This window comes from Haloactinomyces albus (assembly GCF_031458135.1).
Taxonomy (GTDB): Bacteria; Actinomycetota; Actinomycetes; order Mycobacteriales; family Pseudonocardiaceae; genus Haloactinomyces; species Haloactinomyces albus.
In genome coordinates, this window is record NZ_JAVDXW010000001.1 from 1892399 (window position 1) to 2121779 (window position 229381).

At 67.1% G+C, this 229381-nt stretch carries 217 protein-coding genes, 7 tRNA genes, 1 other RNA gene and 7 pseudogenes (2 of these 232 cut by a window edge); 102 read left to right on the plus strand and 130 right to left on the minus strand.

What is annotated here, in order from left to right; genetic code table 11:
- Together JOF55_RS08855 and JOF55_RS08860 are read left to right on the plus strand one after the other, a co-directional pair.
- Nucleotides 1-64, plus strand: the final stretch of a protein-coding gene (locus JOF55_RS08855) for a hypothetical protein (protein WP_310272387.1). The gene continues 242 nt to the left of window position 1, outside the view; the window shows 64 of its 306 coding nt (coding positions 243-306); the start codon falls outside the window, past its left edge; the stop codon is at nt 62-64.
- Between the two features lie 467 nt (nt 65-531).
- A pseudogene (locus tag JOF55_RS08860) lies at nt 532-690 on the plus strand (NADP-dependent oxidoreductase); the annotation flags it as partial.
- A gap of 174 nt (nt 691-864) precedes the next feature.
- Here the strand turns inward: JOF55_RS08860 and JOF55_RS24445 are convergent.
- Together JOF55_RS24445 and JOF55_RS08870 are read right to left on the minus strand one after the other, a co-directional pair.
- Nucleotides 865-1239: pseudogene (locus JOF55_RS24445) on the minus strand (VanZ family protein); the annotation flags it as partial.
- A 170-nt stretch (nt 1240-1409) separates the two neighbouring features.
- Nucleotides 1410-2240, minus strand: a complete 831-nt coding sequence (locus JOF55_RS08870) for an SDR family oxidoreductase (RefSeq protein ID WP_310272394.1) — start codon at nt 2238-2240, stop codon at nt 1410-1412.
- 102 nt (nt 2241-2342) lie between these two features.
- Here JOF55_RS08870 and JOF55_RS08875 point away from each other — a divergent pair, with 102 nt between their 5' ends.
- Nucleotides 2343-3266: a helix-turn-helix domain-containing protein gene (locus tag JOF55_RS08875; protein WP_310272396.1), complete on the plus strand. Its 924-nt coding sequence runs from the start codon at nt 2343-2345 to the stop codon at nt 3264-3266.
- Nucleotides 3267-3297: 31 nt separating this feature from the next.
- Here JOF55_RS08875 and JOF55_RS24450 read toward each other — a convergent pair.
- Nucleotides 3298-4123, minus strand: a pseudogene (locus JOF55_RS24450) (SDR family NAD(P)-dependent oxidoreductase); the annotation flags it as partial.
- A 96-nt stretch (nt 4124-4219) separates the two neighbouring features.
- Here JOF55_RS24450 and JOF55_RS08885 point away from each other — a divergent pair.
- The gene (locus JOF55_RS08885) at nt 4220-4831 is read left to right on the plus strand and encodes a TetR family transcriptional regulator (RefSeq protein ID WP_310272400.1); all 612 of its coding nucleotides are present in this window, start codon (nt 4220-4222) and stop codon (nt 4829-4831) included.
- 86 nt (nt 4832-4917) lie between these two features.
- On the opposite strand, the gene JOF55_RS08890 is transcribed toward JOF55_RS08885, so the two are convergent.
- The 6 genes from JOF55_RS08890 to JOF55_RS08915 form a co-directional block, all read right to left on the minus strand.
- The gene (locus JOF55_RS08890; RefSeq protein WP_374727431.1) at nt 4918-7227 is read right to left on the minus strand and encodes a thiamine pyrophosphate-binding protein; all 2310 of its coding nucleotides are present in this window, start codon (nt 7225-7227) and stop codon (nt 4918-4920) included.
- 269 nt (nt 7228-7496) lie between these two features.
- Nucleotides 7497-9095 carry an acyl-CoA synthetase gene (locus JOF55_RS08895; protein ID WP_310272404.1) on the minus strand — a complete coding sequence of 533 codons (1599 nt, stop codon included), beginning with the start codon at nt 9093-9095 and terminating at the stop codon, nt 7497-7499.
- Nucleotides 9092-9586: a hypothetical protein gene (locus JOF55_RS08900; RefSeq protein ID WP_310272405.1), complete on the minus strand. Its 495-nt coding sequence runs from the start codon at nt 9584-9586 to the stop codon at nt 9092-9094. The genes JOF55_RS08895 and JOF55_RS08900 overlap by 4 nt, the downstream gene beginning before the upstream one ends.
- Nucleotides 9576-10433 (minus strand): fumarylacetoacetate hydrolase family protein, encoded by an 858-nt coding sequence (locus JOF55_RS08905; RefSeq protein ID WP_310272407.1) that lies wholly within the window; start codon nt 10431-10433, stop codon nt 9576-9578. Before JOF55_RS08905 ends, JOF55_RS08900 begins: the two co-directional genes overlap by 11 nt.
- Nucleotides 10430-11317: an NmrA family NAD(P)-binding protein gene (locus JOF55_RS08910; RefSeq protein WP_310272409.1), complete on the minus strand. Its 888-nt coding sequence runs from the start codon at nt 11315-11317 to the stop codon at nt 10430-10432. Before JOF55_RS08910 ends, JOF55_RS08905 begins: the two co-directional genes overlap by 4 nt.
- On the minus strand, nt 11317-11805 hold the full coding sequence (locus tag JOF55_RS08915) for a nuclear transport factor 2 family protein (RefSeq protein ID WP_310272410.1): 489 nt from the start codon (nt 11803-11805) through the stop codon (nt 11317-11319). Before JOF55_RS08915 ends, JOF55_RS08910 begins: the two co-directional genes overlap by 1 nt.
- Before the next feature lie 598 nt (nt 11806-12403).
- On the opposite strand from JOF55_RS08915, the gene JOF55_RS08920 reads away from it, so the two are divergent.
- The 6 genes and pseudogenes from JOF55_RS08920 (at nt 12404) to JOF55_RS24745 (ending at nt 18161) form a co-directional block, all read left to right on the plus strand.
- Nucleotides 12404-13120, plus strand: a complete 717-nt coding sequence (locus tag JOF55_RS08920) for a GntR family transcriptional regulator (protein WP_310272412.1) — start codon at nt 12404-12406, stop codon at nt 13118-13120.
- 217 nt (nt 13121-13337) lie between these two features.
- Nucleotides 13338-14567, plus strand: a complete 1230-nt coding sequence (locus JOF55_RS08925) for an IS4 family transposase (protein ID WP_310272414.1) — start codon at nt 13338-13340, stop codon at nt 14565-14567.
- Nucleotides 14568-14861: 294 nt separating this feature from the next.
- Nucleotides 14862-15869, plus strand: a pseudogene (locus JOF55_RS08930) (IS481 family transposase); the annotation flags it as partial.
- Between the two features lie 28 nt (nt 15870-15897).
- Nucleotides 15898-16726 (plus strand): annotated as a pseudogene (locus tag JOF55_RS08935) (replication initiator).
- A 16-nt stretch (nt 16727-16742) separates the two neighbouring features.
- Nucleotides 16743-16940 carry a helix-turn-helix domain-containing protein gene (locus tag JOF55_RS08940; protein ID WP_310272416.1) on the plus strand — a complete coding sequence of 66 codons (198 nt, stop codon included), beginning with the start codon at nt 16743-16745 and terminating at the stop codon, nt 16938-16940.
- Nucleotides 16933-18161, plus strand: a pseudogene (locus JOF55_RS24745) (tyrosine-type recombinase/integrase). Before JOF55_RS08940 ends, JOF55_RS24745 begins: the two are co-directional and overlap by 8 nt.
- Nucleotides 18162-18715: 554 nt before the next feature.
- Here JOF55_RS24745 and JOF55_RS08955 read toward each other — a convergent pair.
- From JOF55_RS08955 to JOF55_RS08965, 3 genes are all read right to left on the minus strand, one after another.
- Nucleotides 18716-19183, minus strand: coding sequence for an NUDIX domain-containing protein (locus JOF55_RS08955; protein ID WP_310272421.1), 468 nt, complete (start codon nt 19181-19183; stop codon nt 18716-18718).
- Nucleotides 19184-19206: 23 nt separating this feature from the next.
- On the minus strand, nt 19207-20421 hold the full coding sequence (locus JOF55_RS08960) for a helix-turn-helix domain-containing protein (protein WP_310272423.1): 1215 nt from the start codon (nt 20419-20421) through the stop codon (nt 19207-19209).
- 189 nt (nt 20422-20610) lie between these two features.
- The gene (locus JOF55_RS08965; protein ID WP_310272425.1) at nt 20611-20967 is read right to left on the minus strand and encodes a helix-turn-helix domain-containing protein; all 357 of its coding nucleotides are present in this window, start codon (nt 20965-20967) and stop codon (nt 20611-20613) included.
- Between the two features lie 214 nt (nt 20968-21181).
- Here JOF55_RS08965 and JOF55_RS08970 point away from each other — a divergent pair, with 214 nt between their 5' ends.
- The 7 genes from JOF55_RS08970 to JOF55_RS09000 all read left to right on the plus strand — a co-directional run bounded on the left by JOF55_RS08970 (nt 21182) and on the right by JOF55_RS09000 (nt 25960).
- Nucleotides 21182-21442, plus strand: coding sequence for a helix-turn-helix transcriptional regulator (locus tag JOF55_RS08970; RefSeq protein ID WP_310272427.1), 261 nt, complete (start codon nt 21182-21184; stop codon nt 21440-21442).
- A gap of 2 nt (nt 21443-21444) precedes the next feature.
- A complete protein-coding gene (locus JOF55_RS08975; protein WP_310272429.1) occupies nt 21445-21846 on the plus strand; it encodes a hypothetical protein in 402 nt (133 codons plus the stop codon).
- The gene (locus tag JOF55_RS08980; RefSeq protein WP_310272431.1) at nt 21843-22277 is read left to right on the plus strand and encodes a hypothetical protein; all 435 of its coding nucleotides are present in this window, start codon (nt 21843-21845) and stop codon (nt 22275-22277) included. The genes JOF55_RS08975 and JOF55_RS08980 overlap by 4 nt, the downstream gene beginning before the upstream one ends.
- The gene (locus JOF55_RS08985; RefSeq protein WP_310272433.1) at nt 22274-22603 is read left to right on the plus strand and encodes a hypothetical protein; all 330 of its coding nucleotides are present in this window, start codon (nt 22274-22276) and stop codon (nt 22601-22603) included. The genes JOF55_RS08980 and JOF55_RS08985 overlap by 4 nt, the downstream gene beginning before the upstream one ends.
- A 199-nt stretch (nt 22604-22802) precedes the next feature.
- Nucleotides 22803-24041, plus strand: a complete 1239-nt coding sequence (locus JOF55_RS08990) for an ATP-binding protein (RefSeq protein WP_310272435.1) — start codon at nt 22803-22805, stop codon at nt 24039-24041.
- Nucleotides 24014-24394, plus strand: coding sequence for a helix-turn-helix domain-containing protein (locus JOF55_RS08995; protein ID WP_310272437.1), 381 nt, complete (start codon nt 24014-24016; stop codon nt 24392-24394). Before JOF55_RS08990 ends, JOF55_RS08995 begins: the two co-directional genes overlap by 28 nt.
- Nucleotides 24395-24640: 246 nt before the next feature.
- Nucleotides 24641-25960, plus strand: coding sequence for a tyrosine-type recombinase/integrase (locus JOF55_RS09000; RefSeq protein WP_310272439.1), 1320 nt, complete (start codon nt 24641-24643; stop codon nt 25958-25960).
- Between the two features lie 75 nt (nt 25961-26035).
- On the opposite strand, the gene JOF55_RS09005 is transcribed toward JOF55_RS09000, so the two are convergent.
- Nucleotides 26036-26111, minus strand: a tRNA-Thr gene (locus JOF55_RS09005).
- 385 nt (nt 26112-26496) lie between these two features.
- Between JOF55_RS09005 and JOF55_RS09010 the strand changes: the two genes are divergently transcribed.
- The 8 genes from JOF55_RS09010 (at nt 26497) to JOF55_RS09045 (ending at nt 36617) form a co-directional block, all read left to right on the plus strand.
- A complete protein-coding gene (locus tag JOF55_RS09010) occupies nt 26497-27936 on the plus strand; it encodes a threonine/serine exporter family protein (protein ID WP_374727432.1) in 1440 nt (479 codons plus the stop codon).
- A gap of 104 nt (nt 27937-28040) precedes the next feature.
- Entirely contained in the window at nt 28041-29468 is a 1428-nt protein-coding gene (locus tag JOF55_RS09015) for an alpha,alpha-trehalose-phosphate synthase (UDP-forming) (protein WP_310272444.1), read from the plus strand.
- Between the two features lie 147 nt (nt 29469-29615).
- Nucleotides 29616-32183 carry a trehalose-phosphatase gene (gene otsB / locus JOF55_RS09020; protein ID WP_310272446.1) on the plus strand — a complete coding sequence of 856 codons (2568 nt, stop codon included), beginning with the start codon at nt 29616-29618 and terminating at the stop codon, nt 32181-32183.
- A gap of 203 nt (nt 32184-32386) precedes the next feature.
- Nucleotides 32387-33034, plus strand: a complete 648-nt coding sequence (locus tag JOF55_RS09025) for a DUF4178 domain-containing protein (protein WP_310272448.1) — start codon at nt 32387-32389, stop codon at nt 33032-33034.
- Nucleotides 33035-33057: 23 nt separating this feature from the next.
- On the plus strand, nt 33058-33495 hold the full coding sequence (locus tag JOF55_RS09030) for a DUF4247 domain-containing protein (protein ID WP_310272451.1): 438 nt from the start codon (nt 33058-33060) through the stop codon (nt 33493-33495).
- A complete protein-coding gene (locus tag JOF55_RS09035; RefSeq protein WP_310272453.1) occupies nt 33492-34436 on the plus strand; it encodes a hypothetical protein in 945 nt (314 codons plus the stop codon). The genes JOF55_RS09030 and JOF55_RS09035 overlap by 4 nt, the downstream gene beginning before the upstream one ends.
- Before the next feature lie 51 nt (nt 34437-34487).
- A complete protein-coding gene (locus tag JOF55_RS09040; RefSeq protein WP_310272455.1) occupies nt 34488-34913 on the plus strand; it encodes a DUF350 domain-containing protein in 426 nt (141 codons plus the stop codon).
- 69 nt (nt 34914-34982) lie between these two features.
- Nucleotides 34983-36617 (plus strand): polyamine aminopropyltransferase, encoded by a 1635-nt coding sequence (locus tag JOF55_RS09045; RefSeq protein ID WP_310272457.1) that lies wholly within the window; start codon nt 34983-34985, stop codon nt 36615-36617.
- 82 nt (nt 36618-36699) lie between these two features.
- On the opposite strand, the gene JOF55_RS09050 is transcribed toward JOF55_RS09045, so the two are convergent.
- The gene (locus tag JOF55_RS09050; protein ID WP_374727252.1) at nt 36700-37800 is read right to left on the minus strand and encodes a LacI family DNA-binding transcriptional regulator; all 1101 of its coding nucleotides are present in this window, start codon (nt 37798-37800) and stop codon (nt 36700-36702) included.
- A 374-nt stretch (nt 37801-38174) separates the two neighbouring features.
- On the opposite strand from JOF55_RS09050, the gene JOF55_RS09055 reads away from it, so the two are divergent.
- The 3 genes from JOF55_RS09055 (at nt 38175) to JOF55_RS09065 (ending at nt 41050) form a co-directional block, all read left to right on the plus strand.
- Nucleotides 38175-39206 carry a metal ABC transporter solute-binding protein, Zn/Mn family gene (locus JOF55_RS09055; RefSeq protein WP_310272462.1) on the plus strand — a complete coding sequence of 344 codons (1032 nt, stop codon included), beginning with the start codon at nt 38175-38177 and terminating at the stop codon, nt 39204-39206.
- Nucleotides 39207-39293: 87 nt separating this feature from the next.
- Entirely contained in the window at nt 39294-40166 is an 873-nt protein-coding gene (locus tag JOF55_RS09060; RefSeq protein WP_310272464.1) for a metal ABC transporter ATP-binding protein, read from the plus strand.
- Nucleotides 40163-41050, plus strand: a complete 888-nt coding sequence (locus JOF55_RS09065; protein WP_310272465.1) for a metal ABC transporter permease — start codon at nt 40163-40165, stop codon at nt 41048-41050. Before JOF55_RS09060 ends, JOF55_RS09065 begins: the two co-directional genes overlap by 4 nt.
- A 96-nt stretch (nt 41051-41146) precedes the next feature.
- Here JOF55_RS09065 and JOF55_RS09070 read toward each other — a convergent pair whose 3' ends face one another.
- From JOF55_RS09070 to JOF55_RS09085, 4 genes are all read right to left on the minus strand, one after another.
- Complete coding sequence (locus tag JOF55_RS09070; RefSeq protein ID WP_310272466.1) at nt 41147-41479, minus strand: putative quinol monooxygenase; 333 nt, start codon at nt 41477-41479, stop codon at nt 41147-41149.
- Between the two features lie 87 nt (nt 41480-41566).
- On the minus strand, nt 41567-42526 hold the full coding sequence (gene rlmB, locus JOF55_RS09075; protein ID WP_310272468.1) for a 23S rRNA (guanosine(2251)-2'-O)-methyltransferase RlmB: 960 nt from the start codon (nt 42524-42526) through the stop codon (nt 41567-41569).
- 3 nt (nt 42527-42529) lie between these two features.
- Nucleotides 42530-43924, minus strand: a complete 1395-nt coding sequence (gene cysS / locus JOF55_RS09080; protein WP_310272470.1) for a cysteine--tRNA ligase — start codon at nt 43922-43924, stop codon at nt 42530-42532.
- Nucleotides 43925-43975: 51 nt separating this feature from the next.
- Nucleotides 43976-44662 (minus strand): HAD family hydrolase, encoded by a 687-nt coding sequence (locus tag JOF55_RS09085; protein ID WP_310272472.1) that lies wholly within the window; start codon nt 44660-44662, stop codon nt 43976-43978.
- 118 nt (nt 44663-44780) lie between these two features.
- On the opposite strand from JOF55_RS09085, the gene JOF55_RS09090 reads away from it, so the two are divergent.
- Both JOF55_RS09090 and JOF55_RS09095 read left to right on the plus strand, forming a co-directional pair.
- The gene (locus JOF55_RS09090) at nt 44781-45101 is read left to right on the plus strand and encodes a type II toxin-antitoxin system Phd/YefM family antitoxin (protein WP_310272476.1); all 321 of its coding nucleotides are present in this window, start codon (nt 44781-44783) and stop codon (nt 45099-45101) included.
- Nucleotides 45098-45496 carry a type II toxin-antitoxin system VapC family toxin gene (locus JOF55_RS09095; protein WP_310272478.1) on the plus strand — a complete coding sequence of 133 codons (399 nt, stop codon included), beginning with the start codon at nt 45098-45100 and terminating at the stop codon, nt 45494-45496. The genes JOF55_RS09090 and JOF55_RS09095 overlap by 4 nt, the downstream gene beginning before the upstream one ends.
- 46 nt (nt 45497-45542) lie before the next feature.
- Here JOF55_RS09095 and ispF read toward each other — a convergent pair whose 3' ends face one another.
- From ispF to JOF55_RS09110, 3 genes are read right to left on the minus strand one after another with little or no spacing between them, the layout of a single operon-like run.
- Nucleotides 45543-46028, minus strand: coding sequence for a 2-C-methyl-D-erythritol 2,4-cyclodiphosphate synthase (gene ispF / locus JOF55_RS09100; RefSeq protein ID WP_310272481.1), 486 nt, complete (start codon nt 46026-46028; stop codon nt 45543-45545).
- Nucleotides 46025-46726, minus strand: a complete 702-nt coding sequence (ispD, locus tag JOF55_RS09105; protein ID WP_374727253.1) for a 2-C-methyl-D-erythritol 4-phosphate cytidylyltransferase — start codon at nt 46724-46726, stop codon at nt 46025-46027. Before ispD ends, ispF begins: the two co-directional genes overlap by 4 nt.
- A gap of 18 nt (nt 46727-46744) precedes the next feature.
- Nucleotides 46745-47233: a CarD family transcriptional regulator gene (locus JOF55_RS09110; protein WP_310272485.1), complete on the minus strand. Its 489-nt coding sequence runs from the start codon at nt 47231-47233 to the stop codon at nt 46745-46747.
- Nucleotides 47234-47569: 336 nt separating this feature from the next.
- Between JOF55_RS09110 and JOF55_RS09115 the strand changes: the two genes are divergently transcribed.
- The 8 genes from JOF55_RS09115 (at nt 47570) to JOF55_RS09150 (ending at nt 55792) form a co-directional block, all read left to right on the plus strand.
- Complete coding sequence (locus tag JOF55_RS09115; RefSeq protein WP_310272487.1) at nt 47570-48247, plus strand: copper chaperone PCu(A)C domain-containing protein; 678 nt, start codon at nt 47570-47572, stop codon at nt 48245-48247.
- A 124-nt stretch (nt 48248-48371) separates the two neighbouring features.
- Nucleotides 48372-49760, plus strand: a complete 1389-nt coding sequence (radA, locus tag JOF55_RS09120) for a DNA repair protein RadA (RefSeq protein ID WP_310272488.1) — start codon at nt 48372-48374, stop codon at nt 49758-49760.
- Nucleotides 49761-49834: 74 nt separating this feature from the next.
- A complete protein-coding gene (gene disA / locus JOF55_RS09125) occupies nt 49835-50914 on the plus strand; it encodes a DNA integrity scanning diadenylate cyclase DisA (protein ID WP_310272491.1) in 1080 nt (359 codons plus the stop codon).
- A 124-nt stretch (nt 50915-51038) separates the two neighbouring features.
- Entirely contained in the window at nt 51039-52013 is a 975-nt protein-coding gene (locus JOF55_RS09130) for an iron-sulfur binding domain-containing protein (RefSeq protein WP_310272493.1), read from the plus strand.
- 13 nt (nt 52014-52026) lie between these two features.
- Nucleotides 52027-52560, plus strand: a complete 534-nt coding sequence (locus tag JOF55_RS09135; RefSeq protein WP_310272496.1) for a 2'-5' RNA ligase family protein — start codon at nt 52027-52029, stop codon at nt 52558-52560.
- A 124-nt stretch (nt 52561-52684) separates the two neighbouring features.
- Nucleotides 52685-53503 (plus strand): ATP-binding cassette domain-containing protein, encoded by an 819-nt coding sequence (locus JOF55_RS09140; RefSeq protein ID WP_310272498.1) that lies wholly within the window; start codon nt 52685-52687, stop codon nt 53501-53503.
- Nucleotides 53500-55437, plus strand: a complete 1938-nt coding sequence (locus JOF55_RS09145; RefSeq protein ID WP_310272500.1) for a YhgE/Pip family protein — start codon at nt 53500-53502, stop codon at nt 55435-55437. Before JOF55_RS09140 ends, JOF55_RS09145 begins: the two co-directional genes overlap by 4 nt.
- 46 nt (nt 55438-55483) lie before the next feature.
- Nucleotides 55484-55792, plus strand: a complete 309-nt coding sequence (locus JOF55_RS09150) for an antibiotic biosynthesis monooxygenase family protein (protein ID WP_310272502.1) — start codon at nt 55484-55486, stop codon at nt 55790-55792.
- A gap of 106 nt (nt 55793-55898) precedes the next feature.
- On the opposite strand, the gene JOF55_RS09155 is transcribed toward JOF55_RS09150, so the two are convergent.
- Nucleotides 55899-57062 carry an endonuclease/exonuclease/phosphatase family protein gene (locus JOF55_RS09155; RefSeq protein WP_310272504.1) on the minus strand — a complete coding sequence of 388 codons (1164 nt, stop codon included), beginning with the start codon at nt 57060-57062 and terminating at the stop codon, nt 55899-55901.
- Between the two features lie 13 nt (nt 57063-57075).
- Here JOF55_RS09155 and JOF55_RS09160 point away from each other — a divergent pair, with 13 nt between their 5' ends.
- A complete protein-coding gene (locus JOF55_RS09160) occupies nt 57076-58050 on the plus strand; it encodes an ATP-binding cassette domain-containing protein (protein WP_310272507.1) in 975 nt (324 codons plus the stop codon).
- Nucleotides 58047-58880: an ABC transporter permease gene (locus tag JOF55_RS09165; protein ID WP_310272509.1), complete on the plus strand. Its 834-nt coding sequence runs from the start codon at nt 58047-58049 to the stop codon at nt 58878-58880. Before JOF55_RS09160 ends, JOF55_RS09165 begins: the two co-directional genes overlap by 4 nt.
- Before the next feature lie 139 nt (nt 58881-59019).
- Here JOF55_RS09165 and JOF55_RS09170 read toward each other — a convergent pair whose 3' ends face one another.
- Together JOF55_RS09170 and JOF55_RS09175 are read right to left on the minus strand one after the other, a co-directional pair.
- On the minus strand, nt 59020-60663 hold the full coding sequence (locus JOF55_RS09170) for an SLC13 family permease (RefSeq protein ID WP_310272511.1): 1644 nt from the start codon (nt 60661-60663) through the stop codon (nt 59020-59022).
- Between the two features lie 236 nt (nt 60664-60899).
- Entirely contained in the window at nt 60900-64268 is a 3369-nt protein-coding gene (locus tag JOF55_RS09175) for an AfsR/SARP family transcriptional regulator (protein WP_310272513.1), read from the minus strand.
- 90 nt (nt 64269-64358) lie between these two features.
- Between JOF55_RS09175 and JOF55_RS09180 the strand changes: the two genes are divergently transcribed.
- Nucleotides 64359-65138, plus strand: a complete 780-nt coding sequence (locus tag JOF55_RS09180) for a DedA family protein (protein ID WP_310272515.1) — start codon at nt 64359-64361, stop codon at nt 65136-65138.
- 47 nt (nt 65139-65185) lie between these two features.
- On the opposite strand, the gene JOF55_RS09185 is transcribed toward JOF55_RS09180, so the two are convergent.
- Entirely contained in the window at nt 65186-65398 is a 213-nt protein-coding gene (locus JOF55_RS09185) for a hypothetical protein (protein ID WP_310272517.1), read from the minus strand.
- A 149-nt stretch (nt 65399-65547) separates the two neighbouring features.
- Between JOF55_RS09185 and JOF55_RS09190 the strand changes: the two genes are divergently transcribed.
- The 4 genes from JOF55_RS09190 to JOF55_RS09205 all read left to right on the plus strand — a co-directional run bounded on the left by JOF55_RS09190 (nt 65548) and on the right by JOF55_RS09205 (nt 67847).
- Nucleotides 65548-66411: a helix-turn-helix domain-containing protein gene (locus tag JOF55_RS09190; protein ID WP_310272520.1), complete on the plus strand. Its 864-nt coding sequence runs from the start codon at nt 65548-65550 to the stop codon at nt 66409-66411.
- Complete coding sequence (locus JOF55_RS09195; protein WP_310272522.1) at nt 66411-66590, plus strand: DUF397 domain-containing protein; 180 nt, start codon at nt 66411-66413, stop codon at nt 66588-66590. The genes JOF55_RS09190 and JOF55_RS09195 overlap by 1 nt, the downstream gene beginning before the upstream one ends.
- Before the next feature lie 89 nt (nt 66591-66679).
- Nucleotides 66680-67450 carry an EndoU domain-containing protein gene (locus JOF55_RS09200; protein ID WP_310272524.1) on the plus strand — a complete coding sequence of 257 codons (771 nt, stop codon included), beginning with the start codon at nt 66680-66682 and terminating at the stop codon, nt 67448-67450.
- Nucleotides 67440-67847, plus strand: coding sequence for a hypothetical protein (locus JOF55_RS09205; RefSeq protein ID WP_310272526.1), 408 nt, complete (start codon nt 67440-67442; stop codon nt 67845-67847). The genes JOF55_RS09200 and JOF55_RS09205 overlap by 11 nt, the downstream gene beginning before the upstream one ends.
- 122 nt (nt 67848-67969) lie before the next feature.
- On the opposite strand, the gene JOF55_RS09210 is transcribed toward JOF55_RS09205, so the two are convergent.
- From JOF55_RS09210 to JOF55_RS09225, 4 genes are all read right to left on the minus strand, one after another.
- Nucleotides 67970-70537 (minus strand): ATP-dependent Clp protease ATP-binding subunit, encoded by a 2568-nt coding sequence (locus tag JOF55_RS09210; protein WP_310272528.1) that lies wholly within the window; start codon nt 70535-70537, stop codon nt 67970-67972.
- A 307-nt stretch (nt 70538-70844) separates the two neighbouring features.
- Nucleotides 70845-71669 (minus strand): ABC transporter ATP-binding protein, encoded by an 825-nt coding sequence (locus JOF55_RS09215; protein WP_374727433.1) that lies wholly within the window; start codon nt 71667-71669, stop codon nt 70845-70847.
- 155 nt (nt 71670-71824) lie between these two features.
- Nucleotides 71825-72931, minus strand: a complete 1107-nt coding sequence (locus JOF55_RS09220) for a FecCD family ABC transporter permease (RefSeq protein WP_310272532.1) — start codon at nt 72929-72931, stop codon at nt 71825-71827.
- Nucleotides 72928-74028, minus strand: coding sequence for a FecCD family ABC transporter permease (locus JOF55_RS09225; RefSeq protein WP_374727254.1), 1101 nt, complete (start codon nt 74026-74028; stop codon nt 72928-72930). The genes JOF55_RS09220 and JOF55_RS09225 overlap by 4 nt, the downstream gene beginning before the upstream one ends.
- Nucleotides 74029-74138: 110 nt before the next feature.
- On the opposite strand from JOF55_RS09225, the gene JOF55_RS09230 reads away from it, so the two are divergent.
- On the plus strand, nt 74139-75125 hold the full coding sequence (locus tag JOF55_RS09230) for an ABC transporter substrate-binding protein (RefSeq protein ID WP_310272536.1): 987 nt from the start codon (nt 74139-74141) through the stop codon (nt 75123-75125).
- Nucleotides 75126-75319: 194 nt separating this feature from the next.
- Here JOF55_RS09230 and JOF55_RS09235 read toward each other — a convergent pair whose 3' ends face one another.
- The 9 genes from JOF55_RS09235 to JOF55_RS09275 all read right to left on the minus strand — a co-directional run bounded on the left by JOF55_RS09235 (nt 75320) and on the right by JOF55_RS09275 (nt 84414).
- Nucleotides 75320-75676 (minus strand): histone-like nucleoid-structuring protein Lsr2, encoded by a 357-nt coding sequence (locus JOF55_RS09235; protein WP_310272538.1) that lies wholly within the window; start codon nt 75674-75676, stop codon nt 75320-75322.
- 317 nt (nt 75677-75993) lie between these two features.
- The gene (lysS, locus tag JOF55_RS09240) at nt 75994-77508 is read right to left on the minus strand and encodes a lysine--tRNA ligase (RefSeq protein ID WP_310272541.1); all 1515 of its coding nucleotides are present in this window, start codon (nt 77506-77508) and stop codon (nt 75994-75996) included.
- An 86-nt stretch (nt 77509-77594) separates the two neighbouring features.
- Nucleotides 77595-78431 carry a type III pantothenate kinase gene (locus JOF55_RS09245; RefSeq protein WP_310272543.1) on the minus strand — a complete coding sequence of 279 codons (837 nt, stop codon included), beginning with the start codon at nt 78429-78431 and terminating at the stop codon, nt 77595-77597.
- Nucleotides 78432-78533: 102 nt separating this feature from the next.
- Nucleotides 78534-79028 (minus strand): aspartate 1-decarboxylase, encoded by a 495-nt coding sequence (panD, locus tag JOF55_RS09250; protein ID WP_310272545.1) that lies wholly within the window; start codon nt 79026-79028, stop codon nt 78534-78536.
- 129 nt (nt 79029-79157) lie between these two features.
- Nucleotides 79158-80105 carry a pantoate--beta-alanine ligase gene (panC, locus tag JOF55_RS09255; protein ID WP_310272547.1) on the minus strand — a complete coding sequence of 316 codons (948 nt, stop codon included), beginning with the start codon at nt 80103-80105 and terminating at the stop codon, nt 79158-79160.
- Nucleotides 80102-80974 carry a Rossmann-like and DUF2520 domain-containing protein gene (locus JOF55_RS09260; protein ID WP_310278323.1) on the minus strand — a complete coding sequence of 291 codons (873 nt, stop codon included), beginning with the start codon at nt 80972-80974 and terminating at the stop codon, nt 80102-80104. Before JOF55_RS09260 ends, panC begins: the two co-directional genes overlap by 4 nt.
- A gap of 300 nt (nt 80975-81274) precedes the next feature.
- A complete protein-coding gene (locus JOF55_RS09265; RefSeq protein WP_310272549.1) occupies nt 81275-82528 on the minus strand; it encodes a PrsW family intramembrane metalloprotease in 1254 nt (417 codons plus the stop codon).
- Between the two features lie 65 nt (nt 82529-82593).
- Nucleotides 82594-83745 (minus strand): DUF6779 domain-containing protein, encoded by a 1152-nt coding sequence (locus JOF55_RS09270; protein ID WP_310272552.1) that lies wholly within the window; start codon nt 83743-83745, stop codon nt 82594-82596.
- A 204-nt stretch (nt 83746-83949) separates the two neighbouring features.
- Nucleotides 83950-84414, minus strand: a complete 465-nt coding sequence (locus JOF55_RS09275; protein WP_310272554.1) for a DUF3180 domain-containing protein — start codon at nt 84412-84414, stop codon at nt 83950-83952.
- 138 nt (nt 84415-84552) lie between these two features.
- On the opposite strand from JOF55_RS09275, the gene JOF55_RS09280 reads away from it, so the two are divergent.
- Nucleotides 84553-85512, plus strand: a complete 960-nt coding sequence (locus tag JOF55_RS09280; RefSeq protein ID WP_310272556.1) for a helix-turn-helix domain-containing protein — start codon at nt 84553-84555, stop codon at nt 85510-85512.
- A gap of 51 nt (nt 85513-85563) precedes the next feature.
- Here the strand turns inward: JOF55_RS09280 and folK are convergent, their stop codons facing one another.
- The 9 genes from folK to dacB all read right to left on the minus strand — a co-directional run bounded on the left by folK (nt 85564) and on the right by dacB (nt 96151).
- Nucleotides 85564-86100: a 2-amino-4-hydroxy-6-hydroxymethyldihydropteridine diphosphokinase gene (folK, locus tag JOF55_RS09285; protein ID WP_310272558.1), complete on the minus strand. Its 537-nt coding sequence runs from the start codon at nt 86098-86100 to the stop codon at nt 85564-85566.
- Nucleotides 86097-86489, minus strand: a complete 393-nt coding sequence (gene folB, locus JOF55_RS09290) for a dihydroneopterin aldolase (protein ID WP_310272560.1) — start codon at nt 86487-86489, stop codon at nt 86097-86099. The genes folK and folB overlap by 4 nt, the downstream gene beginning before the upstream one ends.
- Nucleotides 86482-87330, minus strand: coding sequence for a dihydropteroate synthase (folP, locus tag JOF55_RS09295; protein WP_310272563.1), 849 nt, complete (start codon nt 87328-87330; stop codon nt 86482-86484). The genes folB and folP overlap by 8 nt, the downstream gene beginning before the upstream one ends.
- Nucleotides 87331-87343: 13 nt before the next feature.
- Nucleotides 87344-87937, minus strand: coding sequence for a GTP cyclohydrolase I FolE (gene folE, locus JOF55_RS09300; RefSeq protein WP_310278325.1), 594 nt, complete (start codon nt 87935-87937; stop codon nt 87344-87346).
- Between the two features lie 117 nt (nt 87938-88054).
- Entirely contained in the window at nt 88055-90619 is a 2565-nt protein-coding gene (ftsH, locus tag JOF55_RS09305; RefSeq protein WP_310272566.1) for an ATP-dependent zinc metalloprotease FtsH, read from the minus strand.
- A 517-nt stretch (nt 90620-91136) separates the two neighbouring features.
- Nucleotides 91137-91694: a hypoxanthine phosphoribosyltransferase gene (gene hpt / locus JOF55_RS09310; RefSeq protein WP_310272568.1), complete on the minus strand. Its 558-nt coding sequence runs from the start codon at nt 91692-91694 to the stop codon at nt 91137-91139.
- A 47-nt stretch (nt 91695-91741) separates the two neighbouring features.
- Entirely contained in the window at nt 91742-92713 is a 972-nt protein-coding gene (gene tilS / locus JOF55_RS09315; protein WP_310272569.1) for a tRNA lysidine(34) synthetase TilS, read from the minus strand.
- A gap of 43 nt (nt 92714-92756) precedes the next feature.
- Nucleotides 92757-93926 (minus strand): Rv3626c family coenzyme F420 biosynthesis-associated protein, encoded by a 1170-nt coding sequence (locus JOF55_RS09320; protein WP_310272570.1) that lies wholly within the window; start codon nt 93924-93926, stop codon nt 92757-92759.
- A gap of 104 nt (nt 93927-94030) precedes the next feature.
- The gene (dacB, locus tag JOF55_RS09325) at nt 94031-96151 is read right to left on the minus strand and encodes a D-alanyl-D-alanine carboxypeptidase/D-alanyl-D-alanine endopeptidase (RefSeq protein WP_310272573.1); all 2121 of its coding nucleotides are present in this window, start codon (nt 96149-96151) and stop codon (nt 94031-94033) included.
- 152 nt (nt 96152-96303) lie between these two features.
- Between dacB and JOF55_RS09330 the strand changes: the two genes are divergently transcribed.
- Entirely contained in the window at nt 96304-96792 is a 489-nt protein-coding gene (locus tag JOF55_RS09330; protein ID WP_310272576.1) for an inorganic diphosphatase, read from the plus strand.
- Nucleotides 96793-96863: 71 nt separating this feature from the next.
- Here JOF55_RS09330 and JOF55_RS09335 read toward each other — a convergent pair whose 3' ends face one another.
- Both JOF55_RS09335 and JOF55_RS09340 read right to left on the minus strand, forming a co-directional pair.
- Nucleotides 96864-97247 (minus strand): hypothetical protein, encoded by a 384-nt coding sequence (locus JOF55_RS09335; protein WP_310272578.1) that lies wholly within the window; start codon nt 97245-97247, stop codon nt 96864-96866.
- Nucleotides 97248-97713: 466 nt separating this feature from the next.
- A pseudogene (locus JOF55_RS09340) lies at nt 97714-97866 on the minus strand (IS5/IS1182 family transposase); the annotation flags it as partial.
- On the opposite strand from JOF55_RS09340, the gene JOF55_RS09345 reads away from it, so the two are divergent.
- A complete protein-coding gene (locus tag JOF55_RS09345) occupies nt 97832-97999 on the plus strand; it encodes a hypothetical protein (RefSeq protein WP_374727255.1) in 168 nt (55 codons plus the stop codon). The pseudogene JOF55_RS09340 and the gene JOF55_RS09345 sit on opposite strands and share 35 nt — an antisense overlap.
- A 45-nt stretch (nt 98000-98044) precedes the next feature.
- Here the strand turns inward: JOF55_RS09345 and JOF55_RS09350 are convergent, their stop codons facing one another.
- Complete coding sequence (locus JOF55_RS09350) at nt 98045-98875, minus strand: DUF4231 domain-containing protein (RefSeq protein ID WP_310272579.1); 831 nt, start codon at nt 98873-98875, stop codon at nt 98045-98047.
- A 512-nt stretch (nt 98876-99387) separates the two neighbouring features.
- Nucleotides 99388-99464 (minus strand) — tRNA-Thr (locus JOF55_RS09355).
- 122 nt (nt 99465-99586) lie between these two features.
- Between JOF55_RS09355 and JOF55_RS09360 the strand changes: the two genes are divergently transcribed.
- Nucleotides 99587-101149 carry a hypothetical protein gene (locus JOF55_RS09360; RefSeq protein ID WP_310272582.1) on the plus strand — a complete coding sequence of 521 codons (1563 nt, stop codon included), beginning with the start codon at nt 99587-99589 and terminating at the stop codon, nt 101147-101149.
- Nucleotides 101150-101252: 103 nt separating this feature from the next.
- On the opposite strand, the gene JOF55_RS09365 is transcribed toward JOF55_RS09360, so the two are convergent.
- From JOF55_RS09365 to JOF55_RS09385, 5 genes are all read right to left on the minus strand, one after another.
- Nucleotides 101253-102521, minus strand: coding sequence for a DNA polymerase III subunit delta' (locus JOF55_RS09365; protein ID WP_310272583.1), 1269 nt, complete (start codon nt 102519-102521; stop codon nt 101253-101255).
- Nucleotides 102522-102607: 86 nt separating this feature from the next.
- Nucleotides 102608-105634, minus strand: coding sequence for a type I DNA topoisomerase (gene topA, locus JOF55_RS09370; RefSeq protein ID WP_374727256.1), 3027 nt, complete (start codon nt 105632-105634; stop codon nt 102608-102610).
- Between the two features lie 285 nt (nt 105635-105919).
- Entirely contained in the window at nt 105920-106504 is a 585-nt protein-coding gene (locus JOF55_RS09375) for a hypothetical protein (protein ID WP_310272587.1), read from the minus strand.
- A 140-nt stretch (nt 106505-106644) separates the two neighbouring features.
- The gene (locus JOF55_RS09380) at nt 106645-107130 is read right to left on the minus strand and encodes a hypothetical protein (protein WP_310272589.1); all 486 of its coding nucleotides are present in this window, start codon (nt 107128-107130) and stop codon (nt 106645-106647) included.
- A gap of 422 nt (nt 107131-107552) precedes the next feature.
- Nucleotides 107553-109976 (minus strand): sodium-translocating pyrophosphatase, encoded by a 2424-nt coding sequence (locus tag JOF55_RS09385; RefSeq protein WP_310272591.1) that lies wholly within the window; start codon nt 109974-109976, stop codon nt 107553-107555.
- 400 nt (nt 109977-110376) lie between these two features.
- On the opposite strand from JOF55_RS09385, the gene sftH reads away from it, so the two are divergent.
- Nucleotides 110377-112788 carry a DNA 3'-5' helicase SftH gene (gene sftH / locus JOF55_RS09390; protein WP_310272593.1) on the plus strand — a complete coding sequence of 804 codons (2412 nt, stop codon included), beginning with the start codon at nt 110377-110379 and terminating at the stop codon, nt 112786-112788.
- 103 nt (nt 112789-112891) lie between these two features.
- Here the strand turns inward: sftH and JOF55_RS09395 are convergent, their stop codons facing one another.
- The 8 genes from JOF55_RS09395 to ssd form a co-directional block, all read right to left on the minus strand.
- Entirely contained in the window at nt 112892-113506 is a 615-nt protein-coding gene (locus tag JOF55_RS09395) for a bifunctional DNA primase/polymerase (RefSeq protein WP_310272595.1), read from the minus strand.
- A gap of 231 nt (nt 113507-113737) precedes the next feature.
- Nucleotides 113738-114121 carry an Rv3654c family TadE-like protein gene (locus tag JOF55_RS09400; protein WP_310272597.1) on the minus strand — a complete coding sequence of 128 codons (384 nt, stop codon included), beginning with the start codon at nt 114119-114121 and terminating at the stop codon, nt 113738-113740.
- Entirely contained in the window at nt 114118-114504 is a 387-nt protein-coding gene (locus JOF55_RS09405) for a TadE family type IV pilus minor pilin (protein ID WP_310272599.1), read from the minus strand. The genes JOF55_RS09400 and JOF55_RS09405 overlap by 4 nt, the downstream gene beginning before the upstream one ends.
- Before the next feature lie 113 nt (nt 114505-114617).
- A complete protein-coding gene (locus JOF55_RS09410; RefSeq protein WP_310272601.1) occupies nt 114618-114872 on the minus strand; it encodes a DUF4244 domain-containing protein in 255 nt (84 codons plus the stop codon).
- Nucleotides 114873-114938: 66 nt separating this feature from the next.
- Nucleotides 114939-115526, minus strand: coding sequence for a type II secretion system F family protein (locus tag JOF55_RS09415; protein ID WP_310272603.1), 588 nt, complete (start codon nt 115524-115526; stop codon nt 114939-114941).
- A 170-nt stretch (nt 115527-115696) separates the two neighbouring features.
- The gene (locus tag JOF55_RS09420; RefSeq protein ID WP_310272605.1) at nt 115697-116545 is read right to left on the minus strand and encodes a type II secretion system F family protein; all 849 of its coding nucleotides are present in this window, start codon (nt 116543-116545) and stop codon (nt 115697-115699) included.
- Entirely contained in the window at nt 116539-117708 is a 1170-nt protein-coding gene (locus tag JOF55_RS09425; RefSeq protein ID WP_310272607.1) for a TadA family conjugal transfer-associated ATPase, read from the minus strand. The genes JOF55_RS09420 and JOF55_RS09425 overlap by 7 nt, the downstream gene beginning before the upstream one ends.
- The gene (gene ssd / locus JOF55_RS09430; protein ID WP_310272609.1) at nt 117705-118832 is read right to left on the minus strand and encodes a septum site-determining protein Ssd; all 1128 of its coding nucleotides are present in this window, start codon (nt 118830-118832) and stop codon (nt 117705-117707) included. Before ssd ends, JOF55_RS09425 begins: the two co-directional genes overlap by 4 nt.
- 633 nt (nt 118833-119465) lie before the next feature.
- Here ssd and JOF55_RS09435 point away from each other — a divergent pair.
- The 3 genes from JOF55_RS09435 to JOF55_RS09445 all read left to right on the plus strand — a co-directional run bounded on the left by JOF55_RS09435 (nt 119466) and on the right by JOF55_RS09445 (nt 123379).
- The gene (locus JOF55_RS09435; protein ID WP_374727257.1) at nt 119466-120314 is read left to right on the plus strand and encodes an HAD-IB family hydrolase; all 849 of its coding nucleotides are present in this window, start codon (nt 119466-119468) and stop codon (nt 120312-120314) included.
- 408 nt (nt 120315-120722) lie between these two features.
- A complete protein-coding gene (locus JOF55_RS09440) occupies nt 120723-122354 on the plus strand; it encodes a TIGR03618 family F420-dependent PPOX class oxidoreductase (protein WP_310272614.1) in 1632 nt (543 codons plus the stop codon).
- A gap of 101 nt (nt 122355-122455) precedes the next feature.
- Complete coding sequence (locus JOF55_RS09445; RefSeq protein WP_310272616.1) at nt 122456-123379, plus strand: MurR/RpiR family transcriptional regulator; 924 nt, start codon at nt 122456-122458, stop codon at nt 123377-123379.
- Between the two features lie 38 nt (nt 123380-123417).
- Here JOF55_RS09445 and JOF55_RS09450 read toward each other — a convergent pair whose 3' ends face one another.
- Both JOF55_RS09450 and JOF55_RS09455 read right to left on the minus strand, forming a co-directional pair.
- A complete protein-coding gene (locus JOF55_RS09450; protein ID WP_310272618.1) occupies nt 123418-124494 on the minus strand; it encodes an MBL fold metallo-hydrolase in 1077 nt (358 codons plus the stop codon).
- Between the two features lie 181 nt (nt 124495-124675).
- The gene (locus JOF55_RS09455) at nt 124676-125962 is read right to left on the minus strand and encodes an MFS transporter (RefSeq protein WP_310272620.1); all 1287 of its coding nucleotides are present in this window, start codon (nt 125960-125962) and stop codon (nt 124676-124678) included.
- Nucleotides 125963-126233: 271 nt separating this feature from the next.
- Here JOF55_RS09455 and JOF55_RS09460 point away from each other — a divergent pair, with 271 nt between their 5' ends.
- The gene (locus JOF55_RS09460) at nt 126234-127124 is read left to right on the plus strand and encodes a LysR family transcriptional regulator (RefSeq protein WP_310272622.1); all 891 of its coding nucleotides are present in this window, start codon (nt 126234-126236) and stop codon (nt 127122-127124) included.
- Nucleotides 127125-127178: 54 nt separating this feature from the next.
- Here JOF55_RS09460 and JOF55_RS09465 read toward each other — a convergent pair whose 3' ends face one another.
- Together JOF55_RS09465 and JOF55_RS09470 are read right to left on the minus strand one after the other, a co-directional pair.
- Nucleotides 127179-128117, minus strand: coding sequence for a nucleoside hydrolase (locus JOF55_RS09465; RefSeq protein ID WP_310272624.1), 939 nt, complete (start codon nt 128115-128117; stop codon nt 127179-127181).
- Between the two features lie 78 nt (nt 128118-128195).
- Nucleotides 128196-128957: a Fic family protein gene (locus tag JOF55_RS09470; RefSeq protein WP_310272626.1), complete on the minus strand. Its 762-nt coding sequence runs from the start codon at nt 128955-128957 to the stop codon at nt 128196-128198.
- A gap of 238 nt (nt 128958-129195) precedes the next feature.
- On the opposite strand from JOF55_RS09470, the gene acs reads away from it, so the two are divergent.
- The 3 genes from acs (at nt 129196) to JOF55_RS09485 (ending at nt 133326) form a co-directional block, all read left to right on the plus strand.
- Nucleotides 129196-131181, plus strand: a complete 1986-nt coding sequence (gene acs, locus JOF55_RS09475; RefSeq protein ID WP_310272628.1) for an acetate--CoA ligase — start codon at nt 129196-129198, stop codon at nt 131179-131181.
- A gap of 245 nt (nt 131182-131426) precedes the next feature.
- Complete coding sequence (gene nhaA, locus JOF55_RS09480) at nt 131427-132692, plus strand: Na+/H+ antiporter NhaA (RefSeq protein WP_374727258.1); 1266 nt, start codon at nt 131427-131429, stop codon at nt 132690-132692.
- Nucleotides 132693-132792: 100 nt separating this feature from the next.
- Entirely contained in the window at nt 132793-133326 is a 534-nt protein-coding gene (locus JOF55_RS09485) for a phage holin family protein (protein ID WP_310272632.1), read from the plus strand.
- Nucleotides 133327-133386: 60 nt separating this feature from the next.
- Here JOF55_RS09485 and JOF55_RS09490 read toward each other — a convergent pair whose 3' ends face one another.
- The 4 genes from JOF55_RS09490 to nth all read right to left on the minus strand — a co-directional run bounded on the left by JOF55_RS09490 (nt 133387) and on the right by nth (nt 136799).
- Nucleotides 133387-134571 (minus strand): MarP family serine protease, encoded by a 1185-nt coding sequence (locus tag JOF55_RS09490; protein ID WP_310272633.1) that lies wholly within the window; start codon nt 134569-134571, stop codon nt 133387-133389.
- A gap of 61 nt (nt 134572-134632) precedes the next feature.
- Entirely contained in the window at nt 134633-135400 is a 768-nt protein-coding gene (locus JOF55_RS09495; protein ID WP_310272635.1) for an NUDIX hydrolase, read from the minus strand.
- Entirely contained in the window at nt 135397-136065 is a 669-nt protein-coding gene (locus JOF55_RS09500) for a TlpA family protein disulfide reductase (protein ID WP_310272638.1), read from the minus strand. The genes JOF55_RS09495 and JOF55_RS09500 overlap by 4 nt, the downstream gene beginning before the upstream one ends.
- Nucleotides 136062-136799, minus strand: coding sequence for an endonuclease III (gene nth, locus JOF55_RS09505; protein WP_374727434.1), 738 nt, complete (start codon nt 136797-136799; stop codon nt 136062-136064). The genes JOF55_RS09500 and nth overlap by 4 nt, the downstream gene beginning before the upstream one ends.
- 233 nt (nt 136800-137032) lie before the next feature.
- Between nth and JOF55_RS09510 the strand changes: the two genes are divergently transcribed.
- The 4 genes from JOF55_RS09510 (at nt 137033) to JOF55_RS09525 (ending at nt 141606) form a co-directional block, all read left to right on the plus strand.
- On the plus strand, nt 137033-137287 hold the full coding sequence (locus JOF55_RS09510) for a hypothetical protein (RefSeq protein WP_019855884.1): 255 nt from the start codon (nt 137033-137035) through the stop codon (nt 137285-137287).
- Nucleotides 137288-137383: 96 nt separating this feature from the next.
- The gene (locus JOF55_RS09515) at nt 137384-138058 is read left to right on the plus strand and encodes a Crp/Fnr family transcriptional regulator (protein WP_310272644.1); all 675 of its coding nucleotides are present in this window, start codon (nt 137384-137386) and stop codon (nt 138056-138058) included.
- 662 nt (nt 138059-138720) lie between these two features.
- Nucleotides 138721-139959: an MFS transporter gene (locus JOF55_RS09520; RefSeq protein ID WP_310272646.1), complete on the plus strand. Its 1239-nt coding sequence runs from the start codon at nt 138721-138723 to the stop codon at nt 139957-139959.
- Nucleotides 139960-140112: 153 nt separating this feature from the next.
- Complete coding sequence (locus tag JOF55_RS09525; protein ID WP_310272648.1) at nt 140113-141606, plus strand: MFS transporter; 1494 nt, start codon at nt 140113-140115, stop codon at nt 141604-141606.
- A gap of 89 nt (nt 141607-141695) precedes the next feature.
- Here JOF55_RS09525 and JOF55_RS09530 read toward each other — a convergent pair whose 3' ends face one another.
- The 6 genes from JOF55_RS09530 to sp36 form a co-directional block, all read right to left on the minus strand.
- The gene (locus tag JOF55_RS09530) at nt 141696-142544 is read right to left on the minus strand and encodes an MBL fold metallo-hydrolase (RefSeq protein ID WP_374727259.1); all 849 of its coding nucleotides are present in this window, start codon (nt 142542-142544) and stop codon (nt 141696-141698) included.
- An 82-nt stretch (nt 142545-142626) separates the two neighbouring features.
- Entirely contained in the window at nt 142627-143451 is an 825-nt protein-coding gene (locus JOF55_RS09535) for an NUDIX hydrolase (RefSeq protein WP_310272652.1), read from the minus strand.
- Between the two features lie 116 nt (nt 143452-143567).
- Complete coding sequence (locus tag JOF55_RS09540) at nt 143568-144968, minus strand: hypothetical protein (RefSeq protein WP_310272654.1); 1401 nt, start codon at nt 144966-144968, stop codon at nt 143568-143570.
- A gap of 107 nt (nt 144969-145075) precedes the next feature.
- A complete protein-coding gene (locus JOF55_RS09545; protein WP_310272657.1) occupies nt 145076-145708 on the minus strand; it encodes a hypothetical protein in 633 nt (210 codons plus the stop codon).
- A 298-nt stretch (nt 145709-146006) separates the two neighbouring features.
- Nucleotides 146007-146465 (minus strand): RidA family protein, encoded by a 459-nt coding sequence (locus JOF55_RS09550; RefSeq protein ID WP_310272659.1) that lies wholly within the window; start codon nt 146463-146465, stop codon nt 146007-146009.
- Between the two features lies 1 nt (nt 146466).
- A complete protein-coding gene (sp36, locus tag JOF55_RS09555) occupies nt 146467-146625 on the minus strand; it encodes a Sp36 family protein (RefSeq protein ID WP_009946927.1) in 159 nt (52 codons plus the stop codon).
- 106 nt (nt 146626-146731) lie between these two features.
- Between sp36 and bagA the strand changes: the two genes are divergently transcribed.
- Together bagA and bagB are read left to right on the plus strand one after the other, a co-directional pair.
- Nucleotides 146732-147739, plus strand: coding sequence for an ATPase BagA (bagA, locus tag JOF55_RS09560; RefSeq protein WP_310272663.1), 1008 nt, complete (start codon nt 146732-146734; stop codon nt 147737-147739).
- Entirely contained in the window at nt 147736-148878 is a 1143-nt protein-coding gene (gene bagB / locus JOF55_RS09565) for an ATPase BagB (RefSeq protein WP_310272665.1), read from the plus strand. Before bagA ends, bagB begins: the two co-directional genes overlap by 4 nt.
- 109 nt (nt 148879-148987) lie before the next feature.
- On the opposite strand, the gene JOF55_RS09570 is transcribed toward bagB, so the two are convergent.
- A complete protein-coding gene (locus tag JOF55_RS09570) occupies nt 148988-149302 on the minus strand; it encodes a WhiB family transcriptional regulator (RefSeq protein ID WP_310272667.1) in 315 nt (104 codons plus the stop codon).
- A gap of 246 nt (nt 149303-149548) precedes the next feature.
- Here JOF55_RS09570 and JOF55_RS09575 point away from each other — a divergent pair, with 246 nt between their 5' ends.
- Nucleotides 149549-151996, plus strand: a complete 2448-nt coding sequence (locus JOF55_RS09575; RefSeq protein ID WP_310272669.1) for a penicillin-binding protein — start codon at nt 149549-149551, stop codon at nt 151994-151996.
- A 65-nt stretch (nt 151997-152061) separates the two neighbouring features.
- On the plus strand, nt 152062-152844 hold the full coding sequence (locus JOF55_RS09580) for a siderophore-interacting protein (protein ID WP_310272671.1): 783 nt from the start codon (nt 152062-152064) through the stop codon (nt 152842-152844).
- A gap of 33 nt (nt 152845-152877) precedes the next feature.
- On the opposite strand, the gene JOF55_RS09585 is transcribed toward JOF55_RS09580, so the two are convergent.
- A complete protein-coding gene (locus JOF55_RS09585; protein ID WP_310272673.1) occupies nt 152878-153348 on the minus strand; it encodes a GatB/YqeY domain-containing protein in 471 nt (156 codons plus the stop codon).
- Between the two features lie 97 nt (nt 153349-153445).
- Here JOF55_RS09585 and JOF55_RS09590 point away from each other — a divergent pair, with 97 nt between their 5' ends.
- The 3 genes from JOF55_RS09590 to JOF55_RS09600 all read left to right on the plus strand — a co-directional run bounded on the left by JOF55_RS09590 (nt 153446) and on the right by JOF55_RS09600 (nt 156476).
- Nucleotides 153446-154408, plus strand: a complete 963-nt coding sequence (locus JOF55_RS09590) for a metallophosphoesterase (protein WP_310272675.1) — start codon at nt 153446-153448, stop codon at nt 154406-154408.
- A 47-nt stretch (nt 154409-154455) separates the two neighbouring features.
- Nucleotides 154456-154529, plus strand: a tRNA-Pro gene (locus JOF55_RS09595).
- 99 nt (nt 154530-154628) lie between these two features.
- Nucleotides 154629-156476, plus strand: coding sequence for a prolyl oligopeptidase family serine peptidase (locus tag JOF55_RS09600; RefSeq protein WP_310272677.1), 1848 nt, complete (start codon nt 154629-154631; stop codon nt 156474-156476).
- A gap of 50 nt (nt 156477-156526) precedes the next feature.
- Here JOF55_RS09600 and JOF55_RS09605 read toward each other — a convergent pair whose 3' ends face one another.
- The 4 genes from JOF55_RS09605 to JOF55_RS09620 all read right to left on the minus strand — a co-directional run bounded on the left by JOF55_RS09605 (nt 156527) and on the right by JOF55_RS09620 (nt 158944).
- Nucleotides 156527-156727: a DUF1059 domain-containing protein gene (locus JOF55_RS09605; protein WP_310272678.1), complete on the minus strand. Its 201-nt coding sequence runs from the start codon at nt 156725-156727 to the stop codon at nt 156527-156529.
- Between the two features lie 110 nt (nt 156728-156837).
- Nucleotides 156838-157524: a Crp/Fnr family transcriptional regulator gene (locus JOF55_RS09610; protein WP_310272680.1), complete on the minus strand. Its 687-nt coding sequence runs from the start codon at nt 157522-157524 to the stop codon at nt 156838-156840.
- A gap of 233 nt (nt 157525-157757) precedes the next feature.
- Nucleotides 157758-158243, minus strand: a complete 486-nt coding sequence (locus tag JOF55_RS09615; RefSeq protein WP_310272682.1) for a Dps family protein — start codon at nt 158241-158243, stop codon at nt 157758-157760.
- 143 nt (nt 158244-158386) lie between these two features.
- Nucleotides 158387-158944 (minus strand): NADPH-dependent FMN reductase, encoded by a 558-nt coding sequence (locus JOF55_RS09620; RefSeq protein ID WP_374727435.1) that lies wholly within the window; start codon nt 158942-158944, stop codon nt 158387-158389.
- 193 nt (nt 158945-159137) lie between these two features.
- Here JOF55_RS09620 and JOF55_RS09625 point away from each other — a divergent pair, with 193 nt between their 5' ends.
- On the plus strand, nt 159138-160214 hold the full coding sequence (locus JOF55_RS09625; RefSeq protein ID WP_310272686.1) for an alpha/beta hydrolase: 1077 nt from the start codon (nt 159138-159140) through the stop codon (nt 160212-160214).
- A gap of 115 nt (nt 160215-160329) precedes the next feature.
- On the opposite strand, the gene JOF55_RS09630 is transcribed toward JOF55_RS09625, so the two are convergent.
- Nucleotides 160330-162825 carry a LuxR C-terminal-related transcriptional regulator gene (locus tag JOF55_RS09630; protein ID WP_310272688.1) on the minus strand — a complete coding sequence of 832 codons (2496 nt, stop codon included), beginning with the start codon at nt 162823-162825 and terminating at the stop codon, nt 160330-160332.
- 98 nt (nt 162826-162923) lie between these two features.
- Nucleotides 162924-164324 (minus strand): Hsp70 family protein, encoded by a 1401-nt coding sequence (locus tag JOF55_RS09635; protein WP_310272690.1) that lies wholly within the window; start codon nt 164322-164324, stop codon nt 162924-162926.
- Between the two features lie 260 nt (nt 164325-164584).
- Here JOF55_RS09635 and JOF55_RS09640 point away from each other — a divergent pair, with 260 nt between their 5' ends.
- The 3 genes from JOF55_RS09640 (at nt 164585) to JOF55_RS09650 (ending at nt 168950) form a co-directional block, all read left to right on the plus strand.
- Nucleotides 164585-165421: an IniB N-terminal domain-containing protein gene (locus tag JOF55_RS09640; protein WP_310272692.1), complete on the plus strand. Its 837-nt coding sequence runs from the start codon at nt 164585-164587 to the stop codon at nt 165419-165421.
- A gap of 245 nt (nt 165422-165666) precedes the next feature.
- Entirely contained in the window at nt 165667-167478 is a 1812-nt protein-coding gene (locus tag JOF55_RS09645) for a dynamin family protein (RefSeq protein WP_310272694.1), read from the plus strand.
- Nucleotides 167475-168950: a dynamin family protein gene (locus JOF55_RS09650; RefSeq protein ID WP_310272696.1), complete on the plus strand. Its 1476-nt coding sequence runs from the start codon at nt 167475-167477 to the stop codon at nt 168948-168950. Before JOF55_RS09645 ends, JOF55_RS09650 begins: the two co-directional genes overlap by 4 nt.
- A gap of 163 nt (nt 168951-169113) precedes the next feature.
- Here JOF55_RS09650 and JOF55_RS09655 read toward each other — a convergent pair whose 3' ends face one another.
- The 7 genes from JOF55_RS09655 to JOF55_RS09685 form a co-directional block, all read right to left on the minus strand.
- Nucleotides 169114-170568: a catalase gene (locus JOF55_RS09655; RefSeq protein WP_310272698.1), complete on the minus strand. Its 1455-nt coding sequence runs from the start codon at nt 170566-170568 to the stop codon at nt 169114-169116.
- Nucleotides 170565-171074, minus strand: coding sequence for a Fur family transcriptional regulator (locus tag JOF55_RS09660; RefSeq protein WP_310272700.1), 510 nt, complete (start codon nt 171072-171074; stop codon nt 170565-170567). The genes JOF55_RS09655 and JOF55_RS09660 overlap by 4 nt, the downstream gene beginning before the upstream one ends.
- Nucleotides 171075-171264: 190 nt before the next feature.
- Nucleotides 171265-172746, minus strand: a complete 1482-nt coding sequence (locus tag JOF55_RS09665; RefSeq protein ID WP_310272702.1) for a gluconokinase — start codon at nt 172744-172746, stop codon at nt 171265-171267.
- A gap of 72 nt (nt 172747-172818) precedes the next feature.
- Nucleotides 172819-173196: a hypothetical protein gene (locus tag JOF55_RS09670; RefSeq protein ID WP_310272705.1), complete on the minus strand. Its 378-nt coding sequence runs from the start codon at nt 173194-173196 to the stop codon at nt 172819-172821.
- Nucleotides 173197-173272: 76 nt separating this feature from the next.
- Nucleotides 173273-173542 (minus strand): type II toxin-antitoxin system Phd/YefM family antitoxin, encoded by a 270-nt coding sequence (locus tag JOF55_RS09675; protein WP_310272707.1) that lies wholly within the window; start codon nt 173540-173542, stop codon nt 173273-173275.
- A gap of 111 nt (nt 173543-173653) precedes the next feature.
- Nucleotides 173654-174715, minus strand: a complete 1062-nt coding sequence (locus tag JOF55_RS09680; RefSeq protein WP_310272709.1) for an aspartate-semialdehyde dehydrogenase — start codon at nt 174713-174715, stop codon at nt 173654-173656.
- On the minus strand, nt 174715-175980 hold the full coding sequence (locus JOF55_RS09685; RefSeq protein WP_310272711.1) for an aspartate kinase: 1266 nt from the start codon (nt 175978-175980) through the stop codon (nt 174715-174717). Before JOF55_RS09685 ends, JOF55_RS09680 begins: the two co-directional genes overlap by 1 nt.
- 331 nt (nt 175981-176311) lie before the next feature.
- Here JOF55_RS09685 and JOF55_RS09690 point away from each other — a divergent pair, with 331 nt between their 5' ends.
- The 3 genes from JOF55_RS09690 to JOF55_RS09700 all read left to right on the plus strand — a co-directional run bounded on the left by JOF55_RS09690 (nt 176312) and on the right by JOF55_RS09700 (nt 179534).
- Nucleotides 176312-177562, plus strand: coding sequence for a putative hexosyltransferase (locus JOF55_RS09690; protein ID WP_310272713.1), 1251 nt, complete (start codon nt 176312-176314; stop codon nt 177560-177562).
- Between the two features lie 122 nt (nt 177563-177684).
- Nucleotides 177685-178272 carry a nitroreductase family protein gene (locus JOF55_RS09695; protein ID WP_310272716.1) on the plus strand — a complete coding sequence of 196 codons (588 nt, stop codon included), beginning with the start codon at nt 177685-177687 and terminating at the stop codon, nt 178270-178272.
- 74 nt (nt 178273-178346) lie between these two features.
- Entirely contained in the window at nt 178347-179534 is a 1188-nt protein-coding gene (locus tag JOF55_RS09700) for an aminotransferase class V-fold PLP-dependent enzyme (RefSeq protein ID WP_310272718.1), read from the plus strand.
- A gap of 113 nt (nt 179535-179647) precedes the next feature.
- Here JOF55_RS09700 and JOF55_RS09705 read toward each other — a convergent pair whose 3' ends face one another.
- The 5 genes from JOF55_RS09705 to JOF55_RS09725 form a co-directional block, all read right to left on the minus strand.
- Entirely contained in the window at nt 179648-180349 is a 702-nt protein-coding gene (locus tag JOF55_RS09705) for a GAF and ANTAR domain-containing protein (RefSeq protein WP_310272720.1), read from the minus strand.
- A gap of 77 nt (nt 180350-180426) precedes the next feature.
- Entirely contained in the window at nt 180427-180846 is a 420-nt protein-coding gene (locus tag JOF55_RS09710; protein ID WP_310272722.1) for an STAS domain-containing protein, read from the minus strand.
- A 342-nt stretch (nt 180847-181188) separates the two neighbouring features.
- Complete coding sequence (locus tag JOF55_RS09715; RefSeq protein ID WP_310272724.1) at nt 181189-181377, minus strand: PspC domain-containing protein; 189 nt, start codon at nt 181375-181377, stop codon at nt 181189-181191.
- Nucleotides 181378-181422: 45 nt separating this feature from the next.
- Nucleotides 181423-181851, minus strand: a complete 429-nt coding sequence (locus JOF55_RS09720; RefSeq protein WP_310272726.1) for a hypothetical protein — start codon at nt 181849-181851, stop codon at nt 181423-181425.
- A 56-nt stretch (nt 181852-181907) separates the two neighbouring features.
- Nucleotides 181908-182198, minus strand: a complete 291-nt coding sequence (locus JOF55_RS09725; protein ID WP_310272728.1) for a hypothetical protein — start codon at nt 182196-182198, stop codon at nt 181908-181910.
- A 255-nt stretch (nt 182199-182453) separates the two neighbouring features.
- On the opposite strand from JOF55_RS09725, the gene leuA reads away from it, so the two are divergent.
- The 3 genes from leuA (at nt 182454) to JOF55_RS09740 (ending at nt 185463) form a co-directional block, all read left to right on the plus strand.
- Nucleotides 182454-184262, plus strand: coding sequence for a 2-isopropylmalate synthase (gene leuA / locus JOF55_RS09730; protein ID WP_310272730.1), 1809 nt, complete (start codon nt 182454-182456; stop codon nt 184260-184262).
- A gap of 445 nt (nt 184263-184707) precedes the next feature.
- Nucleotides 184708-184836 (plus strand): hypothetical protein, encoded by a 129-nt coding sequence (locus JOF55_RS09735; protein ID WP_310272732.1) that lies wholly within the window; start codon nt 184708-184710, stop codon nt 184834-184836.
- 27 nt (nt 184837-184863) lie between these two features.
- Nucleotides 184864-185463: a DUF3558 domain-containing protein gene (locus JOF55_RS09740; RefSeq protein ID WP_310272734.1), complete on the plus strand. Its 600-nt coding sequence runs from the start codon at nt 184864-184866 to the stop codon at nt 185461-185463.
- 29 nt (nt 185464-185492) lie between these two features.
- Here JOF55_RS09740 and JOF55_RS09745 read toward each other — a convergent pair whose 3' ends face one another.
- Complete coding sequence (locus tag JOF55_RS09745; protein ID WP_310272736.1) at nt 185493-185879, minus strand: hypothetical protein; 387 nt, start codon at nt 185877-185879, stop codon at nt 185493-185495.
- 149 nt (nt 185880-186028) lie between these two features.
- On the opposite strand from JOF55_RS09745, the gene JOF55_RS09750 reads away from it, so the two are divergent.
- Nucleotides 186029-186619: a hypothetical protein gene (locus JOF55_RS09750; protein ID WP_310272738.1), complete on the plus strand. Its 591-nt coding sequence runs from the start codon at nt 186029-186031 to the stop codon at nt 186617-186619.
- Between the two features lie 98 nt (nt 186620-186717).
- On the opposite strand, the gene JOF55_RS09755 is transcribed toward JOF55_RS09750, so the two are convergent.
- Both JOF55_RS09755 and JOF55_RS09760 read right to left on the minus strand, forming a co-directional pair.
- Nucleotides 186718-187185 (minus strand): hypothetical protein, encoded by a 468-nt coding sequence (locus JOF55_RS09755; RefSeq protein ID WP_310272740.1) that lies wholly within the window; start codon nt 187183-187185, stop codon nt 186718-186720.
- Nucleotides 187185-187487 (minus strand): HC3 family zinc finger protein, encoded by a 303-nt coding sequence (locus tag JOF55_RS09760; protein ID WP_310272742.1) that lies wholly within the window; start codon nt 187485-187487, stop codon nt 187185-187187. Before JOF55_RS09760 ends, JOF55_RS09755 begins: the two co-directional genes overlap by 1 nt.
- A gap of 127 nt (nt 187488-187614) precedes the next feature.
- On the opposite strand from JOF55_RS09760, the gene JOF55_RS09765 reads away from it, so the two are divergent.
- Together JOF55_RS09765 and JOF55_RS09770 are read left to right on the plus strand one after the other, a co-directional pair.
- The gene (locus tag JOF55_RS09765) at nt 187615-188460 is read left to right on the plus strand and encodes a helix-turn-helix domain-containing protein (RefSeq protein ID WP_310272744.1); all 846 of its coding nucleotides are present in this window, start codon (nt 187615-187617) and stop codon (nt 188458-188460) included.
- Nucleotides 188461-188652 carry a DUF397 domain-containing protein gene (locus tag JOF55_RS09770; RefSeq protein WP_310272746.1) on the plus strand — a complete coding sequence of 64 codons (192 nt, stop codon included), beginning with the start codon at nt 188461-188463 and terminating at the stop codon, nt 188650-188652.
- Between the two features lie 16 nt (nt 188653-188668).
- On the opposite strand, the gene JOF55_RS09775 is transcribed toward JOF55_RS09770, so the two are convergent.
- Nucleotides 188669-189451 (minus strand): SDR family oxidoreductase, encoded by a 783-nt coding sequence (locus JOF55_RS09775; RefSeq protein WP_310272748.1) that lies wholly within the window; start codon nt 189449-189451, stop codon nt 188669-188671.
- A 174-nt stretch (nt 189452-189625) separates the two neighbouring features.
- On the opposite strand from JOF55_RS09775, the gene JOF55_RS09780 reads away from it, so the two are divergent.
- Nucleotides 189626-189826 carry a hypothetical protein gene (locus tag JOF55_RS09780; RefSeq protein ID WP_310272750.1) on the plus strand — a complete coding sequence of 67 codons (201 nt, stop codon included), beginning with the start codon at nt 189626-189628 and terminating at the stop codon, nt 189824-189826.
- A gap of 46 nt (nt 189827-189872) precedes the next feature.
- On the opposite strand, the gene JOF55_RS09785 is transcribed toward JOF55_RS09780, so the two are convergent.
- The gene (locus tag JOF55_RS09785) at nt 189873-190769 is read right to left on the minus strand and encodes a LysR family transcriptional regulator (RefSeq protein WP_310272752.1); all 897 of its coding nucleotides are present in this window, start codon (nt 190767-190769) and stop codon (nt 189873-189875) included.
- Between the two features lie 72 nt (nt 190770-190841).
- On the opposite strand from JOF55_RS09785, the gene JOF55_RS09790 reads away from it, so the two are divergent.
- Nucleotides 190842-191846: an EamA family transporter gene (locus JOF55_RS09790; RefSeq protein ID WP_310272755.1), complete on the plus strand. Its 1005-nt coding sequence runs from the start codon at nt 190842-190844 to the stop codon at nt 191844-191846.
- Here the strand turns inward: JOF55_RS09790 and JOF55_RS09795 are convergent.
- The 10 genes from JOF55_RS09795 to ffs all read right to left on the minus strand — a co-directional run bounded on the left by JOF55_RS09795 (nt 191795) and on the right by ffs (nt 202258).
- A complete protein-coding gene (locus JOF55_RS09795; RefSeq protein ID WP_374727436.1) occupies nt 191795-192808 on the minus strand; it encodes an ABC transporter ATP-binding protein in 1014 nt (337 codons plus the stop codon). The two genes, JOF55_RS09790 and JOF55_RS09795, sit on opposite strands and share 52 nt — an antisense overlap.
- Nucleotides 192809-192915: 107 nt before the next feature.
- Nucleotides 192916-193914, minus strand: coding sequence for an ABC transporter ATP-binding protein (locus JOF55_RS09800; RefSeq protein ID WP_310272759.1), 999 nt, complete (start codon nt 193912-193914; stop codon nt 192916-192918).
- A 6-nt stretch (nt 193915-193920) separates the two neighbouring features.
- Nucleotides 193921-194859 (minus strand): ABC transporter permease, encoded by a 939-nt coding sequence (locus JOF55_RS09805; RefSeq protein ID WP_310272761.1) that lies wholly within the window; start codon nt 194857-194859, stop codon nt 193921-193923.
- A gap of 10 nt (nt 194860-194869) precedes the next feature.
- On the minus strand, nt 194870-195880 hold the full coding sequence (locus tag JOF55_RS09810; RefSeq protein WP_310272763.1) for an ABC transporter permease: 1011 nt from the start codon (nt 195878-195880) through the stop codon (nt 194870-194872).
- A gap of 9 nt (nt 195881-195889) precedes the next feature.
- A complete protein-coding gene (locus JOF55_RS09815; protein WP_310272765.1) occupies nt 195890-197509 on the minus strand; it encodes an ABC transporter substrate-binding protein in 1620 nt (539 codons plus the stop codon).
- 221 nt (nt 197510-197730) lie between these two features.
- Nucleotides 197731-198354, minus strand: coding sequence for a uridine kinase family protein (locus JOF55_RS09820; protein ID WP_310272767.1), 624 nt, complete (start codon nt 198352-198354; stop codon nt 197731-197733).
- A 10-nt stretch (nt 198355-198364) separates the two neighbouring features.
- A complete protein-coding gene (gene recR, locus JOF55_RS09825; RefSeq protein ID WP_310272769.1) occupies nt 198365-198961 on the minus strand; it encodes a recombination mediator RecR in 597 nt (198 codons plus the stop codon).
- A gap of 13 nt (nt 198962-198974) precedes the next feature.
- Nucleotides 198975-199340: a YbaB/EbfC family nucleoid-associated protein gene (locus JOF55_RS09830; RefSeq protein ID WP_310272772.1), complete on the minus strand. Its 366-nt coding sequence runs from the start codon at nt 199338-199340 to the stop codon at nt 198975-198977.
- A 238-nt stretch (nt 199341-199578) separates the two neighbouring features.
- Nucleotides 199579-202086 (minus strand): DNA polymerase III subunit gamma and tau, encoded by a 2508-nt coding sequence (locus tag JOF55_RS09835; RefSeq protein WP_310272775.1) that lies wholly within the window; start codon nt 202084-202086, stop codon nt 199579-199581.
- 77 nt (nt 202087-202163) lie between these two features.
- Nucleotides 202164-202258: signal recognition particle sRNA small type (gene ffs, locus JOF55_RS09840), an RNA gene on the minus strand.
- A gap of 135 nt (nt 202259-202393) precedes the next feature.
- Here ffs and JOF55_RS09845 point away from each other — a divergent pair.
- Nucleotides 202394-202479, plus strand: a tRNA-Ser gene (locus tag JOF55_RS09845).
- A 4-nt stretch (nt 202480-202483) separates the two neighbouring features.
- On the opposite strand, the gene JOF55_RS09850 is transcribed toward JOF55_RS09845, so the two are convergent.
- The gene (locus JOF55_RS09850) at nt 202484-202981 is read right to left on the minus strand and encodes a hypothetical protein (protein ID WP_310272777.1); all 498 of its coding nucleotides are present in this window, start codon (nt 202979-202981) and stop codon (nt 202484-202486) included.
- A gap of 434 nt (nt 202982-203415) precedes the next feature.
- Between JOF55_RS09850 and JOF55_RS09855 the strand changes: the two genes are divergently transcribed.
- Nucleotides 203416-204291 (plus strand): slipin family protein, encoded by an 876-nt coding sequence (locus JOF55_RS09855; RefSeq protein ID WP_310272780.1) that lies wholly within the window; start codon nt 203416-203418, stop codon nt 204289-204291.
- An 8-nt stretch (nt 204292-204299) separates the two neighbouring features.
- Here the strand turns inward: JOF55_RS09855 and JOF55_RS09860 are convergent, their stop codons facing one another.
- On the minus strand, nt 204300-204485 hold the full coding sequence (locus JOF55_RS09860; protein ID WP_310272782.1) for a DUF1707 SHOCT-like domain-containing protein: 186 nt from the start codon (nt 204483-204485) through the stop codon (nt 204300-204302).
- Nucleotides 204486-204821: 336 nt separating this feature from the next.
- Between JOF55_RS09860 and JOF55_RS09865 the strand changes: the two genes are divergently transcribed.
- The 3 genes from JOF55_RS09865 (at nt 204822) to JOF55_RS09875 (ending at nt 208430) form a co-directional block, all read left to right on the plus strand.
- Nucleotides 204822-206126 carry a TrkH family potassium uptake protein gene (locus tag JOF55_RS09865; RefSeq protein ID WP_374727437.1) on the plus strand — a complete coding sequence of 435 codons (1305 nt, stop codon included), beginning with the start codon at nt 204822-204824 and terminating at the stop codon, nt 206124-206126.
- On the plus strand, nt 206119-206793 hold the full coding sequence (locus tag JOF55_RS09870; protein ID WP_310272786.1) for a potassium channel family protein: 675 nt from the start codon (nt 206119-206121) through the stop codon (nt 206791-206793). Before JOF55_RS09865 ends, JOF55_RS09870 begins: the two co-directional genes overlap by 8 nt.
- Before the next feature lie 149 nt (nt 206794-206942).
- Complete coding sequence (locus tag JOF55_RS09875) at nt 206943-208430, plus strand: aldehyde dehydrogenase family protein (RefSeq protein ID WP_310272788.1); 1488 nt, start codon at nt 206943-206945, stop codon at nt 208428-208430.
- Between the two features lie 124 nt (nt 208431-208554).
- Here the strand turns inward: JOF55_RS09875 and JOF55_RS09880 are convergent.
- The 4 genes from JOF55_RS09880 to JOF55_RS09895 all read right to left on the minus strand — a co-directional run bounded on the left by JOF55_RS09880 (nt 208555) and on the right by JOF55_RS09895 (nt 209956).
- A tRNA-Ser gene (locus JOF55_RS09880) sits at nt 208555-208640 on the minus strand.
- Nucleotides 208641-208703: 63 nt separating this feature from the next.
- Nucleotides 208704-208928, minus strand: a complete 225-nt coding sequence (locus JOF55_RS09885; protein ID WP_310272790.1) for a CsbD family protein — start codon at nt 208926-208928, stop codon at nt 208704-208706.
- A 72-nt stretch (nt 208929-209000) separates the two neighbouring features.
- Nucleotides 209001-209471, minus strand: coding sequence for a nucleoside deaminase (locus JOF55_RS09890; RefSeq protein WP_310272792.1), 471 nt, complete (start codon nt 209469-209471; stop codon nt 209001-209003).
- Complete coding sequence (locus JOF55_RS09895) at nt 209468-209956, minus strand: tRNA adenosine deaminase-associated protein (protein ID WP_310272795.1); 489 nt, start codon at nt 209954-209956, stop codon at nt 209468-209470. The genes JOF55_RS09890 and JOF55_RS09895 overlap by 4 nt, the downstream gene beginning before the upstream one ends.
- A gap of 158 nt (nt 209957-210114) precedes the next feature.
- Here JOF55_RS09895 and JOF55_RS09900 point away from each other — a divergent pair, with 158 nt between their 5' ends.
- The 4 genes from JOF55_RS09900 (at nt 210115) to JOF55_RS09915 (ending at nt 213548) form a co-directional block, all read left to right on the plus strand.
- Nucleotides 210115-211092 carry a prephenate dehydrogenase gene (locus JOF55_RS09900; protein WP_374727438.1) on the plus strand — a complete coding sequence of 326 codons (978 nt, stop codon included), beginning with the start codon at nt 210115-210117 and terminating at the stop codon, nt 211090-211092.
- A gap of 97 nt (nt 211093-211189) precedes the next feature.
- A complete protein-coding gene (locus JOF55_RS09905) occupies nt 211190-212392 on the plus strand; it encodes a thiolase family protein (RefSeq protein WP_310272800.1) in 1203 nt (400 codons plus the stop codon).
- Between the two features lie 314 nt (nt 212393-212706).
- A complete protein-coding gene (locus JOF55_RS09910) occupies nt 212707-212955 on the plus strand; it encodes a hypothetical protein (protein WP_310272802.1) in 249 nt (82 codons plus the stop codon).
- A 98-nt stretch (nt 212956-213053) separates the two neighbouring features.
- Complete coding sequence (locus JOF55_RS09915; RefSeq protein WP_310272804.1) at nt 213054-213548, plus strand: MSMEG_6728 family protein; 495 nt, start codon at nt 213054-213056, stop codon at nt 213546-213548.
- Nucleotides 213549-213623: 75 nt separating this feature from the next.
- Here JOF55_RS09915 and JOF55_RS09920 read toward each other — a convergent pair.
- The 4 genes from JOF55_RS09920 to JOF55_RS09935 form a co-directional block, all read right to left on the minus strand.
- Nucleotides 213624-213696 (minus strand) — tRNA-Arg (locus JOF55_RS09920).
- A 41-nt stretch (nt 213697-213737) separates the two neighbouring features.
- A tRNA-Ser gene (locus JOF55_RS09925) sits at nt 213738-213823 on the minus strand.
- Between the two features lie 124 nt (nt 213824-213947).
- Nucleotides 213948-215942: an acetoacetate--CoA ligase gene (locus tag JOF55_RS09930; RefSeq protein ID WP_310272806.1), complete on the minus strand. Its 1995-nt coding sequence runs from the start codon at nt 215940-215942 to the stop codon at nt 213948-213950.
- Nucleotides 215943-216110: 168 nt separating this feature from the next.
- Nucleotides 216111-216812 (minus strand): dienelactone hydrolase family protein, encoded by a 702-nt coding sequence (locus JOF55_RS09935; protein WP_310272808.1) that lies wholly within the window; start codon nt 216810-216812, stop codon nt 216111-216113.
- Between the two features lie 258 nt (nt 216813-217070).
- Between JOF55_RS09935 and hisC the strand changes: the two genes are divergently transcribed.
- Entirely contained in the window at nt 217071-218126 is a 1056-nt protein-coding gene (hisC, locus tag JOF55_RS09940; protein WP_310272810.1) for a histidinol-phosphate transaminase, read from the plus strand.
- 9 nt (nt 218127-218135) lie between these two features.
- On the opposite strand, the gene JOF55_RS09945 is transcribed toward hisC, so the two are convergent.
- From JOF55_RS09945 to JOF55_RS09960, 4 genes are all read right to left on the minus strand, one after another.
- Nucleotides 218136-218825 (minus strand): hypothetical protein, encoded by a 690-nt coding sequence (locus JOF55_RS09945; protein WP_310272812.1) that lies wholly within the window; start codon nt 218823-218825, stop codon nt 218136-218138.
- Nucleotides 218826-218941: 116 nt separating this feature from the next.
- Complete coding sequence (locus tag JOF55_RS09950) at nt 218942-219415, minus strand: cousin-of-CoaP protein (protein ID WP_310272814.1); 474 nt, start codon at nt 219413-219415, stop codon at nt 218942-218944.
- A 91-nt stretch (nt 219416-219506) separates the two neighbouring features.
- Nucleotides 219507-220349, minus strand: a complete 843-nt coding sequence (gene ldtCP, locus JOF55_RS09955; protein ID WP_310272816.1) for a protein-sorting L,D-transpeptidase LdtCP — start codon at nt 220347-220349, stop codon at nt 219507-219509.
- 434 nt (nt 220350-220783) lie between these two features.
- Nucleotides 220784-221320, minus strand: coding sequence for a DUF3995 domain-containing protein (locus JOF55_RS09960; RefSeq protein WP_310272818.1), 537 nt, complete (start codon nt 221318-221320; stop codon nt 220784-220786).
- A 1090-nt stretch (nt 221321-222410) separates the two neighbouring features.
- Here JOF55_RS09960 and JOF55_RS09965 point away from each other — a divergent pair.
- Nucleotides 222411-223163 (plus strand): hypothetical protein, encoded by a 753-nt coding sequence (locus JOF55_RS09965; protein WP_310272820.1) that lies wholly within the window; start codon nt 222411-222413, stop codon nt 223161-223163.
- A 149-nt stretch (nt 223164-223312) separates the two neighbouring features.
- Here the strand turns inward: JOF55_RS09965 and JOF55_RS09970 are convergent, their stop codons facing one another.
- Nucleotides 223313-224245, minus strand: coding sequence for an SUMF1/EgtB/PvdO family nonheme iron enzyme (locus JOF55_RS09970; protein ID WP_374727260.1), 933 nt, complete (start codon nt 224243-224245; stop codon nt 223313-223315).
- Nucleotides 224246-224301: 56 nt separating this feature from the next.
- Entirely contained in the window at nt 224302-225081 is a 780-nt protein-coding gene (locus JOF55_RS09980) for an aminotransferase class IV family protein (protein WP_310272822.1), read from the minus strand.
- Nucleotides 225082-225281: 200 nt separating this feature from the next.
- Between JOF55_RS09980 and JOF55_RS09985 the strand changes: the two genes are divergently transcribed.
- Nucleotides 225282-225485 (plus strand): hypothetical protein, encoded by a 204-nt coding sequence (locus tag JOF55_RS09985; RefSeq protein WP_310272824.1) that lies wholly within the window; start codon nt 225282-225284, stop codon nt 225483-225485.
- 7 nt (nt 225486-225492) lie between these two features.
- Here the strand turns inward: JOF55_RS09985 and JOF55_RS09990 are convergent, their stop codons facing one another.
- Complete coding sequence (locus JOF55_RS09990; protein ID WP_310272826.1) at nt 225493-225903, minus strand: hypothetical protein; 411 nt, start codon at nt 225901-225903, stop codon at nt 225493-225495.
- Between the two features lie 160 nt (nt 225904-226063).
- Here JOF55_RS09990 and JOF55_RS09995 point away from each other — a divergent pair, with 160 nt between their 5' ends.
- The 6 genes from JOF55_RS09995 to JOF55_RS10020 all read left to right on the plus strand — a co-directional run.
- The gene (locus JOF55_RS09995) at nt 226064-226291 is read left to right on the plus strand and encodes a helix-turn-helix domain-containing protein (protein ID WP_310272828.1); all 228 of its coding nucleotides are present in this window, start codon (nt 226064-226066) and stop codon (nt 226289-226291) included.
- Nucleotides 226288-226602 carry a WhiB family transcriptional regulator gene (locus JOF55_RS10000; RefSeq protein ID WP_310272830.1) on the plus strand — a complete coding sequence of 105 codons (315 nt, stop codon included), beginning with the start codon at nt 226288-226290 and terminating at the stop codon, nt 226600-226602. Before JOF55_RS09995 ends, JOF55_RS10000 begins: the two co-directional genes overlap by 4 nt.
- 95 nt (nt 226603-226697) lie before the next feature.
- Nucleotides 226698-227087, plus strand: a complete 390-nt coding sequence (locus tag JOF55_RS10005) for a hypothetical protein (RefSeq protein ID WP_310272832.1) — start codon at nt 226698-226700, stop codon at nt 227085-227087.
- Nucleotides 227084-227302, plus strand: coding sequence for a hypothetical protein (locus tag JOF55_RS10010; RefSeq protein ID WP_310272834.1), 219 nt, complete (start codon nt 227084-227086; stop codon nt 227300-227302). Before JOF55_RS10005 ends, JOF55_RS10010 begins: the two co-directional genes overlap by 4 nt.
- Nucleotides 227299-228435, plus strand: a complete 1137-nt coding sequence (locus JOF55_RS10015; RefSeq protein ID WP_310272836.1) for a DUF2637 domain-containing protein — start codon at nt 227299-227301, stop codon at nt 228433-228435. Before JOF55_RS10010 ends, JOF55_RS10015 begins: the two co-directional genes overlap by 4 nt.
- An 82-nt stretch (nt 228436-228517) precedes the next feature.
- On the plus strand, nt 228518-229381 hold the 5' end (the start) of the coding sequence (locus JOF55_RS10020; RefSeq protein WP_310272839.1) for an FtsK/SpoIIIE domain-containing protein. 1413 nt of this gene lie beyond the right edge of the window; only the first 864 of its 2277 coding nucleotides appear in the window; the start codon lies at nt 228518-228520; its stop codon lies off the right edge, out of view.

The following is a 229381-nucleotide window of genomic DNA, read 5'->3' on the forward strand; positions in this document are numbered from 1 at the left end:
ACTGCCCGTCTCGGGCGCATCTTGTGTGCCCCAAACACCGGATACAGGGCGCCGCCGCGTTTGAGCGTGCGCAGGAAGCGACCGCTGCCGCGACCCCCGACCGCGTCGACAGCACATTCGCGCTCGCCGATACCGGGCAGCGCACGAGCGGGCCGCCCGGGGCACCTTCAAGGCAAGATCGTCCTCACGGTCGCCTAACCTAGGGAACGATCCCCGCGCCGTGTGCCGGGCCGCTGGGCGTGGCACACGGCGCTTGTACGGAATCCGACAAGTTCGCCGTCACGGGCACCGAGGAGCACCAACTGGTCATCTACTACCCCGAACCGGGAATCGAATCCGCGGAGAAACTAGCTCTCCTTGCTCCTTCCAGTCCGGGGACCTGCTTGCGTACAGTCCGGACCGCGCTGGCGCAACGACCGCTGAGGATCCGGCCGTGATGCCGGGTCTGAGTAGCAGCCGTACAGGATCTGGTCCGTTTATGTGGACCACTGATCCGATCAGTATAGCCTGCAAGGCGGACAGGAGAGAACGATGCCAGCGCACACGATGAGGGCGGTCAGGCTGCACGAGCACGGCGGCCCCGAGGTTCTGCGCTACGACGAGGTTCCGCTCCCCACGTCCGATCCGGGTGAGGCACTCGTTCGAGTTAACGCGATCGGCGTCAATCCTCCGGACTGGTACCTGCGCGAACCCAATCGACAGGACCGCAACAACGCCGGCCGCTTCACAGTTCGCGCCCTGCGTTCGTCTTGCTGGCGCGACTGGTGAGCGCGATCGTGGCATTGGCCAGCAGGACGGCGAGGAGGCGCCGATGGTGTTCATCGCCCAGTCATTGGTGTCGCAGGCGCGCCCGATGGCAGGCACCATGGCCTGGACAACCTCGACCGCAGCGGAAAGGCTCGTACTGGCCACAACCGTCAGCAGCCGTCGCCGGGTTGCCAGCGTGGCGAAGAAGACCGGTGGGAAGAACACCGCCACATTGGCCAGCAACTCCACTCTGGTCGGAGTAGGTACGTAGAACTGGATTGCGCACGCAACATCGCCCACCCGGCTAGAGGTCGGCACAAGCGTCAGCACGACGATCGGCAGCACGGACACGATCACGAGCGCCCACAGGGTCCGGTGCGCGCACCGGTGGGTGCGCAAGATCAGGTAGCCGACGCCAACACAGGCGGCGACCACCAACAGCAACAGGACCGGTACCAGCGCCGAGTTGTCCAGCAGAAAGTTGGTGATCATGACGGGGACGATCCCCCGGCTCTCGAACCGCGGTGACCGACGCCCGCTCGGCCCAGTACCTGACGCCCTGCCCCCACATCAATACGCGTATCGGACGTGCCGTCCCACGCAGACGTCGCCGATACTGTCGTTCGGAACCCGGTCCCCCGTATCGAATTCGAGGTTGGTGGTTAGTCGGCTGATTCGACCGACAGGGCAACGTCCTTGCGCGCCCGCAGATCTTCCAGCCGACTTTCCAGCGCGCTGACGATCGGTGTCCACGAATCGCTCCCCAGCGGCAGCCGCAGCGGCGCGGGGTCCTGGTCCACGTTGTCGATCATGGCCGCAGCCATCCGTGCGGGATCACCGGGAGCGTCGACACCGGACTCCAGGGCCTGACGGACGGTGGAGGACGGGGAGACGTCGTAGGCATCAAGCTTGGGAGTCAGGCGAAGACTACTGCCCGCGAAGCTGGTGCGGGCACCACCCGGCTCGACGATGGTGACGCTGATATTGAACGGGGCAACCTCTGCTGCAAGAGCCTCCGTAAAACCCTCGATGCCCCATTTGGCGGCTTGGTAGAGGGTGCCGCCGGGGTGCGCCGTGTGACCGCCGACCGAAGACAGTTGCAGGATGCGGCCTCCGCCGTCGGCGCGCAGGTGCGGGAGGGCGGCACGGAGGAGCTGGATTGAGCCGATCAGGTTCGTGTCGATCTGGTGCCGAATTTGGTCATCCGTGGCTTCCTCCGCCGCGCCGAACAAGCCATAGCCGGCGTTGCTCACGACCACGTCCAGTCGTCCGAAACGCTCGTGCGCGGCATCCACGACTTCCCGAATGCGGGGCGTATCGGTCACATCGAGGTGCCACACGTTGAACGCGTCGGGGTAGTCGGCGGTGAGGTCGGCCACCGCCTCCAGACGACGAGCGGTGCCCGCCACGCGCTTCCCCTGCGACAGCAGCTGCTCAGCGAGCTCCCGGCCGAAGCCGCTGCTCACTCCGGTGATGAACCACGTATGAATCATGGCTTCAGTCTCACTCGTCCTCGCGCATGCAGCCAGAACCCCACCGAGGGGGGTGCCAGCAGGGTCATGCAGGTCAACCCGGCGCGAATCTACGATGGGGGCGTGGACCAGAACAGGATCGGAGAGTTCCTGCGCGCCAAGCGGGACCAGGCCCGACCCGAAGACGCGGGCCTGACCGTTACCAGCCATCGGCGGGTGCCCGGCTTGCGCCGCGACGAGGTAGCGCTCCTGGCCGGGATCAGTACCGCGTATTACACCCGCCTGGAACAAGGCCGTGATCGACGCCCCTCTGCTCAGGTTCTCGATGCCGTGGCACGCGCCCTCACCCTCGATGCCGGGGCCTCCGCCCACCTGCACACCCTCGCCGACACCGCACCCCGCCAGCGGCGGCGCGCGCGGAGCCGGAGCGAGCGAGTCCGCCCCAGCCTCGCCCAGTTGATCAGCACCTGGCACGACACACCCGCCTATATCGAGGGCCGCTACCTCGACATCCTTGCCGCGAACCCGATCGCGATCGCGCTCTCTCCCGTCTTCACCCCCGGAACCAACGTGCTGCGTTCGGTACTGCTCGACCCTGACGCCGATGCGGTCTACTCCGACTGGGAGGGAACCGTGGCCGGTCTGGTTGCCCTCTTGCGCGGTACGACTGGCGCCAATCTCGACTCACCGCGGCTGACCGACCTGGTCGGCGAACTGAGCCTGAAGAGCGACCTGTTCCGGCGCCTGTGGGCCCGCCACGACGTACGTCCCCACCCCGGCCACGGGACCTACCACATCGACCATCCGCAGGTCGGCGACCTGCGCATGGAATTCGACAAGTTCACCGTCACAGGCTCCGAGGAGCAACAGCTGGTCATCTACCACGCCCAACCGGAAACCGAATCCGCGGAGAAACTCACCCTCCTCGCCTCGCTCCAGTCCAAGGATCCTGATACGCCCGGTTCGCGCAGTCCGGACCACGCAGGCACCACGACCACTGACGATCCGGCCCGGCTCGCACCTTCCCCGACACAGCGATCACGATGACGGTACAACCGCTTTCACACTTACCGTCGGCCAACAGTTCTTCAGAGCGATTCCACAGTCGACGGGCGAGCTCGATGTCGCGTGTCTGTGGGCTGATGCGCTTGGCGGGCCTGCGTTTCTCGTAGTAGGCGCCGGATTCCCAGTCGACACCGGGCCGGCTCTCGGCGAGCCAGACCAGCTGGTCCGCACCCTTCTCCGGCGGGATCAGCATGGCGCGGGTGATCCGGTTGGTGGTGACGAACCTCATCAGCCGGCTCTCGGACTGAGTTCCGAACCTCGTCGCGACATTGCCGGGGTGGAACGCGGCACTCGCGATACCCCGCGAGTGGTAGCGACGATGCAGTTCCTTCGTGAACAGGATGTTCTCCAGCTTGGCCGCGCTGTAGGCCCGCACCGGGGTGAAGTGCCAGTCGTGGTCGAGGTCGTCGATGTCGAGTTTGCCGGCCATGCGTGCGCCGACGCTTGAGGTCTGCACGACTGCTGCCCCGGATGCGGTCAGCTTGTCGATCAGCAGCGTAGTGAGGAGAAACGGCGCCAGGTGGTTGGATCTGGAAGGTCTTCTCGAAGCCGTCGACGGTCTTGGCACGGTCGCCGAAGACGCCGCCTGCGTTGTTGGCGAGCACGTCGATGCGGGGATATGCGGCGTCCAGATCGGCGGCGAGCGTGCGCACCTCATCGAGCCGGGCGAAGTCGGCGAGATAGTGGTCCGCGCCGATCTCGCGGGCGATGGTCTCGGTCTTCTGCGGGGAGCGCCCGACGATGACGACACGGTGACCGTCCCGGTGGAGCTGCCGGGCGGCCGCGGCGCCGATACCGTCGCTGGCTCCGGTGACGACGATGATTTTGCCCTGGTTCATGGTCTTCCCCTGATGCTGTAGCGACGTCGTGTGACAGCGTACGCCTACTTTGTCAGTTACTGTCAATTTCGACTACGTCTGCTAGCATGGGCTACCATGACCGAGAAACAGCTCGGCCTCCGGGAGCGCACCCGCCGGGCGGTGCGGAACGAGATTGCCGAAGTCGCGAATGCGCTGTTCGTCGAGCGCGGTTTCGAGGCCACGACCATCGAGGACATCGCAGCGGCCGCTGGCATATCCCAGCGCAGCGTCCTCCGCTATTTCCCCTCCAAGGACGAGATCGTCCTCGGCAAGTTCGACCTCGTCGTGAACGACATGCTTGCCGCCCTGCGGGCACGGCCGGCCGACGAAGCTGTCTGGACCTCACTCCACCGTGTGTTCGATGGGCTGGTATCTCTCGCGGAAACACCAGGCCACGAGAAGTTGATGGAGCCGATCCATCGGGTGATCTTCGAGACCCCCGCGCTGCTTGCCGGTTACCTCCAAAAGCTGCAGCACATGCAGGATGCCGTCGTTGCCGAACTACTCGAACGCGCCGAGGCGGCAGGCACGCCCTACGAGGCCGACGACCCAACACCCCGCGCCCTGACTGCTGCGGCATTCGGATGCCTGGTGGCCGCGCAACACTCCTGGCTCGCCTCCGGCGCGACGGGCTCCTTCGCCGACGCGCTCGACCGCGCCATGGCGACTGTCGGCCCCCGCGCCTGATACACCAACCGCGAAGCCCGGTTTCCGCCAATCCTGCGCCTGGTCACGCCGTTTCCGTCCACACGGCCAGAACCCAATTTCGGCGCCTAACCTGACTCGGCTAGGTCGAGGGCTGCGCGGACGATGGAGTCGGTGTCGATGCCGTGATAGCGGTACACGTCGTCGATGGCGCCGGACTGTCCGAAATGGCTAACCCCGAGGTGGGTGCCGGTGACCTGGTTGATGGTGGGTAGGAGCGCCAGGGTGTGGGGGTGCCCGTCGAGGACGGTGACCATTGGACGGGCCCGCCCATGGGGGAAAGCCTGCTGCAGGATCCAACTGGGGCCCTCGGTGTGGCCGTCGCGGGCGCGTAGCGCGTCGAACAGCAGGCCGGGGCTGGTCACGCAGACCACGTCGACGCCGACACCTGCCTGTTCCAACCGTGCGGCCGCCGCCAGCGCGTCCGGCAGCAATGTGCCCATCGCGGCGATCGTCACCATGGGGTCCTGCGCCCGACGCAGAGGATAGGCTCCTGCCACGACCTGCCGACGGCGGCGTTCCCGTGCGGCCGGGTCCGTCGGCACGGCTGCCAAGGACTGGTCTACCGAACGGGTGGACAGCCGCAGGTAGGCGGAGCTGCCGCCGGGTTGGCCGAGCTGGGCGAGACATGCCAGCAGAGTCCACTCGACGTCGATGGCGAAGGCGGGTTCGTAGCTGACGCAACCGGGCTGTTCCAGCCCGATCGACGGCGTGGTGATCGACTGGTGCGCCCCGCCTTCCGGAGCCAGCGACACACCGGAGGGAGTCCCGATCAGGATCGACTGCCCACCCGCGTAGGTACCGTACGACCATGGTTCCAGAGCCCGTTCGATGAACGGGTCGTACATAACCCCGATCGGCAGTAGCGGCTGGCCCCAGCGGCTCCAGGTCGCGCCGAGCTCACCGAGCAGACCCACCAAGTTGGTCTCGGCAATCCCGAGCTCCACGTGCTGCCCGGAAGGCTGTTCCCGCCAGTGCAACATCGTTTCGGCGTCATCGGCGAACCAGTCCCTGCGTTCGGTCGGGGACCACACGCCGACCTTGTTGACCCACCCGCCGAGGTTGGTGGTCGAGCTGACGTCCGGGCTCACGGTGACCACGCGGCGAGCTGCCTCGGGCGCCTCTCGGGTGAGGTCCAACAGCGTGCGCCCCAGCGCGGCTTGCGTGGCCGCCATACCGTGGGGAGTGCGGCCAATATCCTGGGGCAGCGCCGGAACCGGTGCCTGTGGCATGTCAGGCCGCCGTAGCCGCTCGGCAGTCTCTTCGCACCACCGTCCCGGTGCGCTGTCGGCGTCGAAACGGGCCCACGGTTGATCGAGGTCCATGCCGCATCGCTGTGCCAGCTCCACCATCTGCTCGCCACTGAGCAGCGAGGAATGATTCTGCGGATGCCCCTCGGTGGGCAGGCCGTAGCCCTTGACCGTGTAGGCGAAGATCACGGTCGGGCGGTCGTCGTCGATCGCGGCGAACGTCTCGTCGAGCGCGGCCAGATCATGCCCACCGAGGTCACGGATCGCGGCCAGCAGCGTCGCGTCGTCCAACTCGGCCAGTAGCGCCGCGATCGCGTCGTTGCCGCCCGGCAACCGCTCTCGCAACGCCCCCGCGTCGCAACGCAGCAGCCGCTGATACTCCGGGTTGGACATGAGGTCGATGCGTCGGCGCAGCTCACCACCACCGTCGCGGTCGAACAGCGTACTCAGTAGTGACCCATATTTGAGGGTGATCACTTGCCAACCAGCCGCAGCGAACATGCCCTGCAACCGTCCCGCCGCGATGCCCGGCACCACCCGGTCCAGCGACTGTCGATTCAGGTCCACGATCCAGACGATCTCGCCGAGCTCGGTGACAGTGGGATCGAGAATCGCCTCCCACACCGCACCCTCGTCCAACTCCGCATCGCCAACCAGGGTGTACTGCCGCCCCGTACCGGCATCATCGGCGACGGTGTTGACGTAGCGCCGCGCCAAGGCGCCCCAAATCGGTGCAGTGGCGCCGATGCCGACCGATCCGGTCGAGTAGTCCACCTGGTCCGGGTCCTTCGACCGACTCGGGTAACTCTGCAACCCGCCGAACGCGCGCAACTCGGTCAGATACGACTCGTCCAACCCGCCCAGCAGATAGTTGATCGCATGCAGCACCGGCGACGCATGCGGCTTCACCGACACCCGATCCTGCGGACGCAGCTGCCGGAACCACAGCGACGTCATCAGCGACACCATCGACGCGCACGACGCCTGATGCCCGCCCACCTTCAGCCCGGTCGGGTTCGGCCGCACCCGATTCGCATAGTCCACAATCGCCATCGACAGCCACAGCACCCGCTGCTCGATCTCCACCAGCGCCGCAGGCTCTGCCGGCGCATACTGGTGCCTGGACATCTCCGTCGTCGTACTCATAACACTCCTCAACCGGTACGTCGTACCGCGCGCTCGCAACCGGGGGCGAGCACCTCCTGGTAACCACCGACGCCGGCGGCCTCTACCGCATCGCGGGCCAGAGCCTGGCCGTCCCCGGAGTCGAACGTACAAACACTGTCCTCGTCATGGGCGAGCTTGTCGGCTACCGCCGCACACCGCTACTGCATCGGATTGCTGGCAGCACCCCCTTTTTCCGAGCCAAGCTCGGCGTGTCGGACCAGATACACCGCTCACCAGGCAGACCGCGAGTCCGGATCATGATGATGCCCTTTCGCATGCAGGCGGCTGGTGACGGAGTCTGGAGGCTCCCGGGATGTGGCTGAGGATGATGTGTCCGGAGTGGATGCCGACGAGGACGTTTTGAGCTCTCGTCTGAGGATCTTGCCGGTGGCGTTTTTGGGGAGTTCGCCGACGAAGACGACGTCGCGGGGCTTCTTGAACGAGGCGGTGTGGGCGCGGCAGTGGTCGATGAGGTCCTTCTCGGTGGGGCCTGGCGTGGTGACGACGAACGCGCGGACCGATTCGCCCCATTCCGGGTCGGGGATGCCGACCACAGCGGCTTCACGGACGGCAGGGTGCCCGAGCAGGACCTCCTCGACCTCGCGCGGATAGACGTTGGAGCCGCCGGTGATGATGACGTCCTTGGCTCGGTCTGTGAGGTGCAGATAGCCGTCGGCGAAGCGGCCGATGTCGCCGGTGTGCAGCCAACCGTCGACGAGGGTCGCGGTGGTGGCGGCCGGGTTGTTCCAGTAGCCGGCCATGACGACGTCGCCCCGGACACAGACTTCACCGTCCACACCGTCTGGCATTGGCCGGTCGTCCGCTCCCAGAACTCGGACATCAACGGTGCTGAACGGGCGGCCGCAGGACCCCGGACGGCCGAGTGCCTCGTGCGGTGGCATGACCGTGATCGTCATCGGCGATTCGCCTTGCCCGTACATCTGCACGATGATCGGCCCGAACGCGGCCACGGCCGCGCGCAAGTCCTCGCGGTAAAGAGGTGCGCCGCCGACGACGATGCTGCGCAAGCTGGTGAGGTCCCGGCCGGGAGCTTCGTCGAGCAGGCGGTTGAGCATGGTGGGCGCGAGGAACGCGGCGTGCGTGATCCGGTGCTGTTCGACGAGGTCCAAATAGTCGCCGGCTGAGAAGCGCAGCCCGGGCGCAATCACGTTGGTGGCCCCGCGTGCGGTCGCCGGGAGCAGGTAGAGGCCGCTGCCATGCGTCAGGGGCGCGGCGTGCAGGTAGCGGCTGTCTTCGGCGACCGGGTCGAGGTCCTGGTGGTACGCGGCCGACATGGCCTCGAGATTGCGGTGCGTCAGCACCGCGCCTTTCGGTTTGCCGGTCGTGCCCGAGGTGTAGAACAGCCAGGCTGGGGCTTCGGAGTCCGTGGGCGCCACCGGACTCGGTTCGGCGTGCAGCAGCTCTTCGTAGTCGGCGCCGCCGGTGTCGGAATCGGCCAGATGCAGCACACGAACGTGGTCGGTGACCACGTGGGCGGCCGCCGCCGTTTCGTCCGCGACTACGAGGAGGGTGGCCTCGCTGTCTTCAACGATGTAGCCGACCTCGTCGGGATGCAGGTGCCAGTTCACCGGCACCGCGACGAAGCCGCCGTGGAAGCTGGCCCACAGAAGTTCGACGAGTTCCGGGCGATTGGGCAGGAGCAACACCACTCGGTCACCGCGCTCAACGCCGAGAGCGGCCAGGCCGGAGGCCAGGCGGGCGACGCGGTCGAGGAGCTCCGGGTAGGTGATGACCCGTTGCCGGTACACGATCGCGGCGGCCGTACCGGCCTTGGCCACGCCCGTGTTCAGGAAACGTGCGACGTTCACAAGAGCTCCGAAGTCGAAGGGGACGGCGGGGCAGGCATGGCGAGCCGGTCATCCGGGGCCCGGGCGGCGAAACGGGCGTAGGCCGCGGCGACGGGCGGAATCAGTGCCCGCGCAGCCTCAGAATCCCGGTTATCGTCTCGTTGCCGCAGAATCGCGGCCATGCGCCGCTCGACGGGGACGTCGTCGCCGCGGGCCGCAATCAGGGAGTGAAAGTGCGGGTTGGCTTCACCAAAGGTCAGCACATAGGTCGCCGGGGCACCGGTGATCTCGGTGACCGCGTCCACCAGATCGCGGGTTCGCCGGCCGTAGGTGGCCAGTTCCGGATCGGTGAGCCCGCTGATGCGCAGGGCGTGGCGTCGCACCCGCAGCACGAACCACCCCGGGACATCGAACCCCGGAACGACTTCGCAGGCCCAGAGGTCGTCGCGGAAGACCACTTGGTCCTCATCAGCACTCTCCATCTGACACGGCAGGCAGCGCTCATCGGCCATGGCCCGCTCCCGTGACGACGCGGGTGACCAGTTCGCCCATACCTTCAATGCGGCTGACGAGCTCATCGCCGGGGCGCAGGTAGACGGCCGGTTCCCGACCGAACCCAACGCCGGCCGGCGTGCCGGTGAACAGCACGTCGCCGGGGTTGAGAGTGAGGTGACGCGAGAGGTAAGCGATCAGCGCGGAAACACCGAAGATCAAGTGTTTCGTGTGCGAGTGCTGGACGATCTCGCCGTTGAGCATGCAGATGATCTCCAGGTCGTCCGGGTCGGCCAGTTCGTCCGGTGTTACCAGCCACGGACCGATCGGACCGAAACCCGGCAACGACTTCCCTATCCCGAATTGCTGGGGTGGCGAACCGGCGAACTGCAGGCCGCGGTCGCTGATATCTTGCCCGATCGTCAAACCCGCGACGTACTCCCACGCGTGGACCTCGGCCACGTTCCGGGCGGTTGCGCCGATCACCACGACCAGCTCCACCTCCCAGTCGACGCGATCGCCCGAGAGGATGAGTGCGGCCGACGGGGCGGCGATGCACGAGCTGAACTTGGGAAACACAACCGGCGCCGCCGGGAGGTCGATTGCCGCTTCCGCAGCGTGGTCAGCGTAGTTCACTCCGATCCCGATACTCTGCCCAGGCCGCGGAGCCGGCGCACCAGCCTGTGCCGGCGGTGCGACCGGTGGACCGGCCGGAGTTCGTGCGGCGGCCCAGGAACGGAACTCGGCCCACCGCGGGTAGATGGCCTGCGGATCTGCGGTGAACCTGCCCTCACTGGCGGTGGCGACATCGACGAGTTCGATACCTTCCTGCAAGCACAGTCGGCCCGCGTCGCTCGTCAGCCTCATCGGCTACCCGCCGCGGCGGTCGCGAGCAGCGTGTCCCGATGTTCGTGCAGGTAGTCCTCCACAGTACGCGGAGGCTTCCCAAGCACACGCTCGACGTCGCCGGCGACGAACTCCGACTGGCCGTTGCGGAAGATTTGGTACATCTCCTCGAAGTGCTCGGCTTCCCAGCCCGCCATGCCGCGGGTGAGGAGGTTCTCCCGCACGTCGGCCGGAGTGATCTCGGTGGGGCCAACGTCCCGCCCGGTCTCCTCCGACACCCAGGCGGCGATTTCGGCGAAGGTCACCGACCGCGGTCCGGTGAGGACCAGCGTTTCGTTTTGCCAGGAAGAGTCGAGCAGGACCTCGGCGCAGACCTCACCGACGTCCCGGCCATCGATGAGGCTGATCCCCGCGGAGCCGATGGCGTTGGGAATGGACCCGGTCGCCTGGACCGCGGGGAGCATGATGCCGCCGATCAAGGTCTGCATGAACGCGTTGGGCCGAATCACTGTCCAGGGCTGGCCGCTGGCGGCGAGGACCTGTTCGATCTCCCAGTGCTGTCGGCAGGTGTACGGGCCGTCCGGGTTGATCGCTGAACTGGTTCCGGACAATTTCACGATCCTCGGCCCGAGGCGACGCAGAGCACGGATTACGCGCAACTGCAAGTCCGTCATGTCATGAGAGTGTTCGCTCAGCAGGAACACCGTCTCGGCACCGTGGGCGGCGCTGGCGATGGTCTCGTCGTCACCAGGGTCGCCCTCGCGAACATCGACATCGGCACCCAGAACACCGCGAGCCCTAGCTGCATCACGGGCCAGCACACGGATTTCGGCGTCGCGGGCGCGCAGACCGGCGACCACGTGCGGCCCGATGGTCCCGGTTGCGCCCAGAAGCAGGATGGTCATCAGTGAAACTCCTCGACGGTCGCCGTGGCTGGGATGTCGTCTCGGACCCGAACGGTGTCGTCGGCACGACGCCAGATCTCGTATCCGTTCTCGCGGCAGATCTTCCCGTCCCGGCACTGGAAGGCATGCACCAGCCGGATGCTGCAGCGAGTTCCGGCCGGGAACGGGCAGTTGCGGAATCCGTCGGTGAGGAGTGTGACCTCGAAGATGCTGTCGTCGAACACCCACTCCTCGTTGGCGAAGCGGTGCAGGTTCGTAATCTTGTGCACCTTCATGGCTTCGAAGATCTTCAGGTACTCCTGCTTGACCGTTTCCCGGTCACGCAGCACAAGACCACGAGCGGGTACTTCCCAGACGATGTCGTCGGTGTAGACGCCGATCGCCTTGTCGATTCCCTCCGGGTTTTCGTTGTGGAAGTGCACATCCACGGCGGCGAGATTGCGCTCGATGATCTGCTCGCGGCTCAGTTCGTCGGTCTGCGGGGACATCTTGCTCCTTTCCGGTGCTGGGCTGTGCTGGATTGTCAAACGGAGGACCGACTGTCCTCAGTGCTCGGCGGTGGCCGGTACGGAACACCTGCGATCGCATCGCGCCGCACTGCCGTGTCGATGTACTGCTGCAGCCATCCACGACCTGATCCCCGCGGATATGCAGGTGGCGTCCGTCCTTCTTCACGCAGTCGCCGACCGCGAAGACGTCGCGCGCGGCGTTGCGACTGGCGTGGTGCACAACGGCGGCGACCGGGTCCAGAACCGGAGTCATCGACACGTCGACGGTCTTGATGAGCACGGGGCGGCCTGCTTCGCCGGCGAAGTCTCCCGCGAGCGGTTCCCTCGACACGTTGGAACCACCGCGAATGAGCACCCGGCGTTGAGGCATCGTTGCCCGCCTTCCACAAGTATTTCTCGATACGATATACGATAGCTTGTGTGCTGAGCCTGACACACAGTAGGGGCTTGAGCAAGGCCCATCGCATATGGGCGCTTAAATGTCCGGAACTCGGAACTTGGCAGGAACTCGACTACCGAGAGTAAACGAGCTAGGATATAGCGGATACGACAATGTCGTTTGCCTCAGGAGGTTCACGTGGCCGATCGAGCGTTCCAGCCGGTGACCGGACATCAGGTCTCGGCGGTCGACCTGGTCACCGTCGAGGTCCGGCAATCGATTCTGCGTGGCACCCTCGCCCCGGGTGAACGCTTCTCGGTGGCCAAGCTCGCCCGACAGATGAACCTCAGCCACATCCCGGTCCGCGAAGCGCTGCGCCGGCTCGAGGGCCAAGGGCTCATCAACCTCAGCCACGCGCGCAGTGCCGTTGTTGTGCCCTTATCCGTCGCTGACCTCGAAGGAATCTACGGTCTGCGCAAGATGATCGAACCCGAACTCGCGGCCCGCGCGGCAGTCCTCGGTTCGGCCGAGCACTGCCGCACCCTTCGCGAATTGATCGACAAGTTCGAGGACGACGATCCGGAAACGGCCTGGCAGGCACACCAACAGTTCCATCGCAAGCTTGTCGAACCTGCAGCCTCTGCATGGGACTTGCGCACCCTCGAACAGCTGTGGGCGGCCGCGGAGCGCTATACGCGGCTGGTGTACGACTTCACCGCGATTACCACCAGTGAGCAGTCTCGCCGTGAACACGTGCACATCACGATCCTCGACGCAGTCCGTGCGCACGACTCGGTGGCCACACGAAGGGCAGTCGCCGCCCACCTAGCAGAGAACGAATCCGAGATGGTCGATCGGATCTCCCGCTTGGAGTCTGCGCCCAACGGCGAGCACGGCCAGGGGCGCACCGCTTGACGCGGGCACCGATTAACGGCGCCGGCCCCTGCCGACTCGCGCAGATGGACGAATGGAAGTGCTGTTGACCACAACTTCCTGCTCCAAGGCGCGGTCAGCGGCCGGGAACAGGCCGGTGCGCCCAGCCGAGCGGCGAAACCGGACGTAGGCGCCCAGCCGGACTGCCCTAGGCGCAATACCGCTGATTTAGGTTGGGTGTGGCTGGTAGTGTGTGTTCATGCCCAGGCCTGGTCAGGTGACGTCGTCGTCGCGGGAGCGGTTGCCGGATCGGATTGCGATTGGGGTGCTCACGCGGGCGTTTCCGCCGGAGTTGGTGGACGAGGTGCTGGCTGCCACGGGGCGGGTGGAGCAGCGCAAACGGCTGTTGCCGGCGCGGGTGGTGGTGTATTTCGTGCTGGCGATGTGCCTGTTTCGTCAGGAAGGCTATGAAGAGGTCACCCGGCTGTTGACCAACGGATTGGCCTGGGCACGGCACTGGCGGGCGCAGTGGCAGGTACCCACCACGGCCGCGCTGTCGCGAGCCCGGGCCCGGCTGGGTGCCGAGCCGGTGGCCGCGTTGTTCGAGCGGGTGGCTACTCCGGTGGCTACCGCGGCCACGGCGGGGGCGTGGTATCGCGGCCACCGACTGGTTGCCGTGGACGGCACCACGTTCGATCTGGCCGACACTCCGGCCAACGGGGACTACTTCGGTCGGCCGGGCAGTTCCCGCGGCGACGGAGTGAGTGCCTATCCGCAGGCCCGCGTGGTCGCGCTGGCCGAGTGCGGCACGCACGCGATCTTCGCCGCCACGTCGGCGCCGCTGACGACGACCGAGTCCAAACTGGTCCCGAAGTTGTGGCCCGCCCTGGCACCGGACATGCTGCTGCTGGCCGACCGGGCCTTGTTGAGCTTCGGCGCCTGGCGGGCCACCACAGCCACCGGGGCCGACCTGCTGTGGCGAGCCCGGTCCAGCGCGGTGCTGCCCGTAACCCGCCAGTTCGACGACGGCTCGTATCTGTCCGAAATCGTGGCCGCCCGGGACAAAAACCGGCGGGCCGACCCGGCCACCGTGCGGGTGGTCGAGTTCACCCTCGGCGAGGCCGCGACGGTCTACCGGCTGGTGACCAGCCTGCTCGACCCGGAGCAGGCTCCCGCTGCCGAACTGGCCGCCCTGTATGCCCAACGGTGGGAGATCGAAACCGCCCTGGACGAACTCAAAACCCACCAAGGCGGGCCCAACCTGATCCTGCGCTCGCAACACCCCGACGGGGTCGAACAGGAACTCTACGGTTTCCTACTGACCCACCACGCCCTGCGCGGCCTGATGCACGACACCGCCGCCAGCGCCGAGACCGATCCCGACCGGATCTCGTTTCTGCGCACACTGCGCGTCGTCCGCCGCCAGGTCACCGACCAGGCGGCTTTTTCCCCCGAACCGCCTGATGCGAGCACTACGGTGCACCCGTAAGGAACTGCTACGTCATCCGCTGCCGCCCCGCCGACGTCGTTCCAACCCCCGCGTGGTCAAACGCAAAATGGCCAACTGGCACCTCAAACGCGCCCACCACCGAGACCCACCCCCACCCAACATCACGATCACCATCGTCACCGCCACCAAACCGGCTCCACAACGCCGAAAACCACCAAAGTAAGCGGTATTGCATCTAGGTGTACTGGCCACGGAGGTTGTGAACGGGCGACACGCCAGGGAATGGTCTTGGAGTAAGGGAGGACCTCCGGGTTCGGTGTGGATCACCACAATCTGCACCGAACGCTCTGGAGGTCCTCGTGTGTCACCGCAGGCGCCCCGTTGACCGAGACTGGCAGGCTGCGGCTGGCCCGGTGTGTCGTCGACGACGGCTGGCCGCTGGCCCGGGCCGCGGAGCGATTCCAGGTCGCGGTCGGTACGGCCAAGCGGTGGGCGGATCGCTATCGTGCCCACGGCGAGGCGGGCATGGTCGACCGTTCCAGTCGCCCCCGCACCAGTCCGCGGCGCACGCCAACGCGGACCGAGCGGCGCATCATCAAAGTCCGCGTGCTGCGCCGGTGGGGTCCGGCCCGCATCGCCGGATTCCTCGGGTTGGTGGTCTCCACGGTGCACCGAGTGCTGACCCGCTACGGGGTGGCCCGGCTGCGTGCGCTGGACCGCGCCACCGGCCGGGTCATCCGCCGCTATGAGCGGGCTGCGCCGGGCGAGCTGGTGCACGTCGATGTCAAAAAACTCGGCAACATTCCCGACGGCGGCGGGCACAAGATCCACGGGCGGGCCGTGGGCACGCGCTACAGTCAGCGCACGAGCAGCACCCAGCGCCGAGACGGCAAACCCGTGCTCGGCTACGGCTACCTGCACAACGCCGTCGACGACCACAGCAGGCTGGCCTACAGCGAGATCCTGGCGGATGAAACCAAAGACACCGCCGCCGCATTCTGGGGCCGCGCCGCTGCGTGGTTTCGTGCCCAAGGCATCACCGACATCCAGCGGGTCCTGACCGATAACGGCCCCTGTTACCGCTCACACGCCTGGCGCGCAGCGGTGGCCGCCACCGCGTCGCGCCACCTGCGCACCCGCGCCTACCGGCCACAGACCAACGGCAAGGTCGAGCGTTTCAACCGCATCCTGCTCGACGAGTGGGCCTACGCCGAGGCCTACACCAGCGAAACCGCCCGACGCGCCGCACTGCCCGGTTTCCTGCACTGGTACAACCATCACCGACACCACACCAGCATCGGCGGCCCACCCACCCACCGCATTCCCAACCTCTCAGGACAGAACACCAGCCAAGGACTACGCTACGAAGCTGCGCGTCTCGTATGCCAAGGTCGCCGAGTTCCAAACGCGCGGGGTGGTGCACTTCCACGCCCTGATCCGCCTCGACGGCGTCGATCCCCACGACCCGGCCGCCATCGTGCCCCCGGATCCACGGGTGCACCCGGCCACCTTCGAGCACACCATCCGCCAAGCGGCAGCCTCGACCAGCTTTCACACCCCCGCGCACCCGGATCAGCCCGAGGGCTGGCCGATGAGCTGGGGAGACCGCTCCATCGATACCCGCCAGGTCAAACTCACCGTGCGCGACACCGACGACAATGGCGCCCTCACCGACGGCGCGGTCGCGGGTTATTTGGCCAAGTACGCCACCAAGGCCACCGAGGACACCGGCCACGTCTCCCGCCGCCTGACGCACGAAACCGTGGGCTATCACGCCGACATGCACCCACCCCGGCCGGCTCATCGCCGCCTGCTGGTACCTCGGCCAACTCCCCGACGGGCTCGCCTACCTCGATGACGACGTGACCGAGCGCATCACCTTCCAACACCACTGGGCACGGCTGCACCGCTGGGCACACCAACTCGGCTTCGGCGGACACTTCTCCACCAAATCCCGCCGCTACTCCACCACCCTCGGTGCACTCCGCGCCGCCCGCCGGAACTGGAACCGTCCCGAATCTGAGGAATCGCCCACCGAGGCCGTCGAGCCCGGCGACGAGCCCGACATCCTCACCCTCGGACAGCTGCACTTCGCCGGAATCGGCTGGCACACCAGCGCAGACGCCCAACTCGCCAACACCGCAGCTGCCCAAGCCCGCGAGCGACGCCAAGCCGCCCACGAAGAGATGACCCAGTAACCGCAAAGGAAAGGAAGTGTCCGCAGTGGAAACCAAGCTCCTGTACCGCGTGGAAGAGGTCGCCAAGCTCCTCGACGTGGTCCGCACGGCGGTCTTCGATCTGATCCGATCGGGTGAGCTGGCCTCGGTCAAGATCGGCGGTGCTCGTCGCATCCCGCGTCAGGCCGTGGACAACTACATCAACCACCTGTTGGAAGAGGTGCCTGATGGCTGAGGACAAGCGCAAGGGTAGGAAGCGCTCGAACGGACAAGGCTCGGTATATCAGCGCAAGGACGGCATGTGGGTCGGTGCTGCCTACGTACTGACCACAACCGGGCATCGCAAGCGGATCACGGTCTCGGGCAAGACCAAAGCGATTGTGGATCGCAAGCTCCGGGAGGCGATTACCCGATCGGATCGGGGTGTGCCGGTCGCGGCGGAATCCTGGACGCTCGGCCAATACCTCGAGTACTGGTTGGAGAACGTCGTCCGGATGCGCCGTCCCAAGACCTACCAGGGGTATGAGGGCGTGGTTCGGCGTTACCTCATGCCCGGTCTGGGCAAGAAGAAGTTGGTTCAGCTTAAAGCCCCTGAGGTCAAGGCCTTCTTCACTCGCCTGGAGTCCGACTGCCGGTGCTGCTCGGACGGCATCGACGCCGCACGAACACCGAAAAATCAGCGATGCTGTGCCCTCGGCCAGTGCTGTGGCAAACGATTGTCAGTGCGCACGGTCCAGTTCGTCCATGCAGTGCTGCGCAACGCGCTACAGCAGGGGCCATGCGCGAGGAACTGATCATGCGCAACGTGGCCACGCTGGTACAGGTCAAAACGCCCAAGTATCGAATCAACCGGGGCTTGGAACTCGAAGACGCCAAGAAGCTCCTCCGGGAGTCCCAGAACGACCGCTTGCACGCCCTGTACGTGCTGGCGCTTTACCTTGGCATGCGCCGCGCAGAACTGCTCGGCCTGCGATGGAGTGATGTCGATCTCGAAGAGGGCACGCTACAGATCATCCAGACCTTGCAGCGGGTCAAGGGCGAACTTCAGTTCGTCCCCACCAAGACCGAGACCTCGGAGCGCACCGTCCCTCTTCCGGGTATTTGTGTTCGAGCTCTGGTAACCCATCTCGCTCAGCAACAACGGGAACAGGCAGAGGCCACGGCCTGGATGGACTCCGGGCTCGTGTTCACCAGCACGATCGGGACACCGATCGAGCCGGACAACCTCCGCCGAAGCTGGCACGTGCTCCGCAAGGCCATCGGGCATCCGGAAACCCGATTTCACGACCTCCGGCACTCGTGCGTGAGCCTGCTGCTCGACATCGGAGTACCGCCGCACATCGTGGCTCGGATCGTCGGGCACTCGGATACGCGCGTGACGATGGGCATCTACGCCCATGCCTCGGTGGAGGAACAGCGAGAGGCCCTTGCCAAGCTGGAGGACCATCTTGAATGAGCCGGTTGCTACAGCCGTTGCTACAGCAGCACTCCCCGGTGGATCTTCCACCGGGGATTTTCCCTGCTTACCTGTGGAGCCGCTGAGGGGACTCGAACCCCTGACCTTCCGCTTACAAGTTCCCGGGTAGTCAGTTCACCGTGGGCCGTTCAGGTCCGTTCGTGCTGGTCATCGGTATGGCTGGAACATTGGTGAACGGGTCCGTACTGGAGTGGACTGAGACCCGAACTGAGACCCCGAGGAGACAGGGAACCGGTACGGGAATCACACGTCGGTAAGGGAATTTTCCCTGTCCGGTTCCCTGGGCCGACTCCCTCGGGATGAGCTGCGGCAACACCCCGGACAGGGAACGAGGGAAGGCAGGGAACCACCCCGGTGCGGGGCCTGCCAGCCAGGGGCGCACATCCCGACGAGGCACTCCCTCCCTCACAGCGCGCAGCAAGTGAAGTTCCCGAAGGGAGCGCCGAAGGGAGCGAAGAGTGCGAAGGGAGCGGCTTACACAGGGGCCTACCCCCTTCGCACCCTTCGATGAAACGTGCACTCGATACCTTCGCTCACTCCATCGTTGGCTCGCCGTGTTCGAGGTAGACCATGCATCCCTTCTCATGGGCAGCGTGAGCCTGCTTCAAGCGGCGAGCCAAGCGAGGGATCAGATAGTCGTCAAGTTCGTGGACAGGTACCCAATCCCACGAGTCCAGCTCGTTCGAGTCGAGCTGAATACGGTGTTCGTCGTCCGCGAGATCGCCGCAGTCGAACACCCACAGCAGCTTGTCGCCGTCGTGCTCGGTCGGTGCCCAGTCGACGGCCAGGACTCGGCGCGGTTGGCGCTGGAGTCCGATTTCTTCGGCCAGCTCTCGGCTACAGGCTTGGGCCGGTGACTCGCCACCGTCCACGTAGCCTCCGGGAATGTCCCAACGATTGCCGTAGGTCTTGCGCACGAGCAAGACCTTTCCGGAGGCGCTGACGAACAGCGCACCGGCGGCCACGCGAGGAGTGGCGAACCTCTGTGTTACGGACTCCATATTGCGACCCTATCCAGCTACGTTCATGAGAGCTTGAGACGCCGCGCCAGGTCAGCGAGTGCGGGCGACGGTTTACCGCGCTGCTGACGCATCCACGTCAGGACGAGTTGTCTGCTCAGGTAGTGGTGCCGTACCTGCTCAGGCGCGCGCTGCTCGGCATCGAGCACGATGGATAGGGCTTCGTCAGTGCGGTTCCAGGCGCTGAAAGCGCGGGCGGTTTCCAGGGCATGACGCACCTGCCGTTCGAGCGGAAGCGCCGACGTGTCCACGGTCGGCCCGACATCCACCGCGACCTGAACGTCTCCCAGCTCCATCGCGGTCGCGACCCTGTGAATGGAGACGTTGCTCGGCCCGAACGCTGTCCAAAGGTAGTTACCGTCACCGCCCAACCGGTCTGCGGACTCCTGAGCCTCACTCAGGAAGGCGCTCGTACTGGACCGGTCGTCACAACGTGCCGCTGCCATCGAGCCCGCGAGGAAGAGCGAACCGTAGACGGAGAGCATCGCGCTACCGGCTTCGCCGACACTGGGCTGGAGCACATCGGCGGCCGTCCTGGTCAGTTGCACGGCTTCCGGGAACCGACCGGTCGACAGCAGCGCATGAGTCACCGAGCGGAACAGCGAGCCAAGGATCAGCGGGTTGCCGACCTGCTGAGCAGCGTTCAGCCCGCGCTCGGCAGCGATCCAAGCGAGATCGACCTCACCGAGCTTGGTCAGAACCGACGTGGCTGCTTGGTAGCTGAGCGCGAGCAGTTCGCGCCCCTCCGAGCCGTGCGCTTGAGCTGCGAGTGCGGCATCCGACAGCAGCAGCGGAGTACGCCCGGTCACGAAGCCGTAGCGCGATTCCTGGTACGCCGCGAATACGTCGCCGACTCCCTGACGAAGGGTCTCCAGCTCGGGCGGCTCGCTGTCGTTCTCGGCTCCGCCGAGCAAGGGCGTGAGCTGGCGATAGTCCATCAGAGCAGCACGCAGAGCGGGAACTGTCTTCGTCCCGCTCTCCTTGTTCCATTCGAGTAGCGTCGGCTCGCCGATGAGGTCGCCGATGGTGACATCGAGTGCTTCGGCGAGAGTTCGGATGACGGACAGCCTGTCCAGGTCGATCCGGTTGTTCTCCACCTTGCTCAGCCAGTCGACGGTGCGGCCGATACGTCCGGCCAGTACTTCTTGCGGCATCCCTCGACGTCGCCGGTACCACGCGATGCGTTCTCCGATGGTCAGTGAGCTTGTCATTCCGCGCATGAGTCCAGGCTCCAACCCCTCGGCGGGTAGACCCCGGAAAGTTTTTCCGGGGTCCGGCTCCCGTTTCGCTCCATGCTGCTCATGTCGCTACAGACGCACGGACCACGGGAGGCCCAGCATGGTGCAACCGCGATCACTGCGGGAAGAGCGTTGCCACTGTCCGCGTGCTGCTTCTGCGGGCAGTACGGCTCAAGGACGAGTGTCGTCAGCAGCTTGCCGACGCTCGACGATTTCAAGGCGTTCTGCCAGGTCAGCAAGCGTTTGCTTGACCTGTTCCAGCTCCACGCGGAGCGAATCCGTACCACCGGAGTCCGAGGGCTCTTCACTCTCCAGCACCGACGAGAGATGGTCCGAGGGCAAATCCAGCGCTTCCGAGATGGCCGCAAGGGTGCGCGCACTGCGCTTGCGTGGCTTGAGGTTGTTCTGGAGCTCGCGCACGGTCATCGGTGCGACGTCGGCCCGCCGCGTGAGTTCCTGCTGTGTCATGTCGAGCTCGCCCATACGGCGCTTGATCACCTCGGACACGGCGGCCCAGTCCTTCGGCATCGACCCTCCCCGGGTTGCTGGTTTCGTCGACAATCCTAGCCCTACCAGGGCTTTCGCAGAAACCTCAGGACAAGACTTGACATCGCCAATGTCGTCGATAGTATTGGCGACAGCTTCAGTCGCTCACTTCGCAGCAGACGTAGAAGCCGCAAGAAAAGCTCCGCCCGGTGCGGCAACACCGGACGGAGCGCACATCGAAGTTTCTGGAGTAACGATGCAGGACAAGGGTACGCGCATGTACCGCGTCAAGGCAGTAGCCGAGCGCTACGACGTCTCGGTCGACACGATCTATCGGGCGATTGAGTCCGGCCAGTTGGACGCGTTGAAGCTGGGCACTGGTAAGGGCACCTTGCGGATTCCCGAGCACGCGCTGAGGGCCTATGAGGAAGCGTGCTCGCAGGCTGCTTACGACTCCTACGTTCTCGGCACCGCGTCAGCCGCTGAGGGCGACGAGCAGATCGGGGAGGTGGCCTGACGATGATGCCGCAGTCGAGGAAGGCCACCGGCCACGTTGATGGCCGCCCGGTCGAGTTCATCCCCACCCACCGCGACGGCAACACCAGCCCCGCCACCATGCGGGTGTCGATGACCGTGCCGGTCTCGCTGGAAGATGTCACCGCCGCCCTGTGGATCCTGGTCGACGGCGGAATGGCGATCGAGGAACTCGAAGACGACGAGTTCGCCCACATGATGGTCGTCGAAACACTGTTCGCCGAGGGCGGCACGGCCATCGCCGCCGCCCTGGCGGTCATGGACGACCTGCCCCCTGGCAGCGAACGGGCCGAAACTGCTGCCATGCTCCGCGCCCGGGTCGACAAACTCTACGGCCAGCCCCTGGCGTCCACGCGCTACGAGCTGGCCGGAGGTGTGCGGTCATGACCGAGCAGACTCTTACCCGGCTCAAGGCCGCCCGGCTGGCCCAGGAGTGGAGCGCTGCCCACGTGGTCCGCGAGCTGCGCCGCATCGCCACCGACCGGGGCGAGCACCCCTACGGGGCCGACACGGTCAAGCGGGGTCTGCGCCGCTGGGAGAACGGTTACCAGAACGTGCCCGGCTGGGCCGTGGGCCTGCTGGAGCAGTGCTACGGCCTGTCGGCCGCCGAACTGGGCATCAGCCACCCGGAACCGGACACACAGCTCATCGAGCAGGCCCGCGCCGTACTCACCGGGACCACTCCCGAGGAACCCGCCGACGACAGCGCCCCGCACGTCGAACGGGGTCCGCGTCGGCAAACCAGCACCGGCACGTGGTTGCGGCTGCTTCGCACCCAGCACCACGCCGCACCGACCGCCACGGGGGTGGCCTCATGAGCACTCAGACCCAGATCACCGAACTGACCATGCGGACCCTGCTGTACGCGGTGCCGATCAGCCACGCCCAACTGCGGGAGGCCTCGCTGCGGCAACTGGCCACCTACATCGGCCGAGTCGCCGGACGGATGCCCGAACAGGACCTCCGAGACCTGGAACACGGCATGACCCGGCTCGTCGACAACGAAGGACCGATGTTCGACCGGCAGCGCTACACCCTGGTCCAGTCCCGCGTGGCCGCCCTGGTGCCGTTTCTGACGGCCCACCAGGGCGGAGCCGAGGTCCACCCGATCGAGACCGCACCCGACCACCTCTGGCCCAACTGAGTCGACCCCCGATCGAGGGTTGACCGACCCGGTGGGCCTGTCAGAGCCGTTCCGACAGGCCCACCCTGCTCCCCTTTCGGCCCCTCCGAACAGCACCGACACCACCGGAACCACGTCCCTTACTCCGAGCCTTACTCCCCGCCTGAACGGGGACGACCGGACCGGAGTCACCATCGCGACGAACCGGAGCCGACACCCCATGACAACGCCTCACACGTCCGCGCCGAGTCCGGGCGAGCCCGGTCACCGACTGCGGGCCGTCCCCGATCCCGAACCCGGGCTCACGACCGGCACGAACAGCACCGATGAGCAGCATCGGGATAGGGCCGGAGACCCCCACCCGGAGACCCCGGACCGGACCGACTCCGCCGAGTCGACCCCGGTCCGGCGGTTGCACCTGACTCGGGCCTCGCAGATCCCTATCCGGCCGACCTACTGGACCTGGGAAGGGCGCATCCCGCGCGGTGCGATCACCCTCGGACCCGGGCGGGAAGGCATCGGCAAGTCGCTGTTTTGCTCCTGGCTGGCCGCCCAGATCACCCTCGGCACCCTCGACGGAGTCGACTACGGAACCCCGAAGGGCGTGGTCTATGCCGCCACCGAGGACTCCTGGGAAGCCACCATCGCACCGCGGCTGCACGCCGCCGGAGCCGACCTCGACCGGGTATACCGAGTCGAGGTCACCACCGCTGGCGGCACCACCCTTCCGTTGACCCTGCCGCGCGACTGCGACGAGCTGGCCGCCGAAATCACCGCCGCCGACGTGGGCCTACTCGTGCTCGACCCGCTGATCTCAGCCGTGGACAGCCGAGTCAACGTCAACCAGGAAGAACTCCGCACCGCCCTTGAACCACTCGCCCGGTTGGCCGACGAGACCGGGTGTGCGGTGTTCGGATTGGCCCATTTCAACAAGGCCAGCGGCACCGACGTCCTGTCCCGCGTGACCGGCTCGCGGGCATTCTCCGCCGTGGCCCGGGCAGCCGTGGCCTTTGCCCGCGACCCGGAGGCCGACGACGGGTCCTGTGTGCTCTCACAGGTCAAAAACAACCTCGGCAGCCTCGACCTACCGTCCCTGCGGTATCTGGTCGAGCCGGTCACCCTGCCCACCACCGACGGCCCCGGCCAGTGGGGACGGCTGCGCTTCCTCGGCGAGACCACCGCCCACGTGGAAACGATCCTGTCCGACACCGGCCAGAACGACGACGAAGCCGACGAACGCCACGAACTCGACACCTGGCTCCGCAACTACCTCGCCGATCAGGGCGGCTCCGCCCCGGTCAAGACCATCTTCGGGCAGGGCCACGAGGGCGGTTACAGCAAAGACCAGCTCAAGCGAGCCAAGAAACGCCTCCGCCTCGGTGCCGATAAGGACGGAATGCGCGGCGGCTGGACCTGGTATCTGCCCGAAGAGTGCGAAGGGAGCAGGACCCCGAAATAGCCGCTCCCTTCGCCCCCTTCGCGCTCTTCGGCGCTCCCTTCGGGCACTGCGCCGCACCTTTCGGAGTCGCCTCGCAGACGAGCAAGTTCGTTTTCTTCGTTTCCTTCGTACTTCGTCGCCGCAAGCCAGGAGGCACCACCATGACCACCCACCGCTTGACCGACGAACAACCCCGCTCCCTGCTGACCGTCGAACAAGCCGCACACCGCCTGTCCATCGGGCGGACCACCATGTTCCAGCTCATCAAAACCGGCGCCGTCGACTCCGTACAGATCGGCCGCGCCCGTCGTGTCCCAATCGAAGCGCTCGACGCCTACGTCCAGCTCCTGAGCACTCAACAGCACGCAGCGTAGCGAAAAGTCGGAGTCGACCAGCCCAGCACGGTCGCTAGGTCTAGCGCCCACACCCGCTAGACCTAGCGACCCCGCTAGCAACATCGCACCCACCTACACCAGCGAACTAGCGGCTAGCGAGGCAGCTCACCACATCCAGAACAAGAACCGAAAAAGGCCAGTTCAGACCCCCGGCACACCCGCTAGGAGCTTCCCCTCGCACGCCCACATCCAGACACAGAAAGTAACTAAGGGAGGAACCGCACGATGGCCCGCAAGCGCCGCGACGAAGGCCGCGCTCCCAACGGAGCAGGCAGCATCTACTACAGCGAAGCTGACGGCAAATGGCACGGCCGCATCACCGTCGGAGTCCGTGACGACGGCAGGCCCGACCGCCGGCACGTCAAGCGCAAGACCGAAGGAGAGGTAGTCGACGCACTCCAGGAGCTGGAACAGCAGCGGCGAGCCGGGACGGTGCGCAAGCCCGGTAAGCCGTGGACGGTCGAGGCGTGGCTGAAGCACTGGGTCGAGAACATCGCGGCTCCCTCCATTCGGTACAAGGCTCTGGAGGGCTACCGCACGGCCGTTTACCGGCACCTGATCCCCGGCATCGGTGCTCACCGACTCGACAAGATCCGGCCGGAGCACTTCGAGAAGCTGTACACGAAGCTCACCAAGTCCGGTCTGAAACCTGCCACCGCTCACCAGGTGCACCGCACGGCCCGCACCGCGCTCGGTGAGGCCGAGAAGCGCGGCCACCTCGGACGCAACCCCGTGTCTCTGGCCAAGCCTCCCCGCATCGAGGAGGAAGAGATCGAGCCTATCGACTCCGATGACGTGAAGCGCATCCTCCGGGCCGCACTGCACCGCCGTAACGGTGTCCGGTTCGTGATCGCGCTCGCGCTCGGTTGTCGGCAAGGTGAAGCGCTCGGGCTGAAGTGGGACAACCTCAACGAGCAGAACCGCACCTTGCGTATCCGCAAGGCACTACAGCGGCAGAAGTGGCAACACGGCTGCACCGACCCGCACACCTGCGGCGCGAAGTACCACAAGACCGAGCCATGCAAGGACGGTTGTAAGCAGCACACCCGGCCGTGTCCGCCACCGTGCCCACCGGACTGCACCGAGCACGCCCGGAACTGTCCACAGCGGCACGGCGGGGGCCTGGTCGAGGTCGACGTGAAGTCACGGGCGGGCCGCCGCCTGATCGGGCTGCCCGATCAGCTCTTCGAGCTGCTACAGCGTCACCGCGACCAGCAGGAAGCCGAACGCCAGCACGCCGGGAGTGAGTGGCACGACAGCGGACGGATCTTCACCCAGCCCAACGGGAAGGCACTCGATCCCCGCCGGGACTACGCGGAATGGCACGCGCTCTTGGCTGAGGCCGGAGTGGCGGAGGCTCGGCTCCACGATGCCCGGCACACCGCCGCGACGGTGCTGCTCATCCTCGGCGTGCCTGACCGCACGGTCATGGAAGTCATGGGGTGGTCAAGCGTGACCATGAAACACCGCTACATGCACGTCACCGAGACCGTCCGGCGCGACGTGGCCGAGCGCCTGAATTCCTACTTCTGGGAGGGCAACTGAGACCCGAACTGAGCCCCCGGTAAAGCGAGAACGCCGCTCCAAAGTGCTCGGAGCGGCGTTCTCGCTGGTCAACCCTGGAGCCGCTGAGGGGACTCGAACCCCTGACCTTCCGCTTACAAGGCGGGCGCTCTACCAACTGAGCTACAGCGGCACGCGCGTTGTGCGTCGCGCAGGGACATCCTAAGCGGTCCGTCGATCGCCTTGTGAAGCAGCCGGGGTGTTGCCGTCACAGTGCCCGCCACAGTGCCCGGCATCCGCTCGGAACTCCGGGCAGGCGAGGCGCTCCACCGAGCCGGCTCGTCCACCCGGTGTGTCATCCGTTCCGAACCGCTTTCGGCTTTCCCGGGCAGTCTTTTCACCTGCGACGAAGCCCGTGTGATCACCTCGACGCACCCCCGACGAGAATGTTCCCCGCGTCCGTGATGGACGCCACCTGCCATGGGTGCAACGGTGCGTGTGTGAACGCCGATGCCCCGGGAGAGAGCCAGGAACCCGGCACCGCCAAGCGGGCCCCGAAACAAGGGGGTAGGACAGGAGTGGGAATCACGCAGCGCGCCCGTGGTGTGCTGCGGCGGCGCGAGTCCACCGAGACGGCCGGGACTCGCCACGTCGTTTTCGGCCCGGAACTCCCCGACGAGTCCACAGTCCATCTGGTCATGGACCTGGGGCTGCGCATCGGAGAGGTCCAGATGGCCAGTGGTGCGGGCGCCTCCGACGTCAGCGCCACGATCACGGGGGTCACCAATGCCTACGGTATGCCCCACTGTGAAGTGGACGTGATCTACACGTCCGTCACGGTCTCCTGTTACCGCGGGACCGAGTTTCTGCCGATCACCTCGATGCGCGTGGTGCGCAACCGCTCGCTCGACTACACGCGCCTGGCGGAGGTGGAGGACCTGGTCCGGCGGATCACCGACGGCGGCATCAGCGCCTCCGACGCCTACGCCGAACTGGATCGGATCACCACCGCACCGCATCCCTTTCCGCGCTGGGTCGCCACTCTCGCCTGGGCGGGCATGGCCGCGTCGCTGTCGGTACTGCTCGGTGGCGGCGCGAGTCCGATGCTGCCACTGGTCGCGGCCACCGCCACCGCGATGGTCGACCGGGTGGGGCGCCTGCTGAACCAGCGCGCGCTGCCGCCTTTCTTCCAGCAGACGGTGGGCGGGGCGATCGCCACGAGTATCGCGCTGGCCAGCGTCGCCACCGGGTTACTGGCCAATGCGGCCCTGGCCGTGGCCGCCAACATCATCGTGCTGCTGTCCGGAATGACCGTGGTCGGTTCCATGCAGGATGCCATCACCGGCTACAACGTGACGGCCGCGGGACGTATCGCCGAACTCGCCCTGACCTCCGCGGGGCTGATCTCCGGAGTCGTGCTCGCGCTGTACTCGGCGACGCGGATACTCGGCGCGGACACCATCGGAGGCGGCATCGAACTGCAGGACATCGGCAGCGCACAGATCGGCTATCCGGTGCTGCAGTTACCCGTGCAGGCCATCGCCGGGGCCTCCACCTCCGCGTGCTTCGCGTTGGCCAGCTACTCACCGCCGAGACCGTTGGTCGTCGCCGGAGCAGGCGGTGCGGTCGCGGCCTCGGTGTACGCGGTGATGACCTTGGGCACCCTCAGCACCATCCTCGCCTCCGCGGTGGCGACCACGGTCGTCGGTTTTCTCGGCGGGATCATCGCCCGCAGGCTGCGCATTCCCGCCCTGGTGATCGCCGTGTCCGGCGTGGCGCCGTTGCTGCCCGGCCTGTCCACCTACCGTGGTCTGTACGAGCTGTCCGTGCAGGGCGACCCGGCGGGGATGTCCACGCTCATGCTGGCCGCGGCCACCGGTCTGGCCCTGGGTGCCGGAGTGGTGCTCGGCGAATACCTGACGCAGCCCGTGCGCACCCGGCTCGGCCGTCTGGAGCGCCGCATGGCCGGACCGCGGATGTCCGGGCCGTTGCGGCCCACGCGCCGCCGCCTCGACTGACTTTTCGACTGTGTTGCACCACACGAACCACGCGGGCCTGATCACGATTGGTTAACCTCGCCGATGGGTAAGCAAGTGTTCGGGCCGATCAAGGAGGCACACCGGTGAGTAAGGCACGTGCGGACTTCGTCGTCGTCGCCAACCGGCTGCCCGTGGACTTGGAGCGTCTCGAGGACGGCACCGAGCGCTGGAAGCACAGCCCGGGCGGACTGGTAACGGCACTGGAACCGTTCCTGCGGGCGCGCGAGGGGGCCTGGGTCGGGTGGCCGGGTGTCGCCGACATCGACATCGAACCGTTCACCAACAACGATCTGCTCCTGCATCCGGTGCGCCTGTCCTCGACCGAGTTCCGCCAGTACTACGAAGGATTCGCCAACGCGACCCTGTGGCCGCTGTACCACGACGTCGTCGCTCCACCGGTGTTCGATCGCTCCTGGTGGGAGAACTATCGGCAGGTGAATCAGCGTTTCGCGGAAGCCGCCGCCGAGGTCAGCGCCGAAGGCGCGACCGTGTGGATACAGGACTACCAGCTGCAGCTGGTGCCCGCGATGCTGCGTGAGCTGCGACCGGATTTGCGGATCGGGTTCTTCCTGCACATCCCGTTCCCACCGGTGGAGCTGTTCATGCAGCTACCGTGGCGCGCCGAGATCGTGCGCGGGCTGCTCGGCGCGGACCTGGTCGGATTCCACCGGCCCGGGGGCGCGCAGAACTTCCTGTGGCTGGCGCGGCGATTGGCCGGGTTCGAACCGAGCCGGGCTCAGGTCGGGGTGCGGTCACGCCCCGGCGTGGTGCAGGTCGGCGACCGCACGGTACGGGTCGGTGCGTTCCCGATCTCGATCGCCTCCTCCGATCTCGATCAGCTTGCCCGCAGCAAGGAGGTGCAGCAGCGTGCCAAGGCGATCCGTGCCGAACTCGGCAATCCGCGCCGGATCATGCTCGGCGTGGACCGGCTCGACTACACCAAGGGCATCGACGTTCGTCTCAATGCTATGCACGAACTCCTGGCCGAGGGGCACATCACGGTCGAGGACGTGGCCATGATCCAGGTCGCCACGCCCAGCCGCGAACGTGTCGAGCACTACAAGCAGATGCGTGAGGAAATCGAACGGGAGGTCGGCCGGATCAACGGCGAGTTCGGGCGGGTCGGTCACCCGGCAGTGCATTATTTGCATACCTCGGTGGACCGCAAGGACCTGGCCGCGTTCTACTGCGCCGCTGACGTCATGGTCGTCACCCCGGTGCGCGATGGGATGAATCTGGTGGCCAAGGAGTACGTGGCTTGCCGCAGTGACCTGGGCGGAAGCCTCGTGCTGAGTGAGTTCGCCGGGGCCGCGGCCGAGCTTACGAGTGCATTTTTGGTCAATCCGCATAACCTGGATGGGGTGAAGGAATCATTACTCGCCGCCCTCGAGATCGATGAGGCGGAGGGGCGCCGTAGGATGCGCGCGTTGCGAAGGCAAGTGCTCACCCATGATGTCGATCGCTGGGCGCGATCGTTCCTCGAGGCCCTGGGCACCTCCTTCGCGGCGTAGTGCCGCCGACGCGAATTCGACACCTGCCACGATGCACCGGTCGACCCACGGTCGGCGCCTTCGGCCAACCGCCGATGCGCGGAGCCGACTCCACACACGACCCACAAGGTCGATTGCCAATACCACCCCGACGACCTCCACAGGAGTATGGCGTTGACCGTCGAAGCCCTCCCCACCGAGCTTCGCCGTATGATCGTTCAGCTTGCGCGTACCCCCCGGCTGCTGGTTGCCTGCGACTACGACGGAACACTCTCGCCGATCGTGGCGGATCCGGCCCAGGCCAAACCGTTGCCGGAATCGGTGCACGCGATGCGATCCCTGGCCGCGTTGCCCGCCACGACCACTGCGGTGATCTCCGGCAGAGCTCTGCGCGATCTCGCGACCCTGTCCCGGTTCCCCTCCGAGGTGCATCTGGTGGGCAGCCACGGTTCCGAATTCGACGTGGGCTTCGTCCACGAGCTCGATCCGGAAGCCACTCAACTGCGCACCCGGCTGCAGCGCACGGTGCAGGAGATCACCAGCGGCCAACCCGGTGTCGCGCTGGAGAACAAACCCGCCAGCGTTGCAGTGCACGTTCGCCGGGCCGAGCAGCAGGTGGGTGAGCAGGTACTCGACGCGGTTCGCTCGGGCCCCGCGACCTGGGAAGGTGTCGAGGTCACCGACGGCAAGTCCGTCATCGAGCTCTCCGTGGTGCAGACCGACAAGGGCAACGCGCTCGATGCACTGCGGCACCAGGTCGGGTCGACCGCGGCGATCTTCCTCGGCGACGACGTCACCGATGAGAAGGCCTTCGCCCGGATGCAGGGCCCGGACCTGGGGATCAAGGTCGGCGAAGGTGAAAGCCTTGCCACGCACCGGGTTCGGGACACGACCGAGGTCGCCACGGTGCTGGCACTGCTCATGGAGGAACGGCGCAACTGGCTTTACGGGGAGCAGGCACCGGCGATCGAACGGCTGTCCATGTTGGCCAACGAGCGCACCGTCGCACTGCTCACTCCCGATGCCCGGGTGACCTGGATGTGCCACCCTGGGCCGGACTCGGCTGCCGTGTTCGCCGACCTGCTGGGCGGAAACAGTGCCGGTCACTTCTCCATCCACCCGGTTCATCAGCACACCGAGAACGGCAACGGCTCGCCGCGGAGCACGCTGCCGCTCGGTCAGCGCTACGTGCCCGGCACCATGACCGTCGAGACACGGTGGTCCCGGCTGCTGATCACCGACTATCTGGAACACGGTGTCGAGTCGCACCGCACGGACCTGACCAGGGTCATCAGTGGCAGCGCCCGGGTGCACATCGATTTCTCACCACGCCCGGAGTTCGGGCAGGTCGCGGTGCGCCTGGCTCCCGAGTCCGGTGGTCTGCGCGTGCTGGGTACCTCGGAGCCGATGGTGCTGCACTCCCCGGGCGTGCAGTGGGACATCACCTCGGACGGCATGCACGAATCCGCGAGCGCCGAGGTCGAGGTGTCCGAGGACTCTCCGGTTGTGCTCGAACTCCGGTGCGGAACCGAGGAGCTCGAAGCATTTCCGAACGTCGAACCGGAGCGCCGCTCGGCGGCGAACAGATACTGGTCGGAGTGGCTGAGCACGCTGACACTGCCCACCGTCGAAACCGACCTGGTCGCACGTTCGGCGCTGACGTTGCGGGGACTGTGCAACGCCGACACCGGCGGGATCATGGCCGCTGCCACGACCTCGCTTCCGGAGGAGATCGGGGGCGTGCGCAACTGGGACTACCGCTACTGCTGGCTGCGCGACGGTGCGATGAGCGCACAAGCCCTCGTGTCGCTGGGTTCGACCGCCGAAGCCGAGGGCTTCCTCGACTGGCTGCACGGAGTGATGGAGAACCTCCCCGGTCCGGAACGGCTGCACCCGCTCTACTCACTGGCGGGCACCACTCTCGGCCCGGAGGCCGTCATCGACACCCTGCCCGGCTATGCAGGCTCGCGGCCGGTACGTGTCGGCAACCTCGCCGATCAGCAGATCCAGCTCGACGTATTCGGTCCGGTGGTCGAACTGGCAATGCACTTGTCGGAGGCCACCGGCACTCTGCGGGATCTCGACTGGGAGCTGGTCAAGGGAATGGCCGAGGCGGTCTCCCGACGCTGGTTCGAGCCCGACCACGGGATCTGGGAAGAACGCGATGTGCCGCGCCACCACGTGTACTCGAAGGTGATGTGCTGGGTCACGCTGGATCGGGCGCTGAAGTTGGCCGACAGGTACGGGCGCACCCCCGAGTCGAACTGGTCCGCACTGCGCGACCAGATCGCCCAGGACGTCATCAAAAACGGCTGGCATCCCGATGTGCAGGCGTTCACCACCGCCTATGAGGGCTCGGACATGGATGCGGCCTCGCTGCACGTCGGACTGTCCGGGCTGATCGACCCGTCCGACAAGCGGTTCCGGGCGACCGTCACGGCGATCGAATCCGAGCTGCGCAGCGGATCGACCGTCTACCGGTATCGGCGCGACGACGGCCTGCCCGGCACCGAAGGCGGTTTCCACCTGTGTGCGGCGTGGCTGGTCGAGGCATACCTGCTCACGGATCGGCGCACCGAGGCCGAGGAACTGTTCCAGCAGCTCGTGAACAACACCGGCCCGACGGGCTTGCTCGCCGAAGAGTACGACCCGATCGCCGAACGCTCGCTCGGGAACCATCCGCAGGCGTACTCGCATCTCGGCTTGATCCGCTGCGCGTGGTTGCTCTCGCAGTGACCTCTCCGCCGGAGGCGTTCGCCTCGGCGAACGTGGGGCGGGCGCTTTCCTCGGGAAGTGCCCGCCCGTTGCGACTGCGAAACCATTCCTGTGGCACGAAACACGGTGCGGGGATCACGATTTCCCCCGAATGCCGCATGCGACACCGCGCCAACCGATACGCTTCGCCGGAGATCGTCAAGCTCAGGTGAGAGGCGTGCGGTATGGAAATAATCCCGGTCCTCCTCGTCGTGCTGCTGGTTGTCGTGGTCGTTGCCCTGGTGATCGGCTTCGTGGTACGGCACCGGTCGCAGCGGCAGGAGTCCACCGAGCAGGAACCCATCGACCCGTTCCACACCGGGGACCAGGACTCGCTGCGGGGAGATCCGCGCACCCTCAAGGCCGGTGACATCGTCGAACTGCGCGGCCTGTCCTACACGGTGCGCGGCAGCCTGCGACTGTCCGAGGGCGGCTGGGGCTGGTCCGAGCACCTCCTCGACGATGCCAAGGGCACCCAGGTGTGGCTCGGGGTCGAAGAGGACCCCGAGCTGACCCTGTCGCTGTGGACCCCGCTCCCCGACTCCACCGACGACTCGGCCGATTCCCGTGACTCGACGCCCCGGCTCGAACCCGGTCCCTCGGCGATCGATTTCCGCGGCCGTACCTACACCGCACAGGAGTCCGGTTCCGCCCACTATCGCAGTGAGGCCACCACCGGGCTGAACGAGCAGGGCACGGTTCGCTACCACGACTACGAGGCCCCGGACGGTTCACTGCTGGGCTTCGAGGCTTACGGCGAAGCGGACTGGGAGGTCAGCCAGGGCGAGGAACTCAGCCGGTACGACATGCTCATCTACCCGGCTTCAGCCTGAGGAGAGGGACCGGAAAGACTTCGATGAAACCCAAATTCTGGTTCGTCATCGCGGGTATGACGGCCGTGCTCGCGCTGATCATCGCATTGGTGACGCTCTTATCGACCGGCACCGGACCCCGCAGTTACGTGGCGAAGAACTACACCCGCGCCGCGCAGCTGGACATCCGCGGCGACGATGACAACAAGGCCTACACGAGTCGGAAAGCACCCAGTGTGGTCTCCCAGGAGATCACCTCCAGCTGGGACCCGATCTCCCAGTATGTCGACGGAACCGGGGTCTATCTGCGCTATTCCGATGACGCCGTGATCATCCAGCCGCACCGGGGCGGTTCGGTGATCCACGTGATGGAAACCGAGGAAGCCTACCGGCACTACCACGGCGTTGTGGGCGGCGTCTGGGGCTGGAGCAGCCCGCATGGCCAGAGTTTCCGCGGCCGAGGTCCGGGATCCGGTAAATGAGCGAGAACCTCCAGCAGAACCCCGGCAACAGCAGTGTGCCACCGACGGGTGCGCACCGGGCAACCAGCAAGAAGACCGGGCCCGGTTGTGGCTTGGCGCTGGTCATCATGTTCGTGGTCTACGTGATCGCCTTCGGGGTCACCGGCGGGTTCGGACTCGATGGCGACGACGCGCGGTTCTACGGCGACGAAAGCGACCAGTACTCCCGGAGCGGCTATTACTTCGGGCAGCCGATACCGCGCTTCAGCAACGAGGATTCCCGGAGGCTCGCGCAGGCCCTGTCCGACTCCGAGAAGCGCTACGGCCTCTGCTTCGGCTGGAAGCTCACCGATGGCAGCGAGGACGCGGACGAGGACTACGACACGGAAACCGGCACCCTCCGGCCGTCCGGACCCGACCCGAGGTCCAGCTACGACCGGGGATCCAGCCGCGGCCCGAACACACCGGCAGGCACGTGCTCGCGCTGGGCCGAAGTACAGGTCACCGTCGCCTACACCGAAGAAGACAGCGAGTCCTGGAGCGGCGTCGACCTCGACGTGGTGGGGTCCGATAACTTCGAGTCCTACGACCTGCCCGACAGCAGCGACTTCGCCGAGCTCGGCATCGACGCCGAAACGTTCATCGACCGGCCCGTCGCCACGACGGGACACGCAGCGCTCGCGCTGCCGCTGCTGATGACGGAGAACGGCACGCTGGAGCCGAAACCGGTATCGCCGGGAAATTCGGCGGGCAAGCCCGAGCAACCACTACCGCCCGCCGACGGCGGCATGAGTGGTCTGTCGACCTGGATCTGGCTCGGCGTGCTCGGCGCCGTGACCGTGCTCGGCCTCGTGCTGGGCTTCCGCGGAGTGGCACGTCAGAAGTCCGCGCCCAGCACACCACCGGGACCACCACCGGGACCACCGACGCAGGGGCCACCACCGAGGCAAGGTCCCGGCTGACACGGACCCGTCCGAATTTCCGATTCACGACATTGTCGAAAGGCACCCACCTTGCTCCAGCAACTGCTCATCGGACTGGCCGCCGCAGTCGCATACGGCGTGATCGGCGTGGGCATGATGATCCTCGGCTACATCCTCGTCGATCTCGCCACGCCCGGAAAACTCAGTGACCTGATCTGGGTACACCGCAACCCGAACGCCGCTCTGCTCCTCGTGTCCGGTTTGGCCGGTGTCGGCATCATCCTGACCACGGCGATCGCCGCGAGCTCCGACGACCTGGTGGCCGGACTGATCGGCACACTCGCCTACGGGCTGCTCGGACTGATCATGATGAGCCTGTCGTTCCTGCTCATCGACGTGTTCACTCCCGGAAAGCTGGGTGACGAACTGTCCACCGAGCGGTTCCACCCGGGCACCTGGGTGTCCGCGGGCGCGCACGTGGTGATTGCCGTCATCATCGCCGCCGCCATCTGGTGACGAATACTTCCACCCGGACACGGGATCCCGTGTCCACCCTTCCCATCGCCAACCTGAACACTGCTCACCATGTCCACCAGCACTGACGCGGCAAGCGGCCACTCCTCCGACTCGGCAGAAGAGGTGAGCACCGAAGAGCGGTTCGAGCCGACCACCTCGACGCCCTCCGGACGCTTCGCCCGGGCAGCGGTGCTGGTGGCGGTGTTCATCTGCGCCGCCTGCGGTCTGGTGTACGAGCTCGCCCTGGTCGCGCTCGGCAGTTACCTGATCGGCGACACCGTCGGGCAGGCCTCGATCGTGCTGTCGCTGATGGTGTTCGCGATGGGGATCGGGGCGCTGGCCGCCAAACCCCTCCAGCGGTGGGCGGCCACCGCATTCGCCATCGTCGAGATCCTGCTGGCCCTGCTGGGCGGCCTCAGCGTGCTGGGACTCTACGCCGCGTTCGCCTGGTTGAGCCTGTACATGCCGGCGCTGATCGCCACGACACTGGTCCTGGGCACCCTGATCGGTGCCGAGATTCCGCTGCTGATGGTGCTGTTGCAGCGAATTCGGCAGCAAGAGGCGGGCTCCGCCGTCGCCGATCTGTTCGCCGCCGATTACGTCGGTGCGCTGATCGGCGGACTGGCATTTCCGTTCCTGCTGTTGCCGTGGTTCGGTCAGATCCAGGGGGCGCTGCTGGTCGGCATGCTCAACGCCGCCGCCGGCCTCGGTCTGGTGATCACGGTCTACCGACGCGAACTGACCAAGCGGGCCACGCTGTTGCTCGTCGTGGCCGCACTCCTGGCAGGAGGGACTCTGGGCGGGGCCTATGCATTCGCGGACACATTCGAGATGACCGCACGGCAGGCGTTGTACTCCGACCCCGTCGTGCACGCGCAACGCACCCAATACCAGGAAGTCGTGCTCACGCGGTCGACCTCGTTGTCGGGCAGGTCGGATACCCGGCTGTTTCTCAACGGGGATCTGCAGTTCAGCTCCGTGGACGAGCACCGCTACCACGAGGCGCTGGTACATCCGGCGATGGCAGGCGAGCACTCACGGGTGCTGATCCTCGGCGGCGGCGACGGGCTCGCCCTGCGCGAGGTTCTGCGGTATCCCGACGTCGAGCAGGTCACGCTGGTCGAGATGGACCCGGCGGTGCTGGAACTCGCCCGCACGGATCCGCGGTTGACCACGCTGAACAAGCATGCTTTCGAGGATCCGCGGGTGACGGCGATCGCGGCGGATGCGTTCAGCTGGCTGCGGGACAACGAGCAACGCTACGACGTCGTGCTGGTCGACATGCCCGATCCGGACTCGACCGCGACGGCCAAGCTGTACTCGGCGGAGTTCTACGCCCTGCTACGCCACGCGATGGCCGACGGAGCACGAGTCACCGTGCAGTCGGGCTCACCCTATTTCGCACCGAAGGCCTTCTGGTGCATCGAGACGACGATGCGCCGCTCGGGTCTGGCCACGGTGCCGTATTCGGTATCGGTGCCCAGCTTCGGGCAGTGGGGCTTTCAGCTGGCCCGGAAGGGCACGTCACCTCCCGCGTTGCGGCTGCCGACGAACGCGCCCCCGTTGCGCTCGTTGGATCCGGCCACCCTGCGAGCGGCGACGATATTTCCACCGGACCGGGACCGGATCCCGGGGCTGGAGGTCTCCACCCTCATGCACCCGACGATCCTGGAATACTCCCGGGGCGCATGGCAGAACTACTGAGCCACGTCCAGCACCGGTGGACGTGGCTCCGGCGAACGCGGTTTTTGCAGTTTCGCGCGAAACTGCAAAAACCACCGCAGTGTCAGGGGCCGAACCACCGTTCCTCGATGGAGCGGGGTGGTGCCGCTGTCGACCCCGTCACCAGCTGTGTCTCCAGCCGAACCTCCCGCGGACGTCCCGGCTCGCCGGTGTCCAGCAGGAGCCGCCCGGCTGCCCGTCCCTTCTCCAGCACCGGCTGGCGCACCGTGGTCAACCCGGCCCGTTCGGCATCCACGATGCCGTCGAAGCCGGTGACCGTCAGGTCCTCGGGGACTCGGCTTCCCCGATTTCGGGCCGCGTTCAACGCACCCAGCGCCAGGATGTCCGAGGTGCATATGATCGCCGTGACCTCCGGGGTGCTCTCCAGAAGCTGGCTTGCGGCCGACTCGCCCGACGAGACCGTGTGGTCGAAACGTTCGATGACGGGCACCTGCTCCCAGTCCACCCCGACTTCGCGGAAAGCTTCGGCCAGCGCGGCCAACCGTCTCCGCTGGACATGGAAGCTCGCGTTTTCCTGCCGCTGCGTCGAGGCGGGCCCGTCATTACGCGCACGGGCCAGCCGCATACACAGCACTCCGATCTTGCGATGCCCGAGTTCGATCAGGTGCTCGGCCATGAGCTTGATGGCATGCGCGTCGTCGATACCGACGCGGTCGAGATTGTCGATACTCGGCTGGTCGCACACCACCACCGGCACCGGGCGTTCCATCACCGCTGCCAGGTGTGGATCGTCATCGGGGACCGAATAGACGACGAAACCATCGACACCCGCGCGGTGCACCGAGGCCACTTCCTCACGTTCCGGATTCGCCGGAACGAGTAACAAACCACTGCCCGCGTCCTCACAGGCCAGTGAAAGCCCTTCCAGAAAGCCCAGCGCGGCGGGATCGCGGAACGCATAGGAGAGGTTCTCCGTGAGCAGGAGACCGACAGCCCCTGCCTTGCGCGTCCGCAGGGACCGCGCCACCGGGTCAGGACCCGGATACCCGAGTCTGCGGGCCGTATCGAGCACCCGCTTGCGCAGCTCGGGGGAGAGCTGATCCGGCCGGTTGTATGCATTCGACACCGTCGTCCGGGAAACCCCCAGCTCCGCTGCGAGCGAAGCGAGGGTCGCGGGTCGCCGCGCGTTCATTGACCGCACCATGCAGGAACCGTAACGGTTCAGAAGGCCCGGGTGAAGGATGAATGACACAGATCCCATGCTCGACCGCAAGAGTGGCCGTCCACGACCGAGGCGAATGGCCCGGTACTTACCCGAAAGTACCACCCGGCCCGGCGGTCCTGTTTCTCACGGGACAACCGGCACGCCCGTCCCGGTTCGGCCGATCTCACCACCGCCTGCGTTCTCCCGGTACGGACGGGGTGCACAGCGCACGTCGTGGGCCGTACTGCCGGAGCCTCTAACTCGATCGGGTGGAAAACCGGTACGTTCGGCGCGTAGACTCCAATCGACAATGATTACCATTACCGATCAGCGCCCGCCTTCGCCCGGCGCGATCCTCCCGATGAGGAGTACACGTGAACACCGTCCGTAATCGGCGCGTTCGCCGCAGCAGAGGTGCTGCCGTGCTGGCCGGGCTCACCGCAGTGGCCCTGGTGATGACCGCATGCGGTACGGGCGAAGCCCCGGAGATGTCCCGGGGCGCCGAAGAGGAGCTGACGGTGGTCACTTCCACGAGCATGTGGGGCAGCGTCGCGCGCGCCGTTGGCGGCAACTCCGTCGAGGTCGAATCCATCATCGACAACGCCGAAGCCGATCCGCATTCCTACGAGGGCACACCGCGCGATGCCGCGGCGATCAGCGACGCCGAACTCGTGGTGTTCAACGGAGGTGGCTTCGACTCCTTCGTCCAGCAGATCCTGTCCGCCACCGGCGACGGGAGCAAACCGGTCGTGGAGGCATTCCGGATCGCCGACGAAAACGAGCAGCACCACGGCGGGGCCGCCACCGAGAACGAACACCATTCCGGTCACGAGCACGGGTCTATCGGCCATGTCCCCGGGCACGGACACCATTCCTCCGCCAACGAGCACGTCTGGTACGACCTGGGCACCGTCGGCGAGGTCGCCGACCGGATCGCCGACGAGCTGGCCCGGATCCGGCCGGAAAAGGCCCACACCTTCCACGCCGCGGCAGCCGAGTTCAACGCCGAGGTCCACCGTCTGGACGAGCGCCTCGCACACATCGCGGCGAATCACCGGGGCGAGAAAGTCATCACCACGGCCCCGGTCGCCGACCTGCTCGTCGAGCGGGCCGAACTGGACGACATCACGCCGCCGTCCTTCGTTCAAGCCGCCGAGTCGGGCAGCGACCCCTCGGCGGTATCGGTCGCCGAAATCCAGGATCTCGTGGACTCGCGGCGAGCCGCCGTGTTGATCCACAACCCACAGACCGCCTCACCACTGACCGAACGACTCCGCCACCGGGCACAGCGCAACGGGATACCGGTGGTCCCCATGACCGGAACACTGCCCGTGCACAGCACCTACACGGAATGGATGCGCAGCCAGATCTCGGACCTGCAGAACGCTCTCGTCAAGAACTCCTGACAGAACCCCGACATGCACCCCGATCGAGGCCATCCCGACCGAGGAATCCCGACAGCAACCGATCCAGACAGGAACCGCTGACCCGCCATGACAGTGCAATCCGAGCAATCCGAAGAAGCCGGAGTGCCGCACTCCGACACGCAGCACCACTCCCCTCCGGCCGTCCGGCTGCGCGGGGCCCGTCTCTCCTACGGCCCCCGCACACTCTGGGACGGCCTGGATCTCGACATCGCGCCGGGCGAGTTTCTCGCGATTCTGGGCCCGAACGGATCGGGCAAGACGAGCCTGCTGCGCGTGCTGCTCGGACTGCAGCCGTTGACCGCGGGCACGGTCGAGGTGGCGGGCGCTCCCGCGCACCGCGGTACCAGCAGGGTCGGATACATCCCGCAGCAGCGTGCCCTGGAGGCCACTCTGACACTGCGCGGCAGCGATCTGGTCGGCCTCGGCTTGGACGGCCATCACTGGGGAATCGGAATCCGGCAGCGCACCGAGCGCAGGCGCCGGGTTCGGCAGGCTCTCCGAGCCGTCGAGGCCACCGGATACGCGAAAACGCCTCTCGGTCTGCTCTCCGGCGGTGAGCAGCAGCGTCTCCGTGTCGCGCAGGCCCTGGTCAGCGATCCCGATGTGCTGCTGTGTGACGAACCGCTGCTGTCACTGGACATTTCCCACCAGCGCCGGGTGAGTCGGCTGATCGCGCAGCAGGCACGCGAATCGCAGGCCGCCGTCCTGTTCGTCACGCACGAGATCAACCCCGTGCTGCCGCTGGTCGACCGGGTCCTCTACCTGGTCGACGGGCGGTTCCGGATCGGTACTCCCGACGAGGTGATGAACTCGGCGACGTTGTCCGAGTTGTACGGGACCGACATCGAGGTGGCCCGTGTCGGCGGCCGACTCGTCGTCGCCGGTGCCGAATCCGACCACGGGCAGGATCACCACATCCACGGAGGAGAACACGCATGAACCGGCTGCTCGAAGCTCTGGGGAGCATGTTCGACTTCGGCATCACGGTGGACCTGCTCGGCTATTCCTTCGTCCAACAGGCGCTGCTCGCCGCGGCGGCGCTCGGACTCGTCTCCGGCGTACTCGCACCCCTGGTGGTCACCCGCAAGATGTCCTTCGCCGTGCACGGCACGGCAGAACTCGCATTCACCGGTGCCGCCGCCGCACTCCTGCTCGGCGTCGGTGTCGGGGCGGGGGCACTGGTGGGAGCGATCGTGGCAGCGCTCCTGCTGGGGCTGCTCGGCCAGCACAGCACCGAACGGGACTCGGTGATCGGTGCGATCCTGTCGTTCGGGCTCGGTATCGGTGTGCTGCTGCTGTGGATGAACCCGGAGCGCACCGCGAACAAGTTCAGTCTGCTGGTGGGGCAGATCGTCGGCGTCGACTCGGCGGACGTGCTCCTGCTGACCGTGTGCGCGGCGCTGGTGCTCGTGGCGATGATGTTCCTCTACCGGCCGCTGCTGTTCGCCAGCGTCGACCCGGACGTCGCAGCGGCTCGCGGCGTGCCCGCCCGCATCCTGGCGCCGGTGTTTTCCCTGCTGGTCGGTGTGGCGACCGCACTGGGCGTCCATGTCGTCGGTGCCTTGCTGGTCATGGCGCTGATGGTGACTCCGGGAGCAGCCGCGGCCAGGGTGACGGCGAACCCGGTCGCGGCGACGGTGCTGGCGGTGGTCTTCGCCGAGACCGCCGTGCTGGGCGGGATCGTGCTGTCCTTGGCACCGGGAGTGCCGGTGAGTGCTTTCGTCACGATCATCTCGTTCGTCATCTACCTGGTGTGCCGCGGAATCGGCTCGGTCCGCCTTCGGCACTTCAGCCACCGGGAGCCGGTGGCTGCCACAGAGTGACGGAATCGGGCTCCGGCCGCGGACAACGGGAAGCACGGGAGCGGAAACGGCCCCGGTGAGTGGTTCGCCGGTCGGCGAACCACTCACCGGGAGAGGTCAGCTCTGCCGGGGAACCGCCATCTCACCGAGTTCGGACCAGTCATCCTGCGGGACGGTCGTGTTGACGACCCGCGGTGTCTCGGCAAGGTGCGGCGGCAGCGTCCGCTGGGCCTCCTTGAAATGATCGGACTGCACGTGCGCAGCCCCGGCCTCCTCATCGCGGAACGCCTCGACCAGCACGTACTCCGTCGAGTCCGTGACGCTGCGGGACCACTCGAACCACAGGCATCCCGGCTCGCTGCGGGTGGCCCGCGTGAACTCGTCGGCGATCTCGATCCACCGGTCGGCGTACTCGGGCAGCACGCGGAACTTCGCCGTAATGAAAATCATGGTTCCCTCCCGGTCGGTTGATCCTGTCCGGCCCCCGGAGCACCGTACTCCCACGATCTTTTCGTGAGAGCCGGCCTTCCGCGAGAGTCAGCGCAGACGACGTCTGCGGGCCACCTCGGAGAGCACCACCCCTGCGGCGACCGACGCGTTCAGCGACTCGACGCCCCCGGCCATCGGGATGGACACCGCCTGATCACAGGTCTGGCGAACCAGCCGAGACAGTCCGCGCCCTTCGGATCCGACCACGACCACCAGTGGCTCGGTGGCGAGTTCGAGATCGTCGGAATCGACGTCGGAATCCGCATCCAACCCGACAACCATCAGGCCTTGCGACTTCAGGTCCTTCAGCGAGCGGTTCAGATTGGTGGCCCTGGCCACCGGAATCCTGGCCGCGGCACCGGCACTCGTGCGCCAGGCGACCGCCGTCATTCCGGCGCTGCGACGCTGCGGAAGCAGCACACCATGGGCTCCGAAAGCCGCCGCGGAGCGCACCACCGCACCGAGATTGCGCGGGTCCGTCACCCCGTCGAGCGCCACCAGCAGCGGCGTCGTCCCGGAATTGTGGGCCTTGGTGAGCACGTCCTCCGGATGCGCGTAGTCGTACGGCGGCACCTGTAGCGCCATCCCCTGGTGCAGGGCCCCACCGGTCATCCGGTCGAGTTCACCACGCTGTACTTCCACCACGGAGATCCCGCGGTCGGCCGCCCGCTCGACGGCCTCGGTCACACGCTCGTCGGTGTCGATGCCCAACGCCACGTACAGTCCGGTGGCGGGAACACCCGCCCGGATGCACTCGGTGACCGGGTTGCGTCCGGCCACCAACTCGGGTGCGGTCTCGGCGGCCTTGCGGCGTTTCTGCTGCTGTTGCTCGGTCTGCTTCCGCGCGTCGGCGCGCTTCTTGGCGGGATGGGTGACCCGGTTCTCCGCCTTCGGCGTGGGACCCTTGCCCTGCAGCCCCTTGCGCCGCTGACCGCCGGAACCGACCACCATGCCCTTCTTGGTGCCCTGTTTACGCACCGCTCCACGGCGCTTGTCGTTGCCCGCCACGTGCTATCCGTCCTTCAATGTCCACATCGGACCGTCAGGGGTGTCCTCGACGGTGACGCCGGCGTCCTGGAGCCGATCCCGCACCAGGTCCGCGGTGGCGAAGTCACGTTCGGCGCGGGCCTTCTGGCGCTGTTCCAGCAGATTGTCCACCAGGTGTGCCAACGCGTGGTGAGCCGTGTCTCCGGCGGCAGCCTCGTCGGCCCACTGCTCGGACAACGGGTCCAGCCCGAACACGTCGGTCATCGTGCGTACCGACGCCGCCGCTCCCCGCGCGGTCGCATCGTCACCCTCGTCCAGTGCCGTGTTGCCCTCGCGCAGCACGTTGTGCACGGCGGCGATGGCCTGCGGCGTGGACAGGTCGTCGTCCATCGCCGCAGCGAACTCCTGGCACACCGTCCCATATCCGAGACTGCCGGTGCGCTGTACCACGCGCCGGAGGAACGACTCGATGCGCCGGTAGGTCGCGCTCGCCTCGTCCATCCCCGCGTCGGAGAACTCCACCGTGGACCGGTAGTGCGGGGTGACCAGGTAGTACCGCAACTCGACAGGGCGGATCCGCTGCAGCAGCGACTCGATCAGCAGGGTGTTGCCCAGTGACTTCGACATCTTCTCGCCACTGGCCGTCACCCAGGCGTTGTGCATCCAGTACTGCGCGAAACCGTCGCCCGCCGCAACCGACTGGGCACGTTCGTTCTCGTGGTGCGGGAACACCAGGTCCAGCCCGCCCCCGTGGATATCGAACTCGCTGCCCAGGTAAGTGGTGGCCATCGCCGAGCACTCCAGATGCCAGCCCGGCCTACCCGCGCCCCACGGGGTTGGCCAACTCGGCTCGCCCGGTTTGGCCGCCTTCCACAACGTGAAGTCACGCGGGTCCCGCTTGCCTGCCACCGAGCTTTCGCCCTCCTGCACCTCGTCGGGACGCTGACCGGACAGGCGCCCGTACTGCTCGGCGAACGAGGCGACCGAGAAGTACACATCGCCGCCTGCGGCGTAGGCGTGTCCCCGCCCGATCAACCGAGCGATCAGCTCGACCATCTGCGTGATGTGCCCGGTGGCGCGCGGCGTCGCCGACGGTGGCAGGCACCCCAGGCGGTCATAGGCGCGCTCGAACGCGCGCTCGTGGGTGGCGGCCCATTCCCACCAGGGTCGTCCGGCTTCGGCGGCCTTGGTGAGGATCTTGTCCTCGATGTCGGTGACATTGCGGACCAAGCGCACGTCATAGCCGCTGTGCTGCAGCCAGCGCCGGAGCACGTCGAAGTTCAGCCCACTGCGCACGTGGCCGACGTGCGGGGGACCCTGAACCGTGGCACCACAGACATAGATCGACGCCACGCCATCGCGGCGCGGGTGGAACTCGCGCGTTGTCCGGGTCGCGGTGTCATGCAGGTGCAGGCTCACACTGCGATGGTACGGGTGCGCCTCGGCACGATGTCGGGTCCGTCCCGCGGGTCACATCCGAACGTCATGAGTGGCCAGTGCCGACAGCAGCGCATCCGGCCGCTCGGAGACCGGCAGCGGGTCGACGATGGCCACTCCACAGCCGACCTCGGCGGCCCCACCATCGGCCTCCGCACTGTCGCCGACCATGAGAGCCTGCTCGGGATCCACCTCCAGCCGCTCGCAGGTGCGCAGGAACAGCTTCGGGTCGGGTTTGATCACACCCTCGACGTAGGACATCACGACCTCGTCGATCAGCTCGGCCACGCCCAGGCGCTCGAAGGCCGGACGAATGTCGAAGGCGATGTTGCTGATCACGGCGATCCGGATGCCCGCGGCATACAGGCGGCGCAGCACCTCGGCGGTGTCGGGGTAGGGGGTCCAACAGTCCGGATCGACCAGCCGCCCGTACAGTCCCTCGGCCTGCCGTTCGGTAACCCCGGAACGGCGCAACACCTCGAGGTAGACCTTGCGGTGCAACCGGGGATCGAGATCCCGGCGCTCCCAGGCGTCCTGGTACTCGTCGGGCAGGTCGGCGATCTGCCCCACCGGAGCGGTCATCCGACGCATCAGCTCGGCCTGCTCCTGGGGGTCCCACGCGTAGCCGAAGTCGTCGGTGAGGTCGTTGAACCAGGAATCGTCCTGTTCGAGGCGGAAAAGGGTTCCGGAAAAGTCGAAGAGCACGGCGCGCACGGTCACGCCGCCACGGTACGTGGCACGAGCCTCGCCGTTGCGGTCACTGCGGTGAAACTCACTCGGAAAAGAGCGCACGTTCGAGCGTTGACCGGCTGTGCTCCATTGGCGCTACAGTTGTGCTATGCAGACCATCGGACAGCGTGAACTACGCAACGACAATGCGGAGATCGTCCGCCGCGTCGAAGCGGGCGAGAGCTTCACCGTCACCCGCAACGGGGAGCCGGTCGCGGATATCGTGCCGCACCGTCCCTCCACCAAACGACGCGCGGTACCCACCGCAGAGATCGCCGACATGTTCGCTCGGACACCGGTCGACGCCGAATCCTGGAAACGCGACATCGCCGAGATGGACGTGTGGTTCGACGAGGATGACGATATCGCGGATCCCTGGGAACGAGAGGCACACAAGAAGGCCGAGCGGGAAAACCGGGACGGTTCATGACCTATTATTCGACGTCCTTGCTGGACACATCGGTTGTTATCGATTTTCCCGCCGAAGCTGTGAACGAGCATGCCGCTACCCACTCGATCTCGTCTGTCACGTTGGCCGAGCTGGCTTACGGGATGCATGCGCCCGACATTGTCGAAACCAGCCGGCGACAGGAGCGGTTTGTTCGAGTGCGTTCGACCTTCGACATCCTGCCGTTCGACGAGCACTGCGCGCATCTCTACGGCGCCTTGTCCAGTCTGGTCCGTAAGATCGGCCGTGCTCCGAAGCCACGCAGAATGGATCTGCTGATCGCGGCCGTGGCCGGGACGAACCAGCTTCCGCTCCTCACGCGGAACCCGAAGGACTTCGTCGGCCTGGAAACCGCCGTGAAGGTGATCGGGGTTTGATCGCTTCCCCGATTGCCGAGCAACCGCCTACCGGCCGACCTGCCGATCAGGCCGTCGAGGCCACCAAGGCGGTCGCGACGGCGGCGATGCCTTCACCGCGCCCGGTGATACCCAGGCCATCACTGGTCGTGCCGGAGATCGAAACCGGAGCGTCGAGGGCCTCGGACAGTATCCGCTGCGCCTCGTCACGGCGAGTGCCGATCCGGGGAGCATTGCCGATCATCTGCACCGACGCGTTTCCGATACGGAATCCGGCCGCCGTGGCCCGGATACGCACCTCCCCGAGGAAGTCCACACCGTGCGCCCCCGACCAGCGCCGGTCGTCGGTACCGAAGAGGCCGCCCAGATCACCCAACCCCGCCGCGGCCAGAACGGCATCACACACCGCATGTGCGACCACGTCGCCATCCGAATGGCCTGCGCAACCATCGAGACCGGGCCAGTACAGTCCCGCCACCCAGCATTCGCGTCCCGCTCGCACCGGGTGCACGTCCACCCCTTGGCCCACGCGAGGGAGTTCGGTGCCGCTCATGAGTGCTCGCTTTCGGGTACCGATGCGGCCAGCACCGACTCCGCGATGGCCAAGTCGAATGCCGTTGTGATCTTCAGGGCATGCGAGTGACCGGGTACGGTATCCACCTGCCTGCCGATGCGCTCGACGAGCCCGGCGTCATCGGTGGCCGCATCCCCTGCCGCCGCGTAAGCCGCACGCAAGGTCTCCGGGGTGAATCCCTGCGGCGTCTGCACGGTCCGCAGCCGAGAACGATCCACCGTCGTGGTCACCCGGCCCTCGGGATCAACCTGCTTGACCGTGTCGGCGACCGGGAGCACCGGCACCACAGCATCCGCACCGCTGCGCACGGCACGCACCACCGCGCGGATCACGGAAGCGGGCGTGAAGGCACGGGCAGCATCGTGCACGAGGACGACGTCCGCCTCCGGCGCCACCCGCCCGGACTCGGTCAGCGCACGCCGCACCGAGTCCGTACGCTGCGCCCCACCGGGCACCACATGCACCGAGGCTCCGGTGGAGCCGAGTGCCGCGTCGACATCCTCGACGGCACCGGATGGTGCGGCGACGACAACATGGTTCACCCACCCCGAATCCAGCAGGCCACGGACAGCATGCAGCAACAGCGGCTCGCCCAGCACCGGTACCAAGGCCTTGGGCATTCCGAAGCCCAGTCGCTCTCCGCGTCCCGCCGCGGGGACAAGCGCCACCACGTCCACGTTTTCGATTCGCGCCGATCAGACCGTCGTCGCGAGGACCTCGTCCAGCAGACTTTCCGCCTTGCCTTCGTCGGTGCCCTCCGCCAGCGCAAGTTCGCTGACCAGGATCTGCCGAGCCTTGGCCAGCATGCGTTTCTCACCTGCGGACAGGCCACGATCCTGCTCGCGCCGCCAGAGGTCGCGCACCACTTCGGCCACCTTGTTCACATCGCCCGAGGCGAGCTTTTCCAGGTTGGCCTTGTACCGCCGGGACCAGTTCGTTGGTTCCTCGGTATGGGAAGAACGCAGCACGTCGAAAACGTAATCAAGTCCCTCCTGGCCGACGACGTCCCGGACTCCGACATGCTCGGCATTGTCAGCGGGAACGCGCACGGTCAGGTCGCCCTGCGCGACCCGAAGGACGAGGTACTGCTTTTCCTCACCCTTGATCACGCGAGTCTCGATTGCTTCGATGAGCGCTGCGCCGTGATGCGGGTAGACGACGGTCTCTCCGACCTTGAAAACCATGTGTCCTCTGCCCCTTTCGCTACGCCTTACTCTAGCATGGCCGACAATGCGATCTCGAGTGGCTCTCCTCTTCGTCGCAGGTCAGACGGCGGAGTAGGGGTTGACAAACCAACGACGCCGTGCAAGAGATGCGGTGCGCCCACCGATGCTCAGCCTCGCCGCGCCACCGGTTCGACCACCTCGCCGACCTCCCCTTTTGTTCTCCACTGTGGACATGGTTTCGCGTTCGCCCGAGGAGTGGGCGAACGGACGGCACCAGGGGCGCAGCGCGGGTATACGAGTGGAACCATTAGGCTCATGGCCGGTTGTCCGGCAATCAGGAAGGACACTGCAACCGTGAGCCGCCCACAGCACAGCAAGGCAGGTCGCCTGCGGTTGGCACCAGTCGCAATCGCGCTCGGCGCCACCGTTGCACTCACCGGCTGCGCCGCCGGTCAGCAGGCAGAGACCTCCGAGGAGAACGCCGCCATCTTCGGCGAAAACGCCGAAGTCAGGAACATGGCCGTCCGCGACGCCACCTTCACCTTCCCCGAGGGGGAGCCGGTCTACCCGGCAGGTGCCACGGCCCCGATCGACGTCGTCCTGGTCAACGAGCAGGCTCTCCGGTCCGACCGCCTGCTGAGCGTCAGCAGCCCCTATGCCGATTCCGGTCGCGTCACCGGCACGACCGTCATTCCCGGCGGGACCAGGCTGTACTCCGATGGTGTGCCACCCGGCGCCTCGCCGCAGCCACCGACTCCACCGGACAAGGCCGCGAGCGGGCCTGCCGACCCGGAGCCGGTCGGCCCGGTGCAACGCCCGCAGGTCAACATCGCTCTGGTCGGCCTCACCCAGGCCATCCGTCCCGGTGTGACCGTCCCGGTCACCTTCACCTTCGAGCAGGCCGGTTCGGTAACGGTGCAGGTACCGATCGGTCCCACCGCGGAACCACGCCCCGGACACGGCAGCCCCAATGTCGCCGGGCAGGCCCAGGGTGGGAGCGAGAGCCACGGTGGGGGCCAGGGCCACGGGTGAGCTCCCCACCGTTCCCACGGCCCCACCGTTCCCACGGCTGAGGCCCGGCGCCGGAGCTGCCGACACGCGCGACGGTAGGACCACCACGGCCACCGATGTCACCGTCAACGGATAGCCTCGCGCCGTGCCTCAGAAGAATGCCCGCACCACACGATCGGCGAACCGGCCCGGCTACCGCTGCACCGAGTGTGGCCACGAGGTCGCCAAGTGGGTCGGCAAATGCCCCGGTTGCCAGGCATGGAACACGGTCGAGGAAGCCGCACCGGCCCGCCCGGCGCTGTCCAAGGTCTCCGCGGGTGCTCCCACCACTCCGGCGCGCCCGATCGCCGAGGTGGATCTGGACTCCGCGCGGGCGGTCTCCACCGGCATCGACGAGCTCGACCGCGTCCTGGGCGGCGGAATCGTGCCCGGAGCGGTCGCCCTGCTCGCCGGTGAGCCGGGCGTGGGCAAATCGACCTTGCTGCTGGAAGTCGCGCACCGCTGGGCTGCAGGCGGATCCGGAGGACCGTCGCTGTACGTGACCGGCGAGGAGTCGGCGGGACAGGTTCGGCTGCGTGCCGAGCGGACCGATTCGCTGCATTCCGAGCTGTATCTCGCGGCGGAAAGCGACCTGCCCTCGGTGCTCGGCCACGTCGACACCGTCGGCCCCGGCCTGCTGATCGTCGACTCGGTGCAGACCGTGCAGTCCACCGAGGTCGAGGGGAGTCCTGGCGGGGTCGCCCAGGTGCGAGCCATCACCACCGCACTGGTGGCGCTGGCCAAGGAGCGCGGGCTCCCGGTGGTGCTCGTCGGCCACGTGACCAAGGACGGTGCGGTGGCCGGCCCGCGCGCACTCGAGCACATCGTGGACGTGGTGCTGCAGTTCGAGGGCGACCGGCATTCGACACTGCGCATGTTGCGCGGCGTCAAGAACCGCTTCGGTCCCGCCGACGAGGTCGGCTGCTTCGAGCAGGGCGACGAGGGCATTGTCGAGGTCACCGATCCGTCCGGCCTGTTCGTCAACCGCCAGGAAACCCAGGTGCCCGGCACCGCCGTGACGGTCATGGTGGAGGGCAAGCGTCCGTTGCTGGCCGAGGTGCAAGCTCTCGTGACCCCGACGCAGATGACCATGCCCCGTCGCGCGGTCAGCGGGTTGGACTCGGCCAGGGTGTCGATGATGCTCGCCGTCCTGGACAAACGCGGCAATATCACCACCGGTGACCAGGAAGTGTTCGCGGCGACCGTGGGAGGTATGAAGGTCACCGAACCCGCTGCGGATCTCGCGGTCGCGCTGGCCGTGGCCTCCTCCAAAATGAATCTGCCGCTACCGTCGAACCTGATCACGGTCGGTGAGGTCGGCCTGGCAGGCGAGATCCGCCGGGTCAACGCCGTCGGCCGCAGGCTCACCGAGGCCGCGCGGCTCGGTTTCGACCGAGCCCTGGTGCCACCGGACTCCGGCCCTGTCCCCCAGGGCATTCGGGCCACCGAGGTGCCCGACCTCCGCTCGGCGCTGCGGGCGCTCCGTGGACAGTAACCGGGCTGGGTGACAACCGGGCGACGGCTCGGCGCCCCACCGCGCCGAGCCGGCTGGAATCTCCTGGAGGGAGTATGAGCGAACGGGTGCACCCCGAGAAGTTGCGAGCCACACTGGCGTGGCTGGCTCCGGGGACCGCGCTGCGGGACGCTCTCGAACGCATCCTGCGTGGACGCACCGGTGCGCTGATCGTGCTCGGCTACGACGAAACGGTCGAGTCTCTGTGCGACGGGGGCTTCCCGCTCGATGTCGAGTTCAGCGCCACTCGGCTACGAGAATTGTCCAAGATGGACGGCGCCGTCGTACTGTCCACCGAGGCGAGCCATATCGTTCGGGCCAACGTGCAGCTCGTGCCCGATTCGCGTATTCCCACCGACGAGTCCGGCACCCGGCACCGTTCCGCCGAGCGCACCGCGATCCACACGGGGCATCCGGTGGTGTCGGTCAGCCAGTCGATGAGTATCGCCAGCGTCTACATCGAAGGGCACCGGCACGTGCTGACCGGATCGCCGGATCTGCTCTCCCGCGCGAACCAGGCGCTGGCCACGCTCGGCCGCTATACCGCGCGGCTGTCCGAAGTGACGCAGACGCTCTCGGCACTGGAGATCGAGGACTACGTGACGCTGCGAGACGTCATGATCGTGGTGCAGCGGCTGGAGATGGTGCGCCGGATCGCCGACGAGATCGAGGGCTACGTCGTGGAGCTCGGCGTGGACGGGCGCCTGATCGAGCTTCAACTCGACGAACTGGTGGGTGGCATCGCCGTGGATCGCGAGTTGATCGTGCAGGAGTACCTGCCGACCGGCGGCGGGATGCCCACGGGAGATCAGGTCGCCGCGGCGCTGGACACGCTGGACAGCACCGATCTGTTGGATCTCACCACGATCGCGAAGTCGTTCGGGTACCCGGAGGGCGCGGAAGTTCTGGAGCAACACCTCGCCCCTCGCGGGTACCGACTGCTCGCACGGGTCCCGCGACTGCCTGCCACAGTACGCAGGCAACTGGTCGAGCACTTCGGCTCCCTGCAGAACCTGCTGGCGGCCACTGCCGATGATCTGTGCGCGCTCGACACGATCGGCGAGCCCCGTGCGCGGCTCGTCCGGGAGGGACTGGCACGCCTGGCCGAATCGTCCATCGCGGAGCATTACGTCTAGCGAGCTGACGAATCCACGAACCGACTTCACGATCCGCACTGATTGGATAAAATTGCAGTTTCGCGCGAAACTGCAAACCCACCTGCACCGTCGCATGGCCGTGCCTGGCAGGATCGGCGATGTCATGACAACCGATTCCTCCCAGCCCGGTGATTCCTCCCAGCCCGGTGATTCCTCCCAGCCCGGTGACTCCTCCCAGCCCGGCACTCGGTCTCCCGCCGGATCGGCCCTGAAGCCCGTCGAGCTCACGAGCTGGTTCGACACGCATGCCCGCGACCTGCCCTGGCGTGCCACCGGCACGACCGGCTGGGGGGTACTGGTCAGCGAGACGATGTTGCAGCAGACACCGGTGCGCCGGGTCCAGCCGATCTGGGAGGAATGGATGGCCCGCTGGCCGCGGCCGTCCGACCTGGCCGCGGCCAGTCAGGCCGAGGTCCTGCGCGCCTGGGGCAAGCTCGGCTACCCGCGCCGCGCGCTGCGCCTGCACGAAGCCGCCTCCGCCATCGCCACCGAGCACGGTGATGTCGTCCCGGCAGATGTGGATACATTGCTCGGCCTGCCCGGCATCGGCACCTACACCGCTCGCGCGGTGGCCGCCTTCGCCTACGGCAGACGCGCACCGGTTGTCGACACCAACGTGCGCCGCGTGGTCGCACGTGCGGTACACGGCGCGGGCGACGCGGGCAATCCGTCGCCGAAGCGCGATCTCGCCGACGTCGACGCACTGTTGCCCGCCGACGACACGACCGCGGCGAAGATGTCGGCCGCACTGATGGAACTCGGGCAAACCGTGTGCACCGTGCGCTCACCCGCCTGCGAGTCCTGCCCGATCTCGCACGACTGCGCGTGGCAGCATGCCGGGCGCCCGGCCTATTCGGGCCCGCCGAAGAAGGTGCAGCGGTTCGCCGGTACGGATCGCCAGGTGCGAGGTCTGCTGCTCGACGTGCTCCGTGGTGCCGAGGGACCGGTGGCACGGGAACGACTGGACGCCGTGTGGAGCGATGCGGGCCAGCGTGACCAGTGCCTGGACTCCCTGCTGACGGACGGACTGATGGAGCAGACCCAGGACGGCCTCTTCGCCCTCCCCGGCGAGTCCTAGAGGTCACATTCGCATGGCGCAGGCACTGGAGCTGTTCTTCGACGCGGAGGCCGATGCGGCGGTGCGGGTGCTGTGGCAGCGGTTGGACGATGCGGGAGTGCCGAGCATGGCCACCCGTACACACCAGCGGCATCGCCCGCACGTGACCCTCGCGATGGGAGCGACGATTCCGCCCTCGGCGCGCCGGGCTCTGGCTGCCGATCTCGGGACGTTGTCCATCCCGGACCTGTGGCTGTACACGCTGGGGACTTTTCCCGGCGAGGACTCGGTCCTGCTGCTGAGCGCGATCACCGACACCGAGCTACTCGCCGTGCATTCCGCCGCGCACGACGCACTGGCCGGAAAGGTCACCCAACCGTCCGCGTACCACCTCCCCGGAGCGTGGGTACCGCACTGCACGCTCGCGCAAGGCATCACGCGGGACGAACTCTCGGCGGGATTCGCCGTCCTGCACCCGGCCGAACCGATTCGCGCGACGGTCACCGAGGTCGGTATCACCGACACCCGCACCGGCGAGGTCGAGGTGCTGATCAGCACTCGCGAGTGATCTTCTCCGGTGGCAGCGCCCCGTGCCCCCCCCCCCCCCCCCGGGGGCCGGTGCCCCCTCAAGTTGCCCGGATACCCGTGAAGGGCCACGTTGGATCAGCAGCCGATCCACGCGAGGGGGCCGGATGAACGTCGATGGGGCCAGCATCATCGCACGCGGCATCACCGCCCGAGGCCCGGAAGGCACGGTATTCGAGAACGTGCACGCCCACGTCCACCCCGGCGATCTCGCTGCTGTGGTCGGTCCTTCCGGGACCGGCAGAACCTCGCTCCTGCTGGCTCTGTCCGGGCGTCTGCGGCTGATCGCCGGCCATCTGACCGTCTCCGGTCATGTCCTGCCCGCGCAGGCCAAGGCAGTGCGCCGCCTGGTGGCTCCGGCTCGGCTGCGTCCCGGATTCGAGCTGGAACAACACATGACGGTCCGGGAAACGATCACCGAACGACGGATCACCACAGGTTTCACCCGGGAGAGCCTCGAGGAGGCCTTCGCGCTGGTCGACATCGCCCCGAAACCCGACGCGCTCGTCCACGAGCTGCACCCGGGTGAACAGTTGCTACTGGCGGTCTCGCTCGGTGCCGCCGCAGGTCCTGCCTGCCTGGTCGTCGACGATGTCGAACTCGGCCTGCCACAGGCGGCGCGCAACCGTGTCTGGACCGCCCTGCGGGCGGTGACCTGGACCGGTATGACCGTCGTGGCCTGCTCACCGGACCCACCCGGCCCCGATCCCGGCACAACGGTGATCCGATTGCCTGCCGAGGAAACCACCGAGCCGCTTCCCCGCGCGTGGCGAGCCATCGACAACGACGAGGGGGCATCGACCGAACAGTTCACGGTGGTCGACGCCATCCCACCCGATACACACACCACCTCCGGGGAGACCACGTCGACTTTCGACGAATGGGCGGACGAGCCGGATTCCGAACAGGGCGAAGATCCGCGATGAAGGCGATCAAACTGGCTCTGCTGGAGCTGCGCCGCTTCCGTGGTCGCCCGCTGCGCCGCCTGGCACCCGTCGTGCTTGCACTGATCCCGCTGCTGTACGGCTCGCTGTGGCTGTGGTCGAACTGGGACCCCTACGGCAGCCTGCACGAGGTGCCGGTGGCCGTGGTCAACTCCGACCGACCGGTCACCGACAGCGGACGCTACATCAACGCGGGGGAACAGTTCGTACAACAGCTCAAGACCACCGAACTGTTCGACTGGCACTTCGTGGACCCCGCCGAAGCCAGGAGCGGCCTGCGCGAAGGACGCTACTACTTCACGATCACGGTGCCCGCGAATTTCAGTGCCAACCTGGCAGGCGCGACACGAGCGGCGCCGGAACGCGCGACGCTGCGGATCGTCAAGAACGACGCCAATGGCTACCTCGCCGGGATCATGGCCGACACCGCACGAGCCGAGCTGCAAAACCAGGTCGACTCCGCCGCGCACGCCGCCTATGCCCGGGCTCTTTACGGCAAGGTGGACGCCATCCGGGAGAAACTGCAACTCGCCTCCGACACGGCGGACCGACTGGTCCGGGACAGCGAACTCAACGATCGGAGCATCGAGGGACTCACCGAGGGGCTGACGGGGATGCGGGACAGCTCTCGCCGGATTTCCGAGGGAGTGCAGCGGATCGCCGATACGGCCGCGCAGCTCGACAATCGACTCAACACGCTCGCCTCCACCGGGCAACAGCTCCCCGATACCGCCAATGCCCTGGTCAACGCCACCAACACCGCTGTGACCAGGATGAGCACGGTCAACACCGCTGCCGGGTTCCTCGCCGACCGCGCCACCGACAACATCACCGGGCTGGATGCGCTCGGACGCAGACACCCGGAGCTCACCCGGGATCCCACGTACCAGCGGGTCCTCGACGATGCCCGGGCGCTGGCCGATACGGCCGCCACGGTCGAAAGCGACACGCAGCGCGCGCTGAGCACCACCCGACAGGCCAATACCCGGGCGGTGGAGCTGCAGGACAGCATCGGGTCACTGCAGAGCGGCATCCGCACGGCCACTGTCCGGGTCGGTTCCCTGCACGGCGGAACCTCCCAGCTCGCGAGCGGTGCACAGGCACTGACCAGTGGACTCGACGCGCTGGTCGGCAACAGCGAGGTACTGGGAACCGGCGCCGCACAGCTCACCGACGGCGCACGGAAGCTGTCCGGACTGCTCGACGACGGCCTTGCCGAGATCCCTCCGACCGAGCCGACACGAGTGGCCCAGGCAGCCGAGGTGCTCGGATCCCCGACTTCGATCAGCGATCGCAACCTCCATCCCGCCCACGTCTACGGGCGCGGCCTCGCCCCACTCTGGATCGCCATCACCCTGTGGGTGTTCGGGCTGCTGGCATATCCGCTGTTCAAGCCCGTCAACCTGCGCGCGCTGGCCGGGAGGAACAGTGCCGTGACCATCGCACTCGCCGGGTGGCTTCCGGTTGCCGTGCTCGGTGTCCTCGGTGCGCTCGTCCTGCTGACCGTTGTCGACGTCGGCCTGGGACTCGATCCGCAGCGCCTGTGGGCCACGGTGGGTCTGCTGGCCCTGGCAACGGCCGCTTTCGTGGCCATGAACCACTTCCTGCGCGCCTGGCTGGGCTCAGCGGGTGGCTTCCTGGCACTGGTGTTGCTGATCGTGCAGATCACGGCCTCTGGTGGGCTGTATCCGGTGGAGACCACGCCGATACCGTTCCAGGCCATCCATCCGTTCCTGCCCATGACCTACCTCGTGGACGGTTTACGCATCACGATCTCGGGCGGCCTCACCGAGCATCTCCTCCGTGACGTGGCCGTGCTGGGTGGGTCCCTCGTCGCATCCCTGGTGTTGACGAGTCTGGTCGTGTGGCGGCGGCGCGTCTGGACCGTCCGACTTCTGCATCCCCAGGTCGAGTGACGATCGCCGCGCACCCCGATCCGCACAGTGTGGGTAGGCTGATGCCATGTCGGTTGTGAAGATCAATGCGATCGAGGTGCCGGAAGGCAAGGGCGAGGAGCTGGAGAAGCGATTCGGCCAGCGGCACGGCGCGGTGGACAACGCACCGGGTTTCCTCGGCTTCGAGCTCCTGCGCCCGGTCAACGGCGAGAACCGGTATTTCGTCTACACGCGTTGGGAAACCGAAGAGGACTTCCAGAACTGGGCCAAGGGGCCTGCCAAGGAAGCCCACGCCCAGGAGAACCAGCAGCCGGTCTCGAGCGGTGCCAGCCTGATGGAGTTCGAGGTCGTCCTGGAGTCCCGGCCCGGGCAGTGAGCTCTCCGGAGGCCGTCCCGGCATCGGCCAGGTCCCGGGGCGGCCCGATCCCCGGACTGCCGAGGCCCTACAACGTTCCCGGCACACCGGCACACCGGCATCCCGATCACCGGGGCACGATCAGATGGGCCAGGACGGCACGGTGATCGGTGCCCCGCACCGAAAGCGCACGGTATCCGCGGATATCGATCCCCCCGCTGACCAGCACATGATCGATCGTCACCCCGGGCACGTACGGCCGCCCACGCATCGGCCAGGTCGGTCGCAGGCCGTTGCCGGTGACCTCGGCGGCATCCTCGTAACCCCTTCCGAGCAGGTTACGCAACGGGCTGTGATCGAGAGTCGCGTTGAAATCCCCGGCCAGCACCCGCGCCGGATTCTTCCGGCTGTCGGTGGGCTGGGGCAAGGCGGCGATCTCCGCCTGCCACGTGGATGTCGTGCCCGCTCCCACCGGGATGGTCGGGTGCACGGCCACGATCTCCATGTCCCGCGGCCCCGGCAGGTCCACCAGCGCGGACGGTTGACTCATGGTGGTCGTGCGTACCAACGACAGTTCGCGCAGCGGGTACCGGGAGGCGAGGCCCGCGCCGACCGTATCCGGCCGAACCTCGAGGACCCGATGCGGCAGCACCTTCGCCAAGCCGGCCTCGTCCAGCGCTGTGGCCAGTCGTGGCGTCAACTCCTGCATACTGAGCACGTCGACGCCATGGCGCCGTACCAGCTCCACGATCCGATCGGGGTCGGCTTCGCCGAAGTACGTGTTCACCGAGAGCACCGTGACCGGCACCCCACGCACCGGTGTCGGCTCGTCGGGAATCGCTCGCGGAGCCACCAAGACGACGAGGACGGCGGTGACCAGACCGACCACCAGGGTCGTCAGCCACCTGCGCAGCAACAGCGCCAGCACGAAGATCACCGCTCCCGTCGGCACCGCGTACTGGGTGAGGGCGACCAGGGCGGCGGTGAGGCGGTGGGAGTCGAAACCGGCCGGCCGCAGCGACGCCCACCCGAGGAAGAGGACCGCCAACAACAGAAGCAGGGTCGTGACCACACCGCCTCCAGGGGGGCCACGCCGCCGCACCCGTTCCGGAACGACCTCGTCGGTCTCCGATACCCCGGCTGTCTCGTCCATGCCCACCGTCCCCTCGGTCCACTCCGCGACCACGCTACCCAGCCACCGCCGCAGAGCCGTGTAAGCCGCGTCACCACCGCTGTCAGCGCACTGTGCGCGCCCTGTCAGCACTCTGCCCGATGGTGATGGCAGAACCATCGAGGGAGGCTGCATGTCGTTCGCGGTCCAGGCACAGGGCCTGGTCAAACGTTTCGGATCGACAACCGCGCTGGACGGAGTCGATCTCGCCGCGCCCACCGGCTCGATCCTGGGGGTGCTCGGACCCAACGGCGCGGGCAAGACGACGTCGGTACGCATTCTGGCCACACTGCTGCGGCCCGACGCCGGGCAGGCCACGGTGGCGGGCTACGACGTGCTGCGTCAGCCCGTCGCCGTGCGCAGCCGCATCGGATTGACCGGGCAGTACGCTTCGGTGGACGAGGAGTTGACCGGGGCGGAGAACCTGCTGCTCATCGGGCGTCTGCTTGAGATGTCGCGGCGCAGCGCGAAGGCACGCGGAGCGGAGTTGCTGCAGCGTTTCGGCCTCACCGATGCCGGCGACAGGGCGATCAAGACGTATTCCGGCGGAATGCGACGCAGGCTGGACCTGGCGGCCAGCCTGATGGGCCGCCCCGAGGTGCTGTATCTCGACGAGCCCACCACCGGATTGGACCCGCGCAGCCGTAACCAGGTGTGGGACATGGTGCGCACGCTGACCGACGAGGGCGTCACCGTGCTGTTGACCACCCAGTACCTGGAGGAGGCAGATCAGCTCGCCGACCGGATCAGCGTGATCGACCACGGCCGGGTCGTGGCCGAGGGACGTGCCGACGAGCTCAAGCGCCGCACCGGCGGGCAGACCCTGCAGGTCCGGCCCAGCGAACCGGACCAGGTCGCCGAGGTGGGCCGGGTCCTGGCCGAGCTCACCGACACACAACCGACCACCAACACCGAAACCGGGTTGTTGACGGTGCCGGTCGACGATCCGGTGCTCATGTCGGCGCTGGTGCGCCGCCTCGACGACGCGGGCATTACCGCCGACGAGCTCTCGCTGCGGCTGCCCAGTCTGGACGAGGCGTTCCTGGCGATCACCGGCAAGGCAGGCACCGATCCGGCGGACACGACCGAGGAGGACACCGCAGCATGAGCACCACGACAGTCGAGCGCCCCTCGGGCACACCGCCGACTCCGGCGGCGGCCGCGCCGGAGCACATCGGGCCGATACGCACACTCAAGCACGGGTTGACACTGGCCGGACGCAGCATCCTCAAGATCCGCAAGTCACCGGAAGGGCTGCTCGACGTCACCCTGCAGCCCATCCTGTTCCTGTTCATGTTCGTCTACATCTTCGGTGGGGCCATCTCCGGGGACACCGGGGCCTACCTGCAGCGCACACTGCCCGGAGTGATGGCGATGAACATGGTCTTCGGAAGCCTCGGCACCGGAATGCAGCTCAACAACGACATCACCAAGGGCGTGTTCGACCGGTTCCGCAGCCTGCCGGTGGCCCGGTCGGCACCGCTGATCGGGGCCGTGCTCGGTGACGTCGTCCGCTATCTCGTCTCGATCGTGGTCCTGCTGGTCGTCGCCACGCTCATGGGTTTCCGGATCCAAACCGGGCCGGTCTCCACCGTGCTGGCGATCGTGCTCGTGATGGCCTTCGCGCTGTGCATGTGCTGGATCTCGGTGCTGCTCGGCATGTTGGTCAAAAGCCAGCAGGCGCTGCCGGGCGTGGCGATGGCGTTCATGTTCCCGCTGACCATGGGCAGTAATGTGTTCGTCCCGACCGAGACCATGCCCGGTTGGCTGCAGACCTGGGTCGGTATCAACCCCGTGTCCGAACTCGCCGACACCGCACGCGGGCTGATGATCGGCGGTCCGGTGGCCGGATCACTGATGACGACGCTGATCTGGATGGTGGCGATCGTGGCGGTATTCTTCCCGCTGGCCCTGTGGGCCTATCGTCGTCGAGTCTGAGCACTCGGGCACTGAGCACTTGGGCACTGAGCACTCGGGCACTGCACAGGCACCCAGCGGCCTCAACCCCGGCCTCTCCCGCGTCGGGGGCGGGAGAGGCCGGGGTTGGGCAATTTCGCGCGAAATTGCCCAACCCCACTCAGCTCAGGGCGATCCCCAACGCCCAAGCACCCAGGGTGTAGACGGCCAGGGGGATCAGCACGACCGCCGTGAGGTTGAGCCACCACCCGGCCTTGACCATCTGTGGAATGGTCACGTGCCCGGAGCCGAACACGATCGCGTTCGGCGGGGTGGCCACCGGCAGCATGAACGCACAGGTCGCCGCCACGGCCGCGGGCACCACCAGCAGCAGCACGTCGACATCGAGCCCGATCGCCACCCCGGCCAGGATGGGCAGGAAGGTCGCAGCCGTGGCGGTATTGCTGGTCATCTCGGTCAGGAAGATCACCGCGATGACGGCGACCAGCACCAACACCAGGGAGGGGACACCACCCAGTGCGCCCACCTGCCTGCCGATGAAGGCGTCCAGTCCGGTCTCGCCGATCGCCGAAGCCAGCGACAGACCACCGCCGAACAGCAGCAGTACGCCCCACGGCAGCTTCGCCGCCGAGGTCCAGTCGAGCGTGAACACGCCGCTCCGGGCGTCGAGGGGGATCGCGAACAGCACCAGGGCGGCGATGATGGCGATCCCGGCGTCGGACAGGTTCGCCAGCGCGGGCACGAGGTTCGACAGCGGTTCGCGCGCGATCCACGCCACTGCCGTGCAGATGAAGACGATCCCCACGACCCGCTCACCCCTGCTCATCGGGCCCAGCTTGGCCAGTTCACCGCGAAACAGCTCCCGGCCGCCGGGGATGTCGGTCATCGTCGTCGGGTAGACGACCTTGGTCAGCAGCACCCAGGCGATCACCATGAGCACGACCGCCAGCGGCAGGCCGAACAGCATCCACTGTCCGAAGCCGATCTCGATGCCGTAGGTCTCGGACAGGAATCCGGCCATGAACAGGTTGGGGGGCGTCCCGATCAAAGTGGCCAGCGAACCGATGCTCGCCGCGTAGGCGATCGCCAGCATCAGGCACGTGGCGAAGTTCGCCACGCCGGGGTCGGAGACCTTCTCCACGGCGTCGGTGACGTGCTCCTCCTCGGCGGCCTGTTCACTGCCGCGCACGCGTTCGAAGACCAGGGTCAGCACCGACAGGCCGATCGGCAGCATCACCACGGTGGTGGCGGTGTTGCTCACCCACATGGACAGGAACCCGGTGGCCAGCATGAAGCCACCGACCACGCGGACCGGTTTGGTGCCAACGGCCAGCACGGTGCGCAGGGCGATCCTGCGGTGCAGACCCCAGCGCTGCATCGCCAACGCGAGCATGAACCCGCCCATGAACAGGAAGACGATGTCGTTGGCGTAGGGAGCGGTTGCTCCCTCGATGTCGGTGGCCCCCAGCAGGGGGAACAGCGCGATCGGCAGCAAGGCGGTGGCAGCCAGCGGCAGCGCCTCGGTCACCCACCAGACCGCCATCAGCGCCCCCACAGCGGCCACCCCACGAGCCGCGTCACCGACCCCGCCTTCGCCTCCGGGCAGCAGGAAGTACACCACGACGGCGAGCACCGGCCCGAGGAAGCGGCCGATCCACGCCCGCCGCGATACGCGTGCGTGCTCTTCGACCTCGCCGCTCTCGGGAGTGGCGAGGCGACGGGTACCGGTGCGCTCCTCCGGTGTGCCCTGCGGGGAGTTCCCGCTCCTGTCCTCGGCGTCGTCGTCCCTGCGACTCTCGTCCATGGTGGTCGATACCCCGACAATCGATCCGGTGTGCTGGCGATCCGGTGTGCTGGCGATCCGGTGTGCTGGCGATCCGGTGTGCTGGCGATCCGGTGTGCTGGCGATCCGGTGTGCTGGTTCGACTCTCCTCCACCCGGCCCGGAATCGCAGGCAACGCGGAAGGAATCGATCGGTGAACGAGCCGGACAGTAATCGATCACGGCCGGATGTCAACGCCCCTGCCGAGTGGACGTCGCTCAGCCGCCCCGGAGGATGCGGGCAAGTTCCGCGTGTGCCTGTTCGCCTGCCAGAGCGGAGCCGTTGTCGAAGGCACGTCGGTACACCTTCGGATCCAGGGCGGTGTCGAGCTCGGCGAGCATCGCGCGAACCTCGGGATCACCGTTGTCCAGCATCCCGCGCATCGCCACGGCCAGGCCGAGTGCATGGGCCGCCCGCTCGGCCTCACCGGAAGCGGACAACAGCCGAGCGGACTGTTCGGCCAGCATCGCCGCGAGCGGCATGTCACCGATTCCGCTGTCCACCTCCACGGCCGTGGCGAGCCGCTCGCGCGCCGCACCGAACCGCTTCTCGTCCAACCGCAACCGCGCCTCGAAGGCCAGCAGCAGCTGCCGCAGCGGCTGCGGTGCGAGCCACGTCTCGTCCATCGCCGAGTGGGCCCGCCGCAGGTTCTCGTGTGCCGAATCGAGGTCCCCACCGATCCGGGCGATTTCGGCGAGTCCGCACCATACGGTGACCCGGTGGTACGGAAACGAGGTATTCGCGATCTCGCCGGCCTCGACCAGATCCTGCCGGGCCCCGTCGAGATCGCCCGCCCGAACCTTTTCCATTCCGGTCCGTGCCAGCAGGGGAACCAGCTCCTCGGTGGAACGCAACTGCCGAATCGAGGCCACCGCCTTGCCGAGTACCTCGATCGCACCGGCATGATCGCCCCGCAAGGACCGGAACCCGGCCAGGCTGGTCATGGTCTGGGCGACTCCCCAGCGGTCGCCGACCTCCTCGAACGCCTCCGCCGCAGCCCGCGCGTGGTGCTCGCCACCGGCCGGATCACCACTGCGCTCGGCGCTGACGGCACGTGCGTAGAGGCCGGCCGCGTGCACCCACGGATCCGGGTGCTCCAAGGCTCGCTGCACGCTGCGTTCGGCCTCGCCCGGGCCTGCGGACAGCAGCCATGCCATCGGTTCCATGATCGCGACATAGCGGTAACGGCTCATCGCGTCGGCCTCGCGCACCCGGGCCGCAGCTCGGCGCAGTTCGCTCGCCCACTCCGGCGAGTCGCTGAAAAAGCCCCGCATCAGGTCGACGACCGCTCGGCTCTCGGGTGGTGCCTGCCCGGACAGTGCCATCACCTCGTTCAGGCGGGTGATGACCTCGGTGTGCTGGGCGGTCAGCGACCAGTACCACCCCAGCGCGGCGGCGAACCGGACACTGCGTGCGGCGTCACCGGAGGCGATGGCCCAGTGCAGCGCGGCCAGGATGTTGTCGTGTTCGGTGTCGAGTCGCTTGATCCACTCCACCTGATCGCCCAGGTGAATCCGGCTTCCGCCGGTTTCCGCGAGGTCCAGGAAATGCTCCGCATGGGCGAGTCGCGTTTCGGAATGCTCACCTGCTTCGTCGAGCCGCTCGGCACAGTAGGCGCGCACCGTCTCCAGCATCCGATAGCGCATACCGCGCTCGTTCTCGACCGCCTCCACCAGTGACTTTTCCACCAGCGATGCGAGTACGTAGACGACCTCGTCGGCCGCCGGATCGTCATCGGCGCACACGGCACCGATCGTCTCCGCGTCCACGGCACCGGCGAACACCGACAGCCTCCTGGCCAGTGCCCGTTCCGGCTCGTCGAGCAACTCCCAGCTCCACTCCACCACCGCTCGCAGCGTGCGGTGCCGGGGCATGGACGTCCGGTTTCCGCTGGTCAACAGTCGGAACCGGTCATCGAGGCGATCTGCGACCTGCCGCGCGCTCATCGCCCGCAGACGTGCGGCGGCGAGTTCGATCGCCAAGGGCATCCCGTCCAGGCGACGACAGATCTCCACCACGTCCTCGGTGTTGTGCTCGGTGAGCGCAAAACCGGGGCGCACAGCCGTCGCCCGCTCGACGAAGAGGCGCACGGCAGCGGCCTTGTCGGCCTCTCCGCCGGTGTCCGGAAGCCCCAGTGGTCCCACCGGAAGCACTTTCTCGCCGAGCAGCGCCAGTGGTTCCCGGCTGGTGGCCAGCACGCGCAACTCCGGGCACCGCGACACCAGCTCCTGGACCAGCCCGGCGGATGCCGAGACCACATGCTCGCAGTTGTCCAGCACCAGCAGGGTCGGCTCGGACGAGAGAGCGTCGACCAGCCGTGCGATCGCATCCGTGATCGTGGGCTGTGATTCCAGGAGCCGTGCCTCCCGGAGACCGAGCGCGCCGAGGACCGTCGAGGGAAGGCCGTGTTCGTCCCGGACGGGTGCGAGCTCCACGAACAGGACGCGGAGACCTTCGACGTCCGCCGCGCTCTCGGTCGCCAGGCGGGTCTTGCCCGCACCCCCGGGACCGAACAGGGTCACCAGCCTGGAGTGCCGCAGGGCCTGCCGGGCCTGCTCGATTTCGGATTCACGCCCGATGAAACTGCTCAGGCGGCTCGGCACTCCGTGCGCGGATACGGCACGGGGCTCCCACCCGGCACGGGGACGAGAGTGCTGCGGGGCGCTCTGCGGGGAGGTTTGCGAGGTCGCCGCGGAATCTCCGCGCAGGACAGCAAGGTGCAGTTCCCGCAACTGCCGCGAGGGGTCCACGCCGAGCTCCTCGGCGAGCCGGTGGCGCAGGTCGTCGTAGGCGGTGAGCGCGTCGGCCTGTCGACCGCAGGCGGCCAGCGCGCGGATACGCAGCGCCGTGAAACGTTCCCGCAGCGGATGCCGCGCACAGAGGGCGTCGAGTTCGGGGACGAGCGTCTGGTTGTGCCCGAGCCCCAGGTCGGCGTCGATGCGGTCCTCCAGCGCCGAGAGCCGTAACTCCTCGAGCCGGACCGAAGTCGCCTCGGCGAACGGCGCCTCGGTGAAGTCGACCAGCGCGCTGCCCCGCCACAGGTCCAGGGATTCGCGCAGAGCGGTGGCGGCTGCCTTCGTCTCGCCCTTGCCCAGCAGGCGGTGCCCCTCGGTGGCGAGCCGCTCGAAGTGGTGCATGTCGATCTCGTCGGACCGCACCGCCAGCGCATATCCGGCTCCATCGGAGCGCAGAGCCGGTCCCGCCTTCGCGGGAAGGGCACGGCGCGCCCGGGAGACCAGCGACTGCAATGCGTTGAGTGCCCGTGCGGGCCGGTCACCGCTCCACAGATCCTCGATGAGCACCTCGGTGGGAACGGTGCGATCGGGTTCCAGGGCGAGCCGGGCCAGCAGCATCCGCACCCGTTGACCGCCGATCGGTACCGGACTGTGGTCGTCACCGGTATGCAGCTGGAACGGGCCCAGCACCCGCATCAACACGGCAGCCCCGTCAGCACAGCAACTCCATCGGCACAGCAGTCCCTCGGCACGCCCACCAGCTTCGCAGAGACCACTGTCAATACGCTTGGCATTTGTCGGCTCGCCGGAGGCGGAGACTCCGGCCATGACGAAGGTCACCGCCTGCGACACCGCCCGTGCTCCGGGAATGCAATCATGGAAGCATCGAGCCCTATCCCGGCCGTGCCGGCCTGACCGACAATTCTGGATGTATCCGCGTATATGGATGTCACGACTGCGGCAGCCGCTTCCGAACCCACGGGGTTCGCGGCCCGGGTGATCGCCGTCATGGAGGCCCTGGGCGGGCCCGGAGCAGGCCTGATCATCGCACTGGAGAACCTGTTCCCGCCGCTGCCCAGCGAAGTCGTTCTACCGCTGGCCGGATACACGGCGAGCCGAGGAACCATGACGCTGTGGGGCGCGGTCCTCTGGACCACGCTGGGCTCGCTCGTCGGCGCGCTGGTGCTGTACTACGTGGGAGCATGGCTCGGGCGGGACCGCACCCGCGCCATCGCCGTGAGGATCCCGCTGGTGAAGGTCGCCGACATCGATCGGACCGAGGCCTGGTTCGCCGAGCACGGCGTCAAGGCGGTCTTCTTCGGCCGGATGATTCCGATGTTCCGGAGTTTCATCTCCCTTCCCGCCGGGATCGAGCGGATGCCGCTGACGACGTTCGTCCTGTTCACCACTCTCGGCAGCCTGATCTGGAACAGCGCGTTCGTGCTGGCGGGCTACACGCTCGGCGCGAAGTGGTACATCGTCGAGCGCTACGCGGGTTTCTTCTCCAAGGCCGTCCTCGCCGCTGTGGTGCTGGCAGTGGTCTACTTCGTCGCCGTACGGCTGATCCGACGGCGCAGCAACCGGCAGCAAGGCCACGACCGGCAGGGATACGACCAACAGGGCCACGACGGCACCGACTCCGACGACACACCGACACAGGAGTTAGGGGCCACCACGGCAGTGCTCGACGCACCGACGGTGGAGTTCCGGCGCATTCGGTGAGGGGCTTTGTCGAGCTGTACCGGCAAAAGCCCCACGACCGGGCGGCTTCAGGAAAGTCGCGCTTCGAGTTCGACATCGGCGGCTCTGACCGCCTCGGCCAGCGACGCGAACGCCTTCGGCGTGCAGTTCAGCACCAGGTCACCACCACCTCGAAAGGTCAACGTCACCTCGTCATCGACGCCTTCGAAGCCGTGCGTGACATGCACATTCTCCGAAAGGTCCACCCACGTCTGCGTCTCCACCGACTGCCCTCGATACATCGTCCGCCTCCTGTTCAGGGCCACGCCCCACCTCGGTACAGTGATTATTGAAGGTCTTCCTAAGCCTTATATGAGGCTTAATTGATAAGCTAAGCCTCATATTTCCCTTATGCATTACCCTCATCGGGTGATCTCTTGGAGGAGGTTCCGTGGGTTACGGCCGACAGACGGTCGAGCGCCGTCAGCTCGGGCTCACACTCAGACGCCTCCGCGAGGAGGCCGGACTCACCCAGGCCGAAGCGGCTCGGTCCATCGGCCGCAACGCGGCACGCATCAGCCAGGTCGAGACCGCCAAAGGCTCCCTCAGCACTGAAGAATTGACCAGCCTGCTCGATCGATACGGCGTTCCCGAGGCCGACCGCGAGACAGTACTTGCTCTGGGCACCCAAACGCGCAAACGCCAACGCGGCCGCACTTACACCGACCTGCTGCCCCAATCCTTCGAGCGTCTGGCCGATCTCCAAGCCGATGCGAAAGCGGTCGGCTTTTATGACACAGGTATCGTCCCCGGCTTGGCACAGTCACAGGACTACGTACGCGCGGTGATCTCAGCCTGCGATGGTATTTGGTGGGACCCCTCCGAAGACGAAATTGAACGCCGCGTCGAGTTCCGCCTCGAACAGCAACGACGGGTCTTCGAAGCCGAGCCGCCAAAGTCGATCGAGTTCGTTCTGACCGAAACAGCTCTCGACCAGGTGGTCGGCAACACGGCTGTACTACGCGGACAGATACTGCACCTGCTCCAGCTCAGCGAGCGCCCCAACATCAGTGTTCAGGTAATGGACAACAACGTGCCGAACAACCCGATACTCGGTGGCGGACTCATCACACTCGACTTCGGTGACTCAGCGCCCAGGATTGCGTTCGCCGCTTCTCACGGACCAGCTACCTATCACGATCAGGATGAGGACACACGTCCTATGTTCCGCGCTTTCGAACAAGTGCGAGAGTTGTCGTTGGCCCCGAATGACTCCACGGAACTTCTCCTGACGAAGCTGAAGGAGCTGCACTGATGAACTACGACACCGGATGGTTCAAGAGTACCCGCAGCTCCGGATCCAGCAATGCCTGCGTCGAAGTGCGCTTGACCGACCGCGTGGTATCCGTCCGCGATTCCAAGGACCCCCACGGGGGTCAGCTCGCCGTGAGTCCCCGCACCTGGAGCGCCTTCCTGCGCATCCTCAAAGACTGACGCCACAAGATCACCCGTTCGGGTACTGGTGCTGATCGTCGTGATCGGTGATCCTGATCGGCTCGGATCACCACGGCGGAAGGAACAGGGTGTCGATCGCGGACATCCAACACGGTCTCCACCAGGCCATACACGCACTACCTCACGAGGAACTCCACACCGCGCAAGCCTTACTCGACCAGTCGGTCACCACCCTCGCCGAAGCCGCCCGAGGCAGCGACGACGCCACTCTCGACGATGCCCTCGCAGAGTGGAAACAGTGCCGCGAGGAACTCCTTCGCATCAGCGACCTGTGCAAGCAGGTGCACAAGGCCTGCAACAACTACCTCACCAGCATCGGTGCCACTCCCACCGGCACCGCAGCCCTGCCTGAACCGGCTCCGCCGAAGCCCGAATCCCCCACTCGACCCCTCCACCCCCACTTGGACGAACACGTCTTTCGAGGCCACGTCCGCTACAAGAAATTCACCGGCTACCACTCCCGCCCCGGCGGCACCGACACCGGAGAGATCCAAGTCGGTGAACCCGAACCGCCCGATTCGGCAGGCTGCTACCGAGCCCCTGCCACAGCCACCACACGAAACGGAGAGGTCAATACCAGGACCAAGACGTTCTTTCCCGACCACTGGACGGCAGGTGAAGTCCGCCGAGCCATCCGCACCGCTTTCGCCAACCGCCGCCGAGTCCACTACGAAGACGGAACTGTCATGCCGAACTACTGGCAAGGAATCCATCGGGGCGTCATCATCGAAGGCATGGTCTTCCCCGGTACGGATTTCGACACCGCCACCCTCGATGAGGTCGGCACTGCCTACCCCATTCCCGGTGATCCTCAGAAGGGACCGGACCATGACTGTTGACACCGGATCCCTCGTGCGCTTCGGACGCAACGAACGCGACCACATCACCGTCCACGTCCCCGAAAGCCACCGGCCAGTACTCGACGTCCTTCGCGATCTGCCGATCTGGGCCTGGCCAGAAATTCTCCATCACTCCTACCACCCCACCGATGAGGAATGGGATACCGGAGGCAACGTTTACGGCATCACCATCAACCGTCGCGGCGTCACCATCGAGAACGAGGTCTTCGATATTACCCTGGCCACCATCCCGCACGGGGACTTCATCACCATCGTCGAGGGCTACCTGGCCGAACTCGACCGCTGGTACACCGAACACGGCATCCCCACCGAACAACGCCGCGACCTCTACCACCCCACCGAAAACCCCACCGGCAAGCCCTACCACCAACACTGAACGAAGAGCCTCCCGCGCAAAACCCGCCACAAGCGGAAAGCCCCCGCACCCATGATGGATGCGGGGGCTTTCCGTGCTTGCGGCCGGGAACCGGCCCGAAACCTCGGGCCGGTCCACTCGGGTCACTCCGAGTCGGGGTTTTCCGGAGTCTCCTCGGAGCTCGAGGAGCCGGAACCGCCCGAACCAGCCAGGTCGACCGGCGGCGAGTCCGGCACGACCGACGGCTTGTTCTCACTGCGGAAGACGAACTGGGCCTGGTCGTCCGGGCCTTCCTCGTCCCAGCCCTCGACATCGACGATGACGATCTGACCCGCCTCGACGTCGCCGAACAGGATCTTCTCGGACAGCTTGTCCTCGACCTCCCGCTGGATGGTGCGGCGCAGCGGCCGGGCACCCAGCACGGGGTCGAAGCCCCGCTTGGCCAACAGGCGCTTGGCCTTGTCGGTCAGCTCGATGGACATGTCCTTGCTCTTGAGCGCGGTCTCCACCCTGCCTGCGAGCAGGTCCACCATCCGAACGATCTCTTCCTGAGTCAACTGGTGGAAGACGATGACATCGTCGATCCGGTTGAGGAACTCGGGTCGGAAGTGCTTCTTCATCTCCTCGTTGACCTTGGACTTCATCCTCTCGTAGTTGGATTCGGCATCGCCGCCAGGAGAGAAGCCCAGTCCCACGGCCTTGGAGATGTCGGCCGTGCCGAGGTTGGAGGTGAAGATCAGCACCGTGTTCTTGAAGTCCACGACGCGGCCCTGACCGTCGGTCAGACGGCCGTCCTCCAACACCTGCAGGAGTGTGTTGTAGATCTCGTGGTGCGCCTTCTCGATCTCGTCGAACAGGACGACGGAGAACGGCTTGCGCCGCACCTTCTCGGTGAGCTGACCACCCTCCTCGTAGCCGACGTAGCCCGGAGGGGCACCGAACAGCCGCGAGGCCGTGTAGCGGTCGTGGAACTCACCCATGTCGATCTGGATCAGCGCGTCGTCGTCGCCGAACAGGAACTCCGCCAGCGACTTGGACAGCTCGGTCTTACCGACACCGGACGGCCCGGCGAAGATGAACGACCCGGAGGGACGCTTCGGGTCCTTCAGACCCGCACGCGTACGGCGGATCGCCTGGGACACGGCCTTGACCGCATCATCCTGGCCGATGACCCGCTTGTGCAGCTCGTCCTCCATGCGCAGCAGCCTGGAGGTCTCCTCCTCGGTGAGCCGGAACACCGGAATACCGGTCCAGTTCGCCAGCACCTCGGCGATCTGCTCGTCATCGACCTCGGCGACGACATCGAGGTCGCCCGCCTTCCACTGGGTCTCGCGCTCCTCCTTCTGGTTGAGAAGCTGCTTCTCCTCGTCGCGCAGGCGCGCGGCCCGTTCGAAGTCCTGACCGTCTATGGAGGACTCCTTGTCCCGGCGCACGTCGGCGATCTTCTCGTCGAACTCGCGCAGGTCCGGCGGCGCGGTCATCCGGCGGATCCGCATCCGCGCACCCGCCTCGTCGAGCAGGTCGATCGCCTTGTCCGGCAGGTACCGGTCGTTGATGTAGCGATCCGCCAGCGACGCCGAGGCGGTCAGTGCCGAATCGGTGATCGACACCCGGTGGTGCGCCTCGTAGCGGTCCCGCAGACCCTTGAGGATCTCGACGGCGTGCTCCAGGGAGGGCTCGCCCACCTGGATCGGCTGGAACCGGCGCTCCAGCGCGGCGTCCTTCTCGACGTGCTTGCGGTACTCCTCCAGCGTGGTGGCACCGATGGTCTGCAGTTCACCACGGGCCAGCATCGGCTTGAGGATGCTCGCGGCGTCGATCGCGCCCTCGGCGGCACCCGCACCGACCAGCGTGTGGATCTCGTCGATGAACAGGATGATGTCACCGCGGGTCTTGATCTCCTTGAGCACCTTCTTGAGGCGCTCCTCGAAATCACCGCGGTACCGGGAACCGGCGACCAGCGAACCGAGGTCGAGGGTGTAGAGCTGCTTTTCCTTCAGCGTCTCGGGCACCTCGCCCTTGACGATCTTCTGGGCCAAGCCCTCCACGACGGCGGTCTTGCCGACACCGGCCTCACCGATGAGCACCGGGTTGTTCTTGGTGCGGCGCGAGAGCACCTGCATGATGCGCTCGATTTCCTGGTCCCGGCCGATGACCGGGTCGAGCTTGGACTCGCGGCCCGCCTGGGTCAGGTTGCGGCCGAACTGGTCCAGCACCAGCGACGAGGACGGAGTGCCCTCGCTGCGGCCACCGGCCTCGGCCGGTTCCTTGCCCTGGTACCCGGACAGCAGCTGCAGCACCTGCTGACGCACCCGGTTGAGATCCGCGCCGAGCTTGACGAGTACCTGCGCGGCCACGCCTTCGCCCTCGCGGATCAGCCCGAGCAGGATGTGCTCGGTACCGATGTAGTTGTGGCCGAGCTGCAACGCCTCGCGCAGCGACAGCTCCAGCACCTTCTTCGCCCGTGGGGTGAACGGGATATGACCACTCGGAGCCTGCTGGCCCTGGCCGATGATCTCCTCGACCTGCTGGCGCACACCTTCCAGCGCGATACCCAGCGACTCCAGCGCCTTGGCGGCGACACCCTCACCCTCGTGGATCAAGCCCAGGAGAATGTGCTCGGTGCCGATGTAGTTGTGGTTGAGCATCCGGGCCTCTTCCTGGGCCAGGACGACCACCCGCCTCGCGCGGTCGGTGAACCTCTCGAACATTCGCACTCCCTGACTGCTGCGCCGGCGGTCTCGTACCAGGGCATGGCCCCTACTCATGCCGATGCCCACGATGGTTCAGCACTCTGGGGTCAACTGTAGTAGCCCCAGCCCTTTCACGGAGGTTCCGGCTTGCAGCCTGCTGTTGACGTACTTGGACGACGCCTGGTCCAACAAGCCTCTGGCCTGCGACATTCCGCCGGGGGACGCCTCGCGGAAGGTTGTCCGCTCAGCGCGAACAGGATCCGATTCGCCTGATTCGCCCGGCCGAAACACCGCCGTGCCGCCATGGCCTCGCGGGCACGTCGCCTCACGTGCCCGGCCGCGGGGTCACCGCGCCGTCCGTCACTGCCGCGGACGTGCGGCGCCCGCCCACGGGTACGACCATCGGCGTACCCATCACCGGATCCTCGATAACGCGCGCGCGCAGTTCGAACACGTCCGCCAGTAATTCCTCGGTGAGCACCTCGTGCGGCCGACCCTCGGCCACGATCACACCATCCTTCATCGCCACCAGCCGGTCGACGTAGCGGGCGGCGAGATTCAGGTCGTGCAGCACCATCACCACCGTACGCCCACTGTCGTCGTGCAGCCGACCGATCAGATCCAGCACATCCACCTGGTGGGACAGGTCCAGGTAGGTCGTCGGCTCGTCGAGCAGGAGCAGGTCGGTGCTCTGGGCCAGCGCCATCGACAGCCAAGCCCGCTGACGTTGACCACCGGAGAGTTCGTCGATCGCCCGCTCGGCCAGCTCACCGATACCCGTCATGGCCAGTGCCTCGGCCACCGCCGACTCGTCGCGCGAGGACCACTGCCGGTACCAGGACTGGTGCGGGTGCCGCCCGCGTGCCACGAGGTCGGCGACGCACAGCCCTTCCGGTGCCGCGGGCGACTGCGGCAGCAGCCCGAGTGTCCTGGCGACCTCCTTGGTCGGCATCTTGTGGATCTGCTTGCCATCGAGCAGCACACCCCCTCGCTTCGGCTGCATCAGACGCCCCAACGCACGGAGGAGAGTCGACTTGCCGCACCCGTTCGGCCCGATCACGCCGGTGATGGTGTTGTCGATGACATCGATGTCCAGGCCGTCGATGACCACCTGCTCGCCGTAGGACAGGCACAGGTCCCGGGCTTGCAGGCGTTGCGACCGAGGCTCGGCGTCTTCGGCCGTAGTGGGCCGGTCGCGCGTGACCGCCGAGGAGCGGCCCGGAATCCCGGCAGCACCGTCTCCGCCGCGGGACGGAACCCCGTTGCCGCCCGAAATCACGGCCTCGCTCGTCGCGTGCGATGCAGTCAAGAGCCAACCCTCCGATACCGGTGGACGATCAGGTAGATCAGGTACGGGGCGCCGAGGATCGCCGTGATGATCCCGACGGGCAGTTCGAGCGTGCCGAAAACCGTCCGCGAAATCACGTCGGCCCCCACGACCAGCGTTGCCCCCAGCACCATCGAGCCGAGCAACGGTGGTCGTGCGGTGCGGGCGAGGCGCAGGGCGATCTGCGGAACGGCCAGGGCAACGAACGGAATCGGGCCCGCGGCGGCAGCGGCGATCGAGGCCAGGGTGACCGCGGCCAGCAGCAGGACACTGCGCGACAGGTTGATGCGCACTCCGAGCCCGCGCATCGTGTCGTCGTCGAACTGCAGCGCGCCGAGCACGTGTGCGCCGATGAGGGTCACCGGGACGAGGACGGCCAGCGCCAGCCCCACCGGAACGGCGTTCTCCCAACCCCGGGCGTTGAGGCTGCCGGTCAGCCACACCATCGCCCGGCCCGCGTCCTGCACATCACCGAGCGTGAGCAACCACAGGGTCACGTTGACGGCCAGTGCGTTGATGCCGACGCCGACCAGTACGAGCCGGAACGACTCCACCCCCCGGCGATAGGCCAGCAGGTAGAGCACGATGCCGGTGACAACCCCGCCGAGCAGGGCCACGATCGGCACCCCCACCGAGGCGATCAGGCCGCTGACACCTCCCAGACTGCCGCCGAACACGATCACCGCGGTGGCGGCGGCGCCCGCACCATGCGTGATGCCGAGGATGTCCGGGCTGGCCAGCGGATTGCGGATGATGGCCTGCGTCACGGCTCCGGCCAGTCCCAGCGCGGCGCCCACCAGCAACCCGGTCAGCGACCGAGGCAGTCGTAGCTGCAGAACCACCAACCGGTCGGCGCTGTCGCCGCCGCCGACCAACGTGCTCAGCACGCCCAGCGGCGAGATCGGGTATTCGCCCAGCGCCACATTGCTCGCGAACACCACCAGCAGTACGACCAGTCCCCCCAGCAGGACCAGCAGTGGTCGCAGCCGGAACACCCCGGAGGCGGGGCCGAGCCGCAGCGGTGCACGGCCGGGGACCTTGCCTGCGGCGGTGACCTCCCGCTCGGTGTCCAGAACGCGGGTCACAACCGCACCAACTTCCTGCGGCGTACGAGCGCGATGAAAAACGGCGCACCGACCATCGCCAGCATGACCCCCACCTGAATCTCCGAAGGCCGGGCCACGACACGGCCGACGACATCGGCCAGCAGCACCAAGCACGATCCCAGCAGCGTCGAGAACGGCAGCAACCAGCGATGGTCGGCCCCGGTGAAGAACCGTGCGATGTGCGGAACGATGAGACCGACGAAACTGATCGGTCCGCACATCGCGACCGCGGCACCGACGAGCACGGCGATCGCCGCGATACCCATCGTGCGGGACCGCCCCACGTGATGCCCCAGCGAGCGGGCGACGTCCTCACCGAGTGAGAGCGCGTTGAGTCCGGCAGCGTTGGCCAACCCCAGCACCAAGCCGAGGAGCAGGAACGGCAGGACCTGCCGGATCAACGAGGGGTCGGTGACGGCGACCGAGCCCACCTTCCAGAACCGGTAGGTGTCCAGACTTTGCCGATCGAGCAGCACCAGCGCGGAGGTGATGGCCTGGAGCAGAGCGCTGATCGCCGCCCCGGCCAGCGCGAGCGTGACCGGCGTCGACCCACCCCGGCCGATGGAGCCGATCGCGAAGACGATCAGTGCGCCGAGCAGCGCGCCCCCGAAACCGAACCAGATGAATCCGAGCATGCTCGTGATGCCCAGGTTGAACACCGCCAGCACCACGGCCAGGCCCGCTCCTTGGGTGATACCGAGGATGCTCGGGTCGGCGATCGGGTTCCGGGTGTGGCCCTGCAGCAGTGCACCCGCGAGCCCCAAAGCGGCCCCTGCCAGGATTCCCGCCCACGTCCGGGGAATCCGCAGCTCGTGAATGATGAGGGCGTTCGCGGTGTTCCCCCGGTCCCACAGCGCGGTCCACACCTCGGTGGGCGGAATGAGCTTCGCCCCGATCAGCAGGCTCAGCAGGCAACTCAGTACGAGCAGCCCGGCAAGGGCACCGACTCCGACCAGCCGCCTGCGGCGCCGCGCAGCGATCCTGCCCTCGCTCTCGGACACCTCCTCGAGCGGCCCTGGGCCCGCACCGTCAGCGCCCGGTGGGTGAGGTTCGCTCACCGTGACACTGCGACTCACATCGCACTCCCTTTTGCCGGGGGCCCTTTTGCCGGAGACCGTCGTTCACTTAGGTTAGCCCCACCTAGGTTAGGCCAACCTAAGACCGGTCGGAAACAGGGAGGACGTGAATGTCCACATTCGGACGACTGACACGGGCGGCCACCCGCGTGGTGGCTCTCGGAGCCGCATGCGGACTCGCCACACTGGGAGTCACGGCATGCGGTACGCAGGAGCAGGCGCAGTCCGGCGGTGACACGCGTGTGGTCGAGCACGCGATGGGCACCACCGAAATCACCGGCGAGCCCACGCGCGTCGTCACGCTGGATGCCACGTTCACCAGCGCCGTCATGGCACTGGAGGAGCAGGTCGTGGGATACGCGACCTTCGGTGGACGCAAGGAACTCCCGAAATACCTCGGCAAGGACCGAAAGACGTACGGGGCGAAGGCGGAATGGGTCGGCACCCTGTCCAACCCGAACCTGGAGAAGATCGTCCAGCTCAAGCCGGATCTGATCCTGTCGGCGAAAGTGCGCCACGAGCAGCTCTATGAACAGCTCTCCGAAATCGCACCCACGGTGTTCAGCCAAACCACCGGCGGTACGTGGAAGCAGAACCTGCGCCTGACCGGCAAGGCACTCGGAAAACAGGAGCTCGCCGAAAAGACGCTCGCTGCGTACGAGAAGCGGGCGAAAACCGTCGGCGACAACATCCGCGACGCTGTCGGCCACAACCCGACGATGTCGATCGTCCGATTCGCCGGTGAACCCACCGTGCGGCTCTACACGAAGAAGTCGTTCCCCGGAATCGTGCAGAGCGACACCGGCCTGGCCCGGCCGAAGGGACAACCCACCGGTGATGGCATCGCGGTGAACCTGAGCCAGGAAAGGATCCTGGAACTGGACGCCGAGCACATCTTCATCACCGTCTACCCGGACAAGGCCGGTGATGCCGCCGAGACCAAGCGCGCCTTCCAGTCGAATCCGCTCTGGAGCAAGCTCAGCGGCGAGAAGCACACGGTCAGCGATCTCACGTGGATGACCTCGGTGGGACTGCACGGTGCCCACGTGATCCTGGACGACCTCGCCGCCACGTTCGGCGTCGATCCGGCACGGTAAGACAGTGTGGCAAGGTGCGCTTCGGGGTTTCCCCTCGAGCGCACCTTGCGCGAGGAGGCACTACCGGAGGTCGTGGGAATCGCAGGGATACATCGCCGCAGCTCGACGGAGACCGAACCGTACTGCCGAGGGACGATTTCGTCGAGGACGACGATCTCCCCATCCCTGATGCGGGCATCATCTCCGGGCCGGCATCAGTGCGCCTTGTGGTACTGCTCGACGATGTCGGCCGGGATGCGACCACGGTCGGAGACCTTCAGACCCCGCTTCCGCGCCCATTCCCGGATAGCCTGATTCTGCTCGCGGTCCGCACTCGTCGGGCCGCTGGAAGAAGCAGCACGCGAAGAACCGGCACGCGGCCCCGGCTTCTTGCGGCCGCCCGCGCGGCGAGCACTGGACAGGAAACCGCTCATCGCGTCGCGCAACTCGGTCGCATTCTCGTTGGAAAGGTCGATCTGGTACGACACGCCGTCCAACGCGAACTCGACGGTTTCATCGGCCTGTCCCCCATCCAAGTCATCGACAAGGGTGACCGTGACCTTCTGCGCCATCTTCGAAGTCCTTCCGGATTATTCTCATAGCAGGACGGTGAACGGGCCTCACCCAAGGCCGACGTCGAGCCGAGGTCTGCTTCAACCAGGAGTGGGCAGCACCCGAGACGGACCGCACCCGAGAAGGTGAATAACCCGTCACCGAACCATTCTCTCGGTCAGGCTAGCGCAGTATCGTCCTTTGCGCACTCACCGGGGAGAAAACACGCCGCCGCCGCTCGGCAGAAGCGAGTTCTCCTGTGCCTATACCACGTACTTTGTTCCCGAGTTCCCGACCTCGACATCGACTATGCGGACATCTCACCCACCGAGTGCGGTCATTCCGGACGCACCAGTGGGAACAGGATCGTTTCGCGGATACCGAGACCGGTCAACGCCATCAACAAGCGATCGATTCCCATCCCCACTCCACCGCACGGCGGCATTCCGTACTCGAGAGCGCGCAGAAAGTCCTCGTCCACCGGCATCGCCTCGGCATCACCGGCAGCGGCCTGTCGGGCCTGTTCCTCCAGCCGAGCGCGTTCCACGACCGGATCGACCAGTTCGGAGTAGCCGGTGGCGAGTTCGAAACCCCGGATGTAGAGGTCCCATTTCTCCGCCAGTCCGGGCCGGGTGCGGTGCTGCCGAGTCAACGGTGCCGTCTCCACCGGAAAGTCCCGCACGAACGTCGGAGCGTAGAGGTGGTTGCCGACGAGGTACTCCCACAGTTCCTCGACCAGTTTGCCGTGCCCGAAAGCGGGATCGAGCTGGGACAAACCGGCATCCTCGGCGTGCTTGCGCAGAGTTTCCACCGTCGTTTCCGGCGTGATCTCGGAACCCAGCGCCTCCGACAACGAGCCGTACATCGTCAGTGTCGACCACTGGCCGGACAGATCGTAGTCGGTACCGTCGGCCCAGGTGACCACCTGAGTTCCGAACAAGGACTCCGCGGCTTCCTGGATCAGCGCACGAGTGAGTTCGGCCATCGAGTTGTAATCCGAGTAAGCCTCGTAAAACTCGAGCATCGCAAACTCGGGAGAGTGGGAAGAATCACTGCCCTCGTTGCGGAAGTTGCGATTGATCTCAAAAACCTTCTCGATCCCGCCGACCACGCAACGCTTGAGATAGAGCTCCGGCGCGATCCGCAGGAAGAGGTCCATGTCGAACGCGTGGGAATGAGTCACGAACGGGCGTGCTGCGGCTCCCCCCTGCAGTGTCTGCAGCATGGGGGTCTCCACCTCGATGTAATTCCGCCGATGGAAGGAGTCCCGCAGCGCTCGCAAGGTGCCCGCACGGGTACGCACCGTATCCGCCGCCTGCTCACGCACGATCAGATCGACATAGCGTTGCCGTACTCGCGTCTCCTCGGCGAGGTCCTTGTGCGTCACCGGCAGCGGACGAAGCGCCTTGGCCGCCATGCGCCACTCGTCGGCCATCACCGACAGCTCTCCCCGGCGCGAGGTGATGACCTCACCCTGCACGAAGACGTGGTCGCCGAGATCGACGTCCGCCTTCCACGCGGCGAGGAGTTCCTCGCCGACCTCATTGCGGCTCAGCATCGCCTGGAGTTCGGTACCATCGCCGCCGCGCAGCGTGGCGAAGCAGAGCTTGCCGGTATTGCGCAGGAACATCACGCGCCCGGCCACACCGACGCGATCACCGGTGCCGGTATCGGCGGGCAGGTCCGGGTGAGCGGTGCGCACCTCGGCGAGAGAATGCGTGATCGGCAGGGCCACGGGGTACGGGTCGGCTCCCTCGGCCAGCAGCCGCTCCCGTTTCTCCCGACGCACCCGCAGCTGTTCGGGAAGGTCCTCGGTGCCGCCAACAGGGGTGGATCGATCCTGGTCATTCACGATTGTCCAGGGTACGGATCGTCTTCTCACCGCGTCGCACAGGCTCCACGGGTCCAGTACCGGTTTGTTCCGCGGCCGCGGGAACCTCAGCCGAAGTTACGGTCGAAGACCAGGCGCAGCCCGAGCAGAGTCAATTCGGGAACATGGTGCGAAATCATCTGCGACTCGGTGACGATCAGCGGTGCCAGCCCTCCCGTGGCCAGAACCGTGGTCGGACCACCGTGCGTCTCCTCCAGGTCCGCCACGATACGTCGCACCAAACCATCCACCTGCCCGACGAAGCCGTAGAGAATGCCCGACTGCAGGCATTCGACGGTGTTCTTGCCGATCACCGAACGCGGCCGGGCCAACTCGACCTTGCGCAACTGCGCGGCACGGGAAGCGAGAGCGTCCAGCGAGATCTCGATGCCGGGCGCGAAAGCACCGCCCAGGAACTCTCCCTTCGCGGAGATCGCATCGATGTTGGTGGAAGTGCCGAAATCCACCACGACACAGTTGCAGGCGTGCAGGTGGTGAGCGGCCAGGGTGTTGATCACCCGGTCGGCGCCGACTTCCTTGGGGTTGTCCACCATCAGCGGAACACCCGTGCGCACGCCCGGTTCGACGACCACACGCGGCACATCGCTCCAGTACCTGCCCAGCATCACGCGCAACTCGCGCAGCAGTGCGGGAACCGTGGACAACGCCGCAATACCGGTGATCTTGTCCGCATACTCGCCGAGCAATCCCCGCATGGTGAACGCGAGCTCATCGGCGGTCATCCGCGGCTCGGTTCGCATCCGCCAGTTCCGGACCAGCGGAGCCTCGGCCTTGGGGCGGCGCGCTGCACCGGCATCCGATCCCGGACCTGCCGTATCGCCTGCGGCATCATCGTAGAGACCGAGCACGATGTTGGTGTTGCCGACGTCGATGGCGAGCAGCACCGTCGTCCCTTCCTTCCTGTCGTCCCTGACACGAGTAGGCCGCGCCGTGGGAAATGCGGTTTCGCGCGAAACCGCATTTCCCACGGCGTCATCTCCGCCCCCTCACACCTCGGGGTGCTGCAGCAGAGCGTCGAGCTTCGCGGCGTCATCGGTTTCGGCCGGTGCGGTCTCACCGACCGCGGAGGTCACCGAGACCGCCGTACTCGCCAGCCCCGAGCCCGCCGGCGCATGCCCCGGATCCTGCCCCTGCTCGACGATGCGGTTGTCGGCATCGACGAACAGCACCCGCGGGCGCAGCGAGCGCGCCTCCAGTTCATCCATCACCCCGTAGGAGATCAGAATCACCAGGTCACCCGGATGCACCAGATGCGCGGCCGCACCGTTGATGCCGATCACCCCGGAGTCTCGCTCCCCGGTGATGACATACGTTTCCAACCGTGTTCCGTTGGTCACGTCCACGATCGTGACCTGTTCACCGTCCAGGAGATCCGCTGCCTCCATCAGAGCGGAATCCACCGTGACCGACCCGACGTAGTGCAGGTCCGCCTCGGTCACCGTGGCGCGATGGATCTTGGACTTCAGCATTGTGCGGAACATCGCAGACTTCCTCTCGACTCCCTGGGAGTGATCCACCAAGGCGGTGGAAGTGTGTGCGGCACGGACACACCGCACGGTCGGCCGGTCCTCCTGCGCACCGGCCGGGCAAGCACATCCGCGCCCGCATGCTCATGGCGTCTCCGGCGGAGAGGGCGGCGGCTCCACCGGGGGAGCATCCGCGGAATCACCGAGCGGCACCAGCGCATTGTCGATCAACCTGGTCTCGCCCACCATCGCGGCGATCAGCAGGCGGGCCTCCCCCTCCGCGGGTGCCGGGCCGAGCTCGATATCGCGCAACTCCAGGTAATCCACCCGGACGAGTGGCTCGCTGTCGAGAACCTCGCGCGCGGCGGCCAGCACCGCCTCCGGCCCCGCTGCCGCGGCATGCACCCCTGCCGCGAGTGCCGCAGACAGGCTCAAGGCCGCCTCCCGCTGTTCACCGGTGAGGTAGGCGTTGCGGGACGACAGCGCGAGACCATCCGATTCGCGGATCAGCGGAATGCCCTGAACGGCCACGCCGAAGTTCAGCTCCCGCGACATCCGACGCACCAGCGCGAGCTGCTGGTAATCCTTCTCCCCGAACAGCGCCAGGTCGGGGCCGACGATGTTGAACAGCTTCGCCACGATGGTGAGCACCCCCGCGAAGTGCCCCGGCCTGCTGGCACCCTCGAGCTGGTGGGCCAGCGATCCGGGATCGACGGTGATCCGCGGATCGGTGCCGTAAACATCCTCGCGTTCCGGCGCGAGGACCAGCTCGACCCCTTCCTCACGGCAGACCTCGACATCGGCGTCGAACGGGCGGGGGTAACGCTCGAAGTCCTCGCCCGGCCCGAACTGCAGTGGATTGACGAAGATCGATACCACGGTCACGCTGCCGGGCACGCGGCGAGCGCGGCGGATCAGCTCACGATGCCCCTGGTGCAAGGCCCCCATCGTGGGCACCAGCGTGATCGTACGGCCGGTGCTGCGCAGGGCCCGAGTGACCTTCGCCAGTTCCGCGGGGTGGCGATGCACGGTCACGGTCCCCGGGGTGTAACCGGGCCCGGCGCCGACGCTGTCCGAGGTGGTCGGTGTCATGGTTGCTCCTCGTCGAGTACGTCGCGCACCTCGGCGGCGTCGCCGGCGCGCAGTATGCCGGATCGGACGGAGCGCTCGGCGGTCCGCTTCGCCAGCTCGACATATCCGGGCACGACCTCGGGGTCCGCATCCTCCAACACTGCGAGATGCGTACGGACGGTTCCGGCATCGCCCCGCGAAACCGGACCTGTGATCGCACGGTCGCCATAACGCAAGGCGTTGTCCAATGATGCCGACAGGAGCGGTGCCATCACTCGATCGGCTGCTTCGACCCCGGCATCACGCAGCAGTTGTGCACACTCGTTGACCAGCGTAATGAGGTGATTGGCCCCGTGGGTGAGTGCGGCGTGATACAACTTACGAGCCTGCTCGGGGACCCGGACCGGTTCGGCGCCGAGCTCCAGAGCCAGCACTTCGGCGACGTTCCACGCCGCCTCGTCGTGTTCGGGCGCGGTCACCGCCACACAGGAGCTCGCCAGGCGCTCGATGTCCTCACCACGGCCGGTGAACGTCATGGCCGGGTGCAGCGCAACGGGCAGAGCACCGACTTCAGCGGCGGGAGCGAGCACCTCGACACCATGCGCACCGGAGGTGTGCAACACGATCTGTCCGGCGCGCAGGGATTCCGTGGCGACCAGTCCACGCACCATGCCGTCCAGCACATCGTCCGGTACCGCCAACAGCACCAGGTCCGCCTGCCGCACCACCTCGTCGGGCGGGCACACCGCGACACCCGGCAGCAGCTCTTCCGCACGTCTCACCGATGCCTGTGATACCGCGGCCACCGCCATGACGTGGTGACCGGCGCGCCGCAATGCGGCCCCCAGGACGGCACCGACTCGTCCCGCCGAGACGACACCGACACGCAGCCGAGGCCTCTCGCCTCGCCACGTCTCACCATCCTCGGGCCCATTCCGGCCCCGTGGCTCCGTAAACCCAGAAGACACGTCCACGTCGTCCTCCCAACCGTTCCGGTCCCATCTCCCGCGGGTACCGGACAGCGGCGCGAGAGTAACCGGAATGTCCCCCGCAGGTGGTCCTCAGGTGGCGAGGACCACGCCACGAATCCTCGAAGACCGGGCCACGCCCACGGGCACCGCGATGTGCGCACCGAAAAACCGCCCGGCAACCGGTGGTACCCGACACGAAATCGGGTCGCGGGCGTCCGATCACCGACCCGACGGCCGATTCCCGGGCGGCTGATTCCCGGGCGGCCGACTCGGAGTCATCCGGGTCAGCTCGCCCAGCTTGATACGCGCGGTTTCGAACGCATGCTGCGAGCCTGCCGCCGAACGACGCGCCGACTTGAGATCCTCGATCAGCTTCTCCCGACGTGCCCGACGCACGGCGCTGGTCGTACGGCCCTGCTCGGCGCGATGCTGCAGAAACGCCAGCTCGGTCACGGCAATCTGGTAGTCACGCACCGCCTTGGCGGCTTCGTGGCCTGCGCTGCGGCGTACCGTGCGCTGCCAGCCACGCCGCTCGGACAGGCTCGCGAGCATGTCCACCTCACTGGACACGATCAGCCCAGCCCGATGCAGCGCGGGCAACTGCTGTGCGACGATGCGCTGCTCTCGCTTGCGCTGCCAGATCACCAACCAACCGGTGCCCACGAAGATCGGCACCATGATCAGAAAGTAGATGTTGAGGAATCCCACACCGCCCAGCAGCGTCGCCCCGTTCCACGCCGCATGCAGCACGACGGCGAGCAGGTAGCCGAGCACGGGCCACACGAGACGCATCCCGCGAAGCCGAGTACCCGCCGCCAGCCCGATACCGATCCCCACCATCGAACCGAACAGCGGATGCGAGAACGGGGCGAGGATTCCGCGCATGATGAAAACCGCGATCACACCGCCACCGATGCTGCCCACACCGGCCTGCGCGAAGGCCTTGCCGAAGTAGAAGATGTTCTCGATGAACGCGAACCCCGCCGCAGTCAGCGCCGCGTACACGATCCCGTCGACGGCACCGTTGAACTCCGAACGGCGCCGGAACCACAATGCCACCACGAACAGTGCCTTGGCGGCCTCCTCGACCAACGGTGCCGTCACGACCAGTGCGAAGAACGTCTTGGCATCCCCGTTGAACAGGAAACGCCCGAAGCCGGTCATGGCGTCGTTGAGCAGCAACGCGCACGCCGTAGCGCCACCGGCTCCCCACAGGAAGGCACCGAGCAACAGCCGCGGAGGCTCCGGTTCCCACCGATCGATCCACACGATGGCGGCGAAGACCGCCCCGACCGGCAACAGCGCCGCGGTCGCACCCACCACGACCGCCAGGTAACCGACCCGTGCAGTGGCGATGCCGAGCATGCTCAGGCCGCAGATGCCGAGCACGATCAGGATCGCAACGGGCCAGCCCACGGCATGATGCTTGTAGGACTGGAGCCTGCGCGCACCCGAAAGATCAGGATTGGACACGGAGGAACCCTAAACGCAGTATCGACCGCCACACATCAGCCGGTCCGACATCTCCGCGCGGAGATTCAACCGCTGCGGCGGCGACGACGCCCGGCATCACCACCGGAGCCGTAGGCGGCCAGCAAGTCGACAACCGAGGTGCCCTCGGCATGCGCACCGTTCGTGGTCCGCGATGCCTCCTCGGAGTCGGCGGACTCCTGTGCTTGCCGACTCGCGGCCGGCACGTCCGCTTGCTGGTCGGTCCGCTGCTCCCCCTGCCGGGAAGGGTTCTCCGGGGGCACGAGCGGTGTAACGCCGGGGAAAGACGGATGTTCCCGATCCGCTCCCGGAGTGGGCTGAGCCGGAAGCGGTGTGCTCGGCCTTGTGGCTCCCCCCTCCGAGGGGCCTTGCGACGGTTCTTCCGGGGTGCCTTCCGGCTGGGGCGGCTGCGACCCGTGCGGAGGGGTCGGATTCACGATGTGCCCCTGAACCGCGGCAGCGGGAGAGGAATCCCGCGCCGGGTCGTTCTGCACCGGTACGGGACCGGGGCGACGTGAACCTTCGGGCCGGGGGTGTGCCACCTGCGGATGTGGCTGCCCCCCGGGCTGATGGGAATGCGATGACTGTGGAGGCAGCTGCTGGGGTGATGACGGCTGCTGGGGTGGCTGCTGAGGTGATGACGGCTGCTGGGGATGCGGCATCCGGGGATGTGGCTGCTGGAGCATCCCCGAGTGTCCTCGCGACTCCGAGTACCCGGACGAGTCCGGATCTGCCAACTGCCGAACCCGGGTGGACTCCGCACGCAGCGCCACTCGCTCGTACAGCACATCTCCGCCGACCAGTGTCTCCAGCGTCTCGCGGAGATGGCGCAACTCGGCACGCAACGACTCCACATCGGAGTCGGACTCCTCGGTGACCCGGCGCCGCGCCTCGTTCTCGGCCTCGAGCTCGAACTCCCTGCGTGCCGCGACCTCCCGTTCGAGTTCCAACTCGTAGAGGCGCTGCTGGTCGGCCGCACGCTCGTCATCCTCCGCGACACGGTTGCGCAGGCGCACCACAGCCAGCGCTGCGATCAGTGCCGCCCACAGGGCGGCCACCAGCCCCAGCCTCAGTAGCCGTGCGCTGTCCCCGAGCATCAGGACCGCTGTGGCAGCCAGGGCGGGCACGAGCACACCACCCCACAGCACCGTCGCGCGACCACCACGGGATGCGGACTCGGAGCCGTTCGGGTCGGACATGGCGCACACGGTACCCGGTTTATCGATCCGAAATATGCCGGGAGGCGGACAGTACCCGCCCTGATCGACGAATGACATAAGCGCCCTCCCCCGACAGGAGGACCACTACTCCATCCGGAGGGTTTCGATAAATTCGCTCGGTGAAAAATCGGCCACAATCAGCCACAATTGCCACCCACCATCGAGCGGCATCACGAGCGCGCTCTATTCGTTCTCCTCGTCCTGTTCCTCCGGCTCATCCGGATTACGCAAGCAGAACTCCAGCCACAATCCCGCGGCAATCAGTGCCCCGGCACTGACCATTCCGACAATGGCTGTCCCCGTGTCTGATCGCGCCGCTTGGACATCCGAGAACATCGGCAACAGGTAGGCCAGCAGCCCCAACCACACACCGCACATGATCGCACCGGCCATCGACGACGCCTTCGCCAGTGCCACCGCCCGTGTCGCGGTCATCGGGTCCACCGGTTCCGTGCCCTGTCTGCGCTGGATTCTCGGCCGCAGGACCAGCGCGAGGATGGCATCCACCACGGCGATCACCAGCAAGGTCGCGCCCGCCAGGAGAGGAAGTCTGGGCAGGTCCCCATAGCCGACACGCACCGCGAAATAGACCAGCACCGCCGCGATCAGCCCGGCAATCACGAGATGCCGGGACTTCGTATACGTCATCTGCCCTCCGTGCCGGACACTGCTGTCACGGTCTTCAGGGTCCCACTCGCCCACATCGAACCGGCCGGGCACCTCGGCGCGCACCACACGAGAATCGGGCTTGAGTCTCCAGCGGCTGGAGGGCCCAGAGTGAATCCCGTGGACGACACCGAACCGTACCCGAACAGGCTCTACACGATCGGGGAGCTGGCACGCCGAACAGGGCTGACGGTCAAGACCATCCGGTTCTATTCCGACAGCGGCGTGGTGCCGCCCACCGACCGCACGCACTCCGGCTACCGGCTTTACTCCGTGGAGACGGTGGCTCGGCTCGAACTCGTTCGTACCCTGCGAGAGCTCGGCGCCGGACTCGCGGACATCGAGCGTGTTCTGGCCAAGGAGACCTCACTTCGGCAACTGGCCGATGCGCATCTGTCGCTGATCGAGGAACGGATGAGTCTCCTGCGGACCCGGCGCGCCGTGCTGCGGGCGGTCGTGAAACAGGACAGCACGACCGAGGAGATGGGACTCATGCACAAACTCGCACAGATGTCCGACGAAGAGCGCAACCGGCTCATCGACGAGTTCTGGGATTCCACGACCGAGGGGCTGAACGTCAATCCCGAGTTCGTGGCCTGGATGCGCTCGGCAAAGCCGAACCTGCCCGAGGACCCGTCGGCGGAACAGGTCGAAGCCTGGATCGAACTCGCCGAGCTCGTCCAGGACTCCGATTTCCGCAGGCTGGTGCGTGATCTGAACGCCGAGCAGGCGCGGCTGCGCGACACCGGAGAGGGACCCGACACCTCCCAAGATCGCGCCGAGGGAGGACTGGACGTGCTGGACGAGATCGTCGAGACGCGGAAGTCCGGGACGGCACCCGACTCGGATCGGGCCCGCGCGCTGATCGACCAGTTCGCGGGCACGATCGCCCAAGCTCGGGCCACCGAGGACGACGCACGATTCAGGGAAGCGCTCGCCATCGAGTTCGAGCAGCACGACCCGCGGCTGACCCGCTACTGGGAGCTGCTGGGCACGATCAACGGCTGGCCGCGTCGGGGAATGCTCTCCGTCGACGACACGGCGTGGCTCGTCGACGCCCTGCGGGCATCGGCGCAGTGACAGTGACAGAGCCACAAAAATGCAGTTTCGCGCGAAACTGCAAAAATCGCTCTACCGCAGGGTGAGATCGTCTCGGCGGTGGATGCCCGGGGCGACCTCGCTCGATCCGGGGTCCACCCCGGTACCGACGTGCTCGTCGTCACCGAGCAGAGCACCGAGTAGCGCGGTCACCGGGCCGTGCCCGGGCAGCTCGGCAGCCGGATCGACGGCCACCCACGGGATCAGCACCGTGGCACGGCTCGGTGTGCCCGGATGCGGCAGCAGCAGATCGGGGTGGTCGCTGTGGACGGCGTCCACGGCGACCACGTCGACATCGAGAGTACGCGGTCCCCAGCGCTGCTCGCGCCTGCGCTCGGCTTCGCGCTCCAAGGCCTGAGCACGATGCAGCCAATCCCACTCGTTCATCTCATCGGACTCGGCGAGCACGACCGCGTTGAGGAAATCCGGCTGATCGGTCACGCCCCAGGCAGCCGTCTCGTACACCGGGGAGGCCGCGGTCAGCACATCGGCCAGGCCCTCCACCGCCAGCCGCAGGTACGACAGCCGGTCGCCGAGATTCGAACCCAGCGACAACACCGCCTTGCTCATGCGGGCACGGTCTCTCCGCCACGACTTCCCCGCCGGGAACGGCGGATGGTCACGGCCACGTCATCGAAGGTCAACGGGATCGGCGCCGACGGCTTGTGCATGGTGACCTCGACGGCATGCGCCTGATGCTCGGTCATGATGTCGTCGGCGATCTCGGCGGCAACCGTTTCGATCAGGTCCCGCGACGGTCCCGCGACAACGGCCGCAGCGCGTTCGGCGAGCACACCGTAGTGCAGTGTCCGATCGACATCGTCACTGGAAGCCGCCCCGCCGAGGTCCGCCCACACCGTGATGTCGACCAGGAACTCCTGACCGTCGCGCTTCTCCGACTCGTACACCCCGTGATTGCCACGCACCCGCAGGCCGGTCACGGTGATCCGGTCAGCCAACGAAACCCCCACCGTTGCACCATGCCGCCGTGACAGCCGTCGCGTCCAACGAGCCCTGGACATCGTGCACCCGGACCCCCCAGGCACCACGCTCCGCCGCGAGCGCCGAGACGACCGCTGTCGCCGTGTCCCTGCCGGAGGCCGGGCGTGGCTCACCGTCGGAATCGGCGAGGACACGACCGAGGAAACGTTTCCGGGACGCCCCGACCAGCACCGGGAAACCCAGGTCGATGAACAGATCGAGCCGATGCAGCAACGCCCAGTCGTGCTCGGCGGTTTTGGCGAACCCCAGGCCGGGATCCAGGACGATCGCCGATTCGGACACCCCTGCCGCCAGCGCCGCATCCACCTGACGCAGCAACTCGTCGCGCACCTCGGTGACAACGTCGTCGTAGACGGCGAGCGAGTTCATGTCACGGCTGTGGCCGCGCCAGTGCATCAGCATCAGCGGCAGCCCGCTCTCGGCGGCGACGCGTGCCATATCGGGATCGGCCAGTCCGCCGGAGACGTCGTTGATCGCGGTCGCCCCCGCCTGTGCCGTCGCCTCCGCGACCTTGGCCCTGGTGGTATCCACACTCACCGGGACACCTGCTGCGACCAGCTCGGTGACCACCGGCAGGACCCGCTCGATCTCCGTGGTGGCTGCCACGCGCTCGGATCCGGGACGGGTGGACTCACCACCGACGTCGATCAGGTCCGCACCCCGTGCGTGCATCTCGACGCCGTGTGCCACGGCATCCTGGTGATCCAGGTAGCGACCACCATCGGAGAACGAGTTGGGGGTCACGTTCAGCACGCCCATGACCGCACAGCGGTCCGGCATCGGCAAAGCAGCACTCATCACTTGTCCCGGATCAACGACCGTCTCGAATCAATGCCAAGGCCTCGGACCTGGACGACGCCGACGACCGGAAGATGCCCCGCACTGCCGAGGTCGTGGTCGTCGAACCCGCCTTGCGCACCCCGCGCATACCCATGCACAGATGCTCGGCCTCGACCACCACGATGACACCTCGCGGTTCGAGTTTGCGCACCAGTGCATCGGCGATCTGCGAGGTGAGCCGTTCCTGCACCTGCGGACGCTTGGCGTAAAGATCCGCCAACCGGGCAAGCTTGGAAAGCCCGGTCACCCGTCCGTGCTCGTTCGGGATGTAGCCCACATGCGCCGTTCCGTGGAACGGAAGAAGATGATGTTCACACTGGCTGTACACCGGAATGTCCCGGACCAGGACGAGCTCTTCATGGGCTTCGTCGAAGGTGCGGTCGAGAACTTCATCCGGATCGATGTACAGCCCCGCGAACAGTTCCTGATAGGCGCGAGCGACACGGGAAGGTGTTTCCCGCAAGCCCTCCCGATCGGGGTCCTCCCCCGCTGCGCACAGGAGCTCTCGGATCGCGGCCTCGGCGCGGTCGTGATCGAATGCGGGTTTTTCGTTGGCACCGTGAATGAGCCGGGACTCGTCTCCCGACCCGCTCGGCCCGGTTGCGCTGGTCACTGTGTCGTTCCTCCACCGGTGGCGGCGCCCGTGGCGAATCCGGGCGCCCATGCCATCCGGAGCCGACGGCTACCGATTCGCGGTGCCGTTCCCGTTCTCGTCGCCGGAGTCCGGTCTCGGGCCGGATGTCCCACCGGTCGACTGCTCACCGTACTGGTCACCTTGCGCAGGGGGATGCTCCGCATTCGGACCCGGCCTGCCGTTGGACTCCCCACCGAAGTGGTTCGGCTGCGCCTGGTCCTGCTGTCCCCGTTCCCACGAGGGCACCCAGTTGTAGGACTGCTGCTGGTTACCCACCGGTTGCTCCGGACGCCCCGACGGCGAGGTCGCCGGAGTCCATCCGGGAGGAGCGCCGTAATTCGGCGGCACTCCCTGCGGGGCCTGGCCGTACTGCCCCGGCTGCGAATACTGCCCGGGCTGCGGAGGCTGACCGCTCTGGTTGTTCTGTGGAAACTGCGGAGTTCCCGAGGGCTGCCCGGCAGGAGGCTGTTGGCCTGCGGGAGGATGCCCGGCCTGCGGGGGCTGACCATCGACCGCGGGATACGGGTTCTGTTGACCGTATGCCCCGGGAGCCTGGGTAGTCTGCCCCTGCTGCGGGTTCTGCCAGCCGTGCTGCTGATCAGCGTACTGCGGCGGTCCGGAACCGTTCGAACCCTGCGTGACACCGATCGGCGTCGGCCCGGGCTGTTCGCTGACCGGTGGCCACGGTTCGCCGCGTTCCATGGCTTCCTCACCGGGTGTTTTGACCGGCGGCTTGTCCGACGGCGTACGACCACCGAAATCGTTGAACGTGGTGATCCGGGGACGCTTCTCCACCTGGGAGAAGATCCGCTCCAGTTCCTGCCGGTTCAGCGTCTCCTGCTCGATGACCTCCAGCACCAGGTTGTCGAGCACGTCGCGGTAGGTGTTGAGAATCTCCCACGCCTCGGTGTGCGCGGCCTCGATGAGCTTGCGCACCTCCTCGTCGATCTCGTGGGCGACCTCGAACGAGTAGTTCGGCTGTTGGCCTGCCGAGCGGCCGAGGAAGGGATCGCCTTCCTCCTTGCCGTACTTCACCGCGCCGAGCCTGGCCGTCATGCCGTACTCGGTGACCATCGCCCGGGCGATCTTGGTCGCCTGATCGATATCGCTGGACGCACCCGTGGTGGGCTCGTGGAAGACGAGTTCCTCGGCCGAGCGACCGCCCAGCGCGAACACCAGCCGACCGATCATCTCCGACCGGGTCATCATGTCCTTGTCGTCCTCGGGGACGACCAGCGCATGCCCACCCGTGCGGCCACGCGGGAGAATCGTGAGCTTGTAGACCGGCTCCAGGTCGGGCATCGCCCAGGCGGCCAGCGCGTGTCCGCCCTCGTGGTAGGCGGTGATCTTCTTGTCCCGCTCGGAGATGATCTTGGTCTTGCGTCGCGGGCCACCGATCACGCGGTCGACCGACTCCTCCAGAGCCGCTCCGGTGATGAGCTGTCCGTTCTCCCTGGCCGTGAGCAGTGCCGCCTCGTTGACGACGTTCTCCAGATCGGCACCGGAGAAGCCGACGGTGCGTTTGGCCAGACCTTCCATGTCCGCATCCGGCGCCAGCGGCTTGCCCTTGGAGTGCACCCCGAGAATCGCCTTGCGACCACGCAGGTCGGGCGCGGACACCGGGATCTGCCGGTCGAACCGACCGGGCCGCAGCAGCGCCGGGTCCAGGGTGTCCGAGCGGTTGGTCGCGGCGATCAGAATGATGCCACCCCGCGAGTCGAACCCGTCCATCTCGACCAGGAGCTGGTTCAACGTCTGTTCGCGCTCGTCGTGGCCACCGCCCAGGCCCGCGCCGCGCTGACGCCCGACGGCGTCGATCTCGTCGACGAAGACGATGCACGGTGCGTTCTGCTTGGCCTGTTCGAACAGGTCGCGTACGCGCGAGGCACCCACACCGACGAACATCTCCACGAAGTCCGACCCGGAGATGGAGTAGAACGGCACACCGGCCTCACCGGCCACGGCGCGGGCAAGCAGCGTCTTACCGGTCCCCGGAGGCCCGTACAGCAGCACACCCTTGGGGATCTTCGCGCCCAGTGCCTGGTATCGCGTCGGATGCTGCAGGAAGTCCTTGATTTCGTGCAGTTCCTCGACGGCCTCGTCAGCACCCGCGACATCGCCGAACAGTGTCTTGGGCATGTCCTTGGTGAACTGCTTGGCCTTGGACTTGCCGAAGTTGAGAACCTTGCTTCCGCCGCCCTGCGCGTTGTTCATCATCCACATGAGCAGCAGGACCAGCAGGCCCAGCGGGATCATGTAGATGAGCAGTTGGCTCCAGAACGAGCTCTGGGTGTACTCGGTGTCCCAGTTGCCCACCTGGGCCTGGCGAATCTCACTGACGATCTCGTCGGTGGCGCCGGCGGGGAACTGCGCGATGATGCGGTTGCTGCCCTCGACCTGGGTTCCCTGGTTCAGGGTGAGCTTGAGCCGCTGTTCCTTGTCCTCGATGGTGGCCTCGGCCACGTTGCCCTGCGAGATCTGCTGCAGAGCCGTCGACGTGGACACGTCGGTATAGCCTCGCGTGTCGTCGAAGAGCACGTTGAAGCCGTAGAACAGCAGCAACACCGCCAGAAGCCACAGCAGCGGGTTGCGGAGCAGGCGCTTTCGGTCCATTCACTTGCGGCCGGCGGGCGGCCTCGACCCTCCCTGACTTTCACGTCGGGCGGCGGCAGGCGTCCATGTCGACGTCCACCCCCGGTTCAGACCAGCGTACCGCTCGCCACAGCAGCGAGGCTGCACGAGTCGTTCCGCAGGTGTTCCAGGCTACCCACCCATCGACCTCAACGAGTGGGAAACCTCAAGAGTTCCATCGATGAGCAGCAGCTTGTGTGTTTCGCAACACCGGCTGACCGGATCGACCGGACCGTGGTTGCGATCAGCGGTCTTCCTCCGGGCGTTGCCCGCCATCGAGATCCGAAACCACACGTGCTCATGGCAGTGATCCGCCGTCCGGCCACACACGGTCGGTGAAGGCCCCCGAGGATGAAGTATCACCGCACAGGTGGCTGCCTACGGCAGATCTCCCTACGGCAGAGCTCCCTACGACAGGACACCCTACGACAGGGCACCATGATCGGCTGCTCGATCTCATCACTTTTATACCCCAACAGCCCGGAACCGGAAAAAATTCCTACGCCCCCGAGGTATAGACCTTCGGGTCGAGGCTGCCGATGTAGGGCAGGTCTCGGTAGCGCTCGGCGAAGTCGAGACCGTAGCCGACGACGAACTCGTTGGGGATGTCGAAACCGACATAGCGCAACGGCACCTCGACCTGCACGGCGTCGGGCTTGCGCAGCAACGTGCAGACCTCCAGCGAGGCCGGTCCGCGCGAAGCCAGATTCTTCAGTAGCCACGACAACGTCAGGCCGGAGTCGATGATGTCCTCGACGATCAGCACGTGCTTGCCCGCGATGTCCCGATCGAGGTCCTTGAGAATGCGCACCACTCCGGACGACGAGGTCGACGACCCGTAGGAACTGACCGCCATGAACTCCAGCTGAGCGGGCTGTGGAAGCGCCCGGGCGAGATCGGTCATCACCATCACGGCCCCCTTGAGCACGCCGACCAGCACCAGGTCACCCCCTTGACTGTGCTGGTAATCCTCGTCGATCTGCTTGGCCAGTTCGGTGATCTTGTCGTTGATCTGCTGCTCGGTGATGAGCACGGAGGCAATGTCGCCGTCGTACACGGCCCGGCTTCCCCTCTCGGTTTTTCTGGTGCGCGTTCATCCGCCGCTCACCCTGTCGGCGGTATGCGTTCACCACATTCCACCAGAAGCGTGCCACGCGCGCGTCGCAGCACAAAGTTACCCGGCAGTGCGTGACCACCCTGGCCGCGCCACTGCCCGACAAGCGCGTCCGCTTCACGCAAATGAGCGTCACTGAGTTCAGGAACGCCCTGGTCCAGCAACCACCTGCGCAGGACCCGCCGCCGCACCGCAGGAGGCTCGGCGGCAAGCGATGCGGCATCGAGCACGCCATCGGCTTCCACGTTCCGGCGGACCCTGTCGGCGATTCCGTCCAGAGCGTCGACATCGTCCTGCAGCTGCTCGGCGGTGCGCGCCAGCGCAGCCGTCACCCCACCCTGCAGCACCTCCTCCAGCAGCGGAAGCGCCTCGGTACGCAGGCGCACGCGCGTGAACCGCGGATCCGCGTTGTGCGGGTCCTGCCACGGCCGCAAACCGAGCGCCGCACACGCTTGTACCGTCGTGGTGCGCGACACTCCCAGAAACGGCCGTGCCCAAGGCACATCCAATGGCCGCATCCCGCCGATCGACCTCGGACCCGAGCCCCGACCGAGTCCGAGCAGCACGGTCTCGGCCTGGTCGTCGAGGGTGTGCCCCAGCAGCACGAGCGCACCGTGCGGGCGCAACTCGGTCAGCGCCGCGTAACGGGCGCGGCGAGCCGCCGCCTCGGTCCCCCCGGCATCGCCGACCCGAACCCGCACCGTGCGCACCTCGTCGCACCCGAGCTCGGTGAGCTGTTCGGCGGCGCGGGCCGCCACGCAGGCGGATCCGGATTGCAGATCGTGGTCGACGACAGCGCCGTGCACCGCCATGCCACGCCGGTGCGCCACGTGTGTGGTCGCGGCGGCGAGCGCCAGCGAATCAGCACCGCCGGAGCACGCGACCATCACAGGAGCATCGAGATACGGCGCGGCCTCGGCAGATCCGAGAAGACGGCGGACGGCGGCGCGCACGGCGCTCACGGAAGGGGCAGGTGGCACGGCGCCATTCTCCCGCGCTCCCTGCTCAGCCGTGGACGCGGCGGAGCCACCTGGCGGGCTCGGCGATCTCGGCACGGGAGGGCAGGCATTCGGGGTCGCTCCACACGGCGTTGAACCCGTCCATTCCGACAGCCTCCACGACGTGCCTGGTGAACGCGGCCCCCTGCGCGTACTGCTTGATCTTCGCGTCAACGCCGAGCAGGCTGCGCAACAACCGGTCGAGGAGGCCGCCACCCGCACGTCGTTCGGTGAATCGGCTGCGGATGGTGTGCACGGTGGGCACCACGCGGGGACCGACGGCATCCATGACGTGATCGGCATGCCCCTCCAGCAATGTGGAGATCGCGATGATCCGATCCAGGGCGGCACGCTGCCGGGGACTCTGCAGCAACTCGATCACACCGAGCATGCCGGGACTGGACTCACCGATCCCGTCTCGCTCGTTTTCGCTGTGGCCGGACCCACTGCGACCGGACCGCAGCTCCCGGAACACCGCGGGCAACCGGCTCAGCAACTCACTCGTCGACCCGTCCATCTCGGTGAGCAGACTTCCGAGGCTGGTGGCGAAGTGGTCACGTAGCCACGGCACGGCATTGAACTGCAGGCGGTGCGTCGACTCGTGCAGGCACACCCACATCTGGAAGTCCTCCTCCGGGACCTCCAGGGCACGCTGGGCGGACACGATGTTCGGAGCGACCAGCAGGAGCCTGCCGGGACGGTCACTGCCGGGCACCGGCGTGAACGGGTCGTACTGCCCGAGCACCTTGGTCCCGAGATAGGACAGCACAACACCCGCCTGCACACCCGCACCACGGCTGCCGAGCCCGCTCAGCAGGTCTCCATCCCCGCCACGGTCGGTGCCCGCGGTGGCCAGGGCGGTATCGGTGAGTTCGGCCAGTCCGCGCGCCGCACCGTGCAGCCAGCCGGGCCGGTCGACGACGTCGCCCTCGAGGACGGGCAGATCCCGGCCGAGGCCGGTCGTTTCCCGCACGTGGGTTTCCGCGCTCACGCTGAACTCGCGCAAGGACCGGACCGCGCGATCGGCCTCCGCTCTCGGCACGTCCGGACCTGCCTTGACCAGCCTGGTGGCGGTGGAGACCGCGACATTCCAGTCCACGGCCAGGCTGTCCGCGGCGACGGAACCGCCATCGCGGTTCCGGGCCGAGGCAGCGAGAGCGGGCGACCGGGAATTCACGTACTCGACCGTACTCCTGGTCGAGCAGGTGGGCGAGGACGTGCACCAGCAAGCCCGGAGACAAGCATGGAGAAACCACTCACCTACCTACGCCGACCGGAAAGTTATTCACGGCAGCCGCAGGTGCGCAGCGCGGAGGCCACCTTGTCCAGCGCAGGCCGGGCGACGATCGAGCTCGTACCGTTGGAGATCACCGCGAACACGAGCAGGCTGCCGTCCCGGGTGACGATCGTGCCCGCGAGACTGTTGACGTCGGTCAGCGTGCCGGTCTTGGCGCGCACCCAACCCCGACCGTTCGACGCGGCCTCCCGGTAGCGGTCCTCCAGGCTGCCGCTACCGCCGGCGACAGGCAACGCGGTCAGCAGAGCACGCAACTTGGCCGTCTTCCTCGGGAGTGCACCGTCGGCTCCTGCAGGGGCGCTCGCCGAGACCAGCAGCGACCCGAGCGCCCGGGCAGTGACCCGGTCATCGGTCGAGAGGCCGCTGCCGTCGACCATTCGCGTGCCGGTGAGGTCGAACCCGTTGCGCGTCAGCACCGCACGAACCGCCGCAGTCGCACCGGCGAACGACGGTTCGTGGTCGGTGGCAATCGCCACCTCCCTGGCCAATGTCTCGGCGAGGACGTTGTCCGAGTGCCGCAGCACGGTGCGGACCATCTGCTGAAGGGGTGCCGACTTGACCTCGCCCAGCACGGGCGCCCCCTGCGGAGCCTCACCGATGTCGACGTCGGAGGTGGGCACGCCGAGCCTGCGGGCAAGTTCACGACCCGCGTCGAGCGCGGGTTGACTGCTTCGAGGGCTGACGCCACGAGTCGGGTCGGCACGACCGCCGTCGAGCATCACCGGCTCGATCGGAGCGATATATCCGTTGCCGACATCGGCCGGAAGCCATCCCGGAGCCAGGTCCGGCCCCGTGTAGCGACTCGTATCGACGGTGATCGACGAAACCTCCCCACCGGTGGCCTTCCTGACCTCGGCCACGAGCGTGTCGAGATGAGCGGCACCGGGATAGACGGAATTCGCCTCTTCCGGCAGGGACGACAGGGTCGGGTCGCCGCCACCCACGAGAACCACGCTGCCGGGTTCGGCACCCTGCACCACTTTCGTGGTGAAGCGGTGCCGATGTCCGAGGGTCAACAAAGCGGCACTGACCGTGAGCAGTTTGGCGGTCGATGCCGGCACGAAACCCTGTTGCGCATTGTGCTTCCACAACGTTCGCCCGGTCACGGGGTCCAGCACGATCCCGCCGAAAGTACCCAGCGCGGGATCGGACACGGCCGGTTCCAGAGCAGCGGCGACCTGTTGCTTGCTCGGTGCTGCGCCGGAACCCCCGAGCGGCTCGAACGCGGGACGCAACCGCACCGGCGACGGTGGTTCGGCTCTGGGGGGCTCGCCATCGCCGAAAAGCAGGGAACGGCCGAATACGACCCCGGCGGCAAGCAGGACGACGGCCACCAGGGACACGGTTACGAGAACCCGGCGCCTGCGGTACAGCGGTACGGCCGGGGCAGACGTGGCCGGTTCCGCAGCCGGGGATGCGTCCTGTTCCGGCATGTCCGGGACGGGGTCCTCCCGGTGGCCGGGCGATTCCGTTTCCGGGGATGCGGATCCGGGGTCGAGCTGTTCGGGGTCGAACTGCTCGGGACGAGACTGCTCGGGGTGGGGCTGTTCGGCGTGCGGAGTCGGTTCGGGCCGCGACCAGGGCGCGTACCGGGGTTCCGGGGCCCGTGGAGGTCCTGGACCCTGCCCGGGCTGGGGAACCGTGGTGAAATCCGCCGGTTGCGCGGTCCGCTGCTCCTTCGGCGGGGGGCCACTGAGATCGGGGCGGCGGAACTGCCTGGTCGGTTCCTCGGCCGGAACGGACTCGGGCGGCGAGGCCGGTCGGAACTTCATTGTCGGCTGCTCGGCATCGGCGGCACCGCTCGCAGGCCACGAGGAGACTCCGGGTGCGGAAGCACCAGGACCGCTGTCGCGACTGATCCGGTCGGTGTCCTGGTCGAAACCGTTCCGCTCGGAGGGGTCCTTCGGCCACTCAACCGGCGCTTCGGGATCCCGTACCGGCCAGGCAGGCTCCTGCGGCTGCTCCGGCGCCTCTTCGTTCCCCTCCTCGTCATCGTCCCCGGCAACGGCGCGTGCAGGCGGTTGAGAGCCACTCACAGGACCGGGAGACGCATCGGCAACACCGGGGTCGGGCACCCCACCCCGTGGGTTATGAGGTTCGGACACGTACTCCTCCTCCTCCTCGACGAGGCGCCTGGCGGTGTGGATGCGAGCTCACACACTGCCGTGCGGCTCGGCGAACTGTCGTGGTCCACACTAGATGTGGCCGTACGCGCAAGCGGGCGGCCGCACCCGACGCAAGACGAGTGAGGAACCGCGTGGACTTCGACGTCACGATCGAGATCCCCAAGGGGAACCGGAACAAGTACGAGGTGGACCACAAGACGGGGCGGATTCGTCTCGACCGGACACTGTTCACCGCCACCCAGTACCCGGCCGACTACGGCTTTATCGAGGACACCCTCGGTGAGGACGGGGACCCGCTGGACGCACTGGTGCTCGTGCAGGAACCGACGTTCCCGGGCTGTCTGATCACCGCCCGCGCGATCGGCATGTTCCGGATGCGGGACGAGAAGGGCGGCGATGACAAGGTCATCTGCGTGCCCTCGGACGACCCGCGCCAGGAACACCTGCGTGATATTCACCACGCCGGCGAGTTCCACAAGCTGGAGATCCAGCACTTCTTCGAGGTCTACAAGGACCTGGAGCCGGCCAAGAGCGTGGAAGGCGCCACCTGGGTCGGCCGTGACGAGGCCGAGACGGAAATCAAGCGCTCCATCGAGCGTGCCAAGGAACAAGGCCACTGAGGCGAGTGGCTCCATGATGAAGGCCCTCGCCCGAGTTGAAAACGGGCGAGGGCCTTCATCGTGAGACACATTCAGCCGATCAGGCCGCCCAGCGGGCTGCCACCGCCCGTGAGGCCGCCCAGCGGGCTGCCACCGCCCGTGAGGCCACCCAGCGGGCTGCCACCGCCCGTCAGGCCACCCAGCGGACCACCGTTCTCGTCGCCGGACAGGCCGCCGGGGAGGTCACCGGACCGAGCAGCAGTCGATTGCTCCTGCATCGGCACCACCTCGCCGACCGTCGTGGTCGCGGAGTGCACAGTGCCCACGGCGTGGTATGCGGTCTGTGCGACACCGTTGTCCACGGGCAGCTGATCGGGAAGTTCCGGGGCTTCGGCTGCGGCGGCGGTGCCGGCAAAGCCGACCGCGCCCGCGCTGCTCGCCAGCAGGGTGGCCGCTGCGGTCAGGGTGCGTTTCATCGCCTTGCTCCTCTCTGCGCAGGTGCTCTCCCCTGCGCGCCGCGCTGAGAGTACGGAAAGATCACCAGCCACGGTTCAGCGACCGAAATGACCGTGGTGATCAACCGAACGTGAGCAATACTCATCAAGTAGCGTCCCCCCAGCGTGTGAACCACTTGCGATCCACTGCGATTCACTGCGATTCACTGCGATTCACTGCGGCTCACCCCGTGGCGACCAAGAGCTCTTAGGTTCCGTCTGGTGGATCATGTGCGGTGGGGTTGGTCAATTTCTCGAGAAATTGACCAACCCCGCCCAGAGGCAAGAGCACCGGACAGGCCCGAGAACCTGTCCGGTGCTCTTGGGGTGAGGTCGCGGAGCCGGGTGCGGATGGCCCGGCCACGTCCAGGGGTCCTTGGTGGATGTCGTCGCTTTCGACGCCCCCACGGACGTCAAGCTGCTGCGGGAGGTGGCGCGGGTTGGTGTGCTCGGCGGTGTTGCGCTGCTTGCAGGCCTGGGCGTCGAAGGCGGGTGGTCGTCCTCCGGCCGAGCCTTTCCGGGCACGGTTGGCGCGCTGATCACGGCATTCGGGGAGGACGGCGACGATGCCGCGGCGGCGCAACTCAACACGGACGGCCCGCTGCTACGAACGCCTCGAAACCGTCATCGACGCCTTCTTCGACCTGGCCGATGCGATCAACACCGTCCGTGCCCTGATCCGCCGCGCCTGGACCCACTACCGCCGGGATGCTCGACCGGCCAAACGACCATGAGCAACATGCCAATCCGCACGGCCACTTGCTCGCAGCACGGGCCGTTCACATCACGGCATCCGGCACGGCCGCTTGGCCCACTTGCTGTTGGCGCTTGGCATGCTCCTCACGCAGCGCCTCGACCTCATGGGCGAATTCGGCATATGCCGCACGCTCGTCCTCAAAGCGGCGGTACTTCCCGGCACGGAGCTCCACCGAGTGATATTCGCGCTCCAGTGCGTCGGCGGTCTGCTGCAGGTTGATGCCGCGCTCGCGATATCGCGAATATCCCGCGAAGGCAGCCGCCAGGGCGACCAGCAGGCTCATCCCGACCGCGGGCCAGCGCGCGGTCGCGAGGGACACCGAAGCGGCCACGGTCACGGAGGCGGCGATCGACCCACCGATGATCAACCCCTGGAGAGCGTTGTGCGCCCGCCGGTGCCTGCGCGCCTCGGCGCGGTACTGCTCGACGGTTTCCGGCAGAAGAAGGCGATACCGCTTCTGCGCGGCGAGAAGATCACCCGCGCCGACATCCTCGAGGAGTTGCTCACGATGCGCGCGGTGGAGTTCACGCAGTTGCGCCCCCAGGGCACGAACCGCGAAGTGCTGGCGGTAGAGCACTCTCGCGGACACGACGACCGAGCCGATCGGCACGACAACAGCCAGTGCCAGTAGCCAGAACGGCGGCTCGGCCAGCGCGGTGAAACACCCCAGCGATGCCGCGAACAGCACGATGTTGCCCGGGAAAGCCCACAGCACCAAAAACCGTTGCACCAGCCTCGCGCGGTGCAACTGCTCGGACCGTTCCCCGAGCCGTAATTGAACGTCATCCGGATGCGAATCCCCGGAAATCACCCCACCCCCGATGATTCCCGTGGTCGCCTCTGCACTGCCCATCACATCGATCCCTTCAAGCGTCAGTGTGATCGAAGTAGGTCCGTGGCATGACGGCAATCGGCTAACGGAGTGACGGGAGCCTAAAACCACGGATTTTCGAACGGGACTGCGGGGGTTGATAGCTGCCGAAGCCGCCGCCGAACCGGCAAACGCTCGAACAGTGGCATAAATCACTCCGCCGTCCTCTGCGTCATGCAGCGGACCCTTGGGGATCATCCCGGTATCCGTCCTCTGTGACTACGGTCAGGCGAAGTGGTCCACGCCGCCGACCGGTTGGGAAGAGGGGCGAAGTTAATGCGTCGCTCGGAGTCCATGATCGAGGTATCCGGCTGCCCGAACCGCCCACCGAGAGTGGCGACCAGGCGATAAGCATCGTGCAGCATGGCGCGGGCCTGTTCGCCCGCCGCGGTCTCGGATGCCGTGGTATCGCAACGCGCACAGAGTTGTTGGACCGGCACCGAGGAGAACGACAACCGGCCACCTTCCGAGGTCGGAAAGTGGCCGGTCAGGAGTGGAGCCGCCTGGGGGAATCGAACCCCCGACCTACGCATTACGAGTGCGTCGCTCTGTCCGACTGAGCTAAGGCGGCGTTGGCGGGATCCAGTGTAGCTGCCTCCCTCGCGTCACCGGCACACCCCCGGCTCGTTGGCATGGCAGTGATTCCCGTCACTGACCGGAGGACCCTCGATGCGAACACGCCCGCTCCGTCGCATGGCTGCCTGCTCTGCCGCGTCACTGGTGGCGATGTGCCTGTCGCTGCCCACCGCGGTGGCCCAGAACACGCCGCCGACCACGCCGGTTCCCGAGCCGGAGAACCCCGGTCAGCCGCCGGCCTCCCAGCCACCGCCGGTCCCCCAGCCGGGTCCGGTGGTGGCGGAAGCGGGCACCGGCATCGGGATGCTGCGGATCCTGCCCGGCGCCGTGCCGGGTGACTCGATCATCGAGGATCCCGAGTTCAACGACAAACTGCCGAGGCAGTCGCTGCTCGAAGCCGGGATGGGGATTGCGGTCGCGCAGGCGAATTCGGAGGCCTACCTCGCGCAGGAACGCGCCATCGCCGAATCGTCCCCGGTCGGATTCGCGGTGGGGGGTAACGCGCCACTCCTGCCCGGATCACTGGCCCAGACGGCACTGCCGGACCATTCGGAGCCCACCACGAGCGGACTGCAGCCGCCGTCGTCACCCGCGAGGAAACTGCTCGATGCCGGACTCGTCGAAGGCAGTGTGCAGGCGCGCTGGGATCGGCGGCTCGGCCCGTGTGTCCAGCCCATCGCGGACTCGAAAACGTCGATGGCCGGCATCTCCGCCGTCAACGTCCTGCCATCGCTGCCTTCCGGACCCGAGGAACTGACGTCTCTGCTTTCCGGCGATGGCAAGAATTCCGGAATGGACACGGCTACCGCCCATGCCCTCGGTGCGCAACTCGGCGACATGCAGGGACCGCTGTCCCGACTCGGCGGGCTCCTCACCGGACAAACCGAGGCAGCGGGTGGCGCGGGAGCACTGCTGAGCGTTCCCGGGGCGATCCGGGCGCACTCCAACATTCGGCTCGTCGATGTGCCGGGCCAGGACGGCAAGGCGGTCCGATCGACGTCGCGGTTCCGGCTCGGAAGTATCCGCCTGTTCGCGGGAACACAGCAGGAAATTCGGATCGACGTCGTCAGCACGCCGACCCTGACGGCCACCTCCACCGGAGATCCGGAGACCTCCACTGTGGAATACCAGGCGCCGGTGCTACGAGTCTCCCAGGGTGGTGAGAAGATCGGCGCACTCAGCGCGACGAATCCGAACATCGAGGTGCCCATCGGGGTTCCGATGCCGGGATCGGGAGTCGACTCCGATACGCCACTGGTGGGCCATCCCGAGATGCCCCACGTTCTCGACATCGGCGTACTGCGGTTGAGCATCGGCGATGTACAGAAGTCCCGGGACGGCGACGAGGTCCGCGCCCTCGCACGGCTGCTCGATGTGACGGTTCTCCCGGGCGAATCGTTGGGCATTCCCACGTCACTGGCCGAGATCTCGTTCGGGGAACAGGCTGTCCGGGCGGACGCACCGACAGGGGGTGTCCACTGCGATGTCCCCGCACCGACCACCTCCTCGGCCGCCGCGCCCTCGCCCGCCACACCGGATTCCGAGAACGACCGGTCACAGACGGTGCCTGTACTGGCCGTGACCAGCGGTGCTTATCACACTGTGCCGCTGTTCTGGACCGGTTCTTGCCTGCTGATCCTCGGGGCCATCCTCGTCTCCGCCGTTCCCCGGAGACGCTGAGTGATCAGCGGCACCACCTCGGGAAGTCGAAAGCCCGCCCGGCCGGGCGGGCGGGCGGAATCACACCGACCGGCCCGGCTGTACCGGGCCTGGACTGGTCGCACTACTGATGCAGGGTGGCGACCATCGCTTCGACGGCGAAAAGGGGCTTGACGTTGCGAGCCAATGCGCTGCGACAGTCCAGCACGGCTTCCAACCGGCGCAAGGTCGATTCCGAGGTCCATTCCGCAGCCGCCTTGGACACATCGCGGGCACAGTCCGGGTGGTTCAGCGGTGCCGCGGAACCGAAACGCGTCACCAGCACATCCCGGTAGAAACCGGCCAGATCCATCAGCGCCAGGTCCAGGGCATCGCGCTGCGAACGGGTCGCGCGGGACTTCTGTTTCCTCTCCAACTCCTTGATCGCCGCGTTCGCGCCGCGCGTGGCCGATGCCGTTCCCTTCCCGGTGCCACCCGCCCCCATCGCCGTACGGAGTTCTTCCTTCTCCGCTTCGTTGCGGGACTCGTTGGCCTCCGTGGCCTCCGCCTCGGCGGTGCGCACGAGTTCGCCCGCGGCGGAGAACACATCCGAGAAACGGGACAGTCCCACCGGGATCCGCAGCACCGCCTCGCGCCGCTCCCGTGCCTGCGGATCGGTCGCGAGCCGCCGTGCACGTCCGATGTGGCCGCCACAGACCGAAGCCGCCCACCGAGCCAGCTCATCGGGCACCCCGTCCCGCTCTCGCAGCACCTCGGCGATGGAACCGGCAAGAGGAGTGCGTAGCTGCACCGGACGACAGCGTGAGCGGATCGTGACCGGAACATCCTGCGGATGATCCGACGGCGCACACAGCAGGAACACCGTGCGATCAGGGGGCTCTTCGATGACCTTGAGCAGCGCATTGCCCGCGCCTTCGGTCAGCCGGTCGGCATCCTCGATCAGTACCACCCGCCAGTGGCCCGTCGCGGGCCTGCGCGCGGCGGCCTGGACCAACGAGCGCATCTCGGAAACCGAAATGGACAGCCCCTCCGGCACGACCACCTGGACATCGGCGTGGGTTCCGGTCAGCACCGTGCGGCACGCCGAACACTCCCCACAGCCGGGCATGTTCCCGGCCGGGGCAGTGCATTCCAGCGCGGCGGCGAAAGCCCGCGCAGCCACCGAACGACCCGACCCGGGAGGACCTGTGAACAGCCACGCATGGGTCATCGCCCCGGTGTCGGCGGACTCGCCGCGCACCCGGAGACCTGCGGCTCGCGCTGCGGCAAGAAGCCCACGCACCACATCGGGCTGCCCCACGACGTCGGACCATACGCCGGTGGTCGGCGGTGTCACCCCGGATCGAGCCTCCTCGATCGGGTCGAGCGCGTATCCCGCTTCGCTGCGCTCCATTGCGACCGACCTACTTCCACCATCAGCGCACCCTGCATTCGGCACGGTACGCCGCCGTCCTGATGGTCCCCTGACCAGGAGGACCGTCAGGACGACTTCGAGCTACCGGCCTTCGTCGAGGTTCCCGAACTCTTCGCTCCGTTACCGGTCGACCCGCCACCGGCCGAACCACTGCTTTTCGTACCGGAGTTTTTCGTACTGGAGTTTTTCGTACCGGAGCTCTTCGCGCCGTTACTCTTCGATGTCGAGCTTTTCGCGCCGGAGCCCTTCGAGCCATTCCCGGAGGAGCCGCCGCTCCGGGAATCGCCGCTCTTGGACTGGGAACCCTTCGCCGGAGAGCTCTTGGACTGGCCACTCTTGGACTGGGAACCACTGCTCTTCGAGCTCTTCTTCTTCGGCGGCGCCTTGGCACGCCGCTCGGCAACCAGTTCCACCGCCCGGTCCATCGTCAGTTCCTCGACCGTGTCCCCCTTGCGCAAGGAGGCGTTCGTCTCCCCATCGGTGACGTAGGGGCCGAATCGGCCGTCCTTGACGACCAGCGGCTTGCCGGTCTCCGGCTCGTCGCCGAGCTCACGCAGCGGTGGTGCGGGCGCACGACGCCCCCGCTGTTTGGGTTGCGCGTAGAGCTTGAGGGCCTCGTCGAGAGTCACCGTGAAGATCTGCTCTTCGGTCTCCAGCGACCGTGAGTCGGTGCCCTTCTTCAAGTAGGGACCGTAGCGACCGTTCTGAGCGGTGATCTCCTCGCCGGACTCCGGGTCGGTGCCGACGACTCGGGGCAGTGAGAGCAACCGGAGCGCGTCGTCGAGAGTCACCGTATCCAGCGACATCGACTTGAACAGGCTTCCCGTGCGGGGTTTCGCCTTGGTGCCCTCGGGCGGAATCTCGGTCACGTACGGCCCGAAACGGCCGTCCTTGGCCACGATCTCGTTACCCGTCTCCGGGTCGGCACCGAGGCTGCGGCCCTCCATGGGCGTGGCGAACAGCTTCTCCGCGACCTCGGCGGTCAACTCGTCCGGTGGCAGCGCATCGGGCAGATTCGCACGTTGGGACTCGGTACCGCCGTCCGCATCGGCGCTCAACGGACGCTCCAGGTACGGGCCGTAGCGCCCGACACGGACGTAGACCGTGCGGCCCTGGTCATCGGTGAACATCGGAATCGAGTTCACCTCACGCGCGTCGATCTCCTCGACACCGGAACCGACGAGCCTCTTCAGTCCCCCGGCACGGCCGATCGAGTCGTCCGGGCCGACATCGCCACCGAAGTAGAAACCAGACAACCACCTGGTGCGTTCCTGCCTGCCCTCGGCGATGCGGTCCAGTTCGTCCTCCAGCGCGGCGGTGAAATCGTAGTCCACCAGCCGCCCGAAGTGCTTCTCCATCAACCCGACAACGGCGAACGCCACCCAGGACGGCACCAGTGCCGAACCCTTGCGCCACACGTAGCCGCGCTCCTGCACGGTGCTGATGATCGACGCATAGGTCGACGGGCGGCCGATCCCCAGCTCCTCGAGTGCCTTGACCAGGCTCGCCTCGGTGTAGCGGGCGGGCGGATTCGTCGTGTGCCCGTCCGGGGACAGCTCGGTCGCGGCAATCGCCTGATCCTGCACCAGACGTGGGAGCCGGGATTCGGCGTCGTCGGCGACGCCGCCTGCCTCCGAATCCACCGACTCGACGTAGGCCTTGAGGAATCCGGCGAACGTGATGGTGCGGCCCGACGCCGCGAAGGTGCATTCCTCGCCGCCCGCGGCGGTGCCGGTGATGCGCACCGACAGCGTGGTGCCCTTGGCGTCGGCCATCTGCGAGGAGATGGTGCGCTGCCAGATCAACTCGTAGAGCTTGAAACCGTCCCCGTCGAGCTCCTGGGCCAGTTCACCGGGTGTCCGGAAGTTCTCCCCGGCCGGGCGGATCGCCTCGTGCGCCTCCTGCGCGTTCTTGACCTTGCGGTTGTACTGCCGCGGCTGCGGCGAGAGATGGTCCGCACCGTACAGGTCACGTGCCTGGTCACGGGCCGCTGCGATGGCCGTCTCCGACAGTGTCGTGGAGTCGGTACGCATGTAGGTGATGTAGCCGTTCTCATAGAGCCGCTGTGCGGTACGCATCGTCCGGTCGGCCGAGAAGCGCAGCTTACGGCCTGCTTCCTGCTGCAGCGTGGAGGTCATGAACGGTGCGTACGGCTTCCGCGTGTACGGCTTCTCCTCGGCGCTGGACACGGTCATCTCGGCCTCGGCCAAGCCATTGGCGAGGTACTGTGCCGTTGCCTCGTCGAGCAACCTGACCTCGTCGTTTTTCAACCGGCCGTCCGGACCGAAGTCCCGTCCCGTCGCCAGCTTGGCGCCGTCCACGGCCACCAGGCGAGCCCCGAAGGTTCCGGATTCGCCGGAGGAGTCCGCTTCCGTGGCCGAGGCGTCCATCGTCGCCGAAAGGTCCCAGTAGGAAGCGGGTACGAACCGGATCCGCTCGCGCTCACGTTCGACGACGATGCGGGTCGCCACGGACTGCACACGGCCTGCCGAGAGTTTCGGCATGACCTTCTTCCACAGCACCGGGCTGACCTCGTAACCGTAGAGGCGGTCGAGGATGCGCCGGGTTTCCTGCGCATCGACCAGGTCCTGGTCGAGATCCCTGGGATTCGCGGCGGCGGCTTGGATGGCGGACTCGGTGATCTCGTGGAACACCATGCGGCGCACCGGCACCTTCGGTTTGAGCGTCTCCATCAGATGCCACGCGATCGCCTCGCCCTCCCGGTCGCCATCCGTGGCGAGATAGAGCTCGTCGACGCCGGACAGCGCTTCCTTGAGCTCGCTGACCGTCCCCTTCTTGTCCGAGGTCACCAGGTACAGCGGCTGGAAGTCGTTCTCGACGTCCACGCCCAGCCGAGCCCACGACTGGCCCTTGTACTTGGCGGGCACATCGGCGGCGCCACGCGGTAGGTCACGAATGTGGCCGCGGGAGGATTCGACCACGAAATCCGAGCCGAGGAAGGAGGCGATCTTGCGCGCCTTCGCCGGCGACTCGACGATCACCAATCGCCGACCACCGGAACCCGCCCCGTCAGATGTCTGAGAAGCCCGGCCGGTAGCGCCGTTCTTCTTCGTTCGTGTCGAGCCAGCCACGCCTACCTGCTCTCGTCTCTGGAAAATGTCCGATTGGCCAGTGTGCACCGTGCACGCCCCATCGTGCCGTGCCGGGGACGCACAGCGTTGCACACAACGCAGGGTTCCCGCGCGTTTCACCAGTACGAACGCGCCCCCATCCTGACGTGTTCCAGCACCCGATCCGGCGTGTGCTGTGTCGAACACCTCAGTTCGGTGTACCGGCTTTTTCGCTTGAGTGGTCAGCCCCGGCAAGCTTTCTCCACCGGCTGCCAACCACCCACGCAAGTTCTTGCGAACGAACGATCAGGAGGGCAGAGGCCACGCTCGCCCCACCATTCCATCGGGCCTCGGTCCCACCAACTCGGCGAGCCGCTCGATCCGGCGCCTGCCCGCAATCCGTAATGCGGGACCACCGCCGCGCGGGCCGACCGGTTTCGCGGGCAACCCGGCACGATCAAGCGCCGAAGCCAGTGGAGCGTGCGTTTCCGGAGCGTGCGGATCCAGCCCGAAAGAGTAGCCGCCCGTGTCCGGGTAGCCCGCAGTCAGGGCCCAAAGTCGCAGCACCGAACCGTCGGGAACGAATCCGCTCGGTACCGACTTGACCGCGCCGTGCAGCCACAGCCCGGCGAGTCCGGTCAAGTCTGCACGGAAAGCCGTACGCAGTAGCGGATACCCCTCCTCGGAACGGCCGAACTCGGCTTCCACGCCACGCTCTGCACATGCCGTGAGCAGCGAATTCGCCCGCCAGTCCGCGGTGACCACGACCGACAACCTCGCTGCCGTACCGCGACCGAATCCGACCGCCTGCCCCGGTCCGCACAGCAGTCCGGCGAGATCGGCAACGCGCGGGAGCCGCGCCTCGGCCGAGAAGAAGGACAGCTGGCCCACGAAAGATCATCGTAGAACGCTCGTTCGAGTTCCACCAGGGGTGCCACACCCCGTACTTTCACTCGAAAGTGTGCACATGATGAGCGAGCAGCTCACTCCCGATCGGAGTTATCCGAACCGGGTCAGCGTGGTGTCCGGAACTACTGCGGCGGCTGCTGCGACGTTCGGGGAACTTGAGACGACGGATTGGTCAGGGGCTTGCAGGCGGGAGCCTCCGCAGCGGCTTCCAGCAATGCCCGGTTCTCGTTGAAGCGGGAGAACGCGGAACCGAAGACCGACTGCCCCTTCTTGACCTCCTTCTGCACTGCTTGCTGGCCTGCGGTGAAGGACTCCTGGTCACTGGTGTCGATGTGTTCGGCCTTGGTCTTGGCCGTGCTGAGAATATCGTGTGCCCGGACGAAGCTCTTTTCGAACGCATCCGTGACACCGTCGCCCCCCTTGATCGGCGAGGGTTGTATCTTCCGCAACCCGGTGAGCGTGTCGTCGGCCGCCTGCAACGCCGAATCGAGCTGCGCGACCAGGGAGGACTTGAAGGCATCCCGGTTGCTCTTGTCGACCGGGGGAGCACTCTGCTGCGAGGCCGCGAAGCCTCCGATGAGCTCACACAACCGGTTCGTCCAGGCCACACTCTCGGATCCGGGTTTCCCCGGTGCCCGTGACGGTGCGGCCGTCGTCGGGGCGGCCGTTGGCGGCGCTGTCGTCGGCGAAGCGGAGGACGGTGCCGACGGTGCGCCCTGGGAGCAGCCCGCGAGCGCAATCGGGACAGCGGCCAACACCGCGACGGACGCGGAACGAAGTGTCATGCACGCTCCAATGCGGTTATTCGGTGAGCACGAAAGGGATCGACTCGGCGAGGTTGTCCGCGCAGTCCCGTCTCGTCGAACGAGCCGACACGAGAGTCCTCGGCTTCCTCCACCATGCCAGTGGCACTTCCTCGCCCATGTGCACGGCGTGCCACCGAGGGGTGACGACAGTGGGCGAACCGGAAATCGGGGGCGCTCGACGGACGTATTGCCGAGCGCCCCGTCCTGTGCTCGAGACCCTCCGCTCAGGAAGCGTCGTTAACTACTTTTCCCTGGTCGGAAGGCGTTTCGGCGATGGCGGTACTGCGCCGCTTCGATGCCACCACCGCGGTGACGATGATCGCCGTTGCGATCACGGCAACCGTGATACGCACCACCGGGGAAGCGTTCTCGCCCACCGCGAAGAGCACCACGGCCGGAGCGATGAGTACCGACACCAGGTTCATCACCTTGAGCAGCGGATTGATCGCCGGGCCCGCGGTGTCCTTGAACGGGTCGCCGACGGTGTCACCGATGACCGTCGCCGAGTGGGCCTCGGATCCCTTGCCACCGTGGTAACCGTCCTCGACGAGCTTCTTCGAGTTGTCCCAGGCACCTCCGGAGTTGGCCAGGAAGATCGCCATCAGCGTGCCCGTGGCGATCGCCCCCGCGAGATAGCCCGCCAGCGGCCCGACCCCGAGCCCGAAGCCGACGGCGATGGGGGCCAGTACCGCGAGAAGCCCCGGGGTTGCCAGTTCCCGGAGGGAGTCCCGGGTGCAGATGTCGACCACCCGCCCGTATTCGGGGCGTTCGGAGCCGTCCATGATCCCCGGCTTGGCGGAGAACTGGCGGCGCACCTCGTAGACCACCGCTCCCGCCGCACGGGAGACCGCGTTGATCGCCAGACCGGAGAACAGGAACACCACGGCCGCACCGATGGCCACGCCGACCAGCACGTTCGGCGCGTAGACATAGAACTCCTGGTCGGCGAGCACACCGCCGACGTCGGCCAGTGCCGAATCGATCGCATCCTGATAGGAGCCGAACAGGGCGGTCGCGGCCAGTACGGCCGTCGCGATGGCGATGCCCTTGGTGATCGCCTTCGTGGTATTGCCGACAGCGTCGAGCTCGGTGAGCACCTGTGCCCCCTCGCCCTCGAACTCACCGGACATCTCGGCAATGCCCTGTGCGTTGTCGGCGACCGGCCCGAAGGTGTCCATCGCCACGATCACGCCGACCGTGGTCAGCAGCCCCGTCCCGGCCAGGGCCACCGCGAACAGGGCCACCGTCAGCGAGCCGGACAGCAGGAAGGCGCCGAAGACGGCCGCTCCGATCACGAGCGCGGTGTAGACGGCGGACTCGAACCCGACCGACAGGCCCGTCAGGATGACCGTGGCGGGCCCCGTTATCGAGGATCTGCCCACATCGCGCACCGGGCGGTTCTCCGTGGCGGTGAAGTACCCGGTGATCTTGAGAATGACGATTGCCAGCAGGATACCGATGATCACCGAGACCAGTGCGATCAGAGCGGGGCTTCCGTCCTGCGAGCCGATCTCCTCGGAAACGCCGCTGAGCTGGGCGAACGAGCCCGGCAGGTAGGCCACGGCGGCGATGGCACACAGCACCGCGGAGATTCCGGCCGAGATGTAGAACGAGCGGTTGATCGCGGTCAGCGCGCTCTCGCCGGTTCTCGCCTTGGTGATGTAGACACCGAGCACGGCCGTGACCACGCCGATGGCGGGCACGATCAGTGGAAACAGCAACCCCTGTTGGCCGAACGCCGCCGTACCGAGAATCAGCGCGGCGACCAGCGTGACCGCGTAGGACTCGAAGAGATCGGCGGCCATTCCGGCGCAGTCCCCGACGTTGTCGCCCACGTTGTCGGCGATGGTCGCGGCGTTGCGCGGGTCGTCCTCGGGGATGTTCTGCTCGACCTTGCCGACCAGATCGGCGCCGACGTCGGCGGCCTTGGTGAAGATCCCGCCACCGACACGCATGAACATCGCCAGCAGGGCCGCGCCGAAACCGAATCCTTCCAGCACGCGTGGTGCATGGCCCGCGTAGACGAGCACCACGAGCGCCGCACCGAGCAAACCGAGTCCGATGGTGCTCATTCCGACCACGCCACCGGTGCGGAAGGCCACGCGCATCGCCTTCTCGCGTCCGCTCGCCGGGTCATTGGCCGCGGCGGCCACCCGCAGATTCGCCCGCGTGGACAACCACATGCCGAGATAGCCGATCGCAGCCGAGAACGCCGCACCGAACAGGAAGAAGATCGACCTGCCGATCCGCTCGCCGGTGGTTTCGGCGGGCAGTGCGAACAGCAGCAGAAACACGATGGCGGCGAAGATGGCCAGTGTCCGGAACTGCCGGTTGAGGTAAGCCGAGGCTCCTTCCTGGACGGCTCGGGCGATCTCCTGCATCCGGGTGGAGCCCTGACCCGCTGCCAGCACCTCCTTGATAAGCACATAGCCGAACACCAGTGCGGCCAGAGCGACCACGAGCACCACACCGAGAATGGTGTAGTCCGCGGTGCCGAGCTGGAGTTGCTGAGCGGAATTCCGGGCAAGAACGCTTTGGGCCGCCGAGTCCTGGATCGTCGAGTCCTGGGCGAGGTCACTCCGGTTCGACGAGCCCGGTGGTGCAGTGCCCTGGGTCCAGCGTGACTGGACCGCAGTGAGCAGGGACATCCGTCCTCCTGATTTGTGCTCGGTTCTCCCGCCGGGCACCGATGGGTCTCGGTTCCGGCACGCGGTACCGGCCTCGCCCCGGCGAGTCCTGCGGGACCCGCCGGGCGCGACGTCGTTGGCTGAGGAGTCTATTCAGGGTTCGAGTGGCTTACATCACGGTGTGCTACGTCACTTGCCACGACGTGGGATTTTGCCAGAACTGTATCGATACACCACCCTGTTGATCACTCAATCGGCGTCTTCGCGATTTGGCCCGAACGGGTGACATAAGGTATTGGACGCACAAGATGGCCCGGGCCTCGCTCCCGATTTGGCAGCCAGCCGCATGTCCACGGGATGCGAGTTCGGCTCACTTCGCTCCTGCACGAGTCCTCGCGGATCCCTGTGCGAGGCTCGATGGGTGACCCGAAAGGCAGAGACTCACCGGACGCAGGACGACGGGCAGCGGTTGCTCGATCGCGTACTGGCCGGGGTACCGACCGGTGAGTCACCACTGCGGCATGTCGAGCACCTCCCCGAGCGCCCGGCCCGCCACGCGCCGTGGCCGGAGTGGGCGGCTGACGAGGTCGTGGTCGCCCTCCGCACGCGCGGCGCCCCCCTTCCCTGGACGCACCAGGCAGAAGGTGCCGAATCAATATGGGCGGGCACGAACACCGTCATCGCCACCGGGACCGCCTCCGGCAAATCCCTGGCCTACCAATTACCGGTGCTGTCCCGACTGCACACCGACGATCGCGCCACAGCCCTGTATCTGTCACCCACCAAAGCGCTGGGCGCCGACCAGCTCCGCGCCGTGACCGAACTCGGGTTGGACGGCATCCGCGCAGCAAGCTACGACGGAGACACACCGAAGGCCGAGCGAGACTGGGTACGCGCGCACGCCCGGTGGATCTTCACGAACCCGGACATGCTCCACCACGGCATCCTGCCCCAGCACTCCCGGTGGGCGCGTTTCTTCCGACGACTGCACTACGTCGTCATCGACGAATGCCACACCTACCGCGGTGTGTTCGGCTCACACGTGGCACTGCTGCTGCGCCGGTTACGTCGAATGGCCCACCACTACGGGGTGGACCCCGTGTTCGTGCTGGCCTCGGCCACCGTGTCCGACCCCGGCGCGCTGGGCAGGAACCTCACCGGGGTGCAATGCCGCGCGATCACCGACGATGGCTCGCCGCGCGGCGGGCGAACGATCGCACTGTGGGAACCGCCACTGCTGCACGAATCGAGCGGGGAAAACGGCGCCCCGGTGCGCCGCTCGGCGGGCACCGAGGCAGCGCGCATCATGGCCGACCTGGTCATCGAGAATGCTCGCACCCTGGCGTTCATCCGTTCCCGGCGTGGCGTGGAGGTGGCAGCGCTGACGGCCCGGCGCACGCTGTCCGACGTGGATGCCGCGCTGCCCGGCAAGATCGCCGCCTACCGCGGTGGCTACCTGCCGGAGGAGCGCCGCGAACTGGAGCGTTGTCTGCTGTCGGGAGAACTGCTCGCGGTGGCCACGACGAACGCGCTGGAGCTCGGCGTGGACATCGCCGGACTGGATGCGGTGGTGGTCGCAGGCTACCCGGGCACGCTGGCTTCGTTCTGGCAGCAAGCGGGCCGGGCCGGACGTGATGCCGATGGCGCCCTTGTGGTGTTCGTGGCACAGGACGACCCGCTGGACACCTACCTCGTGCATCATCCGCCCGCCGTGCTGGAGCAGCCGGTGGAGGCCACGGTGCTGGACCCGGCCAACCCGTATGTCCTGGAACCTCACCTCTCCTGCGCAGCGGCCGAACTTCCGCTCGACGGGGCGGCCCTGAACTTCTTCGGCGGGCCTCCGGCGCGGGAAGCGGTCGAGGCGCTCACCGCTTCGGGTGTACTGCGCGCTCGTGCCCACGGCTGGTACTGGACCGCACGAGAACGTCCCCACCGAACGGTGGAACTGCGTGGCACAGGTGGCGAACAGATCGCCGTGGTGGAAGGCGATTCGGGAAGAATGCTGGGCACGGTGGACCCGGATTCGGCACACGGGACCGTGCATCCCGGAGCGGTGTACCTGCACCGGGGCGAGTCCTTCGTCGTGGACGAACTCGACCTCGATGACGGCTTGGCGCTGGTGCATGCCGAAAACCCGGAGTGGAACACCTCACCTCGCGACGAGACCGATATCTCGGTGCTGCGCACGCTGGAATCCCGGCGGGTCGCGGCGGGAGTTTCGATCAATCTCGGAGAAGTGGAGGTCACGTCCCGGGTCGTCGGCTACCTTCGGCGGCTGCCCTCCGGAGAGGTGCTCGATCAGGTTCCACTGGACCTGCCCGCTCGAAAACTGGCGACTCGCGCAGTCTGGTACACCGCAAGCGACGAACTGCTTCGTGGCAGCGCGCCGGGGGGCGCCGGGCTGGAACCGGCACGCCTCCCCGGCGCGCTGCATGCCGCCGAGCACGCGGCGATCGGCCTCCTACCGCTGTTCGCAACCTGCGACCGGTGGGATATCGGCGGCGTCTCCACCGCCGTGCACGCGGACACCGGGGAGGCGACGGTGTTCGTGCACGACGGTCATCCGGGGGGCGCCGGATTCGCCGACCGCGGCTTCGCCGCGCTGTTCCCATGGTTGGTTGCGACGCGGGAAGCGATCGCTTCCTGCGCCTGCCCGGCTGGTTGCCCGTCCTGCGTTCAGTCGCCGAAGTGCGGAAACGGCAACGAACCGCTGGACAAGGCGGGGGCAGTGGCTGTCCTCGACGCCGTGCTGACCGCGTGTGAGGTGCCGGTGGAATCGGCCGGGTTGTGCGAGGGGGCACCGGATGACCGGAGCACACCGCGGCCTCGATAATTCGCCGTCGGTGACTCGCAAGTTCATCCCACCACCCGGCACATCGGGGAACCCGGGGCGCGGTGCCGATCCACTCGGATCACACGAAGTCAGCACGGGCTCATCACCTGGTTGCGACGAGGGCGGCCACATCCGGACGTTCGTGCAGACCGGCGTAGAGCGCATCCTGCACCAGGTCGAACTCGGGAAGCTGCCAGCCGCACACCTGCGGTTGGACTCTCCAATGCACGACTCCCTGGTGGAACGGAGTCGGAGGCAGCGGTATCCAGCTCCCCGGGCCGTGCAGGTGGACTTCCGGATGGGCGGCGAGTTCCGCACAGAGCCGTGGCTCACCGCGTGCCAGGAAATACCACCGTCCGGCCGGAGTCGCCACGATGGGGACCGGCATCCCCACCGCACGCAGGGCCGTCGCCGCACTGCGACCGAGTCCGGCATCGACCTCGACGGCTTCGACCACCGACCCCGTGGCGACCAGCAGGCTGTACGGCCTGCCCGACCACCACGAGGCCACCTGGTCGGGGTTGGTACCGAGTCGCTCCTGCCAATCATTGTGCACGGGCACGGGGCCATCCGTCTCGAAGCCGCTGCGACCGGCCCACCCGGAGTCCGTCGGAAAGGTTCCGGGCAGCACCGGCCAGCCCCGTGACGCGAGGCCGATGGCCTGCGCCCGCAACTCGATCCGGAAGGCGCTGCGCCAACCCTTCTCCGACCAATCCATGAACTTCGCCTCCTTGTCTCGAACCGAGCACGAACGAACGAAACCGCTCCGGCTCCCGCGCATCGCGCTCGTACCACTACGAAACGTCAAGAGGGGTGATCCAGTACACCCCCGTGTAGACGACCGGTCGATCCGAGGCGATGAGTGTCGACGAACGGACAGGACCACCGAAGAAACGACATGACGAGCGGTCATCCACCGACGCCCGGTACCGGACCGAGAACAGCAGGCTCACTGCCGAACCGGTCCCGCTCGCGCCCGAGCACTGACCGGATCGAAGCCGGACAACAGGCCGGGCACCTCGATACGGACCCGCACGCGTGCATCCCGGTCGGCCAACCGGCACGACACCATCGTCGTGCGCATCCCCTCGGCCACCCATCGCGCCCTCGCACAGGCGAACTCGGTGCCTCCGACCGCGTGTGCCGCCGCAGCCAGCGCCGCCAGATCCGCTGCTCCCTCCGCACGGTGCCGGGTGATCACCGCAGCTCCCAGTTGGAGCCCCAACCAGAGCACCGTCAACAACCCCATCGACACGATCGCGGCGAAGACGGTCGCCGCACCCCCGTCCCGATCGGTGCACATGCTGCCGTCGCCCGCCCGCTGACCGCTCATCGCGGTACCGCCCGTGCGTTGTGCCCCTCGGGAGGTACCGCGGGCTCCGCGGAGGAAGCCGGGGCCGTCGCCCGGCCCGGTTCCATGACGGCGAAGGCGCGCCCGGTCAGCCATTGCTCGGGTAACAGGCCTCCGGCAGGTCGTACGGTGACTCTGGTGGTGATCTCATCACCCCGCACTGTCACGTGCACCCGCGCACCATCGGGTGCGATCCGGCGCGCCACCTCCCTAGCCCTGTCCCGCTCACCCCGGGCAACGAGCCGAGCAGCTTCGATCGCGGCATCCGTACATCGCAGCTGTCCGATCAGCACGCTCATTCCGGCCAGAGCCAGCGCGAACGCGGCCACGATCGAGCAGACACCCAGGGCCGCCTCGACGGTCACCGTTCCCGAATCCCGGCACGTCGCGCCGCACGCCCGGTGAGCTGCCTTCCGGCGAGCATCCCGTCGGTGAGCACCCCTTCGGCGAGCCGTCTTCCGATGAAGCACATGTACGGTCACCGGAGACCACTCTCGAGAGCCCGCTGGATCAACGAGGTGAGCGCCTCCGTTACCGCATCACCGGTCAGCACCGTGTAGAGCAGTGCGGCGAAGGCCGCCGCCGCAAGCGTGCCGATGGCGTACTCCGCAGTGCTCATCCCGTCATCACCGTGCAGCAGCGCCCGCAGCTTGCTCAGCCTCCGACCGGACGGCCTCGATTTCAACGGAGCAGGTCGCAACAGGGTTTCCGGGACACTCTTCCGTATCTCCATGTCGATCTCCTTTCTTGGTTTCCTCTCGGGAAAATCAACTGTCGTTCTCCGCTGCCGTGGCACGAGCTACATCAGTCGATCGAGCATTCCCACCACCACGGGAGCCACCCCGAGACACAGGAATGCCGGAAGGAAGCACAGACCGAGCGGGGCGGAAACCCACACGGCTGCCCGCTGGGCGCGCGCCTGCGCGTGCTCGTCCATCGACGCCCGCGCCTGCGCGGCGATACCTTCCGCGACTCCGGCCAGCCCGCTTCCCGTGCGCGCTGCCCGCCGGGCCGACCGGGCGAGTTCGACCGTGTCCGGGTGTCGCATCGCGCGCTCCCAGGCCGACACCGGATCCGCCCCCAGAGCGAGGCACTCAGCCACCTCCAGCAATGCCGCTTCGGCACCGCCGGTGAACTCGGCCGCCACGGCACGCACCGTGGCGGGAATCGGCAGACCCGCACGAAGCCCGGCAGCCAACAGATCCCATCCCGATGCCAATCTCAGTGGATCGGTGCTGCCGTGAGCACGTCGCTTCAGCAAGCGATGGCACAGCCATCCGGTGGCCGGGGTGACCACCACGGCCACCGGCCACCCGACGAGGCAGGTGAGTACACCCGCAATCGGAATCGCCACAGCAGCCGAGGTCACCAGGGGCCGCTTCCCCACGTGGTGTGGCAGTTCCCCGCTGAAGCAGCGGAGGAGCCGATACCGATTCGACTGCCGAGACCTACCCGGCCTTACCCGACCGGTGGATACGGTCTGCAGCCTCGACACGGCCGAAGGCGCGGGAACGAGGAGCAATCCGCCTGCGAGCAGCAGTGCGGACCACATGACCATCACGACTGCACCACCGACTCGGTCAGTCGGACGGTCCACAGCACGCCCGTACACAGCAGCGCGGTGCCTGCCATCAGCAGGCCTTGACCGACCGGGCCGCCGGTGAGCACCGCGACCGGACCGGCTCCGGCCATCTCGCCCAGCACGATTCCGAGAACCGGCAGTCCCGCCAACACCAGTGCCGTGGCCCGGGGACCCGCCATCTTTGCCTCGACGTCGCGCATGAACGCGGCACGGTGTTCGAGATCCCGCCGGACCGCATCAAGCAGATCCGCCAGCGCGACGCCGTGGCGTTCGGCCAGCATCCAGCAGCGCGCCAGCCGCCCGACGGGCTCGCGTAGTTCCGCCGTTACTTCGTGACTACCGGACAACGTGCTTGCCACGTCACCGCCGAGCCGAGCTGCCGCGGCCATGTCACCGAAGATCCCCGCCACTCGGAAGGCGGAATCGGCAGCGGCGCCCTCGGCGGCTACCGCCGGATGCGCGCCCGCCCGGAGTTCGGCGACCAGCAGCCGGACTCCCGTCGCCAGCTCGGTACACCGGCTCAGCCGACGACGGAAATCGCTGCGCGAGCGTCGATACCTCCTCGCCAGTACCGCCAGTGCCGTTCCCGCACAGAGCCCACCGACACCGGCGACCAGGACACCAGCCACTGCCGCGACCGGAACGGAGGCAATTTCGGCCTTGTCCCTCCCCCGTGGCCATCGAGTACTTCTGTGCTCTCGCCTGCCCGGTTCTTCCCTGCCCGGCAGGCGGTTGGCAGCGCGAAGGTTCGGCCAGCACAGCAACGAGGCCGCGAGCACGATCAGCGACTCCGAGGCCCCGAAGAGGGACTGCGGTGTCAGCACGGCACGACACCCCCTTCGGCGCCGAGCAGCTCGGCGAGTTGCTCGGCCCCCGGTCCCCAACCGGCGTCGTCATCCCAGGCGGGCAGTACACGAACCCGGTCACCATCGCGCCGCAGAACACCGATCCCCGCGAGATGCCGACTGCGGACCGCACTGCGACGAACGTGCAGCACCACTTGGATGGCAGCCGCCAACTGGCTGTGCAGTGCTGCCCGCCCGAGCCCACCGAGCGCGGCGAGTGCCTCCATCCGTGCCGGAACCTCCGACGGCGAGTTCGCGTGCACGGTGCCACTTCCCCCGTCGTGTCCGGTATTGAGCGCGGCCAGCAATTCACACACCTCGGAGCCGCGAACCTCACCGACGACGAGCCGGTCCGGACGCATCCGCAGTGCTTGCCGGACCAGGTCCTGGATCCGGATCTCGCCGGCACCCTCGATATTCGGAGGTCGAGTGACCAGCCGGACCACGTGCGGATGCTCGGGATGCAGCTCGCCTGCCTCCTCCACGCACACGATCCGCTCGGACGGTGCCGTTTCGCCCAGCATGCCTGCGAGCAGCGTCGTCTTTCCCGCGCCCGTTCCGCCGGTGATCAAAAACGCCAGCCTGGCCGTGATGATCGAGCGCAACACCGCTGCCGTGGGCGCGTCGAAGGTGCCCACCCGTTCGAGTGTGTGCAGGTCGTGCACCGCAGGCCGCAGGACTCGAAGCGAGATGCAGGTCCCGCCGGCTGCCACCGGGGAAAGGATGGCGTGCAACCGCACCGCACCGGAGGCACCGATTTGCGGCAGCCATGCGTCCACCCACGGGTGCGCATCATCGAGGCGGCGTCCGGCGGTAAGCGCGAGGCGCTGAGCGAGCCTGCGCACGGCATCCTCATCGGTGAACGTGACCTGTGCGTGCCGCAGGCCGTCACCGTGGTCCACCCACACCTCCTCGGGGCCGGTCACCAGCACGTCGGTCACCCCGGGATCACGCAGCAGGGGCTCGAGAACCCCTGCTCCGAGGAACTCCTGCTGCAGCATCCGAAGGGCCGTCAGAACATCGGCATCACCGACCAGTCCGCCGGCTTCCTCGCGGACGGCGGTGGCAACCGCGGCCGAGGTCACCGCAGTACCACTGGAGATCAGTCGGGACCGCACCCGCTCGACGAGATCCGTGCTCATGGCGCACCGACCGGCGCGGAACTCGCCTCCGGAATCGCGGTGTCGGCATCCGCGCTGTCCAGTGCCGCCAGCAGCTCGTGCGCCGTGCGGGCCAGCGGACCACGCACTGCCGCCCGTCCGGAGCACAACCCGGCACGGTCCATGACCGCAGGCAGTCCTGCCTGCGGACGCATCGCGGTGAGGACGTCGATACCGACGGCACGCGCCACATCGGCCACTTTGAGCCCACCGGGCGCCGGCCCCCGCACGACCGCTTGGATCGGTCCGGCGCGATCGCGGATTCCGGCCACGAGCCGAGCCGCCGCCGCACAGGCTCGAACTTCGGCGGGGACGACCACGATGGTCAGGTCCGCTTGCTGGAGAACGACGCTGGTGGCCTCCTCGTGGAATCTCGGCAGGTCACAAACGACCGTTTCCCCGGCTCGCCTGCCTGCGTCGAGCACCGCCCGTACCGATGGAGGAGTCATCCCCGTCCCGGCTCCCTCGCGATCACAGGACAGCAGGGTCAGCGCCCCCGAGCCGATCGTGCGCTCGGGCAGGGCTTCGTGCAGAGCACTCGCCGCAACCCTGCCGCCGCTGACGGTCAGCCCCGACCAGCGCAGCCCCGCGGTGGTTTCGGCACCGACCGCGAGATCCAGTCCGCCACCCAGCGGGTCGCAGTCCAGCAACATGCACCGGTCCCCTCGCCGAGCAACGGTCAGCGCCGTGGCAGTGGCGAGTACGGAGGCACCCGCTCCACCGCAGCCACCGGTCACGGCGAGCACGCGACCCGATCGGGGTGCCGGGGTTTCCCGTGTCTCGGAGAGCAGATCGACCAACCGAGTCTCGTCGTCGGGGAGCTCGATCGCCTGCTCGGCTCCCGCCTCGAAGGCCGCACGCCAGAAGCCGGGTGGGGGCTTGGTGCCGATCACCACCACACCGGGCCTTCGCGGCAATCCCTTCGCAGAACACGCCGTCAACGCGGCTTCGTCGAGCAGCACCAGCGGAGCCCAGCGCCACTGCTCACCGGCATCGTCCGGATCGTTGATGCGACGGAGTTCGCAACCGGCCACGGCGGCAAGGCGGCACACCTCCTCCGCCAAATCGTCCTCGGTGGTGACGAGCAACAGAAACTTCGTAGACATGACGTGGCTCCTTCCTCGAACGGCCGAAGGTGGATCCGAATTCGCTCGAGATCCACACTGGCTCGCGCGGAGCACCACGCCAACACTCTTGTGGCGAGCCTGTGGACAACTCGCGTATCTGTGGATAACCAATCCTGTGGGCAGCCGAGGAAAAGAAGCTGCGCCGTTATGCCCGCTCCCCCGTGACCGTTCCGGTTTCGGCCGGGTCGATATCGACACCCAAAAACACAAATAGAACTCATGTTCTGATGGGAGAAGCCGAGAGACCCGGAGAGATACATCGAGCGAATTTCGGCCGTGCAGAGATCACCGGCCACGAGGAGAAGGCGACCCCCGCCAGGGGGGAGGGACGGGGGTCGCCGACGGTTCAGCTCCGGGGGGTCGAGCTGAACCCGTCCGGGCTACCGGACGCCCCCACACTCTAGCCCGTACCCACAGAGCGATGCTTGCCATCCATGCAAGGAAACAAGCATCTTTCGAATAACACTCGCCCGGACCAATCCTTGCGCATTCGGGTGAGTTCACGACCCCCGGACTGATTTCCGAACCAGCACAGCGCACATGCTCCACACCAAGCGGCCGTCACCGAAAACAGGGACCGTCACCATCGGCACCGGCCGCTGCTCGACTCGTATGCTGAACGGCGTGACGGAGTCCACCATGCCCGCCGACCACGCGGTCACCACCAAGCCCCGTGCTGCCGCGTTCTTCGACCTGGACAAGACGATCATCGCCAAGTCGAGCACTCTCGCATTCAGCCGACCGTTCTTCCAGGAAGGACTCATCAATCGGCGGGCCGTACTCAAAAGCGCCTACGCGCAATTCGTTTTCATGCTGGCAGGGGCCGACGCCGATCAGATGGACCGGATGCGTGCCCACATCACGTCCCTGTGCACCGGCTGGGATGTCGAGCAGGTCAGAGCCATCGTCGAGGAGACGCTGTACGACATCGTGGACCCTCTGGTCTACAAGGAGGCCACCCAGCTCATCGAGGAGCACAAGGGGCAGGGCCACGATGTGGTGGTGCTGTCCGCATCCGGTCAGGAAGTGGTGGGGCCGATCGCCGAACTCCTCGGCGCCACACACGCGACCGGGAGCCGCATGGTGGTCGCAGAAGGCCGCTACACCGGCGAGGTGGAGTTCTACTGCTCGGCGATGAACAAGGCTCGCGCAGCGCGCGAGATTGCCGACCGGTACGGCTACGACCTCACGGGAAGCCACGCCTACTCGGACTCCGTCGCCGATCTGCCGTTGCTGGAGTCGGTGGGCCACCCCACCGTGATCAACCCCGACCGCAGTCTTCGCAAGGAGGCCGCGCAACGCGGTTGGCCGTCTCTGGCGTTCGAGCACCCCGTGTCCTTGCGGGCCCGCGTACCCACGCCTTCGGGAACCACGGTGGCTGCTGCCGCATTCGGCGTGGGCGCCGTCGCCGCGGCAGGGGCGACCTGGTTCGGCCTGCGACACTGGCGCCGTCACCGGTGAGACCGAGACCTGCGACAGCACAGCTCCGCAAGCCCTTGCAGTGACCGGCATCACGAGCTACAAAGGAAGTGCGGACTCCGCGTTGGCCAGGACGTTGCGGAGGAGAAGCAGCGTCCCCCCGACAAGGACTCCGTACACGAGCGACAGGCACCCACGCGCAGCCGCCGCAGGAGGCTGAATCGTCCACAGGGTTGCGTACCGGGACGCCGGACGCCGAGCCCAGACGTTACGACAAATGGTGCACGCTTGGTAACCTGTCGGCTCGTGTCGCACGCGGCGCTCGTTCACCCTGTGTGGCGAGCGCCGCCGGCATGTCGTCCGCCGACATGTCATCCGGAGGTTCTCCGGCCGATCCCGAATCCTCCGCCGAGGAGCGCCGAAGGTGCCGCGTATGCCCGGGCAGGACACATGATCACGCGCATGTCGCTGCTGGACAAGGTCGGGCAACTCTTCGTCACCTACGCCTGCGGACACACCGCCGAGACCGCACATCCGAGGAACCGGGACGAGTTCGGCGTGGACACCCCTGCCGAGGTCATCCAGCGCTACCGACTCGGAGGGCTGGTCCACCTCTCCTGGACCGACAGCCTGTACGAGCCGAAACAGATCGCCGAACTGTCCAACGGCCTGCAAAGCGCCGCCACAACCTCGGGATCGGGCATCCCGCTGTTGATCTCCACCGATCAGGAGCAGGGGTCGGTGACCCGCATCGGTCCACCGGCAACACAGCTGCCCGGCAGCATGGCTCTGGGGGCAGGGAACAGTACCGAGGACGCCGAGCTGGCAGCAGCAATCACCGGCCGGGAACTGCGGGCCATGGGGGTGAACCAGAATTTCGCACCCGTCGGGGATGTCAATGCCGACCTGCTGAACCCGGTGATCGGAACCCGCTCGTTCTCGTCCGATCCCATGACGGCCGCACGGATGACCAGGGCACAGGTGCGGGGTTACCAGGATTCCGCGCCCGCGGGCAGCACCGTGTCGGCCACGGTCAAACACTTCCCGGGACATGGGGACACCCGCACCGACAGCCACGCATCGTTGCCGATCATCGACCACAGCCGCAGCCAGTGGGAACGGTTCGATGCGCCGCCGTTCCGGGAGGCCATCGCCGAAGGCGCGGACGCGATCATGACCGCCCATCTCGTCCTGCCGCACCTGGACGACTCGGGGAAGCCGGCGACATTGTCGCCCACTGTCCTGACCGGGATGCTACGCACGGAGCTCGGATTCAACGGCGTCATCATCACCGACTCACTACGGATGGGTGCCGTGCGAGACCTGTACCCGGCCGCCGAGATCCCCGTACGGGCCCTGCAAGCGGGCGCGGACCAGCTACTCATGCCGCGAGATCTGCACGAGGCCGTCACCGGAGTCCTCGATGCGATGCGTTCGGGCGAGCTGAGCGAAAAGCGTATCGACGCCAGTGTCGAACGCATCCTCGCGATGAAGGCTCGGCGTGGTGTCCTCGAGGATCCGTTCGTGGACGTGGCCCGCGTGGAGCACGTCGTCGGTGCACCATGGCACGAGCAGCAGGCTCGGCGATTCACCGGCCGGTGTCCCCGAACAAGCTCCGCTGAGCCGAGGCGCGCATTTCGGCATAGGCTCGCACTGTCCGCTCTCAGTCCGCGTCGAAAGGGAGCCACCGTGTCAGTGGTACCGCAGGAACTCCAGGACATCATGACCAAGCGCTCGTTCGCGCACGTGGCCACCATCGGTCCGAAGGGCGAACCGCAGTCCAACCCGGTATGGGTGGACTGGGACGGCGAGTACCTGAAATTCAGCCAGACGACCACCCGTCAGAAGTACCGCAACCTGCAGCGGGATTCGCGTATCGCGGTGTCCGTGCATGATCCGGAACAGCCGTATCGATACCTGGAGGTGCGTGGAAAGGTGGCGCGGATCGACGACGATCCGGACAACGGGTTCATCAACAAAATGGCCAAGAAGTACACGGACGCCGACGAGTACCCGTATCACCAACCGGGGGACCACCGCGTGGTCGTCTACATCCAGCCGGAGCACACGACGCAAATGTAGAACGCTACTCCTTTGATCGGCACCGGCCGATGCCCTGCCTCGCCCTGGCACGGGGATCCACAACTCCGGGGCGCACACCCATCAGTGTGAGTATGTTTCCCATGGCCACTGTCGACTCTTCTCCCGATCCGCACGGGGCGAGCGCTCTGGTGCGGATCAGGTCACTGCTTCCCGGCCTCGCACGGGCGGAGCAGCGAGTGGCCGAGATCGTGCTGTCCGACCCGGCCTCGATCGCGCGGCGCAGTATCAGCGACGTCGCCGAAGTCGCGGGCACCAGCGAAACCACCGTCACCCGGTTCTGCAAGGCCGTGGGCGTGGGCGGCTACCCGGATCTGCGCATCGCCCTGGCAGCCGATCTCGCCCGCACCACCGACCGGGACCGGGAGCTCGGCGACGACATCACCACCGACGACGACATGGCCACCACCGTCGGCAAGATCGGCTATGCCGATGCCAGGAGCATCGAGGAAACCACGGGACAGCTCGACACCGAGGCACTGCAAGCTCTCGTCGAGGCCGTCGTCCACGCCCGCCGTATCGACGTCTACGGCCTCGGTGCCTGCGGCTTCGTCGCCCTGGAACTGCAGCGCAAACTGCACCGCATCGGCCTGACCTGTTTCGCGTGGTCGGACACCCACGGCGCCCTGGCCTCGGCGGCGATGCTGTGCGGCGATGACGTCGCCATCGGTGTCTCGCACACCGGAGCCACCGCCGAAACCGTGGAAGCGTTGCACTTGGCGCGCAGGCGCGGGGCCACCACGGCCGCACTCACCAATTTCCGGCGCTCACCGATCACCGAGGCAGGCGACCACGTGCTGACCACAGCAGTCCGCGAAACCACCTTCCGCTCGGGAGCCGTGGCCGGCCACGTCGCCCAACTCACGGTGATCGACTGCCTGTTCGTCGGAGTGGTCCAACACCATCCCGAGCGAGCCGAGGCAGCTCTGGAAGCCGCCGACGAGGCCATCGGCGGGCATCGGCTGGAGGCCAGGCCGGACCGGCGCAGGCAGCGGGAGCACAGATGACGAGTCGCGCACCCGGGGCGCTGGAACGTCCGGCCGCCTCACAGGGAAAAAACCTGGCCGTCGTTGGCGACGGTGACCCGGCCGCCGTACTTCTTCCGGACAGGCGCCGTCCACTGCTCGTCGGTGGCGACACCGGCGAGGTGGCTGAGCACCAGGTGGCCGACCCCGGCCTTGGCAGCGACCCGTCCGGTGCCCGCGGGATCGGTGTGGCTGCCCGAGAGATGGTCGATGAAATCGGCGGACTTCCCGAGCTTGCGGTAGTAGTCCAGGTAGACCGACTCGTGCACGAGCACGTCGGCATCCCGGGCCAGGGTCACGACGTTGGGGTGTTCGGTGGTGTCGCCGGAGAGTGCGATCACACCGTCCGGCGTTTCGATCCGGTAGCCGTACGACGGGAAGACCGGCGGATGGTTGACGAGCGCGGCCAGCACCCGGACCCGATCATCGGAGTAGACCTCGATCGGCTCCATCTCGGGGGCGAGCCGACTGCGCGGCCCTGCAGACAAGCCGCCGGGAAGCTGGATCTCCCGCGGCCGCACGAGGTCATCCAGCGGAGGGCGGCCCTCGTCGGAGATGCGGATGTTCACGTCGTAGGCGTAGCTGTCCAGGATGTTGTTGACGACCTCGCGGGTACCGGGGGTCGGAGGCGAGACGGCCGGGCGATAGCCCTTCGGCAGGGCACCCGCACCTGCCGGGCCGACGACCTCGAACGGTTCGGTGAAGCCGTCCACCTGAGGACCCCAGTTGTACAGCAACATCGCGGGCAGCTCGGCGATGTGATCGGAATGCAGGTGGGTGAGCAGGATCGCCCGCAGCCGATTCGTGGGCAACTCGGCCTCGGCGATCTGCCGGACCACGCCGAGTCCGGTGTCCACCACATAAAGATTGCCGTCCACGACGACCGCGGTGGCGATGCCCTGGCGCGGGCTGCGCACTGCGGGCCCGGCTGCCGTGCCGAGCGTCACGACGTGAGTTCCCGTGTCCGGAACTCCGGCACTCGTGGCCGCCCCCTCGGCGGCGGAGGCCGACGTGCCCGTGGCTGCGGTGAGCAACGTTCCGGCGGCCGCCATCGAGCCCGCGAGCACGGTACGGCGATCAGGACGAAGTTCGGACATGAGTGGACACCTCTGACGAAACGGCGAACTGGGTATCGAGTACGCGGGACGAGTGCGTCGAGGGGCGGCCAGGCCACCGTGGGTCCTGCGGGCGCTACGGCACCCGCAAGACCCACGGTGTGGCCGATCGCCCCGGCATGCACTGCCGGTGGTTCACGGCCGGCGATTCACATCCCGGGAATCACCGGCTGGATTCCTGCAGGGCGGCATCGGACTGCTCGGCCGATCCGGCCGGTGCCGCCCGCTGTGCCGACGGCCGCGCCGCCGCAGCGATCGCGACCGCGGCGAGGGCACCGATCGCACCGAAGGCATAGAATCCCCACGGGTACGCGATGCCCATCGTGAGCAGGACACCGCCGAGCAGCGGGCCGCTGATCGCACCGATACGCCCGACACCGGTGGTCCAACCGAGGCCGGTGGCCCGGGTGGCGGCCGGGTAGGCGCGGCCGACGTAGGCGTAGACCAGCACCTGCGCGCTGAACACGAAGAATCCGGCAAAGAGCACGGCCGCGTAGAGGCCGACCGCGGGAAGCCGGATACTGAGCAGGGTCAGCAGCACCGCAGCCCCCACGAACCACAGCACCGTCGAACGCTTCACACCCGTACGGTCGGCCACTCTGCCTGCCACGATCAGGCCGAGCACACCTCCCGCGTTCAGGGTCAGCAGCAGACCCAGCGACGCGCCGAGGGGGTAACCCGCCTCACGCATGATCTCGGGCAACCAGGTGTTGAGCCCGTAGACCAGGATCAGTCCCAGGAACGAGGCCACCCAGAACGCGACGGTGGAACGGGCCATACCGCCGCGGAACAACATCGCGATGTTCTCCCGGGCGGAACTCGCACTCGGCTCCGCGCTCGCACTCGACGTAGCCGCGCGGAAGCTCTGCGATTCCGGCAGGTACCGCATCATCAGTGGCACCAGCACCAGCGCGGGTGCGGCACCGGCGATGAACATCGACCGCCATCCCAGCGGCGAGATCAGGACCAACCCGAGCAGCGCGGTGAGCACCGCACCGACGTGGTAGCCGGTCATGATCGTCGTCGTAGCACTACTGCTCTTGCTGCCCCGCGCGTACTCGGTCACCAGCGTGATGGAGGTGGGCAGACAGCCGCCGAGCCCCAGTCCGGCGAGGAAGCGCAGCAGACCGAATACGAAAACCGAGGGCGCGACCGCACACAGCGCGGTGAACACCGAGAAGCTCGACACCGCGAGAATCAGCACCTTGCGCCGACCGATGAGGTCGGTGATCGTGCCGGTCACCAGCGCACCGATCATCATGCCGACCAGGCCGATGGTCGAGGCGAACGAGGCGCTCGCCGGGGTCAGGCCCCAGACGCTCTCGTCGAGCATGACGGGCAGCACCGAGCCGAGCACGACCAGGTCGAAGCCGTCAAGAAGAACCGCCGCCCAGCACAGCGGCAGCACCCACTGGGCACCCGTGCGGTTGAGCGTTTCAGCCGCCGACACAGCACCCTCCCTTGATTCGTTGTACGTTGATCGGCTTTTCACCGAAGAATTACGGATGACGGCGCCTCGACCCGTGCCGAACCGGGAATGGCGAGTATCGCCTTGTCCGAATCACGAAGTCGGCGCCCCGCACGGCCGAAAAACACCTCCGGCCTCGGCATCCATCGGGTCGCTACCCGCTGGTAAGCCAGCGTGCCGTTGACGTATGTCATATGTCCAATACCACCTTGTGGTACTAGCTATATGCAGAACATATAACTTGGAGGTGAGGATGGAGCTCAGACACCTGCGGTACTTCGTGACGATCGCCGAGGAGCAGAACCTCACGCGCGCCGCCGAGCGCCTGCACATCGCGCAGCCACCGCTGAGCGTCCAGTTGCGCAAGCTCGAAGCGGACCTCGGCGTCGCACTGGTGCACCGCAACGCCCGCGGCATTCAGCTCACCGAAGCAGGGCGGGTCATGCTGGACGAGGCGCGACGCATCCTGCACGAGGTCGAGCAGGCCACCCGGATGACTCGGGAAGCAGGCAGCGGGCTCGTCGGGCGGCTCGCAGTGGGGTTCATCCCCTCGGCCTCCAATGTCGTTCTCCCGCCGATTCTGCGGCAGTTCAAGACGGAGTATCCGGATGTCTCCCTGCACCTGCAGGAATTGCAGCCGGACGAGATCGTCGAAAGACTGCACGACCGCCGGATCGACGTCGGGTTCTTCTACCTCCCGTTCGACGACCCCTCGCTGCACATGCACTGCGTGGCCGAGGACTCGCTGATGCTGGCACTGCCCACCGCGCACCGGATGGCGGGTCGCACCAGGGTGAACCTGTCCTCGGTGGCCGACGAGCCGTTCATCCTGCCCGCCAGGCACGGCAGCATGCCCGGTCTCTACGCGATCGTTGCCGAGGCATGTGAGCGCGCGGGCTTCACCCCGCGTGTCGTGCAGCGCGACGTCTGGCTCATGCAGACGATCGTGGGCCTGGTGGCCGGGGGAATCGGCATCGCCGTGGTCCCGGCCTCGGTACAGCAGCTCCCGCGTCCCGGGGTCACCTTCCTGCCGTTGGCGGACGTCTCCGCGATGGCCCAGACGGCGATGGCATGGCGCCACGGCGCCAAGCCGCCCGTGCTTCGCTCGTTCCTCGACATCGCCGCACCGCAAGCGGCCGAATGAGAAGGCAACGAACCTCACCGGAGGGGATGCCGGTGGTGCGCGAAACCGACCGGATCAGGCGCCCGGCAGGGAGGAGGCGACGGTGCGGAAGGAGTCCGTGAGCAGATCCCAGAAGGCATCCTGGCGCAGTTCGGTGGCGACCAGGGCGTTGTGCAGCGCGGGTTCGCCCGCGAAGTCGGTGACCGTCATCCCCGAGGTGAACCGGCCGTGCGTTTCCACATCGACCCGAGCGGGCACCGTGGTGATCAGGCTCGGATCGAGAACGTAGGCCACCGCACACGCGTCGTGAATCGGAGGACCATCCCCGGCGCGGTATGGCACGGACCCCCCGTAGAAGTCCAGGCAGGGGCTCAGCAGCTCCTGCTTGAACCGTCCGAACTCGGTGAATCGGGAACGCACCGAGGCCGTGGCCCTGGCCTGCACGGTCAGATCCAAACCGATCATCACCGTCCGCCACGACGCGCCGAAGACCACCGCCGCGGCTTCCGGATCGGCGGCGATGTTGAACTCGGCAGCCGGGGTGTTGTTGCCGCGCGTGTATGAACCGCCCATGATGACGAACTCCCGCACCCACTCCGCGATACGCGGCTCCCTGCGCAGTGCCAGCGCGATGTTCGTCAGCGGGCCCACGGCGGTCAGACTGATCTCGCCCGGCGAAGCCGCCAGCGTGTCGATGATGAATTCGACCGCATGCTCGTTCCGTGGCGTTCTTTCCGGGGCAGGCAGGACAACGTTGCCGAGGCCGTTGGGACCGTGGACCTCCGAGGCATCCCGGGGATCGCGGATCAGCGGACGATCCGCGCCGCGTGCGACCGGCACCGTCATCCCGTAGAACTCGGTCAGGCACAGTGCGTTGGTGGTGGTGTGCTCCAGCCCCACGTTACCGCCGACACTGGTCAGCCCCACTACCTCCAGGTCGGGGCTGCCGTGCGCGAGCGCGATGGCGAGGGCGTCGTCGATACCGGGATCACAGTCGATCAGAATTTTCTTCACGTCGTTCCTCTGCTGCCGGATTGGCTGCCCGCTCAGTTGCGTTGGTCGATTTCTCGCGAAATTGGCCGACGCACGGCGTCACTCCTGGACGGCGTCGGCGATCGACTTGGCCTCGCGAGCGCCGGATTCGAAAGCCTTGCAGCAGTACACGATCCACGCTCCCACCCGTTCGGGTTCCCCGGAGGCGAATCCTTCGGCCGCGTCCGCGTACTGGCTCTGCTGCCGGAAGTAGGCGACCTCCGGGACCACGAGTCCCTTCGGGTCCAGGCCGCTACCGATCACGCTCAGCCTGGCCGCGGCACGTGCCACCACTCCGTCGACCTCACCGAAGGGGGCGAGCGCGAGGAGTTCGCCCTGCACGACCGCAGCCTGAACCGGCCCCGGAATCACCCCCTGCGACTTTCCGCTCGTGTCGGTGACGAGCTGAGCAAGCAGGTCCAGCCGCGTGGAGACCTCTTCGCTCGCACGAGGACGACCGAGCCGCTCCTGCTCGTGCTCGCCGACGAGGTCCGCCGCGGCCAGCACGTGCAACCGGGCCAGGGCCTGCAGCGGGGCACGCTGCCAGGTCGGCAGCAGCGGACCGATCGCCTCGGCGATCCGCAGGGATCCCGCGAGCAACGGATCACTGACCTCCCCGCCTTCCGGGATCTCCGCCGCGCCTCCGGCAACGGCGGCCGATGCCCGTGCCGCACGCACCGATGCCTCGGCGGCTGTCGTCGGCCAGCCACGCCGATTGGCCGGATGCTCGTGCACGTCGTCGATGGCCGCGCGTGCGGTCGTGACGGCCTCGGACACACCGGGCAGTTCCAACAACGGACGTAGCGACTCCTGGGCATTCACGCTCCCGACGCTACCGGCGCCACTTTCTTAGGCCCATCGGGCCGGGCACGGCCGCGCCACACGCAAGGTGCGGCGTATATCACCATGACGACCCTCCGCAGTGCATACCCCCACCCGGAAGATCAACTTCTCGGATTGGTCCGTACCTTCGAGGTGGTCCCCTGTCGAAGTGAGACGGATCGCACTACGGTTTTACTCACACACAGCTGTCCCATCAGCAGCCACGGAGGTCTCAGCAATGAGTCAGCCCGACGGGCAGAACAACACCCTGGACAATCTCCTTTCGGAGAACAGGACTTTTCCTCCGTCTCCGGAGTTCGCCGCGCAGGCGAATGCCACGGCGGAGTGGTACGAACAGGCGGCTGCCGACCGAGAGGCTTTCTGGTCCGAACAGGCCGCACGGCTGCACTGGGACACCAAATGGAGCCAGGTGCTGGACTGGTCGGACGCGCCGTTCGCGAAGTGGTTCGTGGGCGGCAAGCTCAATGTGGCCTACAACTGCGTGGATCGGCATGTGGAGTCCGGCGCAGGCGACCGGGTGGCGATTTATTGGGAGGGCGAACCGGGTGATTCCCGTGCGATCACCTACGCCGAGCTGCAGCGCGAGGTCTCCAAGACCGCCAACGCGCTGGCCGAGCTGGGCGTGGGCAGCGGGGACCGGGTCGCGATCTACCTGCCGATGCTGCCCGAGGCCGTGTTCTCGATGCTGGCCTGTGCCCGGTTGGGGGCCCTGCACAGTGTCGTGTTCGGCGGTTTCTCCTCGGAAGCCCTGCGCAGCAGGATCAACGACGCCGAGGCCAAGGTCGTGATCACCTGCGACGGCCAGTACCGGCGCGGCAAGCCGATGCCGCTGAAGGCCAACGTGGACGAGGCGGTCACGGCCACGCCGAGTGTGCAGCACGTGCTCGTGGTCCAGCGCACCGGCGAGGACGTGGCCTGGAACTCCGGGCTGGACGCGTGGTGGCACGATGTGGTCGACCGGCAGTCCACTCGGCACACCCCGGAGGCCTTCGACTCCGAGCACCCGCTCTACATCCTCTACACCTCGGGCACCACCGGCAAACCCAAGGGCATCCTGCACACCTCGGGCGGGTACCTCACCCAGGCCGCCTACACCCACAGCGCCGTGTTCGACCTGAAGCCGGAATCCGACGTGTACTGGTGCACCGCCGACATCGGATGGGTCACCGGCCACACCTACATCGTCTACGGGCCACTGGCCAACGGCGCCTCGCAGGTCATCTACGAGGGCACGCCGAACACCCCCGACGAGGGGCGGCACTGGGACATCGTGCAGAAGTACGGGGTGTCGCTGTACTACACGGCGCCGACCACCATCCGCACGTTCATGAAGTGGGGCGCCGACATCCCCGCGCAGTACGATCTGTCCTCGCTGCGGGTACTGGGTTCGGTGGGCGAGCCGATCAATCCCGAGGCCTGGATGTGGTATCGCGAGCACATCGGCGGCGGAACGGCCCCCATCGTCGACACCTGGTGGCAGACCGAAACCGGCGCCATCATGATCTCACCGCTGCCCGGGGTGACCGAGGCCAAGCCGGGCTCGGCACAGACTCCGCTGCCGGGGATTTCGGTGGCCGTCGTCGACGAGAACGGGGACGAGGTCGGCGCAGGCGGTGGCGGACTGCTGGTGCTCGACAAGCCGTGGCCTGCGATGCTGCGTGGCATCTGGGGTGACGACGAGCGCTTCCGCGAGACCTACTGGTCGAAGTTCGCCGACAAGGGCTTCTACTTCGCAGGCGACGGCGCCAAATACGATGAAGACGGCGATCTGTGGCTGCTCGGCCGGGTCGACGACGTCATGAACGTCTCCGGGCACCGCATCTCGACCACCGAGGTCGAATCCGCCCTGGTCTCGCACGACACGGTCGCCGAAGCCGCCGTGGTCGGAGCCAGCGATGCCACCACCGGCCAGGGCATCGTCGCCTTCGTCATCCTGCGCGGTGGCACCGACGACGCGGCAAGCGGTGATACCGCCATCGCGGCGCTGCGCGAGCACGTGGCCCGGGAAATCGGGCCCATCGCCAAGCCACGCCAGATCATGGTCGTCGGCGAGCTGCCCAAGACCCGTTCGGGCAAGATCATGCGGCGGCTGCTGCGCGACGTCGCCGAGAACCGCGAGATCGGCGATGTGTCCACCCTCGCCGACTCCAGCGTGATGGACCAGATCTCCGCGGGACTCAAAACCGGTAGCACCGACGAATGATCACCGCGCAGCAGGGGTGTCCGCAGGCGGCACCCCTGCTGCCGCTGCCCCGCGCAGTCGCTCTCTCACGCGACTGTGACCTCGGTTCTTTCGGGTAATCCCACGATGTTCGACCCCAGCGTCCGCAGCCGTCGAAACGCCTTGCGGTGATAATCCGCACCCTCTTGCACGCCTGGAAACCGGCCGCACGGGTGTTAGGGTTCTTCGGCAGGTGAGCCGGGAAGACTGGTCGGCGTCCTGAGCCCATGCTGCCCACAGGCAGGAGCCGATCCTTGTCGACGCCCTCTCCCGACATGCCCGAGCCCGGCGAAACCGGCACGAACACGCGCCAGTTCAACCTGGCCTCCTTCCTGCGCAACGAGACCGTGGGCGGCATGGCGCTGGTGGCCGCCACCGCCATCGCGCTGATCCTCGCCAACACGCCGCTGTCCGAGTTCTACAACGCCGTTCGTGAATTCCGGATCGGCCCGCACGTGCTCCATCTCGATCTGAGCGTAGGCGACTGGGCCAAGGACGGCCTGCTGGCGATTTTCTTCTTCGTGGCCGGACTCGAACTCAAACGGGAGCTGGTCGTCGGCGAACTCGCCGACCGCAAGAGAGCCACCCTGCCGGTCATCGCAGCCCTCGGTGGGATGATCGTCCCCGCCATCCTCGCCTACTCGGTCGCGCACGGTGCACCGGGCGCCACCGAGGCATGGGCCATTCCGGTCGCCACCGACATCGCCTTCGCCCTCGGCATCCTGTCCCTGACCGGCTCTGCGATTCCTCCCACCGCGAGGGTCTTCCTGCTCAGCCTCGCCGTCGTCGACGACCTCGGCGCGATCATCGTCATCGCGGTGCTGTTCACCAGCGGTCTGAACCTGCTCGCCCTGCTGCTCGCGGCCGTGCTCTGTGCGGGCTACTGGTACGCGCAACACAAGCGCATCACCACGCCGTTCCTCTACGTGCCGCTCGCACTGGCCACCTGGATCGCCGTGCACAGCAGTGGGGTGCACGCGACCATCGCCGGTGTGGCCCTGGGTCTGCTGACTCGCGTGCGCCGCGACCAGGACGAACACGAGTCGCCCTCGGAGCGCCTGGAGCACCGGCTGCAGCCGTGGTCGGCGGGATTCGTGGTTCCGGTCTTCGCTCTCTTCGCCGCCGGTGTGCCCATCGGCGGCGCGGCGATGGCCGATCTGTTCCACAGCCGCGTCGCGATCAGTGTGATCGTGGGCCTGGTCGTGGGCAAGCTCCTCGGGATCTTCGGCAGCTCGTTCCTGGCGGTGAAACTCGGCTTCGGCTCCCGCCCCACCGGAGTGGGCTGGTTCGATATCGCCGCACTCGCGATGCTGGGCGGTGTCGGCTTCACCGTCAGTCTGCTGATCGCCGAGCTGTCCCTGCCCGAGCAGGCCGCCGAAACCGCCAAGGCCGCGGTGCTGATCGCCTCGCTCATCGCCTCGCTGGTCGCTGCTGCCATGCTGCTCGCCCGCGGGCGCAGCACTCGGCGGACCCGGACAGCCGAAGGACAGTGATCTCCACCGTGATCCCCACCGGTCGACACGCCCACCACTTCACCGGCACCGGGAGAGCGACCCGCGAGTCACTGGGTCAGGTACACCCACGCGTGGCACGATGACCCTCGTGAACGATCCGGCAAACAGCGCTCGAGCGAACAACAACGGCAGCAGCGACGAGACCGCGTTCCGCGGAAGCGGATACTCGGCGGTCACGTCCCTCCCCCTGTCCGAGGAGGGCACCGGGGCTGGAGGTGAGCAGTCCATCGGGACACTCGCACGGGACGCCACGACGCACCTGTCCACACTGATCCGTGCCGAGCTTGAACTGGCCAAGTCCGAGCTCGCCGGTGAAGTGCGCAAGGGCGTCAAGGGAAGCGTCTACTTCGTCCTCGCACTGACCGTGCTCGCGTTCAGCACGTTCTTCCTGTTCTTCACGCTCGCCGAAGGGCTCGCCCAGCTGGGACTGTGGCGGTGGGCGGCTTTCGGGATCGTCTTCCTGGCGATGCTGCTGGTTGCGGGACTGCTCGGGTTGCTGGGATACCGACGCGTGCGCAAGATCCGAGCCCCGGAGCGGACCATCGCCTCCCTCAAGGACACCAGGCAGCTCACGCACCGGCACGGCCACACCGACGAGGCCGGCGAGCAGTAGTCGGCTGCGGATCGGCCACGGCCGCCTGCTCGACCGCGAACCACGCCGGGCCGCACACCCTCAGTTCGTGCACCTGCCGGTGGGAACGGGCTCGCTCAGTGTGGGCGCCGCGGTGGCCTCGTCGGACACCTGCTCCGCCGTCAGGGCGAAACCCGTGTTCGAGTTGTCCACGGCCGCGCCGAACACGACACCCACGACATCGCCCTCCGTGTCGATCAGCGGTCCTCCCGAGTTCCCGCTCTTGACGGTCGCCCGCACCGTGTAGACATCCCGGACCACCGTGCTGTCCCCGTATATATTGGGGCCGCGGAGATTGATCCGCTCGCGGACACGTCCCGGCGATGCCGTGTAGGGACCGTCCAGGGGGTATCCGAGCGCGATCACGCTCTCACCGGATTTCGCGGGTTGCCGCACGAACTCCATCGCCTCGGCATCCAGGGCGGGCACCGACAGAATCGCAATGTCCTCGCGCGGGTCGAAAAGCACGACCTCGGCCGCGAGTCGACCCGTTCCGATGTCGAGGAACACCTGCTCGGTTCCCGCCACCACGTGCGCGTTCGTCATGACCCGGTCCTCGGCGACGACGAAACCGGTGCCTTCCAGCGCACGACCGCAAGCGGGCGCCCGGCCGCGGACCTTCACAACACTGGATCGCACCTCACGCACGACCGCACTACGGGCCAGGGCGGGGTCCGGCGGGGGGATCCGGGCCACCGGCGTCTGGGAGAACGGTGCCAGGGCCTCCGGGAAACCGGTCACGCCGAGCATCTCGCGTAGTTCGTCGGGCAGGCTCCTGGCCGCCGCGGGCATCATCGAGTTGACCGTGCTCAGCACCGTGGACCTGCTGATCGCCGAAGCCAGACCCGGCAGTGCCGAAGCGGAGGTGAACGGCAGCGCCACCAACCACGCCACGACGAACACCGCGATCCCCTGCAAACAGGCACCCAGCATGTTGTCGACACCGGTCAGCTTCGTGGAGGTGATGCGATCACGGAGCTCACGGCCCGCCCACATGCCCAGCGTCTCGCCGAGCGCGACCAGCACCACCACGATGCCGACTCCGAAGCCGATCTTCGCGGCTTCGCTGTCGAGCCGATCGAGCAGCAGTGGCGCCACCTGGAGCCCGACCACAGCACCGGCGAGTACCCCGACGAACGAGAACAGTGCGGTGACCATGCCGTTGCGCGCTCCCGACACCCCGGCCAACAGTGCCAGCAGCACCACCAGCAGGTCGACCCAGTTCACCCTTCACCTCGATATATCGGAATCGTTGTGGCTCGGTACAGGGCTGCTGGCAATCGTCGATTCAGCCGCTGAAACCGACATCGCCGGATTCCTCGGCCGCACGCCATGCCTCGTCGAGATCTCGCACGTCCCGCCGGTTCCAGCCACGTGACCACCCGGCGAGATCCAGGATCCCCGACAGCAGTCCTCCGGTGAATCCCCACACCAGCATCCCGGGGACGAGGAAGGCCGGAGTCTTGTGGTTACCGCCGAAGTAGACGTGGAGTCGGTTGACCGGGTCGGCCAGCCACGAGATCGGCACCCTGGCCACGGCAGCGGTCTCGGCGGGGTCCACCGGAGCGACCGGCGAGGGTTCCTGCCAGTGCGCCAGCACCGGCGTGACGCGGAAGCCACTGTTGGCCAGGTGGAGTTCGGGCAGAGTTGCGACCGGGCGGATCCCCGAAGGCAACACTCCGACCTCCTCGACGGCCTCCCGCAGCGCGGCATCCACCGCATCCCGGTCCTGCGCGTCGAGTGCGCCGCCGGGGAAGGCGACCTGACCGGGGTGCGCGTTGAGGCTGTCGGCCCGGCGGAGCAGCAGCACGTCCGGCTCGGCGGTTCCGCTCCCGGTGCCGTCCTCCCGCGCGGTGCTGTCCGCACCGGTTTTCTCCTCGGCAGAGTCCTCACCGAACAGCACCAGCACTGCGGCTTGACGGGCATCCTCGGGGGGCCGGGTATGCGATCGGCCGAAATGCTCGTCGTCGATGTGCGCGCTGCGCTCGACCAGCGGGCGCAACCACTCGGGGACATCGGCCGCATCGACCAGCGGCCCGTGGGCATGGTGGTTCACCGGGCGGCCTCCAAGGCACGCTGCACGGCCGCACGTACTTCCTCCGGTGACTCGAACACCTCCGGGGGCAACCGGTGCACCTGCCCCGAAGGAGTCACGACGTAACTGGCGGGCAGCGTGCTCGGCACCTTTAGCGCCGCCGAGATGCGCAGCTCGGGATCGTGCACCGAGGGGAAGGTCACACCGAGCTCATCGAGCAGTCGCAACCCGGCGGCCTGCTTGCTTTTCACCTGGACGCCCAGAACCGGCACGGCCCCCGCTTGCTCCGAGTACGCCTGCAGGGCGGGCAGCTCCTTGCGACACGGCCCGCACCAACTGGCCCACACGTTGATCAAAGTGGCCCGACCGGCCACTGCCGCCCCCATGTCGACCGACGAGCCATCGGCCAGGCAGACCCCGCTGACGCCGGCAAGCTGCGCGGGTCCGGTCCTGGCACCGCCCGAGTGCCCGCACGGGTCGAGTTGTGCCCGTGCGCGCAGGTCGGCGAGCTGCGCAGGGGCCACCGACCGCTCCGTCGGGGCTTGTGCGGGCACGGTACCGGCCGTGTCCTGGGTGGTATCCCGTGGCCACAGTGCCACGACGGCCAGCACGGCCAGCACGACGACCGCGACCGTCCAGCGGAGCTCGTTGCGAAACTCACTCGCGAATCTCGTGAAGCGGCTCATTGCGCAGGCTCCTTCGAAGCGGCCTGCTGCACGGTCTTCTCCGGGACCTCACCCGCGACACCGGCCAGCGCGAGCAACCGCGGGGCCTCCGGTCCCCGGACGAGTTTGGCGGCCTCGGCGGGCTCGGTCGGACCGGCCCCGAACGAAGGGCAGTCCCGTGCGAGCGGGCACGCTCCGCATGCGGGCTTGCGCGCGTGGCACACGCGGCGCCCGTGAAAAATCAGCCGGTGGGACAGCATCGTCCACTCCTTGCGGGGAATGAGCTCACCGACGGCCCGCTCGACCTTGTCCGGCTCCTCCTCGGATGTCCAGGCCCACCGCCGGACCACCCGGCCGAAATGGGTGTCCACGGTGAGACCGGGCACATCGAAGGCATTGCCGAGGATGACGTTGGCGGTCTTGCGTCCGATGCCGGGCAGCTTGACCAGCTCGTCCAGCCGCGCGGGCACCTCGCCACCGTGGCGCTCCAGCAGCGCCGCACCCAGTCCCATCAGCGAGGAGGTCTTGTTCCGGTAAAAGCCCGTGGACCGGATCAGTTCCTCCAGTTCGGCACGGTCGGCCCCGGCATAGTCGGCCGCCGTGGGATACCGCGCGAACAGCTTCGGCGTGACCTCGTTGACCCGCTTGTCGGTGCATTGCGCGGACAGGATCGTGGCCACTGCCAGCTGCAGCGGTGTGCTGAAATTCAGCTCACAGTGCGCGTCGGGGTAGGCTTCGGCCAGTGAGCGCATCATCCGGCGAGCACGCCGCACGAGCCCGAGCCTGGTCTTGTCGGCTCCGGGACGATCCGCCCCTCCCGGGCTCCTGGCCGCTGCGGATTTCTCCTCGGGTCTCGCTCGCGCTCGATCGGACACCCCACTAGCCTACGGATCCGAGTGCACGAGAGAGTGACCCATCCGGCCCACGCAACCGGTTAACACACCCCGGTTGCAACCACTGCGAAGGCATGCGCGAGGATTTAGCCATCATGACTGCCTGGTTCGTGATCGTCGTACCGCTTGTGATCATGTTCTTCACACTGTTCATGGAACGGGTGGAGGCACGACTCCGGCACGTCGCGGTGCAGGAGAACGAGGTGGAAGAACTGCTGGAGAACGCCCGACCGGACGAGGTCCGGGCGCTGTTCCGGCAGGGAATTGGACGTGCGCTGGAGTTGTTCCAGCTACGCAGAGTGGGACGCGCCGGTAGACTACGTACGCGCCGCTCCCGCGACCGGTCTTAGACTGGCTGGTGGTGATAGGCGGCATAGGCCGGTCACCGTGTTCGTCGCGGGACCGGCATCGAAAGCAGCCGCCGCGTCTCAACATGGAGGGACGAGGTGGACGAGACCCTGTCGCGGGCCGGCATCTTCCAGGGAGTGGAGCCGGCTGCTGCGGAGGCATTGACCCAATCGCTGGAACCGGCAGAGTTCCCGCGTGGACATGTGATCTTCGCCGAGGGCGAGCCGGGTGACCGGCTGTACATTATTCAATCCGGCAAGGTGAAGCTGGGACGCAAGTCCCCGGACGGCAGGGAGAACCTGCTGGCGATCATGGGGCCGTCGGACATGTTCGGCGAGCTGTCCATCTTCGATCCGGGCCCCAGGACCTCGACGGCAACGACGGTGACCGAGGTACGCGCGCTGACCATGGACCGCGGTGCGCTGCGGCAGTGGATCGGCACCCGCCCGGAGATCGCCGAGCAGTTGCTCCGGGTCATTGCGCGGCGTCTGCGCAGGACCAACGGCATGCTCGCGGATCTGATCTTCACCGACGTGCCGGGCCGCGTCGCCAAGGCGCTGCTGCAACTCGCACAGCGGTTCGGCAGCCAGGAGGCCGGGCTGCTGCGGGTGACGCACGACCTCACGCAGGAAGAAATCGCACAGTACGTCGGCGCATCACGGGAGACCGTGAACAAGGCGCTGGCCGACTTCGCACACCGGGGCTGGCTCCGGCTCGAAGGCAAGAGTGTGCTGATCCTCGACCCGGAACGGCTGGCCAAGCGCGCTCGCTGAGTGAGCAGGACCCGCGTTCAGCGGCCGAGTTTCGCGGCGCGCCGACCGGGAATGTCGAAGCGGTATCCCCCGCCCGGTCGGTGCGCTGGTATTTTCTGTCTGCGTACTGAATCGATTTAGCACTCGTCGGAGTCAGTACTGCCGAAGGCAGCTCAGCAGGCCGATCAGCGACCACCGGTTCAGCATCTCCGGCAGGCCCACTCGGTAGCTCACCCGGCAGCTGTGAAATGCCAGGGCGCCAGACGAGCGAGAAGGGACCGGGCGCCACCCCCGACGCGGCGCTCCGGTCCCTTCTCGCTGCGTGGTTCGTCCCCCGACCAACCACGCTTCCCCGACCCTCCGATGCGTCGGCCCCGAACCATGACACCGGAGGCTGGTCTTGTGGCGGGCAACCCGCATCCGGGCAACCCTGCGTGGACCACACCCTTACGATGCGCGTTCCACCACGGCTTTGCCAAGACCTTTCACCCACCAAGACGTGCCACACGCGTCTCGGGTTGCATCTTCACCCGAAATTTCGTGGCCAAATTTTTTCGGCCACGCAGCGCCGGCTCCCGCGCCGCCCGCGCGGTGTGCGGCCGAGCCCGCTCCCCGGTGAGATCACTCGGCGAGACACGAAAATCAATTGGTACTCACGTACCAGTATCGCCATACTGGTACGCGTGTCCGAATCCGTATCCCCGAGTGACTATCGCAGCGCCCTCAGCGCCCCGGGGGCTGCCGCGCCCGTGATCACCTCGCTGCTGGCCCGGCTGCCGATCGCCATGATCGGGCTCGCACTACTGCTCTACGTCGAGCAGGAGACCGGCACGTTCGCCGCAGCCGGGCTGGTGTCGGCGAGCACCCTGACCGGCGTGGCCTTCGGCTCGGTGCTGCAGGGACGGGTGATGGACCGGGTCGGCCCCACCGTGCCGCTGCTGGTGATGTCCGGGATCTTCACCGTCCTGGTCGCCGCCGAGATCGCCGCGATCGAAATGGGGGCGACGGTCACCGTGCTGACCGTGCTGGCCTTTACCGTGGGGCTCACCGAACCCATGACCGGCCCGGCGTCGCGAGCCCTGTGGACCCAACTGCTGCCGCCCGGAGCCGTACGCGACGCCGCCTACTCCTACGAGGCGATCAGCATGGAGGTGTTCTTCATCCTCGGACCCGGGCTGGCCGGGCTACTGGTCGCCATGCCGTGGCCGGGAACCGGGGTGGTCGCCGGATCGGCCTGCATGGTCGTCGGCAGCGTCGGATTCGCCTGCACCCCGGCCGCACGCAGGCACCGACCACTACCGCAGGAGCGGCCCACCGGCAGCATGCTCGGCGCGCTCGCCACCCCGGGAATGCGCACGGTGGCCGTGGCCGCGCTCGGCTTCGGTGCTCTGCTCGGAATGGTGGAGGTGGCAGTGCCCGCGGCTGCCGAGGAAGCGGGCAAACCGGCCCTCGGTGGCCTGATGCTGAGCGTACTGTCGATCAGTTCCGTGATCGTCGGCATCCTCTACGGGATGCGGCCGTGGCCACGCCCCATGCACCTGCGACTTCCGGCATTGCTCCTGGGATTTGCGGCCCTGATCGCCCTGCTGGCCCTGCCCGGGACGCTCTGGGGCCTGGGTCTGGCCCTCCTGCTTGCGGGAAGCCTGATCACTCCTCAGTCCACCGCCCACTCGGTCGCGCTCGAACTGGCAGCCCCGGTGGGCACCGCGACCGAGGCGTTCGGCTGGGTGATCACGGCGGTGACCCTGGGGGCCGCCGCGGGGCAGTCGCTGAGTGGGCACCTCGTCGAGCGATCCGGACCACCGCTGGCCTTCGTCGTGGCCGGAGCGATCGGCGCGCTGCTCGCGCTGGCATTGTGGCTGCGCCGGGCCACGCTGCTGCCGTCCACCATCCACTCGGAAGCCACCCTCGCCACCATGTGAGCACGGCCCGGTCAATCCGCCCGGAAACCGGTGGCCTCGCGCGGTATCGCACGCGCTTCTCGGATTACTCGGCGAGACCGTCCCATCGCCACGGTGCGAGACGGTCCACGGAGCGGTGGTTGTCCCCCGATGCACCGGGTACCCGAAAAGTCGATGACACCCTCGAACCGCACCCACGTCCCGAGGGTGCTCACCCGCGTTCCGTTGGCCGGGAACTACCCCACGGCAGTGGCTCTGGCGCTACTCGCGCTGTGCCCCTTCATCGTGCTCTCGACCGCGGTGCCGGTGTTCGAGCGGCAACTGATCACCGCCCTGGACACGACGGCGTTCGGGGCCGGGCTGGCCGGGAGTCTGGCCAACGCCGGATACGCCTTCGGCGCCGTCGCGGCCGCGGACCTGATCCGGCGCTTATCACCGCGAGCGGTGTATCTCCTCTGCGAGGCGGGGTTCGTCGTGGGCTCGCTGCTGAGCGCGTTCGCATCGAGCATCACGATGTTCACCATCGGGCGAGCACTGCAGGGCGTGACCACCGGGATGTTGCTGGTGGCCGCACTTCCGCCCCTGGTCACCAACCATGGTGCTGCGAAGCTTCCGCTCACGGCCGCGTTCGTCAACCTCGGACTGTTCGGCATGGTGACCCTCGGTCCGGTGGTGGGTGGGCTGGTCGCCGGTTTCACCACTTGGCGGGCGCCGTTCGTCGGAGTCGCCGCCCTGGGGGTGATCGGTATGACCTTCGGCGTGCTCGGGTTCGGGCGGGCCAAGCCGCACTCGCGCCGTGCGGGGTTCGACTGGTCGGCCATTCCCGTGGCCGCGACGGCGACGTTCCTACCGTTCTTCGCCGTGGCTTGGCTGACCAGCAGTTCCTTCACCGCGCCCGGATTCCTGCTCCCACTCGTGGTCGGGCTGGCGGGGCTGGGCACGCTGCTCGTGCGGCAGTACCGCAAGGACAGGGCTCTGATGCCGTTGAAACTGCTCGCCCACACACTGCCGATCACCGGCGTGTCGGTGGCGATGGTGGCAGGCGCGGGGTTCACCACCCTGATCGAGCTGTCCGTGGTCTACCTGCTGCAGGTCGCGCACCTGCCGCCTGCCACGGCCGGGGCGCTGCTGGCTCCCCAACTGGCAGGTATCGCGATCGCCGCCTGGCTGTTCAAAAGGATGCTGTCCACGCGTTGGTTGCCCGTGCTCGCCTTCTCCGGTTTGAGCATCGTCACCGTCGGTGGCGTACTGCTGCTGTTCGCAGTGGGGTCCGGCGGGATCGTGCCGATGGTACCGCTGGCCGGGCTGCTGCTCGGCTTCGGCGCAGGCGCCGGAGTGGCACCCGGATTGTTCATGGGCGGGCTCAGCGTGCCCTCCACCCGACTCGGCCCCACGTTCGCGCTGGTGGAACTCCTCCGTGCCGAGGCGGCGTTCCTGCTCGGCCCGGTGCTGCTGCACATCGCGATGCTCACCGAGGCCCTGGCAGGCGGAATACGGCTGGCCACACTGATCCTCGTGATCCTGATGGCGGTCAGCGGTGTGATCCTGCTCGGCGTGCTGCTGCTCGGCGGTGCTCGCCCGCACGCGCCCGATCTCGAAGGCTGGCTGCAAGGACAGTCCTCGGCCTACCACTCCCCGCCCCTGGCCGCGACGGTCCGCCAACGCTAGGTGAAGGCTCCGGTTTTTTGCAGTTTCGCGCGAAACTGCATTTTTCGGTCGTGCTTCGTTCGGGGGTCACCCGGGCACGGCCCACATCCTCACAGCTCGCCGAGTTCGCGGAGGTGGGTCAGTTGGGCCCGGACCGTGCTCTCGGCGGCGGGCCAGACGGACCGGTCGACATCGGCGTAGACGACCTCGACGACCTGCCGGGCAGTGACCTCGGGGCCGCGCTCGCGCACCACCTGCCGAATCTGACCGAGTCGCTGCTCACGGTGAGCGAGATAGGTCGACGCCGCCGCACGGGCATCGGGCAGTTCGGGGCCATGTCCCGGCAGCACCCGAGTGCCTTCGGGCAATTCGGCCAAGCGCCGCAGCGAGTCGAGGTAGGAACCCAGATGCCCGTCCGGGTCGGCGACCACCGTCGTTCCCCTGCCGAGAATGCTGTCCCCGGCGAACAGGGCTGGCACGTCTTCGTGCTCGACCACGAAACACACCGAGTCACCGGTATGGCCCGGCGTGGCCAGTACCCGTAACCGCAGACCCGCCACCGAGAGCACCTCGCCACCCTCGAGTGCTTCCGCCCCGATGCACAGTGCCGGATCGAACGCCCGAACGACCGCGCCGGTGAGCTCCACGAACTCCTGCACACCCTCGACATGATCCGGATGGTGATGCGTGAGCAACACCAGCTCCACGGGGCCGTGGTCGGCCACTCGTCGCAGATGTTCGCCGTCGCCGGGACCGGGGTCGATCACGACGCACTCACGCTTCCCGGGTGCCCGCACGATCCACGTGTTCGTGCCGTCCAAAGTCATCGGCGTCGGATTGTCGGCCAGCAGCACCGAAGCGTAGGGGGTCACCTGCCGCAACGTGGCGTAGGCAGGGTGTTCCGGGGACAGTGAGCTCACGCGCCTCTCTCCTTCTCGGCGATCTGCGGGGCCGGGCATCCGACAGCCCGGTGGCAGGCAGTCTTGTGGCGAGCGGTTCTGTGGCAGGCGGCCCTGATCACGGCACGGAAATGACGGGCGATCACGCGTCGCCGTAACCCGGTTCGCCCGGCAGTACGACCCGCCATCTCCCGTCGCGGCGCACCACTCGCGGAACGACCTTGCCGACCACCCGATCGACAGCCAGAGCGCTCGCCACGCTGCCGTATCCGGCGAGCTCGGTCAAGGTCATCCACGTCGGTGGGAGCAGGCCGCAGTGCCCGCTCTTCCAGTCCTCCAGCGCGTCGTTCGGAGTGCTCCAGTACGCATTGGTGACCTCCGTGGTGACCGCATCGGCGCGCTGCCCGTGCGGCATCGCAGCGAGGAAGAACCGGGTGTCGTATCGACGCGACTCGACCTCGGGTGTCACCCAGTTCGACCACGGCCGCAGCAGGTCGGCCCGCAGTACCAATCCCGCCTCGGCCAGGAACTGCGCGAAGGACATGTCGCGGGAGACCAGCGCACGCCGTGCGTCGGCATACGAGGACGTGTCGGCGACCACGGTCTCCGCGCTCTGCCCGGCGAGCAGCACCCCGGATTCCTCGAAGGTCTCCCGGACCGCCGCGCACACGAGTGCCCTGGCCAGTTCCGGTGTGCAACCGTACTGGTCCGCCCACCACGAGGGTTGCGGGCCACTCCACGACACCGACGTGTCGGCGTCCCTGCGATCCACACCACCACCGGGGAATACGGTCATCCCGCCTGCGAACGGCATACCGTCGACCCTCCGCTGGAGAAAGACCTCCGGCCCTGTCGACCCTTCGCGCAGCAGCATGACCGTCGCCGCGTCCCGCGGCGTCACCGGCGTCTCGGAAGGTGCTCGGGGAACGAATTCCTCGAGCAGAGCCAGATCGTCGGGCAGTCCCATGCGGTCACCCTAAACGGCCCGTAGCGCTCGCAGCCATCGTCACGATCGAATCCGCAGCACTCGATCGACCTCACCGGCACGGCCGCTCCCGTGCTACCGGCAGCACCGGATGGCGGTCAGTGCGATGCGGAAGGAGGAGTTCGTCTGCCGGGCACCGAGGCCGGTGCCGCACCGATCGGCGGAAAACCCCCGGTACCGGGCATGGTGGTCAGTCGCGGATCCTGTCGATTCCCCGAAAGCGTGTTCTGCTGCCCCTCGGGAGCCTGCCCGTGGGGCGTCCGCCCGTTGGACCTCGGTTCATCGGCGACCTGTCCTGCCGTGACCTGGCCGCCGGCGTCCTCCGCGGAACCGTCCTTGTCCTGCTCCCGCTGCGCGAGTTCCTCGTGCAGCTTACGCAGCAGGTTGCGCTCCCGGTCGGTGAGCTTGGCGTCCACGGCCGCCGGAACACGGGGGTTCGCGCCGGGACCGCGATGCTCCTCGGGCGCCCCGATCACCTCCCCCTCGGTCCCGACCTCGGACAGGGCTCCCACCGCGTCTTCGTCCACCGCTGGTCCATCCACGGCGGGTCCGGCCGCCGCGGGTCCGGCCACGACCTCGGAGTGCAGAACGTCAGCCTCTCCGGCGGCCTCCTCGGTGAACTCCGCGACGGTCTCCCCGATGGCTTCCTCGGCGAACCTCTCCGCTGCCCGTGGCGAGGAGTCCGCAAGCGCAACATTCACGACGGACAGTTCGGACATGCGCGCAGGTGCCTGCGACGGGTCGGAGACGACGTCGGCCACCGGAAACTCAAAGCCTGCTGGAGGTACCCGCACGGGAGATTCGGCGGCTGGGTCGTCGACCGTATCCCCTGCCGGCTCACCACCGGAGCTTCGACGCGAAGCCCGCGCCCGCTCGGAACCGTTTCCCGCCTCCGGGACCGGATCCACCTGTCGTGCCGATGCCAGGGCGTTGCGGTGATATTCGGGCAGGTCGGTACCGGAGCTGAAGACATCCACGGAGCAACCGATGCTCGCACGTTCGAGAGCCGCCAGTATCTGGTATCCCGCCGCGGTCACAGCCTCCTCGGAGTCGACCTCGGCCAGCAACACCCGCCTGGGCACCGCTCCATAGGCCACGCCCGCCGGGGTTTTCCGGGAGACGCACCACAGCGCACGGACACTCGTGAGTCGCCGGGCGGCCGGACGCAGCGCTTCGGCAATGTCATCGTCCGGCGTCTCCGGCGCACCGAACCGATGTCGCTCGACAGGCGGCATCTCGGCAACATACAGCCGATCGGCCAGAGCCGGTCGCGAACGAGTCCGTTCCAGTACCCATCTCAGGTGGTACTGCTCGGTCGGAGTAACCGGAATGCGCCCCGCCAGCAGGCAACCCGCCAGCAGTTCGGCGGCGGCACCGAGATGACCGGCGCCGAGCATCCCGCGTGCCGAATTCACGGCGTCATCGTCCACCCGGCCGGTCATGGCCAGCACGAGATTGTGCAGCCGGCCCGCCGGACCGACTCCCTCAGCGGCATCCACCACGCACGTCTCCTTCGCGCCTTCGAGCGGCTGTCGACCGCAATGCTTGTCAGCCATAGCCCATCAGTCACAGGCCCTCGGCCATAGGCCCATCAGTCGTAAGCCCATCACCCATAAGCCCGGTGACCCACGGTTTCTTCGGCTCCCGCGCAGATCAGAACCGACTCGGCCAAGGCCGCACGGTGGTAGGGGGTCGGTTCCGTCTCCGGTGTCAGAACCTCGACACGAGGCTCGTGCTCGCCGAGTGCGCGCAGGATGCGTTGAACCTCACCGGCGAGTTCCGCGAACTCGCCGGAGGCGGTCACGACCACGACCCGTTTGAGGTCCGCGGCCATGGCACTCCCCGTCCGACCTCGCCAGCTGCTGCGTACCTCGTGAATCCCCTGGCGATCACGCAGTGTCGCTCCGAGTACCAGTATCTCCGAATCACCCATACCACCGGCCGGAGATTCGGCGGTGAAGGTGTAGTCGTCCCACCGGGGCTCGTCTCCGGGCAGAACCGCGTCCACAACCGCGGGGTCGGCGCCGAGCGGGAGCACGGCGTCGGACAGCAGCCGATGGTCGGTGTCGGTCAGCGCGATTCGTTCCCGCACGAGGTCTCTCGGTAGCGACTGGGCGAACACATCGGCCGCATCACCGGCCAGCCAGTCGCGGTAGCGCCACAGCCGCGCATCGGGTAGCCGACCGGCGAGCCGGAGCAGCAGTTCGTGACACAACAGGCTCGTCTCATGCTCGGCCACGCCTTGCTCCCTCAGCTTCGAACCCGTCCGTTCAATTACTCTCAGGAATCAACGCCTCGCCGAACTCACCCGATCGAGCGTAATTCGACGCGGAGATGGGTGCAGCGTACTTCCTGATCGCTACCCATGGTGTGCGCTCTCGAAGAAAAACTGCCACCGTGTTCAACATCAGTGGGCAAATCACCCACTATCGCAGCACAAAAGCGGCGTCACCCGGAAGCCATCCGGATGACGCCGCGGCGAACATCGAGGAACGGTTCACCCACCATCGAGTGGGCCGTACACAGTCGTTACACCGTCATACGACCTCGGTGATCATCTCCACCTCGACAGGGGCCCCCTTCGGCAGTTCGGCCACTCCTACCGCCGATCGGGCGTGCTGCCCGGTCTCGCCGAAGATCTCACCGAGCAACTCCGAAGCACCGTTGAGCACCGCAGGCTGGCCATGGAACCCCGGTGCCGAAGCCACGAATCCGACCACCTTGACCACTCGCGCGATCGAATCCAGCCCGACCAGACCGTCGACGGCGGCCAGCGCATTGAGCGTGCAGGTGCGGGCGTGGCGCTGAGCGTCCTCCGGAGTCACCGCATCACCGACCTTGCCCGTAGCCTGCAGCGTCCCGGCCACGATCGGCAGTTGCCCGGCCGTGTACACCTGCGATCCGGTACGCACGGCAGGCACGTACGAGGCCACCGGCGTGACGACCTCCGGCAACTCGATACCGAGCTGTGCGAGCCGGTCCGTCCACCTACCCATCTCAGTCACCCTTCGGCCGCTTCATGTACGCGACCATCTGCTCGCCGGTCGGTCCGGGAAGAACGGCGACGAGTTCCCAGCCGTCCTCCCCCCACTGGTCGAGAATCTGCTTGGTCGCGTGGCTGAGCAGCGGCACGGTCGAGTATTCCCACTTGGTCATGGGTGCCACCCTATGGTCCGTCCGATCGGCTTGCTTCGGTGGTGGCTTCAATCGCAGCTACCGGATTCAGCAGACACGACAGCCGCCACGCACTTACGCTGACCGCGTGACGACCTCTGATTGGGACAGGGAGCTGAATCGCACCCGGCTGCACTGGGTCAGCGGTAAAGGTGGGGTGGGCAAAACCACGGCCGCCGCCGCACTGGCTCTCGCACTGGCGACCGGCGGCCACCGGGTGCTGCTGGTCGAGGTGGAGGGCCGACAGGGCATTGCCCAGATCTTCGACACCGCGCCGCTCCCCTACTCCGAGGAACGAATCGCGGCGGCCCCCGGCGGAGGCGAGCTGCGTGCCCTGGCCATCGACGCGGAACCGGCGCTGCTCGAATACCTGGACATGTTCTACAACCTCGGCTTCGCCGGGCGAACACTGCACAGGATGGGGGCCGTCGAGTTCGCGACCACACTCGCACCGGGGCTGCGCGACGTCCTGTTCACCGGAAAGATCAAGGAGTGTGTCGGGCGCACCGATGACCGTGGCCGCCATGTCTACGACTCGGTCGTGGTCGACGCACCGCCGACCGGCAGGGTGGTCAAGTTCCTCGACGTCACCAAAGCAATGGCGGATCTGGCCAAGGCCGGACCGATCCGCACGCACAGCGAGGGAGTGGTGCGGCTACTGCACTCCGGCGACAGCGTCGTACATCTGGTCACCCTGCTCGAGGAGTTGCCGGTACGGGAGGCGCTGGAAACCGTCGAAGAGCTCGACGCCGCGGACCTGCGCCCCGGCGCGATCCTGCTCAACCGGGTCAGGCCGGCACGGCTGCCCACACGGTCGGTGACCGCGGCAGCCGGGGGGCGCGTCGATGCGGGGCGCATCCGTACCGGGCTGGAGTCGGCAGGGCTGAACTGGGAGGACGGAGTACTCGACGGCCTGGTTGCCGAGACCGTCGAGTACGCGACGCGCGTCCGCGCCGAGGACGAGGCGCGTCAGCAACTGGCCGCCACCGACCTGCCCTCGATCACACTGCCCGAATTCACCGATGGTATCGACGTCGCCGCTGTCTACGAACTCGCCGAAGAACTCACCACGCAGGGGATCGGAGGCGCACGATGAGTGATCCGACCACGCATCCCGAACTCCTGGACATCGACGGGTTCCTGGACGACCCCGCCAACCGCATCGTCGTATGCTGCGGCTCGGGTGGCGTGGGCAAGACCACCACGGCCGCCGCACTCGCGATCCGCGCCGCAGAGCGCGGGCGCAAGACCGTGGTGCTGACCATCGACCCCGCCAGGCGGCTGGCTCAGGCACTGGGCATGCGCGAACTGGACAACCAGCCGCGGCAGGTCGCCCTGGACAGCACCGACTCCGGCGCCGACCTCAGCGCCATGATGCTGGACATGCGTCGGACGTTCGACGACATGGTGCTCGCCCACGCCGGTCGGGAGCGCGCGCAGCAGATCCTGGACAACCCCTTCTACCGGACGATCTCCACGTCGTTGTCCGGAACCCAGGAGTACATGGCGATGGAACGGCTCGGGCAGCTCGCCGCCGACGACGTCTGGGACCTGATCATCGTGGACACCCCACCGAGCCGGTCGGCCCTGGACTTCCTCGACGCCCCGCAACGGCTGTCCACGGTGCTCGACGGCAGGCTGATCCGGATGCTGTCCAGCCCCGCACGAACGGGCGGCCGGGGACTGCGCAAGGTCGTCGGCGCGGGCTTCGGCATGTTCTCCAAGGTCGTTTCGACGATCATCGGCGGACAACTCCTGGCCGATGCATCGGCGTTCGTGCAAGCCTTCGACTCCACCTTCGGCGGCTTCCGGGAGCGCGCCGAACAGACCTACCGGCTGCTGCGCTCGCCGGAGACGGCATTCCTGGTGGTGGCCGCACCGGAGCCGGACGCCCTGCGGGAGGCGTCCCACTTCGTCGAGCGACTCACCGGGGACTCCATGCCGCTGGCCGGGCTGATCGCCAACCGTACCCATCCGGTGCTGGCCGACCTGCCTGCCACACGGGCATCGTCGGCCGCCGAGGAACTCGAAACGGCAGGCTCCTCCCCGCTGGCCGCCTCGGTACTTCGTCTCCACGCCGACCGGGTGGCGGTGGCCGACCGGGAGAAGCGACTGCTGGCCCGGTTCACCCGCGCCCATCCCGAAGTTCCCCTGACCGGCGTCCCGGCATTGTCCTCCGAGGTACACGACATGGCGGGGTTGCGCGAGATCGGCCGCCGACTGAGCAACGCCTGAGGATCCGTGCGGCTGATCGTCGATCCCCGGGTGCGAAAGCGGGAACGGTGACCGGACCACGTCGCCCGGACACCGGTGCGCCCGCCACACGCAGCACCGGGCGAATGCTTCAGCTCGCCCGGTAGGTGTTCTGGTACTCGTTCGGTTCGGTGGAGTCACGGCGGGCCGCTTCCAGCAGTGCACGCCAGTCGCGGACATCCGGGCGCCTGCGCAGCAGCGCACGCCGTTCCCGTTCCGTCATACCGCCCCACACACCGAATTCGATCCTTTTGTCGAGCGCCTCGGCAAGGCACTCCGTGCGGACAGGGCACCCGAAGCAGACCACGCGCGCCTGGCGCTGCTCGGCACCCCGGACAAACAGCCGGTCGGGATTCTCGTCGCGGCACGCGGCCCGAACCCGCCAGTCCCCCTGTTCGAACGTCACGTTCCCCCAGCTCCTCCCTGGATCGTCGGCGACCATGTCCATCCGGAGCCCCCGGCACCGGTGTCGGAACCGCCCGTTGGGAGGCGGTTACCGACATGCTGTCGCTAAACGTGGACGCACTGTAGAGGTCTCCGGTTCCATCACCAAACCGCCATTGGTGGGTTCGTTGGCTCACACTCATCCCATTGGGGGTTTCTTGAACTGTGCAGGCCGGGCACCTCGCTCCGAGGTCCTAGGGTTGGTGCTGTGCGAGTCCGGGATGGCCTGCTGAAGCTGTTCGGTCTGTGTGTGCTGGCCGGAGTCCTGGTGGCAGGATTACTCTTTCCTGCCGCGGGCGCCATCGGCGTCATGTCCAACCGCGCCAGCGACACGGTGAGCAGCCTGTCCTCCAAACTCGTCACCGAACAGGTACCGCTGGTGACCACTGTCACAGATCGCGCGGGTAATCCCATCGCGTACCTGTTCAAGCAGAACCGCACCCCCGTCACCTCCGACCAGATCGCCAACACGATGAAGGCCGCGATGGTGGCGATCGAGGACCAGCGGTTCTTCGAACACCAGGGCGTGGACTGGCCCGGCACCGTGCGGGCCGCTCTCAGCAATCAGCTCGCCGGGAGGATCACTCAGGGCGCCTCGACGATCACCCAGCAGTACGTGAAGAACTACCTGGTACATGTGGTCGCCGCCGGAAACCCGGTCCAGCAGGCCGAAGCCACGGAACAGACCATCGCGCGCAAGCTGCGCGAGATCCGCATCGCACTGCAACTGGAGAAACGGCTGAGCAAGCAGGAGATCCTCACCCGCTATCTCAACGTGGTGCCGTTCGGGAACCGGGTCTACGGCGTGGCCGCGGCCGCCCGGACGTACTTCGACACCTCGGCCGACAAGCTGACGATTCCCCAGGCCGCACTACTGGCCGGAATCGTCAACGAACCCGGTGCGCTGAACCCGGTGACTCATCCCGACGACGCGCTGTTCCGGCGCAATCTCGTCATCGACGCGATGGCTCGCCAAGAACGAATCACGCAGGAAGCGGCCCGGGAGGCACGGCAGGCTCCGCTGGGCATCGAGCGTCCCCTCAACAGCCTTCCGAACGGCTGCGTCGGCGCGGGCCCGGAGAACGGATTCTTCTGCAAATACGTGATCGACTACCTGGAGCGGGCAGGATTCTCCAGGAAACAGCTCGAACGCGGCGGTTACACCATCCGCACCACGCTGGACCAGTCGATCACGAAGGCAGCCCACGCCTCGGCGCAGAAACAGGTTCCGCCGCAGGAGAGCCCGGGCATCACCAATGTGATGACGGTGGTCGAGCCGGGCACGAAGAAACATGCGGTCCGGGCACTGGTGACCAACCGGAGCTTCGGTTTCGACAAGAGCAAGGGCGAGACCGCCTACGCCTGGCCGAGCTCGATGATCCCCCAGGGTGCGGGGTCGGTCTACAAGACGTTCATCGCCGCTGCCGCGCTGGAAGAAGGAATGGGGATCCACAACGTCATCCCCTCCCCCGGTAGCTACACCACCATGGCCTACGGGCCCCGCCCGTACACGGTGACCAACGCCGAAGGTATCTCTCCCGGCCCCCGCACGCTCCAGATGGCACTGGCCACCTCCCCGAACACCGCGTTCGTCGCCCTGCAGGACCGGGTCGGCCTCGGCGATGCGGTGGACATGGCCGCACGTCTGGGCATGCGCAAGACTCTGCTCCGCAGCAACTTCGGCGGCCGGCCGCTGGCTCCGAACAGCGACGAACTCTCCCAGGCCGAGACGATCAAGCAGAAAACCTTCGGCGGGTTCACGCTCGGGTTCACGCCGACCAGCCCGCTGGAACTGGCCAATGTCTCCGCCACGCTCAGCAGCGGTGGGGTGTGGTGTCCGCCCACCCCGATCAAGAGCATCGTGGATCGGCACGGCGACCCGGTCTCGATCACGGAGTCGCCGTGCGAACAGGTCGTGGACGAAGAGCTGGCCAATGCCATGTTCGTCGGGATGAGCAAGGACACCACCGAGGGAACCGCCGTCGCCGCGGCCAAGGCGGCGAACTGGACCCGGCCGACGGCGGCCAAGACCGGAACGACCGAGAGCTACGAGTCCGCCGCGTTCATCGGGGCGACCGCACATCTCGCCGGTTCGGTCCTGACCTTCGCCCACGGGCCCGGCCAGCAGGGAATCTGTCTCGGCAATCCACCCCGGCTGTGCGGTGGCGGCAATATCTACGGCGGCACGATCCCCGCACGCACGTGGATGGGCGCGATGAAACCCGCCCACAAGGGCATGCCGACCGTTCCGCTGCCGAGCGTGACACCGCGCTACGCCGAGGGCGGTTCCGACAAGGAGGTCCCCGACGTCGTCGGCATGAACGTCGAGCAGGCCACGAAGACACTGCGCGAGGCCGACTACAAGGTGCGGAAGCAAGCGGTGAGCAGCTCGCGTTCCCGAGGTGCCGTGATCAGCCAGAGCCCGCGCGGTTCCGTACCTCCGGGCAAGACCGTGACGATCTCGGTGAGTACCGGCTATATTCCGCCGCCACGGACGCATACGAAGCCGCCACCGCCCGACCAGGGCAGACCGGCACAGGACAATCCGCAAGAACCCACCGGCCGGCCCAGCAAGTCCGGGGAGCCGGGCAAGCCCACTCCGGGCGGACAACCTCCGCCCCCACGCCCACCGGCTTCCCCCACACCCGGCGGCTGACTCTCCCGGCTGGGAAGGGCACGCCGAGCGGTAACCCCCCGTCTACATGCCTACACTCGAGCGTCGTGACAAGCACGCATTCCGGCACGCGGCGCGTGCAGGCCCGGTATCGGTTGCTGGACGTCCACGCCGTGGAGCGGATCACTCCTCGGATGGCGCGGGTGAAGCTGAGTGGGGACGAGCTGGCGGATTTCGTCAGCAGTGGAACCGACCAGCGGATCAAGCTGTGCCTGCCGGAACCGGGTCGTCCGGCCCCGTTGGGCCGGACCAGGGCGGAGGTATTCGCGCTGCCGCGTGAGCAACAACCGCGGCAGCGCACTTACACGGTTCGCCACTTCGACGCGCATCGCCGAGAGCTCACGATCGACCTGGTGATACACGATCACGGCGGTCCGGGGGCGGCTTGGGCCGCGAGCGTGCGGCCCGGTGACCGGATCGTCACGGTCGGCCCGAGCCCGTCGTACCGACCGAGCTCGGACGCGAATCCGCTGGTACTCGCAGGGGACGAGACCGCACTGCCCGCGATCTCCGCGATTCTGGAGGAGTTGCCCGAGGCCACGCCCACACGTGTGTTCCTCGAAGTCGCCGACTCCGGGGAACACCAGCAGGTCGACACCGCCGCCGATGTCGCGTGGACCTGGCTACACCGCGACGGAGCACCCGCGGGCCGGTCGAACCTGCTCACCGAGGCAGTCCGCTCCGTCGATCTCGGGACACACCCGCACGTGTGGATCGGCGCGGAAGCCGCAACGGTCCGCGACCTGCGTGCACATTGTCAGGATGTACTGGGAATGGAACGTGCCCGCGTGTACGCATTGGCTTACTGGCGCCGCGATCGCGCCTCGTGAACGGAGAATTCTCGAGAAATCGACCGTGCCCACTCAGCTCGCGAGTTCGGCCTTGACCACCGCAGCGACCCGGCCGCCCTCGGCGCGGCCCGCCACCTTCGCGTTGGCGACCTTCATGACCTGTCCCATCTGCTTCGGCCCCGGCTGTTCACCGAGATCGGCGGCGACCTCGGACACGGCAGCCCGCACGAGCTCGATCAGCTCATTCTCGTCGAGCTGCGCGGGCAGGTAGCGGCGCAGGATCTCCCCTTCCGTCCGCTCGGCCGCGGCCTGCTCCGGGCGGTCGGCGGCATCGAACGCACTCGCCGACTCGTCGCGCTTCTTGGCCTCCTTGGACAGGACACGCTGCACCTCCTCGTCGGTGAGTTCGCGTGCCTGCTTGCCGGAGACCTCCTCAGTACCGATGGCGGACAGCGCCATCCGCAGGACACCGGTGACGGCGGGGTCACGCTCCTTGATCGCTGCGGTCAGATCCGTCCGCAGCTTGTCTTTCAGTTCGGCCATGGAACCGATTATCCCGACCGGCGCCATTCGAGGCCCGCTCGAGGTCGATCTCGGGGGAGCCGGTGTCGACACCCCGAATCGCCGTAGAGTGGGTGATGTGAACACGCTCGGGCGAACCATGCTCACCACCGGTGCACTCGGCGCCGCCGCACTCGCCTACTCCGCCGGGATCGAGCGCAAGCGCTGGACACTGCGGCACACCACCCTGCCGGTGCTCGGCGAAGGCAGTCGCGAACTGCGGGTCCTGCACATATCGGACCTGCACATGCTGCCGAACCAGCACTCGAAGCAGCGCTGGGTGGCCGCGCTCGATGAACTCGAGCCCGACCTGGTCGTCAACACCGGCGACAACCTCGCCCACCCGCGGGCCGTCCCGGCCGTGCTGCGCGCTTTGGGCCCGTTGTTGGACCGACCCGGCGTGTTCGTCTTCGGCAGCAACGACTACTACGCGCCGAAGCCGAAGAACCCCGCCCGCTACCTGTTGCCTTCCGCCCGGATGAAACGGATCCGAGGTGCCCAGCTGCCCTGGGGCGACCTGCGTGCCGCGATGACCGAGCGCGGCTGGCAGGACCTCACACACCAACGGCACGAACTCACCCCGGCGGGCACCACCATCCATGCCGCAGGTGTGGACGATCCGCACCTCAAACGTGATCACTACTCCCGGATCGCGGGCGCCGTCCCCACGGGGATCACCCTCCGCCTCGGAGTGACCCACTCCCCCGAACCGCGAGTGCTGGACGCGTTCGCCGAGGACGGCTACGACCTGGTCATGGCCGGTCACACCCACGGTGGTCAGCTGTGCGTGCCGGGCTACGGTGCGATCGTGACCAACTGCGAGCTGGATCGCACACGAGCACGCGGTGCCTCGACATGGGGGCGGCACATGCGACTGCACGTTTCGGCCGGGCTGGGAACCTCACCGTACGCACCCTTCCGCTTCGCCTGCCCCCCGGAAGCGACCCTGCTGACGCTGGTTCCGCGCTCACAAGAGCCGTCGCACCAGTACGTGAACGCGATCGGCGGACCCCGTTTCGGAGCGGACACGAAGGTCCGATAAACTGTGTCGCGGCGGTGAGCGAACACCCGAGACGCCGCCGAGAACACCGGGGTGTAGCGCAGTTTGGGAGCGCGCCTCGTTCGGGTCGAGGAGGTCGTGGGTTCAAATCCCGCCACCCCGACGGGAAAGGGCCTGGTCGCAACTTCTCCGAGGTTGTGGCCAGGCCCTTTTGTTCACCCCGTGCTCACCTCGGCGACCGGAATCGGGCAGGATCGGAACCGTGAGCACTTACCCCGGCGCGACAGTCCCGAAGGCCCTGTTCGACGATCCGGACAAGGAGGCACGCTGGCGAGCACGTTTCAGTGCCCCGCGCGTGTCGGTGCCGGACTGGGCACGTGACGCACCCCAGCGCAGTCTGTACGTCTCGAATGTCAGCGGCACCTGGGAGCTCTACGCCTGGGACCGCTCCACCGGGACACACCGGCAGGTCACCGACCGTCCGAACGGCACGTTCCACGGCACGCTGCCCGTCGACGGCGAGCGGGTCTGGTGGTTCGACGACACCGACGGTGACGAGTTCGGAAGCTGGGTCACCGAACCCTTCGGCGAGCACGGCACACGTCCGCAGCCTGCGCTGCCCGGTACCCATGCCGGTTATCCGGCGGGACTGGAGCTGGGTGCACGGATCATCGCGGCGGGCATGTCCACCGACGACGGCGTGACCGTCTGGGTCATGCGCGACGGTGGCGCCCCGGAGATCGTCTACCAGCACGAGCAGGACGGCGGCTTGGCCGTGCTCTCCTGGGACGAGAACCTGCTGGTCATCATGCATTCCGAACACGGCGACAGCCGGCACCCCGCGATGCGGGTGCTGCGCTCCGCCGACGGCTCCGCGGTCGCCGACAAGTGGGACGGACCCGGCAAGGGTCTGTCCGCGTTGGACTTCGCGCCGGTGTCGGGGGATCCGCGCCTGCTGGTGCTGCACGAACGCCGGGGCCGGGAAGAGCTGCTGATCTGGGATGTCGAGGCCGACACCGAAACCGAGATCGACCTCGGTCTGCCCGGCGAGGTCTCCGCCGACTGGTACCCGGACGGCCGGGCACTCCTGATCGCGCACACCCACCGGGCGCGGACCACGATGCACCGCTACGACCTCGCCTCCGGGGAACTGACTCCCCTGTCGAGTCCGGAAGGCACCGTCGGCACCGCCTCGGTCCGCCCGGATCACTCCGTGGAGTACTCGTGGTCATCGGCGGCCACGCCCGGGCTGGTACGCACGTTGTCCCCGAACGGGGAGGATCGGGTACTGCTCGCTCCCGGGGGCGACCGGGCACCCGCCTCCGTGCCGGTCAGCGACGCGTTCATCGAGGTCCCCCACGGCCCCAACGACACCGTGCACGCGCTGATCGCCCGCCCCCCTGGTACAGGTGACGAGCCGATCCCGACGGTGTTCAATCTGCACGGCGGTCCACACGCCGCCGATGAGGATCGTTTCTCGTCCTATCGAGCAGCGTGGATCGAAGCCGGGTTCGCCGTGGTGGAGGTCAACTACCGGGGTTCGACGGGGTACGGCTCACAGTGGCGGGACGCGATCGAGGGCCGTCCCGGACTGACCGAGCTGGCCGACGTCGCGCACGTGCAGGACTGGGCGATCGAGCAGGGCCTGACCACTCCGGCCCACAGCGTGGTGGCGGGTGCTTCCTGGGGCGGGTACCTGACACTGCTCGCATTGGGCACGCAGCCGCAGCGCTGGGCCGGCGGTGTCGCGGGGGTTCCGGTCGCCGACTACGTGTCGGCCTACGCCGACGAGATGGAGCCGCTGCGTGCCTTCGACCGTGCCATGTTCGGCGGTTCGCCGGAGCAGGTGCCCGAGGTGTATCGGGATTGCTCGCCGATCACCTACGTCGACCGGGTACGTGCGCCCGTACTGGTTCTGGCCGGGGACAACGATCCCCGCTGCCCGATCCGGCAGATCGAGAACTATCTCGACCGGTTGCGGCAACGACAGGTGCCGTTCGAGTTCTACCGCTACGACGCCGGGCACGGCTCGCTGGTGATCGCCGAAACCCTCGACCAGGTCGCCACGGAGATCCACTTCGCCCGCCGCGCCGTCGGTATGGATCGCTGATCCGGGTCGGGTCCCGGTTTTCGGCGAGACCGGGACCCTCCCGCACCCGGTCATGCCGTGGGCGATGCGGCGACCTCGTCTTCGAGGAACTCGCGCAGCTGCGCACGCATTTCCGGGCTGTCGACGTGGCCGTGCACCGAGACCGCGTGCTCGGCAGCAGCGCGGACCACTTCGTCCTCCTCACCGGTGATCGTCAGCGTGCAGTGTGATTCGCTCGGATATCTGCGGCAGTCCGCAATTTTCCTGGCCATGGCAGTTTCCTCACTTCTCGGTGGGCTCTGCTCGGTGCAGCATCGCCCCACCGGAGGTGTCCTGTCTGCGACTTCGGTTCCAGTGCCGCGGGCATCGGGGCGCGCGGCTCTCAGGACCTGCCGTTCAGCCGGGTGTGCAGTCGTGCAGCGTCGAGAAGCACGATGCGGTCGCGTTCGGTGCGCACCAGCCCCGCCGACCGCAGCTCTCGGAGAATGCGCACGACGACCTCACGCACGGTGCCGACCTGATCGGCGAGGTCCTGCTGGCTGATTCGGGCCGAGAGTTCGGAGGACTGCTGCCCCGGTGTGGCGATGTCGAGCAGGTGGCTGAGGACGCGATCGTGCAAGGAGGAAAAGACCGCATCGCCGACGGCGTTCATGTAGGTGACGGTCCGGTCACTGAGTTCGACCAGGAAAGCATGGCCGACTCGCACATCGGTGCGTGCCAGTGACTGCAGCGTCGCGGGTTGCAGGCACAGCATCCGGGCGTCGGTCACCGCCTGAAGATTGGCGGGCACGGCTCCGGAGGCGAACAGCGTCGTGATGCCCAGCAGCGAGCCCGGGCGGGAGTAGCGGATCGTCACCTGGCGGCCGGCCGGTGAGGTCAGATAGCTCCGGAGCAGCCCGCTGACCAGCAGATAACAGAAGACCTCGGTTCGGTCGGTGCGGACCAGCACCCTGCCTGCCCGGACGTGGAGGTCCGTGGACCGTGCGATGACACGGCCGAGTACCTCGCGCGGAAGGCCCGACAGCCGACTCCGCGCGAGCGACGAGATCACCTCGGGATCAGTGCTCATCACGGCAACCCGACATCGTCTGCGGGAGGAGCACCGGGTGCACGAGCCCCCGGGAGGAGTCGAGCGTACCTCCGCGCTCGCTCACCGGCACCGGGAAGGCCGCACTCTCCGCAGTGGCGCCACCGGTCGCTGCAACCATCGACCGGCGGCGCGGCGACTCGTCCCGGCCGCACCCGTACGAGCGGGCCGCTCGTCACCGAACGGCGCGCCGGGTGCACTCGAAGGCGGGCAACTCAGCCGTCGGCCAGTTTCGCCTGCCACATCCAGTGGGTTTCCTCCAGCTTTGCCGAGATCGACAGCAACAGATCCTGCGTGACCAGGTCCGTCTTGTCCGTCTCGTCGATCCGTGCCCGCAGGCGGCGAATCAGCGTGGCCAGATTCTCCACGACGGTCTCGATGACGTTGCGGTCCTGTTGCCAGCCCGCGTCCATGTTCGGTACGCCGGAGCCCTCGGCGACCGTGCTGGCCCGGGCGTCCGGCGAGATACCGATCGTGGCCGCGCGCTCGGCGACGTTGTCGGCGAACTCCCTGGCGCTGTCGACCAGCTCGTCCAGATGCAGGTGCACCTCGCGGAAGTGGGTGCCCACCACGTTCCAGTGAGCCTGCTTGGCGGTCAGGTGCAGATCGACCATGTCGACCAGGGTGCCCTGCAGCGCCTTGCCCGTGATGTCGCGTTCGGAGTTACCCAGCGGGCTGGTGATCGGAGCCTTCTCGGTCATGCTCGTCCTACCTCCTCACGTGCCGCACCGGCACTCGGTTCGAGGGCGTTGTCCGGGAAGTACCCCGAGTTCGGCACACCTCAAACCGGTGATCTCGATCACGAGAGGACGGGCACCTGCTTCTTTGCGGTGCCCGAGCGGTGTCACGAACTCCGGAGCGCGAAGTCCGTCACCTGGCGTCCGACCGTGTGCAGGGTAGAGACCACCTTCGGGTCCGAACATTCCCCGCCGGGTCCGAGCCGCGTCTCGGTCGAGTTGACCGCCGCGCCCAGGGGCGTCGGCCAGCCACGCAGCGCGTGCACCACCGAACGCAGCTGCTGCAGGGTCGTCACCGTGGCCTGCCAGCCGTAGGCGGTACCGACGCAACCCACAGCCCGGCCCTCGAGGTACGGGCGGTCGGCTTCGCGGAGATCCTCGACGTAGTCGAGGGCGTTTTTGATCAGTCCCGAGAAGGTCCCGTGGTAGCCGGGTGAGGCGATCACCACACCGTCCGCGGCACGGAGCGCCTCCACGAGTTCGTGCGCATTGTCCGTGCGCTCGGTGACCGACGGATCGAAGAAGGGCAGCACCAGGCTGCTGCCGGTGATCGCGTGGACCTTGGCACCGGCCTCGCGCGCCCCCGCAAGCACGGCATGCAGGGCACGTTCGGACTGCGAGTCGGACCGCACCGAACCGCCGATCCCCACCACGGTCACCGTCATTATCATGATCCTTTCCTCGGCGTCACCCGTCTGTCGCCCGCCCTCGCCGATTCGTGTGACGGCCGCCCGAGCGTACGCATACGCCACGTTACGAGTTCGAGCGAACTGGAAGTCAATCGCGGGCGTATGTCTCGCACCACAAGCTACCTGCGGGTAACGTCCGGATCACCACTGTCTCACCGGGAGGTTCACCGTGTCCAAACCCCTCGATCCGATCCCGTCGCACCTGCGGACACGCGCACAAGGCGCCGCGCTCCGCCGTGTTCTCGCCCTGCCGCAGCCGGTGCTGCGCCGGATTGCGGGCGCACCGATCCGGATCGACGGGCAGGAACTGGCTCTCGAGGCCCAGGCTCTGCTCCGAATGCAGGGTCTCGCCGGCCGTGCCCAACTGTCGGCGGACACCGTGGAGAAGGCACGGACCGCCATGCGGGAAGCGACCAAGATCATCGGCGATACCGCAGTAGCGGGTGTCGAAACGACCGCCGAGCACATTCCCACGGCAAGCGGCGGCATCGACGCGCGCCTGTACCGTCCGGAGACGTTGACCGCGTCGAGTGCGCTCATGGTCTTCTACCACGGTGGCGGATGGGTTCTCGGCGACCTCGACAGCTACGACGGGCTGTGCCGGATGCTCGCCAAGCACGCCGGGATCCGGGTGCTGTCCGTGGACTACCGGCTCGCCCCCGAGAGCCCCTTTCCCGCAGCGCTCGACGACGCACTCGACGGATACCGGTATGCCCTCGACCACGCCGAGAAGCTCGGCACCACACCGGACTCGCTGCTCGTGGGCGGGGACAGCGCAGGCGGTAATCTCGCCGCGGCCGTCGCGCAGCACGCGACCGCATCCGACATCAAGAAACCCGTGCTGCAGGCTCTGCTCTACCCGGCCGTGGACGCCAGCACACGGCGCCGCTCGCGGGAATTGTTCGGCGAGGGCTTCCTGCTCACCGATGCGGACATGGACTGGTTCATGGACCACTACCAGCCGGACAGCAGCCTGCGTGGTGATCCGCGCTTGTCCGTGCTGTTGGCCGAGGACCTGAGCGGACTCCCGCCTGCCTACGTGGCCACGGCCGGTTTCGATCCACTGCGCGACGAGGGCGAGGAGTACGTGCGACGCCTTCGGGAAGTCGGAGTCCCGGTGGCCGCCCGGCGATTCACGGACCTGATGCACGGCTTCCTGAACCTGCACGCCGCCGGAGGACGGTTCCAGGAGGCACTGTTCGAGATCATCGGATCGATCCGCACCGGACTGGCGCTGCGCGGCTGATCGTGAAGTTTCCGGTGAAACTTCCGAGCCGCTGCCCGGCGCAGGAGCGTGCAGCCGTGCCGGAAACCGACGCGCCCTGCTCACCCGACCACCGGTGGTGGACCACGACCTGAAGTCAGTCGACCAGCGCGCGGAGCCGGGTGAGCATCTCCTCGCGGGTGGTGCTTCCGAGACGCTGCTTGATCCGGCCGATGTGGTGCTCGACGGTCTTGGCGGAGATGAACAATCGCTTGCCGACCTGCTTGTAGGTGTACCCGGCCAGGACCAGCTCGGCGACCTCCCTCTCCCGGTCGCTGAGCAGGTCCGCTCCACCGGCCGAGGCGCTTCCGGAGCCTCGGCCGGCCGCGGGAAGCTTCTGCGGCCGCGGGGCCTTGCCCTGCAGGGTCCGCGCGCACTCCAGCAGTGCCGGCATCACCCGGCGGTCGGTCGTCCGGACCGCCGCCTGCCCGGCCAGGTTGGCACCGTCCCAGACCAGTCCTGCCGAGTGCAACGAGCGAGCGGCCCGCTCCGTTTCGGACTGATCGACTTCTCCGGCCAGGATGTTCAACCACACCTGCGCACCGTCGGACATCGCCGTGGACAGCGGAGTGTGGTGGGCCATCCCCTCCAGAGCGGCGGCGTGCTCGCGGGCCCGGTCGTGCTGCTCCAGCACGACCGCCGCCTGCAGGCATTTCCAGTGCAGCATGGCACTCCACAGTGGTGGCGTGCCGAGGTCGCCGAGCAGGTACCGCGCCTCCCGCAGATACGGGGTCAGCCACTCCTGGTCGCGCAGCCGTGCCGTGGCGACCACGAGCTCGCCGAGCGGCAACATCGTGAACAGGTCGACGGGATGCTCGGCGAAGATCTTGCGGGCACGGCTGCGTACGTCGGCCAGCGCGGTCATGTCGTTGTCCCGGTTGGCGATTCCCGCCTCGATCGCGATCGCCACCAGACGGTCCCGCGTGGCGAGGGCGCCCGCATCGTCGTACACACCGGCCAGCTTGTTGCGCGCCGTCATCGTGTCTCCCCGCAGCAGTGGGACCCACGCCGAGAGCAGGTGATGCCGGGTCCGCAGCAGCGCTCCGCCGGTTCCGGACTCGATCGCGCGGTCGAGCGTCGACTCGGCGACGTCGAACTCCCCGCAGTGCAGGGCGACGACGGAAGCGACAGCGGCGGGCGTGTCGGGCAGCAGTACCGTGCGCCCGATCGATTCCGACAATGAGGCTGATCGAACGAGTGTGGACAGTGCTGTCGTGGCCGAGCCGGTGACCGACTCGTGCATTCCCTCGGCGAGTTGCGCAGCCGCGCCGGACAGCGTCGTCGGTGGCCCGACATCGGCAGGTGAGCGCAGCAGTTGGCCGGCTTCCTCCAGTCGCCCTGTTCCGGTCATGCCGAGCACTGCGAAGGCGACATCACCGGACCAGCGAACGTGTTCCACCGACCACCGGCACAGCTCCGTGGAACGTGCGAGCAATCCGCGATGGGCCAGCACGGCCGCGGCGACCCGGATACCGAGATCCCGGTCGGCGATGGCATCGTCCACAATCACCTGATCGGCGGTGCGCAGTGCCTCGTCGAGGTCTCCTGCCGCTGCTGCCGCACGAGCACGCCGGGCGGCCACCGATGTGACCGCGGTTCCCGCCGACACGGCGGCATCGAACAACCGCACCGCCAGCTCCGGCGAATTCACCCACGCTTCGTCGCCCGCCTTCTCGAACGCAGCCGCCATCGTGGGTTCCGAAAGGAGTGCGCTCTCCGCGCCCAGCAGTGGCTGAACCAGCGCGAGAACCGATCCGCCACGATCGAGCTGCATCCGGATCAGTCGCCGCAGCACCTCGAGTCGCCGCTGCCACGGTGTCAACGCGAGCACCGCATCCCGTGCCACCGGAAGCAGTCCGTCGTGGGCATCCACCAATCCGCTCGCGCGGACCGCCGACATCGCCTCGGTGACAGCCGTCGATTCGACGTCGAGCGCCGAGGCGAGCAGTGCGGGATGTGCCGTGGCTCCGAGGGCCACGGCGACGAGGCAATCCCGCGCGTGCCCGCCGAACTGGTCCAGATCGTGGTGGAACCGATCGAGCACCGCCTGGGGCATACCGGGATTGCCGTCCGAATCGATGTCTCCGGAATCCACCGCGCTCAGCAGCCGGGAGACCAGCCGGGGAACACCTCCGGTCCGCGAGCGCAGATGTTCGACCAGGTCCGAAGTGACCGGTGCGCCGAGTGCCGTCTCGGCTTGCTCGGCGATCTCCCCTCGATTCAGTTCTCGCAACAGGATCGGCTGGAGACGGCGCCCGAGTGCGCCGACGAGCGCGGCCAGCGCCTCCGAGCGCGGCCAAGGGCGGTAGGCCACGACCAGCCGCGTGGCGGAATTCTCCGCGAGTTCCTCCAGGGTGCGCAGCGTCGCTTCATCGATCCGGTGGGCGTCGTCGACGAGTACGGCCGCGTCGGAGGGATCGGCCGGGAGCGCCGTGGTGTCGTACACCGTGATTCCCGCGTCCCGGTAAATCCGGGCAAGCCGAGCGAGCAGCGCCGTCTTGCCATACCCTCCGGACCCTTGAATCCCGGCGACGACCGGCGCTGTGGGATCCGCGGCAATCGATTCGCGCAGCGCAGCGGCGGATACAGCCATGCTCGGGGCAGGAGGTACGACTGTCGAATGGTTCACGGGCCGTCCCAATCGGTGAGCGGTGATCGTTCGATACGGCAGTGCTGATCGGTGGTGTCCGGCTATTGCGACATGACGCCTATGCTCGGTTGCTGTGGCCCGCCCCAGCCCTGCATGTAGGTCAGGACCAGCCCGAAAATGATCAGTACGGCGGCCAGTACCAGTTTGATGATCTTGAAAGTGCGGTTTTTGCGGGGGGGCTCGAGATGCATCGGCTCGACCTCGACCGGGGGCCGTGGCACATCCGGCCGCTCCGGGACCTCGACCTCCTCGTCGACGATCGGCAGCTCTCCGGGATCGCGCTCGGAACCCTCCACCCGCATGAGCACACTCGTCTCTTCGGCCGCCACCGACCGATTGCGCCCACCGTCCAGAATCTCCGTGCGAGCGGCGCAGGCGGCTCCACGAGCGGCGACCAGCTCGGGAGCACTGTCCACTTGTACCTGCCGCTCGAAGTGCCGGGATACGAGCTGCTGCGCCAGTGGCGTTCTGGCCGTACCGCCTGCCAGCACGACAGCACCGAGTTCCGCGGAGTTCACCGATGCGGACTGCACCACCTGCTGAAGCAGATCGGGCACCCGCTCCAGGTGGTTGCGAACGAGTTGTTCGTATCTCACTCGGGACAGCGCAACCTGCGTCCGCAGCTGCGGCAGCTCGACCCGCAGCGCGGCCTTGGGCTGGTACGACAGGACCTCCCTGCCCCTGGTGCATTCGGCACGCAACTGGAAAGCGGCCACCCGATCGCGGGGGTCGGCGGGATCGAGTGTGACCCGGTGCCCACCGAGCTCACTGCGGAGGTATGCGATGACCTCGTCGTCGAGTGCGTTGCCGCTCGGGTGCACGGAGTCCAGTGGGGAACCGAGAACCTCGAAGCCGGGCAGCTCGCCGTCCTGCTCCTTGCGCAGGACCGTGGCGTCGAAGCCGGTACCGCCGACATTGGCGACGGCGACGATCTCGCTGCTCTCCACGCGCGTCCGGCTCGCGTAGTCCAATCCGACCGCCACCGGCTCGGGCAACAGCGTCACCTCGTTGAGGTCGAGCCGTTCCAGCTCCTGACGGACGAGATGGGTCCGGTGTGGACCCCATGCTGCGTTGTGGGCGACGGCGATGTGCTCCGCGGGGGCGCCCTGGCGGTGCGCGACCTGATCGGCCACCCACTCGATCATGACCGCGGCGAGCCGGTGTGCCGTGACGAACTCGTTGCCCACCATCAATGCGTGGTCGTCACCCACCTGCTGGGTGAACGATCGCACCACCCACTCGTGATGGGCCGGTTCCTGGCGTTGCGCGGCCTCTCCGGCCACGAACGAGCCGTCCTGCACCTTGCACAGCACGGTGGGAATGGTGGGGCCTGCACTGCCCAGCGGAAACGGGGACACCATCCCGCTCTGTCCCGCATCGCGCCGGGCGACCGCAGCGGATGTCGCGGTGGCACCCAGGTGAATTCCCAGGACGTAAGGCATGACACCCCTTCCGGCTCACCTGATCGGGAAAGCCTGGCGGACCCAACTTAGCGTGTATCCAATCACGCAGAGACGCAGTATCACCTATGGACCCCCTAACGGGTCACACGAATGATCCCCTAATAGAGGTTTTCATAACTAGGAGTGGTTCCCGATGGAAACGGCGCGGGGGCTCTGTAGCTTGAATAACCGGGAGGACGGGGAACCGCACCACCCCGCCCGGCTTCAGCAACTCGAGTGAGTTCAGGAGGAGATCAGCGATGCTGCACTCCCGATCGGAGCAGGCTCCGGGGTCGTCGACCTCGGCGGGTGCCCCCACTTCCACCCCCGGGACACACACCACACAAGCCGACCAGCCGACGCTGCACGAGTTCCTCACGCGACTCGTCGGCAACCCGCAGGCCCGGTCGGAATTCGAGGCCGATCCCCGCGCCTCGCTGGACAGTGCCGGTCTCGGGGACATGACCGCGGCGGACGTGCTTCAGGGCGCGTCGCTGGTGCTCGACTACGCACCGGTCGAGGTCGTACAGGAGTACGGCCGCTCACTCCAGAGCAGCGTCGACACGTTCACGGTGAGTACCCAGCACGTCGCGATCAACCAACTACATCCCGCACAAGAACACGAGCTTCAGGAAGCGACGGAACCGAGCATGTTGCAGAACACCTCCTCCACCAACACCGACACCTCCTCCAACGGTGACGCCGACGAGCAGATGCCCGCTCCCCAGGAGACCAGCAACGTCGAGGTCAACCACAGCGTCGAGCAGGTCGACTCGCACAACCTGATCAGCGTGCACGACGTCCTGAGCGGCAACGACGTCCTGAGCGGCAACGAGGTCAACGTCGAGGGCAACAACGTCGGTGTCGTGGGCAACACGGTCGGCACCGTGGGCAACACCGTCGAGTCCGCCGGTGACACCGTGACCAGCACGGTCGACAGCGTCGGCGACGTCACCACCGGCCTGGTCAACGTGTCGACCGGCGACGTCCTGGGCGACGTCACCGGCGCTGTCGGCAACATCGCCGGCGGTGCGGTCGGCACGGTGGGCGGTGTCGCCGACGGTGCGACCTCCAGCCTGGGCCTGGACGTGCTCTGAGTCTGAGCATTCCCGGTCGGAGCACTCGGTCCCCTCCTTGGCGAGGGTCTCTCGGGGAGCCCCCGGCAGGACGGCCGACCGAGTGGTCACGCTCCGGCTGATACAGCATCGAAACGGGCCCGCTGCTCCCTCAGCGGGCCCGTTTCGATAGCCACTCCGCCCGCAAGGCGGACAAATCGGTCAGGTGCCGCCGGATTCCACCCATCCGGTTTTTCCCTCGAAAGAGGGACGGGCACAATCGAACCGTGATCGAAACGGCTCTCGTGGAACTGATCGACCGGGCAACGGCCGAGTGTGCCGGGCAACAGCGCCTCGATCTCCACAACCGGCTACGGCAGATCCGCAGCAGGGTTCTGGATCCCGCCCAGCTCGTTCTCGTGATCGGCGAGTCGAAGCAGGGCAAGAGCGAACTCATCAACTCCGTCGTCAACGCACCGGTCTGCAACGCCGGTAACGATGTCACCACAGCCGTGCCGACGATCGTCCGGCATTCCGAGGAAGCCTCCGCTCAGCTCATCCAGCAGGACCCCTCTCACGACCCCGCCGCACTCGATCGACTTCCGGTACCGATCGAACAGGTCCACGACCAAGTGGACCGGGCAGTTGCCGACGGCCGCCCCATCACCCGCACCGAAATCAACCTGCCGCGGGCGATTCTCAAAAACGGCCTGGTGCTCATGGACACGCCGGGATTCGGCAGTGTCTCCTCCTCGCTGACCGCCACCACACAGGCGGCCGTGGCAGAAGCCGACTCGTTGATCATGGTCTCCGATGCCACGCAGGAACTGACCACCAACGAACTCGGTTTCCTGCGGCAAGCCGCCGCGCTGTGCCCGAACGTGGCTCTCGTGCAGCCCAAGACCGACATCGCGCCACAGTGGCGGCAGGTTGTCGAGGTCAACCGCAAGCATTTGTCGAATGCGGGGATCGCCGCCAAGATCTTTCCGGTCTCGTCGAAGGTACGGGTACAAGCGACCAGCGCCAGGGACCCCGACATCAACGTCGAGTCCGGGTTTCCTCCACTGCTGGAGTACCTTCGTACCGAGATGGCCAACAAGCACGAGGAGTTCACGCGCAAGCTGGTGTCCCACAACATCACCGATGCCCTCGACCAGCTCATGACGGCGCTGCGGGAGGAACTCAGCAACCAGAATCCCCGCACGGCCACCGAGACGCTGGTCGAACTGGAAAGCGCCCAGCACCGGGCCGAGGAGCTCAAGCGGGTCGCGGGCCGATGGCAGAAGACGCTGTCCGACGGCATCCAGGAGCTGTATTCCGACATCGAGCACGACTTCCGGGAACGCAGCTGGGCCATCCTGCACCAGGTCAACGAGACACTCGACGAGGCCGACCCGAACAGGTCCTGGGAGGACTTCGCCGAGTGGCTGTCGTCCAACTTGTCCGAAGCCATTGCCGAGACCTTCGGCTGGCTGGACGAGCGCCGTGAACGGCTCACCGAGCAGGTCGCCGACGAGCTTCTGCGCGAGCACGTGCGAGCACTGCCCAACCTCGATCGAATCCACGCGCCCGATCCGCTGGACCGCATACCGGAACCGACCGCTCCTCGCGGCTCGGACTTCCCCCGCAAGGATCAGATCCTGACCGGGCTGCGCGGCTCCTACGGCGGGGTGCTCATGTTCGGACTGATCACCAGCATGGCCGGGCTGCCCCTGATGAACGTCGTATCGATCTCGGCCGGACTGCTGCTGGGCAGCAAGAGCCTCAGCGAGGAGAAGGACGCACGCCTCAAGCGCCGCCAAGCCGAGGCCCGCGCGACCGCCCAGCGCTATGTGGACCACGTGACTTTCCAGGTGAACAAGGAAGCCCGGGACACCATCCGGAATCTGCACCAGCGGCTGCACGAGCACTGCAACCGGGTGACCGAACAGGCCCAGATCCGGATCAGCCAATCCATTCAGGACATCAAGCGCGAAGCCGAGCGCAGTGCCGTCGACCGCGACGAACGCGCACGGGAGATCAAAAAGAAGCTGGAGGAGCTGACCGTCCTACGCAAACGGGCCACCATGCTGACCTCGAACAGCATCGCCGCCGCATGAGCCCCGCCGCCCACACCGGCGAAGCACCTCCGGGTCTGTTGCAACAGGCCCGCGCACTGTTGATCCGGACGATGACCTTCTACCGGGACGACCCCAGAACGGCGAGCTGGCTGCGCGAACGACTCGAACGGATCGACGAACCACTGCGGATCGCCGTCACCGGCCGGGTCAAATCGGGCAAATCGACACTCATCAACGCGTTGGTGGGGGCCGATCTCGCCCCGAGTGACGCCGAGGAACGCACCCAGGTCAACACCGTCTACCAGTACGGGCCGGAACCGAGGATCACCGCCTACACGCCACATGGCGCGGCGCAGAACGTCCCCGTCAGCACGCTGGACCCCGGCACGATCCGGGACCTGCAGCGCTGGCGACCCGACGAGGTGGCCCGGCTGGTGATCGACTCCCCGTCACCGGGACTGCAGGCCATCACCCTGATCGAAACACCCGGCGTGTCCTCCTCGGCCGTCAAGGAAACCGGTCGTTCGGCACTGGCGCAGATTCTGACCGAAGCCGATGCCGTCCTCTACCTCACCCGGCATCCGCACCAAACCGACATCCAGTTCCTGCAGTCGGCGCACGAACTGCAGGTCGCCCGCCGCGCACCGATCAACACGATCCTCGCGCTCTCCCGGGCCGACGAGACCGGCAGCGGTAGCAGCGATGCCATGCCTGCCGCGGACAAGGTCGCCCGGCAATACCGGGACGAACCGCGGGTGCGCTCCTTCGCGCAGTATGTGCTGCCGGTGGCGGGTCTGCTCGGGCAGGCTGCGGCAACACTGAGTGCGCAGGACGTCGATGTGCTGGCCGAACTGGCACGACTGCCCGCGGAAGAGCGCGAGAACCTGCTGCTGTCCGCCGACCGTTTCGTGAACAGCACGACGCCGGAGACCATCCCCGCCGCCACCCGTCAGGACTTGCTGCGACGACTCGGCCGTTTCGGAGTCGAGCATGCGACCACGCTCATCGCCGGAGGTTCCGGTGACCTCAAGAAGCTCCGCTCGGCCCTGCTGGCCGACAGCCGACTCAACGACCTGCAGGAAGCCGTGCATCAGCAGTTCGTCGAGCGGCAGGAGGCCCTGCGTGCACGCTCGGTGCTGATGGCCGTGGACATGGTGCTGCGAGCCAATCCCCGTTCCGGAGCGCAGCAGCTACGCGGAGAGTTCGAGCGGCTGCTGGCGAATGCGCACGAGTGGGACGAGCTGCGTCTGCTGTCGGCACTGCACTCCGGGCAGGTGCGCTTGCCCGGTCGAGAGCAGGAAGCGGCGGAGCGTCTGCTGGGGGCTTTCGGCAGTCAACGGCGTACTCGGCTCGGTCTGGGGACGGACACGTCGGAGGCCGAGCTGGCCGACCGGGCGGGCGAAGCTCTGGTCCGGTGGCGGCTCCTGGCAACGGACCCGATGCAGGACAGCGTGCATCGGGAGGCGGCGCGTACGGTGCTGCGCAGCTGTGAGCGCCTCATCGCCGGTTGAGGCCGCCGGTTTTTCCCAGAAACCGCACACCCCGACACACAACCGCCGGGCCCGGGAACCGTGCGTTCCCGGACCCGGCGGCATGTGATCGGTGGCAGTCACTCCTCGGGACCCGGTGGTCGCCCTCCGGGTCCCGAGTGCCCCACGCCCCACGAAGCGGGTGTCAGCTGCCCTTGACCTTCTCGGCGATCCTGTCGCCGGTGGCCTTGTCGACGTTGCGCCAGTACTCCAGCGCACGGTCCAGCACCGGCTGCTGCACGCCGCCGAGCAGGTGTCCGGAGACGTTGTCGATGAAGCGGGCGCGCTCCTCGTCGTTGAAGACCTCGCGCACCATCTTGCCCGGCTGGCTGAAGTCGTCGTCCTCGGAGTGCAGCTGGTAGGCCGAGCGGATGACCTCCTGCTCGATGCCGGTGGCAGCGTCGTCCTCGCCGGACTTCGCGATGTCGGCGTGCGGGCCGCCCTTCGTGTTCGGCGCGTAGACGGGGTCCTGACCGCCGAAGCTGTAGCGCATCGGCCCGTCCTTGGAGTACGAGTTCACCTCGTTGATCGGACGGTTGACCGGCAGGTCCATGTAGTTCGGTCCGATCCGGTAGCGGTGCGCGTCCGGGTAGGAGAACAGCCGTCCCTGCAGCATCTTGTCCGGCGAGGCACCGATGCCGGGGGGCATGTTGGCGGGCTCGAAGGCGGCCTGCTCGATCTGGGCGAAGTAGTTCTCCGGGTTGCGGTTGAGCACGAACCGGCCGACCTTGATCAGCGGGTAGTCGGCGTGCGGCCACACCTTGGTCAGGTCGAACGGGTTGAACCGGTAGTCCGCGGCGTCCTCGAACGGCATGACCTGCACGTAGAGCGTCCAGCTCGGGTGCTCGCCACCCTTGATGGTGTTGTACAGATCGCGGATGTAGTAGTCACCATCGGCACCGGCCAGCCGGTCGCCCTCGTCCTGCGTCAGGAAGTCGTTGCCCTGGTCGGTCTTGAAGTGGTACTTGACCCAGAACTTCTCGCCGCCGGCGTTGGTCCACATGAAGGTGTGCGAACCGTAGAGGTTCATGTGCCGCCAGGTCTTGGGCAGCCCGCGGTCACCCATCAGCCAGGTCACCTGGTGCGCGGACTCCGGAGTCTGCGTCCAGAAGTCCCACTGCATGTCGTTGTCGCGCAGGTGGTTGTCGGCGCGGCGCTTCTGCGAGTGGATGAAGTCGGGGAACTTGATCGCATCGCGGATGAAGAAGACCGGCGTGTTGTTGCCGACGAGGTCGTAGTTGCCCTCGCTGGTGTAGAACTTGATCGAAGTACCGCGCGGGTCGCGCCAGGTGTCGGGGGAACCCAGCTCGCCCGCGACCGAGGAGAACCGGATGAGGGTCTCGGTCTTGGCGCCCGGCTGGAAAACGGCAGCCTTGGTGTACTGGCTGACGTCCTCGGTGACCTCGAAGAATCCGAACGCGCCGCCACCCTTGGCGTGCACGACCCGCTCGGGCACACGCTCGCGGTTGAACTGGGCGTTCTTCTCGATCAGGTAGTGATCCTGCAGCAGGATCGGGCCGTTGCTCCCGGCGGTCAGCGAGTGGTCGTCGCTGGCTACCGGAATACCGGCGTTCGTGGTCGTGGGTCGTGGCGAACTCACGCTCGTTCCTCCTCGTGGTGGTGGCTCCGGTCCTCGTTGTGAGCGGACCGGCACTCCGGACACAAGCCCCAGAACACGACCTCCGCCTCATCCACGACATAGCCCGCTGTGGAAGACGGGGCCAGGCACGGGGCGGCGCCGTGGACGCAGTCCACGTCCTCGGTCCGTCCGCATCCACGACACACCAGGTGGTGGTGGTTATCGGCGATGCGGCCCTCGAAACGAGCCGGGTGTCCGGCCGGCTCGATTCGGCGTAGCAGCCCTGCGGCGGTGCACGCGTTCAGGACGTCGTAGACGGCCTGCGTGGACACCGATCCGAGTTCGTGTCGTACCGCACCGGCCACTTGATCGGCAGTCGAGTGCGGGTTGCTCCACAACCACCTGAGCACGGCGAGCCGTGGCCGGGTGGCTCGAAGCCCGGCAGCACGCAACTGCCCACGCGGATCGGCGAACCCTGGTTCACCTGAACGCGGGCCGGTGCTGCCGGAAGTCGTGCTGGGTGCCATAACGAGACCAGTATGCCACGCACAATCTGGAATAAGTCAAGAAAACTCTCGCGCTGTCCCCCATCCGGGAGTCTCCTCGGGAGTTTTCCCTGGGGAGGGAGGGGACAGCACCGCCCGGTCAAACCTTAGCCCGCCTCGTCCCGCCGACGACAGCGAGAGTGGATCAACCGAACGGGTGATCCAGCACCCCTTACTCCGAATCGCGCAATGCCGCATGGATCTTCTCGATCCGGGGGCGTCGCTGCGCCATCAACCGAGCGGCGTCGCGATTCGGCGGCACGGTGCGGGTGGGGCGCACCAGGGACGCGGCCTCCTCGAGCGAATCCAACTCGCCCAGGGCTCGCCACCCCAGCAGAACGGCACCGAGCCCGGAGCCGCTACTGCCCTCGGCAAGCTCCAATTCGATGTCCAGTGCCGCCGCGAGCACCTCGGCCCACACGCGACTGCGGAAGCCACCGCCGGTGGCACGTACCGCACGCACCTGCGCTCCGGTATCCCGTACCGCATCGCGCACCAGCGCGAGCTGCTGGGCGACCCCCTCGGTAATCGCACGGGTGATCTCGGCTCGGCCGTGGAACCTGCGCAAACCGACCAGCGATCCCGTCAGCCCCGGCTCCCACCACGGGGCTCGCTCACCGAGCAGATACGGCAGCGCGATCAGCCCCTCGGCACCGGGCGCAACATCCAGAGCCTCGTCCAGCAATGTCCCCAGATCCACTCCGAACGTCTCGGCGGCCCACTCCCCGACCACGGCGCCGTTGCTCACCGCACCGCCGATGACCCAGAGACCGTCGCCGAGCACGTAACTGAAGGTCCGGCAGCGAACGTCGACACTCGGATGATCGGATACCACGCGCAGTGCACCACTGGTGCCCAGCGACAAGCCGGCCACACCAGGATTGGTCGCGCCCACCCCCAGATTGCCGAGCGGTCCGTCCCCACCCCCGAGCACCACCGGCAGACCTTCCGCCAAGCCGGTGACTTTGGCCGTCTGCGGCGCCAACGGGAGGACATCGGTCGGTGCCTTGAGCTCGGGAAGCTGATCGGCACGGATGCCCGCCACCCGCAGCGCCTCCTCCTGCCACTCCAGACGGTGCATGTCCTGCAGGCCGCTGCCCGAAGCGATCGAATGCTCGGTGACGAACTCGTCCACGAAGGCGCCGACCACGAAATCCTTGAGCGTGCACCAGTGCACAACACCCTCGGCGAGGCCCGTGCGCTCACCCGTCAGCCAGGCGAGCTTGACCATCACCGACTGCGTGTGCACCGGTGTTCCCGTCGTGCGGTGCAGCTCCGTTGCCCTGTCCGAATCCGCCCGCAGGTTCGCCGCCACCTCGGCAGCCCGGGTGTCGGCCCAGTTGAACGCCGGGGTCACCGGTTTCCCCGCAGCGTCCAATCCGAGCAGGGTGTGCATGGCGGCGCTGAAGGAGAGTCCCGCGATCCGGTGTCCGTTGTCCTGCGCCCATGACACGCACTCGGCGACCGCGGCGATCGCCGAGTCACGCACCGCCTCCGCATCCTGCACGGCCTCGCTGAGCTTGTCGGTGCGCAGCTCGTTCTCGCGTTTGGTCTGGTTCAGCACCACACCCTCGCGGTCGGCCGCCACCACCTTCGTTGCCGTGGTCCCGAGATCGATGCCGAGAACAATCGCGCCCTGCCCACCTGCACTCATGCCCCCAACGTATCCCCACCGACCGGACCCTGTTCGGTCGGCGCGGCACCAGCCACGGGTCAGAACTCCGGATCAGTTGCGGGAGTGCTGGCCGACCAGCGTGTTGAGCAGAGCAGCGCCTCGTTCGGCATCATCCACGCTGATTCCCAACTCGCCACCGGAGACGTAGCGGACAACGAGGCACTCACCGGCGCGGAGCCGTAACGTCGGAACGTGGCGGTCGCTCTCGGAGCTCTCATCCGGTCCCCGCCGCGCCAGCAACCAGCCGAGCCACCCCACCACCAACGATGCCGCGATGAGCAGGACCGCCTGCCACGTCACCGGCCGCGCCCGCGACCAGGATCCGGCATCGAGATTGGCCCACACGGTCAGCGCCATCAGGCCGAGCACGAACACCCCGCCCCGGGCCAAGAAGGCGCCCAGCGAGGACCGTCGATGAAAGTCAGACAAGCGTGCGCAACTTTCTGCGGAATCGAGCTCAAGTCCTTTCGCGCGCGCTTCGTCAGGACGACTTCATAACGCCGACTCAACGACGTTCGATTTCGAAGTCGGCCATGACCTCGTCCAGTGAAACCGCTTCACCACGGTTCAGCTCGGCTGTCCCCTCAGCAATAGCCGCCATGAGCTCCGGGGCGGAGGCGACGGCCAGCGTCTCCTCCAGGGACTCCAGGTATTCGGTCGAAACCACGGTGGCCACAGGCTCACCGTCATGGGTCACGTCGATGCGTCCCTCGGCGGAGGGAAGCTCGGCCACTACCTCCGCGAGCGGTCGATGATCATCGGGAAGCACGGTCATGAGCCCAGTATGCCCGGAGCGTGTTCGGGTTTCCAGATGCGATCCGAGCACGCAGTCGGCGCCCGTCCGGAAGTCCGAACGGGCGCCGACTGCCGATCAACGGCGGAAGGCTCAGCCTTGGACGAGCGTCTCGGCGATCTCGTAGGTGTTCAGCGCCGCCCCCTTGCGCAGGTTGTCCCCGCAGACGAAGAACTCCAGCGTGTTCGGGAAGTCCAACGCCTGCCGCACCCGTCCCACGTAGGTCGGGTCCTCACCGACGACACCGGCGGGTGTCGGGAACACCTCGCCGCGGGACTCGTCCTGCAGCACGATCGACGACGCGGAGTCGAACAACTGGTGCGCCTGCTCGACGGAGACCTCCCGCTCGAACACCGCGTGCACGGCCAGCGAATGCGTCGTGACCACCGGGACCCGCACACAGGTCGCCGAGACCTTCAGCTCCGGAATCCCGAGGATCTTGCGGGACTCGTTACGAACCTTGAGCTCTTCGGAGGTCCAGCCGTCATCCTTGCGAGAGCCGCACCAGGGCACCACGTTCATCGCCAGCGGCGCCTTGAACGGAGTCTGCTCGGCCAGCAGGCCGGCGGCAGCAAGAGCCTCGGCCACATCGCCCGAACGCTCCCCGACGTGCTTGCCCGCCACAGCGGCGATCTCCTCCTGGAGCCGGTCGATGCCTTCCTGGCCCGAACCGGAGGCCGCCTGGTACGACGATACGACCAGCTCACGCAGGCCGAACTCGCTGTGCAGAGCGCCGAGCGCCGTCATCATCGACAGCGTGGTGCAGTTCGGGTTGGCGATGATGCCCTTCGGCCGCTCGTGCACCTTGGCCGCGTTGACTTCCGGCACCACCAGCGGCACCTCGGGATCCAGCCGGAAGGCCCCGGAGTTGTCCACCGCGATCGCGCCGCGATCGACCGCGACCGGCGCCCAGCGCGCGGAGAGCTCGTCGGGAACATCGAACATCGCGATGTCGACCCCGTCGAAGGCCTCGGGCGACAGTTCCACCACGGTGTGCTCGGCACCCCGCACGGTGATCTTCTTGCCCGCCGAACGGGCGGAGGCGATCAGCCGGATGTCCCCCCAGGGCACCTGCTCCCGGTTGTTCAGGATGTCGATCATCACCGAGCCCACGGCTCCGGTGGCACCGACGATGGCAACGGTCGGTCCCGGCATCAACGACCACTCCCTGCGTAGACAACGGCTTCTTCGTCGCCACCGAGTTCGAACGCGGCGTGCAGCGCTGCGACCGCGTCACTCAGTTGGGTATCACGGACCAGCACGGAAATCCGGATTTCCGACGTGTTGATGATTTCGATGTTGACCCCGGCGTCGAACAACGCCTCGCAGAACGTCGCCGTCACCCCGGGGTGCGAACGCATCCCGGCGCCGACCAGGGAAACCTTGCCGACATTGTCGTCGTAGACGACCTTTTCGAAGCCGACCTCGGTTTTGATCTTCTCCAGTTCGGCGACCGCCTCGGAACCGTTGCTCCTGGAGACGGTGAAGGTGACATCGGTACGCCCCGAGTCGGTGCTGGCGACGTTCTGCAGCACCATGTCGATGTCGATCTCGGCGTCGGCGACCGCGCGGAAGATCTTTCCCGCGACCCCGGGATTGTCCGGCACACCGCGCACGGTGACCTTCGCTTCCGACCGGTCGTGAGCCACGCCGGTGATCATCGCCTGTTCCACGGAAAGGTCCTCCACTGAGCCGGACACGATCGTTCCGGGCTTGGGTGAGTAGGAAGAGCGGACGTGCAACGGCACGCCGTAGCGGCGGGCGTACTCCACGGCCCGCAGGTGCAGCACCTTCGCGCCGGTGGCCGCCAGCTCCAGCATCTCCTCGTAGGTGACGCGGTCGAGATGCTTGGCGTCCGGCGCGATACGCGGATCCGCCGTGTAGACACCGTCGACGTCGGTGTAGATCTCGCACACATCGGCGTTCATCGCGGCGGCCACCGCCACAGCCGTGGTGTCCGAGCCACCACGGCCAAGCGTGGTGATGTCCTTGTTGTCCTGGCTTACCCCTTGGAAGCCCGCGACCATGACGACCTGTCCCTCATCGAGTGCCTCCTGCACTCGGCCGGGCGTGACGTCGATGATCCGGGCGTTCTGATGCGCCGAGGTGGTGATCACACCGGCCTGCGAGCCGGAGAACGAGCGGGCCTGCGCACCGAGCGACTCGATCGCCATCGCCACCAGGGCGTTGGAGATCCGTTCCCCCGCGGTCAGCAGCATGTCGAGCTCGCGTTCCGGCGGGGCCGGATTCACCTGCTGGGCCAGGTCGAGCAACTCGTCGGTGGTGTCGCCCATCGCGGAACACACGACGACCACGTCGTTGCCTGCCTTGCGGGTCTCGACGATGCGTTCGGCGACTCGTTTGATTCGATCAGCACTCTCGAGAGAGGAACCGCCGTACTTCTGGACGACGAGCGCCACGTGTAACAAACCTCCTCGAGCCGTGCGGACGTCCCGGGCGCGGGTGCTCCGCGCTGACAACCGGGATGAACGAAGCCACCAACTCGATCAACGCCTGCATTCCGGCGCCGCATCGGCGGCTCCGCGACCGGCGGAGAGGCAGCATCGGCTCGCTGCAGCGTCGGCTCGCTGATGTCCTCTACCAGGTCGTTCCGCTGCCAGACCAGCCTACCGAATCGCGGCCGCCAACACCCATCCCCGGTTGGGACGACTAACCTGCGACGGACGGGTTTCCCCAGCGTCGAGTTGTCCACAACGCCGATCCGATTGGCCGCAGCGGGAAAGGAGCAGATTGTCCCCCAGCCCCGAAACGGTCGATCCGAGGCGGCCCGACACCGGGAGTGCGAGCGCTGCGCACGGAAAACAGTGGCCGCTGGGCCGACTGCTCCGGGACCGCCCGGCTCTGCTGGGGCACCACCGGGGAGCCGTCCTCCTCGCACCCGGTGTGGTGTATCTCGCGGTCCGGTTCTTCGGCCTGCTGGTGCTCTCCTGGATGTCGGCGGCCAACGACCAGTCGGTCCTCGGGAATCTGCGCGCCTGGGACGCCCAGTGGTACCTGGAGATCGCCGCGAACGGCTACGGCGGTGTCGATCCGAGCATGGTCGACGGCTTCGGCAACCGATCCTCGGAGACGCCGCTGGCGTTCTTTCCCGGTTATCCACTGCTGATCCGTCTGTTCGCCGTGACTCCCGGCCTCGGCACCTCCGGAGCAGGCATCACCGCGAGTCTCGTGGCGGGCGTGGTGTGCGCGTACGGTCTGGCTCGGCTGGGACGCCGAATCGGTGGATCGCACCGGGTCGGACTGCTGTTCGTGGCGCTGTTCGCCGCCGCGCCCATGTCGGTGGTGCTGATGATGCCCTACTCGGAGGCGATGTTCTGCGCGCTGTCCGTGTGGGCGCTGATCGGCGTGCTCGAGCGGAGATGGCTGCAAGCGGGGCTGTGCTGCGCCGCGGCCGGACTCGTACGGCCGACCGCCGCCGCCCTGATCGCGGTGGTCGGACTGGCAGCTCTCATCGCCGTCTTCCGGCGGGCGGAAGCCCGGCGCAGTCCGTACCCGTGGCTGGCGATGGTGCTCGCACCCTCCGGGATGCTGGCCTACCTCGGCTGGGTGGCGATGCGGACCGGCGATCTCAACGGGTACTTCGAACTGCAGCGGCGTGGCTGGTCATCGGCGTTCGACGGTGGGGTGGCGACCCTGAAGTTCGTGCTCGAGGCGCTGTCCACGGAGAAGTCGGTGCTCGAGACCTTCACCGCGTGGGTCGTCCTGGCGGCCGTGGTGCTGATGGTGCTGTGCTTGCGTCATCGGATTCCCTGGCCACTGGTGCTGTTCGCGTTCCTGGTGCTCGTCGTGGATCTGGGTTCCGACGGCCTGATGTATTCGAAGGTACGGCTGCTGCTGCCTGCCTTCCCCCTGCTGCTGCCGGTCGCCCTCGGCCTGGCGAACAGACGAGCCACCACCGCCGTGCCCGTGACCGCCCTGTTCCTCTGCTTCGGCACCTGGTTCGGCGCCTACTCGCTGACCGCATGGTCGTACGCGATGTAGGAGAAGTGTTTCGGCCTGCATAGCCGGTCACCCTGCTCGGGCTGATCACTCGTGCGAAAGATGAAAAGATGCGGACGCGCTTGTCGAACCACGACACAGCTCGAAATTCCCAAGGAGGCATCGTGAAGCCCGCCGACACTTCGGTCCCGCTGCACCCGCTACTGGCCGAGCGCTGGAGTCCCCGCGGCCTGGACCCGAACGTGGAACTGACCGACAAGCAGTTCGCCGCGCTGTTCGAGGCCGCGCGGTGGGCGCCGTCCTGGGGTAATACCCAGCCTGCCCGCTACATTGCCGGGCGGCGCGGCGACGACACGTTCGCGCGCATCCACGAGACGCTCTCGCGGGGCAACCACGGGTGGGCCGCGCACGCTGCGGCGCTGACCATCGGTGTGGCACAGCTGGTGGACAGCGAGGGCGAGGCACTGCCCTACGGCGAGTACGGCCTCGGCCTGGCCAGCGAGAATCTGGTGCTACAGGCGGTATCCGAGGGACTCGTGGCACATCAGATGGCCGGTTTCGACAGAGCCGCCGCCCGTACGGCGTTCTCCGTGCCGGACGGATTCGAACCGCTGGTGGTGATCGCCATCGGTGGCCAGGGGCCCATCGCGCACCTGCCGGAGAAGCTGCAGGAAAAGGAGGCTGCGCCTCGTTCGCGCAAGCCGCTGTCCGAGTTCGTGTTCAGCGGGTCCTGGCAGGCGCCTGCCTTGTGATCTTCTCGGTGGAATGGCGCGGCATCCTTCGAAAGTTGTTACTTACCGTAGAGTAATGCGATATTGATTCACTCGTGTGGACGACGACGAGGTCGGCCGCAGCAGCGCTCGACCGGACGGACGTACTGGCGACGCTGCAGGGCCACTATGACCTGCGACCGGATGTGATCCATCTCGACGGCAACAGCGCGGGAGCCCTGTCCAGCACCACCCCGGCGCAGTCGGGCACGTTCGCCGGGCATTACCGGTGCCCCCGATCGATGCCTCCACGGCAGGGCGACGACTCGCGTCCCGAGACGCACCGGGTCACGAATCATCTCGCGCCCCTCCTGGGGGCCGAACCCGGCGAGATCACCCTTGCCGACTCCACCTCGATGGGCTTGTTCCGGGCACTGCTCGCGGCCACCCGCCTCCGGCCCGGCCGACCGATGCTGGTGCTGGGGCGCCACGGCTTTTCCGCGGACCGCTACCTCGCCCGTTCGGCGGCCGACTTCGTCGGTGGTGAACTCGTACTGCTGGAGCACCTGCGGGACCTGCCGGATCTCCTCGGCGAGAGGGTCGCCGTGGTCGCGCTACCGCATATGGACCCGATCTCGGGGGCGGTCCGGGACTCGGCGGCCATCACCGCGGAGATTCACCGTGCGGGCGCACTGGCTCTCTGGGAACTGAGCCACTCGGCGGGTGCCCTGTACGTGGACCTGCATGCATGGGAGGCCGATTTCGCCATCGGCTGCGGTGACAAGTATCTGGGTGGCGGGCACAACGCTCCGGCGTACTCCTTCGTGGCGCGGCGGCATCACGCCGCTGTGCACCGCTCCCTGCCGCAGGACGAAGGGGATCGTGCTGCGGGAGCACTCAACCCGCTGGCCACGGATTTCGCGGGAACACCACCGATGCCGTCGATCTCCGGGCTCCACGAGAGCCTGTCCGTGCTGGACGGAATCCCCACCTCGGCACTGGAGACCAAGACCTCGGCCCTGATCGAGTTGTTCCTGGGCCGGGTGGACCGCAACCACGGCACCGGCGTGGAAGTACTCGGCCCCTCCGAGGAGGACAGACGAGGCACCCAACTCACTCTCCGCCATCGGCACGCCCAGTACCTGGTGCAATCCATGTTCGCCTGCGGAATACTCGTCGATTTCGTGGAACCGGACATCATCCGGATCGGCTTCGCACCCACCTGGCTGCGCTATGTCGACGTCTGGGAAGCAGCCGAAGCGCTGAACACGGCTCTCGACGAAGTCTCCCGCCATTCCGGTTAGGGCGTGTCCGATCGATCATGTGCGGTGGCGTGCTCGCGGTGTGTCGGTACCACCGCGATCCCCGCACGGCGCCGAGGGCTGGTCAATTTCTCGAGAAATTGACCAGCCCCAGGTCACGTTCCCGGTAACCGGCCGGTGCGCACGACCTCCTCGGCAACGGTGCGTAGCTTGATGTTGTTGTCCTGCGAGGTCCGTTTGAGCACGGTGAACGCCGCCTCACCGGAGAGCCCGTGGCGCTCCATGAGAATGCCCGATGCCTGGCCGATTTCCTGTCGGGTGGCGATGGCGGTGCGCAGCTGCTCGTCGGTACGCGCGCTGGTCAGCGCCACTGCCGCGTGCGAAGCCAGCACCCAGCCCTGGCGCTCGGTGGTGACGTCGAAGGCATGCCGCCGGTGGCCGTACAGATCCATGGCTCCGAAGCTCTCCTGGGTGTTGTAGAGCTGAAAACCCAGCATGCTGCCGATCCCCAGCTCGCGGGCCCGGGGCATGTATTTCGGCCAGCGTGGCTCGGTGGCCGTGTCCTCGCTGCGGTAGACCTTGTTGTGCCAGGGCGCGGTGTTCAGAGCGGCATCGAAGCACGGGCCCTCGCGCAGCCGGGCTTGCTCCGCGTCGGAGTCGCGGACGCGCCGGCTCGAGGACGCTGCTGTGGCCACGTCCCGTTTGTGGTGCAGCAGCAGAATGCCTGCGTCGTCACAGCCGTCGATCACTTCCACGGCCAGTTCCACGACCCGATCCAGCACGGCCTGTTCCGAGGGCTGCGAAGCCAGGTCACGGGCGATCTCGGCGAACCAAACGAGAGCGTCATCATCGATCATGGCTTCGGTGTTCCTTTACACACGGCCAGGTGTACGGCCTCCGACAGAAGCAGCAGGGCGTGGCCACGCCCAAGGAGCTATGCCGACTCGTCCGGGTCCGCGGCCAGGGCTCCGGTTGTGGTGGCATACCACGACAGCACAGCATCCAACTTGGCGATCCGCAGAGCGCGGGCCACCTCGTGCTCGGTGGCCACCAACCGCAGCTCGATACCGTGCTCCCGGGCTCGCAGATGTGCCCGGGTGAGCAGTTGCAGGGCGGGCACTCCGAGGAAACTCACTTCGGACAGGTCGAGCACCACCATCCGCACGGCCGCGACCAACCGAGGGGCAAGCACCTCCTCGAGGTGAGCCGCGGTGGCCTCATCGATCTCCCCGGAAGCGGTCAGGACCACCGCATCGGGCCGCGGCTGGGTTACCCGCAGTCCCAGCGTGGCACCTGCCGCATCCGGGTCATCGGGACCCGGGGCGTCATCGGGCGCGGGGTCGAGGAGGCTCATCAGCCCTTTTCCTTCCTCCCTGCCGGGAGAAGACCTGCAGCACCATCGCACCCGAGCGGTGCGTGCACTCGACCGCCACGAGACACACTCCAGCCAGGCGACGGATCGCGGGCATCTTGTCGGCAGGGTGCTCGTGATCCACGGCTGGCTGCTCAACCACGGTCGAGCCTAACGAAGCGGCACCTGTGTGCCACATGGCGGTGATCAGGAAACTCCGCGCGAGCTTCCGGTCACCGGGGCGGGGCATCACGCCCGAAGAGGGGTCGGCTCGCCCGTCCTGCCTGTCCTGATGCGGGCCTGTCCTGGTACGAGTTGCCATCGTCCAGGACGTGGCGATTGCCGCTACCGGTCCGCCTTGGGCATCAGGATCCACAATCCCAGGTAGAGCAGGATCTGGGGTCCCGGCAGGATCATCGACAGCACGAACGCGAGCCGGACCAGTCCCACGCTCCACCCAAAACGGTTGGCGATACCTGCGCACACTCCCGCGATCATCGCTTCGTGGCGCGGCCGTACAAGAGCAGCGGTCATGCCGCCGTGGTACCCGCGAGCATGCGGCCGGAAACGAGCCGACGTTCAGCCGAGCGCACGGACGATCTTGACTGCCAGCGAGGTCACGATCAGCCAGAAGAGCGCCGCGAGCCCATAGTTGACCAGTACGTCGAGTTCGGGGTCACCGGGCTGCGGAAACAGGTTCCGGAACCCCAACGCCAGCGGCTTCGCCCAATCCGCCACGAAACGAGTGATGCTGTTGTCCGGGTTGGCACCGCCCACGGTGAGCACGACATGCGCCGCCAGGATCACCGCAGCGAGATTTCCGGCCCAGCGTACGAGAGCCGCGATCACTGTCACGACGCGCGCACGGGCCTTCGCGAAATCGAAGGAGTCGGAAGTCCTGCGCCTGCGACGTCCCGCCACGAATGCCTGCTCACCGCGGTGTGTGTCGATCTTCTGCTGCTCACCGGTCTCCCCGGCTCTCGCCGGGTTCCCCGATCCCTCGGACATACACAACAGTGTCTCACGACACACAGCCGAAAACTACTGTCCGGTAGTTTCGAGTTTCAGCCGAGGATGCGAGCAAGCAAGCCCGCCACCGCCATCCAGAACACCGCCGCGAGGCCGAAATCGAGCAGGACCTGCAGCGCCTCGTGGTCCACATCGAGCAGTCCCGGGAAAAACAGAGCGAGTGGCACCGCAGCCCGACTCACCGACTGCGCCAGACCCGTATCGCCGGGGGCACCGAACAACACGAAGATGGTGTGCAGAACCAGCATCGCGGCCAGCAGAAAACCGATTCCGTTGATCAGCGTCGCCACACCCGACTGAGCTTTCCGAGATTTTTTCGCAGCCATGCACACCAGACTGCCTGATTCCTCCGGCTGATCAACTTCGCACGGCGCCGCCTGCTGTGTCGTAAGGCATAACCAGCATACGAGCGACATGGTTGCATCCGGGGCGGGCCGAACCGTTAGCCTGGCTGTGTGGCACGCGCGCTCCTCCTGCTTCGCCGCCGCGACGGGGTCTGTTAGACCGGCCCCTCGTCGCGGGGTTCGAACGCGCCGGTCGTGACGTTTTTCCGACCCACTACAGCAGGAGCTTCGATCCGCATGACCACCTCCTTCGATCCACAGGCGCCGTTCACCGGCAATATCAGCACGCCTGCACGGCCCGCCCCCGACGACCAGCAGCCCTGGAACCCGCAGCAGGGCAGCTCGATGCCCTGCCACCGCTACCGCCCGTTCCACGAGCTGGTCGAGAACGTCTCGCTGCCCGACCGGACCTGGCCCGATCAGCGGATCACCCGCGCACCACTGTGGTCGGCAGTCGATCTGCGCGACGGCAACCAGGCGCTGATCGATCCGATGTCGCCCGCCCGCAAGCGCCGCATGTTCGACCTGCTGGTGACCATGGGATTCAAGGAGATCGAAGTCGGTTTCCCGGCCGCCAGCCAAACCGACTACGACTTCGTCCGCGAGATCATCGAGGACGGCGCAGTCCCCGATGACGTACGCATCCAGGTGCTCACACCGTGCCGCCCCGAACTGATCGAGCGCACCTTCGCCTCCCTGGAAGGCGCGAGCAAGGCCATCGTGCACATCTACAACTCCACGTCGATCCTGCAGCGTCGCGTGGTGTTCGGTGAGGAGCGCGAGGGCATCAAGAAGATCGCCACCCAGGGCGCGGAGCTGGCCCTGGAGTACGCGGCGAAGTATCCCGACACCGACTTCCGGTTCCAGTACTCGCCCGAGTCCTACACCGGTACCGAACTGTCCTACGCGGTCGAGGTGTGCGACGCCGTCACCGAGATCTGGCAGCCCACACCCGAGCGGCCGGTCATCCTGAACCTGCCCGCCACCGTCGAGATGGCCACCCCCAATGTCTACGCCGACTCGATCGAGTGGATGCACCGGAACCTGGCTCGCCGCGACTCGGTGATCCTGTCGCTGCACCCGCACAACGACCGCGGCACCGGCATCGCCGCCGCCGAGCTCGGATACCAGGCCGGTGCCGACCGCATCGAGGGTTGCCTGTTCGGCAACGGTGAGCGCACCGGCAACGTCGATCTGGTGGCGCTGGGCATGAACATGTTCAGCCAGGGTGTGGATCCGCAGATCGACTTCTCCGACATCGACTACATCAAGCGCACCGTCGAGCACTGCAACCAGCTGCCGGTGCCCGAGCGGCAACCGTGGGGCGGCGAACTCGTCTACACCGCTTTCTCCGGCAGCCACCAGGACGCGATCAACAAGGGCCTGGAGGCGCACCGGCGCGACGCGGAGCGTGCCGGAGCCGATGTGGACGAGCACCCGTGGGAGGTGCCGTACCTGCCGATCGATCCGAAGGACGTCGGACGCACCTACGAAGCCGTCATCCGGGTGAACTCGCAGTCCGGAAAGGGCGGTGTGGCCTACGTGATGAAGGCCGAGCACCAGCTCGACCTGCCACGCAAGCTGCAGATCGAGCTGTCCAAGCTGGTGCAGGAGCGCACTGACTCCGATGGCGGCGAGGTCGACCCCGGGGAAATGTGGAACGTGTTCTCCGAGGAGTACCTCGAAGTCAGGACTCCGGTGGAGCTGCTGCGGCAGCGGCTGACCGGTGAGGCGGGCAACGAGTCGATCGAGGCGACGGTCGTCGTGGACGGCACTCAGCACGAGATCAGCGGTACCGGCAACGGCCCCATCGCCGCGTTCGTCGATGCGCTGAGCACCGTCGGCTACCAGGTCCGGATCATGGACTACAACGAGCACGCGATGACGGCCGGTGACGACGCTCGCGCCGCCGCCTACCTGGAGTGCGCCGTGGATGGCAGCCCGTCGTCCGGCACGGACGTGCTGTGGGGTGCCGGGATCGACACCTCGACGGTCACGGCCTCACTGCGTGCCGTGGTCTCGGCCGTCAACCGCGCCCACCGCTGACCCGAAGCGGCTCCTCCTGCTTCCCCCATCCAGGCGCTACCCATTCGGGTGAGGTTTGTGCAGTTTCGCGCGAAACTGCATTTTTATCGATCCGCGCGAAACTGCACACTCCCCGGTGCCACCTCTCCCGCCGTGTCCGCCACCACACGAGCGATTCGAGGGTTTGGCTGACAGAGTGAAGATCGATCCGGCAGGATGCGCCTCGAGCACGGTTCCTGGGGAGGGGCGGCGGATCGATGACACAGCCGCGTGACGGCTTCGAGGTGGACATCCCGGCCTTGCGCGCCGCCGTGGCGGAGCTCAACGAGCGGGACAGGGTCGGCGCACTGGCACGAGCGCCAGTGCCGGGATCAAGCCCGGTGAGCTGGTCGCCAACGACCGGACCACCCAGCTCGCCCGCGAGAAGATCGAGGCCAAGGCCGTCGGCGAGGACGGCTCGCTGACGATGGCAGCCAGGAACCTGCGCGACCGGCTCACCGAGAAGATCGCGGCCTACGAGTCGACGATCGCCGAGTACCAGCAACGCGCCGGTGCGGCCTTGCCGAACCGGCTGCCGGGCGATGCCCGCTCATAAGGTCCGGCGGACCCCAGGAGGAACAGAGTGCGTACGTCGACTCGTGCGACGGTGACCGCCACCGGCACGTTGCTGCTCGGAACACTGACCGCCTGTTCCGGCGGTTCCGGAACCGAACCGGACAACCAACCGGCACCATCCAGCCGGACGTCACAGGCATCCTCCGGCCTATCGATCGCCAAGCCGAAAAACGCCTCCGCCGTCCCGCTCTGCAGCCTCCTGCCCTCCGAAGTAGCCACCTCGCTCGGCTACCAGGCTCAAGGCCAGAAGCGGGAAAACATGCTCAATTCCGATGCACCGCCGGTTTGCGAATGGGAATCACCGGAAAATTCCGCTACGGGCGTCACCATGAGAGTCCTGGATCGCCGCATTGCCGACTACTACGCGAACCCGTCGACCTGGTCCGACTTCCAGAAGCTGACCATCGCCGGTCACCCGGCAGTGCGGGCGAATCAGGCCGATCCGATGAAAAGCGGAAGCTGCGACATCTACCTGGCCACCCGAAGCGACCAGATGATCGCGAGCCAGGTTTCCGTGTCGACCGCCGAGGTCGGCAAGAAGGACCCGTGCGTGGCGGCTCGCAAGGTACTGGAGGCGGTCGTGCCGACGTTGCCGCCGGCGAAGTGACGATGGGGGTTGGTGATGACCGAGCTGTGCTATGCGAGTGGCGCGAGAATGTATCGCCAGGCCATGGCAGGCAGTGTCGATGCCACCGAGCTGCCGCCGCCTCCGTCGAGCACCGGTGCCGAACAGTGGAACAACGCCGCCAAGGTCCTCGGTGAGATCGGGGGCAGGATCGAGAAAGCCATCGGCAAGGCCGAGGCCGCGCACAAGGGCCGGGCCGCCGAGGTCGCCCGGCACAGCTCGACCCGCCCGAGAAGAACTGGTCGGAGGAACACGGCCTCGACAATATTCCGGGATTCGGCTGGACCAGCCACTACGAGGAGCGCCAGGAGCGTTTCCAGGCCACCAACGAGCACGCCGAGCAGGTGATGCAGCAGTACCAGGGCAAGACCGACGCCCTGGTGGGACAACTGCCGCAATTCCGGTCACCGGCCTCGGAACAACAGTATCCGTCCGGGGCGTCGTCCGGTGGCGGCAATGCGGGCAACAGCGGGCTGTCGAGCGCGCACTACAGCCGGACACCGACCATGGGCAGTGGCGCTGCTGTCCCGGCGTCGTCCTCCTCGGCGTGGGCGCCCGGTACCGCCGCTGCGGGCGGCGGTGCTATCCCGCCCGCCTCCGCGCCCGCCGCGCCGTCGTCACAGGCTCCGGCAGGTACCGGTTCGGCTGGGCCTCGGGGCCGAACCAGTCGACACCGCCGGGAGCGGTACGCGGCCCCGATGGCACGCTGTACCGGCAGGATCCGGACGGCACCTGGCAGCGCCAGAACCCCTACAACGGTCGGTGGGCCCCCGCACCGAAGGGCCCACCCGGCGCGGCCGGTGGCAGTGCCCTCGGTGGTGGCCGCGCCGGTGGGGGTTTCGGACCACGTGGTTCCGGCAGCCCGCCGGCAGCGGGTGGCCGCTCCGGCAGCGGCGGGTTCGGCCCGGCCGGTGGCTCGTCATCCGTCGGCACAGCCGCGAGCGGGTCCGGAAGCGGCCGGGGCGGCATGATGCGGAGTGGCTCGATGGGCGGAGGCCAGCAGGGCCAGGGCAGCGAGGACGAGGAGCACGAGCGTCCGACCTGGCTGGTGGAATCCGAGGACGTGTTCACCAATGACATGAACCGCGTCGCACCGCCTGTGCTCGGCGCACTTCCCGACGAAGATCAAGGTCGCTGACCCGGTAAGCCCGGATCGGGTAGGACAGGCGGCGCGAGCCATCGTCCTACCTGCCCGGTGACCGGAGCCGGAACCCGTGCTCGTGCCTTCGCAGAGCTTCATGCCGCGACCGCGCACGGGTACCCGCGAGGCCGTGCGGCACCGAATTCGAGGCGTAGTGGCGTGAGGAAGACGTCCACATCGAAGGGCTCGGCCAGTCGGTGTCTGCCGACATACTCCTGTTCCGGGGCGGGCTCCCACAATTCGGCCAGCCCACGCTCCAACAGGCTCGGGCCACGCGGCTCGCCCGAGTCCCGTGGCTGCTCGGGCTCGGGATCGGGTTGGTCAATTTCTCGCGAAATAGACCAACCTCCCGGCACCCGCTCACGGGTCGGCACGATGGCCGAGTCGCAGAGTTGCCAGACATCGAGCGCCCCCACTCCCGCGTGCGCATGCTGACCGTGGCCGCCGCGCAGCGGCAGCACACTGGCCCCCAGCGCGATCGCCGCCACCAGCGCCATCACCGACCACACTCCGGCCGGATCCTCCAGCAGCACCACCGCCGGACTCACCACGACCGGGCCCATCACTGCAGCCCCCGCAACCGACGCACCGCCGCCTGCGCCGGGCTCTCCCACGACGGTGCCTGCTGAGACGACCGCTGCCGACGCTGCTCACCGAGCTCGACCGCCCGGGCCACGCAGTCGTCACAGGTCGGCATCAACCAGTCCACATCGGACGGATCAATCAGCGTGACGCTCTGCCCGCACCCCGTGTCCCGCTCCTGACCAGGTTTCGGCCGCACCTCCGGCGACAACGCATGCCGCTGCCCGACCACCGGCTGCCACCACACCACCGGACCCTCCCACTGCAAACCCTCCGACAACATCGCAACCACTCCTTCCGGACAAGCAATAGATCAACATGCACAACTTAAATTCGCACCGTGCGTTTTGTCGATATGCCGTTCGAGTGATCGCGCTTAGTTACTTTACGTGACCAGTCAGACTGGGTATATGGCCTTCAGCCCGACTGTGCGCCGCCGCATCCTGGCCGCCGAACTGTGCAGACTGCGTGCGGCAGCCAACCTGTCGATCACCGATGCAGCCGCGCTGCTGGATTGCGCACATAGCAAGATCAGTCGCATCGAAAGCTGCTTTCAACGCGCCAAGGCCGCCGACGTCATCGCACTGTGCTCGGTCTACGGCGCTGATGCCCACGAGCAGGAGCGGCTGGTCCAACTGGCCAAAGACGCCGGTAAGAAGGGGTGGTGGCAAAGCTACGGCGACGCCCTCCCCGACTGGTTCGAAACCTATGTCGGTTTGGAAGCCGAGGCGGACAGCATCCGCACCTACGAAGTAGAGATCATGCCCGGCCTACTGCAAACCGAGTCCTACGCTCGCGCAACCACCCAGGCAACGGTGCTGACGGCCAGTAGCGCGGATATCGAAAAACGCGTACAGCTCCGCCTGCAACGCCAGCACCGCCTCACCGACGAATCACCGATGGAACTCTGGGCGGTCATGGGAGAGGCCGCCATCCGGCGCCCGGTCGGCGGCCACGAGATCCTCCGTGAACAACTCCAGCATGTCCTGGCTTTGAGCGACTTGCCCAACGTCACCGTGCAGGTGATGCCTCTGGAAGCAGGCGGCCACCCTGCGATGGGGCCATTCGTGGTCCTGAGCTTCCCGGAACATTCCCATCACGACGTGGTCTATCTGGAGTCCCAAGTCGGTGGGCACTACCTCGAAGAGGCAAACGAGATCGGGCAATACACCAGAGTGATGGAACATCTACGCGCACATGCGTTGGATCCACATGACTCGCTACGCACGATACAAAACCAAGCGAAGGAGCTGTAAATGCAGAGCCGCACAATCTGGCGCAAGCCCGGTCGCAGTCAGGGCAGTGGCAACTGCGTCGAGGTCGCGCTCACACCGCAGGCCGTCGGTGTACGGGACACGAAGAACCGCGCCGCCGGGCACGTCACCGTCGACGCGGCACGCTGGAGCGCCTTCCTCGCCCACGTCAAGGCAGGCACGTTCGACCTCTGAGGCTCTCCGACGTGCCTCACCCGTCCTCGCGCGAGCGGCCGAAGCGCTCTGCCAGGAACCTTTCGAAGGTGACCTCTCCGTCCGCGTGATCGGGTGCGAGGTGGCCGCCCTCTCGGTAGCCGCGAAACACCTTTCCCGGTACCCGGATCGGGACCACCCGGCGCTGCTTTCCGCTCGCGCGCAGATACAGGCGCGCGAGATCGGTCATCGCCCGCACCTGCGGTCCTCCCAGGTCCGGCGCGCGCCCGGCCGGAGCCCCGAGCGCGAACCGGACGAGACGCTCGGCGACGTCCTCGACGTCGACGGGTTGGAAATCGGTCTCGGCGGGCACGGCCATCACGGGCAATCGCACCAGATTTCGCGCCATCATCAGGATGAGGTCGTGGAACTGGGTGGCACGCAGGATCGTGGACGGGATGTCCGCATTCTCGATGATGCGCTCGACGGTTCGCTTGGTGCGGTAGTAGCCGAGTGGCACCCGGTCCACGCCGACGATCGAGATGTAGACCAGATGCGGTGTCCCGGCACGGCGCGCGGCTTCGATCAGATTGAGTGTGGCCTCGATGTCATCGCTCTTCGAGAGTGGATTGCTCGCGCAGTGAATGATCGCCGTCGTCCCGCGCACGGCCTCTTCCAAACCGTCCGGTTCGGACAGGTCGGCCGTGACCCACTCGACCGACTCCGATGCGGATTGGGCGCGGCGGCTGAGCGCGCGGACATCGGAGCCGGTGGCGAGCAATTGCCGGACCACGGCACGACCGAGCGAACCCGTCGCGCCGGTGACCAGGATCGGTGCCATCGTAGGTCTCCTCACGGAAGTTCGTCGCGGCCATTCTCTCGCAGAAGGTGTCCCGGACAAGCCGATTCGACCACCACTCGTTCGGTCGACAGCGGTTGCTGCCTCCTCCCGGAAGCGGTTCAGTAAAGCCGGTTCGCACGCAATCAATCGCCGAGGTCGAACGGAAGTGATGACGTGACCCTGTGGTCGAAGCACGCCCATGCGAAAGCAGGAACCGACCGGCCTCTCCGGCAGGCGACCGAGGACGACCCGAGGATCCCGACCGAATCCGGTGATGCGGCCGCAGGAGGTACGCCGGTTTTCGAACCGGGCGAGGCCGACGACATCGTCGAGCTACTGGGCAAGGCCACCGCACATTTCGAGTCCCCGCGCTGAAAAATCGTCGCCGAGTCGCCGAATCACCAGTCATCGAGCGACGGCGTCACCGCGCCACCGCGTCGGCCTCGGCCAGCAGCGCATCGAGCACCACCCGGACCGCGGGCCGCTCGGCGCTCCCTCGACGGGTGACGGCCTCGACATGGCGCCCCGCCAGAACACCCGCAAGCGGCCGCAACACCACGCCCGGGGTATTCACGGTGTATCTCGGGAGCAGCGCTATGCCGTAACCGTGTGCCACCAGGGACTCGGTGATCCGGAAATCGTTGATGCGCTGCACCACCGTCGGACGCACCCCGGTACGCACAGCCAGGGAGCGCAGCACGTCGTCGACCGGAAATCCGACATCGGGGCTGATCCACCGCTCCCCTGCGAGCTCGGCCAGGTCCACCGGATCCTGCTCGGCCAGGGGATGGCCGCCGGGCAGTGCGACATCCAGCGGCTCGCGCAGCAGTGTCCGACTGTCCACCCGGTCCGGGTCGAACGGTGGTGCGTGGTCGTCCCGGTGAGTCACCACGATATCGAAGTCGGCGGTCAGTCCGGGCACCTCCGAGGGAGTCATGTCGACATCGCGGTACTCGACCCGCACCAAGTTCCGATCCGATAACCGCCGCAGCAACCGGGGAAGCAACAGCAGCGCACCGGACGGGAACAGGGCCACCCGTACGTTGCCCCGGGGAGTCGAGCGGTAACTGTCCAACTCGGCTTCCACACGGTCGAGCGCCCCGAGGACCTCGTCAGCGCGGTTCGCCAGCATCAGCCCGGCATCGGTGAGCCGTACTCCCCGCCCGGCCGGTTCGGTCAGTGCCACCCCCACCTCGGCCTGCAAGGCGCGAAGCTGCTGGGACACGGCCGAGGACGTGTAGGACAGCGCCTTGGCCACAGCAGTGATCGTTCCCCGATCGGCCAGCTCCCGGAGGACGCGCAGGCGATGAACATCCATAAAGGAATACTACAACGTTGCTGAAAAAATCTTCGATTGTCCTTCACAAAAGGTGCACGCAGGCTTGGGCACGTGAATACCCGCGATCGCCTGCTCGCCGTGTCGGTTGCCGCCATGTGGGGGGTCAACTTCATCGCCATCGATTACGCCCTCCGGCACTTCCCGCCGCTGTTCCTCAGCGCGCTGCGCTACGCCGTGATCGCCGTGCCCGCGGTGCTGTTCGTGCCGTGGCCGCGAGTGGAGTGGAAGTGGCTGATCGGCTACGGCCTCGGCTTCGGCACGCTGCAGTTCGCGTTCCTGTTCGTGGCCATCGACGTGGGCATGCCGACCGGGCTCGCCTCCCTGGTGCTGCAGGCCTCGGCCCCGTTTACGGTGCTGCTCGGTGGGATGCTGCTTCGTGAACGGATCACACCGGTCCAGGCGTGCGGGATCGGTATGGCGGTGGCCGGCATGGTCGTGATCGGTTGGTACCGGTCACAGACCGCAGCGCTGCTGCCCGTCCTGCTGACGCTGTGCGGTGCGCTGGGCTGGGCCTTCGGGAACCTGTGCAATCGCAGGGCGAAACCGCCGAATCCGCTGCACCTGACGCTGTGGATGTCCATCGTGCCGCCGCTTCCGCTGTGCACGCTGTCCGTGCTGCTGGAAGGACCATCGACCGGCTTGCGAGCCCTGGCCGGTGCCTTCACGTCGGCACAGGGCCGGAGCGCACTCGCCGGCCTCGCCTACATCGTGCTGATCGCCACGGTTCTGGCCGCCGGAATCTGGACGACTCTGATGCGGCGCAATCCCGCAGGTGTGGTCGCTCCCTTTTCTCTGCTGGTGCCCGTGGTCGGGTTCACCGCAGCGTGGCTGGTGCTGCACGAGCAGCCGGCCGCGATCGAGATCGCCGCCGGCTTCGCCGTCGTGCTCGGCGTGCTGCTCGGCAGCACTTCGACACGCAACGGCACATCCAGCGGCACGGCACCCAGCGGCACGACAGAAGGTGAACGGAACTCTCACCCACATGGCGGGGACGAAAGTTCCGCTCACTCGTCTTCGACAGGCCGGATACGCCCGTCGCGGATGTCCTCGGCGTAGTGGCAGGCCACCCGGTGCCCGGGGTCGACCTCGCGCAACTCCGGCCGCTCGGAGTCGCACCGCTGCGGCTGCCGCCACGGGCACCGGGTGTGGAAGCGGCAGCCCGCGGGGGGTGCCGCAGGGGACGGCAGGTCCCCGGACAGCAGGATCTGCTCGCGCCGGTCCTCCACCTCCGGTTCGGGCACCGGCACCGCCGACAGCAGCGCGCGCGTGTAGGGATGCAGGGGTTCGGCGTAGAGCGAACCCGCCTCGGTCTCCTCGACCAGCCCGCCCAGATACATCACGCCGATCCGGTCGGCGATGTGGCGCACCACGGCGAGATCGTGCGCGATCACGAGGTAGGTCAGGCCGAGCTCGTCCTGCAGATCCGCCAGCAGGTTCAGCACCTGAGCCTGCACCGAGACGTCGAGCGCGGACACCGGCTCGTCGGCCACCACCAGATCCGGCTCGACCGCCAGCGCCCGCGCGATCCCGACACGCTGGCGCTGCCCGCCGGAGAACTCGTGCGGGTACTTGCGCAGCGCCGAGGCGGGCAGTCCCACCGCCGCGAGCAGCTCCCGCAGCCGTGTCCCGGTCGCCTCCCGCCCGTGGTCCAGGCCGTGCGCACGCAGGCCCTCCACCAGCAACGACTCGACCGACTGCCGCGGGTCCAGCGAGGACAGCGAGTCCTGGAAGACCATTTGCATCCGACGGCGCATCCGCCGCAGCGGTTCGCTCCTGAGCCCGGCCAGGTCCGTCCCACCGAAGACGATCGAGCCCGCGGTGGGCTTCTCCAGTCGGAGCAGAGCCCTGCCCAGAGTGGACTTTCCGCATCCGGACTCACCGACGAGTCCGTACGTCTCGCCGCGATGAATCCGCAGGGACACACCATCGACCGCGTATACATAACCGACCGTGCGGTCGAACACGACACCGCGCTTGATCGGAAAGTGCACTTCGAGGTCGCGCACATCGACCAGGATTCGATCGTCGGAAACGTGCTCACCCGGAACTCGCTCGTCCGGAACTTGCTCGCCCCGAACCCGATGGTCCCGGACCCGGTCGTCGGGCTCCGTGCCGTGCACACTCGTCATGGTTCCTCCACCGCGCTCGGGACCGCCTCGCCCACCGGGTTGTGACATCGCAGCAGCCTCCCCTCGGGCGTGCGTTCGGCCTCCGGCGCGGACTGCCCGCACAGTCGCAGCGCATTCGAGCAGCGCGGGCAGAAGGCGCATCCCCGGTCCCAGGGAATGTTGTCCTCGATCGACCCGCTGATCGGGGACAGTCGCTGCCCGTTCGGGGAATCCAGGCGGGGAACCGAGGCCATCAGCCCTGCCGTGTAGGGGTGTTTCGGTGCGGCAAAAAGCTCGTGCCGCTCGGCGCGTTCCACCACCCGCCCCGCGTACAGCACGTTGACCTCATCACACATCCCGGCGACAACGCCCAGATCATGCGTGATCATGATCAGTGCGGTGCCGGTGTCGGCGACCAGCGTGGTCAACACATCGAGGATCTGCGCCTGGATGGTCACATCCAGCGCCGTTGTCGGCTCATCGGCGATGAGCAACCGGGGCCTGCACGCCAGCGCCATCGCGATGAGCGCTCGCTGGCGCATCCCCCCGGAGAGCTGGTGTGAGTACTCCTTCAACCGTCTGTCCGGATCCGGGATGCCCACCCGGTCCAGCAGTTCCCGCGCCTGCGGCATCGCCGTGCGGCGCGGGATTCCCCGGTGTCGCTCGATCACCTCCGACACCTGCAGTCCGATGGGCACCACCGGATTCAGCGAGGTCAGCGGGTCCTGGAACACCATGCCCAGGTCCCTGCCGCGTCGCTGCTCGATATCGCGCTGCGACAACCCCAGCAGGTCGGTGCCCTCGAACAGAATCGACCCCGACACCTCGGTCCCTCGCTCAGGCAGCAGCCCCATGATCGCCAGTGAGGTCACGGACTTGCCGCATCCGGACTCACCGACCAGCCCCACCGTCCGGCCGGGTTGAACGTCGAAGGAGATGCCGTCCACGGCGGGCACCGTCGGCTCGCCCTTGCGGGCGAAGGACACCGACAGATCGCGGACTTCCAGAAGTGCCATCGGCCATCACCGCCGGTTCTTGGGGTCGAGTGCGTCCCGCAGCGACTCGCCGACGAGCGTGAATCCCAGAGCCACCAGGATGATGCAGCCCGCGGGCCAGAACGCCAGTTGCGGATGCGTGTCGAAGAAGTTCTGTGCGGAGCCGAGCATCTGGCCCCACTCCGGTACCGAGGTGTCGGCCGCCCCCAAACCGAGGAACGACAACGCGGCGGCGTCGATGATCGCCACCGCCAGCCCCAGGGTGGACTGCACGATGACCGGCCCCAACGCGTTGGGCAGCATGTGCCGGAAGACCACCGACCGTTCCTTGACCCCCAGCGCACGCGCTGCCAGCACGTGGTCACTGGCTCGCTGGGCGAGCATGGTGCCACGCAGCAGCCGCCCGAAGATCGGAACCTGCACGATGGCCACCGCGAGGATGACGGTGAACTGCGACTGCTGCACGAACAGCGCCCCGATGGACACCGCCAGCAGCAACGAAGGCACCGACAGCAGCACGTCGACCACGCGCATCACGAGCGTGTCGACCCAGCCGCCGAACGCCCCGGCCAGGATGCCCAGGGTCATTCCGCCACCCAGGCCGATCACCGTGGCCAGCACCGCGACCAGCAGCGTCTGCTGTGATCCCAGCAGCAGCCGGGACAGGAGCGGCCGACCGTACTGGTCCCCGCCCAGCGGGAAATCCGGCTGCGGTGGGGGGATCTCATTCTGCGCCCGCGAAACCTGGTCCTCCAGCAGCCGCAGTGCCGGATCGTGCTGCGCCAACAGCGGCGAGCTCAGCGCCAGCAGGACGAAGGCACCGATGATCGATGCGCCGACGAGGAATACGGGATTACGACGCAGCCGCCGCCACGCCGACGCGGCGAGACTGACTCCGGCATCGGAGCCGGAGCTCGTCTGCGAGAGCGCGTCGATGCGTTCCTTGCGTTGGGTACTCGGGACCATCCTCGACCTCTCACCGGGTCCGCAGTCTCGGGTCGATCGCCGCATAGGCGAGGTCGACGATGAGGTTGACCAGCACATAGACCATCGCGGCCGCGATGATCACCACCTGCAGCACCGCGAAGTCCTGGCGCTGAAAGCCCAGCGACAAGGCCTGTCCCAGCCCCGCGATGTTGAACACCTGCTCGGTGAGCACCGCTCCGGACAACAGGGCACCGGTCTGCAGGCCGATGGTGGTGACCACCGGCAGCATCGCGTTCCGCAGGATGTGCCGTCCGCGAATGACCATCGCCGTGAGCCCCTTGGCCCGCGCGGTGCGCACATAGTCCTCTTCGGCCACATCGAGCACGGCCGCGCGAGTGATCCGGAAGATCACGGCGAAGGGAATCGTGGACAGCGCGATCGCCGGAAGAATCAGATGCAGGAAGGCATCCCATGCCGCGTCCCACTCCCGGGTCAGGATCCCGTCGAGGATGTAGAACCCGGTCACCTCCGTCGCGTTGATCCCGGCCTCTTGGCGTCCCGAGACGGGGAGCAGGCCGAGTTCGATGGCGAAGATGTACTTGAGCAGGAACGCGAGGAAGAACACCGGGACCGCCACGCCCACCAGCGACCAGGTGATGCTGATGTTGTCCAGCCAGCTGCCACGCCGCCGCGCGGCGAGGTAGCCGAGTGGGATGCCGACGACGACGGCCAGCAGCAGCGCCAGCGCCGACAGCTCCAGCGTCGCGGGCATCCGTTGCAGGAACACCTGCAGAGCCGGTGTGCCGCGCTGGACCCCGGTGGAGACTCCGAAATCCCCGGAAGCGGCCCGTTGCAGGAAGTTCCAGTACTGCACGTACAGCGGCTCGTCCAGCCCCAGCCGCTCCACCAGCCGCGCACGGGACTCGGGCGTTGCGCGGTTTCCCAGCAACGCCGAGACCGGGCCACCGGGCAGCGAACGCAGCCAGGCGAACAGCAGGACCGACAGCACGGCCAGCACGATCGCGAGCTGGCCCAGACGTCGGATCGTATAGCGAAGCAAGTCGGGTCCTCACTCCGCGATGCTGACCGAGGCGAACTCCTCGGCCGTCAGCGGCGAGGTCACCAAGCCCTGGACCTTCTTGCTGGTCACGATCGCAGGCGGCGAGTGCGACAGCGGCACCGCGGGCAGGTACTGCGACATCAGCTTGCGGTTGATGTCGGCATACATCGCCTCGCGTTCGGCCGCGTCGGGTTCCTGGTCGGCGGCCTGCAGTTGCCGTGCCAGCTCCGCGCCCCACGGCGAGGCTCCGGTGTAGAACTGGTTCTCGGTATTGCCGAAGAACGTGCCGATGAAGTTGTCCGGCGAGTTGTAGTCACCGGTCCAGCCCAGCAGGAACAGATCTGCCCGAGCATTGTTGACGTCGTCCAGGTAGCCACCGTTCCAGGGCTTGCTGACCGGCTTCACCGTGATCCCCACGGCTCGCAGATCCCCGGCGATAGCGTTGAAAATGCCCCGCGGATCGGGCATGTACGGCCGCGTGACCTGGGTCGGCCAGAAGAACTCCAGAGTCAGGTCCGACCGGCCCGCCTCGGCGAGCAGTTGCTTGGCCTTCTGTGGATCGTAGGGGTACTTCTGCACGTCCTCGGCATAGCCGTCGACGGTGTCCGGATAGAACTGGGTGGCGACCTCGGCCCCCTCGGGCAGGTTCGCCTGAACCAGGTTCTTCCGGTCGACCGCATAGGCCAGCGCCTTGCGTACCCGCAGATCCTGCAGCGCCGGGTTGTTCTTCTGGGTGATGCCCAGGTACATGATGTTGAAGGGATCGCGGATCTGGACGTTGAAACCCGCCTCGCGCAGGGACTTCAGGTCGGCGGGATTCGGGAAGTCGTAGCCGTCGATGCTTCCGGCGAGCAGCTCCTGCTTGCGCACGTTCTCATCCGGAATGATCTTGAAGATCAACCGGCTCAGTTTCGCCTTCTCGCCCCAGTAGTCCTCGTTGCGGGCGAGGGTGATGGTGCCGTTGCCCTCGTCATAGGAGACGAACTCGAACGGGCCGGTGCCGGTCGGGTGCTTCTTGGCGTACTCCGAGTACACGAAGCTGGTGCCCTGCGCCTTGACGTCGTTGGCCCGGTACTTCTTCATCGCCGTCGGCGACTGCATGCTGAACGAGTCCAGTCCCAGCGCGTCCGGGAACTTCGAGGTCGGCCGGGTCAGGTTGAGCACGGCGGTGAACTCGCCGGTCGTTTCGCAGGATTCGTACAGCGAGGGCTTGTCGTCGCCCGCGAATCCGCCGAACGTCTCGATCCAGTAGTACGACAGGGCCGAGTTCCGGCCCGCACCGGTCTGGTTGTACCAGCGCTCGAAGTTCGCACAGACCGCCTCGGCGTTGAACGCGGTCCCGTCGTGGAACCGCACGCCTTTGCGCAGTTGGAAGGTCCAGGTCGTGCCGTCCTCCGACGAGTCCCAGTTCGTCGCGAGCTCCGGCTGGATCTCGGCGGTGCCCGGCTTGTAGTCGACCAGGCCCTCCATCATCTGGCGCGTGACCCGGAAGGTCTCTCCGTCGGAGGCGTAGAACGGGTCGAACAGAGCCGGCGCGCCTGCGGCGCCGAAGATCAGCGTGCCGCCTTCCCCACCTGCTGCGCTGTCTCGCTCGGAGGCGACGCAGGCCGCCAGCGAGGCCGTGAGCATGCACGCCACTCCGGCGGTCGCGAGACGACGTCGTACATACGGTAACCGGTACCCCGCCGGACGGGCTCTTCTCATCACGCACCTCGGTGTGTTGCACATCTCAGAGTGACGCAGAGAGTAACCCGTCATGCGGCTCGAGTGGAGACCTCAAGATTACGATTCCACTACATGATCATCCGGATCGGCCGCTGCTTTATCCGGATAAATTCGCGTATTACTGCCTACAGCCGAAGATTTTGCTCGAAAAGGCCGTACTCGAGGACAACATCGGCACGAGCCCGTGTGTCGTCCGAGTCGAACCACTCCCGTTCGAGCTCCTGCCACCGGCGCAAGTGCGGCCTTGCGTCCTCCCCCTCTCGAGCAACGGCCCGTTCCAGGCGCTGTCGCTGCCCCGCGAACTCCACCCAGATCGCCTGCGAAACCAGGTCGGCGATCGAGGCACGAGCCGCCGACACACCTTCGACGACCAGCACCTGCGGCACGTCGACATCGACCATCGCACCCGGCACCGGTTCCCCTCGCGGCCACTCCACACGCCGATAGCGCCCACGCTCACCCCTGCGCAGGGGGTCGAGTACCCCCTCGACGAGCTTCGGCCACCACTGCACCGGTTCGTCCCAGGTCGCGAAGTCGTCGGTGCGTACCAGCCGGACATCGGATCCGCGACGGGTCAGTTCCGCCACCAGCGCGTCGGCAAGGGTGGACTTGCCCGAACCCGAGGGACCGTCGACGGCGACCAGGCGAACCCCGCCCAACCTCGGCGGTGCCGCCCCTACCCGATCGGCGATCACGGCCGGAGTGAACGCGCCATCCCGGCACTGTGACTGCCAGAACGACGCGCTCACCACGGTGAAATCAGGCCGTACGACGACCGGACAGGGCGCGGCCCAGAGTCAACTCGTCGGCGAACTCGAGATCGCCTCCCATCGGCAGACCCGAGGCCAGTCGCGTGACACTCAGATCGGGGAAGTCCTGCAGCAGCCGCACCAGGTACGTCGCCGTCGCCTCCCCTTCGGTGTTCGGGTCCGTGGCGATGATCACCTCGGTGATCCCGTCCGTACCGATCCTGGTCACCAGCTCACGAATGCGCAGCTGATCCGGCCCGACGCCGGAAAGCGGATCCAGCGCACCCCCGAGCACGTGATAGCGCCCCCGGAACTCGCGGGTGCGCTCGATGGCGAGCACGTCCTTCGGCTCCTCGACCACGCACACCAACTTCGGGTCACGGCGGGTGTCCTGGCAGATCCGGCACGTCTCCTGCTCCGAGACGTTGCCGCAAACCTCGCAGAACACCACGCCTTCCTTGACCTTCTGCAGCGCGTCCTGCAGCCGGGTGACATCCGCGGTCTCGGCAGCCAGCAGGTGGAAGGCGATGCGCTGAGCACTCTTCGGGCCGACCCCCGGTAGGCGACCGAGCTCGTCGATCAGGTCCTGAACAGGCCCTTCGTACACGTGAACCCGCCCGTCACAGACCGGGCAGGCCGAGACCGCCCATGTCCGGGCCGCCCTGCCCACCACCGAGCGCACCGGTGACCGGCCCCATCTTCTCGGCCTGCAGCTCCTGCGCGGCTCGGTTGGCATCCCGGACCGCCGCGACGACCATGTCCGACAGGGTTTCGGTATCGGTGGGATCGGCGGCCTTCGGGTCGATCGACATGGACTGCAGCTCGCCCGCGCCCGTCACGACCGCCGTGACCAGGCCGCCACCGGCACTGCCGGTCACCTCGGTCTTGGCGAGCTCCTCCTGCGCAGTCATGAGCTGCTGCTGCATCTCCTGCGCCTGCTTCATGATCTCTTGCATGTTCGGCTGCTGGTCGCCCGGTTGCACCATGGCTCCTCTCCGGACTTCGGTAATCCACTGGGTCGGGCCGCTGAACGGCTGGTTCGGCTGTTCGCCGGGTCTCCGCGGTCTCTGCGGGTCTCCGCGCCGACCCTGCGGCGATGGCAACGCACCGCACCGGTGCAGGGTCCTTCCTCGCCAGCGTAATCGGATATCCCACGCAGCGGGTCGATGCCCACGTTCTCCGGTGATTCGCGGACACCGCGGCATCGCCTCGGGCGCCATTGCCTCAGGTGTCCTCGATCCTGCGAGCTCCGAGTTCGCTGGCGAAGAGTTCGACGGCCGCTTCCTGCGGGTCCTGCGTTTCCTGCTGCGGCTGCTCCGCTGCTCCCCCGGGAGACGACGCAGCGGATTCCCCGTGAGACGCAGCGACCCGGGAAGCAGGAGCCGGGGAAGCGGTGCCTGCGAGCTCCGGCTCCGCGCTCTGTACGGCATCCTCCTGCTGCCGGGCAAACTCCTGCGGCGGAGGAACATCCTCCGGTGGCGGTTCCTCGTCCGGCGGCTCCGGAGGCAGCGGCTCCGGTGGCGGTTCCGGCGGCAGCGGCTCCGGAGGCGGTTGCTCATCCGGGGGTTCCGAGGGTTCCGGAGGCGGGGGGACGCTGCCGTGCTCGCTCGGGGAGCCGGCTTCCGGGCGTACTCCGTTCGATGCGGCACGGTTCTCCTGCCCCGGTGACCCCGCCGAAGGCTGCTCTCCGCGCGTTTCGCCGGACCACTCCGCCGAGGCCCGGTGCGCAGACGAGTCCTGCGGGCCTCGGGATTCCTGCTGCCGAGTCCATCCGCCCGGCGAGGACCCGCCCGGCGAAGGCGCTGCCTGCGATGGCCGGGCCTGTGCCCGGTCACCGGCAGCCTGCCCGCCTTGCTGCGCAGCGGCGGCCCCCTCCTCCACGCACTGGACCTGCCATTCACCACCGAGAACGGCCCGCATGGCATCGCGCACGAACTCGACCCGGTGCTGCTGGGCGAACTGCTTCAGCAACCCGGTTGTCGGCATGGACAACACGAGAGTGCCGTCACGCAGGTCCTGCACGGTGGCGTTGAGCAGCAGAGCCTGCGTGGGCTTGTGGCGTTCGGCGACGGCACGCAGCAGTTCCGTCCACACCCGCCGCACCGCGGCGGCGTCGAGCCCGCCGGAGGTAGCCCCGGACTCGGCGTGTCCCTCGGGCGGCTGAGCCGAGCGGGTTTCGGTGGGCTGCTGCCGCGCTGCGGTGGCGTCCTGTTCGGACGGCGCCGGTTCGGCGGTCCCCTGTTGCCTTCCCGACTGCACACCCTCGGACTCGTACCGCCCGTTCTCCGCAGATGTGCTCTCCGCAGATGTGCTCTCCGCAGGCGGCTTCTCCGCAGGGGTGTCCTTTCCCGTCGCAGGCCCGGACGCCGACGCCCCGGTCTCGGCCGCCTGCTGCTGGGCCGCCTGCTGCTGGGCGGCTTGCTGCTGGGTGGCGTGCTGCTGGGCGGCTCGCTCGTGTGGCCGCTGGAACACACGCCGCGGTGGTCCGCTCTCGGGCTCCGCCGGTGCCGAACCCGGTTCGGGGCCCGCGGTTTCCGCGTGCTCCCCCGAAGAGCTGCTCTCCGGCGGCGCGATGGTCATACGCCGCTCGACACGCTCCAGACGCTGCAGCAGCGCGGTCTCCTCCGCGGAAACGGTGGGAAGCAGCATCCGCGCGCACAGCAGTTCCAGCAGCAGGCGCGGCGCCGTGGCACCGCGCATCTCGGACAGACCGGTGTGCACGATCTCGGCAAACCGGGACAGGGTCGCCGCACCGAGTCGGTCGCCCTGGCTCTGCATGGTGGCGAGGTCGTCACCGCCGCCATCGACGAGCCCGCGCTGCGCCGCGTCGGGCACCGCGTTCAACAGCACCAGGTCCCGCAATCGGTCCAGCAGGTCGGAGGCGAAGCGGCGTGGATCATGTCCCGCCTCGACCAGTCGGTCCACCGTCCCGTAGACCGCGGCACCATCGCCCGCTGCGAGAGCGTCCACCATGTCGTTGATCAGGGCGACGTCGGTGACACCGAGTAGCGCGACCGCACGGTCGTAGGTGATGCCCTCGTCGCCCGCGCCTGCCAGCAACTGGTCGAAGACGCTCAGGGTGTCCCGTGCCGAACCGCCGCCCGCGCGGATCGCCAGCGGGTACACGGTGGATTCGACCCGTACCCCTTCCTCACCACAGATGCGTTCGAGCAGCTCGCGCATGGTGCCCGGAGGCATCAGCCGAAACGGGTAGTGGTGCGTGCGCGAGCGGATGGTGGTGAGCACCTTGTCCGGCTCGGTGGTGGCGAAGATGAAGACCAGGTGTTCCGGCGGCTCTTCGACGATCTTGAGCAGGGCGTTGAAGCCCTGCGGGGTGACCATGTGGGCCTCGTCGATGACGAAGATCCGGTAGCGGGACTGTGCCGGGGCGAACACGGCACGGTCGCGGAGTTCGCGGGTGTCGTCGACACCACCGTGGCTGGCCGCGTCGAGTTCGATGACGTCGACACTGCCCGGCCCCTCGGGGGCGAGAGCGACGCACGAATCGCACTCCCCACAGGGCTCCGCAGTCGGTCCGTGCAGGCAGTTCAGCGACCTCGCGAGGATTCGCGCGCTGGAGGTCTTGCCGCAACCCCGTGGCCCGGAGAACAGGTAGGCGTGGTTGATGCGGCCGGACGCCAGCGCGGTACGCAGGGGTTCGGTGACGTGCTCCTGGCCGACGACCTCACCGAAGGTCGCCGGCCGGTACTTGCGGTAGAGGGCGAGCGCCACACCGGGGACTTTACGTGGTCGGCCGGACATCTCGACAACGGCAGGCGACAGCCTGCGGGGCCGCGTACAACCCGATAAAAAGGGGACCCCGTGCACCCGCCAGAGCCCGCTTACCCTTGCTGCCTTCCGGCCCTGGGGGAGTTCACAGGTTGGACGCCGCACGGGGTCCACGTTCAAGTGTAACGAACCGTGGCACACGACGAGACGGGGGTCCGTCCAACCGGAGAATCGGTCCGCGCGGCTTCACCGCCGAGGCGGCCCGCCCCCCATGGCTGCCGATCGACACCCGTCCCGTACACTTGTTCGCGGAGGATTGGCCGAGCGGCCTAAGGCGCACGATTGGAAATCGTGTAAGGGCATCCCCCTTCACGGGTTCGAATCCCGTATCCTCCGCAGGTCACGGGGCCGGGCGCGACACCAGCGCCCGGCCCTGTTCGCGTTCGGGAATTCGGTTGGTCCGTGGCGTGGCCGTCAGCCGACGTGGTGAACCTCGCACATCGCGGCCACGCTCGGCACAGTTACCGCGTCGCTGTTTCCACCTCTTGGCAGAAGCAACAGCGAGATCGACCTTGTGACCGCGACCGGGATGAGCACGCTCGACATCGTGAGCCCTGTCAGCTTCCGCCAGCGGCGGGAAACGCTGGAACTGGCAGGCTGGCTGACGCTGCTCGTCGGCTGCCTCGAGTACGACCTCGGCGACAAGCGTTCCGCAGAAGCCACTCGACGCTCCGCCCTGACACTGGGCCATGAAGTCGGCAGCCCCGGAATCCTCGGATGGGCTCACGAGATGCGCGCGTGGTTCGCACTCACGTCGGGGGACTACCGAGGCGGCCTCGCGGCCGCCGATGGCGGCCGAGGCCGCCGCGGGAAACCACAGCGTCAGCGTCCAGCTCATCGCCCAGAAGGCGAAAGCGCTCGCGCGAATGGGCCACCGTGACGAGATGCTGAAGACCCTGGAGCACGGGCGCCTCGTGCTCGAAGGAATGCCTTACCCGGACAACGTCGAAAACCACTTCGTCGTGGACCCGTCGAAGTACGACTTCTACGCGATGGACTGCTACCGCCACATCGGTGAGAACGACCTCGCTCGCGAGCTGCCCGACGAGGTGATCCGCGTCAGCACCGACTTCAACGGACACGAGCGGTGGCCCATGCGAGTAGCGGAAGCACAGGTCACACTCGGTGTTGTGCCCGCGGGGCAGGGCTCCCCGGAAGGGTCGTCATGTGCTCGTGACCTGCGGCTACGAATCGGAAACCCACAGTACCGAGGCGTACCTTGGCGCAAGAGTGGACGATGTGGTGCTCCGCCGCGCGAAAGGAGCGTAAGCCGTGAGCGTTGTGTGGACGGCAATCGTCCTTGTCATCCTGCTCCTGCTCGTGCTCGTGGGTGCGGGACTGCGCGCTGTGCAGCAGTACCAACGCGGGGTGGTGCTGCGCTTCGGCCGGCTGCTGTCACCGGTGCGTCAGCCGGGACTGCGCGTGATCGTGCCGTTCGTGGACCGGATGAAGAAGGTGCCGGTCCAGACCGCCGTGCTCGACGTTCCCGCACAGGGAGCCATCACCCGGGACAACGTCTCGATCAGCGTGGATGCCGTGGTGTACTTCCGCGTGGAGGATCCGGTCAAAGCCGTGATCAATGTTTCGGACTACCTGCACGCCACCTCCCAGGTCGCGCAGACGTCCTTGCGCTCGGTGATCGGCCGGGCCGATCTGGACACGCTGCTGACGGATCGGCAGCAGATCAACGATGAGTTGCGGGGGGTCATCGACACCCCGACCGAGGATTGGGGCATCAGCATCGATCGGGTCGAGACCAAGGAGGTTTCGCTGCCCGAGGGCATGCAACGCTCGATGTCGCGGCAGGCCGAGGCCGAGCGCGATCGGCGTGCTCGAGTCATCAACGCCGACGGTGAGTTGCAGGCATCGAACAAGCTGGCCGAGGCCGCCGACGCGATGGAAACGGCACCGGGAGCCTTGCAGTTGCGCCTGTTGCAGACGGTGGTCGAAGTGTCCGCGGAGAAGAACAGCACTCTGGTGATGCCGTTCCCGGTGGAGGTACTGCGCTTTTTCGAACACGCCACCGGACAAGCCACCTCCCGGTATTCGGCATCGACCGAGCCGAATTCCGATGCCGAACCGTCCCCGGCGTGGTGGCGCAACGGTCGCGACCGGACCGACGACGGCCCCACGAGCACCGAGACCTGACAACGGCGCTACCAGAGGTTCCCCGGAAGATCCCGCGTGAGTACCGCCAGCTCGCCCCGCGTCGTGCTGGCGTAAGCGGACGCGATGCGCTCGTCGCACTCGGCCACGCTCAGTCGCCCCTGGGACAACGCTCGCTGGAGACGCTCGACCACCGCCTCCCGCTCCGCGTCCGAAGCGCGTACGTCTTCGCTCACCAGGGCTCCACTGATCACACGTCCCGCACAGCTCCCACCAGGTTAACCGTTCCGCCACCCCGGAGGACAGCGAAGAGCAACGCGAACGCACCGGCGCGCGAGGGGCGCTGCCGGATCGCGCTCTCCAGGCGACGGACAGGCAGACAGCGGCACGGGAGGATCCGGGGGCGAATGGGCTAACGTGCAGGGTTTGATGACCCATGTGCTCAGCCCTGACCGCGTCACCGGGAAGTCGGTGTGACCTCTCGCACGGTTCCGAGATCGGAACGATCCGCACTCCGGAACGCCCTCCGCGTGTTGCGCCGCCTGTTGCCCGACAGCAGGCAGCCCGCGCGAATGGTCGTCTTCGGGTTCGGCCTCGCCGTCCTGGTCGGAACAGCACTGTTGTTACTGCCCGTCGCCAGTACAAGCGGCACGCCCACGAACTGGGTGACGGCCCTGTTCACCGCGACTTCGGCGGTATGCGTGACCGGCTTGATCGTCGTCGACACCGCCGCACACTGGTCGACCTTCGGGGAACTGGTCGTGCTCGGCCTGATCCAGATCGGCGGGCTCGGCATCATGACGCTGGCCTCCCTGCTGGGGTTGCTGGTCACCCGCCGACTGGGCCTGCGGATGCAACGCACCGCACAGACCGAGACCAAAAGCCTCGACCTCGGTGACGTTCGCTCGGTGATCGCGGGCGTCATCATGGTCAGCTTGACCGTGGAGACGTTGACCGCGGCAGCGCTGACCGCGCGGTTCGCCATCGGCTATGGCCAGCCCCTGGGACATGCGGGCTACTTCGGTGTTTTCCACGCCGTGTCGGCGTTCAACAATGCCGGGTTCGCGCTGTACCCCAACAGCCTGATGCGCTACGCCACCGACCCGTGGGTGTGTGTGCCCGTGCTGGTGGCCATCGTGATCGGTGGGCTCGGCTTCCCCGTGTTGTTCGGCATCGGACGGCGATTGCGGCAGCGACAGCGCCGATTGTCGCTGCACGCCCGGATCACCCTGTTCACGTACGGTGCCCTGGTCTTGCTCGGCACGGTCACGGTGACCGCGTTCGAGTGGAGCAATCCCGAGACTCTCGGCCGATTCGGCATCGGCGGGAAGCTGCTCGCCGGGGTCTTCCACGGCATCACCCCCCGAACAGCCGGGTTCAACACCGTCGAGGTCGGTGAGATGCATCCGGCGACGCTGCTGGTCACCGACATCCTGATGTTCATCGGAGGCGGCAGCGCCGGTACTGCAGGCGGAATCAAGGTGACCACCTTCGCGCTGCTGGCCTTCGTCATCGCAGCCGAGGTCCGTGGTGTGCCGAGCGTGCACGTCATGGGCCGTAAACTCCCGAACGGGGTACAACGCCAAGCCCTGACGGTGGTACTGCTCGGCGTCGGTATGGTCATCGCCGCGACCCTGACCCTGCTGCTGCTCAGCCCGTTCGGACTCGACGCGGTGCTGTTCGAATCGATCTCGGCGTTCGGCACGGTCGGATTGTCCACCGGCATCACCGCCGACCTACCGCACGCGGCCCAACTCGTGCTGGTGGTGCTCATGTTCACCGGCAGACTGGGCCCCATCACCCTGGCCTCCGCGCTGGCTCTCCGTGAGCGCGGTCGCCGCTATGAACTACCGGAGGAGCGACCCATCGTTGGCTAGAGACAACCAGAGCACGCGTCCCTCCCGCGTCGTGGTGATCGGACTCGGCAGGTTCGGTAGCTCGTTGGCGCTGGAACTCGTCGAGCACGGCTCCGAGGTACTGGCCCTGGACACCAGGCCGCACCTGGTGCAGCAGTTCTCCGACGAGGTGACCCATGCCGCCGTCGCCGACAGCACCGATCCGGAGGTGCTGCGCCAACTCGATGTGCCCGACTTCCGCCGCGCCGTGGTCGCGATCGGTGACGACCTCGAGGCCAGCATTCTGACGACCTCCGTACTCGCCGACTTCGACATCCCCGCCATCTGGGCCAAAGCGGTCAGCCGCAGGCACGGGCGCATCCTGGAACGTGTGGGCGCGCATCGCGTCGTACTGCCCGAACACGACATGGGCGAGCGCGTCGCCCACCTCGTGACCGGACGCATGCTCGACTACATCGAGTTCGAGGACGACTACGCCATCGTGAAGACCCTCGCGCCCGCTGCGGCCGCGGAGCGCCCCCTGGGAGACAGCAACATCCGAAGCAAGTACGGGGTCACCGTGGTCGGCATCAAACGTCCCGGCCAGGGGTTCACCTACGCCACGGCGGAAACCGTGCTCAACCGAGGCGACATCCTCATCGTCTCCGGCCGGTCCCGTGACGTCGAACGCTTCGCCGACATCACCTGATTCGGAACCCGCTCGGTGAGCCGGCTCCGTGCCGCCCGCCTGAGCAATTCCCCGGCTCCTGAGCAATCTCGCACCGGTCGGGGTGCTTGCGCGCCTGTCCACCACGGGTACTCCGCGGGGACAGCTACCGGCGACCGAAGGAGCAGCAGATGTCCACTGGTGGTCAGCAACCCGCGGCCTACACGGGATTCGACCGGATGCCGCTGGACGGGGAATGGCGTAGCGGAAGCTCCGGGACGGTGCGCACCGACGTCAATCCCTATACCGACGAGGTCCTGACGGAGATTCCCTACGCCGATGCGAGCGATGTCGACCGGGCCTATCGTGCGGCCCGGCAGGCGCAGGTCTCCTGGGCTTCGACTCTGCCCGCCGAGCGAACCGAAATGTTCCGCCGAGCGATATCCGTCATGGACGCACGCAAGCAGGAGATCGTCGACTGGCTCGTGAGCGAAACCGGTGGCGTTCGGGAACGGGCCGAGTTCGAATGGGGACTGGTCCGAGCCGGGATGTTCGAGGTTTCCTCCTACCCGTCACGGGTGGCGGGGCGCATCCTGCCCGGCACCCTGCCGGGCAAGGAGAACCGGGTGTATCGCCAGCCGGTCGGGGTCGTCGCGGTGATCAGCCCGTGGAACTTTCCGCTCCAGCTGTCCCACCGCTCGGTGGCACCGGCACTCGCGCTCGGCAATGCGGTCGTGCTCAAACCATCGGGGGACACGCCGGTGACCGGCAGCCTGCTGTTGGCCCGGATCTACGAGGAAGCGGGACTTCCGCCCGGACTGTTCAACGTGGTGATCGGCAAGGGGAGCGAGGTCGGTGAAGCACTCGTGACCCACGACATCCCGCAAGTGGTCTCGTTCACGGGCTCGACTCCGGTGGGCGAGGGGATCGGGCAGCAGGCCGCGCTGAAACGGTGCTCCCTGGAACTCGGTGGTAACGGCCCCCTGGTCGTGCTCGACGACGCCGACCTCGATCGGGCGGTGGATTCCGCCGTGTTCGGCTCGTACTTCCACCAGGGGCAGGTGTGCATGGCGACGAACCGAGTGATCGTCGACGACTCGGTGCACGACGACTTCGTCGAGCGGCTCACCAACCGCGTTCGAGCCCTGCGGGTCGGCGACCCCGACGACCCGAACACCCAGATCGGTCCGATCATCAACGACGGTCAGCGCGACTCGATCCAGGACAAGATCTCGCGTGCCGTCTCCGACGGGGCTCAACTACTGGTGTCCGGTGATCCTTCCGGCCCTGCCGGACGTGTTCTGCCGCCCCACCTCCTCCTCGGCACCAACAAGGTGGCAACCGCCGCCGAGGAGGTGTTCGGGCCGGTCGCGACGGTCATTCGGGCCAAGGGCGAGGAAGAGGCGCTCCAGTTGGCCAATGACACCGAGTACGGCCTGGCCAGTGCGGTCTACACCACCGACGTCGAGCGAGGGGTGCGTTTCGCACAGCGCGTGGAGGCGGGCATGACCCATGTCAACGACACCACGGTCAACGATGAGCCGAACACGGCGTTCGGCGGCGAGAAGGCCTCCGGGATCGGGCGCTTCGGTGGCGAGTGGGCCATCGAGGAGTTCACCACCGACCACTGGATCAGCGTCCAGCACGAGTACCGGGACCTGCCGTTGCAACCGGGCTGAGACTGCCGATGGAGGGCCGCACGGGAGAGGGCCGGGGCCGGCCGGGAAGGCGCGTCCGGCCGAACCCGGTGAACCGAACGCGAAAAGGCCGGACGCAGGGGCTCCCGGCGTCCGGCCTTCGGTGCGGTAGCGGTGGGATTCGAACCCACGGGGGCTGTTAACCCCACACGATTTCGAGTCGCGCTCCTTAGGCCGCTCGGACACGCTACCGCCAACAAGCGTAACGGACGGAGAGTCCGCTGCGTCGAGGGGGTGGTGTCTCCGCGGCGGGACTCAGCGCCGGTTGTCACCGCGCCCGCGGAACTGCCTCTTGGCGTTCTCGACGGCTCCGGCCGCCTTGTCCTTGGCGTTCTGGCCGGTTTCCTTCGCGCTGCCTTCGAGGCGGTCGCGCTTGCCCGCGTCTTCCATGTCCCGATTGCCGCCTGCCCGGCCCGCAGCTTCCTTCGCCCTGCCGGTGAGCTGCTGTGCCTGCTGCTTGACCTTGTCGAACGTGCTCATCGCTTTCTCCGTTCGCGTGGGTCCTTGCAGCTGAGGAGTACCCAGCACCTCCCGAGAATGAACCAATGTGAGCTATTTCACTTCGCGTTGGTCGGTGAAGAAGTCCGCCAGCAGGGCCGCGCACTCCTCGGCGAGCACACCACCGACGACCTCGGGACGGTGCTGGGTCCGCCGGTCGCGAACCACGTCCCACAGCGACCCGACCGCCCCCGTCCGGGGCTCCCACGCGCCGAAAACCACCCTGGCCACCCTGGCCAGCACAAGCGCTCCCGCACACATCGTGCACGGCTCCACGGTGACAGCGAGCGTGCAGCCCTCGAGCCGCCAGCCGTCGCCGTGAACGGCAGCCGCCGACCGCAAGGCCAACATCTCGGCGTGCGCCGTCGGGTCCCTCCGCGACTCCCGCTCGTTGCACGCGCGGGAGAGCAGCGCACCGTCCGGCCCCGTCACCACCGCACCGATCGGAACATCTCCGGTGGGCAGGGCATCGGGGGCGACTTCCAACGCCGCGCGCACCAGCGCGCGATCTCCGCCGGAGATCACTGGTCGAGCCGCTCCATGAGCCCGCTGAACTGTTCCCCGAACCCACAGCGCTGTGCGATCATCTCCAGCTGTTCGTCCGGGTAGAGGTCGACCTCCTCGATGATCACCAGCAGCTCGCCCTCCGGCATGCCGATATCGGACAGCAGCGCCAGGTTGCCCTCCGGCCATACTTCGTCGTCGTCCTCGTCCGGAGGGTCGGTCCGCAACAGGTCGAGAACGTCGGCGGCGATGTCATAGTCCAAAGCCGCCGCCGCGTCGGACAACAGCAGATCCACTCCCCCGGGCACAGGACGGACCAGCACGAAGAACTCGTCATCCACATTGCACATGCCGAACACCGCACCGGTGGAGCGGAGGCCGCGCAGTTCCGTGATGGCGGCATCGAGGCTCGCCAGTGCCGAGCTGTCCATCGCGCTGCACCGCCACCGACCGTCTTCTCGCACCACGGCAACGGCTAAGCCCGCGACCGGCTCCTGGACCGTCATGGGGACACCGTAAAGCGTGTGGGCGCCACCCGAAAGCACCAGCGCTCTCCCGTCTCCTTCAGGAGCGGTTTTCACCCGTGCGGGAGTCCCGTACAGGTGTCGGAGCCGCAATATCAACCCCCTGGGTGGCGAAGCGGGACCTCGGGCAGGATGGCCCCATGCGTGCCGTGTGCGTGATCGGACTGGGATTGATCGGTGGCTCGGTGCTGCGCGCCGCCACGTCGGCGGGCCGCGCGGGGTGGGCGGCCACGACCTCGGAAGGCGACGCTGCCGCGGCGCGCGCGGAGGGCTATTCCGTCGAAGCCACGGTGGAGGACGCGCTGCGCCGGGCGGCGGCCGCGGACGCGCTGGTCGTGATCGCCACTCCGCTGCCCGCCGTCCGCGAGATTCTGCGGAAGGTGGCCTGGCACGCGCCGGAGGCGTGGTTGACCGACGTCGTCAGTGTGAAGGAGCCGGTGAGTAGCGAGGTCGGGCAATTGCTGCCCGGCGCTCGCTATGCGGGGGGACATCCCATGGCCGGGACATCGTCCTCCGGCTGGTCGGCGGGCGGGCCGGACCTGTTCTCCGACGCCGCCTGGGCGGTCACCGTCGAGGACGACACCCGGGAGGACGCCTGGTGCGAGGCCGCTGCACTCGCACTCGACTGCGGTGCGCGGGTGGTTCCGACCTCGGCGGCCGAGCACGACACCGCCGTTGCCCGCATCTCGCACCTACCCCACGTGCTCGCCGCCGTGCTCGCCGCCGTCGGATCCGACGGCGGCCCGTTGGCGATGTCTCTGGCAGCGGGCTCCTTCCGCGACGGAACCCGAGTCAGTGCCGGATCACCGGAACTCATCCGCGCCATGACCGAGGGCAACCGTGTCGCCCTGCTCGACGCGGTCGACGACACGCTCGGACGCCTGGGAGCCGCCCGCGGTTCGCTCGCATCAACCGGGTCCTTGAAATCCACTGTGGATGCCGGAAATCAGGCGCGGCGGATACTTGATGCGCTGGGTGACATCGAACGAGAACGCACCACGATTCCGCTGGGCACCCGAAACACACTGCGGCGGCTGCGGGAAATCGGCGACCGGGGCGGTCGCATCCGCACCCTGGATGCGAATTCCGCCGTTGCCGAAGTCCCCCCGATGGGGTGAAACCGGTCAATTTCTCGCGAAATTGACCAAAGCAACGTACGTCGCTCATCCGGTCGGCGCACTATCCCCACGGCCACACATCGGCCACGATGGAGCCATGGCCCGCGCCCTCCTCCTCGACGCCGCACGGACACCGTTCGGTCACTACCGTGGCGTCCTGTCCGGTGTGCGCGTGGACGACCTCGCCGCCCTTCCCCTCATCGAGCTCCTGCGGCGCCACGGCCCTTCCGGCAGCGCCAAGCTCGACCCGGAACACATCGATGACGTCCTCTACGGCAACACCAATGGAGCAGGTGAGGAGAACAGCAACGTCGCCAGGATGGCCGCGCTGCTGGCAGAGCTGCCCGCCACCATCCCCGGCGTCACCATGAACCGCCTGGGCGCCTCCGGTGGCGAGTCACTGGTGCAGGCCGCGCGGGCCGTGCGCGCCGACGACGCGGAACTGCTCGTAGCGGGCGGCGTGGAAGGGACGAGCCGGGCACCGTTCGTGGTGCCCAGGGCCGAGCAGGCCCTGCCCGATCGGCTCGATGCCGTTTCCACAGCGTCCGGCTGGCGTCTGGTGAACCCGCGAATGGACCCGGCGTGGACGGTGCCTGCCGGAGAAGCCGCCGAGCAGGTCGCGGCGGAGCTGGGCATCACACGGGCCCGGATGGATACTTACGCGCTGCGTTCCCACCGGCGCGCGGCCGCCGCCTGGGACGCCGGCGTACACGAGGGATTCGTGTTTCCCGTCACCACACCCGGCGGTGGCACGGTACGCCGCGACGAGTCGGTGCGGGCCGAGCTGAGCGAGGCCAAGCTCGCTCAGCTGCCTCCGAGGTTCTCCCCGAACGGGCTGGTAACGGTGGGCAACTCCGCACCACTCGGCGACGGAGCACTGGCTGCCCTGGTCGGGTCCGAGCGATATGCCGACCGCCTCGGCGTGGAGCCGATCGGGGAGCTGGTGGGAAGCGCGACAGCCGCGACCGAACCACACCGATTCACCCTCGCACCGGTTGCCGCCATCCACCGGTTGCTGAACCGGCTCGGCGCGACCACCGACGACGTTTACCTGTGGGAGATCAACGAGGTGTTCGCCGCGACGGTGCTGTCGGTGCTGCATCATCTACCGGACGTGGATCGTGAGCGGGTGAACGTGCACGGCGGGGCGATCGCCTACAGCCATCCGTTCGCAACCTCGATGCCGAGAGCCGTGGTGGATCTGTGCCGACATCTGCGCCATCGGGGTGGCGGGCTCGGCATCGCCGCCGCCTGCGCCGGTGTGGGGCAGGGAATGGCGATCGCCGTTCGGACCGAGTGATACCGCACTTCATCATTCGAGGAATTTTCATATAAATTCTTCATTTTACCGAAGCATTCTTCCGATCGACTCGCCGAGCACCGGCGAGGAATATTCCAGCCGATCTCCGAAGTGCCCTGACATACCGCGGGATACTGCTTTGTTACAGAATTTTCGAGCATGCCACACAATGAGGTGAAGCAACAGCACGCGGGGCAGCCACCAGGGGCGAGTACAGGTAAACAGGAATCGGCAAAGCCCGACTCCGGTCCCGGACACCGTGCTCGAACAACGTGGTCAGGCGTCCGGATTCACCAAGAAAGGAAGGCATACGCATGCGTTCGCTCTCTCGTGCGGTTGTCGTCAGCGCCCTCGCCCTGCCTCTGGCCATCGGAGGAGCAGGACTCGCCTCCGCCTCGGGTGGGGACAACGGGCACAACGGCGATCACGGCTGGGACTCCTACCACTCCGAGACGCACAAGAAGAAGGTCGAGAAGAACTTCGACTGGGACTGGAAGTGGGACTGGACCTACGTCAACATCTCGGACAACAAGGTCATCAACGCCGGGATCATCAACCGCTGACAGCCTGAACGTCGGTTGCCGAGGCCCCGTTGCACACAGCGGGGCCTCGACTTCGTGTCGCGGAAAAGGGCCTTTCGAGTACGTGGAGACCGACCACCGTGCAGACGTTTCTCCCGTGTCCGGATTTCGCGGCGACCGCGCGGATCCTCGATCCACGGCGGCTGGGTAAGCAGCGGGTGGAGGCACTGCAAGTACTCCGTGCGCTGACCATCGCCGGATACGGCTGGCGTCACCATCCAGCGGCGAACATGTGGGCGGGTTACGAAGAGGCGTTAACCCGCTACGGCATCGAGATTTGCCGAGTATGGTGCTCGACAGGCCGTTCCGACACCTGCGCCTCCTCCTTACGAGAAGACCTGGCACGAGCAACCGGACTGACCACGGTGCGCACCCAGGATTCCTTGGCCACGGCAGGCGAGTTGCCCCCATGGCTCGGCGATCCGGGATTCCATCGCAGCCACCGATCCGCGCTACTACGCAAGGATCCCGAACACTACCGCCGCTGGTTCACCGACGTGCCGTCCGACCTCGACTACGTGTGGCCGACATCCGACCGCCCCCGCCGCACACCGGAAGGCCGGATCACCGACTGAGCCGTCTTCCGAGATAGTCCCGAGCAGCAAAAAACCCCCAGCGTACCGGGGGTTTCAAGCTGTCTCGACCAGACGTGCGCCCGTAGGGATTCGAACCCCAAACCTTCTGATCCGTAGTCAGACGCTCTATCCGTTGAGCTACGGGCGCATGTTCAGTTGTGAGCTTCCGTCTTACGACGGAGGCCCCGGCGGAGGCTCCGGGATTCGAACCCGGGAGGGGGGATGCCCCAACCGCATTAGCAGTGCGGCGCCATAGGCCACTAGGCGAAGCCTCCGGGTAGTCCTCACGGCCACCGGAGAAAAGACTACACACCGCCCGAACCGACGAGCAAAGGGGGGTCACTTTTACGTCCGCCGGCTTCCACCGGAAGCGGTGACCTCCCCTCCGCACGCAGGGACTCAGCCCGAAAAACCGGCACTGAGCTGCACGAATGGTTCAAGTGATTCGGGGTTTTGCAGGGCGTCGCGGCTGACGGCTCGTTCCGGTGCGGTGCCCGCGAGGATCTTCTTGACGGGCACCTCCAGTTTCTTGCCGTTGAGAGTGTGCGGTACCTCACCGACCACGATGAACCGGTTCGGCACGTGCCTGGGCGAGAGCTGGCTGCGCAGCTGTGCCTTCAGCTCCGGCTCGACCTGCTCCAGCTCGGTCCCCTCGGCCAGCACGAGGAAACACAGCAACTCGCCGTCGGTCTCGCCCGTGCCGGAGGTGTCGATCACCAGCGAGTCGGTCACCGCGTCGAAGCCCTCCACGACGCGGTAGAACTCGGCGGTACCCATGCGGATGCCACCCCGGTTGAGCGTGGAGTCGCTGCGGCCGTAGATCACCACCGTGTCCCGCTCGGTGATCCTGACCCAGTCGCCGTGCCGCCAAATCCCGGGGAAGGTGTCGAAGTAGGCATCAGCCAGGCGACTGCCGTCGGGGTCGTTCCAGAAGAACACGGGCATGGTCGGCATCGGCCTGGTGACAACCAGCTCCCCGACCTCCTCGCGCAGCTCGTTGCCCTGCTCGTCGTAGGCGGCCACCGCGGCGCCGAGCATCCGGCAGGAGATCTCGCCCTTCCACACCGGCACGTCCGGCGAGGCCCCCACGAACGCGGTGCACAGATCGGTGCCGCCCGAGACACTGGCGATCTGCACGTCCGAGCCCACCGCGTCGGCGATCCAGTCGAAGCCGTCCGAGGAAAGCGGTGCACCCGTCGAGCCGATCGCGCGCAGCGCGGAGAGATCGTAGTCGTCGCCGGGCCGGAGACCCTGTTTGAGACATCCCTGGATGAACGGCGCCGAGGTACCGAAGTAGTTCACCCGGTAGCGCTCGACCAGTTCCCACAGGCTCGCCAGCGACGGATGCGCCGGGCTGCCGTCGTAGAGCACCACCGTCGCCCCGGCGAGCAAACCACCCACCAGGAAGTTCCACATCATCCATCCCGTGGTGGTGAACCAGAAGAAACGATCACCCGGGCCGAGGTCGCAGTGCAGGCCGACCGCCTTGAGATGCTCCAGCGCCATGCCACCGTGACCGTGCACGATGCCCTTGGGCAGCCCCGTGGTTCCCGACGAGTACAGCACCCACAGCGGATGGTCGAAGTCCACCGCGTCGAAGGCGAGCTCCGCACCACGATGGCGGCCCAGCAGCTCGTCCCAGCCGACGGTGCCGGGCAGGCTCGCGCCGTGGCCGAGATAGTCGATCAGCACCGTGCCCCCCAGGTCCGGCAGTTGCCCCCGCAGTTCCTCGACCGTGGAGCGCACATCGAAACTGCGGCCACCGTAGAGATAACCGTCGACGGTGACCAGCACCTTCGGCTCGATTTGCACGAAACGATCGGCAATGGCACGCAACCCGAAGTCCGGTGAGCACGACGACCAGGTCGCCCCCAGACTCGCGGCAGCCAGGAAAGCCACCAGCGTCTCCGGACTGTTCGGCGCCAGTGCGGCGACCCGGTCACCGCGCTGCACGCCCAGTTCGATCAAACCGGCTCGTACGGCAGCGACCCGGGACCGAAGCTCACCGAAAGTGATCTCCTCGCCGGCCCCATCCTCCCGAGCGAAGACCACCGCCGGATCCGCATCGCCCCTGCCCGGTCCGTCGCGCAGGGCGTGCTCGGCGTAGTTCAGCGTGGCGCCGGGAAACCACTCGGCGCCGGGCATGGCCTCCTCGGTCAGCACCCGGCGGGGGCGGTCGTGAAAATCGACGTCGAAGAACTCCGCCAGTGCCCCCCAAAAGCCCTCCAGGTCGGACACCGACCACCGCCACAGCGCATGATAGTCGGGCAGATCGAGGTCGCGATGCGTACGCAACCAGTCACGAAATCGGACCATCCGACTGGCCGCCACGCGCTCCGGCGACGGCTGCCACAACAGCTCGGGCGTGGAATCCGGATTGGTGTTGGATGTCATGGCTGCTTCCTAACCCACAATTTCCTCACCCACAACGGGTGCCCCTGCGCCACGGACAACCCCATCCTGGGCAAGACCGCGCCGATGTGCCCACCGCACCGCATCCCGATCGCCACTTCCCGCCGGCCGACGAGACAACCCACCAGGGCGAAACGGCACAAGCAGAGATCAGCGCAGATGCAGGTCGAACCAGTTCCGGGCACGCCGCCATGCCTCGTTCGCGGCGTTCGGATCGGTGTCGAAGCGGTGATCGGCATCCGGATAGCACACCACATCGGTGGCAACACCGGCACTCTCCGCGGCCTCACGGAGCTTTTCGACTTCCTCGACCGGGATGCGTTCCGCACGTTTCCCGTACAGTCCGAGCCAGGGGCAGGTGAGCTCTCCCGCGACCTCGACCAGTGGTGGCAGCCCCTCCGACAGCGGGGTGAGAATGCCGTCTCCGCCGACGGTCACCGCCGCACCGATGCTGCGACTCGCGGCCACCACCAGCGCGGCGGTTCCTCCGATGTCGAACCCGACGATGCCCTGCCGCTCGGCGACTCCCTGGTCGGCCAACCACACGAAGGCAGCATCGGTATCGGCCAGGACGGACTCGCCGGAAAGCCGTTGCACCTGATCGCGAATCCGGTCCTCACCGTCGCTCTCGGCGAACTCGTCGGTGCCGTCCCGGTGGTAGAGATGCGGGGCGACAGTCAGCCAGCCTTCTTCGGCGAGCCCACTGACCAGCAGGCGTACCCGGTCCGTGACACCACGCGCCTCATGCAGGACGACGATCCCGCCACGTACCACGTTGTCCGGTTCGGCCACCGTCAAACGCAACTGGGTACCGTCAGTAAGCGCGACCGTCTCGGTCCGGGTTTGGATCATACCGTGCAGGTAACCATGCCGGGGTGAACGGAAGTCAACGTGCTCAGCCTGACGGATTACCCCATAACGGTGACGAGTAATCGATATCACTCCGCATGCTCGCCCATCCGGTGCAATATTTCCGGGCAGCTCCCGCGAAGGAGCACGGAGCACGAGCTCGGCCCCGATCGGTGCCCGCCGGGGCATACCGGAGTTCACCGAGACCGGTTACCTTCCAGGTACGGCGCAATCCGCCGACCGAGAACCAAGGAGTCGTCAATGAGCGTGCGCACCCGTGCCGACCTCGATCAGCTGCCCGCCTACGTCGCCGGGCGCACCATTCCGGGGTCGATCAAGCTCGCCAGCAATGAAGTGTCCGCGGGTCCGTTGCCCAGCGTCGTCGAGGCCATCACGCGCGCGGCGCCCGAGGTACACCGCTACCCGGACATGGGCGCCACGAAGCTGATCGACGCGCTGTCGTCCCGGCTGGACGTCGACGCGGAACGGATCGCCGTCGGCTGCGGATCGGTGGCCCTGTGCGAACAGCTCGTTCAGGCGACCTGCACCAACGAGGACGAGGTCGTCTTCCCGTGGCGCTCTTTCGAGGCGTATCCGATCATCACCCAGGTCGCCGGTGCGCGGCAGGTCCGGGTACCGCTGACCGAGGAACACGAGCTGGACCTCGACGCGCTGGCGGCGGCGATCACCCCGGCCACACGGATGGTGTTCGTGTGTACGCCGAACAACCCCACCGGGACCGTCCTGCGCCGCGCTGAGCTGGAGCGCTTCCTCGATTCCGTGCCGTCCGATGTGCTCGTGGTACTCGACGAGGCCTACCGGGAGTTCGTCACCGACCCGGACGCCCCCGACGGCATCGAGTTGACCCGGCAGCGCGACAACGTCGCCTCGCTGCGTACGTTCTCGAAGGCCTACGGCCTGGCCGGCTTGCGGGCGGGGTATGCCGTGGCTCCGCCCGAGGTGGCCGAGGCACTGCGCAAGGTCTGCATCCCGTTCAGTATCAACGCGCTCGCCCAGGAGGCGGCCATCGCCTCGCTGGAGTCGCAGCACGAGCTGAAGGTGCGCTGCGACGAGGTGGTTGCCGAGCGTTCTCGCGTTCGCGACGAGCTGCTCGGCAACGGTTACGAGGTTCCGGAGACACAGGCGAATTTCGTGTGGCTGCCGCTGGGAGAGCGCACGCAGGAGTTCAACGAGCACTGTCTGGACAACCGCGTGGTGGTGCGCGCGTTCACCGATGACGGCGTTCGCGTCACCATCGGCACGCCGGAGGAGAACGACGCCTTCCTGGCCGCCGCGAAGTCCTTCCCCGCAGCATGAACCGAATGCTCAGGATTCCTGCTCTTCGCTCACTTGGTCCTCACCACGGCGGCGGAAGTACCGGAATCCGGGAATGCCCACGATGGCCCGGCGCACATCGTGGGTCACCTCCAACAGCTCGTGGATCTCCGGACCGACCCGGTCAAGTGTGCGCAGGATCGGCAGGATGTCGGACAGGATGTGCTCGGTGAGTACCGGGAGCTCGTCGACGAGCCGGATCGCCGCGTCGATTTCCTTGGGTGACAGTTCCCGGACGAACCGTTCGACCATCGGCGCGGCACGCCGCGCGGTGGGCTCGTAGGCGGACAGCAATCCCGCCGCGCTCTCGGCGATGCGTTCGGCCTGCGTGATCGTGGTCGATGCCCGCTCGGAAACGCGAGCGGCCTCACCGACCACCGTCTCGGCGGAACCGGAGACACGAACGGCATCCTCCACGGCCCCGGTGGCGGAAGCTGCCACGGTCCGGGATTGCTCGAGCACCTCCTCGGCCTCCGCAACCGTCTTCGCCGTTCGTTCCACGAGCTCCTCGGCCCGGCCGACAACGTCGTGGCCCCGGCTCAGCAGAGTTTCCGCACCATCGAGCAGACCGATCACACGGCCGGGTGCCGCCGCGACGGTGACAGCCGAGTTCACGGTCCACCCGAGCGTGGACTTCGCCATGCCGACGACATCGCCGGGCGTGGGGATTCCGATCAGCATGTCTCCCACTGTGCCCGTGTCGGCAACGTGGAACCACCATCCCGTATACAGCAGTGTTCCGCGCCCCGGCCGGTGCATTTCCGTCCGGGGCGCGGAACACTGTCCACAGGGCTTCCTCAGCCGGTCACCGCTGCGTGGCCGGACACGGACACGGGCGTGGGTGCGGCAGGCAGGTCCTTGTCGTCGCGGGGACCCGCCGGCTTCTCCTTCTCCTTGTCCTTGTCGTGGTCGCGATCCTTGTCGTGGTCCTTGTCGTCGTCGTGGTCCTTGTCGTCGTCGTGGTCCTTGTCGTGGTCCTTGTCGTCGTCGTGGTCCTTGTCGTGGTCCTTGTCACTGTCGTCTTCCACCTCGGGGTGGTCGACGATCGGGGCATTGACACACTGGGTGGCCTGAGGCGACGCGATCGGCACCACGGCGCCCAGCACGGCGATGTTGTTCCCGCACAGCTGCACCGGCAGAACGCTGAGGTTGTTGTCATTGCCGATGTTGATGCCGTCGTTGTCGGAACTGTCGGCGAACGCCGGGGTACCCGCCATCACCAGACCGGCTGTCGCGGCGAGGGTGCCCACGAAGTATGTCTTCTTACCCACTCTCACACTTCCTTCGTTATCGATATTCGACCTATTTATCGCCACGGGATACCTTTTCACCGGTAACTCCCGACAATCGCCACATACCCACTCAGCGCAACAGGACCACCGTGCCGAGTGGGAGTGACCTCAACAGGTGCAACGCATCGCTCGGAACCCGGACACAACCATCACTGCTGGCCGTGCCGAACACACTCGGATCCGGCCAACCATGAAACGCGACCGTTCCGGGGCCACCGCCATAGGAGGTCAGGGTCTTCGAATGCGTGCCCAATGGGAGGATGATCGGACTGAAATCCGTCACCGTTTCCCGGATGGAAGCCAGAATGAAGGTCCGGCCCTTCGGAGTCCTGGTTCCCGGGGAACCCACTCCGACGGTCCACGAGCCAACTTCCCGGCCGTTCTTCCGAACCACCAGTCGCCGCTGCTCCACATCGACAGTGACGAGGTAGGGGGTGCGTGCCTTCTCGACCTTCGCGGTTCCCACCCGAACCCATCCGGTGGAACCATTCGGCCGCGAGGGCAGCAAGACCCGTGCCCAATCACCGCGCTCGGCGGTGACCGGAAGCCAGGTCGGCGACTTGAACTGGGTGGCAGGTAACCGTGCGATCGCCCGGCCTTCCGGAGCATCGTAGACCGCCAGTTCCTGTTTGACATGCAACACCACACCGTCGGTCGCCGCCCGTGGCGCGGGATCCGAAGGTGCCGCCGCGGTATTTCCGAAGGTGGTCGCCGCAGGCAATGTGGACAGATCCACCTGCACCGGCGTGGGTTCGGTTGCGGATTTCGACTCCCGTGGTGGCGACACCGACGCGGCATTCGAGCATCCGCTCATCAGAATGAGCAGCAGGACGCCGAGAATCACCGGTGCCACACGAGCATGCCGACCTCGGCCGGGGCCCCTCCGGCGCAGGTGGATTCTCGGAAACTCCATGGGAATGTTCCTGACTCGTCATCCGCTTACGACAGCTCGCACCGCAGTTCACGCCGGGCCGGAAGCGACGGGCCGGAAAAACTCGACGAGACTGCGAGGCGAACATACGACGGCACCGATCTGGCTGATCGACGCCGCGCGGACGCTAACCCGCCGGCCATTTCCCAACAACCGCAGGGGACCGGTATGGAACCGGCGGGAACAATCCCGAATCACCAACCGTTGACCAGGGAAAATCCATGAACCAGCATGCCGAGGAGTCACCGGAACACCATCAGCGGATCCGAAGATCGAAGCAGTTGCCCACCCGAAGGAGTGACAATCTTTCATTCTTTCAGGTACAACCTCACCGCAAGATTATTCCTCAGGCAGAGCGGGCGACTGCTGCTGCGCAGCACGCCCGGTGCGTGCCACCACATCCGCAGGGGAATTCTTCAGCGGACGCGCTGAGTGGCCCGCCGATCCCATCTCAACCGCAGAAGGGCGGCAATCATCAGCAGCAACCCCCACAGCAGGAACCACGGGTCCCAAACCAGGACGTGCCAGCGCAGCGCGGTCACATCCGTCGGCTGTCCGAACAACCCGAGCAGCGCAAGGGCACCCATCAGCACGAGGACACCGCCGTACAGGGCGAGCACCAGGCCACCGGTGAGAGCCGCCCCGCTCAGCAGCCGCTGCGGCAGGTGCCGACCCCACGGACGTACCAGGGCCAGAGCCATCAGGCCGCCTGCGACCTTGACCGCGGCGACCACCGCGAGCAGGACCACGGGTGCAGGACCGCCGCGGCGGACGAAGGCTTCGAGTTCACCACCGATCGTGGCGAGCAGTCCGGTGCCACCGAGCGCCCAGTAAGCGCTCACGGTGGCGTGCAGCAATGCGAGCAGCGCCGCCCCGTAGGCGGTCGGCCGCAGTAAGTCTCGGTGCTCGGAAGCTGATGACGCCGACGCGGTCTCTCGCTCGGTACCGTGCATTTCCGCAACCTCGCACGCGCCGCATGGCGGCACATCGGGGATGACCCTGAACCGCGTCCGAAACCGACCCGCACGGCGGATGGAGATCACGGGCTGGTCCAACCCGAGCCTGACGCAGCGGTATCAGCACGTGCCGGGACACGTGCGACGAACAAAGAACGAGGTCCGGCGGTGGGATCACCACCGGACCTTGTTTTCACTGCTCAACGAAGCGGAAGCGGCGGGATTCGAACCCGCGGACCCTCTCGGGTCGCTCGCTTTCAAGATCGGCGGCTCACTGTTCACAGCCTCGTTCCTGCTGCTCACGTGGTGACTCGTGAGACTGCTGCAACAGTGGGGGGAGGTTCGTACTGAGACGAACTGAGACGAGAACTGAGACGAGCCATCGGCGAAGCTCGGTAGCACTCGCAGAGGAAACCGGCCCGAGGGAGCGCACTCGAAGGCTGTACGGCTAACTCAGCGCTCGATGAGTGAGGCGCTGTCGTGCTGTCGGCGTGGCCCGCTGGAAGACACTGCCTGGCTTCCGCACTCCGCGCACACGGCCTCAGCGGCTATACCGCTTACCCAGGAGTCCTCTCGGGGAGGATCTGGACGGACAGCGAATGACCTGGGTAGTGCCTGGCACGCCAAGAAGTGACTGTCACTTCGTAGCCCTGCTCTTCGAGATAGGCGAGATCGGCCACTGCGTCGCCGTCGAGCTCATACGGTTCTGCCACGTAGCACCAACGCCCGTCAGGCAGGCGAAGCCTGTAGGCATGGTCTATCCATCGGATACGCCCATGGCTGGGTAAACCATGCCTCGAAAGGAGCAGCGGCAACGGACCCTTGCTCTGATGCCAGCGTTCATCGTGTCCGTGGCTCCCACACCTGCAGGGCGTGGTCAGCCCTGCGTCTGGATCTTGCACGAAGCGAGGGTCCATCACATCTCCCTGATCGACTCCCCCCACTGTTCCAGCTTCGATCACCATGATCAATGCTCACACGTTTGGACGTTCCCCGAGCTGCAGGATGTGGATAGCCTTCGACCGACCGTACATACCAACGAATCGAGAAAATCACAATGTCTAACCGAAACTACAGTACCGGAGACATGGCAGGGCTGATCGCACTTTCCAACAAGCGGTGCTACTGGCCCGACTGCTCTGTACCTATTGTAGTTGCCGTTAGCGGACGGTACATCTTCAATGTCGAGCGCGCCCATATAAGAGCCGCCAATCCAAATGGGCCACGCTATGACCCCAATATGCCCGAAGAGGGACGCGACGCTTTCAGCAACCTCATACTTCTTTGCAAGCCACACCACACAACAATCGACAAGATCGACCCTGACAAATACCCCGTAAAACGCCTTGAGCGCTGGAAGTTCGAGCGAGAAAGCACGAACGTAGCGGAACTACGCGGACTCACCAATGTAACCGAGGACCGACTTCAAGAGCTAATATCGGATGCCATGGAAGTTCATGACAAACAAATCAAAGACTCGCTTGACCAACTGCACGCTATAAATTCCGAAGCTGCCGACGTCCTCCGTTCATTGGTAAGCGAATTGGAGAGCTCCCGACGGAACGATCCTATTATTGACCCTGACAGTGTTAGTTTGCTCGACGACGCTTCCCGCAACTTGCAAAACCTCGGAGATGACGCCGGACTACTACTCGATAGCGCCCGTGACCTCTCGCACTTGCAAGATTCGGCAACTTCACTTAGTTCCGCAGCGGATAAAATAATGCGATCTGAAGGCATCATAGCCTCGCTAGACGAAGCCGTATCGAACTTACGCGAGGTCTCTTACCTCGCCGACGAACTGAAGAGGGCTGCAGCAAGGCTTGAAGACCTACGGTGACGCTCGACCATCGGTAGTAGGCGAGCCTGCCGACCAGACTTAGCTTACGGGGACAGCGGGGACAGGGTGTCCCCGAAGTTGATTTCTATTTGGGCAGGTCAAGACAGTCTCGGGGACAGCGGGGACAGCGGGGACACCTGGAGGGCAGCTCAGCTCTGCAGCAGCGCCTCCAGGATCTCGGCCGGTACGGCACAGCGGAAGCCGACGTCGTCGTCGCACATGCTCGCTGCGGCATCGTTGAACGACGATGGGGTTGCGCGATTGAACGGACTCGTCCAGGCGCCGCCCTTCAGCTCGTGCCTACCTGGCTTGGACTCCGTGGAGCACCACTCCCAGACGTTCCCGCATAGGTCGTACACGCCGTAGGGGCTAACGCCGCTCTGGTAGCAGTCGCCGGGGGTGGTGCTACCGACCCCGTTCTCTCGAACGTTGCACTTGGCAGGCGTGGGCTGGTCGCCCCAGGGGTAGACGTTTCCCCTGGTGCCACGAGCAGCCTTCTCCCACTGCTGTCCAGTGGGAAGAGCCTTGCCGGACCACTCGGCATAGGCGGTGGCGTCTTTCCAGGTGACAAAGACGGCCGGGTGCTCTGCGAGCCCGTCCGGGTACTTGTCTTCCGTCCAATGCTGGGGTGACGGGTGACCGGTTGCCGCGATGAAGCGGGCATAGTCGGCGTTACTCACGGGGTGCACGTCGATGTAGAACGCAGGAAGCCACGTCGGTTCGTTGCTCGGTCCCGATAGGAAGACGCTCCCGTCCACCTTGACCATTGGGCTTCCGTCAGCGGGGTGCCGAACTTCGCTACTCCCAATGGGTTCAAGCTCTGACTCGCTCTGCCCGGAGCCCAACGCTCCGTCCGTGAGGTGCGTGAACCGTGCCTGTGTATCCGAATCGCTTCGCAACAAGCACGTGTCGAGCGCCGCCTGGTTGACCGGCCGTGGCGTGATGTTCGCACGACCTGCCTCCCACTTCGAGATCATGCGCTCACTGACACCGAGGTGAGCGGCGAACTCTCTGATGCTCATCCTCTTCGCTTCACGAAGCGCTCGAACCTCGACGCCCGACCAGCTTTGAACTGTCGCCACTTGCTGCTCCCCTACGTGATCTTCCACGGAAGATCGTAACGGGTCGCAGGAGAGCTTCACAGGTGTTCAGCGGGAATATCCGTATAGAGGTCGCGCAGTTCGCGCAGTACCTTGTGGTCTTCTGGCCACTGAACACCGTCCACCGAGGTCACGGGCCTGATGCCAGTTGCGGCGTTGGTCGCGAACGCTGCCTCGGTATCTGCCAATTCAGCGAGTGTGAGCGGTTCGGCCTTTACCGGCTCGTCGAGAGCCTGATTGAGCAGAGTCATGGTAACTCCGGAAAGGTATTCCGAGCGGGGCCAAACTACCTGCCCATCGCGGACGAAACCAATATTTGATGTCGCAATTTCGGAGATCGTCCCGTCGGGGTTCAAGAACAGGACATCGTCAAATCCTTCTCGTTGGGCTGACCGCCGATGCCTGAGAGGACCGAAGAGACCGACGTGCTTTACTGCAGGATCTTCGCGCCGGTAGGAAACTGCCTGTAGACGCAAAGGTGAAGGGGACCCGTGTGGGGTCGGCCGTGTTGTGACCAACACGGCCGGGCTGGCGTCAGAGCCAATTGTTCCTAGACCAAGTTCAGGGTCATAGATGGTGACTCGCACCACGGTGGGCTGTGTGGTGTCGGCCAATGCATGGCGGATGTACTGCCGGACGCGGTCGGTTTCGAGCTCCACGCCGTAGAGCTGGCGGCAGTCACGCGCTAGCCGCTGCATGTGGAGAGACAGCCCGCGTACCTGCTGGTCTTCGACGAGCATCGAAGTGAAGTGGCCGTAGTTGGTCAGCGCCAGGGACTTGATCTGATCGATGGTTGCAGGGGCGCCATTCAGTTCCATGGCTCTACCTTCGCACCTTTCCAGCTGTTTCTGAACCTGCACTGCACCGAAGTTCAGTGAAAGTTCAGGGGTTCGGGTTCGGTGAAAGTTCAGTGTTGAGGGGGCAGCTGGACAGTTCTCGGTCAGCGCGATCGACGGCAGTCTTGATGTGAAAGCGACAGAGACGAACAAAGCGGCAGTTGCAAAGGAAGGGCGGAGCAATGGCCAAGCAATCGATCCCCGGAATCCAGACCAACGGTGGTGGAGCGCTGAAGAAGTTCGTCGGGGCACTCGTGGCCCTGGCTGTGCTGGCCATGGTCGTGCAGTACCCGAACGAGTCCGCAGTCTGGGTAAAGGGCATTCTCGGCGGTCTCAGCGATCTCGTGAGCGCGTTGGTTGTCTTCCTTAAAGCTCTTACCGCCTGACTGCCGCTCACTCGTCGGGAAGGCGACGCTCCAGGGAATCCAGTCGCTTCGTGATGTCAGCCAGTTTCCCGTAAATGTCAGCGAGGGCAGCAGACTCATGCGATTCCGATTCAGCAGAGTTTTGGCCATCAAGGACAGTCGAAAGATGGTTCCGTGGCAGTCCGAGAGCCTCGGACATCACCCCCAGAGTGCGACTGGTGCGCTTGCGCGGCACAAGGTTGTGTTGGAGTTCACGCACCGTTTGGAGAGCCAAGCCAGCGCGGTTCGCCACCTGTTGCTGGGTGAGCTCCAAGTACTCCATCCGAGTGTTGATGGTCTCGGCTACGGCGTCCCAGTTTTTACCCACACGGCCCTCCTGAGCTGCGAATTTCGCCACTAAGACTAGTAGCAACTTGCCCCGCGATTCCAGCAGCGGCACACAGCAGACTTGACGACAACTAGTACTAGTGGTTGTACTAGTAATAGTTCTGGTTGCAGTTGTCGCAGTGTTCGCAGCAGCAGGCCAGTAACAAGCACGAAGCCCGGGTGGTGCTGCCACACCGACCGGGGCACACATCGAAGAACTAGGAGCACTAACGATGCAGGTCAACGGTACGGCGACGCGGATGTACCGGGTCAAGGCAGTCGCTGAAGTCCTGGACGTCCACGTCTCCACGGTCTACCGGCTCGCGGAGTCCGGTCGGTTGCACTCGGTGCGGGTCGGGTTCGGCAAGGGCGCGCTACGCATTCCGGCCGACTCACTGAACGCCTACCTGCACAGCCTGGGCATGGCGCCGATGACTGATGCCGAGGGGGCGATCGCATGAGCACGGCTGCCCAGCCTCTGAACTGTGAGAACACGCTGTCCCACCTGATCACTCGGCTTCCCAGTGAGCATTTCGCCCAGCAACCGGCGTGCGCGAACAGCGAGGTCGACCCGGAACTGTTCTTTCCGGTCGGTCCGGGTGCAGCTCGCCAGATCGCAGCGGCCAAGCAGGTGTGCGAGTCCTGCCCTGTCCGGCAGGCGTGCCTGTCCTTCGCCTTGCACCACGACGTGCACGGCGTGTGGGGCGGCAGCACCCGCACCGAGCGCGCCGCGCTGCGCCGCACCGGCAAGCACGGCGAAGCCGCTGCTTAGCCGCACCCTGGCCCGGCAGCCAGTCCCGCCAAGAACTTCTGCCGGGCCGGGTCTCTCGCCACCTGCACCGAACGAGCAAGTGAGGAGTACTGGCCATGATAGAGATCGTTTCCTGCGTGGTCGCCGTGTGCGACACCTGCCGGTCCTACTTCGACGAGGACGGTGAGGGAGTCCAGCACTTCGCCACCGTCGCTGGTGCCCGCGCCCACCTGGCCGAAGATGGGCCGGAGCCCAAGGGTGACGGCCTGGACTACCTGCGCGACACCACCACCCCCGGCTGGCAGCAGTTGGCCGACGGACGGTTGCGCTGCTGGCGCTGCGAGACCAACCGGCTGTGCACCGAGCACGGCCACGACTGGACACCATGGCAAGCCTGCTGGTGCCAGGGCCGCTGCACCATCCAGCTCCGCTCCTGCCAGCGCTGCGGCAACCGCCAGGACCGCTACGACCCTGCCACCACCACCGAGGGCGGTGAGCGGGCATGACTTCCGCCGACTACCTGCGCGGCTACACCGCCCCGCGCGCCCTGCTGGTGGGGCTGCTGTTCCTGCTGGCCGTGGCCTGCCGCGTGCCGGCGGTCGCCCTGGCCGTGGCCTGCCACGTGCTCGACCGCTGCGCCGACCGGCTGTTGACCGTCACCACCCGCATTCCCACCGCCCCCGTCTCCGTCGTCACCAGCACTGGGAGGGCCGCCCGATGAGCATGTTCGAGGAGATGCGCGCCAACCGCGCCCAGCAAGCCGCCGACCGGCGCGCCGACCGCGCCCAGACCGCCGAGAACCGCCGCGCGGACCGGGCCGCCGAACGCGAGCAGGACCGCACCGACCGCGAGCACCGCCAGGCCCAGCGCGCCCAGCGTGGCCAGCAGCGGCGTGCTCGCCTGGCCACCCTGGGCCGGTGGGTGACCGCCCGCCCGGTGGAGCTGGCCATGGCCGCGATCATCGTGGTTCCGGCGCTGTTGGCATGGACCGCCATGGCCACCTACGGCCGCGAGATCTACGGCCCGATCGGGGTGCTGCTGCCGCTGTTCACCGAAGCGGCCATGTGGGCCTTCGCAGCCAAGCTGCACCAGGCCCGCCAGCACCAGGCCCCAACCGGGTGGCTGCAGATGGGCACGTGGGCCTTTACCGCCGTGGCCGCGCTGCTGAACTACATCCACGGCCACGCTCTCGGCGGCATCGCCGTGGGGCTGGTCATGGCCGTGGTCTCCGTTGGTGGCGTGGTCACTCACCAGATCCTGACCGCCGCCCCGATGCAGGCTCGGCGCAGCCGTACCGACCGGCAAGCCGCCCGCACCCAGCGTCTCGCCGCCCGTCGGGTGACCCGGATGGAGCGGGTCGCGCTGCGCCAGGCGGTCGGCGAGCTGGGCACCGACGGCACCGTGTCCCTGCTGCACCAACCGGGCACCGTCACCCTCGCCCGCGCCTGGACCGGCCGGACCCGACTCGACCGCCGTGCCGTGCCCGGACTGGCCGCCGACGGCCCCACCTCCCCCGCCACCCCGGTGGCCGATGCGGTCGAACAGTGGCTGTCGGTCCAGCCCGACCCAGCCACCGAGTCGAGCCCGACCGACACCGACTCGACCAGCGCTCTGGAGTGGGCCGAGTCGGGGGCTGACCTGCAGGAGTCGACCCCCGCGCCGGTCTCGATTCCCGAACCCAACCGCCGCTCACTCGACACCCTGCGCACCGAGCTGCACCGGGCCGTCTCCGACGGGGTTGAGGTCGACCCGACCTCGGCGGAGTCGATCCGCAAAACCCTGCGCTGCGGAGCCAAGACCGCACGACGGCTACGCGACGAGTGGAACGACGGATCGGCCGCCGTCGCCGCCTGACCCACGTCCGGTGGCCCCGCCTTGCGTGGGGCCACCCCTCCCCTGCTGTTTCTCCATCAGTCCGTAGAGAGGCCAGCTCGTCATGTCTTCCACCGAGCCCCACATGGGCGATCTCATCCGCTTCCCCCAAACCCCCGACCACGCCACCGGCAACACCGTGCCCGCACCCCGCCACACCGAGCAGACCCACCAGGACGGCACGGACCAGTCAAGCGAACACGACGGGCATCACGAGCAGCCCAACACAGTGCCGGGCACGACCCTGGCAGTGGACACCCCACGCGCACTGCAGCGGCTGCCCCGCCCGGCTCTGCCGCCCGCGCTGGCCCGCACAGCTCGCACCACCGGGGTCGCCACTCGTCGCGCGGCCGGAGCGACCTGGCGGGTGGCTAAGCCCGCTGGGCAGGTCGGGCTACGCCATGGTGCCTACACCCTCGGTGGGACCTGGGAGTTGACCCGGCGTGGTTTCTCACGGCTGACTCACGGTGATCTGACCGAGGCTGTGCGCGCGGCCAAGGCCGCCGGAGACCTGGGCATGGTCGCCGAGCTGGAGCAGCGTCGCCGGGACGCGGCCAACGACCGATGGAAGCGCATCACCGCTCAGGTCAAGCTCACCGGCATCGTGGCCGCCACCGGTAGCGGCGTCGTGGTCGGGGCGAGCCTGGCAGTGCTCATCGCAGGTGTGGTGGTCCAGCTTGTCCCCGATGGGGCCGACTTCGCAGCCGTGTGGACCGACGGATGGTGGGCGTTCCTGGTTGGCACGGCCCAGTTCGTGGCGTGGGTGGCGTCGCTGTGGCCCTGGATGCTCGCGGCACTGGTGGCGACGTTGGGCTATGCCGCCTGGCGGGCCGGACACGACAGCGACTTTGTTCCGGCATGGATCAGCGCTGGTGAGCAGCCCGGCGGCAAGGACGTGGTGCCGGATGAGGGGGCCATTCTCGATGCG

Excerpts from the sequence above, each read along its gene's own strand:
- JOF55_RS09500 (WP_310272638.1), bottom strand. The coding sequence starts at position 136,065 with ATGAGCCGCTTCACGAGATTCGCGAGTGAGTTTCGCAACGAGCTCCGC.
- JOF55_RS09270 (WP_310272552.1), bottom strand. The coding sequence starts at position 83,745 with ATGTCCGACCCGAACGGCTCCGAGTCCGCATCCCGTGGTGGTCGCGCG.
- JOF55_RS09775 (WP_310272748.1), bottom strand. The coding sequence starts at position 189,451 with ATGGCACCGATCCTGGTCACCGGCGCGACGGGTTCGCTCGGTCGTGCC.
- JOF55_RS08910 (WP_310272409.1), bottom strand. The coding sequence starts at position 11,317 with ATGACCATCCTGCTTCTGGGCGCAACCGGGACCATCGGGCCGCACGTG.
- JOF55_RS09130 (WP_310272493.1), top strand. The coding sequence starts at position 51,039 with ATGACAACCGATTCCTCCCAGCCCGGTGATTCCTCCCAGCCCGGTGAT.
- JOF55_RS08975 (WP_310272429.1), top strand. The coding sequence starts at position 21,445 with ATGATGCCGCAGTCGAGGAAGGCCACCGGCCACGTTGATGGCCGCCCG.
- JOF55_RS10015 (WP_310272836.1), top strand. The coding sequence starts at position 227,299 with ATGAGCATGTTCGAGGAGATGCGCGCCAACCGCGCCCAGCAAGCCGCC.
- JOF55_RS09765 (WP_310272744.1), top strand. The coding sequence starts at position 187,615 with ATGGCCTTCAGCCCGACTGTGCGCCGCCGCATCCTGGCCGCCGAACTG.
- panC (WP_310272547.1), bottom strand. The coding sequence starts at position 80,105 with ATGACACCGACCACCTCGGACAGCGTCGGCGCCGGGCCCGGTTACACC.
- JOF55_RS09800 (WP_310272759.1), bottom strand. The coding sequence starts at position 193,914 with ATGGCACTTCTGGAAGTCCGCGATCTGTCGGTGTCCTTCGCCCGCAAG.
- JOF55_RS10010 (WP_310272834.1), top strand. The coding sequence starts at position 227,084 with ATGACTTCCGCCGACTACCTGCGCGGCTACACCGCCCCGCGCGCCCTG.
- JOF55_RS09725 (WP_310272728.1), bottom strand. The coding sequence starts at position 182,198 with ATGGCTGCGAAAAAATCTCGGAAAGCTCAGTCGGGTGTGGCGACGCTG.
- JOF55_RS10000 (WP_310272830.1), top strand. The coding sequence starts at position 226,288 with ATGAGCACGGCTGCCCAGCCTCTGAACTGTGAGAACACGCTGTCCCAC.
- JOF55_RS09715 (WP_310272724.1), bottom strand. The coding sequence starts at position 181,377 with ATGACCGCTGCTCTTGTACGGCCGCGCCACGAAGCGATGATCGCGGGA.
- ispF (WP_310272481.1), bottom strand. The coding sequence starts at position 46,028 with ATGAGCGGCACCGAACTCCCTCGCGTGGGCCAAGGGGTGGACGTGCAC.
- JOF55_RS09935 (WP_310272808.1), bottom strand. The coding sequence starts at position 216,812 with ATGATCCAAACCCGGACCGAGACGGTCGCGCTTACTGACGGTACCCAG.
- JOF55_RS09805 (WP_310272761.1), bottom strand. The coding sequence starts at position 194,859 with ATGGTCCCGAGTACCCAACGCAAGGAACGCATCGACGCGCTCTCGCAG.
- JOF55_RS08980 (WP_310272431.1), top strand. The coding sequence starts at position 21,843 with ATGACCGAGCAGACTCTTACCCGGCTCAAGGCCGCCCGGCTGGCCCAG.
- JOF55_RS08925 (WP_310272414.1), top strand. The coding sequence starts at position 13,338 with ATGCCCAGGCCTGGTCAGGTGACGTCGTCGTCGCGGGAGCGGTTGCCG.
- JOF55_RS09445 (WP_310272616.1), top strand. The coding sequence starts at position 122,456 with ATGGCCACTGTCGACTCTTCTCCCGATCCGCACGGGGCGAGCGCTCTG.
- JOF55_RS09910 (WP_310272802.1), top strand. The coding sequence starts at position 212,707 with ATGCGTTCGCTCTCTCGTGCGGTTGTCGTCAGCGCCCTCGCCCTGCCT.
- JOF55_RS09665 (WP_310272702.1), bottom strand. The coding sequence starts at position 172,746 with ATGAGTGCAGGTGGGCAGGGCGCGATTGTTCTCGGCATCGATCTCGGG.
- JOF55_RS08985 (WP_310272433.1), top strand. The coding sequence starts at position 22,274 with ATGAGCACTCAGACCCAGATCACCGAACTGACCATGCGGACCCTGCTG.
- JOF55_RS09980 (WP_310272822.1), bottom strand. The coding sequence starts at position 225,081 with ATGGAACTGAATGGCGCCCCTGCAACCATCGATCAGATCAAGTCCCTG.
- JOF55_RS09995 (WP_310272828.1), top strand. The coding sequence starts at position 226,064 with ATGCAGGTCAACGGTACGGCGACGCGGATGTACCGGGTCAAGGCAGTC.
- JOF55_RS08905 (WP_310272407.1), bottom strand. The coding sequence starts at position 10,433 with ATGAGGCTGACGAGCGACGCGGGCCGACTGTGCTTGCAGGAAGGTATC.
- JOF55_RS09620 (WP_374727435.1), bottom strand. The coding sequence starts at position 158,944 with ATGACGGTGACCGTGGTGGGGATCGGCGGTTCGGTGCGGTCCGACTCG.
- JOF55_RS09235 (WP_310272538.1), bottom strand. The coding sequence starts at position 75,676 with ATGGCGCAGAAGGTCACGGTCACCCTTGTCGATGACTTGGATGGGGGA.
- JOF55_RS09345 (WP_374727255.1), top strand. The coding sequence starts at position 97,832 with ATGCCGCGGCGGCGCAACTCAACACGGACGGCCCGCTGCTACGAACGC.
- JOF55_RS09050 (WP_374727252.1), bottom strand. The coding sequence starts at position 37,800 with ATGGTGCGGTCAATGAACGCGCGGCGACCCGCGACCCTCGCTTCGCTC.
- JOF55_RS09815 (WP_310272765.1), bottom strand. The coding sequence starts at position 197,509 with ATGCTCACGGCCTCGCTGGCGGCCTGCGTCGCCTCCGAGCGAGACAGC.
- JOF55_RS09585 (WP_310272673.1), bottom strand. The coding sequence starts at position 153,348 with ATGGCCGAACTGAAAGACAAGCTGCGGACGGATCTGACCGCAGCGATC.
- JOF55_RS09385 (WP_310272591.1), bottom strand. The coding sequence starts at position 109,976 with ATGTCCCTGCTCACTGCGGTCCAGTCACGCTGGACCCAGGGCACTGCA.
- JOF55_RS09760 (WP_310272742.1), bottom strand. The coding sequence starts at position 187,487 with ATGTTGTCGGAGGGTTTGCAGTGGGAGGGTCCGGTGGTGTGGTGGCAG.
- JOF55_RS09045 (WP_310272457.1), top strand. The coding sequence starts at position 34,983 with ATGTCCACCAGCACTGACGCGGCAAGCGGCCACTCCTCCGACTCGGCA.
- JOF55_RS09110 (WP_310272485.1), bottom strand. The coding sequence starts at position 47,233 with ATGGTTTTCAAGGTCGGAGAGACCGTCGTCTACCCGCATCACGGCGCA.
- JOF55_RS09900 (WP_374727438.1), top strand. The coding sequence starts at position 210,115 with ATGCGTGCCGTGTGCGTGATCGGACTGGGATTGATCGGTGGCTCGGTG.
- JOF55_RS09930 (WP_310272806.1), bottom strand. The coding sequence starts at position 215,942 with ATGACATCCAACACCAATCCGGATTCCACGCCCGAGCTGTTGTGGCAG.
- JOF55_RS09785 (WP_310272752.1), bottom strand. The coding sequence starts at position 190,769 with ATGGATGTTCATCGCCTGCGCGTCCTCCGGGAGCTGGCCGATCGGGGA.
- JOF55_RS08955 (WP_310272421.1), bottom strand. The coding sequence starts at position 19,183 with ATGGAGTCCGTAACACAGAGGTTCGCCACTCCTCGCGTGGCCGCCGGT.
- JOF55_RS08890 (WP_374727431.1), bottom strand. The coding sequence starts at position 7,227 with ATGTCCAGGCACCAGTATGCGCCGGCAGAGCCTGCGGCGCTGGTGGAG.
- panD (WP_310272545.1), bottom strand. The coding sequence starts at position 79,028 with ATGTTCCGCACAATGCTGAAGTCCAAGATCCATCGCGCCACGGTGACC.
- JOF55_RS08990 (WP_310272435.1), top strand. The coding sequence starts at position 22,803 with ATGACAACGCCTCACACGTCCGCGCCGAGTCCGGGCGAGCCCGGTCAC.
- JOF55_RS09605 (WP_310272678.1), bottom strand. The coding sequence starts at position 156,727 with ATGGCCAGGAAAATTGCGGACTGCCGCAGATATCCGAGCGAATCACAC.
- ssd (WP_310272609.1), bottom strand. The coding sequence starts at position 118,832 with ATGTCTACGAAGTTTCTGTTGCTCGTCACCACCGAGGACGATTTGGCG.
- JOF55_RS08960 (WP_310272423.1), bottom strand. The coding sequence starts at position 20,421 with ATGCGCGGAATGACAAGCTCACTGACCATCGGAGAACGCATCGCGTGG.
- JOF55_RS09675 (WP_310272707.1), bottom strand. The coding sequence starts at position 173,542 with ATGACCGTGCTTCCCGATGATCATCGACCGCTCGCGGAGGTAGTGGCC.
- JOF55_RS08970 (WP_310272427.1), top strand. The coding sequence starts at position 21,182 with ATGCAGGACAAGGGTACGCGCATGTACCGCGTCAAGGCAGTAGCCGAG.
- JOF55_RS09065 (WP_310272465.1), top strand. The coding sequence starts at position 40,163 with ATGAACCGGCTGCTCGAAGCTCTGGGGAGCATGTTCGACTTCGGCATC.
- JOF55_RS09060 (WP_310272464.1), top strand. The coding sequence starts at position 39,294 with ATGACAGTGCAATCCGAGCAATCCGAAGAAGCCGGAGTGCCGCACTCC.
- JOF55_RS09155 (WP_310272504.1), bottom strand. The coding sequence starts at position 57,062 with ATGGTTCTGCCATCACCATCGGGCAGAGTGCTGACAGGGCGCGCACAG.
- JOF55_RS09615 (WP_310272682.1), bottom strand. The coding sequence starts at position 158,243 with ATGACCGAGAAGGCTCCGATCACCAGCCCGCTGGGTAACTCCGAACGC.
- JOF55_RS09150 (WP_310272502.1), top strand. The coding sequence starts at position 55,484 with ATGTCGGTTGTGAAGATCAATGCGATCGAGGTGCCGGAAGGCAAGGGC.
- JOF55_RS09460 (WP_310272622.1), top strand. The coding sequence starts at position 126,234 with ATGGAGCTCAGACACCTGCGGTACTTCGTGACGATCGCCGAGGAGCAG.
- JOF55_RS09610 (WP_310272680.1), bottom strand. The coding sequence starts at position 157,524 with ATGAGCACTGATCCCGAGGTGATCTCGTCGCTCGCGCGGAGTCGGCTG.
- JOF55_RS09205 (WP_310272526.1), top strand. The coding sequence starts at position 67,440 with ATGACTGTTGACACCGGATCCCTCGTGCGCTTCGGACGCAACGAACGC.
- JOF55_RS10005 (WP_310272832.1), top strand. The coding sequence starts at position 226,698 with ATGATAGAGATCGTTTCCTGCGTGGTCGCCGTGTGCGACACCTGCCGG.
- JOF55_RS09630 (WP_310272688.1), bottom strand. The coding sequence starts at position 162,825 with ATGGCTGTATCCGCCGCTGCGCTGCGCGAATCGATTGCCGCGGATCCC.
- JOF55_RS09435 (WP_374727257.1), top strand. The coding sequence starts at position 119,466 with ATGCTGAACGGCGTGACGGAGTCCACCATGCCCGCCGACCACGCGGTC.
- JOF55_RS09705 (WP_310272720.1), bottom strand. The coding sequence starts at position 180,349 with ATGATCGATGATGACGCTCTCGTTTGGTTCGCCGAGATCGCCCGTGAC.
- JOF55_RS09425 (WP_310272607.1), bottom strand. The coding sequence starts at position 117,708 with ATGAGCACGGATCTCGTCGAGCGGGTGCGGTCCCGACTGATCTCCAGT.
- JOF55_RS09770 (WP_310272746.1), top strand. The coding sequence starts at position 188,461 with ATGCAGAGCCGCACAATCTGGCGCAAGCCCGGTCGCAGTCAGGGCAGT.
- JOF55_RS09485 (WP_310272632.1), top strand. The coding sequence starts at position 132,793 with ATGACCCTCGTGAACGATCCGGCAAACAGCGCTCGAGCGAACAACAAC.
- JOF55_RS09350 (WP_310272579.1), bottom strand. The coding sequence starts at position 98,875 with ATGGGCAGTGCAGAGGCGACCACGGGAATCATCGGGGGTGGGGTGATT.
- JOF55_RS09680 (WP_310272709.1), bottom strand. The coding sequence starts at position 174,715 with ATGCCGGGACCGACCGTTGCCATCGTCGGTGCCACCGGAGCCGTGGGC.
- JOF55_RS09185 (WP_310272517.1), bottom strand. The coding sequence starts at position 65,398 with ATGTATCGAGGGCAGTCGGTGGAGACGCAGACGTGGGTGGACCTTTCG.
- nth (WP_374727434.1), bottom strand. The coding sequence starts at position 136,799 with ATGATGCGCTCACTGGCCGAAGCCTACCCCGACGCGCACTGTGAGCTG.
- folK (WP_310272558.1), bottom strand. The coding sequence starts at position 86,100 with ATGAGCAAGGCGGTGTTGTCGCTGGGTTCGAATCTCGGCGACCGGCTG.
- JOF55_RS09440 (WP_310272614.1), top strand. The coding sequence starts at position 120,723 with ATGATCACGCGCATGTCGCTGCTGGACAAGGTCGGGCAACTCTTCGTC.
- otsB (WP_310272446.1), top strand. The coding sequence starts at position 29,616 with ATGGCGTTGACCGTCGAAGCCCTCCCCACCGAGCTTCGCCGTATGATC.
- JOF55_RS09525 (WP_310272648.1), top strand. The coding sequence starts at position 140,113 with ATGACACCCTCGAACCGCACCCACGTCCCGAGGGTGCTCACCCGCGTT.
- JOF55_RS09160 (WP_310272507.1), top strand. The coding sequence starts at position 57,076 with ATGTCGTTCGCGGTCCAGGCACAGGGCCTGGTCAAACGTTTCGGATCG.
- JOF55_RS09410 (WP_310272601.1), bottom strand. The coding sequence starts at position 114,872 with ATGGAGATACGGAAGAGTGTCCCGGAAACCCTGTTGCGACCTGCTCCG.
- JOF55_RS08870 (WP_310272394.1), bottom strand. The coding sequence starts at position 2,240 with ATGATTCATACGTGGTTCATCACCGGAGTGAGCAGCGGCTTCGGCCGG.
- JOF55_RS09550 (WP_310272659.1), bottom strand. The coding sequence starts at position 146,465 with ATGGGTAGGTGGACGGACCGGCTCGCACAGCTCGGTATCGAGTTGCCG.
- bagB (WP_310272665.1), top strand. The coding sequence starts at position 147,736 with ATGAGTGATCCGACCACGCATCCCGAACTCCTGGACATCGACGGGTTC.
- JOF55_RS09905 (WP_310272800.1), top strand. The coding sequence starts at position 211,190 with ATGGCCCGCGCCCTCCTCCTCGACGCCGCACGGACACCGTTCGGTCAC.
- JOF55_RS09335 (WP_310272578.1), bottom strand. The coding sequence starts at position 97,247 with ATGAAACGCACCCTGACCGCAGCGGCCACCCTGCTGGCGAGCAGCGCG.
- JOF55_RS09885 (WP_310272790.1), bottom strand. The coding sequence starts at position 208,928 with ATGAGCACGTTCGACAAGGTCAAGCAGCAGGCACAGCAGCTCACCGGC.
- JOF55_RS09510 (WP_019855884.1), top strand. The coding sequence starts at position 137,033 with ATGACTGCCTGGTTCGTGATCGTCGTACCGCTTGTGATCATGTTCTTC.
- JOF55_RS09960 (WP_310272818.1), bottom strand. The coding sequence starts at position 221,320 with ATGCACGGTACCGAGCGAGAGACCGCGTCGGCGTCATCAGCTTCCGAG.
- JOF55_RS09180 (WP_310272515.1), top strand. The coding sequence starts at position 64,359 with ATGGATGTCACGACTGCGGCAGCCGCTTCCGAACCCACGGGGTTCGCG.
- JOF55_RS09365 (WP_310272583.1), bottom strand. The coding sequence starts at position 102,521 with ATGGAGCGCAGCGAAGCGGGATACGCGCTCGACCCGATCGAGGAGGCT.
- ldtCP (WP_310272816.1), bottom strand. The coding sequence starts at position 220,349 with ATGGAGTTTCCGAGAATCCACCTGCGCCGGAGGGGCCCCGGCCGAGGT.
- JOF55_RS09720 (WP_310272726.1), bottom strand. The coding sequence starts at position 181,851 with ATGTCCGAGGGATCGGGGAACCCGGCGAGAGCCGGGGAGACCGGTGAG.
- JOF55_RS09755 (WP_310272740.1), bottom strand. The coding sequence starts at position 187,185 with ATGGGCCCGGTCGTGGTGAGTCCGGCGGTGGTGCTGCTGGAGGATCCG.
- JOF55_RS09985 (WP_310272824.1), top strand. The coding sequence starts at position 225,282 with ATGGCCAAGCAATCGATCCCCGGAATCCAGACCAACGGTGGTGGAGCG.
- JOF55_RS09145 (WP_310272500.1), top strand. The coding sequence starts at position 53,500 with ATGAAGGCGATCAAACTGGCTCTGCTGGAGCTGCGCCGCTTCCGTGGT.
- JOF55_RS09360 (WP_310272582.1), top strand. The coding sequence starts at position 99,587 with ATGGCTGCCTGCTCTGCCGCGTCACTGGTGGCGATGTGCCTGTCGCTG.
- JOF55_RS09635 (WP_310272690.1), bottom strand. The coding sequence starts at position 164,324 with ATGCCTTACGTCCTGGGAATTCACCTGGGTGCCACCGCGACATCCGCT.
- JOF55_RS09710 (WP_310272722.1), bottom strand. The coding sequence starts at position 180,846 with ATGAGCCTCCTCGACCCCGCGCCCGATGACGCCCCGGGTCCCGATGAC.
- JOF55_RS09650 (WP_310272696.1), top strand. The coding sequence starts at position 167,475 with ATGAGCCCCGCCGCCCACACCGGCGAAGCACCTCCGGGTCTGTTGCAA.
- leuA (WP_310272730.1), top strand. The coding sequence starts at position 182,454 with ATGACCACCTCCTTCGATCCACAGGCGCCGTTCACCGGCAATATCAGC.
- JOF55_RS09660 (WP_310272700.1), bottom strand. The coding sequence starts at position 171,074 with ATGGCACCCAGCACGACTTCCGGCAGCACCGGCCCGCGTTCAGGTGAA.
- JOF55_RS09850 (WP_310272777.1), bottom strand. The coding sequence starts at position 202,981 with ATGAGCTGGACGCTGACGCTGTGGTTTCCCGCGGCGGCCTCGGCCGCC.
- JOF55_RS09170 (WP_310272511.1), bottom strand. The coding sequence starts at position 60,663 with ATGGACGAGAGTCGCAGGGACGACGACGCCGAGGACAGGAGCGGGAAC.
- JOF55_RS09230 (WP_310272536.1), top strand. The coding sequence starts at position 74,139 with ATGTCCACATTCGGACGACTGACACGGGCGGCCACCCGCGTGGTGGCT.
- acs (WP_310272628.1), top strand. The coding sequence starts at position 129,196 with ATGAGTCAGCCCGACGGGCAGAACAACACCCTGGACAATCTCCTTTCG.
- JOF55_RS09830 (WP_310272772.1), bottom strand. The coding sequence starts at position 199,340 with ATGGTGCAACCGGGCGACCAGCAGCCGAACATGCAAGAGATCATGAAG.
- JOF55_RS09140 (WP_310272498.1), top strand. The coding sequence starts at position 52,685 with ATGAACGTCGATGGGGCCAGCATCATCGCACGCGGCATCACCGCCCGA.
- JOF55_RS08915 (WP_310272410.1), bottom strand. The coding sequence starts at position 11,805 with ATGTCCCCGCAGACCGACGAACTGAGCCGCGAGCAGATCATCGAGCGC.
- JOF55_RS09070 (WP_310272466.1), bottom strand. The coding sequence starts at position 41,479 with ATGATTTTCATTACGGCGAAGTTCCGCGTGCTGCCCGAGTACGCCGAC.
- JOF55_RS09640 (WP_310272692.1), top strand. The coding sequence starts at position 164,585 with ATGCTGCACTCCCGATCGGAGCAGGCTCCGGGGTCGTCGACCTCGGCG.
- JOF55_RS09735 (WP_310272732.1), top strand. The coding sequence starts at position 184,708 with ATGGCAGCCAGGAACCTGCGCGACCGGCTCACCGAGAAGATCGCGGCC.
- JOF55_RS09210 (WP_310272528.1), bottom strand. The coding sequence starts at position 70,537 with ATGTTCGAGAGGTTCACCGACCGCGCGAGGCGGGTGGTCGTCCTGGCC.
- disA (WP_310272491.1), top strand. The coding sequence starts at position 49,835 with ATGAGCGAACGGGTGCACCCCGAGAAGTTGCGAGCCACACTGGCGTGG.
- JOF55_RS08900 (WP_310272405.1), bottom strand. The coding sequence starts at position 9,586 with ATGGCCGATGAGCGCTGCCTGCCGTGTCAGATGGAGAGTGCTGATGAG.
- JOF55_RS09535 (WP_310272652.1), bottom strand. The coding sequence starts at position 143,451 with ATGGGACTGCCCGACGATCTGGCTCTGCTCGAGGAATTCGTTCCCCGA.
- JOF55_RS09090 (WP_310272476.1), top strand. The coding sequence starts at position 44,781 with ATGCAGACCATCGGACAGCGTGAACTACGCAACGACAATGCGGAGATC.
- JOF55_RS09895 (WP_310272795.1), bottom strand. The coding sequence starts at position 209,956 with ATGACGGTCCAGGAGCCGGTCGCGGGCTTAGCCGTTGCCGTGGTGCGA.
- JOF55_RS09030 (WP_310272451.1), top strand. The coding sequence starts at position 33,058 with ATGAAACCCAAATTCTGGTTCGTCATCGCGGGTATGACGGCCGTGCTC.
- JOF55_RS09095 (WP_310272478.1), top strand. The coding sequence starts at position 45,098 with ATGACCTATTATTCGACGTCCTTGCTGGACACATCGGTTGTTATCGAT.
- JOF55_RS09000 (WP_310272439.1), top strand. The coding sequence starts at position 24,641 with ATGGCCCGCAAGCGCCGCGACGAAGGCCGCGCTCCCAACGGAGCAGGC.
- JOF55_RS09025 (WP_310272448.1), top strand. The coding sequence starts at position 32,387 with ATGGAAATAATCCCGGTCCTCCTCGTCGTGCTGCTGGTTGTCGTGGTC.
- JOF55_RS09945 (WP_310272812.1), bottom strand. The coding sequence starts at position 218,825 with ATGCTGATCGGAATCCCCACGCCCGGCGATGTCGTCGGCATGGCGAAG.
- JOF55_RS09165 (WP_310272509.1), top strand. The coding sequence starts at position 58,047 with ATGAGCACCACGACAGTCGAGCGCCCCTCGGGCACACCGCCGACTCCG.
- JOF55_RS09875 (WP_310272788.1), top strand. The coding sequence starts at position 206,943 with ATGTCCACTGGTGGTCAGCAACCCGCGGCCTACACGGGATTCGACCGG.
- sp36 (WP_009946927.1), bottom strand. The coding sequence starts at position 146,625 with ATGACCAAGTGGGAATACTCGACCGTGCCGCTGCTCAGCCACGCGACC.
- JOF55_RS09450 (WP_310272618.1), bottom strand. The coding sequence starts at position 124,494 with ATGTCCGAACTTCGTCCTGATCGCCGTACCGTGCTCGCGGGCTCGATG.
- JOF55_RS09275 (WP_310272554.1), bottom strand. The coding sequence starts at position 84,414 with ATGACGTATACGAAGTCCCGGCATCTCGTGATTGCCGGGCTGATCGCG.
- JOF55_RS09865 (WP_374727437.1), top strand. The coding sequence starts at position 204,822 with ATGGTCGTCTTCGGGTTCGGCCTCGCCGTCCTGGTCGGAACAGCACTG.
- JOF55_RS09965 (WP_310272820.1), top strand. The coding sequence starts at position 222,411 with ATGGCAGGGCTGATCGCACTTTCCAACAAGCGGTGCTACTGGCCCGAC.
- ftsH (WP_310272566.1), bottom strand. The coding sequence starts at position 90,619 with ATGGACCGAAAGCGCCTGCTCCGCAACCCGCTGCTGTGGCTTCTGGCG.
- JOF55_RS09135 (WP_310272496.1), top strand. The coding sequence starts at position 52,027 with ATGGCGCAGGCACTGGAGCTGTTCTTCGACGCGGAGGCCGATGCGGCG.
- JOF55_RS09400 (WP_310272597.1), bottom strand. The coding sequence starts at position 114,121 with ATGAGCGGTCAGCGGGCGGGCGACGGCAGCATGTGCACCGATCGGGAC.
- nhaA (WP_374727258.1), top strand. The coding sequence starts at position 131,427 with ATGCTGCCCACAGGCAGGAGCCGATCCTTGTCGACGCCCTCTCCCGAC.
- hisC (WP_310272810.1), top strand. The coding sequence starts at position 217,071 with ATGAGCGTGCGCACCCGTGCCGACCTCGATCAGCTGCCCGCCTACGTC.
- JOF55_RS09395 (WP_310272595.1), bottom strand. The coding sequence starts at position 113,506 with ATGGATTGGTCGGAGAAGGGTTGGCGCAGCGCCTTCCGGATCGAGTTG.
- JOF55_RS08965 (WP_310272425.1), bottom strand. The coding sequence starts at position 20,967 with ATGCCGAAGGACTGGGCCGCCGTGTCCGAGGTGATCAAGCGCCGTATG.
- folP (WP_310272563.1), bottom strand. The coding sequence starts at position 87,330 with ATGAGTGCTGCTTTGCCGATGCCGGACCGCTGTGCGGTCATGGGCGTG.
- JOF55_RS08885 (WP_310272400.1), top strand. The coding sequence starts at position 4,220 with ATGACCGAGAAACAGCTCGGCCTCCGGGAGCGCACCCGCCGGGCGGTG.
- JOF55_RS09530 (WP_374727259.1), bottom strand. The coding sequence starts at position 142,544 with ATGCCCGGCCCCGCAGATCGCCGAGAAGGAGAGAGGCGCGTGAGCTCA.
- JOF55_RS09195 (WP_310272522.1), top strand. The coding sequence starts at position 66,411 with ATGAACTACGACACCGGATGGTTCAAGAGTACCCGCAGCTCCGGATCC.
- JOF55_RS09035 (WP_310272453.1), top strand. The coding sequence starts at position 33,492 with ATGAGCGAGAACCTCCAGCAGAACCCCGGCAACAGCAGTGTGCCACCG.